General features: G+C 72.3%; 214 protein-coding genes, 2 tRNA genes, 7 pseudogenes and 1 riboswitch (1 of these 224 cut by a window edge). Of the genes and pseudogenes, 134 read left to right on the forward strand and 89 right to left on the reverse strand.

The genetic code is table 11. From position 1 onward, the window contains the following. Positions 1–4 precede the first annotated feature (4 nt). Positions 5–928, reverse strand: coding sequence for a hypothetical protein (locus tag AB0C22_RS02670; protein WP_357533090.1), 924 nt, complete (start codon positions 926–928; stop codon positions 5–7). 57 nt (positions 929–985) lie between these two features. Next, complete coding sequence (locus AB0C22_RS02675; protein WP_219465989.1) at positions 986–2,293, reverse strand: D-arabinono-1,4-lactone oxidase; 1,308 nt, start codon at positions 2,291–2,293, stop codon at positions 986–988. Between the two features lie 225 nt (positions 2,294–2,518). Between AB0C22_RS02675 and AB0C22_RS02680 the strand changes: the two genes are divergently transcribed. Then, on the forward strand, positions 2,519–3,094 hold the full coding sequence (locus tag AB0C22_RS02680; protein WP_208565565.1) for a TetR/AcrR family transcriptional regulator: 576 nt from the start codon (positions 2,519–2,521) through the stop codon (positions 3,092–3,094). 59 nt (positions 3,095–3,153) lie between these two features. On the opposite strand, the gene AB0C22_RS02685 is transcribed toward AB0C22_RS02680, so the two are convergent. Then, the gene (locus tag AB0C22_RS02685; protein WP_357533092.1) at positions 3,154–4,362 is read right to left on the reverse strand and encodes an amino acid deaminase/aldolase; all 1,209 of its coding nucleotides are present in this window, start codon (positions 4,360–4,362) and stop codon (positions 3,154–3,156) included. Positions 4,363–4,651: 289 nt separating this feature from the next. On the opposite strand from AB0C22_RS02685, the gene tmk reads away from it, so the two are divergent. From tmk to ricT, 6 genes are all read left to right on the forward strand, one after another. Next, positions 4,652–6,754, forward strand: coding sequence for a dTMP kinase (tmk, locus tag AB0C22_RS02690; RefSeq protein ID WP_357533094.1), 2,103 nt, complete (start codon positions 4,652–4,654; stop codon positions 6,752–6,754). Continuing rightward, positions 6,754–8,037, forward strand: coding sequence for a DNA polymerase III subunit delta' (locus AB0C22_RS02695; protein WP_208565568.1), 1,284 nt, complete (start codon positions 6,754–6,756; stop codon positions 8,035–8,037). Before tmk ends, AB0C22_RS02695 begins: the two co-directional genes overlap by 1 nt. A 107-nt stretch (positions 8,038–8,144) precedes the next feature. After that, positions 8,145–8,474 carry a YbaB/EbfC family nucleoid-associated protein gene (locus AB0C22_RS02700; RefSeq protein WP_219465994.1) on the forward strand — a complete coding sequence of 110 codons (330 nt, stop codon included), beginning with the start codon at positions 8,145–8,147 and terminating at the stop codon, positions 8,472–8,474. A gap of 1 nt (position 8,475) precedes the next feature. Next, the gene (locus AB0C22_RS02705; RefSeq protein WP_219465995.1) at positions 8,476–8,781 is read left to right on the forward strand and encodes a hypothetical protein; all 306 of its coding nucleotides are present in this window, start codon (positions 8,476–8,478) and stop codon (positions 8,779–8,781) included. Then, complete coding sequence (locus AB0C22_RS02710) at positions 8,781–9,440, forward strand: hypothetical protein (RefSeq protein ID WP_357533097.1); 660 nt, start codon at positions 8,781–8,783, stop codon at positions 9,438–9,440. Before AB0C22_RS02705 ends, AB0C22_RS02710 begins: the two co-directional genes overlap by 1 nt. Before the next feature lie 81 nt (positions 9,441–9,521). Then, positions 9,522–10,382, forward strand: a complete 861-nt coding sequence (gene ricT / locus AB0C22_RS02715) for a regulatory iron-sulfur-containing complex subunit RicT (RefSeq protein WP_219465998.1) — start codon at positions 9,522–9,524, stop codon at positions 10,380–10,382. A 58-nt stretch (positions 10,383–10,440) separates the two neighbouring features. On the opposite strand, the gene AB0C22_RS02720 is transcribed toward ricT, so the two are convergent. Beyond that, positions 10,441–10,809 (reverse strand): VOC family protein, encoded by a 369-nt coding sequence (locus AB0C22_RS02720; RefSeq protein ID WP_219466000.1) that lies wholly within the window; start codon positions 10,807–10,809, stop codon positions 10,441–10,443. A 62-nt stretch (positions 10,810–10,871) separates the two neighbouring features. Between AB0C22_RS02720 and AB0C22_RS02725 the strand changes: the two genes are divergently transcribed. Beyond that, a complete protein-coding gene (locus tag AB0C22_RS02725) occupies positions 10,872–11,351 on the forward strand; it encodes a MarR family transcriptional regulator (RefSeq protein ID WP_219466002.1) in 480 nt (159 codons plus the stop codon). 115 nt (positions 11,352–11,466) lie between these two features. Here the strand turns inward: AB0C22_RS02725 and AB0C22_RS02730 are convergent, their stop codons facing one another. Next, positions 11,467–13,326 carry a metallophosphoesterase gene (locus tag AB0C22_RS02730; protein ID WP_308290985.1) on the reverse strand — a complete coding sequence of 620 codons (1,860 nt, stop codon included), beginning with the start codon at positions 13,324–13,326 and terminating at the stop codon, positions 11,467–11,469. A 112-nt stretch (positions 13,327–13,438) separates the two neighbouring features. Between AB0C22_RS02730 and AB0C22_RS02735 the strand changes: the two genes are divergently transcribed. From AB0C22_RS02735 to AB0C22_RS02760, 6 genes are all read left to right on the forward strand, one after another. Continuing rightward, positions 13,439–13,512 (forward strand) — tRNA-Thr (locus AB0C22_RS02735). Between the two features lie 895 nt (positions 13,513–14,407). Continuing rightward, positions 14,408–15,955, forward strand: coding sequence for a hypothetical protein (locus AB0C22_RS02740; protein ID WP_357533101.1), 1,548 nt, complete (start codon positions 14,408–14,410; stop codon positions 15,953–15,955). Positions 15,956–16,052: 97 nt separating this feature from the next. Then, on the forward strand, positions 16,053–16,427 hold the full coding sequence (locus AB0C22_RS02745; RefSeq protein WP_357533103.1) for a hypothetical protein: 375 nt from the start codon (positions 16,053–16,055) through the stop codon (positions 16,425–16,427). Positions 16,428–16,842: 415 nt separating this feature from the next. Next, positions 16,843–17,562, forward strand: coding sequence for a hypothetical protein (locus AB0C22_RS02750; protein WP_357533105.1), 720 nt, complete (start codon positions 16,843–16,845; stop codon positions 17,560–17,562). Between the two features lie 120 nt (positions 17,563–17,682). Further along, entirely contained in the window at positions 17,683–18,201 is a 519-nt protein-coding gene (locus AB0C22_RS02755; protein ID WP_219466008.1) for a SigE family RNA polymerase sigma factor, read from the forward strand. Then, positions 18,201–18,695 (forward strand): hypothetical protein, encoded by a 495-nt coding sequence (locus AB0C22_RS02760; RefSeq protein ID WP_219466010.1) that lies wholly within the window; start codon positions 18,201–18,203, stop codon positions 18,693–18,695. The genes AB0C22_RS02755 and AB0C22_RS02760 overlap by 1 nt, the downstream gene beginning before the upstream one ends. A gap of 55 nt (positions 18,696–18,750) precedes the next feature. Here the strand turns inward: AB0C22_RS02760 and AB0C22_RS02765 are convergent, their stop codons facing one another. Next, positions 18,751–19,113 carry a hypothetical protein gene (locus AB0C22_RS02765; protein WP_208565579.1) on the reverse strand — a complete coding sequence of 121 codons (363 nt, stop codon included), beginning with the start codon at positions 19,111–19,113 and terminating at the stop codon, positions 18,751–18,753. A 56-nt stretch (positions 19,114–19,169) separates the two neighbouring features. Beyond that, a complete protein-coding gene (locus AB0C22_RS02770) occupies positions 19,170–19,718 on the reverse strand; it encodes an SRPBCC family protein (protein ID WP_357533107.1) in 549 nt (182 codons plus the stop codon). 143 nt (positions 19,719–19,861) lie between these two features. On the opposite strand from AB0C22_RS02770, the gene AB0C22_RS02775 reads away from it, so the two are divergent. From AB0C22_RS02775 to AB0C22_RS02785, 3 genes are all read left to right on the forward strand, one after another. After that, positions 19,862–20,494 carry a TetR/AcrR family transcriptional regulator gene (locus AB0C22_RS02775; protein WP_219466018.1) on the forward strand — a complete coding sequence of 211 codons (633 nt, stop codon included), beginning with the start codon at positions 19,862–19,864 and terminating at the stop codon, positions 20,492–20,494. Positions 20,495–20,782: 288 nt separating this feature from the next. After that, the gene (locus AB0C22_RS02780; RefSeq protein WP_208565582.1) at positions 20,783–20,935 is read left to right on the forward strand and encodes a hypothetical protein; all 153 of its coding nucleotides are present in this window, start codon (positions 20,783–20,785) and stop codon (positions 20,933–20,935) included. A gap of 127 nt (positions 20,936–21,062) precedes the next feature. Beyond that, on the forward strand, positions 21,063–21,650 hold the full coding sequence (locus AB0C22_RS02785; protein ID WP_307798981.1) for an HAD family phosphatase: 588 nt from the start codon (positions 21,063–21,065) through the stop codon (positions 21,648–21,650). A gap of 49 nt (positions 21,651–21,699) precedes the next feature. On the opposite strand, the gene AB0C22_RS02790 is transcribed toward AB0C22_RS02785, so the two are convergent. Further along, complete coding sequence (locus tag AB0C22_RS02790) at positions 21,700–22,320, reverse strand: pyridoxamine 5'-phosphate oxidase family protein (RefSeq protein WP_219466020.1); 621 nt, start codon at positions 22,318–22,320, stop codon at positions 21,700–21,702. A 137-nt stretch (positions 22,321–22,457) separates the two neighbouring features. Here AB0C22_RS02790 and AB0C22_RS02795 point away from each other — a divergent pair, with 137 nt between their 5' ends. From AB0C22_RS02795 to AB0C22_RS02805, 3 genes are read left to right on the forward strand one after another with little or no spacing between them, the layout of a single operon-like run. Then, positions 22,458–22,964, forward strand: coding sequence for a DUF2231 domain-containing protein (locus tag AB0C22_RS02795; protein ID WP_219466022.1), 507 nt, complete (start codon positions 22,458–22,460; stop codon positions 22,962–22,964). Further along, positions 22,961–23,530 (forward strand): Hsp20/alpha crystallin family protein, encoded by a 570-nt coding sequence (locus AB0C22_RS02800; protein WP_357533110.1) that lies wholly within the window; start codon positions 22,961–22,963, stop codon positions 23,528–23,530. Before AB0C22_RS02795 ends, AB0C22_RS02800 begins: the two co-directional genes overlap by 4 nt. Before the next feature lie 8 nt (positions 23,531–23,538). Continuing rightward, complete coding sequence (locus AB0C22_RS02805; protein WP_357533112.1) at positions 23,539–24,669, forward strand: glycosyltransferase family 9 protein; 1,131 nt, start codon at positions 23,539–23,541, stop codon at positions 24,667–24,669. Between the two features lie 107 nt (positions 24,670–24,776). On the opposite strand, the gene AB0C22_RS02810 is transcribed toward AB0C22_RS02805, so the two are convergent. Further along, positions 24,777–25,688 (reverse strand): glycosyltransferase family A protein, encoded by a 912-nt coding sequence (locus AB0C22_RS02810; RefSeq protein ID WP_219466028.1) that lies wholly within the window; start codon positions 25,686–25,688, stop codon positions 24,777–24,779. Continuing rightward, on the reverse strand, positions 25,685–27,655 hold the full coding sequence (gene rfaE2 / locus AB0C22_RS02815; RefSeq protein WP_357533115.1) for a D-glycero-beta-D-manno-heptose 1-phosphate adenylyltransferase: 1,971 nt from the start codon (positions 27,653–27,655) through the stop codon (positions 25,685–25,687). Before rfaE2 ends, AB0C22_RS02810 begins: the two co-directional genes overlap by 4 nt. 122 nt (positions 27,656–27,777) lie before the next feature. Between rfaE2 and AB0C22_RS02820 the strand changes: the two genes are divergently transcribed. Then, on the forward strand, positions 27,778–28,320 hold the full coding sequence (locus AB0C22_RS02820; protein ID WP_208565588.1) for a type 1 glutamine amidotransferase domain-containing protein: 543 nt from the start codon (positions 27,778–27,780) through the stop codon (positions 28,318–28,320). Positions 28,321–28,495: 175 nt separating this feature from the next. Then, positions 28,496–30,172, forward strand: coding sequence for an MDR family MFS transporter (locus tag AB0C22_RS02825; RefSeq protein WP_357533117.1), 1,677 nt, complete (start codon positions 28,496–28,498; stop codon positions 30,170–30,172). A 243-nt stretch (positions 30,173–30,415) separates the two neighbouring features. Here the strand turns inward: AB0C22_RS02825 and AB0C22_RS02830 are convergent, their stop codons facing one another. After that, positions 30,416–30,907 (reverse strand): NUDIX domain-containing protein, encoded by a 492-nt coding sequence (locus AB0C22_RS02830; RefSeq protein WP_208565590.1) that lies wholly within the window; start codon positions 30,905–30,907, stop codon positions 30,416–30,418. A gap of 84 nt (positions 30,908–30,991) precedes the next feature. On the opposite strand from AB0C22_RS02830, the gene AB0C22_RS02835 reads away from it, so the two are divergent. Continuing rightward, a complete protein-coding gene (locus tag AB0C22_RS02835; RefSeq protein WP_255597840.1) occupies positions 30,992–32,641 on the forward strand; it encodes a fatty acid--CoA ligase in 1,650 nt (549 codons plus the stop codon). A 178-nt stretch (positions 32,642–32,819) separates the two neighbouring features. Here the strand turns inward: AB0C22_RS02835 and AB0C22_RS02840 are convergent, their stop codons facing one another. The 5 genes from AB0C22_RS02840 to AB0C22_RS02860 form a co-directional block, all read right to left on the reverse strand. Then, positions 32,820–33,833 carry an NADPH:quinone reductase gene (locus AB0C22_RS02840; protein ID WP_357533119.1) on the reverse strand — a complete coding sequence of 338 codons (1,014 nt, stop codon included), beginning with the start codon at positions 33,831–33,833 and terminating at the stop codon, positions 32,820–32,822. 10 nt (positions 33,834–33,843) lie between these two features. Next, on the reverse strand, positions 33,844–34,980 hold the full coding sequence (locus AB0C22_RS02845) for a glutathione-independent formaldehyde dehydrogenase (RefSeq protein WP_357533121.1): 1,137 nt from the start codon (positions 34,978–34,980) through the stop codon (positions 33,844–33,846). A 41-nt stretch (positions 34,981–35,021) separates the two neighbouring features. Beyond that, positions 35,022–35,678 carry an HAD family phosphatase gene (locus tag AB0C22_RS02850; protein ID WP_219466057.1) on the reverse strand — a complete coding sequence of 219 codons (657 nt, stop codon included), beginning with the start codon at positions 35,676–35,678 and terminating at the stop codon, positions 35,022–35,024. Between the two features lie 82 nt (positions 35,679–35,760). Beyond that, positions 35,761–35,979: a hypothetical protein gene (locus AB0C22_RS02855; protein WP_357533124.1), complete on the reverse strand. Its 219-nt coding sequence runs from the start codon at positions 35,977–35,979 to the stop codon at positions 35,761–35,763. A 25-nt stretch (positions 35,980–36,004) separates the two neighbouring features. Continuing rightward, positions 36,005–36,196, reverse strand: coding sequence for a hypothetical protein (locus tag AB0C22_RS02860; protein WP_091244640.1), 192 nt, complete (start codon positions 36,194–36,196; stop codon positions 36,005–36,007). Between the two features lie 539 nt (positions 36,197–36,735). Here AB0C22_RS02860 and AB0C22_RS02865 point away from each other — a divergent pair. After that, a complete protein-coding gene (locus tag AB0C22_RS02865; protein WP_357533126.1) occupies positions 36,736–37,008 on the forward strand; it encodes a hypothetical protein in 273 nt (90 codons plus the stop codon). A 2-nt stretch (positions 37,009–37,010) separates the two neighbouring features. Here AB0C22_RS02865 and AB0C22_RS02870 read toward each other — a convergent pair whose 3' ends face one another. From AB0C22_RS02870 to AB0C22_RS02900, 7 genes are all read right to left on the reverse strand, one after another. Next, positions 37,011–38,798, reverse strand: a complete 1,788-nt coding sequence (locus tag AB0C22_RS02870; protein ID WP_357533128.1) for an ABC transporter ATP-binding protein — start codon at positions 38,796–38,798, stop codon at positions 37,011–37,013. 4 nt (positions 38,799–38,802) lie between these two features. Then, complete coding sequence (locus AB0C22_RS02875) at positions 38,803–40,692, reverse strand: ABC transporter ATP-binding protein (RefSeq protein WP_219466069.1); 1,890 nt, start codon at positions 40,690–40,692, stop codon at positions 38,803–38,805. A gap of 4 nt (positions 40,693–40,696) precedes the next feature. Then, a complete protein-coding gene (locus tag AB0C22_RS02880) occupies positions 40,697–41,671 on the reverse strand; it encodes a hypothetical protein (protein WP_219466072.1) in 975 nt (324 codons plus the stop codon). A gap of 29 nt (positions 41,672–41,700) precedes the next feature. Next, entirely contained in the window at positions 41,701–45,150 is a 3,450-nt protein-coding gene (locus AB0C22_RS02885) for an AMP-binding protein (RefSeq protein ID WP_357533131.1), read from the reverse strand. Continuing rightward, positions 45,147–46,934: a hypothetical protein gene (locus tag AB0C22_RS02890; RefSeq protein ID WP_357533133.1), complete on the reverse strand. Its 1,788-nt coding sequence runs from the start codon at positions 46,932–46,934 to the stop codon at positions 45,147–45,149. Before AB0C22_RS02890 ends, AB0C22_RS02885 begins: the two co-directional genes overlap by 4 nt. 325 nt (positions 46,935–47,259) lie before the next feature. Then, positions 47,260–48,084: a hypothetical protein gene (locus tag AB0C22_RS02895; RefSeq protein WP_357533350.1), complete on the reverse strand. Its 825-nt coding sequence runs from the start codon at positions 48,082–48,084 to the stop codon at positions 47,260–47,262. 141 nt (positions 48,085–48,225) lie between these two features. After that, complete coding sequence (locus AB0C22_RS02900; RefSeq protein WP_208565600.1) at positions 48,226–48,873, reverse strand: FKBP-type peptidyl-prolyl cis-trans isomerase; 648 nt, start codon at positions 48,871–48,873, stop codon at positions 48,226–48,228. Between the two features lie 189 nt (positions 48,874–49,062). On the opposite strand from AB0C22_RS02900, the gene AB0C22_RS02905 reads away from it, so the two are divergent. After that, complete coding sequence (locus AB0C22_RS02905) at positions 49,063–49,455, forward strand: PPOX class F420-dependent oxidoreductase (RefSeq protein WP_208565601.1); 393 nt, start codon at positions 49,063–49,065, stop codon at positions 49,453–49,455. An 85-nt stretch (positions 49,456–49,540) separates the two neighbouring features. Here AB0C22_RS02905 and AB0C22_RS02910 read toward each other — a convergent pair whose 3' ends face one another. Then, the gene (locus AB0C22_RS02910) at positions 49,541–50,629 is read right to left on the reverse strand and encodes a Ku protein (RefSeq protein WP_219466082.1); all 1,089 of its coding nucleotides are present in this window, start codon (positions 50,627–50,629) and stop codon (positions 49,541–49,543) included. A gap of 85 nt (positions 50,630–50,714) precedes the next feature. On the opposite strand from AB0C22_RS02910, the gene ligD (AB0C22_RS02915) reads away from it, so the two are divergent. Together ligD (AB0C22_RS02915) and ligD (AB0C22_RS02920) are read left to right on the forward strand one after the other, a co-directional pair. Further along, positions 50,715–51,653 (forward strand): non-homologous end-joining DNA ligase, encoded by a 939-nt coding sequence (gene ligD, locus AB0C22_RS02915; protein WP_219466085.1) that lies wholly within the window; start codon positions 50,715–50,717, stop codon positions 51,651–51,653. Continuing rightward, positions 51,646–52,557, forward strand: a complete 912-nt coding sequence (ligD, locus tag AB0C22_RS02920; protein ID WP_357533135.1) for a non-homologous end-joining DNA ligase — start codon at positions 51,646–51,648, stop codon at positions 52,555–52,557. The genes ligD (AB0C22_RS02915) and ligD (AB0C22_RS02920) overlap by 8 nt, the downstream gene beginning before the upstream one ends. 40 nt (positions 52,558–52,597) lie before the next feature. Here ligD (AB0C22_RS02920) and AB0C22_RS02925 read toward each other — a convergent pair whose 3' ends face one another. Beyond that, the gene (locus AB0C22_RS02925) at positions 52,598–52,879 is read right to left on the reverse strand and encodes a hypothetical protein (protein ID WP_357533137.1); all 282 of its coding nucleotides are present in this window, start codon (positions 52,877–52,879) and stop codon (positions 52,598–52,600) included. 156 nt (positions 52,880–53,035) lie between these two features. Here AB0C22_RS02925 and AB0C22_RS02930 point away from each other — a divergent pair, with 156 nt between their 5' ends. The 3 genes from AB0C22_RS02930 to AB0C22_RS02940 all read left to right on the forward strand — a co-directional run bounded on the left by AB0C22_RS02930 (position 53,036) and on the right by AB0C22_RS02940 (position 56,471). After that, positions 53,036–53,791 carry a TIGR03089 family protein gene (locus AB0C22_RS02930; RefSeq protein ID WP_219466093.1) on the forward strand — a complete coding sequence of 252 codons (756 nt, stop codon included), beginning with the start codon at positions 53,036–53,038 and terminating at the stop codon, positions 53,789–53,791. Positions 53,792–54,046: 255 nt separating this feature from the next. Beyond that, on the forward strand, positions 54,047–55,789 hold the full coding sequence (locus AB0C22_RS02935; RefSeq protein WP_357533140.1) for an Eco57I restriction-modification methylase domain-containing protein: 1,743 nt from the start codon (positions 54,047–54,049) through the stop codon (positions 55,787–55,789). After that, entirely contained in the window at positions 55,755–56,471 is a 717-nt protein-coding gene (locus tag AB0C22_RS02940) for a PaeR7I family type II restriction endonuclease (RefSeq protein WP_357533142.1), read from the forward strand. The genes AB0C22_RS02935 and AB0C22_RS02940 overlap by 35 nt, the downstream gene beginning before the upstream one ends. Positions 56,472–56,589: 118 nt before the next feature. Here AB0C22_RS02940 and AB0C22_RS02945 read toward each other — a convergent pair whose 3' ends face one another. Next, complete coding sequence (locus AB0C22_RS02945) at positions 56,590–56,886, reverse strand: hypothetical protein (protein WP_219466098.1); 297 nt, start codon at positions 56,884–56,886, stop codon at positions 56,590–56,592. A 306-nt stretch (positions 56,887–57,192) separates the two neighbouring features. After that, positions 57,193–58,872 (reverse strand): DNA repair helicase XPB, encoded by a 1,680-nt coding sequence (locus AB0C22_RS02950; RefSeq protein ID WP_357533144.1) that lies wholly within the window; start codon positions 58,870–58,872, stop codon positions 57,193–57,195. A gap of 172 nt (positions 58,873–59,044) precedes the next feature. Here AB0C22_RS02950 and AB0C22_RS02955 point away from each other — a divergent pair, with 172 nt between their 5' ends. Together AB0C22_RS02955 and AB0C22_RS02960 are read left to right on the forward strand one after the other, a co-directional pair. Next, a complete protein-coding gene (locus tag AB0C22_RS02955) occupies positions 59,045–59,932 on the forward strand; it encodes a L,D-transpeptidase family protein (RefSeq protein ID WP_357533146.1) in 888 nt (295 codons plus the stop codon). Positions 59,933–60,122: 190 nt separating this feature from the next. Continuing rightward, entirely contained in the window at positions 60,123–60,374 is a 252-nt protein-coding gene (locus AB0C22_RS02960; RefSeq protein ID WP_208565612.1) for a hypothetical protein, read from the forward strand. Positions 60,375–60,436: 62 nt separating this feature from the next. On the opposite strand, the gene AB0C22_RS02965 is transcribed toward AB0C22_RS02960, so the two are convergent. Further along, on the reverse strand, positions 60,437–62,899 hold the full coding sequence (locus AB0C22_RS02965; protein ID WP_357533148.1) for a helicase-associated domain-containing protein: 2,463 nt from the start codon (positions 62,897–62,899) through the stop codon (positions 60,437–60,439). An 84-nt stretch (positions 62,900–62,983) separates the two neighbouring features. Between AB0C22_RS02965 and AB0C22_RS02970 the strand changes: the two genes are divergently transcribed. Next, positions 62,984–63,607, forward strand: a complete 624-nt coding sequence (locus AB0C22_RS02970; RefSeq protein WP_219466109.1) for an HAD hydrolase-like protein — start codon at positions 62,984–62,986, stop codon at positions 63,605–63,607. 29 nt (positions 63,608–63,636) lie between these two features. Next, entirely contained in the window at positions 63,637–64,023 is a 387-nt protein-coding gene (locus tag AB0C22_RS02975) for a cold shock domain-containing protein (protein WP_204925856.1), read from the forward strand. On the opposite strand, the gene AB0C22_RS02980 is transcribed toward AB0C22_RS02975, so the two are convergent. After that, complete coding sequence (locus AB0C22_RS02980) at positions 63,984–64,961, reverse strand: 1,4-dihydroxy-6-naphthoate synthase (protein WP_357533151.1); 978 nt, start codon at positions 64,959–64,961, stop codon at positions 63,984–63,986. The two genes, AB0C22_RS02975 and AB0C22_RS02980, sit on opposite strands and share 40 nt — an antisense overlap. A gap of 318 nt (positions 64,962–65,279) precedes the next feature. Then, positions 65,280–65,486 carry a hypothetical protein gene (locus AB0C22_RS02985; protein WP_357533153.1) on the reverse strand — a complete coding sequence of 69 codons (207 nt, stop codon included), beginning with the start codon at positions 65,484–65,486 and terminating at the stop codon, positions 65,280–65,282. A gap of 367 nt (positions 65,487–65,853) precedes the next feature. Between AB0C22_RS02985 and AB0C22_RS02990 the strand changes: the two genes are divergently transcribed. Continuing rightward, positions 65,854–66,846, forward strand: coding sequence for a GNAT family N-acetyltransferase (locus AB0C22_RS02990; protein ID WP_357533155.1), 993 nt, complete (start codon positions 65,854–65,856; stop codon positions 66,844–66,846). Between the two features lie 16 nt (positions 66,847–66,862). On the opposite strand, the gene AB0C22_RS02995 is transcribed toward AB0C22_RS02990, so the two are convergent. Beyond that, positions 66,863–67,513: a futalosine hydrolase gene (locus AB0C22_RS02995; RefSeq protein ID WP_357533157.1), complete on the reverse strand. Its 651-nt coding sequence runs from the start codon at positions 67,511–67,513 to the stop codon at positions 66,863–66,865. 341 nt (positions 67,514–67,854) lie between these two features. Next, positions 67,855–69,252, reverse strand: a pseudogene (locus tag AB0C22_RS03000) (MFS transporter); the annotation flags it as partial. Between the two features lie 86 nt (positions 69,253–69,338). On the opposite strand from AB0C22_RS03000, the gene AB0C22_RS03005 reads away from it, so the two are divergent. Continuing rightward, positions 69,339–70,160 (forward strand): DUF3027 domain-containing protein, encoded by an 822-nt coding sequence (locus AB0C22_RS03005; protein ID WP_208565619.1) that lies wholly within the window; start codon positions 69,339–69,341, stop codon positions 70,158–70,160. Between the two features lie 91 nt (positions 70,161–70,251). Here AB0C22_RS03005 and AB0C22_RS03010 read toward each other — a convergent pair whose 3' ends face one another. Continuing rightward, complete coding sequence (locus AB0C22_RS03010) at positions 70,252–70,509, reverse strand: DUF2530 domain-containing protein (protein WP_208565620.1); 258 nt, start codon at positions 70,507–70,509, stop codon at positions 70,252–70,254. Positions 70,510–70,598: 89 nt separating this feature from the next. On the opposite strand from AB0C22_RS03010, the gene AB0C22_RS03015 reads away from it, so the two are divergent. The 5 genes from AB0C22_RS03015 (at position 70,599) to thpR (ending at position 75,202) form a co-directional block, all read left to right on the forward strand. After that, positions 70,599–72,077, forward strand: a complete 1,479-nt coding sequence (locus tag AB0C22_RS03015) for an NCS2 family permease (protein WP_219466122.1) — start codon at positions 70,599–70,601, stop codon at positions 72,075–72,077. A gap of 125 nt (positions 72,078–72,202) precedes the next feature. Beyond that, the gene (locus AB0C22_RS03020) at positions 72,203–72,652 is read left to right on the forward strand and encodes a MarR family transcriptional regulator (protein WP_208565622.1); all 450 of its coding nucleotides are present in this window, start codon (positions 72,203–72,205) and stop codon (positions 72,650–72,652) included. Between the two features lie 66 nt (positions 72,653–72,718). Then, positions 72,719–74,023, forward strand: a complete 1,305-nt coding sequence (locus AB0C22_RS03025) for an MFS transporter (RefSeq protein WP_219466125.1) — start codon at positions 72,719–72,721, stop codon at positions 74,021–74,023. 79 nt (positions 74,024–74,102) lie between these two features. Next, positions 74,103–74,618, forward strand: coding sequence for a hypothetical protein (locus tag AB0C22_RS03030; protein WP_219466130.1), 516 nt, complete (start codon positions 74,103–74,105; stop codon positions 74,616–74,618). Continuing rightward, entirely contained in the window at positions 74,615–75,202 is a 588-nt protein-coding gene (thpR, locus tag AB0C22_RS03035; RefSeq protein WP_357533160.1) for an RNA 2',3'-cyclic phosphodiesterase, read from the forward strand. Before AB0C22_RS03030 ends, thpR begins: the two co-directional genes overlap by 4 nt. A gap of 120 nt (positions 75,203–75,322) precedes the next feature. Here the strand turns inward: thpR and AB0C22_RS03040 are convergent, their stop codons facing one another. The 4 genes from AB0C22_RS03040 to AB0C22_RS03055 form a co-directional block, all read right to left on the reverse strand. Beyond that, positions 75,323–76,309 (reverse strand): aldo/keto reductase, encoded by a 987-nt coding sequence (locus AB0C22_RS03040; protein ID WP_208565626.1) that lies wholly within the window; start codon positions 76,307–76,309, stop codon positions 75,323–75,325. Positions 76,310–76,370: 61 nt separating this feature from the next. Further along, positions 76,371–77,456 carry a septation protein SepH gene (sepH, locus tag AB0C22_RS03045; RefSeq protein WP_208565627.1) on the reverse strand — a complete coding sequence of 362 codons (1,086 nt, stop codon included), beginning with the start codon at positions 77,454–77,456 and terminating at the stop codon, positions 76,371–76,373. Between the two features lie 189 nt (positions 77,457–77,645). Beyond that, positions 77,646–78,773, reverse strand: a complete 1,128-nt coding sequence (gene serC / locus AB0C22_RS03050) for a phosphoserine transaminase (protein ID WP_208565628.1) — start codon at positions 78,771–78,773, stop codon at positions 77,646–77,648. A gap of 373 nt (positions 78,774–79,146) precedes the next feature. Then, positions 79,147–80,253 carry a citrate synthase 2 gene (locus tag AB0C22_RS03055; RefSeq protein ID WP_088643529.1) on the reverse strand — a complete coding sequence of 369 codons (1,107 nt, stop codon included), beginning with the start codon at positions 80,251–80,253 and terminating at the stop codon, positions 79,147–79,149. Between the two features lie 217 nt (positions 80,254–80,470). Here AB0C22_RS03055 and pdxH point away from each other — a divergent pair, with 217 nt between their 5' ends. From pdxH to AB0C22_RS03090, 7 genes are all read left to right on the forward strand, one after another. Further along, complete coding sequence (gene pdxH / locus AB0C22_RS03060; protein WP_357533352.1) at positions 80,471–81,154, forward strand: pyridoxamine 5'-phosphate oxidase; 684 nt, start codon at positions 80,471–80,473, stop codon at positions 81,152–81,154. Continuing rightward, positions 81,151–82,443: an MFS transporter gene (locus AB0C22_RS03065; protein ID WP_357533163.1), complete on the forward strand. Its 1,293-nt coding sequence runs from the start codon at positions 81,151–81,153 to the stop codon at positions 82,441–82,443. The genes pdxH and AB0C22_RS03065 overlap by 4 nt, the downstream gene beginning before the upstream one ends. A 68-nt stretch (positions 82,444–82,511) precedes the next feature. Then, a complete protein-coding gene (locus AB0C22_RS03070) occupies positions 82,512–83,441 on the forward strand; it encodes an aldose 1-epimerase family protein (protein ID WP_357533165.1) in 930 nt (309 codons plus the stop codon). Position 83,442: 1 nt separating this feature from the next. Continuing rightward, positions 83,443–84,045, forward strand: a complete 603-nt coding sequence (locus AB0C22_RS03075) for a nitroreductase family protein (RefSeq protein WP_219466141.1) — start codon at positions 83,443–83,445, stop codon at positions 84,043–84,045. Positions 84,046–84,224: 179 nt separating this feature from the next. Further along, positions 84,225–84,530 carry a type II toxin-antitoxin system VapB family antitoxin gene (locus AB0C22_RS03080; protein WP_208565632.1) on the forward strand — a complete coding sequence of 102 codons (306 nt, stop codon included), beginning with the start codon at positions 84,225–84,227 and terminating at the stop codon, positions 84,528–84,530. 32 nt (positions 84,531–84,562) lie between these two features. Beyond that, the gene (locus AB0C22_RS03085; protein ID WP_357533168.1) at positions 84,563–85,726 is read left to right on the forward strand and encodes an acyl-CoA dehydrogenase family protein; all 1,164 of its coding nucleotides are present in this window, start codon (positions 84,563–84,565) and stop codon (positions 85,724–85,726) included. A gap of 101 nt (positions 85,727–85,827) precedes the next feature. Next, complete coding sequence (locus AB0C22_RS03090; protein WP_357533170.1) at positions 85,828–86,595, forward strand: DUF4230 domain-containing protein; 768 nt, start codon at positions 85,828–85,830, stop codon at positions 86,593–86,595. Between the two features lie 440 nt (positions 86,596–87,035). On the opposite strand, the gene AB0C22_RS03095 is transcribed toward AB0C22_RS03090, so the two are convergent. After that, positions 87,036–87,242 carry a PspC domain-containing protein gene (locus AB0C22_RS03095; protein WP_208565635.1) on the reverse strand — a complete coding sequence of 69 codons (207 nt, stop codon included), beginning with the start codon at positions 87,240–87,242 and terminating at the stop codon, positions 87,036–87,038. A gap of 580 nt (positions 87,243–87,822) precedes the next feature. Here AB0C22_RS03095 and AB0C22_RS03100 point away from each other — a divergent pair. The 9 genes from AB0C22_RS03100 to AB0C22_RS03140 all read left to right on the forward strand — a co-directional run bounded on the left by AB0C22_RS03100 (position 87,823) and on the right by AB0C22_RS03140 (position 100,412). Continuing rightward, the gene (locus AB0C22_RS03100) at positions 87,823–89,193 is read left to right on the forward strand and encodes an L-serine ammonia-lyase (protein WP_357533171.1); all 1,371 of its coding nucleotides are present in this window, start codon (positions 87,823–87,825) and stop codon (positions 89,191–89,193) included. Between the two features lie 60 nt (positions 89,194–89,253). Next, positions 89,254–90,081, forward strand: a complete 828-nt coding sequence (locus AB0C22_RS03105) for an ABC transporter permease (protein ID WP_208565637.1) — start codon at positions 89,254–89,256, stop codon at positions 90,079–90,081. After that, positions 90,082–90,825 (forward strand): ABC transporter ATP-binding protein, encoded by a 744-nt coding sequence (locus AB0C22_RS03110; protein WP_219466164.1) that lies wholly within the window; start codon positions 90,082–90,084, stop codon positions 90,823–90,825. Between the two features lie 11 nt (positions 90,826–90,836). Further along, a complete protein-coding gene (locus AB0C22_RS03115) occupies positions 90,837–92,894 on the forward strand; it encodes a DUF5941 domain-containing protein (protein ID WP_308291125.1) in 2,058 nt (685 codons plus the stop codon). Between the two features lie 17 nt (positions 92,895–92,911). After that, the gene (locus tag AB0C22_RS03120; protein ID WP_357533174.1) at positions 92,912–95,086 is read left to right on the forward strand and encodes a bifunctional glycosyltransferase family 2 protein/CDP-glycerol:glycerophosphate glycerophosphotransferase; all 2,175 of its coding nucleotides are present in this window, start codon (positions 92,912–92,914) and stop codon (positions 95,084–95,086) included. Positions 95,087–95,217: 131 nt separating this feature from the next. Further along, positions 95,218–96,522 (forward strand): ABC transporter ATP-binding protein, encoded by a 1,305-nt coding sequence (locus AB0C22_RS03125; RefSeq protein WP_357533176.1) that lies wholly within the window; start codon positions 95,218–95,220, stop codon positions 96,520–96,522. A 254-nt stretch (positions 96,523–96,776) separates the two neighbouring features. Continuing rightward, positions 96,777–97,244 carry a DUF4442 domain-containing protein gene (locus AB0C22_RS03130; RefSeq protein ID WP_357533178.1) on the forward strand — a complete coding sequence of 156 codons (468 nt, stop codon included), beginning with the start codon at positions 96,777–96,779 and terminating at the stop codon, positions 97,242–97,244. 49 nt (positions 97,245–97,293) lie between these two features. After that, the gene (locus tag AB0C22_RS03135; RefSeq protein ID WP_219466175.1) at positions 97,294–98,043 is read left to right on the forward strand and encodes a beta-phosphoglucomutase family hydrolase; all 750 of its coding nucleotides are present in this window, start codon (positions 97,294–97,296) and stop codon (positions 98,041–98,043) included. Then, on the forward strand, positions 98,040–100,412 hold the full coding sequence (locus AB0C22_RS03140; protein ID WP_219466178.1) for a glycoside hydrolase family 65 protein: 2,373 nt from the start codon (positions 98,040–98,042) through the stop codon (positions 100,410–100,412). Before AB0C22_RS03135 ends, AB0C22_RS03140 begins: the two co-directional genes overlap by 4 nt. A gap of 159 nt (positions 100,413–100,571) precedes the next feature. Here AB0C22_RS03140 and AB0C22_RS03145 read toward each other — a convergent pair whose 3' ends face one another. The 3 genes from AB0C22_RS03145 to AB0C22_RS03155 form a co-directional block, all read right to left on the reverse strand. Beyond that, complete coding sequence (locus tag AB0C22_RS03145) at positions 100,572–100,751, reverse strand: hypothetical protein (RefSeq protein ID WP_208565644.1); 180 nt, start codon at positions 100,749–100,751, stop codon at positions 100,572–100,574. A gap of 231 nt (positions 100,752–100,982) precedes the next feature. Further along, positions 100,983–101,330 (reverse strand): thioredoxin domain-containing protein, encoded by a 348-nt coding sequence (locus AB0C22_RS03150; protein WP_279632642.1) that lies wholly within the window; start codon positions 101,328–101,330, stop codon positions 100,983–100,985. Beyond that, entirely contained in the window at positions 101,300–101,692 is a 393-nt protein-coding gene (locus AB0C22_RS03155) for a MerR family transcriptional regulator (RefSeq protein ID WP_219466188.1), read from the reverse strand. Before AB0C22_RS03155 ends, AB0C22_RS03150 begins: the two co-directional genes overlap by 31 nt. A 153-nt stretch (positions 101,693–101,845) precedes the next feature. Between AB0C22_RS03155 and AB0C22_RS03160 the strand changes: the two genes are divergently transcribed. After that, the gene (locus tag AB0C22_RS03160) at positions 101,846–102,502 is read left to right on the forward strand and encodes a dienelactone hydrolase family protein (RefSeq protein ID WP_219466191.1); all 657 of its coding nucleotides are present in this window, start codon (positions 101,846–101,848) and stop codon (positions 102,500–102,502) included. Between the two features lie 147 nt (positions 102,503–102,649). Here AB0C22_RS03160 and AB0C22_RS03165 read toward each other — a convergent pair whose 3' ends face one another. Then, a complete protein-coding gene (locus tag AB0C22_RS03165) occupies positions 102,650–103,819 on the reverse strand; it encodes an AI-2E family transporter (RefSeq protein ID WP_357533181.1) in 1,170 nt (389 codons plus the stop codon). A 323-nt stretch (positions 103,820–104,142) separates the two neighbouring features. On the opposite strand from AB0C22_RS03165, the gene AB0C22_RS03170 reads away from it, so the two are divergent. From AB0C22_RS03170 to AB0C22_RS03180, 3 genes are all read left to right on the forward strand, one after another. After that, positions 104,143–104,325: an antitoxin gene (locus AB0C22_RS03170; protein ID WP_219466194.1), complete on the forward strand. Its 183-nt coding sequence runs from the start codon at positions 104,143–104,145 to the stop codon at positions 104,323–104,325. A gap of 184 nt (positions 104,326–104,509) precedes the next feature. Next, positions 104,510–105,718, forward strand: a complete 1,209-nt coding sequence (locus AB0C22_RS03175) for a cytochrome P450 (RefSeq protein ID WP_219466206.1) — start codon at positions 104,510–104,512, stop codon at positions 105,716–105,718. Between the two features lie 18 nt (positions 105,719–105,736). Continuing rightward, positions 105,737–105,967, forward strand: a complete 231-nt coding sequence (locus AB0C22_RS03180) for a ferredoxin (protein ID WP_208565648.1) — start codon at positions 105,737–105,739, stop codon at positions 105,965–105,967. A gap of 52 nt (positions 105,968–106,019) precedes the next feature. Here the strand turns inward: AB0C22_RS03180 and AB0C22_RS03185 are convergent, their stop codons facing one another. From AB0C22_RS03185 to AB0C22_RS03205, 5 genes are all read right to left on the reverse strand, one after another. After that, positions 106,020–106,622, reverse strand: a complete 603-nt coding sequence (locus tag AB0C22_RS03185; RefSeq protein WP_208565649.1) for a hemerythrin domain-containing protein — start codon at positions 106,620–106,622, stop codon at positions 106,020–106,022. Positions 106,623–106,840: 218 nt separating this feature from the next. Next, on the reverse strand, positions 106,841–107,266 hold the full coding sequence (locus AB0C22_RS03190) for a TIGR03618 family F420-dependent PPOX class oxidoreductase (protein ID WP_219466212.1): 426 nt from the start codon (positions 107,264–107,266) through the stop codon (positions 106,841–106,843). Positions 107,267–107,312: 46 nt separating this feature from the next. Then, positions 107,313–107,675: a YkvA family protein gene (locus tag AB0C22_RS03195; protein WP_357025532.1), complete on the reverse strand. Its 363-nt coding sequence runs from the start codon at positions 107,673–107,675 to the stop codon at positions 107,313–107,315. 78 nt (positions 107,676–107,753) lie between these two features. Then, complete coding sequence (locus tag AB0C22_RS03200) at positions 107,754–108,551, reverse strand: hypothetical protein (RefSeq protein WP_357533185.1); 798 nt, start codon at positions 108,549–108,551, stop codon at positions 107,754–107,756. A 152-nt stretch (positions 108,552–108,703) separates the two neighbouring features. Next, entirely contained in the window at positions 108,704–109,078 is a 375-nt protein-coding gene (locus AB0C22_RS03205; RefSeq protein WP_357533187.1) for a hypothetical protein, read from the reverse strand. 240 nt (positions 109,079–109,318) lie between these two features. Between AB0C22_RS03205 and AB0C22_RS03210 the strand changes: the two genes are divergently transcribed. Beyond that, positions 109,319–109,921, forward strand: a complete 603-nt coding sequence (locus AB0C22_RS03210) for a lipocalin family protein (protein ID WP_219466223.1) — start codon at positions 109,319–109,321, stop codon at positions 109,919–109,921. Positions 109,922–110,168: 247 nt separating this feature from the next. On the opposite strand, the gene AB0C22_RS03215 is transcribed toward AB0C22_RS03210, so the two are convergent. Further along, on the reverse strand, positions 110,169–110,519 hold the full coding sequence (locus AB0C22_RS03215) for a helix-turn-helix domain-containing protein (RefSeq protein WP_219466227.1): 351 nt from the start codon (positions 110,517–110,519) through the stop codon (positions 110,169–110,171). 211 nt (positions 110,520–110,730) lie between these two features. Here AB0C22_RS03215 and AB0C22_RS03220 point away from each other — a divergent pair, with 211 nt between their 5' ends. Then, positions 110,731–111,465: a carbonic anhydrase gene (locus AB0C22_RS03220; RefSeq protein WP_208565656.1), complete on the forward strand. Its 735-nt coding sequence runs from the start codon at positions 110,731–110,733 to the stop codon at positions 111,463–111,465. Positions 111,466–111,530: 65 nt separating this feature from the next. Here the strand turns inward: AB0C22_RS03220 and AB0C22_RS03225 are convergent, their stop codons facing one another. Further along, positions 111,531–112,556: a hypothetical protein gene (locus AB0C22_RS03225; protein WP_219466230.1), complete on the reverse strand. Its 1,026-nt coding sequence runs from the start codon at positions 112,554–112,556 to the stop codon at positions 111,531–111,533. A 3-nt stretch (positions 112,557–112,559) separates the two neighbouring features. Beyond that, positions 112,560–112,691: riboswitch (cyclic di-AMP (ydaO/yuaA leader) on the reverse strand. A 166-nt stretch (positions 112,692–112,857) separates the two neighbouring features. After that, positions 112,858–114,201, reverse strand: coding sequence for a YibE/F family protein (locus AB0C22_RS03230; RefSeq protein WP_219466232.1), 1,344 nt, complete (start codon positions 114,199–114,201; stop codon positions 112,858–112,860). A 219-nt stretch (positions 114,202–114,420) separates the two neighbouring features. Here AB0C22_RS03230 and AB0C22_RS03235 point away from each other — a divergent pair, with 219 nt between their 5' ends. Both AB0C22_RS03235 and AB0C22_RS03240 read left to right on the forward strand, forming a co-directional pair. Then, positions 114,421–114,969: a hypothetical protein gene (locus AB0C22_RS03235; protein ID WP_255597844.1), complete on the forward strand. Its 549-nt coding sequence runs from the start codon at positions 114,421–114,423 to the stop codon at positions 114,967–114,969. A 62-nt stretch (positions 114,970–115,031) separates the two neighbouring features. Next, the gene (locus tag AB0C22_RS03240; RefSeq protein ID WP_308290989.1) at positions 115,032–115,661 is read left to right on the forward strand and encodes a DUF305 domain-containing protein; all 630 of its coding nucleotides are present in this window, start codon (positions 115,032–115,034) and stop codon (positions 115,659–115,661) included. A gap of 108 nt (positions 115,662–115,769) precedes the next feature. Here the strand turns inward: AB0C22_RS03240 and AB0C22_RS03245 are convergent, their stop codons facing one another. After that, positions 115,770–116,069 carry a metal-sensitive transcriptional regulator gene (locus tag AB0C22_RS03245; protein ID WP_091244878.1) on the reverse strand — a complete coding sequence of 100 codons (300 nt, stop codon included), beginning with the start codon at positions 116,067–116,069 and terminating at the stop codon, positions 115,770–115,772. A gap of 94 nt (positions 116,070–116,163) precedes the next feature. Between AB0C22_RS03245 and AB0C22_RS03250 the strand changes: the two genes are divergently transcribed. The 5 genes from AB0C22_RS03250 to AB0C22_RS03270 all read left to right on the forward strand — a co-directional run bounded on the left by AB0C22_RS03250 (position 116,164) and on the right by AB0C22_RS03270 (position 119,897). After that, entirely contained in the window at positions 116,164–116,370 is a 207-nt protein-coding gene (locus AB0C22_RS03250; RefSeq protein WP_219466249.1) for a copper ion binding protein, read from the forward strand. 16 nt (positions 116,371–116,386) lie between these two features. Next, a complete protein-coding gene (locus AB0C22_RS03255) occupies positions 116,387–116,620 on the forward strand; it encodes a hypothetical protein (protein ID WP_219470895.1) in 234 nt (77 codons plus the stop codon). A 14-nt stretch (positions 116,621–116,634) separates the two neighbouring features. After that, on the forward strand, positions 116,635–118,911 hold the full coding sequence (locus AB0C22_RS03260) for a heavy metal translocating P-type ATPase (RefSeq protein ID WP_357533192.1): 2,277 nt from the start codon (positions 116,635–116,637) through the stop codon (positions 118,909–118,911). 144 nt (positions 118,912–119,055) lie between these two features. Then, positions 119,056–119,229 (forward strand): CsbD family protein, encoded by a 174-nt coding sequence (locus AB0C22_RS03265; protein WP_219466254.1) that lies wholly within the window; start codon positions 119,056–119,058, stop codon positions 119,227–119,229. Between the two features lie 149 nt (positions 119,230–119,378). After that, positions 119,379–119,897, forward strand: coding sequence for a hypothetical protein (locus AB0C22_RS03270; protein ID WP_219466256.1), 519 nt, complete (start codon positions 119,379–119,381; stop codon positions 119,895–119,897). A 162-nt stretch (positions 119,898–120,059) separates the two neighbouring features. On the opposite strand, the gene AB0C22_RS03275 is transcribed toward AB0C22_RS03270, so the two are convergent. Further along, the gene (locus AB0C22_RS03275) at positions 120,060–121,316 is read right to left on the reverse strand and encodes a DUF2786 domain-containing protein (RefSeq protein ID WP_357533194.1); all 1,257 of its coding nucleotides are present in this window, start codon (positions 121,314–121,316) and stop codon (positions 120,060–120,062) included. A gap of 167 nt (positions 121,317–121,483) precedes the next feature. On the opposite strand from AB0C22_RS03275, the gene AB0C22_RS03280 reads away from it, so the two are divergent. Then, entirely contained in the window at positions 121,484–122,362 is an 879-nt protein-coding gene (locus tag AB0C22_RS03280; RefSeq protein ID WP_308290990.1) for a DUF3152 domain-containing protein, read from the forward strand. Positions 122,363–122,518: 156 nt separating this feature from the next. Here the strand turns inward: AB0C22_RS03280 and AB0C22_RS03285 are convergent, their stop codons facing one another. Then, positions 122,519–122,947: an ATP-binding protein gene (locus AB0C22_RS03285; protein WP_219466258.1), complete on the reverse strand. Its 429-nt coding sequence runs from the start codon at positions 122,945–122,947 to the stop codon at positions 122,519–122,521. Between the two features lie 450 nt (positions 122,948–123,397). On the opposite strand from AB0C22_RS03285, the gene AB0C22_RS03290 reads away from it, so the two are divergent. The 7 genes from AB0C22_RS03290 (at position 123,398) to AB0C22_RS03320 (ending at position 133,417) form a co-directional block, all read left to right on the forward strand. Further along, positions 123,398–124,933 carry a glycosyltransferase family A protein gene (locus AB0C22_RS03290; RefSeq protein WP_219466259.1) on the forward strand — a complete coding sequence of 512 codons (1,536 nt, stop codon included), beginning with the start codon at positions 123,398–123,400 and terminating at the stop codon, positions 124,931–124,933. 312 nt (positions 124,934–125,245) lie between these two features. Then, positions 125,246–125,335, forward strand: coding sequence for a K(+)-transporting ATPase subunit F (kdpF, locus tag AB0C22_RS03295; RefSeq protein WP_067312053.1), 90 nt, complete (start codon positions 125,246–125,248; stop codon positions 125,333–125,335). Continuing rightward, a complete protein-coding gene (kdpA, locus tag AB0C22_RS03300; RefSeq protein WP_219466267.1) occupies positions 125,335–126,990 on the forward strand; it encodes a potassium-transporting ATPase subunit KdpA in 1,656 nt (551 codons plus the stop codon). Before kdpF ends, kdpA begins: the two co-directional genes overlap by 1 nt. Before the next feature lie 20 nt (positions 126,991–127,010). Beyond that, positions 127,011–129,233, forward strand: a complete 2,223-nt coding sequence (gene kdpB / locus AB0C22_RS03305) for a potassium-transporting ATPase subunit KdpB (RefSeq protein ID WP_357533198.1) — start codon at positions 127,011–127,013, stop codon at positions 129,231–129,233. Beyond that, positions 129,233–130,114: a potassium-transporting ATPase subunit C gene (locus AB0C22_RS03310; RefSeq protein ID WP_219466276.1), complete on the forward strand. Its 882-nt coding sequence runs from the start codon at positions 129,233–129,235 to the stop codon at positions 130,112–130,114. The genes kdpB and AB0C22_RS03310 overlap by 1 nt, the downstream gene beginning before the upstream one ends. 82 nt (positions 130,115–130,196) lie before the next feature. Beyond that, on the forward strand, positions 130,197–132,737 hold the full coding sequence (locus AB0C22_RS03315) for a DUF4118 domain-containing protein (RefSeq protein ID WP_357533200.1): 2,541 nt from the start codon (positions 130,197–130,199) through the stop codon (positions 132,735–132,737). Continuing rightward, a complete protein-coding gene (locus tag AB0C22_RS03320; protein ID WP_219466278.1) occupies positions 132,734–133,417 on the forward strand; it encodes a response regulator in 684 nt (227 codons plus the stop codon). Before AB0C22_RS03315 ends, AB0C22_RS03320 begins: the two co-directional genes overlap by 4 nt. Positions 133,418–133,509: 92 nt before the next feature. Here the strand turns inward: AB0C22_RS03320 and AB0C22_RS03325 are convergent, their stop codons facing one another. Continuing rightward, a complete protein-coding gene (locus tag AB0C22_RS03325) occupies positions 133,510–133,899 on the reverse strand; it encodes a DUF1304 domain-containing protein (protein ID WP_219466280.1) in 390 nt (129 codons plus the stop codon). 139 nt (positions 133,900–134,038) lie between these two features. Between AB0C22_RS03325 and AB0C22_RS03330 the strand changes: the two genes are divergently transcribed. Beyond that, the gene (locus tag AB0C22_RS03330; protein ID WP_255597845.1) at positions 134,039–135,253 is read left to right on the forward strand and encodes a PP2C family protein-serine/threonine phosphatase; all 1,215 of its coding nucleotides are present in this window, start codon (positions 134,039–134,041) and stop codon (positions 135,251–135,253) included. 66 nt (positions 135,254–135,319) lie between these two features. Here AB0C22_RS03330 and AB0C22_RS03335 read toward each other — a convergent pair whose 3' ends face one another. Then, positions 135,320–136,552 carry a hypothetical protein gene (locus AB0C22_RS03335; RefSeq protein ID WP_357533203.1) on the reverse strand — a complete coding sequence of 411 codons (1,233 nt, stop codon included), beginning with the start codon at positions 136,550–136,552 and terminating at the stop codon, positions 135,320–135,322. A 137-nt stretch (positions 136,553–136,689) separates the two neighbouring features. After that, positions 136,690–139,692 (reverse strand): family 16 glycoside hydrolase, encoded by a 3,003-nt coding sequence (locus tag AB0C22_RS03340; RefSeq protein WP_357533205.1) that lies wholly within the window; start codon positions 139,690–139,692, stop codon positions 136,690–136,692. Between the two features lie 263 nt (positions 139,693–139,955). Between AB0C22_RS03340 and AB0C22_RS03345 the strand changes: the two genes are divergently transcribed. Continuing rightward, a complete protein-coding gene (locus AB0C22_RS03345) occupies positions 139,956–140,627 on the forward strand; it encodes a DUF305 domain-containing protein (RefSeq protein ID WP_357533207.1) in 672 nt (223 codons plus the stop codon). A gap of 212 nt (positions 140,628–140,839) precedes the next feature. Here the strand turns inward: AB0C22_RS03345 and AB0C22_RS03350 are convergent, their stop codons facing one another. Beyond that, entirely contained in the window at positions 140,840–143,389 is a 2,550-nt protein-coding gene (locus AB0C22_RS03350) for a hypothetical protein (protein ID WP_255597847.1), read from the reverse strand. Positions 143,390–143,725: 336 nt separating this feature from the next. On the opposite strand from AB0C22_RS03350, the gene AB0C22_RS03355 reads away from it, so the two are divergent. Next, a complete protein-coding gene (locus AB0C22_RS03355; RefSeq protein WP_357533209.1) occupies positions 143,726–144,073 on the forward strand; it encodes an STAS domain-containing protein in 348 nt (115 codons plus the stop codon). Between the two features lie 5 nt (positions 144,074–144,078). Here AB0C22_RS03355 and AB0C22_RS03360 read toward each other — a convergent pair whose 3' ends face one another. Further along, positions 144,079–145,326: a PP2C family protein-serine/threonine phosphatase gene (locus AB0C22_RS03360; protein ID WP_357533211.1), complete on the reverse strand. Its 1,248-nt coding sequence runs from the start codon at positions 145,324–145,326 to the stop codon at positions 144,079–144,081. An 89-nt stretch (positions 145,327–145,415) separates the two neighbouring features. After that, entirely contained in the window at positions 145,416–146,066 is a 651-nt protein-coding gene (locus tag AB0C22_RS03365; protein WP_308290993.1) for a TetR/AcrR family transcriptional regulator, read from the reverse strand. 55 nt (positions 146,067–146,121) lie between these two features. Between AB0C22_RS03365 and AB0C22_RS03370 the strand changes: the two genes are divergently transcribed. The 4 genes and pseudogenes from AB0C22_RS03370 (at position 146,122) to AB0C22_RS03385 (ending at position 147,704) form a co-directional block, all read left to right on the forward strand. Then, positions 146,122–146,415 (forward strand): hypothetical protein, encoded by a 294-nt coding sequence (locus tag AB0C22_RS03370; protein WP_141723074.1) that lies wholly within the window; start codon positions 146,122–146,124, stop codon positions 146,413–146,415. A gap of 119 nt (positions 146,416–146,534) precedes the next feature. Next, positions 146,535–146,690 (forward strand): annotated as a pseudogene (locus AB0C22_RS03375) (methyltransferase domain-containing protein); the annotation flags it as partial. A 109-nt stretch (positions 146,691–146,799) separates the two neighbouring features. Next, on the forward strand, positions 146,800–147,342 hold the full coding sequence (locus tag AB0C22_RS03380) for a hypothetical protein (protein WP_357533360.1): 543 nt from the start codon (positions 146,800–146,802) through the stop codon (positions 147,340–147,342). Then, entirely contained in the window at positions 147,339–147,704 is a 366-nt protein-coding gene (locus AB0C22_RS03385) for a hypothetical protein (protein WP_219466303.1), read from the forward strand. The genes AB0C22_RS03380 and AB0C22_RS03385 overlap by 4 nt, the downstream gene beginning before the upstream one ends. A gap of 56 nt (positions 147,705–147,760) precedes the next feature. Here the strand turns inward: AB0C22_RS03385 and AB0C22_RS03390 are convergent, their stop codons facing one another. The 3 genes from AB0C22_RS03390 to AB0C22_RS03400 form a co-directional block, all read right to left on the reverse strand. Beyond that, positions 147,761–148,312: a hypothetical protein gene (locus AB0C22_RS03390; RefSeq protein WP_357533214.1), complete on the reverse strand. Its 552-nt coding sequence runs from the start codon at positions 148,310–148,312 to the stop codon at positions 147,761–147,763. Positions 148,313–148,344: 32 nt separating this feature from the next. Then, on the reverse strand, positions 148,345–149,145 hold the full coding sequence (locus AB0C22_RS03395; protein ID WP_219466310.1) for a SigB/SigF/SigG family RNA polymerase sigma factor: 801 nt from the start codon (positions 149,143–149,145) through the stop codon (positions 148,345–148,347). Between the two features lie 198 nt (positions 149,146–149,343). Then, positions 149,344–149,928, reverse strand: a complete 585-nt coding sequence (locus AB0C22_RS03400; protein ID WP_357533217.1) for a hypothetical protein — start codon at positions 149,926–149,928, stop codon at positions 149,344–149,346. 89 nt (positions 149,929–150,017) lie between these two features. Between AB0C22_RS03400 and AB0C22_RS03405 the strand changes: the two genes are divergently transcribed. From AB0C22_RS03405 to AB0C22_RS03415, 3 genes are read left to right on the forward strand one after another with little or no spacing between them, the layout of a single operon-like run. Beyond that, positions 150,018–151,433, forward strand: coding sequence for a peptidoglycan-binding protein (locus tag AB0C22_RS03405; RefSeq protein ID WP_357533219.1), 1,416 nt, complete (start codon positions 150,018–150,020; stop codon positions 151,431–151,433). A gap of 26 nt (positions 151,434–151,459) precedes the next feature. Beyond that, positions 151,460–152,116 carry an ABC transporter ATP-binding protein gene (locus AB0C22_RS03410; protein ID WP_208565854.1) on the forward strand — a complete coding sequence of 219 codons (657 nt, stop codon included), beginning with the start codon at positions 151,460–151,462 and terminating at the stop codon, positions 152,114–152,116. Beyond that, the gene (locus tag AB0C22_RS03415) at positions 152,113–153,360 is read left to right on the forward strand and encodes an ABC transporter permease (protein ID WP_208565681.1); all 1,248 of its coding nucleotides are present in this window, start codon (positions 152,113–152,115) and stop codon (positions 153,358–153,360) included. The genes AB0C22_RS03410 and AB0C22_RS03415 overlap by 4 nt, the downstream gene beginning before the upstream one ends. 197 nt (positions 153,361–153,557) lie before the next feature. Here the strand turns inward: AB0C22_RS03415 and AB0C22_RS03420 are convergent, their stop codons facing one another. Then, positions 153,558–153,842: a hypothetical protein gene (locus AB0C22_RS03420; protein WP_357533221.1), complete on the reverse strand. Its 285-nt coding sequence runs from the start codon at positions 153,840–153,842 to the stop codon at positions 153,558–153,560. A 175-nt stretch (positions 153,843–154,017) separates the two neighbouring features. Between AB0C22_RS03420 and AB0C22_RS03425 the strand changes: the two genes are divergently transcribed. Both AB0C22_RS03425 and AB0C22_RS03430 read left to right on the forward strand, forming a co-directional pair. Next, a complete protein-coding gene (locus AB0C22_RS03425) occupies positions 154,018–154,323 on the forward strand; it encodes a MerR family transcriptional regulator (protein WP_219466319.1) in 306 nt (101 codons plus the stop codon). Between the two features lie 876 nt (positions 154,324–155,199). Beyond that, positions 155,200–156,537, forward strand: a complete 1,338-nt coding sequence (locus AB0C22_RS03430; RefSeq protein WP_357533223.1) for a cellulose binding domain-containing protein — start codon at positions 155,200–155,202, stop codon at positions 156,535–156,537. A gap of 105 nt (positions 156,538–156,642) precedes the next feature. Here the strand turns inward: AB0C22_RS03430 and AB0C22_RS03435 are convergent, their stop codons facing one another. Continuing rightward, positions 156,643–158,928: a xyloglucanase gene (locus AB0C22_RS03435; RefSeq protein WP_357533225.1), complete on the reverse strand. Its 2,286-nt coding sequence runs from the start codon at positions 158,926–158,928 to the stop codon at positions 156,643–156,645. A gap of 544 nt (positions 158,929–159,472) precedes the next feature. Here AB0C22_RS03435 and AB0C22_RS03440 point away from each other — a divergent pair. The 5 genes from AB0C22_RS03440 to AB0C22_RS03460 are packed head-to-tail and all read left to right on the forward strand — an operon-like array spanning position 159,473 to position 164,819. After that, positions 159,473–161,068: an ABC transporter substrate-binding protein gene (locus AB0C22_RS03440; protein WP_219466328.1), complete on the forward strand. Its 1,596-nt coding sequence runs from the start codon at positions 159,473–159,475 to the stop codon at positions 161,066–161,068. Beyond that, complete coding sequence (locus tag AB0C22_RS03445; RefSeq protein WP_308290994.1) at positions 161,065–162,090, forward strand: ABC transporter permease; 1,026 nt, start codon at positions 161,065–161,067, stop codon at positions 162,088–162,090. Before AB0C22_RS03440 ends, AB0C22_RS03445 begins: the two co-directional genes overlap by 4 nt. Continuing rightward, positions 162,083–163,051 (forward strand): ABC transporter permease, encoded by a 969-nt coding sequence (locus AB0C22_RS03450; protein ID WP_255597849.1) that lies wholly within the window; start codon positions 162,083–162,085, stop codon positions 163,049–163,051. Before AB0C22_RS03445 ends, AB0C22_RS03450 begins: the two co-directional genes overlap by 8 nt. Then, positions 163,048–164,043 carry an ABC transporter ATP-binding protein gene (locus AB0C22_RS03455; protein ID WP_219466330.1) on the forward strand — a complete coding sequence of 332 codons (996 nt, stop codon included), beginning with the start codon at positions 163,048–163,050 and terminating at the stop codon, positions 164,041–164,043. The genes AB0C22_RS03450 and AB0C22_RS03455 overlap by 4 nt, the downstream gene beginning before the upstream one ends. Further along, positions 164,040–164,819, forward strand: coding sequence for a dipeptide/oligopeptide/nickel ABC transporter ATP-binding protein (locus AB0C22_RS03460; protein ID WP_219466333.1), 780 nt, complete (start codon positions 164,040–164,042; stop codon positions 164,817–164,819). The genes AB0C22_RS03455 and AB0C22_RS03460 overlap by 4 nt, the downstream gene beginning before the upstream one ends. On the opposite strand, the gene AB0C22_RS03465 is transcribed toward AB0C22_RS03460, so the two are convergent. Beyond that, a complete protein-coding gene (locus tag AB0C22_RS03465) occupies positions 164,788–165,453 on the reverse strand; it encodes a response regulator transcription factor (protein WP_219466336.1) in 666 nt (221 codons plus the stop codon). The genes AB0C22_RS03460 and AB0C22_RS03465 overlap by 32 nt on opposite strands. Further along, a complete protein-coding gene (locus tag AB0C22_RS03470; RefSeq protein ID WP_219466339.1) occupies positions 165,441–166,730 on the reverse strand; it encodes a sensor histidine kinase in 1,290 nt (429 codons plus the stop codon). The genes AB0C22_RS03465 and AB0C22_RS03470 overlap by 13 nt, the downstream gene beginning before the upstream one ends. A 210-nt stretch (positions 166,731–166,940) precedes the next feature. Here AB0C22_RS03470 and AB0C22_RS03475 point away from each other — a divergent pair, with 210 nt between their 5' ends. The 6 genes from AB0C22_RS03475 (at position 166,941) to AB0C22_RS03500 (ending at position 172,100) form a co-directional block, all read left to right on the forward strand. Next, on the forward strand, positions 166,941–167,474 hold the full coding sequence (locus tag AB0C22_RS03475; protein WP_208565688.1) for a SigE family RNA polymerase sigma factor: 534 nt from the start codon (positions 166,941–166,943) through the stop codon (positions 167,472–167,474). Beyond that, complete coding sequence (locus AB0C22_RS03480; protein ID WP_219466347.1) at positions 167,461–168,702, forward strand: hypothetical protein; 1,242 nt, start codon at positions 167,461–167,463, stop codon at positions 168,700–168,702. Before AB0C22_RS03475 ends, AB0C22_RS03480 begins: the two co-directional genes overlap by 14 nt. 240 nt (positions 168,703–168,942) lie before the next feature. After that, positions 168,943–169,575, forward strand: a complete 633-nt coding sequence (locus tag AB0C22_RS03485) for a TetR/AcrR family transcriptional regulator (RefSeq protein WP_308290995.1) — start codon at positions 168,943–168,945, stop codon at positions 169,573–169,575. Positions 169,576–169,586: 11 nt separating this feature from the next. Further along, positions 169,587–169,979, forward strand: coding sequence for a PPOX class F420-dependent oxidoreductase (locus AB0C22_RS03490; protein ID WP_219466354.1), 393 nt, complete (start codon positions 169,587–169,589; stop codon positions 169,977–169,979). A gap of 200 nt (positions 169,980–170,179) precedes the next feature. Next, a complete protein-coding gene (locus AB0C22_RS03495) occupies positions 170,180–171,574 on the forward strand; it encodes a glycoside hydrolase family 6 protein (protein WP_308290996.1) in 1,395 nt (464 codons plus the stop codon). 103 nt (positions 171,575–171,677) lie between these two features. Beyond that, the gene (locus AB0C22_RS03500) at positions 171,678–172,100 is read left to right on the forward strand and encodes a nuclear transport factor 2 family protein (RefSeq protein ID WP_219466358.1); all 423 of its coding nucleotides are present in this window, start codon (positions 171,678–171,680) and stop codon (positions 172,098–172,100) included. 25 nt (positions 172,101–172,125) lie between these two features. Here the strand turns inward: AB0C22_RS03500 and AB0C22_RS03505 are convergent, their stop codons facing one another. The 3 genes from AB0C22_RS03505 to AB0C22_RS03515 form a co-directional block, all read right to left on the reverse strand. Next, the gene (locus AB0C22_RS03505; RefSeq protein WP_357533354.1) at positions 172,126–173,280 is read right to left on the reverse strand and encodes an MFS transporter; all 1,155 of its coding nucleotides are present in this window, start codon (positions 173,278–173,280) and stop codon (positions 172,126–172,128) included. 506 nt (positions 173,281–173,786) lie between these two features. Further along, positions 173,787–174,350, reverse strand: coding sequence for an NAD(P)H-dependent oxidoreductase (locus AB0C22_RS03510; RefSeq protein ID WP_219466361.1), 564 nt, complete (start codon positions 174,348–174,350; stop codon positions 173,787–173,789). Positions 174,351–174,393: 43 nt separating this feature from the next. Further along, positions 174,394–175,848, reverse strand: coding sequence for a DHA2 family efflux MFS transporter permease subunit (locus AB0C22_RS03515; protein WP_357533231.1), 1,455 nt, complete (start codon positions 175,846–175,848; stop codon positions 174,394–174,396). Positions 175,849–175,929: 81 nt separating this feature from the next. Here AB0C22_RS03515 and AB0C22_RS03520 point away from each other — a divergent pair, with 81 nt between their 5' ends. The 3 genes from AB0C22_RS03520 to AB0C22_RS03530 all read left to right on the forward strand — a co-directional run bounded on the left by AB0C22_RS03520 (position 175,930) and on the right by AB0C22_RS03530 (position 177,916). Beyond that, complete coding sequence (locus AB0C22_RS03520; RefSeq protein WP_219466365.1) at positions 175,930–176,391, forward strand: MarR family winged helix-turn-helix transcriptional regulator; 462 nt, start codon at positions 175,930–175,932, stop codon at positions 176,389–176,391. 109 nt (positions 176,392–176,500) lie between these two features. Continuing rightward, positions 176,501–177,676 carry a metallophosphoesterase gene (locus tag AB0C22_RS03525; RefSeq protein ID WP_357533233.1) on the forward strand — a complete coding sequence of 392 codons (1,176 nt, stop codon included), beginning with the start codon at positions 176,501–176,503 and terminating at the stop codon, positions 177,674–177,676. 42 nt (positions 177,677–177,718) lie between these two features. Next, positions 177,719–177,916, forward strand: coding sequence for a hypothetical protein (locus AB0C22_RS03530; RefSeq protein ID WP_219466371.1), 198 nt, complete (start codon positions 177,719–177,721; stop codon positions 177,914–177,916). Between the two features lie 35 nt (positions 177,917–177,951). Here AB0C22_RS03530 and AB0C22_RS03535 read toward each other — a convergent pair whose 3' ends face one another. From AB0C22_RS03535 to AB0C22_RS03565, 7 genes are all read right to left on the reverse strand, one after another. Further along, positions 177,952–178,914, reverse strand: coding sequence for an ABC transporter permease subunit (locus tag AB0C22_RS03535; RefSeq protein ID WP_219466374.1), 963 nt, complete (start codon positions 178,912–178,914; stop codon positions 177,952–177,954). Then, positions 178,911–179,801: an ABC transporter ATP-binding protein gene (locus AB0C22_RS03540; RefSeq protein ID WP_357533236.1), complete on the reverse strand. Its 891-nt coding sequence runs from the start codon at positions 179,799–179,801 to the stop codon at positions 178,911–178,913. The genes AB0C22_RS03535 and AB0C22_RS03540 overlap by 4 nt, the downstream gene beginning before the upstream one ends. Then, a complete protein-coding gene (locus AB0C22_RS03545) occupies positions 179,798–180,196 on the reverse strand; it encodes a GntR family transcriptional regulator (protein WP_219466379.1) in 399 nt (132 codons plus the stop codon). The genes AB0C22_RS03540 and AB0C22_RS03545 overlap by 4 nt, the downstream gene beginning before the upstream one ends. Positions 180,197–180,477: 281 nt before the next feature. Further along, complete coding sequence (locus AB0C22_RS03550; RefSeq protein ID WP_357533238.1) at positions 180,478–180,906, reverse strand: hypothetical protein; 429 nt, start codon at positions 180,904–180,906, stop codon at positions 180,478–180,480. 96 nt (positions 180,907–181,002) lie between these two features. Further along, positions 181,003–181,173, reverse strand: coding sequence for a hypothetical protein (locus AB0C22_RS03555; RefSeq protein WP_219466386.1), 171 nt, complete (start codon positions 181,171–181,173; stop codon positions 181,003–181,005). Between the two features lie 477 nt (positions 181,174–181,650). Further along, positions 181,651–182,913 carry an ATP-binding protein gene (locus tag AB0C22_RS03560; protein WP_357533240.1) on the reverse strand — a complete coding sequence of 421 codons (1,263 nt, stop codon included), beginning with the start codon at positions 182,911–182,913 and terminating at the stop codon, positions 181,651–181,653. Between the two features lie 468 nt (positions 182,914–183,381). Next, positions 183,382–183,522 carry a hypothetical protein gene (locus AB0C22_RS03565; RefSeq protein WP_357533242.1) on the reverse strand — a complete coding sequence of 47 codons (141 nt, stop codon included), beginning with the start codon at positions 183,520–183,522 and terminating at the stop codon, positions 183,382–183,384. 61 nt (positions 183,523–183,583) lie between these two features. Between AB0C22_RS03565 and AB0C22_RS03570 the strand changes: the two genes are divergently transcribed. From AB0C22_RS03570 to AB0C22_RS03590, 5 genes are all read left to right on the forward strand, one after another. Further along, entirely contained in the window at positions 183,584–183,895 is a 312-nt protein-coding gene (locus tag AB0C22_RS03570; protein WP_357533244.1) for a hypothetical protein, read from the forward strand. Positions 183,896–183,901: 6 nt separating this feature from the next. Next, positions 183,902–184,063, forward strand: coding sequence for a hypothetical protein (locus AB0C22_RS03575; RefSeq protein WP_357533246.1), 162 nt, complete (start codon positions 183,902–183,904; stop codon positions 184,061–184,063). Further along, entirely contained in the window at positions 184,030–184,536 is a 507-nt protein-coding gene (locus AB0C22_RS03580; protein WP_357533248.1) for a hypothetical protein, read from the forward strand. Before AB0C22_RS03575 ends, AB0C22_RS03580 begins: the two co-directional genes overlap by 34 nt. A 129-nt stretch (positions 184,537–184,665) precedes the next feature. After that, positions 184,666–185,247, forward strand: a complete 582-nt coding sequence (locus AB0C22_RS03585) for a sigma-70 family RNA polymerase sigma factor (protein WP_357533250.1) — start codon at positions 184,666–184,668, stop codon at positions 185,245–185,247. Next, entirely contained in the window at positions 185,244–186,089 is an 846-nt protein-coding gene (locus AB0C22_RS03590; protein ID WP_357533252.1) for a hypothetical protein, read from the forward strand. Before AB0C22_RS03585 ends, AB0C22_RS03590 begins: the two co-directional genes overlap by 4 nt. A gap of 376 nt (positions 186,090–186,465) precedes the next feature. Here the strand turns inward: AB0C22_RS03590 and AB0C22_RS03595 are convergent. Next, positions 186,466–187,249: pseudogene (locus AB0C22_RS03595) on the reverse strand (IS256 family transposase); the annotation flags it as partial. Between the two features lie 1,093 nt (positions 187,250–188,342). On the opposite strand from AB0C22_RS03595, the gene AB0C22_RS03600 reads away from it, so the two are divergent. The 3 genes and pseudogenes from AB0C22_RS03600 to AB0C22_RS03610 form a co-directional block, all read left to right on the forward strand. Beyond that, positions 188,343–191,393 (forward strand): ice-binding family protein, encoded by a 3,051-nt coding sequence (locus AB0C22_RS03600; protein ID WP_357533254.1) that lies wholly within the window; start codon positions 188,343–188,345, stop codon positions 191,391–191,393. Between the two features lie 542 nt (positions 191,394–191,935). Continuing rightward, positions 191,936–192,164, forward strand: a pseudogene (locus AB0C22_RS03605) (DNA-binding response regulator); the annotation flags it as partial. A 59-nt stretch (positions 192,165–192,223) separates the two neighbouring features. After that, positions 192,224–192,361 (forward strand): annotated as a pseudogene (locus tag AB0C22_RS03610) (universal stress protein); the annotation flags it as partial. 128 nt (positions 192,362–192,489) lie between these two features. Here the strand turns inward: AB0C22_RS03610 and AB0C22_RS03615 are convergent. Continuing rightward, positions 192,490–192,864: pseudogene (locus tag AB0C22_RS03615) on the reverse strand (DUF5994 family protein); the annotation flags it as partial. Positions 192,865–192,867: 3 nt separating this feature from the next. Further along, complete coding sequence (locus AB0C22_RS03620) at positions 192,868–193,170, reverse strand: LapA family protein (RefSeq protein ID WP_357533256.1); 303 nt, start codon at positions 193,168–193,170, stop codon at positions 192,868–192,870. A gap of 612 nt (positions 193,171–193,782) precedes the next feature. On the opposite strand from AB0C22_RS03620, the gene AB0C22_RS03625 reads away from it, so the two are divergent. The 11 genes and pseudogenes from AB0C22_RS03625 (at position 193,783) to AB0C22_RS03675 (ending at position 203,226) form a co-directional block, all read left to right on the forward strand. After that, the gene (locus tag AB0C22_RS03625; RefSeq protein ID WP_357533356.1) at positions 193,783–194,487 is read left to right on the forward strand and encodes a GAF and ANTAR domain-containing protein; all 705 of its coding nucleotides are present in this window, start codon (positions 193,783–193,785) and stop codon (positions 194,485–194,487) included. Between the two features lie 120 nt (positions 194,488–194,607). Next, a pseudogene (locus tag AB0C22_RS03630) lies at positions 194,608–194,931 on the forward strand (GAF domain-containing protein); the annotation flags it as partial. 103 nt (positions 194,932–195,034) lie between these two features. Beyond that, positions 195,035–195,304, forward strand: coding sequence for an ANTAR domain-containing protein (locus AB0C22_RS03635; RefSeq protein ID WP_357533258.1), 270 nt, complete (start codon positions 195,035–195,037; stop codon positions 195,302–195,304). Between the two features lie 95 nt (positions 195,305–195,399). Beyond that, entirely contained in the window at positions 195,400–196,248 is an 849-nt protein-coding gene (locus tag AB0C22_RS03640) for a SigB/SigF/SigG family RNA polymerase sigma factor (RefSeq protein ID WP_357533260.1), read from the forward strand. A gap of 423 nt (positions 196,249–196,671) precedes the next feature. Then, entirely contained in the window at positions 196,672–196,845 is a 174-nt protein-coding gene (locus tag AB0C22_RS03645) for a hypothetical protein (RefSeq protein WP_357533262.1), read from the forward strand. Further along, positions 196,842–197,843 (forward strand): glycosyltransferase family 4 protein, encoded by a 1,002-nt coding sequence (locus AB0C22_RS03650; protein ID WP_357533264.1) that lies wholly within the window; start codon positions 196,842–196,844, stop codon positions 197,841–197,843. Before AB0C22_RS03645 ends, AB0C22_RS03650 begins: the two co-directional genes overlap by 4 nt. 132 nt (positions 197,844–197,975) lie before the next feature. Then, a complete protein-coding gene (locus AB0C22_RS03655) occupies positions 197,976–199,112 on the forward strand; it encodes a glycosyltransferase (RefSeq protein WP_357533266.1) in 1,137 nt (378 codons plus the stop codon). 14 nt (positions 199,113–199,126) lie between these two features. After that, on the forward strand, positions 199,127–200,161 hold the full coding sequence (locus AB0C22_RS03660; protein WP_357533358.1) for a glycosyltransferase: 1,035 nt from the start codon (positions 199,127–199,129) through the stop codon (positions 200,159–200,161). Continuing rightward, positions 200,152–201,654 carry a glycoside hydrolase family 130 protein gene (locus AB0C22_RS03665; RefSeq protein WP_357533268.1) on the forward strand — a complete coding sequence of 501 codons (1,503 nt, stop codon included), beginning with the start codon at positions 200,152–200,154 and terminating at the stop codon, positions 201,652–201,654. The genes AB0C22_RS03660 and AB0C22_RS03665 overlap by 10 nt, the downstream gene beginning before the upstream one ends. A 59-nt stretch (positions 201,655–201,713) precedes the next feature. Beyond that, positions 201,714–202,079: a hypothetical protein gene (locus AB0C22_RS03670; protein ID WP_357533270.1), complete on the forward strand. Its 366-nt coding sequence runs from the start codon at positions 201,714–201,716 to the stop codon at positions 202,077–202,079. A 193-nt stretch (positions 202,080–202,272) separates the two neighbouring features. Then, the gene (locus AB0C22_RS03675) at positions 202,273–203,226 is read left to right on the forward strand and encodes an acyl-CoA desaturase (protein ID WP_357533272.1); all 954 of its coding nucleotides are present in this window, start codon (positions 202,273–202,275) and stop codon (positions 203,224–203,226) included. A 214-nt stretch (positions 203,227–203,440) separates the two neighbouring features. On the opposite strand, the gene AB0C22_RS03680 is transcribed toward AB0C22_RS03675, so the two are convergent. Both AB0C22_RS03680 and AB0C22_RS03685 read right to left on the reverse strand, forming a co-directional pair. Then, the gene (locus tag AB0C22_RS03680; RefSeq protein ID WP_357533274.1) at positions 203,441–204,208 is read right to left on the reverse strand and encodes a GAF and ANTAR domain-containing protein; all 768 of its coding nucleotides are present in this window, start codon (positions 204,206–204,208) and stop codon (positions 203,441–203,443) included. Between the two features lie 15 nt (positions 204,209–204,223). Next, complete coding sequence (locus tag AB0C22_RS03685; RefSeq protein ID WP_357533276.1) at positions 204,224–204,949, reverse strand: GAF and ANTAR domain-containing protein; 726 nt, start codon at positions 204,947–204,949, stop codon at positions 204,224–204,226. Positions 204,950–205,261: 312 nt separating this feature from the next. Between AB0C22_RS03685 and AB0C22_RS03690 the strand changes: the two genes are divergently transcribed. Next, complete coding sequence (locus AB0C22_RS03690; RefSeq protein WP_357533278.1) at positions 205,262–205,672, forward strand: STAS domain-containing protein; 411 nt, start codon at positions 205,262–205,264, stop codon at positions 205,670–205,672. A gap of 759 nt (positions 205,673–206,431) precedes the next feature. Then, a tRNA-Arg gene (locus tag AB0C22_RS03695) sits at positions 206,432–206,507 on the forward strand. 204 nt (positions 206,508–206,711) lie between these two features. Here the strand turns inward: AB0C22_RS03695 and AB0C22_RS03700 are convergent. The 4 genes from AB0C22_RS03700 to amrS are packed head-to-tail and all read right to left on the reverse strand — an operon-like array spanning position 206,712 to position 211,686. After that, positions 206,712–207,350, reverse strand: a complete 639-nt coding sequence (locus AB0C22_RS03700; RefSeq protein ID WP_219466668.1) for a LysE family transporter — start codon at positions 207,348–207,350, stop codon at positions 206,712–206,714. Between the two features lie 58 nt (positions 207,351–207,408). Beyond that, positions 207,409–208,713: a coproporphyrinogen-III oxidase family protein gene (locus AB0C22_RS03705; RefSeq protein ID WP_208565735.1), complete on the reverse strand. Its 1,305-nt coding sequence runs from the start codon at positions 208,711–208,713 to the stop codon at positions 207,409–207,411. A gap of 20 nt (positions 208,714–208,733) precedes the next feature. Further along, entirely contained in the window at positions 208,734–210,239 is a 1,506-nt protein-coding gene (locus tag AB0C22_RS03710; RefSeq protein WP_219466675.1) for a radical SAM protein, read from the reverse strand. Further along, positions 210,232–211,686 (reverse strand): AmmeMemoRadiSam system radical SAM enzyme, encoded by a 1,455-nt coding sequence (gene amrS, locus AB0C22_RS03715; RefSeq protein WP_219466679.1) that lies wholly within the window; start codon positions 211,684–211,686, stop codon positions 210,232–210,234. The genes AB0C22_RS03710 and amrS overlap by 8 nt, the downstream gene beginning before the upstream one ends. 567 nt (positions 211,687–212,253) lie before the next feature. On the opposite strand from amrS, the gene AB0C22_RS03720 reads away from it, so the two are divergent. Then, complete coding sequence (locus tag AB0C22_RS03720) at positions 212,254–213,501, forward strand: hypothetical protein (protein WP_208565738.1); 1,248 nt, start codon at positions 212,254–212,256, stop codon at positions 213,499–213,501. A gap of 112 nt (positions 213,502–213,613) precedes the next feature. Continuing rightward, entirely contained in the window at positions 213,614–215,305 is a 1,692-nt protein-coding gene (locus tag AB0C22_RS03725; protein ID WP_357533281.1) for a choice-of-anchor D domain-containing protein, read from the forward strand. Positions 215,306–215,414: 109 nt separating this feature from the next. Here AB0C22_RS03725 and AB0C22_RS03730 read toward each other — a convergent pair whose 3' ends face one another. The 4 genes from AB0C22_RS03730 to AB0C22_RS03745 form a co-directional block, all read right to left on the reverse strand. Then, the gene (locus tag AB0C22_RS03730) at positions 215,415–215,807 is read right to left on the reverse strand and encodes a PAAR domain-containing protein (protein ID WP_208565740.1); all 393 of its coding nucleotides are present in this window, start codon (positions 215,805–215,807) and stop codon (positions 215,415–215,417) included. A 31-nt stretch (positions 215,808–215,838) separates the two neighbouring features. Beyond that, positions 215,839–216,573, reverse strand: coding sequence for a response regulator transcription factor (locus tag AB0C22_RS03735; protein ID WP_219466684.1), 735 nt, complete (start codon positions 216,571–216,573; stop codon positions 215,839–215,841). Then, complete coding sequence (locus AB0C22_RS03740) at positions 216,570–217,922, reverse strand: hypothetical protein (RefSeq protein ID WP_219466686.1); 1,353 nt, start codon at positions 217,920–217,922, stop codon at positions 216,570–216,572. The genes AB0C22_RS03735 and AB0C22_RS03740 overlap by 4 nt, the downstream gene beginning before the upstream one ends. Positions 217,923–218,108: 186 nt before the next feature. After that, positions 218,109–218,726 carry a Pvc16 family protein gene (locus AB0C22_RS03745; protein ID WP_357533284.1) on the reverse strand — a complete coding sequence of 206 codons (618 nt, stop codon included), beginning with the start codon at positions 218,724–218,726 and terminating at the stop codon, positions 218,109–218,111. A gap of 179 nt (positions 218,727–218,905) precedes the next feature. Between AB0C22_RS03745 and AB0C22_RS03750 the strand changes: the two genes are divergently transcribed. The 7 genes from AB0C22_RS03750 to AB0C22_RS03780 form a co-directional block, all read left to right on the forward strand. After that, positions 218,906–220,471 carry a phage tail sheath subtilisin-like domain-containing protein gene (locus AB0C22_RS03750; RefSeq protein WP_357533286.1) on the forward strand — a complete coding sequence of 522 codons (1,566 nt, stop codon included), beginning with the start codon at positions 218,906–218,908 and terminating at the stop codon, positions 220,469–220,471. Positions 220,472–220,525: 54 nt separating this feature from the next. Beyond that, a complete protein-coding gene (locus AB0C22_RS03755; RefSeq protein ID WP_088643766.1) occupies positions 220,526–221,008 on the forward strand; it encodes a phage tail protein in 483 nt (160 codons plus the stop codon). Beyond that, positions 220,995–221,411 carry a hypothetical protein gene (locus AB0C22_RS03760; protein WP_357533288.1) on the forward strand — a complete coding sequence of 139 codons (417 nt, stop codon included), beginning with the start codon at positions 220,995–220,997 and terminating at the stop codon, positions 221,409–221,411. The genes AB0C22_RS03755 and AB0C22_RS03760 overlap by 14 nt, the downstream gene beginning before the upstream one ends. 789 nt (positions 221,412–222,200) lie before the next feature. Next, positions 222,201–224,633, forward strand: coding sequence for a DUF4157 domain-containing protein (locus tag AB0C22_RS03765; protein ID WP_357533290.1), 2,433 nt, complete (start codon positions 222,201–222,203; stop codon positions 224,631–224,633). A gap of 121 nt (positions 224,634–224,754) precedes the next feature. Further along, entirely contained in the window at positions 224,755–225,240 is a 486-nt protein-coding gene (locus AB0C22_RS03770; protein WP_088643770.1) for a phage tail protein, read from the forward strand. Next, positions 225,240–226,370: a phage tail protein gene (locus AB0C22_RS03775; RefSeq protein WP_219466705.1), complete on the forward strand. Its 1,131-nt coding sequence runs from the start codon at positions 225,240–225,242 to the stop codon at positions 226,368–226,370. The genes AB0C22_RS03770 and AB0C22_RS03775 overlap by 1 nt, the downstream gene beginning before the upstream one ends. A 13-nt stretch (positions 226,371–226,383) precedes the next feature. Next, positions 226,384–226,519 carry the beginning of a phage baseplate assembly protein V gene (locus AB0C22_RS03780; protein WP_357533292.1) on the forward strand. Its footprint extends 1,793 nt past the window's final position, so the window shows 136 of its 1,929 coding nt (coding positions 1–136); it begins with the start codon at positions 226,384–226,386; its stop codon lies off the right edge, out of view.

The raw sequence follows: 226,519 nt of genomic DNA on the forward strand, positions 1-226,519 counted from the left end.
GGTGTCAGCGGCGGGGAAGGTCGGCGGCCACCAGTGCCGCCACCAGGTCCGCCCGACGGTCCTCGGCACGGCGTACCGCCCAGGTGATCTCCAGATGGACGAAGACCGCGCCCTGCTTGCGGGCCGCCTCGGCCTGGGTGTTGGTGGTGCCCTCCAACTCACCGCACCTGCTGGTCCAGGCCCGGCAGGCGACGAAGCCGGCGGTGTCCAGCGCGTCGGCCGTGCGGCGCAGGGCGGGGGTGGAGCGCTTCTGCCCGTTGGAGACCACCATCTCCTCGCCGGGGAGGCTCTGCTCGGCGAAGCCGTGCAGTTGGATCTGGTTGATCCGGTTGCGGGCGAACCGCTCGCTGGCCAGTTGGAACAGGCCCTGGGAGTTGTGCGCCGCGTCCGCCCGCCCGTCGCCGGCCCGGCGGTGTGCGCCGGCGACCAGCATGATGCTGCCCGGCGTCGCCCGGAACAGCCGCAGTCCGATGTCCTCCGTGTGCAGGTCCGAGTTGGGGTGGGGCACCTCGACGGCGAGCCGTACCGGCTGGGACAGGTCCACCATGATCAGGCCCCAGGGCCGCTCCGCGCCGGCCCCGGTGACGAACAGCGCGTAGTCGCGCCCGGTCTGCGGATCGCGGCCCCTGCTGGCGGTGAAGCCCAGCTTGGCCAGCAGCCCGCTCGCCTCCGGCAGCCCCGACTGGTCCCCGGTCACCAACAGTGTCACCGCCCGACGGGCCGTCTGCCGTTCCGTCGGGTCCGGGTCGCGGTAGGGATCGGTCGGCTTGAGCCGGCTGACGAAGTCGGTCACCACCGTGTCCGGGGCTGCCGGGGCGGGCGGGGCGGCGGTGGGCTCGTCGGGTGGCTCGCCACACGCGACGAGCCACAGCGACAGGGCCGCGCAGCACGCCAGGAGACCGTTACGGCGGGTGGAGATTCGGGGCATCGCAGGCAGGCTACCGTGCCGTTCCCGCCGTCGTCGTCACCCCTGGCGGCGGGTGGGTCACTCGCCGAGGATGTGGTCGAGGTGGGGGTTGGTGAGGACCCGGCCGGGGTCGAGTCGGGCGCGGAGGTCCTGGAAGTCGGCGAATCTCGGGTACGCGGTCGCCAGGGACGCCGCGTCCCGGTAGTGCAGCTTGCCCCAGTGGGGTCGGCCGCCCAGCCCGGCAGCGACCTCCTCGAAGGCCCGGAAGTACGGCTCGTACGGCATGCCGACGTACTGGTGGACGGCGAGGTAGGCCGAGTCACGCCCGTAGCCGTGGGACAGCCAGATGTCGTCGGCGGCGGTGAACCGCACCTCGACCGGGAAGAGCACCTTGAACGGCAGCCGGTCGACGATGCGGCGCAGCTCCGCCAGCGCCTGCGGCAGGGCGGCGCGCGGGATGCCGTACTCCATCTCGACGAAGCGGACCCGGCGCGGGGTGCAGAAGACGGTGTCGGAGCGGCCGGTGTAGGTGCGCTCGGTCAGTGCCCGCGCGGACACCGCGCTGATGGTGGGGACCAGCGGCGGCACGGCGCGGCCCAGCCGGCAGGCCCCGGCGAAGACCGTGTTGGCGAGGAGTTCGTCGTCCAGCCAGCCCCGCCAGCGCGGCAGCGGCCGGTCGTCGGCCGGCACCCGGTCGTTGGTCTTGAGCTGCACCCGGTCGGTGTACGGGAACCAGTAGAACTCGACGTGGTCGTGCCGGCCGATGAGACCGGACAGGTCGCCCAGCACCTCGTCGAGCGGGGCGGGGCGTTCGTGTGCGCGCAGGGTGAACGCGTCGACGCAGCGCAGGGTGACCTCGGCGAGCACGCCGAGCGCTCCCAGGCCGACCCGGGCGGCGGCGAAGATCTCCGGGTGTTCCTCGGCCGAGCAGCGCAGCACCTCGCCGGTGCCGGTGACCAGGGTGAGCGCCTCGACGAAGGTGGACAGGCAGCCGTACGCGGCACCGGTGCCGTGGGTGCCGGTGGAGATCGCCCCGGCGATGGTCTGCGCGTCGATGTCGCCCAGGTTGGGCATGGCCAGGCCGTGCCCGGCGAGCAGCGCGTTGAGCGCCCGCAGGGTGGTCCCGGCGGGGACGGTGACCAGTCGGGCCGCCCGGTCGACCCGGACTTCGGTCCGCAGGGCGGACAGCTCCATCCGCCGCCCGTCGGACACGGCGATGGGGGTGAACGAGTGGCCGCTGCCGACCACTCTGATCCGCTCACCTGCGCCCGCCACGTCCAGGACCGCCTCGGCTATGTCCTCGACGGTGGTAGGGCGCAGGATGGCGGTGGCGACGCTGTGTTGGTTGCCCGCCCAGTTGGACCAGGCGGTGGCGGTACCGGCCATCGGCGCTCCTCGACATGAATGTGAACTGCCTTCATATCAGGAACGTTGTGCCTGGTAAATACCGCAATCGAGGTCCGCTCGTTGTACCGGTAGTCACGGTCTCGTGACATGTGGATATGTTCTTCCGTCGAAGGGGGGTGGCGTCGAGTGTCCACACCAGCCGCCACGACCGGGCCGCTGCGCCGCGTTCCGGTGCAGGGTCGAAGTGTCGCGCGCGTCCAACGGATGTTGGACGCCTGTGCCGAACTCGTCGACGAGGTGGGGTACGAGGGGTTGACCACCACGTTGCTCGCCGAGCGGGCCGAGGTGGCGATCGGGTCGGTCTACCAGTTCTTCCCGGACAAGCGGGCGATCGTGCAGGCGTTGACCCTGCGCACCATGGAGTCCTACCTCCAGCGCCTCGACGAGCGGTTCGCCTCCGACGACCTGACCCACTGGTGGGACGGCGTCGACGCGGGCATCGACGAGTACATCTCGATGCACCGCACCGTCCCGGGGTTCCGCACCCTGCACTTCGGCGACGTCGTCGACCTGCACCTGCTCGACGAGCAGCGGGACAACAACGGCGTGATCGCCGACCAGTTGGCCCGGGTGCTCACCGAACGGTTCGGCATGGTCGACGAGCCGCGCCTGCGGTTCTGCCTGGAGATCGCCGTCGAGGCCGCGGACGCCCTGATCAAGCTGGCGTTCCGCCGCAAGCAGGAGGGCGACGAGCGGGTCCTGGCCGAGGCCAAGGCGCTCATCCGCGAATACCTGCACCGGCACGTCGAGGCCCCCACCCCGCCCGTCGCCCAGCCCTGACCGCCCCGCCCGCCGCGGACCGGGGAACGGCCCGGCGTCGGGCGAGGGGCGCGCGACGGTCAGAGGAAGGCGTGGCCCTCCCCCCGGTAGGTGGGCACCGTGGCGACGACCGTGTCGCCGTCGACCAGGTGCAGCTCGTTGACCCGCTCGCAGAGTTCACCCGCCTTGGCGTGCCGGAACCACACCCGGTCGCCGATCCGCAGCCCGGCTGCGGCGGCACCGGTCAGCGGGGTCTGTACCTCGCCCGCGCCCTCGCTGCCGACCAGCGCCAGCCCGGCCGGCAGCCACGGCCGGGGCAGCCGGCTCGTGGCGGCGGGTCCGGAGGCGATCCAGCCCCCGCCCAGCACGGTGGCGATCTCCGGCGTCGGCCGGCGGACCACCGTGCAGGCGAAGAACGCCGCCGGGGTCGGCCGCCAGGCCCGGTAGGCGTCGAACAGCGTCGGCCCGTACAGCCCCGATCCGGCGGTGACCTCGGTGACCGCGGGGTCGGCGCTGGTGGCGGCCACGCTGCCGGTGCCGCCGCCGTTGACGAACTCCAGGTCGGCGTGTTCCCGGACGGCGGCGACCGCCGCACCCCGGCGGGCCAGCAGCTCCCGGTACGACCCGCGCTGGGCGATCCGGATCGCGGCGCTGAGCGCGGCCTGTCCGGGCGGGGCGTCCCCGAGGCCGGCGATCTGTGCCTCGTACGACATCAGGCCGACCAGCCGGAAGCCGGGTCGGCGGGCGACGGCGGCGGCCAGCGCGCCGGCCGCCCGGGCGCTGTGCACCGGCGAGCGGCGTACTCCGACGTGCACCCGCCCGCGCAGCGGTCGCCAGGAGGCGTCCAGGTCGAGGCAGACCCGCAGCTCGGGGCGGCTGCCCGGTGGGCACACGACGTCGATCAGGTCCAGTTGCTCGGTGCTGTCGATCATGAGGGTGACCGCCGCGACGAGCTGCGGGTCGGCGGCCAGCTCGGCGAGCGCCCCCCGGTCGGCGCTCGGGTACGCCACCAGCGCGTCGTCGGTGACACCGGAGCGGACCAGCCAGTTCGCCTCGGGAACGGTGAACGCCATCACACCGGACCAGCCGGGTTGCCGCAGCGCCCGGGTGAGCAGGTCGCGGGCCCGGATCGACTTGCTGGCGGCGCGGACCGGTTTGCCCGCGCTGCGGGCGGCCAGCGCGGCGGCGTTGGCGTCGTAGGCGGTGAGGTCCACCACGGCGTAGGGCGGGTCGAGGTGGGCGGTCGCCTTGTCGAGGCGTTCGCGCAGGGTGTCGCTGTCGATGGCCACGAATGCACGCTAACTGTCCGGACGGCAATGCGAAATACCCTCACGTCCTACCGGGCTGCGGTCGGTGGCGTTCGCGGCCTAGGCTCGGCGAGCAGGAGAATGTCGCCGGTGGGGAGGCCCCCACCGGGTCTAGAGTGTTCCACCGGGACTGCCCAGCGTTGGGCCGGCACGTGGAGGTACGGCCATCGAAAGCCAGCAGCACGGCGAGTCGTCCGGCGCGTCGTCATCCGGCCCACCGCCCGGCGGCACCGCCCCGACCGACCGGTCCGGTGCGGCGGCGATCCGTTCCGTGCTGCGCATCAGGCCGTTCCGGCGGCTCTGGATCGTCCTCGGCGCGGCCTCCTTCGGCGACTGGCTCGGCCTGCTCGCCACCTCGGTCTTCGCCGCCGCGCAGGTGTCCGGCAGCACCGCCCAGGGCGCCGTGTTCGGTGGCGTGATCGCGATCCGGCTGCTCCCGGCGCTGGTGCTCGGGCCGGTGGCCGGCGTGCTCGCCGACCGGTTCGACAGGCGCTGGACGATGGTCATCTGCGACCTGCTGCGGTTCGTGCTCTTCGCCTCGATCCCGCTGGTCGCGCTGCTCGGCGTCCGGGGCGGCGTGGTCGTCACCTGGGCGGCGATCGCCACCTTCCTCATCGAGTCGATCACCCTGCTCTGGATTCCGGCCAAGGAGGCCGCGGTCCCCAACCTCATCCCGCGCGCCCGGCTGGAGACGGCCAACCAGCTCACCCTGATCACCACGTACGGCCTGACCCCGGTCGCCGCCGCGATCGGACTGGCGGTGCTGGACCGCAGCGTGCGGGGGATCACCGGCGGGGAGATGCCCGGCTGGGCCGAGCCGGCCCAGCTCGCCCTCTGGTTCAACGCCTTCTCCCGGCTGGCCACCGCGCTGGTGGTGGCCTTCGGCATCAAGGAGATCAGCCAGGCCCAGGCCCGGGAGCGGGGTGAGCGCGCCGAGCAGGGCATGTTCAGCCAGTTCACCGAGGGCTGGAAGTTCATCGGCCAGACCCCGCTGGTCCGGGGCCTGGTGCTGGGGATCTTCGGCGCGTTCGCCGGCGGCGGCATCGTGATCGGCACCGCCAAGTTCTTCGCCGCCTCGCTGGGCGCCGGCGACGCCGCCTTCTACATGCTGTTCGGCGCGATCTTCATCGGGCTGGCGGTCGGCATCGGGCTCGGCCCGATGATCGTGCGGGACATGTCCCGCCGCCGCTGGTTCGGCATGAGCATCGTGCTGGCCAGCGCGTCCGTGCTGGTGCTGGCCTTCGCCATCCACCTGTCGATGGCCATCCTCGGCGCGATCATGGTCGGCGCGGGCGCCGGCATGGCCTTCCTCGCCGGCACCACGCTGCTCGGCGGCGAGGTCGCCGACGAGGTACGCGGCCGGGTCTTCGCCGTGGTGCAGATCGGCACCCGGCTGGTGCTGATCCTGGCCATCGCGCTGAGCAGCCTGCTGGTCGGGGTCGGCGGCTCACGCCAGCTGACCATCGCCGACCTCGGCATCTCGGTCTCGTCCACCCGACTGCTGCTGCTCGCCGCCGGCCTGGCCGGCATCTTCGCCGGGATCAGCGCGTTCGGCCAGATGGACGACAAGAAGGGCGTGCCGGTCCTGGCCGACCTGTGGGGTTCGATGCGCGGCCGGCCACTGATGCCGGCCGAGCCGTTCGTCTCCAACGGGCTCTTCGTGGTCTTCGAGGGCGGCGAGGGGGCCGGTAAGTCCACCCAGCTGGAAACGCTCGCCACCCGCCTGCGTGAGCAGGGCCGCGACGTGGTGGTGACCCGCGAGCCGGGTGCCACGGCCGTGGGTGAGCGGATCCGGGCCCTGGTGCTGGAGGACTCCGGCGCGGACGCGCCGTCCCCGCGCGCCGAGGCGCTGCTGTACGCCGCCGACCGGGCCCACCACGTCGCCACCGTGGTCCGGCCCGCCCTGATCCGGGGTGCGGTGGTGATCAGCGACCGGTACGTCGACTCGTCCCTGGCCTACCAGGGCGCCGGTCGTACGCTGCCGGTCGACGAGGTCTCCTGGCTCTCCTCGTGGGCCACCGGCGGGCTCAAGCCCGACCTGGTGGTGCTGCTCGACGTCGACCCGCGCACCGGCCTGTCCCGGGCGGCGGCCCGCAACCGGGGGACCGACCGGCTGGAGGCGGAGTCGGTCGCCTTCCACGAGCGGGTCCGGTACGCCTTCCTCGACCTCGCGGCCAACGACCCGAAGCGTTACCTGGTGCTCGACGCGGCCCGCCCGGTCGACGAGATCGCCCGCCTGGTCGCCCGCCGGGTGCAGGAGCTGCTGGTGGACCCGGCCGGCATCGTGCACCCCCGCCCGGCGCACGGGCCGGACACCTCGGTGCAGCCCGAGTTATCCGACTCTGAGCTGGTGGGGATGGAGCACCGCACCTGATGTCGGACGTCTTCGCCGACCTGGTCGGTCAGGCCGACGCGGTCGACACCCTGCGCCGGGCCGCCGCGTCGGCCGCCGCCGTGCTGCGCACCGCCCACCTGCCCACCCCCACCGGTGACCCGGACGACGACCTGGCCGCCCTGGCCGAGGCCGACGAGGGGGCCACCGCCGGGGGGACCCCCCCGCCCGTCGATCCGGCGGCCGGGATGACCCACGCCTGGATCTTCACCGGCCCGCCCGGCTCGGGTCGCTCGGTGGCCGCCCGCGCCTTCGCCGCCGCCCTCCAGTGCGTGCACGGCACCGGCTGCGGCAGCTGCCCCGGCTGCCACACCACGCTCACCGGCACCCACGCCGACGTCCGGCTGGTGGCCCCCGAAGGGCTCTCCATCGGCGTCGGCGAGATGCGCGCCCTGGTGCTGCGGGCGGCGAGCACCCCGTCCGGCGGACGCTGGCAGGTGGTGATCATCGAGGACGCCGACCGGCTCACCGAGGCGGCCGGCAACGCGTTGCTCAAGGCGGTCGAGGAGCCACCGCCCCGCACGGTCTTCCTGCTCTGCGCCCCGTCCACCCACCCGGAGGACGTCTCGGTGACGATCCGGTCGCGCTGTCGGGTCGTACCGCTGCGGCAGCCCTCGGCGGCGGCGGTCGCCGAGGTGCTGGTCCGGCGGGACGGCGTCACGCCCGACGTGGCGCAGTGGGCCGCCGCCGCCGCGCAGGGGCACGTGGGGCGGGCCCGACGGTTGGCCCGCGATCCCGAGGCACGCCAGCGCCGGGACGCGGTGCTGGCGGTGCCGCGCCGGCTGACCGGGGTGGGCACCGCGCTCGACGCGGCGTCGGCGCTGATCGAGGCGGCCGAGGCGGAGGCGGCGGCTTCGGTGGCGGAATCCGATGCGGCCGAGCGGGCCGCGTTGCAGACCGCGCTGGGCGCGGGCGGCACCGGCCGGGGCGCGGCGGGCGCGACCCGTGGCTCCGCCGGCCAGCTCAAGGACCTGGAGAAGCGGCAGAAGTCCCGGGCCACCCGGGCCCAGCGGGACGCCCTGGACCGGGCCCTGGTGGACCTGGCCGGTTTCTACCGGGACGCGCTCACCTCGGCGTTGCGCGCGCCGGTCGCCCCGGTGCACACCGACACCGCGACGTTGGCCGAGGCGGGTGGGCAGAAATGGGCCCCCGAGGGCTCGCTGCGCCGGTTGGAGGCGGTGCTGGAGTGCCGGGCGGCGATCGAGGCGAACGTGAAACCCCGCATCGCCGTGGAGGCGATGATGCTCTCCCTCTGGCGCGGCTGACCCCCGTTTCCGCCCATCGACACGTGTTGACGGGGTGCGGTACGGTCCCGGTGGGCCGCAGTGATCGTGGTGGCACGCAGGGTGAGGTCTACCTGGGGGGAGATCGGATGCCGCGCGGCGAGATCGACGAGGCGTGGATCGAGGAGGCGGTGCGGCGGTACCGCCGGATCGAGTCCCTCCAGGCCGAGTTCGACCGGGCGGTCGACACCGTCGAGGTGACCGTCCGCTCGCCCGACGGGCTGGTCGAGGTGGTGGTGACCGCCGGGGGCCGGATCACCGACGTGCGTTTCCTCGGGCCGCTGCACAACCGCCACCCCCGGGACGTGGCCGGTTCGGTGCAGGCCGTCGTCACGGCCGCCGCCGACGCCGCCCAGTGGGCCCGGGAGAAGCTGCACAACGAGACCTTCACCGCCTACCGCCCGCTCGCGGGGGCCTGAGGTGGACGCCCTGCGCGCCCTCGCTGCCCGCCTCGACGAGGCCAGCGCCACCCTCGCCGCGCTCTCCCGCACGGTCACGGTGAGTGACCCGCCGCATCCGGCGTTCGGTGCGCACGCCGCCGGTCGTCCCGGTGAGGTCGGACGGGCCCTGCACCGGCAGTGGACCGCCGCCACCGACTGCCGGGCCCGCGAGGCGGGTGCCGCCGCCGCCCGGTTGGCCGCCGCCGCGTCGGCCGTCCGCAGCGCCGCCGACCGCTACGCCACCGCCGACGACGCCGCCCGCCGCCGGCTGGGCGGGGAGGCGTGATGGACCCGCTGGACCGCCTCGCCGAGCCGGGTCTCGACCTGCTCGCCCGGGTCGACACGCTGCTCGCCGCCGGGGCCCCCGAGGGGCACCCCGTCTGGCCGTTGCTGCGCCGGATGCAGCTGCTGCCGGGGGAGGCCCTGCGCGCCTTCCTCGACCTGCACCCCGCGCCACTGGCGACCGCCGGCCACGCCGTGCGCCGGCTCATCCGGGGGTACGACGACGCGTGCGCCGCCCTCACCGACCCGGGGATCTGGTCCGGCCCGGCCGGGTCGTCCTACGACGAGGCCCGTACCGCCCTGCTGCGCCATCTGGACGAGGGGCCGGAGAGCCTGGTGGGCCGCTTGGAGTCCACCGCCGGTTACGCCGACGCGTTGGCCGACTGGGTGGAGGGCAGCCGGTTGGCGGTGGCCCGGGTGCTGGCCGAGGTGCTCGGCTCCACCGAGGCGGTCCGGGTCCGGGCGGCGACCGCCTCCGGTGCCGGGCCCGCCGTCGGGTCCGGGGCGGCGGCCGAGATCGCCACCCGGGTGCTCGCGGTGCTCGGGGTGGCCTACGACGGGGCGGAGACGCTACTGCGCCAGTGGTCACCCAGCCTGGCCGAGTCGACCTGGCGGTCGGCCGGCGGTCCGTCGTACCACGGCGGCCCGCTGCGGATCGGCTGACCGTGACCGGGTCGACTCCCCGGCGGGATGCCCGCCCGCCGCACCCGACCGGGTCCCGCCGATCCGTCGTAGGCTGATGTCATGGGCATGCTCTGCGCGGTCAGCTTCAACCGGTACGGGCGGCTCTACTACCTCGACCCGGGGGAGTTCCGTCCGCAGGTCGGTGACCGGGTGCTCGTCCCCACCGACGACGGCCCCGAGGTGGCGGAGTGCGTCTGGGCGGCGCAGTGGGTCACCGAGGAGACCGACGGTTTCCCGAAGCTGGTCGGGCTGGCCGGCGACGACGACCTGCGCCGCGACGAGTTGCTGCGGCGGCGTAAGGCGGAGGCGAAGGTGGCGGCGAAGCGGCTGATCCGGGAGCACGGCCTGCCGATGAAGGTGGTCGCGGTGGACCACGTCCTCGCCGCCACCGAGGGCACCGGGGACCGGACGACGGTCTACTTCACCGCCCCGCACCGGGTGGACTTCCGCTCCCTGGTCCGGGACCTGGGTGCGACCCTGCACTGCCGGGTGGAGCTGCGGCAGCTCTCCGCCCGTGACTCCGCCCGGGTGCAGGGTGGCATCGGCTCCTGCGGCCGGGACCTGTGCTGCGCCACCTTCCTCAACGACTTCGAGCCGGTGACCATCCGGATGGCCAAGGACCAGGACCTCCCGTTGAACCCGCTGCGGATCTCCGGGGCCTGTGGCCGGCTGATGTGCTGCCTCAAGTACGAGCACCCGCTCTATGCCAGGTTCACCGAGTCCGCCCCGGCGGTCGGCAGCCGGGTCACCACACCCGAGGGGGAGGGCCGGGTGGTCGGCCACAGCGTCCCCCGGGACGCGGTGACCGTCCGGTTGGACGCCGACGGCTCGCGCTCCATGTGTTCCCGTGCCGACGTCTGCGGGTCCCGCAGCGCCTACGAGAGCCGTGACCTGTCCGGCCCGGAGGCGGCGACGCGCTGATCGACGTGCCCCGCGCCCCGTGCGTGTGCCCGGGCCGCTTACCGCCAGGGCCGGCACCTCAGGCGCGGTCGTGCAGGGTGACCTGGTAGCCGTCGGGGTCGGCGAAGGTGAACGTCCGGCCGAAGGGGCCGTCGACAGGTGCGGAGACGATGGTGTGCCCGTCGGTGACGAGCGCGTCGTGGATGGCCTGCACGTCCGTGGCGTGTAGCCAGATCGCGGCACCGATGCCGGGCTGGGCGACGGAGTCGAGATCGGTGCCGGTGACGACGTCGCGCAGGGCGAACGCGATCGGCTTGGTCGCGAAGACGACGGCGTGCGGGGGCCCGGCCGGCGAGCGGATGAGGCCGAGATAGTGCTCGTAGAACGCCTGTGAGGCGGCGAGGTCGCGTGCCTGGAGCGAGATGAAGTCGGGGCCGGTGACGGGCATGGTGGTACTCCTTCTTTCATGTCAGGTTCCTGACACGGCTCAACCTATGTCAGAATCCTGACATGAGTCAAGGTGATGCCGGCATCGACCTGAACACGTCCCTGGGCTACCTGCTGAAAGAGGCGTCGAGCGCCCTGCGGGCGGCGATGGAGGAGGTGCTCCGCCCGCTCGGGATGGGTGTGACGCACTACGCCTGCCTCGAACTGCTGGCGCAGCGACCGGGCCTGTCGAACTCCGAGCTCGCGCGGGGGGCGTTCGTGACCCGGCAGACGATGAACGTCCTGCTCCAGAACCTGGAACGGGAGGGCTACGTGACCAGGCCCGCCGAGGCTCCCGTGGGCAAGGCGCTGCCCGCGCGGCTCACGCCGAGCGGTCGACGCAGCCTGGACCAGGCGACCGCCGCCGTCCGCTCGGTCGAGGTCAGAATGCTCTCCGGCATGACCGGGGCCGAACGCTCAACCGCCTTCCACGCCCTCAAATCCATGATCCACTCCCTGACCTCCCCGCCCGCTCCGCCTCCACCCCCCTCTGATCGGGGTTGATCAAGAGGTTTACGTCAGTTTGATCGCGCCTGGTGACGCAAACCTCTTGATCAACATCGGCGGGCGGGCGGGGGGAGGGCGGCGGGCCGGCGGGTGGCGCGTGGTGGGTGGGGAGTCAGGTGAGGGTGATCGGGGGTTCGGCCAGGTGGGGGGTCAGCGGAGTGCGGGGGGTCAGCCAGGAGGCGGTGGGGGACTGGTCGGGGTTGAGCTGCCAGTCGTGGCAGACCCGGTCGACGGCGATCGGATAGACGGTCAGCGTGCCGTCCGGGTCGATGCGCATCCGCAGGAACGACTTCGAGTCCTCGATGCCCTGCCCGGCGAAGAGTTCGTTGACGTTGACCCCGAAGGTGCCCGCCACCAGCAGGTATGCGGCCACCACCTGGGTGGCGACCAGCCCGATCACCGGGCCGTAGACCACGGCGGCGGCGACTGCCGGCAGCGGCCACGGCCAGTGGTAGAACGGCAGGTGCAGCCAGACCCAGGTGCCGGCGACCGCGAGCGCCACGTGCGCCAGCCCGTGACCGATGCCGAGCAGCCAGTGCCGGACGTGCCGTTTCCCGCTGGCGCTGGGCGGCTGGGCGAAGAACGCCGCGCTGAGCAGCGTCACCGCCAACATGATCACCAGCGGGACGCTGAGCAGCCGCTGCTCGGTGCCGGTCCGGTTGGCCGCGACCCCGGCCATGGCGAGCATCAGCAGCGTGTGCAGGGTGCCGAGCAGGGTCCCGAAACCCGGGTTGCGCCGGGGCAGCCGGTGGAAGATCCCCCAGCCGTAGCGGCGGGAGCGGGCCGCGTCGGGGAACCGGGCCACCAGGTCGTACGCCCGGGTGCGGCTGGCCCGGCGGGACAGGGTGTCCTTCGGGGGCACCTCGATCCGCTCGGGCAGGGTGTGCGTCGGGTACAGGTACGCGCCGCCCCCGCCGCAGGTGATCAACTGTCGTTCCGGGCCGGCGTACCGGGCGTAGTGGTGCAGGTCGCCGGAGACCAGCAGCCGCACGTGCGCGCCGGTGGGCGCGATGATCGTCCGGACGAAGTAGTCGATCGAGTCGTACGCGGTGGGATGGTCGACGGACTTCACCCAGGTCGGTGCCGGCACCGCCAGGATCACCCGGGAGTCGGGGCCGAGCCGGCGGGCCACCTCGTCGAAGTACGACAGCTGCGGGTCGTCCAGGTAGGACCCCGACTGGTCGTCGAGGCCGAGCAGCCACCACCCGGCCGGCAGTTCCACCGCGAAGTACGACCGGGACTGGCCGGTGCCCCAGCCGCCGAAGTTGCGGTCCCGGGAGCGGACGAACAGCCGCAGGAACGCGGTCAGCCCGTCGTACCAGTCATGATTGCCGGGCACGGCGAACAGCGTCGGCCGCTGCGGCGGGGCCACCGGCAGCGCCGCCTGGTACGGCCCCTTGCACCGGTCCTCGTACGCCTCGTAGGCCGCCGACGGGTAGACCTGGTCGCCCCCCATCACCAGGGTCTGCGCCCGGGGCAGCCGGTGCCCGTCGACCGTCAGCTCCGGCTGGGCCAGCAGGTACGCCACCGAGTAGGTGGCGTCGAAGCCGTCGCCCAGGTCGGCCACGTAGTCCAGCCACAGCCCACCGTCCGGGCCGACCTGCGCGCCGATCCGCGCGTCGAGCGCGTTCTGCAACTCCCGTTTGTCGAGGTACGCCCCGAAGAGCATCGCCAGCAGGGTACGGATGCCGGTGCTGATCAACAGGAACGGCGCGAGCCAGGGGACCGGCTTACGGGGAGTGAAACCCAGCTCCACCGGATCGGTGCCCCGTGGCCTGCGGACGGCCCGCTCACCGGGAGCGTGCTCGGCGTCCGGATCGACGGTCGGGTGCGGTGCGGCGCGGTCCGCCGGGGCGTCGACGGGGGCGGGACCGGCCGAAGCACGGTCGTCGACGCTCTGTCCACCGCCGTCGGGGGTGGTGGGGCCGTCGGGAGTGGCGTGGCCGTCGGGGGTGACGTGGTCGTCGCTCACCGGAGCAGCCTAGTCGTCCCGCACGACACCGATGTCCCATGATGTCCGGGTCACCCGACGCCGGAACCCTCTCGGTTCCGTCGGGGACCGTACCGTATACTCGATGATCGTTGCCGCCTTAGCTCAGTCGGCTAGAGCGACGCACTCGTAATGCGTAGGTCGACGGTTCGATTCCGTCAGGCGGCTCAGAGAGCGGCCCTGATCGGCGAGTTCGCTGGTCAGGGCCGCATTATCATCGATGTAGTGTCGAACCGCCCCCGAAACCCCGCCGGCGAGGCGGCTGGATGCCGGTGCGGGCTCGTGCCGGAGCACCAGGTCGAGAAGGTCTTCTTCCCCACCGGGCAACCCGCAGACTGCAGTGGCCCCGGTCGGTATCAGCGCTGGCCAGGGCCGCATCTTCGTCGATACGGTTGTGAATCGCCCCTGAATCCCCCGCAAACGCCTACCGGTGATCGTCAGATCCCTGTATCTTCCGGTCCGTTTCGCCTCCCCCGGAAACCAGCCACCCATCGATTCGCTGCTGCGGCTTCACGCCGGTCCCCCCCCGCAGCCCGGGGCGCATGGTCGCCGGTCTCTGCCTGTTCTCGAAGCCATTCCCGGTGAAGGTGTGGGGCCGCTCCGGGTCGCGGTCCAGCCGGCCGGTGCCCCGGCACTGTAGTCAGCGCCTCGCGGGCAGCCGCATCTCGGGCTGCTGATTGCGCCGGACGAGGGAGCGAGCCGTCGACCAGGTGCTGCTCGCCGCGTTGGCCATCACCGTTCGCTGCGCCGAGCGCCAACAGCACCGCCAGCAGCGCCGTGACCACGGTCGCGAGCTGACGCCTGTCTATGCGCCTCATCCCCCCGCCTGGCAGCCGGAACTGTGCCTGCTGCTATGGCCGACGATATGGTGAAAACCGAGGGCATCGCTTCCGGTCGACATTCGGTCGAACGGTAACCGTCAGTCGAACTCGCCGCGCTCCTGGGCGCTGCGGATCCGCCGACGACACGTGCGGCAAAGCCGGTGCCCCTTTTCAATTCGTTTGGTCCTTGATTGACTTCTCCACCAGTCAGCATCCTCCCTCGGAAAGCAGCAGCCGCAGCGATGGCCGAAATTGTTTCGTATTCTGATCCGTTGCCGCAGCTCGCTACCCCTGGCGAACGCCTGGGATGGATCTTCAACGATCGGAACCTCTACCTGCGCCGCTATCCCGAACCGCCGCCACCACCCCGTCGGGTACCGGCTCACCTGTACGAGCGACTGATGCGGGCCGAACGGTGGGCCACGAAGGGGATCCTGATCTCGATCTGCGTGGGCTTCGGCCTGGCCGGCCTGCTGGTGTGCTGCGGCGGTGTCGTGTCCATGGGCAGCGCCGGCAGCGACGACGACGGCGGCGGTTGGGTGTACAGCTTCCTGGCCACCCTCGTGAGCATCGGCGGCATCGGCGGGGCGGTGATCGCCGGAATGGCGCCCTTGATCGCGCGCAGTTCGATCGAGACCGCCCGGCAGCAGGCCCAGCACGAGTACCACCAGGCGTACGCCGCGTGGGACGGGCGACGCCGGAGGCACGACATGCAGCAACGGCGGAAGGTCGACGCCATGTGCGAGTGGTCGGCCGTCACTCCGGCAGCGAGTACCCGACGGGTCGACATCATCGGGGGCACGATGTATGGCTGGGAAGCGGTGTTGACCGTGTTCGGTGGATCGTTGCTCGCCACCCGTGGCGGCATGACCCTGGTCGACTTCACCGGTGAGGCGCTCTGCGGCGAACTCATGCAGCTCGGCGTCACGACCGACCGCACCGTGCAGGAGTACCGGCTGCCGTCCCAGCTCGCCCAACTCGATCTGGTCGGTGGGCTGAAACCGGACGAGCTGGTCGATTGCCTGGTAGAGGCGATGTACGGCGATGCGCAGGGGCCCAGCCGGGCCGACCGGTCGCAGGACTCGATGCTGCTGCGCGAGCTGTGCGGTGTGCTGGCACCGAATCTCGGCATGGCTCGGCTGCTGGCCGCGCTGCGGGTGCTTACCGATCGGCCGGTGCAGGACGCGCTCACTCCGCAGGAGACCGCCCGACTGCTCGACCTCCGGTCGGGCGGCAGCCGTCGGCAGATGTACCAGCAGCTGCGCCGCATCGAGGCATTGCTGCATCCGTTGGAGGTGATGGGTGCCGAGCCGGGCGACGCCGGGAACGCCGATCTGACCTGTCTGATCGCCGACAGCGGCGGTCGTAACGCCCAGAACGAGTTGCTCAAGGACCTGCTGGTGCAGTGGTTGGCACGACGGGTGCTGCGCGAGTCCGCTCCGACGGGTTCCTTGGTGATCATCGGTGCGGACGAGGTGCATCACCGTTCGATCGAGATGCTCAGCACTCTCTGTGAGCGCCGGGGCATCCGGCTCGTGCTGTTCTTCGGCCATCTGCGGGAGGAGTCGCTGCGCACCATCGGCGGCGGCGAGGTCGCGCTGATGCGGCTCGACAATCACCAGGAGGCGACCCAGGCCGCGGACTTCATTGGCAAGGGACACCGGTTCGTGCTCAGCCAGCTCACTCGTACTCTGGGCGGCAACGACACACACGCTCGCCGATACGTACTCCGAGTCGGAGACCGAGGGCGGCTCCTCCGCCACCAGCCGCAGCGCACTGACGTTCAGTAGTCAGCGCGGTGCCAACTGGAGCAAGACCCGGAATTGGAGCCAGACCGAATCACTCGCAAAGGGCACCAATTGGAGCGACGCCCGATCGGTTCAGCGGGTGTATGAGTACACCGTTGAGCCGCAGGTGCTCCAGGACCTGCCCGAATACGCGATGATCCTGGTCAAGGCCGAGGGCCGGTGCTCGGTCGTGCAGGCGGTCGAGGTCGATCCGGCGATCATCACGCTTCCCCGGGTGTCGATGACACCGGTCGAACTGGAACCCTTGCCCGATGCCGTCGAGGCGGTCATCCCGGCCAGTCGGCAGCCCAGCCAGGTGACCGTGTCGTGGCCACAGCCGCTGGCGGCCCGGAGGACCAGCCCGCACCAGATCGCCGGGCAGGTCCTACCGGGCTGGGGAGCGGCACCCGCCAACCAGCCCCAGCAGGTGTACGGGCCGCAGCTGCGCCGGGGACCGTGGGGTGAGCCACGGTGACCGGCGTCGTCGGCCTACCACGCCGGCACGCCGCTGCTGCTCGGCTGGCACCGGGCAGCCGCCGCCCGGCCGGTCGAGGTGCTCGCGGCCGGCGGGCTCAGCGGTGAGCCGGACTCGCGCGGGTGGACCCCGCTGTCTTTGCCTCCGGGCGCGCTCGGGCCCCCGTACGCCGGCCCGGATCTGCTCGGGAAGCTGCGCTCGCTGCGGTTCTGGGCCCGGATGGCCGGGCTGGGCGACGGGCTCCTGGTTGACGATCGGACGCTGCGCGAGCGGGGGTAGGCCACGGTTCCGGCCCGGGGCGTACGGGTCGCCGGGAAAATTCTGAGAAAGAGTTCTGGGGGCGGCAACCTGCGGGCGGTGGATCGCATGTACCCGGATGTAAGCAACGATCGCCACGATCCATAGGGGTCCGAATATGTCCGCACGTCGTCTTCTGCTGCCCGCCGTCACCGTTCTGTTCGCCCTGACCGCCTGCGGCGCCACCGAGGAATCCGGTCCCGGTTCGACGGCGTCCGCTCCGGCGAGCGGCACCCCGAGCCCGACGTCCACGGTGAACATCACGACGGCCGGGGATGTCAAGAGTGCCGACTGTCCCTCCGCGAGCACCTTGCAGAAGTTGGTCGAGCTGCCGGCGGGGATGACCTTCGGCAAGGTCGAGTGTGTGAAGGACTGGGCGGGGGCCGCGCCGCAGGGTCCGAAGGCCGGTGACGGCGTCTACCTGTTCCACTACACCGCTGGTACGGGCTGGAAGTACTACGGCGAGGGCAGCGGTTACGACTGCAAGGACCTGGGTCTGACCGTGCCGGCCCCGTTCTGCATCTCGGATTCGGCGCCCGCGACGAAGAAGCCGACCACGAAGCCGGCAACGACGAAGCCGGCGACCACGAGTCCCTCGTGTCCTTCGGTGAATATGCTGGAATCCCTGGTCGAGCTGCCGAAGGGGATGACCTTCGGCAAGGTCGAGTGTGTGAAGGACTGGGCGGGGGCCGCGCCGCAGGGTCCGAAGGCCGGTGACGGCGTCTACCTGTTCCACCACACGGCTGGTACGGGCTGGAAGTACTACGGCGAGGGCAGCGGTTACGACTGCAAGGACCTGGGTCTGACCGTGCCGGCCCCGTTCTGCATCTCCGACTGACCAGAGTGGTCGCGGTTGCGCGCTGTGGCGCACACTGGCTACGGTGTGCGCCACAGTCAGCCGGCAGCACCACCGCCGCGCCCTGACAACCTGTGCGGCACCAGGGGGCACGAGCGGGGCATGGCGGAGTCGATCGACGACCAGTTCCGGGAGTTCGTGCAGACCCGCTCGCCGGCGTTGCTCCGGACGGCGTTCCTGCTGACCGGTGACCGTCACCTCGCCGAGGATCTGGTGCAGGACGCCCTGGCCCGTACGCATCGGGGCCGGCGGCGGCTGGGCGATCCGGGGCACTTCGAGGCGTACACCCGCACTGCGATGTACCACCAGCAGGTGAGCTGGTGGCGGCGACGCAGGGTGGCCGAGTCCCTGCCCGGGGAACTGGCCGACGTGGCGCAGCCCGGCAGCGACCACACCCACCGGACCGATCTCAAGCTGGCCCTGCACCAGGCTCTCGCCCAGCTCACCCAGCGGCAGCGCGCGGTGCTGGTGATCCGGTTCTTCGAGGACCGCAGCGAGGCCGAGGCCGCGCATCTGTTGCAGTGCTCGGTCGGCACGATCAAGAGTCAGACCAGTAAGGCACTGGCCCGGATGCGGCAGATCGCGCCCGAACTGCTCTCGGCCGTGTTGGAGGAGGCCTGATGACCGACAACCTCGGGCCGCTGCGTCAGGCCATGTCTGATCTGAGCGAGCACGGCGGCAGCGCCGACCTGTACGAGCGGACCCTGCGCCGGTCGCGGCAGACGCAGCGGCGGGCGACCATCGCCACCGGCGTCGCCGCCGCAACGGTGGTGTTCGCCATCGGCGGTACGGTCGCCTTCGTCGCCGGTCACCGGCCCGACGCGTCGACACCCGCAGCCGCCCCCAGTGGTGCCGGACCCGGTCAACCCGACTGTCCGTCGGTCGAAACCCTCGGCAGCCTGGTCGAACTGCCACCGGACTGGTCCTTCGCGTCCCCGCAGGTGCAGTGCGTGCAGACCTGGGCGACGGCCGACGTGAAGCGCCCGTCCGGCGGCGACATCCGCTACCTGTTCCACTACACGGCCGAGGTGGGCTGGCGGTACCAGGACCAGGGTGCCGGGTGGGACTGCAAGAAACTCGGCCTCACCCAGCCGGCGCCGTTCTGCACCTCCTGACCGCAGGCCCCCGGGGAACGCCCGGCCGGACCAGCGCGGGCGAACGGCTGCCCGGTCAGCGGGCACCGTGGCGTCTGCGCAGGGCGTGGTAGGCGACCGCGAGGGCGGTGCCGAGGACGACGATGACGACCTCGTGCCCGGGGTGGAGGTTCTTCGACAGGCTGGGGGCGCGGTCCGGGCCGATCGCCCAGAGCGCCAGACCCGCGCCGTAGGCCGCGCCGAGTGCGACGGCCCACCACCGTAGCGGGCGGAGGGCGTCGCGGCGCAGCACGGTGACCAGCGCGATCGCCACTGGGACGACGGCCACCATGGCGAACTGGACGGCGACGAGGACGGCGACCGCCCAGGCGCTGATGACGAGGGGTCGTGAGCGGGGCAGGGCACCCGGGTTCGCGAGCGCAGGCGGGGCATGGGACATGGTGGTTCCTTCCGGTGCGAGGGGTCGGGTGACGGGACGGCGTCCGGTGGGCGGGCTCAGGGGCGGGTCCGCCCGGCTTCCGCCTTCTCGGCGGCGGTCCTGAGGTCGGCCAGCCACGCCTGCAGCCCGTACCCGAGGTAGGTGGTGGAGGTTGCCACGTCGGCCTCGACCTGGGCGCCGGTCCAGGTCTCCTCGGTGCGGACCAGTACGCCGCCGGGGACCTCGGTGAAGGTCCAGACGTGGACGCCGTTGTCGATGTGGAGTCCGTCGCCGGTCCCCGGGCCGGCCCAGCGAATGCACCGGTAGGGCGTCAGCTGCGTGACGGTCGAGGTGATGGTCAGCGTCGTCGCCGGGGTCATCGGGGTTTCCGGGACCGGCGTGGTCCAGCGGAACGCCGACCCCGCGCGCAGGTCGCCGTCGTCGAGGCGGGCGACGGTGGTGACCGGGGCCTGCCAGGAGGGCCAGTTCTCGACGTCGGTCTGGAGGTGCCAGACGGTGTGCAGCGACGCGTCGATCAGCATCTCGGCGCGGTACCGGATGCGGGCCGTCGGGTCGACGCCCTGCCCGTCGCAGGCGATCACCGGCTGGTTCGTGGTCGATGCCATCTGACCCCACCTCTCTCACTTTGCGACGCCATGTCGCTTGAGTTAGACCGTATAACTTCAGGGAACTTCGGTCAATAGCGGAAGTGATAGCCTGTAACTGTCGTGATGGTAGGTGTGCGAACGGGGGGTCCATGGGTGCCGACGTGACCGGTCCGCGCGAGCGGTACCGCGCCCAGGTGCGGGCGGAGATCAAACAACGGGCCTGGGAGCAGCTCGCCACGACCGGGGTGTCGGCGCTGTCCCTCAAGGCGATCGCCGAGCAACTGGGGATGAGTGGCCCGGCCCTCTACCGGTACTTCGCCAGTCGGGACGAGCTGATCACCGCCCTGATCCGCGACGCGTACCGCAGCCTCGCCGACGCGCTCCGGACCGCCGCCGACGCCGGTGCCGACGTCGCCGGACTGGCGAACACCGTGCGGGCCTGGGCCCTGGACGATCCGCAGCGCTACCTGCTGATCTGGGGTACGCCCGTGCCCGGCTACCACGCCCCCGACGACACCACCGCCATCTCGGCCGAGATCATGGCGACGGTCGTCGACGCCTACCGCAGACGCGACGTCCAGCCCTCCGGGCGGCGGATCGAGGCCCATCTCGACGACCATCGCGGCTGGGCCGGGGACCCGACCGTGCCGGCTGCCGCGTTGCGGCAGGCGCTGGCCTTCTGGACCCGGGTGCACGGCGTCCTGTCCCTCGAACTCGCCGGCCACTTCGCCGACATGGGATTCGACCCCGCGCTGCTGTTCGACGACGAGATCGACGACCTCCTCGGCCGCTGACCGCCGCCTCGACCGCCGACGCCGCCCGCCTGCCCGACCGCTGAGCCGGCCGCCTGCCCCGACCGCCGACGCCGACCGCCCCTGCCGGCAGCCGACGCCCGCCGGCTGACCGTCCGCACCCGCCGCCGACCGCCCCTGCCGGCCGCCGACGCGGACGCCCACGGGGGCGTCCGCGTCGGTGCAGGGCTGCGCTCCGGCCACCCGCGTCGGCACGGGTCGGTGCCCATGGCCCGGCACGACTAATGTGAGCAGTCGGCCACCGTACGCTTGCGAGGATGGGACCCCTCGATGAGATGTGCCTTCTGTGGCCGGTGGTGGCCGCTGCCCTGGGCGTGCGGCCGGTGCCGGCGTGACCGTCGCCGGATGCGCCGCGACTACCTGCGCCGCGCCGCCCCGCAGGACGCGCTGCGCGACCTGACCCGCACCGACCCGGACCACTGACCGGACCGCAGCCCGACCCACCACGCAGCCCGGTCGTCGCGTGTCGGCGGGAGACGGCCGGTGGGAGAGGGTCGGGGGAGACGGCCGGTGGGAGAGGGGCAGGTCCCGGCGTGGCTATCCTGGGCCCGTGCTGCCCCTGCCGCCCGGCGACTTCCGGGCCTACCTGTTCGACTGCGACGGCACCATCGTCGACTCCATGCCGGTGCACCACCTGGCCTGGCGGGCCGCGCTCGACGAGTGGGGCTGCGACCTGCCCGAGGACCTCTTCTACGCCTGGGGCGGCCGGCCGGTGGCCGACATCGTCGTCGACCTCAACGCGCGGCACGGGCTGGCCATGCCGGTCGACGTGGTGGCGCGTCGCCGGGAGGACGCCTATCAGACCTTCCTGCCGCAGCTCACCGCCGTGCCCGGGGTGCTGGCGCACATCGAGCGGGCACACCGGCGGGTGCCGTTCGCGGTGGTCTCCGGCAGCACCCGGGAATCGGTGACCGCCTCGCTGTCCGCGCTCGACCTGCTCGACCGGTTCGACGTGCTGGTCTGCGCGGAGGACTACGCGCGGGCCAAGCCGGACCCGGAGTGCTATCTGCTGGCGGCCCGGCTGCTCGACGTACCGCCGGAGCAGTGTCTGGTGTTCGAGGACACCGACCTGGGGGTCGCGGCGGCGACGGCGGCGGGCATGGCCTCGGTCCGCGTCCCGCCGCCCTGGCAACGCTGAACCCGGTCGGGCCGCCGGCCCCGACCACCGCCGGCCCGGGACCCGCCGGTCAACCCCGGTAGAGCTTCTCCGCGTACGCCGGGCCGTAGTAGCGCTCCAGGTCGGCCAGGCTCTCGGCCGGCGTCTCGACCTCCTTGACCAGCCGGGCGCGGGACGGCAGCGTGTCCGGCTGCCAGGTCTCCGGCTGCCACAGCTCGGAGCGGAGGAACGCCTTCGCGCAGTGGTAGAAGATCTGCTCGACGGCCACTTCGACGGCGAGCACCGGCCGGTGCCCCTGGACCAGCATGTCGTCGAAGTAGGGCGCGTCGCGCACCAGCTTCGCCCGGCCGTTGATCCGCAGGGTGTCCGTCCGGCCCGGGATCAGGAAGATCAGCCCGACGTGCGGGTTGTCGAGGATGTTGCGGTAGCCGTCGGCCCGCCGGTTGCCCGGCCGCTCCGGGACGGCGATCGTCCGGTCGTCGAGCACCAGCGCGAAGCCGGGCGGGTCGCCCTTGGGGGAGACGTCGCAGCTGCCGTCCGCGCCGGCCGTGGCGACCAGGCAGAACGGCGAGGCGGCCAACCACTGCCGGTCCCGTTCGTGCAGCACGGTGCGTTCCTTGGCCGCCGCCCGGGGCATCGGTGCCCCCAGTAGCGCGCGTAGCTCCTCGTGTGAGGTGATCTCCACCGTCACGTCCGCCTCCCCCGTCCGTTGATCTCGGTGGCGGGCGGTGGCACACCGGCCGCCGTACGCAGCCTATGCGGGCATGGCGAGCCGGTTTGTCCCCGACCGGCCACCCTGCCCCCGGACGAAGCAGTGGAGGGCCCGCGATGGAGAGCCGACTGAAGGTGCTCGGGCACCCGGTGCATCCGATGCTGGTGATGTTCCCGGTCGCGTTGCTGGTCACCGGCACCCTCTTCGACGTCGTGGACACGGTCGGCGGCCCCGACTTCCTCGCCGAGGTGGCGTACTGGAACATCACCGTCGGCCTGGTCGGTGGTCTGCTGGCCGCGGTGGCCGGCGCGTTCGACCTGCTGGCCATCCCGGCCGGCACCCGGGCGAAGCGGGTGGCGCTCACCCACGCGGCGGCGAACGTCGCGGTGATCCTGCTCTTCGCCGCCGTCTGGGCGGTCCGGTTGAACGCCGGCTCCCGGGCGGCCGGTGGCGCGTTGATCGCCATCGAGGTGGTCGGCCTGGCCATCCTCGGCGTCAGCGCCTGGCTCGGCGGGGAACTGGTCGACCGGTTGGGGGTGGGCGTCGACTCCGACGCCGGCCTGGACGCCCCCAGCTCGCTGCGGCCCGTCCCGGCCAGCCGACCGGTGGGAGAGGTGCGATGACGGAGCAGCCGGGCCGGGGCAGCCGCCAGCAGGGCGGGGAGCAGCCGGGCCGGGGCAGCCGCCAGCAGGGCGGGGACCTGACGGGCGAACTCCAGGCGTTGCGCGCCGAGCTGAGCCGGCTGGCCGGCGGCCGGGGTGTGTCGCCCGACGTCGAGCTGACCGAGGTCGCCGACGGCTGGCAGGTGACCGTGCGGCTGCCCGGGGTGGCCCCGGAGGAGGTCGCCGTCGAGCTGGACGACCGGGAACTCTGCGTCCGGGCCCGGTCGGAGGCCGAGGTCAACGCCGACCAGGGCATCCCCGGTGGGGTCGAGACCCGCAGCTTCGAACACCGGGTGGACCTGCCGTCGCGGGTCGACCCCGACGCCATCGACGCGGTGATGGACCACGGCCTGCTCCGGGTCCACCTGCCCCGGGCGGCGCGGCCCACGCCGCGCACCATCACCGTCGGCCGCGCCGGCTACCCGCCCGGCCCCACCCGCACCGGTACGCCCACCGGCGTGGACCCGGCGGCGGACCGGGAACTGCACCACCCGGACACCGCCGTCGACCCGCCCGACCGGCCGTAGGGGCCCCGGTGGACAGCCCGGCACTGGGTGGCCCGTTGGGCGAGCGGGTGCCCGACGTGGCCCGGATCGCCGTGCTGCGCGCCAACGCGCTCGGCGACCTCATCTTCCTGCTGCCCGCCCTGGAGTCGCTGCGGGCGGCGTACCCGACGGCGGAGATCGTGCTGTTCGGTGCGCCGTGGCACGCGACGCTGTGGCGCGACCGGCCCGGCCCGGTCGACCGGGTGCTGGTCGTCCCACCGGCTCCCGGCATCCGCGAGCCCGGCCCCGACGAGCCGCCCGGGTCGCTCGACGACTTCCTGGCCGACGCGGCCCGGGAGGGCTACGACCTGGCGTTGCAGGTGCACGGTGGCGGAGCCAACTCGAATCCGATCATGAGCCGGTTGGGGGCCCGGGTCACCGCCGGGTTGCGCGCCGAGGACGCCCCACCGCTGGACCGCTGGCTGCGCTACGTCTACTACCAGCCCGAGGTGACCCGCTACCTGGAGGTGGTGGCCCTGGTCGGGGCGGGTGCGGTCACCGTCGTACCGACGCTTTCGGTGACCGACGCGGACCGGGCGCAGGCGCGGGCGGTGCTTGGCGAGCCGGACCGGCCCCGGGTGGCGCTGCACCCCGGGGCGAGCGACACCCGGCGGCGCTGGCCCGCGCGGCGGTTCGCCGAGGTGGCCCGGACCCTGCACGACGACGGGTACGAGGTGCTGGTCACCGGCACCCCCGCCGAGCGGGCGGTGGTGGACGAGGTGGTCGCGGCGGCCGGGGTGCCGGTCCGTCCCCAGGTCGGCACGCTCAGCCTCGGCGGGCTGGCCGCCGCTTACGCGGGCTGCGCGTTGGTGGTCTCCAACGACACCGGCCCGCTGCACCTGGCCGGCGCGGTGGGCACCCCGACGGTGGGTGTCTACTGGGTCGGCAACATGATCAACGGGGCGACCCCGCTGCGCGGCCGGCACCGCCCGATCGCCGCCTGGACGACGCGCTGCCCGGTCTGCGGGGTCGACTGCACCCCGGGCATCTATCCGCACCGGCCCGGCGACGGCAACTGCCCGCACCGGGACTCGTTCGTCGCCGACGTGCCGGTGGTCGAGGTGCTCGAAGCCGCCGCCGACCTGCTCCACCCCGAACCGGGCGCGGTGACCGCCCCCTGACCGCCACGCCCCTGACCGCCCACGCCCCAGACCGCCCTCACCGCGACCGGCGACCGGGGTCGAGTTGGCCGGTGCGACCCGGGCTGGTTGTGCGGTGTGGGGCCGGATCAGGCCGGTTGGGTGGTGTCGGCGCGGGCCGGACGCGTGGTGGTCTGCCGTGTGGTGTCGGCGGCGACCACCTCCCACGCCTCGACGGCACGTTCGGTGACCGTGGTCGGTGACTCCAGGTGGTAGGCGCCGCTGGGCAGCACACCCGCGCCGCCGTACCGGGCCAGCACCGCGAGCTGGGCGGCGACGTCCTCGCCCTGGTGGTTCGCCGGAACCCGCCGCCAGAACTCGAAGCCGCCCGAGTCGACAAGCGCCGCCCGGTCGTAGAGCACGCAACCGCCGATCCAGGAGATCTTGTACGCCCGCCACGCCCCCGGCGGCAGGCCCACCTTCTGCTGGACGTGCAGCAGGTTCGCGGCCGGGTGGATGGCGGCCCGCTGCCACTGCGGGGTGTCGGGGCGGACCAGTTCCGGCACCACCGGCCCGTCCCACTCCTCGTAGTGCCCGTGCGTCTCGGGGCGGACGTCGTCGGCGTACGACAGGCCGTGCACCGCGTTGCCGACGAACCCGCAGCCCAGTTTCCCGATCGCGGTGACCAGCCGGCCGAGGGTGCCCGGTTCGAGCCAGACGTCGTCGTCGAGGCAGAGCACGTACCGGGCCACCGACCGGTCCAGCAGGTACGCCCGGTGTTCGGCCAGCCCGCGCCGGGGCAGTCGGCGGGTCAGCAGCACCGGGTGCCCCCGGTGGCGCAACGCCCGGACCATGGTGGCCGCCGCCGGGTGCGCGTACGCCGGGTCGTCGTCGGACTGGTCGCTGACCACCACCCCGAAGTCGGGGATCTCGACCTGGGCGGCCAGCCCGGCCAGGGTGACCGCCAGTTCGGCCGGGCGGTTGCGGGTGGGGATCAGCACGTCGAGCCGACGGGGTCGGCGGAACTCCCCGGGCGTGCCGAGGTCGAGCGGTCGGTTCACGGGGTCCTGCCCAGGCTCTGCGCGGTCGGGGTCGGGGTCGGGTGGGTCGTCGTCGGCTCCGGGCCGGGTGCCGCCGACGGGTCGACGGCGGGTCGTACCGCCCCGGCACGACCGTCGGCGGCGGCCCGGCCGGCGGTGTGGGCGGCCCGGCCGGCGGTGGTCCGGGTGGCCTGGCCGGCGGTGGTCCGGGTGGCCTGGTCGGCGGCGCCCTCGGCGGCCTGGGCGCGGATCCGGTCGATGATCGCCGAGGTGGACCGGTCCGGCACGTAGCCGAGGGTGCGTACCTGACCGCCGAGCCGGCGGACCAGCGACGCCTCCGGGACCATCTCCGGCGGGTAGTCGCCGCCCTTGACGTACACGTCGGGGCGGACCGCCTCGATCAGGCCGACCGGCGAGTCCTCCTCGAAGACCACCACGTGGTCCACGCAGGACAACGCGGCGAGCAGGGTGATCCGGTCCTCGACCGGGTTGACCGGCCGGTCGGCACCCTTGAGCCGGCGGACGCTGGAGTCGGAGTTGACCGCGACCACCAGCAGATCCCCCAGGGCCCGCGCCTGCTCCAGGTAACGCACGTGACCGGGGTGCAGCACGTCGAAGCAGCCGTTGGTGAAGACCACCGACCGGCCGGCCCGCCGGTGGTCGGCGACGATCGCGTCCAGCTCGCCCGTGCCGACCAGCGTCGGGTGGGCGGTGCCGTCGGGTGCGCCACCGAGCGCGTCGAGCAGGTCCTCCCACCGGCACACACAGGTGCCGGTGTCGGAGACGGTGATGGTGGCGGCGAGCTGGGCCAACTGGGCGGCGGTCGGCAGCGACGCCTCGGCGGCCAGCGCGAGGGTCATCGCCGCCAGGTAGGCGTCCCCCGCGCCGACGGCGTGACTGGCCGGGACGGGCGTGCTGTGGCTGCGCCGGTGTGCGCCGTCCGCGCCGCCGACGATGGCGCCCTCGGTGTCCAGGGTCACCGCGACGACGTCCGCGCCGGTGTGCGCGCGCAGCTCGGCCAGCCGCGCCTGCGCCAGTTCGGCCCGGTCGACGCCCTCCCCGACGGTGGCGTTGACGGTCACCCCGGCCCCGGTCACGCTCAACCCGTCGCCGGTCATCGCGACCCGCCCCTCACCGGGGGTCGGTTCGCCGGTCGGGCCGGCGGGTGCCCGGCCGACCCCACCCGGGGCGGTGCCCACGACCAGCTCCGACGGCCCGTCCGTCGGATCGCTCGGCGGGTGGTCCAGGTGCAGGCCGGTGCCGCCGGTACGGGTCGGGGTGGGCGGTGCGCCGAAGCCGGCGGCGGCGCGGGCCAGCAGCCGGGTCGCCTCGGCGAAGCTGGGGGTGACCACCGTCGGGTTCAGCCCCCGCCAGTCGGCCAGGTCGTGGGCGTCCAGGGCGACGGTGGCGTACCGGTGCCGGTGGGCGAACAGCCAGGCGCGCACCGGGGCGGGCAGCGCGCCGAGACCGTAGTCGCAGACCACCAGGGTGGGCGCGGCCCCGCCGGCCACCGCCCGCAGCTCCTCGGTGGCGCAGCTCAGGGCGGTGAGCAGCCGGGCGACACCGTCGTCGTCGAGCGGTTCGTCGGGCTCGCCGGAGTCCTCCCGGAGCAGGATCTGGTTGCCGGCCAGCATCCGGCGTTTCACCGGCGTCGGCCGGTGCGGTTCGCCGACCGTACGGTCCCAGACGCCGGCCCGGTCCAGGCAATCGTGCAGTTCGTCGCCGGCCACGTCCGCCCCGACCGGGGCGACCAGCAGCGCCCTTCCGCCGAGGGTGGCGACGTTGACTGCGGTGTTCGCGGCCCCACCTGCGGCGGTGATCCGTCGACGCAGGGTGAGGATCGGCGCGGGCGCCTCCCGGCACAGCCGCTCCGACTCGGCGAAGCGCCACTCGTCGAGCATGGCGTCGCCGACGACGAGGACGGCCCGGTCCCGCCAGCTCTCCACCACGGTGGCGAGCCGGCGCTGTTCCGCTGCTGCTCCTGCCATGCCCACCGGGGTCCCCCGCGCCGACCAGGCCAAACCCTCCGCCATGCCCGGCGACCAGGGTCACGTTTCGGGCCCTACACCCCGGGAACCGACCAGAGGTATCCGGAGAGGGGAAAACCGACATGGCAGCCACGACATTGCAGGGCAAGCGGATCGCGTTCCTCGCCACCGACGGCGTGGAGGAGGTCGAGTACGTCCAGCCGCGTGAGGCGGTCGAGAAGGCGGGCGCGACCGCCGAGCTGGTATCGCTCAAGCCCGGCACCATCCAGGCCTTCAACCATCTGGACCAGGGCAAGACGTACGACGTGGCGGTGACGGCGGCCGACGCGGACGCCGACGGCTACGACGCGCTGGTGCTGCCCGGCGGGGTGGCCAACCCGGACTTCCTGCGTACGGACCCGGACGCGGTCCGGTTCGTGCAGGCGTTCTTCGCGGCCGGCAAGCCGGTCGGGGTGATCTGCCACGGCCCGTGGACCCTGGTCGAGGCGGGCGTGGTGGCCGGTCGCCGGATCACCAGCTGGCCGAGCCTGCGTACCGACCTGACCAACGCCGGTGCGACCTGGGTGGACGAGCAGGTGGTGACCGACGGCAACCTGGTCAGCAGCCGCAATCCCGACGACCTCCCGGCGTTCTGCGCCGCGCTCGTCGACCGGTTCGCCGCCTGAGGCGTACCCCCGAGGGGCAGGTGGGTCCCCGGTGGCCCGCGTGCCCGCCTGAGGCGTACCCCCGACGGGCAGGCGGGTCCCCGGTGGCCCGCGTGCCCGTCGGTGCCGGGCGGGTCCGCGGGCAGGTTTCCTGCGGTGGTAGGCATGTTCGCGGGGGAGCGGGAAAGAAGGCGGGATGACCGCCCAGACCCACGGCAGCCCGGTGCTCCAGGCCCGCCAGCTGCGCATGTTGATGTTCGGCCTGATGACCGGCATGTTGTTGGCCGCGCTGGACCAGACCATCGTCGGTACGGCGTTGCCCACCATCGTCGGCGAGCTGGGCGGGATCGACCACTACTCGTGGGTGGTCACCGCCTACCTGCTCGCCTCGACCGCCTCCACCCCGCTCTACGGCAAGATGGCCGACCTGTACGGCCGCCGACCCGTCTTCCTGTTCTCGATCGGCACGTTCCTGCTCGGCTCGCTGCTGGCCGGCCTGTCGCAGGACATGACCCAGCTGATCGTCACCCGGGGCGTGCAGGGCATCGGCGCGGGTGGCCTGATGACGTTGGCGTTCACCATCATCTCGGACGTGGTGTCGCCCCGGGAACGTGGCCGCTACCAGGGGTTGTTCGGCGCGGTCTTCGGCGTCTCCTCGGTGGCCGGGCCGCTGGTCGGCGGCTACTTCGCGGATACCAACTGGCGGTGGATCTTCTATCTGAACGTGCCGTTGGCGCTGTTGGCGATCGTGGTCTGCTACCACGTGCTGCGGTTGATCCCGTTCGAGCGGCGGGAGCACACCGTCGACTGGTTGGGCGCGGCGCTGCTGGTCGCCGGGGTGAGCGCGTTGCTGCTGGCGCTGAGCTGGGGCGGCAACTCGTACGCCTGGGGCTCGCCGACGATCATCGGGCTGTTCGTGGCGGGTGCGGTGCTCGGGGTGGCGTTCGTGCTCCAGGAGGCCCGGGTCACCGAACCGATCCTGCCGCTGGGGCTGTTCCGCTCCGCGACGTTCGCGCTGGCCAACTCGGCGGGCTTCGTGCTCGGTCTGGTGATGTTCGGGTCGATCATCTTCATCCCGCTCTACCTGCAGATCGTCAAGGGCGCCTCGCCCACCCGCAGCGGCCTGCTGATGCTGCCGATGATGGCCGGCATCATCGTCACCTCGATCGTCACCGGCCGGGCGATGAGCCGGATCGGCCGGTACAAGTGGTTCCCGGTGGCCGGTTCGGTGGTGCTGGTCGTCGGGATGCTGCTGTTCACCCGGCTCCAGGTGGACAGCTCGCTCTGGGCGGCGTTCGGCTACATGGTGGTGATCGGCGTCGGGCTGGGCCTGTGCATGCAGTCGCTGATCCTCGGCGTACAAAACGCCGTGGACGTGCGGAACCTCGGCGCGGCGACCTCCTCGGCGACGTTCTTCCGGTCGCTGGGCGGTTCGTTCGGGGTGGCCATCCTGGGCGCGGTGCTCTCCACCCGGCTCGCCAGCGGGCTCGCCGACCGGCTGCCCGGCGCGATCGCCCAGCTCCCGGCCGACCAGCAGGCGGCGGTGGCGGCCAGCGGCGGCACCAGCATCTCGATCAACGACCCGGCGACCATCCTGGCCCTGCCCGGCCCGGTCCGGGCGGCCATCCAGGCGTCCTTCGTCGAGTCGCTGCACCTGGTGTTCCTGACCACCGGCCTGATCGCCCTGGTGGCCGTGCTGGTCACCCTGGCCCTGCCCAACGACCAGCTCCGGGGTGCCGGCCCGCAGGGCGCGACCGGCGGAGTCGACCCCCTCGGCGGCAAGGCCCCCGCCCCCGGCGGCAAACCCCTGACCAAGGAGTCCAAGGCGGAAGCCGCCGCCGACCTCAACGCCAAATCCCAAACCATGCTCTAACCCACCCCACCCCACCCCACCCCCCACCCCCGGCCCCACCCCGCCCACCCCCGCCCCGGTGATCAAGAAGTTTGCGTCAGAAATCGCGCGGAGGTTGACGTAAACCTCTTGATCACCGGGGAGGGAATGGGGGTGAAGTGGGCTAAGCGGGCGCAGGTGGAGAGGCTGCTCTCGGCGGGGGCGGGGGCGGGGGCGGGGGCGACGGGGCGACGGGGCGGGGGCGGGGAGGGTGAGGGCGGGGGGTTACTTGAGGATGAGGCGGTTGGTTTGGTCGAAGACGGTGAGGTCGGCGAGGGTTTCCGGGACCGAGAGGGAGAGCGGGGCGGGGAACTCGTGCGGGTGCAGGAAGGCGGCGTCGGTGGTCTCGTCGGTGACGCGGGTGAGTTCGCCGTCCCAGTCGTCGACCCGGAACGCGGTGGTGAAGATCTGGTAGGTGTGGCCGTACATGTTGGTGTGGGTGCGGTCGGGGCCGGTGTAGAGGGCGAAGGCGCTGACCCGCAGGGCGCGCAGGCCGGTCTCCTCGCGGACTTCGCGGACCGCGCAGTCGGCGATCGACTCGCCGAGTTCCATCGCGCCCGCCGGCAGCGCCCACTGGCCGTTGTCCGAGCGGCGGATCAGCAGCACCCGGCCGGCGTTGTCGCGTACCACGGCCCGCGCGCCGACGAACATCAGCGTCCGATCGCCGGCCAGGGCGCGTAGCTGTCCCACGTACGAGTCGGCCCAGGAGATACTCACCCGGACAATCTACGCACCATCCGGGGAGGGGTTCGGCGTTCCGGGGGTTCCCAAGGTGTGACCGGCGACACTAGCTTGTCACCCATGCGTAGCACGATGATGGACGCCCCGCTCCAGGTCGCCCGGATCCTCGAACACGGTGCGACGGTGCACGGCACGGCCGAGGTGGTCACCTGGACGGGTGCCGAGCCGCGCCGGATGTCGTACGCCGAGGTGGGTCGCGCGGCGGCCCGGCTGGCCCACGCGCTGCGCGACGAGTGCGGGGTGACCGGCGACGAACGGGTCGCCACCTTCATGTGGAACAACAACGAGCACCTGGTGGCGTACTTCGCGGTGCCGAGCATGGGTGCGGTGCTGCACACGCTCAACCTGCGGCTCTTTCCCGACCAGGTCGCCTACATCGCCAACCACGCGCAGGACCGGGTGGTGCTCGTCGACTCGACGCTGATCCCGCTGCTGGCCCGGGTGCTCGGCGAGTTGACCACGGTGCGGCACGTGGTGGTGGTCGGCGGGGGCGATCCCGGGCCGTTGCGGGCGGTCGCCGGGGACCAGGTCACCTTCCACCGGTGGGACGACCTGCTGGCCGGCCGGCCCGAGCACTTCGACTGGCCGGAGGTGGACGAGCGGGACGCCGCCGCGCTCTGTTACACCTCCGGCACCACCGGCAATCCCAAGGGGGTCGCCTACTCGCACCGGTCGATCTATCTGCACTCGTTGCAGGTGTGCCTGCCGGAGGGGTTCGGGCTGGGTCCGGGGGACCGGGAGCTGGCCATCGTGCCGATGTTCCACGCGATGTCGTGGGGGTTGCCGTACGCGGCGTTCCTCTCCGGCGCGTCACTGATCATGCCGGACCGGTTCCTCCAGGCCGCGCCGATCGCCGAGATGATCGCCGCCGAGCGGCCCACCCTGGCCGGCGCGGTGCCGACCATCTGGAACGACCTGCTGGCGCACCTGGACGCCCACGACGTGGACACCTCGTCGCTCAAGGAGGTGATCGTCGGCGGTTCGGCCTGCCCGCCGGCGTTGATGCATGCGTTCGCCGAGCGGCACGGCATCGACGTGATCCACGCCTGGGGGATGACCGAGATGTCCCCGCTGGGGTCGGTGTCCCGGGCGCCGGCCGGGGCGACCGGGGACGACGCCTGGCGGTACCGCTACACGCAGGGTCGGGTGCCGGCGGGGGTGGCGGCCCGGATCGTCGACCCGCTGGGTGAGCCGTTGCCCGCCGACGGGACGTCCGTGGGGGAGTTGGAGGTGCGCGGGCCGTGGGTGACCGCGCGGTACGTCGGCGAGGACGCCCCCGACCCGGAGAAGTTCCACGACGGCTGGCTGCGTACGGGGGATGTCGGGATGCTCTCGCCGGACGGGTTCCTCACCCTCACCGACCGGGCCAAGGACGTGATCAAGTCGGGTGGGGAGTGGATCTCCTCGGTGGAGTTGGAGAATGCCCTGATGGCCCACCCGGACGTGCAGGAGGCCTGTGTGGTCGGGGTGCCGGACCAGCGGTGGGGTGAGCGTCCACTGGCCACGGTGGTGGTGCGTGCGGGCGCGTCGACCGGTGTGGAGCAGCTCCGTGCGTTCCTCGCCGGCTCGGTGGCACACTGGCAGGTGCCGGAACGCTGGGCGGTCATCGACGCGGTGCCCAAGACCAGTGTCGGCAAGTTCGACAAGAAGGTGGTGCGTGCGCGGTACGCCGACGGCGACCTGGAGGTACGGGAGCTGGCGGGGCCGTAACACTTTTCGGCGACTCGTCGCCGATGGGGTAGGGACGTCACTCCTGAAACATCCCTCCCCAGGGGCGGCCCCGGCGTTCGCACCGCGCCGGGGCCGCCCTTCCTCGCGGGCGACCCGCTATGTCATTGTTGCGAAACTTCCTCGCGTCTGTCCGGGTTATTGCGAACTGTCCTCGGAACTACTGCCCGGCGGTGTCGATCAGCACCTTCCCCACCACCGCGTCCTCCACCGCCTGGTGCGCGTCGGCGGCCTGCACCAACGGAAAACGGTGCAGCGGCAGGCCGGCCGCCTCACCCACCCGCACGGCCCCCTGGGCGACGGCCGCCGCCACGTCGGTGACCGCGTGCGCCTTGGCCGCCTTCGGGGCCGTGTAGACCAGCACGAACTGCCAGCGGGCGTTGGGCGCCATCAGCGGCCGGATCGGCAGGGTCAGCTCACCCCCACCGTCGTCGGCGTAGACGCAGACCACCCCGCCGGTACGCAGCAGCTGCACGTCGACGGCGGCGTTGCGGGCGGCCGAGACCTCGACGATCGTGTGCACCCCGTCGGGGGCGATCTTGCGGACCTCCTCGACCACGTCCTGCTCCCGGTAGTTGACCACGAAGGAGGCTCCGGCCGCCGCCGCCAACTGCGCCTTCTCCGGGCTGCTCACCGTCGCGACGACGCAGGCGTCGGCCCAGCGGGCCAACTGGATCGCCGCGTTGCCGACCGCACCCGCCCCACCCTGCACCAGCACCACGTGGTCGCTGAGCGCCCCGGCGTGCAGGGTGTCCGGCACGTACTCCCCGACGGTCAGGCAGCGGTGCGCGGTGAGGAACGGGATGCCCAGGCAGGCACCCAGGTCGAACGAGGCGTCCCCGAGCGGCACCACCTGCCGGACCGGCACCACCGTGTATTCGGCGGCGGTGCCCCAGGGCCGCTGCCAGGCGGCTTCCCAGAGCCACACCCGTTCACCGGTGAGGGCCCGGTCGACCCCCGCGCCGACCGCCTCCACCACCCCCGCGCCGTCCTGCCCCGGGGTCTGCCAGCCGACCGGCAACGGCTGCTGCCGCCGGCTCTTCCAGTCGGTCGGGTTCACCCCGGCCACCGCCACCCGGACCAGCACCTCTCCCGGGCCCGGTTCGGGCACCGGCCGGTCGACCAACCGGAGCACCGACGGGTCGCCGGTGCGCTCGTACACGATCGTCTGCATCGCCGTCTCCTCAGGCCGCCGGTTTGAGCACCACCTTCGAGTAGCCCTCCTCGCGACGGTCGAAACGTTGGTACGCGTCCGGTGCCGCGTCCAGCGGCAACTCCTTGCTCACCACGAAGCTCGGTGTGGCCCGCCCCGCCATGATCAGGTTCCGCAGGTACTCGTTGTAGGTCTTGACGTTGGCCTGCCCGGTCCCCATCCGCAGGCCCTTCTCGAAGAGCTTGCCCATCTTGAACAGCAGCTCACCCTTGCCGGAGTGCTCGTCCGGCGCACCCGGGTCGTTGGCCAGATAGAGGCCGACCACGCCGATCGCGCCGGTCGCCCGGACCACCTCGACCAGGCTGTTCAGCACCGACGCCGGCTGCTCCGCACCACCCGCCCCGGTGGCCTGGTAGCCGACCGCGTCCACCCCGTGGTCGGTGCCCACCCCGTCGGTCCGGTCGAGGATCTGCGCCACCGGGTCCCCGGCCGAGAAGTCGATCGGGGTCGCGCCGATCGACTCGGCCAGCCGCAGCCGGTCCGGCACCCGGTCCACCAGGAACACCTCGGCGGCACCCATCAGGACCGCCGAGTACGCGGCCATCAACCCGACCGGCCCGCCACCCATCACGGTGATCCGCTCGCCGGGCCGCAGCCCGGTCATCGCCACCCCGTGGTAACCGGTGGGGAAGATGTCGGCGAGCATCGCGTAGTCGTTCTCGTGCTCGGTGCCGGGCGGCAGCTTCAGGCAGTTGAAGTCGGCGAACGGCACCCGCAGGTACTCCGCCTGACCACCCCGGTACGGCCCCATCGCCACATAGCCGTACGCGCCACCGGCGAAGCCGGGGTTGACGGTGAGGCAGAAGCCGGTCTTCTGTTCCCGGCAGTTGCGGCAGAACCCGCACCCCACGTTGAACGGCATCGACACCCGGTCGCCGACCTTGATCCCGCGTACCCCGGTGCCGGCCTCGACCACCGTGCCCATGTTCTCGTGGCCGAAGACGATGCCCGGTTCGGCGAGCGTGCGCCCCTCGTACATGTGCAGGTCCGAACCGCAGATCGCGGTCGTGGTGATCTGCACGACCACGTCGTCGGGGTGCTCGATGCGCGGGTCCTCGACCTCGTTGACGGCCACCTCGTGCGGCCCCTGGTAAACCACAGCTCTCATGGTTCCGACGCTAAGCGGACCGGCCGGGTCGCGGGGGCGGTTCAGCCGAGCTGGTCAACCACCTCGGGGGTGAGATCATGCACCGAGGTGAGCACCACGGCGGCCAGCTCCGCCGCGTCCGGGTCCAGCGGGTACGACCCGTGCGGCACCGCGATCACCCGCATCCCGGCGGCGGCGGCCGAGCGGACCCCGTTGGAGGAGTCCTCCACGGCGGCGCACCGGGCCGGGTCGACCCCGAGCCGTTCGGCGACGGCGAGATAGACGTCGGGTGCGGGCTTGCCCCGGGCGGTCCGCTCGGTCGACAGGGTCACCCGGAACTCGGCGGTGAGGTCTGCGGCGGTCAGCGCCGCGACGATCAGCCGGGTCGGCGAGGAACTGGCCAACCCCAGCGGCCACCGCGCGGCCAGCCGGCGTACCACCAGGTCGGCGTCGTCGATCAGCGGTACGCGCACCGCGTACCGCCGGGCCATCTCCTCGACCACCTCGGCGGCGACCTGCTCGGCGCTGCGGTCGACGCCCAGCTCACCGCTGAGGTACTCGGCCCACTCGCCGGTGCTCATCCCCATCAGCCGCCGCTGGGTGTCGGGCTGCCAGGTGCCGCCCCGCGCCGCCACGTACGCCCGGCGCACCTCCTCCCAGACCGGCTCCGAGTCCACGATCACGCCGTCCAGGTCGAACACCACCGCATCCACCGTCACCCCCACATCCTCCCCGACCCCGCCGGACCCCGGTCGCCCGGTGCCGGCAGCGCCCGCCGGCCTCGTGGTGGTCCCGATGGAGTCAGCCCTGCTCGTCCTCGTCCGCTGGCGGCTTGGGGCGGCGGTGTTCCCTGATCCATTCCTCGACATCCTCGGTCAGCCACACCTTCATGCCGCGCAGCTCCCGGTAGGGCCTCGGGAAGGTGGGCCGGTTCGCGATCTGCTGGAACCGCGACCGGGAGACGCCCAGGCGTTGGGCGATCTCGTAGGGCCCCATCAGGTCGCCCGGCCCTCGGTCCATGTCCCGAACGGATGCCCCGATGGGGTCAGTCCTCGTCGGCGGGGCTGGGGCGGTTCGTGGCGATCCAGGCCCGGACGGCCTTGCCATCCCAGACGCGGCCCATCTTCAGGGTGACAAAGGGGTCGGGGAATCCCTTGCGGCCCACGATGATCGTGGCGCGCTGCTTGCTGATCCCGCCGAGCAGGTCGCGGATCTCATCCAGCCCGAGCAACTCCACAGCCTGACGCTATGGTCTGGCAGCCTTGCACCAGTGGGTAGCGGGAAAGGCAACGTCTTTGGGGGTTGTCTTCGTACAACAGCTGTGATGTGGTGGGTCGATGACGAGCCACGGACCTGTTCTGCCTTTCTGGACATGTGCCGGGTGTGAATCGCCCTGGCCATGTCCTACCCGCCGCCGGGAGTTGATCGCGGAGTACGACCGCGCTCCGGTGTTCCTCGCCGTCTACATGAGCGCGCATCTGGTGTCAGCCATGCAGGACATGGGCTGGGCTCCGGCCGGCGCTCTTCACCGCAGATTCCTCGGGTGGCTGCCCAGGCCCAACCGGTCGGCCGGCCGACTCGTGATCAACCAGAGGCCCTGGCCGGGCGGTGGGTCGTGACCGAGCCCGAGGTACCGTTCTTGATCCAAGCGGCCTGGATCGTTCTTGACGACCACGCTGTCCAGCGTTGCCGTCACTGCCGCCCGGACGGCTGGTGCCCACGTGTGGCGATCTCGCGTGCTCGGGTTCTCGCCTGGCGGCAGGTAAGGGACCTGCGATGACCACGCTCCGAGCGGGAGACCTGATCGAGGTGACCCGCGCGGCCAGCGTGCAGTTCGTCAAGCCCATCCGGTGCCGGGTGATCCGGGTGCTGGACTGGATCACCTACGACGGCTGGTGCTGGCTCGACGTCTACCAACTAAACGACAAGGGCGACGCGGTGGCCCGACGGTCGATCTTCGTGCAGCCGGCGGGGCTGGTCGTCCACCGCCGGACCGCCCCCGTGCCGGTCGGGCAACAGCGGCGGCCCAGCTCGAACGTGCGGCCATGAAATCAGCGGTAGGCGGTGGCCTGGGTGGCGTAGAGGGCGGCGTAGATCCCGTCGAGGCGGATCAGCTCGTCGTGGGTGCCCATCTCGCGTACCCCGCCGTCGCCGATCACGATGATCAGGTCGGCGCTGCGGACGGTGGAGAGCCGGTGCGACACGAACACCGTCACCCCGCCGCTGTCGGCGGCGACCCGGGCCGCGCCGTCGGTGAACCGCGCGAACAGCCGGTGCTCGGCCTCGGCGTCCAGCGCCGACGCCGGCTCGTCCAGCACCATCAGCAGCGGGGCGTCGCGCATCATCGCCCGGCCCAGTGCGAGCTGCTGCCACTGCCCGCCGGAGGCGTCCACCCCGCCGTCGGCGTGACTACGACCCAGGCGGGTGTCCAACCCGTAGGGCAGCCGGTCGACGACGCCGCTGTGCGCGCGGGCCAGGCCGGTGCGTACCGCGTCGTCGTCGGTGGCCCGGGGCAGGTCGCCGATGCCCACGGCCAGCCGGGCGGTCAGCTCCGGGCGGGCGTAGTCCTGGAACGCGGCCGTGGTCCGCTCCCGCCAGGCGGCGAGGTCGATGTGGCGCAGGTCGACGCCGTCGATCAGGATCGCGCCCCGGTCGGGCTCGTAGAACCGGTTGAGCAGCTTGACCAGCGTGGTCTTGCCCGCGCCGTTCTCGCCGACGATCGCCACCGTGCTGCCGGCGGGCAGCAGCAGGTCCACGTCGCGTAGCACCGGCCCGTCCGCGCCGGGATAGCCGAAGGTGACCCCGCGCAGGCGGATGCCCTCCAGCAGTCGCTCGGGCGGGCGCAGCGGGGTGACCGGCGCACCGGGCGGCGGGACCGGCTGCGGCACCAGCTCCCGCACCTCGTCGAGCCGGCGCAGCGACCGGCCGCTGCGCACCAGCTGCTGCGTGATCGTCACCGCACCGGCCACCTGCTGGTTGAGCTGCGAGGCGAGCAGGATGGCCAGCACCACGTCGCCGACGTCCGCGTGGCCCCGGATCGCGTCGCCGACGACCAGGACCAGCGCGGCGACGTAGCCGAGGCCGAACACGGCCTGCCCGGCCGCACGCCACCACCCGGCGGTCAGCTCGCCCCGCCAGATCCGGGCGGTGGCCCGCTGCCAGTGCTCGGCGTAACGCTGTTGCAGGTGCTCGACCAGGCCCAACAGCCGCAGCTCCTTGGCCGAGGCCGCGTCGGTGGTCAGCTCGAACAGGTGCCGGGCCTGCCGGGTGTCGACGATGCTCTCCTCGCGGGCCCGGTCGGCGGCGGCCTGGGCCCACCGGCCCGCCAGCACCGGCAGGGCGGCCAGCAGCGGCAACGCCACCAGCGCCGGGTGGACCAGGGTGAGCAGCACGGTGGTCAGCAACAGGCTGACCGCCAGCGAACCGCCGGTCAGCAGCGCCTGCAACCCCTCGCCGATGCGCTGCAACTCGTCCTGGGCCAGGGCCATCCGGTCGGCGCTGTCGGGCCGCTCGTGGTGGTCGAGGTACGGCGTGCCGTTGCTGATCTCGACGAGCTGCTCGTCGGTGCTGAGCACGTTGAGTTCGGACACCTCGAAGTACGCGATGTGCGCGAAGTGGGCGCAGGTCAGCGCCGCGATCGCGGCCACCGCGACGGCCAGGCCCGACCAGGCGGCCGTCCCGGCGTGACCCGCCGCCGCCGCGTTGGTGAGGTGTTTCAGCGCCACCGCCGCCGCCGGAACCGCGACCGCGTTGCCCGCCATCAGCGCCAACGCCACGGTCATCTTGCGGCGGTCCTGCCGCCACGACAACCGCATCAACCCGCTGATCGACCTCATCATCGGCTCACCTCACCACCTCGGTCTGCGGGCCGCTGCCGGCGTCGTCGTCGGCGAAACGTTCCGCCTGGAGGGTGAACATGGCGGCGTACCGGCCACCCGCCGCCATCAGCTCGTCGTGGCTGCCCTGCTCGACGACCTTCCCCTGGTCGAGCAGGACGATCCGGTCGGCCAACCGGACGCTGGACAGCCGGTGCGAGATGAGGATCGTCGTCCGGCCCCGGGTCAGCTCGGCGAACCGGGCGAAGAACTCGGCTTCGGCGCGGACGTCCAACGCCGCCGTGGGCTCGTCGAGCACGAGCACGGTGCTGCCGTGGTAGAGCGCGAACAGGGCACGTGCGATGGCGATCCGCTGCCACTGCCCACCGGACAGGTCCAGACCACCCTCGTAGGCCCGGGACAACACCGTGTCCAGGCCGTTCGGCAACGCGTCGAGGGTGTCGAGCAGCCCTGCCGCCTGTGCCGCGCGGCGTACCCCGGCCCGGTCGTCGAGGTGCTCGACGGCACCGAAGCCGATGTTGGCGGCGGCGGAGAGCTCGTAGCGCACGAAGTCCTGGAACACCACGGCGATCCGGCGTTGCCAGTCCCGCGCCGGCAGGTCGGCGATGTCGGCGCCGTCGGCGCGTACCGTGCCGGCGTCGGGCGAGTACAGCCGGGCCAGGAGCTTCACCAGGGTGGTCTTGCCCGCCCCGTTCGCCCCCACCAGGGCGGTGCACTGCCCGGCGGGGATGTGCAGGTCCAGGTCGTCGAGCACCGGCCGGGCCGCACCGGGGTAGCCGAAACGTACCCCGGTGAAGTCGATCGCCGGGGCGGTGGTGGCGGGCGGCCCGGCCCGGCCGGTGTCGGGTGGCTCGGCATAGCGGGCCATGGCCCGCTCGAACGCCGTGACGGCGGTCTCGGCGTTCATGCCGTACTGGGTCTGGGTGTCGGAGTCGGGATAGAACTCCCCCAGCCGGATCAGCGCCATCACCGCCTGCAACACCAGCGCCAACCCGGCCAGGTCGACCGCCCCGTCGGCGGCGCGTACCCCGGCCAGCGCCAGCACGGCGGCCACGCCGACCAACCCGACGGCCGTGTAGAGCAGGTAGGGCCGCAGGTAGATGCGCCGCCGCTCGGCCCACACCGGGGCCAGGACCCGACGGTAGACCTGCCGGTAGCGCTCCGTCAGCCAGCCGGTCAGGCCGAAGACACGCAGCTCCTTCGCGGCGGCCGGACCCATCGCCAGCCCGCGCAGGTAACGGCTCTCCCGGCGCAGCGCCGCCACGTCGCGGATGACCCGGGCGTAGCGGCGCAACCCACCCCGCTGGCCGTGCCGGAACAACAGCACCACCACCAGCATCGCCAGCGCCGCCCACGGGCCCAGCACCACCGCGACCACCACCGTGAACCCGACGACCTGGGTGTACGGCCCGATCAGCGCGATCAGCCCGGCGTACGCCGCGCCGGGGGTGCGGAACGCGAACCGCAGCTCGTGCCCGGCCTCACCCAACTCGTCCAGGACCGCCGGGTCCTCCAGCGGGGTGATCTCCCGGGTCGACAGCGACGCGGCGATGAGCCGCCGGTACATGTGCCCGTCGACCCGTCGACCGAGCTGCTCGGCGACGGCCTTCTGCGCCGCCTCGGCCAGTTGCAGCGCGATCAACGCCGCCCCGGCCGCGGCCAGCGGCCACCACACCTCGGCCTGCGCGGTGGTGCCGGCCAGCACCGGGCCGATCCGCCCCACGGTGACGCTGACGGCGATCGCGAACACGACCGGCAGCACCCCCCGGGACACGCTGAGCGCGAGCGCGACGGCACTCCAGCCGGGCCCGGCGGCGGGGAACTGCCGGGCGATGCGCAGCCGGGCGGCGGCGGCCTCGCGCCACTGCTGACCGGTGCCGGTGGTGGAGGTGGTCATCGGGTCAGCCGAAGACCTTGTCCCGCAGCACCACGGGCAGCTCCAGCTCCTGGGCGCAGCCACGCACCGAGAGCTGGTAGGAGTCGACCACCTCGGGGCTGTCCGCCACGGCCAGCTCCGCCTCGGTGAGGGCCGTGACCTGACGCTCCCGGAAGCGGTACTCGTCGGCGTTGCCGTGCAGGCCGGGCACGACGTACGGCTCCGGCTCGACCGGATTGTGGATCTTGGACTGGTCGGAGTTGAGGTCACCGGCGGCACCCCAACCGGTGAGCATCTCCGGCCGGTACAGGTGACCGATGTCGAGGCGGGTGAACAACCGCGACACCGTCTCCTGCGGGAACCGGCTGCACTCGTACGGGAAGTGCGTCACCGCCAGCCCCTCCGCCGCCGCGTACCGGCGCATCCGCGCGTAGTTGAGGGTGCTGAGCACGAAGTTCTGCACCACCCGCTCCCGGCCGATCTTGCCGGCCCACTTGGCCATCCACGAGTCGAGCGACGCCCGGGGCTGACGGTCCAGCACCAGCAGGCGCAGCCGGTCGACCGGCCACCCCGCCTCGATCAGGCAACGCGCCGGGTTGAACAACGCCTCGAACGGCACGTACGGCCCGGCCATCTCCTTGGCGAACAGCACCGGCTCACCGTCGGGCAGCTTCCACGGCGAACCCTCACCACCGGTGAGCGCGAACCGGCCGATGGTCTTGACCGGCTGGTAGTAGGCCGCCGCCTGGGCCATGCCGAACAGGTTCGTCACCGCCGTCGAACCCACCCGGCAGCGCCCCCAGCCGAGCACCAGCAGCGGGAAGTCGGCCGGGCTGCGGCCGGCGAACCCGTGCGTGAGGGTACGCACGATCTGGGCGGTTACCTCGTCGATGGTGGTGGTGACGACCTGGTAGCGACCGTCGGGCGGCAGCGGGGTGCCGGTGAGCGCGTCGTCGTCGGCGGCGGCCAACCGGTGCAGCAGCGGGTACGGGTCGGTCATCGAGGCTCCTTGCGGTGGGGTGGGGCGGTTCAACCGAGGTCCAGCAGCGCGGCGACGTCCCGGACCGGCACCGGTCGCAGCACCGCCTCGCACAGCAACGTCTCGATGCCCCGCAGCGCCCGCAGGCAGGTGGCTGCGGGCACGCGCCGGGTGTCGGCGAGCAGGTGCAGCGCGCAGCCCCCGGCGAGGTGGGGCATGGCGAGGAAGAAGGTCATGTCGTGCCGGGCGACGGCGGTGAGCTGCCGCACCGTGGTGTGCGCGGCCAGTTCCTCAAGCGTCGCACGGTCGGGCGTACCCGTCGGCGGGTCGAATTCCCGGCCCATCCGGGAGTCGTTGAAGTACACCGACAGGTCGGCCTGGGCGCCCTCGGCCGCGATCAGGTCGTCCAACGCCTCCGGCGGGTAGGTGGCGTGGAAGTAGGACTCGGTCGAGTCGCGGTAGCAGCGCCGTACCGCGTCCTCGACGTCGCCGTCGCCGACGTCGAAGACCAGCAACGCGTTCTGGGCGATGCCGGTGGCGAGTTGCCGCTGACGGGGGGTGTTCCGGTTGCCCGCGATGAGCTTCACCACGGCCCGGTCCCGGCCGGTCAGCGCCGCCTGGACCAGCAGCGCGGCGGTCAGCACCACCGTGGACGACGACGCGCCGGTCCGCTCGGCCAGGGTGGCGGCGGCAGCGGCCACGGCGGTCGACTCCATCCGCCAGGTGACGACCGGCAGCGCACCCCCGTCGTGTTCCGGCCCGTCGAAGATCCGGTGCGGCACCGCAGGCAACCGGGCCCGCCAGTACGCCAGTGACTGGCGGGCCCGGCGCTGCCCGGCGGGCGAAGCCTCGTAGCCGGCCTGGTCCAACGGCTGCCAGCCCGGTGCGGGCAGGGCGCGTTCCCCGTCGACCAGGGTGCGCAGCTCGGCCAGCAGCAACTCCAGCGACCAGGCGTCCAGCGACACGTGCGACGCGGCCACGGCGACGGCCTCGACCAGCCCGTCGACCCGCAGCAGCGCCCACCGCACCGGCCATTCCCGGTCCAGTTGGAACGCGGTGCCGGCCAGCTCGGCGGCGGCGTCGTCGGCGGCCTGCGGCAGCGCGTCGGCGGTGGTGTCCCGCACCAGCGGCGGGTACGTCCCGTCGGCACGCAGGTGCTGGCGGGGGCCGTCGCCGTCGTCGGTCATCAGGGTCCGCAGCACCTGGTGCCGCAGCACCAGCTCCGACCAGGCCGCAGTCACCCGCTCGGCCGGGGCCGGGGCGGTCAACCGCAGCACCCGCCTGATGTTGAAGTCCTTGCTGGCCTCCCCGAACCACTGCATGGGCCGGTACATCGCCACCTGACCCCAGGTCAGCGGTGCGGAGGCGGTGGGCGCTCCGGCGAACCGCGCCTGGATCGCCGTGTCCGGGGCGACCGGCTGCCCGACCCCGGTCGGCGTCGACCGGTCCGCCGGCTCCACGGCCACGACCGTCGGGGTCCCGACCGTCGGGGTGCCGGGGCCGTCCAACGCGGCGGCCAGGGCGCGCACCGTACGGCGGTCGAACAGGTCGGCGATACCCACCGGCAGGCCCAGCTCCTCGTCGAGCCGGGTGACCACCTCGACGACCTGCATGGAGTCGCCGCCCAACTCGAAGAAGTCGTCGTCGACCCCCAGCCGGTCCACCCGCAGCACCCCGGCGATCACCGCCGCCACCGCCGTCTGCAACTCCCCGGACGGCGCGACGTACGTGGTGCTCAGTGCGGGTCGTACCGTCGCGGTGGTGGGCAGCAGACGGGTGTCGACCTTGCCGTTCGGGGTGAGCGGGTACTGCGTGACGTAGCGGAACCGGCTCGGGACGGACGCCTCCGGCAGCAACCCGGCGGCGTGGGCGCGCAACTGCGCCTCGGTGGGTCGCGGCTCCGCCTCGGACCGCAGGTAGGCGACCAGGTGCAGGTCGTGGCCGTCGGGTTCGGCGATCACCACCGCCTCGGCGACACCGGGGCACCGGCGCAGCGCGTCCTCGACCGCCGGCGGCTCGACCCGCTGGCCACGGATCTTCACCTGCCGGTCGGCGCGGCCGAGCACGTCCAACACCCCGTCGGGACCCAACCGGCCGAGGTCACCGGTGCGCAGCAGCCGGGCACCGCCGCCCGCCGGATGGGGGATCCACCGTTGGGCGGTCAGCACCGGCTGACCGTGGTAGCCACGGCCGATGACGGCCCCGCCGAGGCAGATCTCGCCGGTCCCACCCGGTGGCACGGGCCGACCCTGCTCGTCGAGGATGTGCACCTCGGCATTGGGGATGGGCGCACCGACCGGCAGCCGTCGGCCGACCGTACGGTCCGTGCCGATCCAGTACCAGGTGGCGCCGACGGTCTCGCTCATGCCGTAGTGGTTGCCGAAGCCCGACTTCGGGCTGTTGCTGATCCACCTGTCGAACTCGGGGGTCAGGTACAGCGGCTCACTACCGATCATGACCTGACGGGCGACGTCGTCCACGCCACCGAGGGCGGTCATCGCCCGTACGTGCGACGGGGTGAGTTTCAGGAACCCGCACGGTGCGACGCCGGTCAACGCGATCAGGTCGTCGAAGGCGACCGGCTCCGGGGCGACCTCCAGCTCCCAGCCCGCGACGAGGGCGGTGAACAGGGTCATCACCGACCCGACGAAGTACAGCGGGGCGTGCAGCACCGCCCGCTCCTGCGGCTGGAACGCGAACTCCTCGGCGCACCAGCGCACATAGTTGACCAGCTGGCGGTGGGTGCCGAGGACACCCTTGGGTGCGCCGCTGGTGCCTGAGGTGTACATGATGAACGCCAGGTTCTCCACCCGGCAGCCACCGTCACCGTCGTCGCCGCCGGGCGCGTCGGGCAACGCCGACACGTCGAGCACGGCCGCCGGGTAGCCGGCGGGCACCAGGCCCCGGTGCCCCGGCCCGGTCAGCAGCACCGGGTCACCCGCGTCCGCCAGGATCCGGGTCCGCCGGTCCGCCGGGTCGTGGACGGACAGCGGCAGGTACGCCGACCCGGCGGCCAGCACCCCGAGGATCGCCACCACCGCGTCCACCGAGCGGGGCAGCAGCACCGCGACCGGCGTCTCCGGACCCGCACCGTGGGCCCGCAGCACCCGGGCGGTGTGCCGGACCCGGGCCAGTAGGTCACCCGCGGTGACCTCGACACCTGCGAAGCGCACCGCGATCCGCCCCGGGTCGGCCGCGAGCGCCTCGTCGACGAGCACGTGCAACGGGACCTGGTCGATCGGACGGCGCGGCCCGGTGGCGACCGACCGCGCGGTGTCCACCGTGGCCGGACCCCGCCGCCCGTCGGGGGAGGAGAACCCGTCGGCGGTACGCAGCGACGCGGGCCGCAGGTCGGTCCAGTGCTCGGCGACGTACGCCAGGCACGCCTCGGTCGACGCGGTGAAGACCGTCGTCCAACCGTCGGGCACGGGCCGGTCCGTCGGCCACAGGGAATGCTGGTCCTCGTCGTTGACGACGACGTGGTGCGGGTGGACGCTCACGCGCGCCCGCCGACCGTCTGGGTGCTCGCGACCAGCCGCTCCACCGGCTCGTGCCAGGTGTGCTTCGCGTACCAGTCGGCGTCGAACGAGGCGATCGTCGGGGTCCAACCGTCGTGGGCCTCGGCGTAGCCGGCGATCTCCCGCCAGAACACGTCGACCAGGGCGGAGTACCGGGAGGCGATCCGCAGGTCGTCCAGGGTGAACGGTGGCCCGTCCATGCGTACCAGCCGGATGTCGAACGCGCCCCGGTACTGTCGACCGGCGACGGTGAGCGGCTGCTTCCACATCGCCGCGCCGGGGGCGCGCAGGGTGTAGCGGACGCGGGCGGTGCTGTGACCACCGTGGCGCAGGTCGCCCCACTCGCCGATGTCGGGCACCAGCGGCGGGAAGAAGTAGTGCCGTTGCCGGGGCACCTCGACCCGGTCGAAGTTGCCGGGCACGAAGTGCCAACGGTTGTACATCATCCGCTGGGCGACCTGCCACAGGATGTCGGTGACGGCGTCGCCGGGCAGGTCGGCGGCCATCTGCGGGCTGGGCAGCACGCAGCAGAAGAAGTCCGGCTTCTTCAGGCCCGCCACCTCCTCGCCGTACTGCCCGGCCGGCCCGCTCAGCCGGGACAGGTCCCGGATGCCGCTGGACATGCCGTAGTCGGCGTGGGCGTCGACGACCGCGCCCAGCACGATGCCCTCCAGGATCCGGGTCAGCTCGTGCCGGTCACCACCGCGGTGGGCGGTACGCAGCGCGGCGGCGGTGGCGTCCCGTACCCAGGTGGGGGCGTCCCCGTCGTCGACCTGCTCGGTCAGGAGGCCGCTGAGGGTACGAAGCGTCTGGGGCAGCTCGTCCTGATGGCGCTGGTCCTGCGCCCATGGCAGCAGGTACTCGTCCTTGGCGTAGGTCAGCCCGTTGACCCGCCGGTAGCGCATGTGGTCGCCGCCGTCGACGAGTTCCACCAGGTCACCGGCGAGGACGGCCAGCTCGGTCAGGGTCGCCGTGCTCACCTGCCCGGCGACCGGCTCGCCGAGCGCCCGCAGGTACGTCGCACAGCGGGTGGTGAGCACCCGCCGCAGGCTGACCGCGCTGAGCTGGCGGCCGTTGAACTCCTCGAACCGCACCGCCCGGCCGGTGCGGAACAGCAACTGGATCGCCGACACGAACAGCCGCTCCTCCGGGCTCCAGCCGGTCGGGGCGCGGTCCCGCAGCGCGGGCAGCACGCCGTCGCGGATCAGGGTGCTGGAACCGGAGTCGGAGCGGGAGAACACCCGACGCTGCACGTAGATCAGCACCGTCTCGACGCGTTCGACCCAGTCGATGACCTCCTCGAGCCGTTGCGGCAGGCTGCCGTCGGCGTGCCAGGCGTGCAGCAGCTGGTCCAGCTCGTGGCGCTGGTGCTCCTCCTCGGCCTCGGCCGCCAGGCACTCCTCGTCGAGCATCTCGGTCATCCAGTCGGGCAGCGCGATCTCGGCCACGACCTCCTCGGTCGGCAGGTCACCCCGGGCCGGTTCGTGCACGGTCAGCTTGCCGAGCGTCGAGTGGGACAGCACGAACCGGGCGGGCGACACGTCGTCGCCGGGCGGGGTCAGGCGCAGCTGCTGCCGGCCGAGCAGGTGCCGGACGAATGCCTGCTCACGCAGGGTCAGCCCGTCGAAGGCGGACCGGAAGGGAACCTTGCCCGCCATGGTGAGCAGGCGGAGAACCGCCGTCTGGGCGCTTCCACCGAACAGTTCGGCGGGGTCTCGCACGTCGCGCAGTTCCTGGGTCCACTGGTCGGTCTTCGTACGTCGCACGTTCCTACCTTTCGCGACCGGGCAGGCTGCGGCGCACAGGGGCCGGCCCGCACGACGGTCGTCGTTGCGGTGGTCGATGGGGCTGGCGGCGACCGGCAGCCGACCTGGAGAGTGGGGGCCCGTGGCGGTGCCACGGGGACTAGGGGACGGCTCTCCACCTCGACGTGGGAGCGCTCCCGACGTCGCGGTCATCCTGAGGTTAATAGGTGTGTCAATATCGCGCCGGGCGGAGCGGGAGGGGTCGCGACCAGCCCGGACCGGCGTGGTCGACCGCGACCGCCCCGGCAGCCGGGCCGGCGCGGTCAGGGGTGCAGAGCGGGGGCGGTCAGGGGTGCAGAGCGGGCAGCCCGATGGGGCTGTCCGTAGGGATGACCGTGTGACAGGCGCGGGCGACGGGGACGAGCAACTCCCGCAGCCGCCCGGTGCCGTCCGGCCCGAGGACCCGCCAGGGCCGGCCGGCGGCGACGTCCGTGGCGTCCTCCACGGCCTGGAAGCCGGCCCGCCCCTCCTCGGTGGTCTCGCCGTCGCCGGTCAGCCAACCCCGGTCGACCAGCCGGCCCCGGGCCTGCACCCACTGCTCCGGCGTCCAACCCCGGCCGAGCAGGTGCTCCGCCGGCATGCCCCCGGCCACCCGGAAGGCCAACGTCTCGACCGGGTCGAGACCGGCGGCGACCAGGGCGGCCACGTGCCCGTCGCCCCGGTGCTCCCGCAGCGTGGTGGCGGCCTGCCAGAGCCGGGCCAGCGGATAGTCGCCCCGGGGCAGGGCGGCGTTGGCCGCACCGAGCACCCGGCCGGCGGTGTCCGCCCCGACAGCCGCCGCCTCCAGCAGCTCCGCCGCCTCGGCCAGGTGCGCCTCGGGCAGCTCGTAGGTGAGTTCGGCCAGCGCCTGCACGGCACCGGTGAGTCGGGCGCGCAACGCCTCCTCGGGGGAGGCCAGCTGCCACACCGCCGGCAGCGCACGGCTCACCATGGGCGGGGCGAAGGTGAAGAAAGCGGCGATCACCGGGGCGGCGTCGACCGGGCCCAGCGGGGCGGCCCGGCCGGCGAAGTAGCCCCGCCAGTAGCCGCGCAGCCCGATCGCCTCGTGGGCGGCGCGGGCCCGGGGATGGAAGTAGGTGATCGCGTGCAGGGGTTCGACGTGCGTCCACATCACCCGGGCGGTCCGCCCGGGAACGTCAAGCGCCGGCACGCGCACCTCCGGGTCGGTGGGGGTCACCGTGGCACGGGCCGGCCGCCCACGGTGACCCCGAACCTACTGCCGGTAGGTGTCGGACCGGAAGACCCCTGTGGTCTACTGCACCGCCAGCACGTCGACGATGAACCGCAGCGGGCCGGAGGGCGCACCCGGACGCTGCGGCTTGTCGCCGTACGCCAGGTCGGCGGGAATGTCGAGCTGCACCCGGCTGCCCACGGTCTGGCCCTGCATGCCCTGGTCCCAGCCCGGGATGACGTTGCCCTGGCCGAGGCCGAAGGTGAACGGCTCGGACCGCTTCCAGGAGGCGTCGAACTCCTCACCGGTCTTGTACGACACACCCACGTAGTTCACGGTGATCTGCTGGCCGGCCTGCGCGGCCGGGCCGGTGCCCCGGATCAACGGGGTCGCCTTCAGCCCGGTCAGCTCACCCTCGCCCTTGGTGGCCTGCGGCTTCGTGCAGAGCGCCTGGTCGGCACCCTCGGGCAGCTTGGGGAAGTCACCCGCGCAGCCGACGGGAGCGGCAGCCGGCTTCGGGTCCTCCTTCTCGCCGTTGCGCACCACCACGAACACCCCGACGATCACCGCGATGACGGCGACGCCGGCCACGGCACCCAACCACGCCTGCCGGCGCTTGCGCGCCTCGGCGGCCTTCTGCGCCGCCAACTGGGCGGCGAGCCGCCGCTGTGCCTTCGTCTCCGAGCCCTGGCCCTGGCCCGCCGAACGGTTCTCCGTACGCTCGCTCACGTCCTCGACTCCCTGCTGATGTGGGTGGCCGGCCCGGCGACCCGGTGCCGTGGCCAGCGCACACGGTACCCGGGTCGATGCCGTGGGTGGGCCGTCGCCTGCCCGCCGTGTCCCCGAACGGGCCGGGGCCTCCGGTTTCCTCCCTCTCTTGGCGGGTGCCGGACGCCGGGCGGCGGTAGGTTCTCGACCATGGCGATCCTCACCGACGACGACCGGGCTCTGCTCTCCGAGCCGCAACTCGCCCACGTGGCGACCATCGAGGCGGACGGCACGCCGCACGTCACCCCGGTCTGGGTGGACGTCGATGGCGAGCACATCCTGTTCAACACCGCCCTGGGGCGGCAGAAATACCACAACATCGCCCGGAACCCCGTGGTCGCGATCTCGGTGGTCGACCGGGCCGACGACTTCCGCACCCTCTGGGTGAGGGGCACCGCCGAGTTCGTCACCGAGGGCGCCGACGCGCACATCGACCGGCTGGCCAAGAAGTACCTCGGGCAGGACACCTACCCGTTCCGGCGGCCGGGCGAGGAGCGGGTGATCGTCCGGATCACCCCCACCCAGAAGCTCGGCATGGGCTGACCGCCGGGGGTGGGCCCCGGCGGACGGTCCGCCGTCGCGCCGGGGCAACGCCGGACCTGCCCCGACGGCGTCGGAACCCGCCCGGTCAGGCGCTCCTGCGCGGGGCGGTCTTCTTCTCGGCGGCCTGCTTCGCGGGGGCCCTGGTGGCCTTCTTCTCGGCGGTCTTCTTCGCGGGGGCCTTGGCGGTCTTCTTCTCGGCGGTTCTCTTCGCCGGTTCCGCTTTCTGCGCCGGGGCCTTCCGGGCCGGGGTCTTCTTCGCCGGTTCCGCCTTCGCCGCCTGGGCCTTCGCCGCCTTCGCCGTCGGGGTCTTCGCCGGCTGGGCCTTCGACGCCCGCTTGGCCGACCGGGCCGACGAGATCGGCGTCGGCTCGCCCGCCCCGCCGGACGGCGTCTCGCCCCGGGCCACCCGGGCCCGCTCGACGGACGCCTTCAACGCCGCCATCAGGTCCACCGCGGCGGCCGGCGCGGCCTCCTCCTCCGCCGGCTGGACCACCTCACGGCCCTCCACCTTGGCGTCGATGACCTCCTGCAACGCCGCCCGGTAGTCGTCGGTGAAGGCGTCCGGCTGGAACTCCCCGGCCATCGAGTCGATCAGCGAGGCGGCCATCGCCAGCTCCGGCGGGCGGACCTTCAGGTCCTCGTCGAGGAAACCGAAGTCGGGGGTACGCACCTCGTCGGGCCAGAGCATCGTGTTGAGCAGCAGCACCCCGTCGCGGACCCGCAGGGTGGCCAACTGTTCCCGCTGGCGCAGCGCCACCTTGACGATCGCCACCCGCTCCGAGTCGGCCAGCGCGTCCCGCAACAGCACGTACGGCTTGGTGGCGGTCCCCTCGGGCTCCAGGAAGTACGCCTTGTTGTAGAGGATCGGGTCGACCTGCTCGGCGGGGACGAACTCCAGCACGTCGATCGCCCGGGAACTGGTCAACGGCAGGTCGGCGAAGTCGGCGTCGGTCAGGATCACCAGCTCGCCGCCGCCCAGGTCGTACCCCTTGGCGATGTCGTCGTAGCTGACCTCCTCGCCGCAGACCGAGCAGGTGCGCTTGTAGCGGATCCGGCCGCCGTCGTCGCGGTGCACCTGGTGGAACCGGATGTCCTTCTCCTCGGTGGCCGAGTAGAGCTTCACCCCGATCGAGACCAGCCCGAACGACACCGCTCCTTTCCAGATCGCCCGCATCCCCTGCTCCTCTCCCCGATCTGACCAGGATCGCAAACGATCGAAGCCGCCGCACGCGCTTCCGTGCGCAACTACAGTCGGACAGGTGCCCGGCCCGCCGTTGAAGCCGATGCTCGCGACGACCGGGCCGCTCCCGGTGGGTGCCGGCTGGGCGTACGAGTTCAAGTGGGACGGGGTACGCGCGCTCGCCGACCTGGTCGGTGGCCACCCGCACCTGTACGCCCGCTCCGGTGTGGAGATCACCGCCGCGTACCCGGAGCTGGTGACCCTGGCCGAGCAGGTCGACGACGCGCTGCTCGACGGTGAGGTGGTCCTCTTCGACCCGGCCGGGCAGCCCTCGTTCACCGCCCTCGCCGAGCGGATGCACGTGCGGGACCGGGCGAAGGCGGCCCGGCTGGCGGCCACCATCCCGGTCACCTACATGATCTTCGACGTGTTGCGGTTGCGGGGCGAGGACCTCACCGGGTGGCCGTACCACGAACGGCGGGCGGCGCTCGACGGCCTGGGGCTGGGGGCGGCCCGGTGGGCGGTGCCACCCTGCTTCACCGACGGTGCCGCCACCTACCAGGCGGCCGGGGAACACGGCCTGGAGGGGGTGCTGGCCAAGCGGGCCGACTCGGTCTACCGGCCCGGGGTGCGCTCGCCGGACTGGGTGAAGGTCAAACTGGAGGTGACCGGCGACTTCGTGGTCGGCGGCTGGCGGCCCGGCGCGCGGAAGATCGGCGGGCTGCTGGTCGGGGTGCCCGGCCCGGACGGGCGGCTCACCTACCGGGGGCGGGTCGGCGGTGGGATCGGCGCGGCCCTGGAACGGGAGTTGCTACGCGAACTCGAACCGCTGCGCACCGACGGGTCGCCGTTCGGCGGGGACGTGCCGCGCGAGGATGCCCGGGGGGCGATCTGGGTAACCCCCCTCATCGTGGTGGAGGTCAAGTACGGCCAGCGCACCCCGGACGGGCGGCTGCGGTTCCCCCGGGTGCTGCGGCTGCGCCCCGACAAGCCGCCCGGGGAGGTGGAGGATGCCTGAGCGGGTGAAGGTCGAGGTCGACGGCCGGGCGTTGGACCTGTCCAACCTGGACAAGGTGCTCTTTCCGCAGGTCGGCTTCACCAAGGGCGAGGTGATCGACTACTACACCCGGATCGCCCCGGTGCTGCTGCCGCACCTGGCCGACCGGGCGTTGACCCGGATCAGGTTTCCCAACGGCGTCACCGGTGGCTCGTTCTTCGAGAAGAACGCCCCCGCCGCCACCCCCACCTGGGTACGCACCGAGACGCTGCCCGTGCCCGGATCGAGCAAGGGTCGGGAGACCATCGACTACGTGGTCGCCGACGACCTGCCCACCCTGGTCTGGCTGGCCAATCTCGCCGCCCTCGAACTGCACACCCCGCAGTGGCGGATCGGCACCCACCCGGACCTGATGGTGGTCGACCTCGACCCCGGCCCGCCGGCCACCCTGCGGCAGTGCTGCCGGGTGGCCGTCCTGCTGCGCGACCGGCTCACCCTCGACGGGGTGACGGCCTACCCGAAGACCTCCGGCAAGAAGGGCATGCAGCTCTGCTGCCCGATCAGCGCCACCCAGGACGCCGAGGTCGTCTCCGACTACGCGAAACGGATCGCCCAGGAGTTGGAGCAGGCACACCCGAAACTGGTCGTGTCGCGGATGGCGAAGAACCTGCGGCCCGGGAAGGTCTTCATCGACTGGAGCCAGAACAACGCGGCGAAGACGACAGTCGCGCCGTACTCGCTGCGGGCGCAGTCGATGCCGGCGGTGTCCACGCCGCTGACCTGGGACGAGGTCGAGGCGGGGGCGGCCGGGAAACGGCCCTCGGCGAAGCCGTACACCGCAGGGGAGGTGCTGCGGCGGGTGGAGAAGTCCGGCGACCTGCTCGCCGCGCTGCTCGACGGCGGCCCCGAACTGCCGGTGGCATGAGCCGCGTCGTGCCACGCGCCACCATGCCCGGTCGAACCGGTCACCGCTCGATGACGGTGCCGTTCGCGTCGATGCCGTGGTCCCGCCAGTAGACGTCCCACTCGTCGTCGACATGCTGCGGGACCTTGCCCTGCGGGTAACGCACGTACGGTGCGGTCGGCTCCTGACCGTCGGGGAAGCAGGCGCTGCCGCCCTGCCCACCCACCGCGATCGCCGGGTACTCGCCACCGCTGCAGATGCTCTCCCGGTAGCCGCAGCCGCTGGTCAACATCAGCCCGCTCAGGCCGACCCCGGCAAGGGCGACCATGATCCTCGTTCGCATGGGTCGAGTCTTGTCGCGGCGGGTGCCGATGTCATGCGCACGCGTACTCAACTCTCCCCGTTGCGGTGCGGTGCGGTGGGTGGGTGGTGGCTGGACCGGCGCTCGGTGGCTCGTGGGCTCGGTAGGGTGGGGCGTTCCGTCCGGACAGGAGGCCCGATGGTTGCCCACCTCGCCGTCACCACGTCGACCGATGTGCCCGAACAGGTCGATCTGCCGCTGCTGACCTACTGCGACGACGCGACCGGGGAGCGGACGGAGTTGACCGCGAACCAGCTCGGTGACTGGGCGGCGCGCACCGCCGGACTGCTGCGCGACGGGTGCGGGCTGGGGCCGGGCAGTCGGGTCGCGGTGCTGCTGCCGCCGCACTGGCGTACCGCTGCGGTGTTGCTCGGGGCCTGGTCGGTGGGGATGGCGGTGTCGTTCCGGCCGCGCGCCACCGCCGGGTTGCCGGTCCTCGAACCGGGCGGCGACCGACCGTACGACGCGGTGTTCGTCACCCCGGAACGCCTCGACGACTGGCTGGAGGACGTGCCCGACGGGGTGCACCGCTACCTCGTCGGCACCGGCCCCGGATTGTTGGCCGACGTGCCGGTGGGCTGGCTCGACTGGTCCGCCGAGGTGCTCCGGCACCCCGCCGCCCCACCCGACTACGCCGCCGTCCACCCGGCTGCCCCGGCCACCCCCGACGGCACGAGCTACGCCGTCTGGGGACGCCTGGCGAAGGAGGTCGCCGCCCAACTCGACCTGCGCCCCGGCGACCGCCTGCTGGTCGACGCCGCCGAGCACGAACAACCGGTGAAATGGCTGCTCGCCCCGCTGGCCGCCGGCGCCTCCGTGGTCATCTGCGCCAACCCCGACCCCACCAGGTCGGCTGCCCGAATCTCCACCGAACACATCACCCGCACCCTCTAGTAACCCCCGCACGCCCCCGCCCCGCGCTGCGCCTCCGCGCGCCCCTGCTGCCCCGTCGCCCGGCCGCCCCCGTTCGCCCCGGTGATCAAGAGGTTTGCGTCAACTTTGATCTTCAGATTGACGCAAACCTCTTGATCACCGGGGCTGGGTCGGCCGCGGTCGATGGGTGCAGGAGTCCACCCGGCGGTGACCGGTCGCCGCGTGGTCGGTGTGCTGGTCTGATCTGTGGCGGGCCTGCTGCCCTATGCTCGTCGGGTGAAGGCGGTGGCAGGGGAGACGCGGCAGCTCATGCTCGGCGAGATGCTGTCGTCGCTGACCGCCATCCCGGCGGAGTCGGTCGAGCACGGCGAGGTCTTCACCCGCCGTTGGGTGGTCGACCTGATCCTCGACCTGGCTGGCTACACCCCTGACCGCGACCTCGCGCCGCTGACGGCGGTCGAGCCGGCCTGCGGCGGTGGGGCATTCCTGGCCGCGATGGCCGCCCGGGTCAGCGACTCGTGCCGGAAGCACGACCGGCCGCTGCTCGACGCCAGGCGGGCGGTTCACGCTTTCGACCTGTTGACCTCGAACGTGACGGCCAGCAGAAGACTGGTGCGGGAGGTTCTGGTCAACGAGGGTTGGTCGCTTCCCGAGGCGCGCGAGGTGGCGACGGCGTGGGTTCGGCAGGGGGACTACCTGCTCGACCCGGACGTTCCGGACGGCGTGGACTTCGTCGTGGGCAATCCCCCGTACGTCCGACTGGAGGACGTGCCGGCGGACCGCATGCTCGCCTACCGTGCCGCCTGCCCGACCATGACCGGCCGCTCCGATCTCTACGTCGGCTTCTTCGAGCAGGGGTTACGTTCCCTGGCGTCGGGTGGGGTCCTCGCGTTCATCTGTGCCGACCGGTGGATGCGCAACCAGTACGGCCGGCAGCTACGGGAGCTGATCGCCGCCGGTTACAGCGTCGACATCACCGTGAACATGCACGATGTCGACGCGTTCGAGAGGCAGGTGTCGGCCTATCCGGCCGTCACGGTCATCCGCCGGGCCGGCCAGGGTGAGGCTGTGGTGGTGGAGACCCGGCGGGGGTTCGGGGCGCAGGACGCCCCCGGGTTGGCGGAGGCGATGTCTGCCCCGGGGTTACGGCCGGTGCCGGCGGCCGGGGTGAGCACCAGGTACGAGGTTGCCCGGCTGCCGCACTGGTTCACCGGGGGCGAGTCCTGGCCAGCGGGTTCACCGTCCCGGCTGGCGCTGATCGAAGAGCTGAATGATCGTTTTCCGCCATTGGAGGACGCTCACACGGGGACCAGGGTCGGTATCGGCGTGGCCACCGGTGCCGACAGCGTCTTCATCACGACGGACGCCGATGTCGAGCCGCGGCGGTTGCTGCCGTTGTCGATGGTCAGGGACACGACGTCGGGATGTCACTCCTGGTCGGGCCACTATCTGGTCAACCCCTGGGACGCGGATGGTCAGCTCGTGGACCTGGCGGCGCTGCCTCGACTGCGGGCCTACTACCAGCGACACTCGGCGGCCCTCAGGCGTCGGCATGTGGCCGGTCGGCGTCCCGCGCAGTGGTACCGGACCATCGACAAGGTCGACCATTCTCTGGTCGAGCGCCCCAAGTTGCTCTTTCCGGACATGAAGACCACGATTCACCCCGTCCTGGACAAGGGTGGCTTCTATCCGCACCACAATCTTTATTACATCGTCTCCGATTCCTGGGACCTCCGAGTCCTCGGTGGACTTCTGCTCTCGGGTGTCGCGCAGGCCTTTGTGGAGGCCTATGCCGTTAGGATGCGGGGCGGCACCCTTCGTTTCCAGGCCCAGTATCTGCGTCGGATCCGTGTCCCGCGGCCTGAGCTGATCTCGACCGCCGACCGGGCTGCTCTCACCAGCGCCTTCGACCGGCGGGACACTCGTGCGGCGACAAGGGTGGCGCTACGCGTGTACGGGATCGAAGAGTTCGGAGAGATGATCGATGGATCAGCACTCGCTCGAGGAGGCGGTGCGTAGCTCCTGGCTGGTGCGAGAATCGCAGGCCGCCAGGAAGGTGCTGTCGGGTCGGGCCGACACCGGGTTGCGAGGAGCGGTCACCGGCGGCGGTCATCTCGACGCCATCACGGAACTCCTCGCAGATGTCTTCCGTGATGCCGGGTTTCCTCCCGATGCGGTCCGCTGCAAATCCGGTGTGACACTTCCCGGTTACTTCCGGGCCGCCAAGCAGTGGGATCTCGTGGTGATCCACGAGGGTGCGCTCGTCGCCGCGATCGAATTCAAGTCGCACTTCGGCCCCTCGTTCGGCAACAACTCCAACAACCGCAGTGAAGAAGCGATCGGCAGCGCGGTCGACCTGCGGCAGGCGTACGACCATGGCCTGCTCGGGGCGGTGCGACCGTGGCTCGGCTACCTGCTGCTGGTGGAGGAGGAGCCCCGTTCCCTGCGGAGGAGTGTGCCGCGTAGCGGCACGTTCCCCGTCGACCCGGCCTTCGGCGAGACGTCGTACCTCGACCGGTACGTGATCCTCTGCAAGCGCCTCCGGAACGCGGGTCTCTATGACGCGACCTGTCTGCTGGCCTCCTCGCGGGAAGGCGATGCGTTTGTTCGGCAGCCGGATCCGGAAGTGGGATTCGCTGCCTTCGGCGCGGCCATCCTGGCCCGGATCGAGGAGATCGGCATCCCGCCCCGGCGGAACTGAGCCTTCCGGGCACGCCGTGATGAACTCAAGGGAGCCGATGTAGCGCTGCCGAGCAATCCCGGCGATGCTACATCGGCTCCCCTTAGTGGATCATGGTGGCGTATACCGGCGGGTGGGGTCAGCAGGTGGTGTTGCCGGCCGGGACCCAGCCGTCCAGGGACGGGTCCTCGGCGCCGTGGCCGTAGATCCAGGTGTCGTTGTCCTCGGAGGAGCCCTGGCCGTGCCAGCGGAACCCACGTCCGGCGGTCAGGGTGCGCAGCACCTGGCCGTGCGGTGCCGTGCGCAGCCAGGTGTTCTGGGTGAGGTTGCAGACGTAGCCGGGCGCGTCGCTGGCCGAGGCCGGCGCGGCGGCCACCGCGGTGCCCGGGACGGCGACGACCGCGATCGTCAGGACGTGCAGAATTCGGCGCTTCACTCGGATCCCCTTCGACGTGCCGGTGTCCACAGTCGACTGTGGACACCGTACCCGCCGGGGGAGACGACCGCCTGTCGGGCGGGACGACCCCGGCTGAGCGAGTCGAGGAAATGCCGGCTGAATCGCTGACGTCATCAGCTCCAAAGGACGCACGAGGGACAACCCACCCCCGCCGCACGCAGGGCGAGAGGACCGACGCAACGGGGCCCGGGCGCGCGAGGGACCAGCGCACCCCGACCCGGCCGCAGCCGCCCTGCGCGTGGGGCATGCCTGCCGCGACCGGCTGCCGGCACCCCACCGCGCAGGTCAGTCGACCGTGGGCAGGGGCGGGCCGAGGACGTCGTCGGCGTCGACGATGGTGTACGCGTACCCCTGCTCGGCGAGGAAGCGCTGGCGGTGGGCGGCGTACTCGGTGTCGATGGTGTCCCGGGAGACCACCGTGTAGAAGTGCGCCTGCCGGCCGTCGGCCTTCGGCCGGAGCACCCGACCCAACCGCTGGGCCTCCTCCTGCCGGGAGCCGAACGTGCCGGACACCTGGATCGCCACCGCCGCCTCCGGCAGGTCGATGGAGAAGTTGCCCACCTTCGAGATGACCAGGGTCCGCAGCTCGCCGGAGCGGAACGCGTCGAACAGCCGCTCGCGCTCCTTGTTGGTGGTGGAACCCTGGATGATCGGCGCGTCCAGGTACTCCCCGAGCTGGTGCAACTGGTCGATGTAGGCCCCGATCACCAGCACCTGGTCGTCGGGGTGCCGCTGCACGAGGGCGCGGACCACCGGCAGCTTCGTGCGGGCGGTCGCCGCCATCCGGTAACGCTCCTCCGCCTCCGCCGTCGCGTACGACATCCGCTCCGCGTCGGTCAGGGTGACCCGGACCTCGGTGCACTCGGCCGGGGCGATCCAGCCCTGCGACTCGATGTCCTTCCACGGCGCGTCGTACCGCTTGGGGCCGATCAGGCTGAACACGTCACCCTCCCGGCCGTCCTCGCGGACCAGGGTGGCCGTCAGGCCCAGCCGGCGGCGGGCCTGGAGGTCCGCGGTGAACCGGAAGATCGGCGCGGGCAGCAGGTGCACCTCGTCATAGACGACCAGACCCCAGTCGCGGGCCCCGAACAGGTCCAGGTGGGTGAACGCGCCGCCGCGCCGCGAGGTGAGCACCTGGTACGTGGCGATGGTGACCGGCCGGATCTCCTTGCGCTCGCCGGAGTACTCCCCGATCTCCTCCTCGGTGAGCGAGGTGCGGGCGATCAGCTCCCGCTTCCACTGCCGGCCCGCGACCGTGTTGGTGACCAGGATCAGCGTGGTCGCCTTCGCCTCGGCCATCGCCGCCGCGCCGACCATGGTCTTGCCCGCGCCGCAGGGCAGCACCACCACCCCGGAACCACCGGCCCAGAACGCCTCCACCGCCTCCCGCTGGTACGACCGCAGCGTCCACGGCTTGCCGCCGTCCTTGCCGGCCTCGGCCAGCTCGATCTGGTGCGCCTCACCGTCGACGTACCCGGCCAGGTCCTCCGCCGGCCAGCCCAGCTTGAGCAGCGCCTGCTTGAGTCGACCCCGCTCGGACGGGTGCACCCGGATCGTGTCGTCGTCGATCTTGTCACCGAGCATCCCGGCGAGCTTCTTGCTCTTGGCGACCTCGATCAGCACCATCCGGTCCAACCCGCGCAGCACCAGGCCGTACGCCGGGTCGTTGGCGAGCTGGAGCCGGCCGTACCGGTCCATCGTGTCGGCCACGTCCACCAGCAGGGCGTGCGGCACCGGATAGCGGGAGTATTTCAGCAGCGCGTCGACCACCGCCTCGGCGTCGTGGCCGGCGGCGCGGGCGTTCCACAGGCCCAGCGGGGTGAGCCGGTAGGTGTGCACGTGCTCCGGGGAACGCTCCAGCTCGGCGAAGGGCGCGATCGCCATCCGGCAGGCCTGCGCGTCCGGGTGGTCGATCTCCAGCAGCAGGGTCTTGTCCGACTGCACGATCAGTGGTCCACCGCTCACGCCAGGTCCCTCTCCTCGGCCGGATTCCCCGATCTGCGGCGGATCCCGCCGCAGGTCGACCATCCAGTGTTGCACGGGGGTGGGAGACTGCCAGAAAATCTTCGCAATGGGTGCAACGTTTCCCGGGGGACACACGTCTACCAGTGGGACGACCGATCCGGGGAGGCACACGATGCAGGTCCGCCACAGAGCCCGGGTCGTCGCCCTGGCCATGGTCATGCTGGTCGGCGCGGGTGGGTGTGCGTCCGTGCCGCAGGCCGACCCGGGTGGCACTGGAGGAGGGCTCGCCCCGGTCGGCAGTGCGGAACAGGTAACGGGGGCGGGCGCTGGCTCCCTGCCCGACCAGCTGACCGGGTCCGACACGAAGCCCCGGCACCGGGAGAAGCCGCAGCAGAAGGTCCGCGCCACCAAGACCCCGAAGGCGTCGACCGGGCGTCGCCCGCGTGTCCCGCAGAAGTCCAACCAGACCCGCTGCCAGCTGGGCGAGCACCAGCGTGAGGTGGAGACGTACCTGGCCCGGCTGGGCGGGTTCGGCACGGTCACCGTGGACGGTCGGCAGACCGACGCCGACTGCGCCGCGATCAAGAAGTTCCAGCAGCGGTACGACATCCGCCCCGCCGAGGGTCGTGCCGGCCCGTTGACGCTCGACGTGGCGAAGCGACTCGCCACCACCGACGTCAAGCGCTGCTCCGCCGGCTCCGGCACCACCTTCTGCGTGGACCTCACCCGGCAGACCACCTGGGTGATGCGCGACGGCAAGGTGGTCGCCAAGCCCACCGTCACCCGCACCGGAATGGCCGGGTACGCCACCCCCGCCGGCACCTACAAGGTGAACCTGCGCAACCTCAAGGAGTGGTCCAACCCGTACGAGGTGTGGCTGCCCTACTGGCAGCGCTTCAACGGCGGGATCGGCTTCCACGAGACCACCACCTACCTGCACAACGCGGGCATCGGTTCGCACGGCTGCGTCAACCTGCTGCACACCGACGCGGTGCGCTGGTGGGAGCTGGGCAAGGTGGGCTCCCGGGTGGTCCTGGTCGGCCGCCGCCCCGGCACCTGACCCGCACCTCCTGCGCCCCTGCCCGGCAACACCGCCGCGCCGGCCCTGACCCGTCTCGCCGCAGCCCGTCTCGCCTCCGGCACCTCGGTAGTTGTCCATAGGGGCCGGATCGGGGGTATTTCCCCCTGTCCGTCCTGGCAACCGGGTGCCACCCTGGAAGTCAGGGGCCGGACGGGGTGGGAGGGCTGGGATGACCGTCGATCACGAGATGATCGCCGAGGACGCGTCGAACGGCGACCGGGTGACACCGACCGACGAGGTCTCCACGGCCACCATGGTCGGGTACGCCGTCGCCGGGATCGCCGTCGTCGGCTGGTTCCTCTTCGGCTGGTTGGTGCAACGGCAGGGCTTCATCGACTCGGTCGGTGAGGCCGCCGGCACCGGCTTCGCCCTGCTGCTCATCGTCTCCGTCGTCGGCACCGTACGCCGCAGCCGCCGCTGAGCGTCGGCAGTGACCGTCGCGCCGCACGTCGGCCACGGGTGACGGGGGTGCCGGGGTGCCGGTCAGTCCTCCCGCACCGCCGCGGTGATCCGGTGCAGGGCGAAGGTGTGCAGCATCTCGGTCCGCTCGTCCTCGGCACGCAGGTAACCCGCGCCGATCGACACCGGCCGCAGCAGCCGGGACAGCGTCGCCCCGTGCGCGTCGACGTAACCGACCCAGACCAGCGCCTTGTCCCGGACCGCCTGCTGGAGCACCGCCAGGGCCTCGGCGTGACCGTGCGCGGGTAGCGGACCGGCCGCAGCCCGGGCCGCGCCGCCGCGGACCACCGCCGGGGCCCGCCGGGCCGCCCGCGCCGCCGCCTCACCCCGCCGGATCTGCTCCACCACACCGAGCAGCCGGGGCAGCGCCAACCGGGGCGTGGCCAGCGGGTCCACCGCCCGGCCGGTCGGCACCCGGGCCGGGGCCCGCCGGACCCGGGGACGGGCCAGCACCATCGTGCCGCTGGCGTCCTCCGGCACCGGGGCGTACCCGGCGTCACGCAGTGCGGTCAGCATCCGCCCCACCTGGTAGGACGTGCACAGCACCGTCGGGGCCAGCCGGCGGAACGCCAACGGCGTCAACCGCCGGTCGGCCAGCACCTCCGCCAGCAGCGCCTCGTCGTCACTGCGCACGTACCCACCGGCGGAGCCGACCCGCAACCCGCCGTGCTGCCGGGCCACGTCGTCCACCAGGTAGGTCAACCCCTGCGGGATCGGGGTACGCGACCGGCGGCGGAACAGTTCGTGCAGGTCGTCGGCGGTGTAACCGGCGTCAAGGGCCCGCCGGACACTGGCCGTGGTGACCCGGTGCACGCTGGCCCCACCCGCCGACTCCGGCTCGGTCACCGCCTCCAGCTCACCGGCCAACGTCGGGTCCGGTGGGCCGGGCACCACCACGCTCAGGTCGGCCTGCACCAGGAAATGGTCGACCGGGGCGGGGAGCAGGGCGTCCAACGCCCGCACCGTGCCCGAGGGGTCACCGCTCTCGGTGTCGGTGCGCAACCCCAGCGGGTCGTCCCCGCCCCGCTCGTCGGGCTCCGTGACGCTCGCGAGCAGCAGCCGCCCGTACGAGGTGAGCGCACCGAGGCCGGTCACCCCGAGCCGGGCCGCCTCGGTCAGCACCTCCCGGTGTGCGGCCTCCCGCCCCCTGCTGCGCCGGGGTGCCCGCCAGTCGAGCAGCGCCAGCACCTCATCGACGGTGGGGGCGGTACCCGGTTCCAGGTCGGCCAGCACCCCGAGCACCGCCCGGCGGGCGGCCGGCGCACCGGCCCGTTCCGCCTCGGCGGAGAGCACACTGATCGGCCGGTCCCGGTCGTCGCGCTGCCCCACCAGGCCGGCCTGCCGGCTCATCGTCAACCAACCCCGGGCCAACTGCTCCCAGCGGTGGGCCAGCGACATCGCCCGCCACACCTCGTACGCCCCGGTGGGCAGCACCTGCTGCTCTCCGCCGTAGCGGCTGGCGGCGGCGGGCAGGTCCAGCTCACCGAGGAGACCGGCCGCGTACGCAACCTCGACCAGGAGCGCGGTCGTCGACTCGTCCAGGGCCACCGCACGGGCCAGCCGGCGCAGGTCGCGGACCCCGACCCCGCCGGAGCGCAGCACCGGGGCCGGCTCGCCGGTCAGCTCCTCCAGCAGCGCCTCGGTGTGCCGTACCACCTCCATGGTCTGCCCGACCCCGGCGGAGTCGGCGGCCTTCGGTTCGCGGGGTGGTGCGTCGACCGGGGGTGGGCTGGTCCGCAGCGGCCCGAGCGGGCCGGTGTCGCGGCGCAGCAGCAACCCCACCTCGCGGGGCAGCTCGACCGTCCCGGCGGAGACCGCCACCAGCAGCCGCGCCTCGACCAGCCAACGCACCGGCGACCCGGTCGGGGCACCGCCGTTGGTGGGGTCGGGCGGCAGGTCGGCCTCCGCGCCGAGCGCCGGGGCCTGGAGTGAGCCCGGCGGCACGCTGCCGACGGGCGGGCCGGCGGCGAGCCGGTCCAGGATCGCCCGCGCCGACGGGGGCGCGGCGAGCAGCGTCCGGCGCAGCTTCGCGGCGTCCGCACACAGCGCCGCCGCCCGCGGGTCCAGCTCGTCGGCCGGTCGCCCCAGCCCCGCCGGGTACGGGGCGAGCTCGTCCACGCTGCCGGCGACCCGCAGCGCCTGCTCCGGGCCGTACAGCAGGAACCGGGCGCGGAGCCGGTCGAGCGCACTGCGGACGGTGGTCGGGGCGGGTGGGTGCGGCCCGGCGGTGGCCATGGCGAGCACCGCCTCGGTGGAGCTGGTGCCGTCCGAGGGGTGCCGGGTGAGCCGGGCGGCGTCGAGGATCTGGAGGGTGAACTGGTCCAGCCCGTCGAGCGCGCGGGCGACCGACACCCGCGACTCGGCCCGCAGGGCGAGCGCGGAGACGTCGGCCGGCACCGGTACGACGAGGTCGGGGCGCAGCTGGAGCAGCGCGGCGAGCGCCTCGTCGGGCAGCGCGCGCAACTGGTCGGCGAGTGAGGTGGTCATCGTCGTTCCACGCTAGCCCGCAGGCGGGCGATTGCGCCCCCCGGACGTCCGGCTCGGACTGACCTGTCCGGGTACCTTCGCAGAATGTCCGCGCTGATGGTCGGTTTCGACCTCGACATGACCCTGATCGACTCCCGCCCCGGCATCGCCGCCGCCTACCGGGCGCTCACCGCCCGCACCGGTGTGCCGGTCGACGCCGAACTGGCGGTCTCCCGGCTCGGTCCGCCGCTGCGCACCGAACTCGCCCACTGGTTCCCGACCGAGCGGATCGAGGAGGCGGTGGTCCTCTACCGGGAGCTGTACCCGGCGTACGCGATCGCCCCGTCGGTGCCGATGCCCGGCGCCCGGGAGGCGGTCGACGCGGTGCACGCACACGGCGGCCGGGTGATGGTCGTCACCTCCAAGATCGGCCGGTTGGCCCGGCTGCACCTGGACCACCTCGGGCTGGCGGTCGACGAGTTGGCCGGGGACCTGTTCGCCGAGCAGAAGGCGACGTCGTTGCGGGAGCACGGTGCCGCGCTCTACGTCGGTGACCACGTGGCGGACATGGTGGCGGCCGGGGCGGCCGGTATCCCGGGGGTGGCGGTGGCGACCGGCCCGTGCCCGGCGGACGACCTGCGGGCCGCCGGAGCGCAGCTGGTCCTCGACGACCTCACCGGATTCCCGGCGGCGCTCGACCGGATCATCGGGCTAGCCTTGGAGCAGTAGTCGTATCGAGTGAAGCAGGGGTTTCCAAGGTGCCGACGGGTCGAGTGAAGTGGTATGACGCGGCCAAGGGATACGGGTTCGTCACCAGCGACGAGGGTGGCGACGTGTTCCTGCCGAAGGGCGCGCTGCCGGCGGGTGTCACCGACCTCAAGGGCGGTCAACGGGTCGACTTCAGCGTGGTGGACAGCCGGCGTGGCGCCCAGGCGATGGGGGTCAAGCTGCTGGACGCCCCGCCGTCCATGGCGGAGCTGCGCCGCCGGCCGGCCGAGGAGTTGCACGGTCTGGTCGAGGACATGATCAAGGTGCTGGAGGCGAAGGTGCAGCCGGACCTGCGCCGGGGCCGCTTCCCCGACCGCAAGACCGCGCAGAAGATCGCTCAGCTGGTCCACGCGGTGGCCAGCGAGTTGGAGGTCTGAGGCACCAGCCCAGCGTCGGCAGCCCGGCCCAGCAGCGCCTCCACGGCGGCGAACCCCGCGTCCCCCAGGTCGGCGGTGAACTCGTTGACGTAGAGGCCGATGTGCCGGTCCACCACGTCGGGCTCCATCTCCTGCGCGTGCGCGAGCACGTACCCCCGGCTGGCCGACGGGTCGGCCCACGCCTGGCGTACCGACTCCCGGATCCAGCCGGCGGCGGCCACCGGATCGACCGTGCCCTTGCGGGCCAGGATCGCCCCGAGCGGGATGGGTAGGCCGGTGTCGGCCTCCCACCACTCACCCAGGTCCACCAGCGCGGTCAACCCGTGCCGGTGGTAGGTGAACCGGGCCTCGTGGATCACCAGGCCGGCGTCGTAGCGGCCGGCCGCCACGCCCGGCATGATCTCGTGGAACGGCACGATCTCGATCCGGGCCGGTGGCTGTCCCGCCGACCAGAGCCGGAACAGCAGGTACGCGGTGGTCCGGTCACCCGGCACCGCCACCGTGGCCCCGCTCAGGTCGACCCGGTCCGCCCGCCCCGCCCCGCCGGCTGCGCTGGCCGGCCGGGTGGCCGTGCTGGCGGGCCCGGTTGCCGTGCTGGCATCGGTGGTGGCCCCGCCTGCGGTGGTGGTGCCGTCGGTGGTGGTGCCGTCGGTGGTGGCGTCCTGAGCTTCGGTGCCACGGGTGAGTACGAGGGGGCCGCAGCCCCGGCCGAGCGCACCGCCGCAGGGCAGCAGGTGGTAGTCGTCGAGCAGCCAGGGCAGCGCCGCGTAGCTGACCTTCACCAGGTCGAAGGCCCCCCGTTCGGCGGCGGTGTTGGTGACGTCGACGTCGGCGAAGGTCACCTCGACCGGCGGCGCACCCGGCACCCGGCCGTGCACCAGCGCGTCGAAGACGAAGGTGTCGTTGGGGCAGGGGGAGATCGCCAGGGAGAGCGCCACGCCCCCACGGTAGCGCCGCTGCGGCATCCGCCCCGCCATCCCCCGATGTGACGCCCACCCCGCCCACCCCCGGCGGCCGTTCTGGCCGGTGGGCCCGTTCTGGCCGTGCGCGGGCCCGTTCTGGCCGGCGGGCCGTTCTGGCCGTGCGGTGGGCCCGTTCTGGCCGGTGGGCTGTTCTGGCCGGGTCGTTCTGGCCCGGTGGGTCTCACCCGCTCGGGAGGACCTGCGTCCGGCTCGTGATCCCACCAGGCCCGGGCGGGGCGGGGCGGGGCGACGAGTACTACGTGTGCGCCCTTTCGAGCTGATGACGCCATCGAGTCAGCGCGGGCCGAGCGGCAGCGGGGTCAGCCTGGGGTCGAGCGGCAGCGGGGTCAGCGTGGGGCGGGGCGGTGGCGGGGTCAGCGTGGGGTAGGGCGGTGGCGGGGTCAGCGTGGGGTAGGGCGGTGGCGGGGTGAGGGTGTGGCGGAGTGGTGGCGGGGTCAGCGTGGGGCGGAGCGCCGGGCGCGGAGGTGACGCGTACCCCACCCTGGCCGAGGCGTGGTGGTTTGACCTTTTCTCGGTATGCCCGGGGCCGCGCTACCCGGCCGGACACCGGTGTCGAGACCATGGCGGGCTGACGACCCGGGGCATGAGCCGGAAGCGGCCCGGGACTCCCTCACCGGTCTCAAGACCCATCCGTCTTTCAAGACTTATCTATCTTTCAAGACCTATCCGTCACCGACGTCTTTGGTCGGTATGCCTGGATAGACCAATCCGTGAATCGCTGACGTCATCAGCTCTAAAGGACGCGAGCTTGCTACCTTGTCCCCAGCTCCACCGGTTTTCCACAGGGTTGTCCACAGTCGGAGATGAGGTTGTTGAAGCCGAGGCGTAGCACCGGGAGCATGGTGGTGTGACGACGGAGGAGGCCCTGCCGGCCGATCTGGGCCGGACGGTGCGGGCGCTGCGCCGGGAGGCCGACCTGAGCCAGCGGGAGCTGGCCCGGCGTTCGGGGGTGCCCCAGGCGACCATCGCCCGGATCGAGTCCGGCAGTGCGGCCGATCCACGGTTCCACACGGTCGAGCGACTGGTGCGGGCCGTCGGTGGCACCCTGACGATCTCACTGCCCACCACCTCACTGCCCACCACCTCACCTCCCGCGCCGACCGACGCCCCGCCCCCGACGGACGCCCCGCCCCCGACCGACGGCCCGCCCCCGCCCGCAGCCCTGCCCCCGATCACCGCCACGTCGACCGTCCAGGCGCCGACCGCCGGGGTGACCTGTTCGCTGCCGCCGGTGCCGCACGACGACCTACGGGACACCGCCGGTCGGCGCTATCCGGCCCACCTCGACGTCTGGCCGGTGCGGGAGCCGAAGGACTGGCCGGGTGCCTGGTGGGCGGACTGGTACAACCTGCCGCCCCCGCTGTGGCCGCTGCGGTTGCCGCCGGCGGCGTATGAACGGAACCGGGGTTACCGGGACCGGAGGCGGGCGGCGGAGCGGGTCCGTCGGGACGCAACGGTCCGCTGGGTGATCGGCGACGGCCGGCCCTCGACGGCCTGGCGGTTTGTGGCCGAACTGCCCGACGGCACCCTGCTGGGGGAGTTGCGTGCCCACGAGCGTGATCCGCAGCTGATCTACGGCGACGACCTGGACTGGCCGCGCGAGCTGGTGCTCGACGGGGTGTTGGTCGCGGCCGGGCACCGTCGGATCGGCATCGGTGGCCGGCTGGTGGCGGCCATGGCGCAGCGGATGGAGGACATGGGCATCGGCCTGGTCCACACGGTGGTCGAGGACCAGTTCAGCAGCTCTTTCCTGGCATCCTGCGGTTTCCGGGTGGCCGCCGGTCGCCCGCTCGCCATGTCCCTGCGACGCCCGGTCGGCCCGGCACCCCGACCGCCGTAGCACCCGTCCGCATCTGTCAGGACAGCGCGCGGGCAGCCTGGCTCAGGGCGGTGAACGCCTCGCGCATCCGCCAGCCGTCGCGGTCCCGGGGACCGATCGGATTGGAGACGGTACGCAGCTCGACGAAGGGGAGGCCGGCCTGCGCGGCGGCGACCGCCACCGCGTACCCCTCCATGGCCTCGGCCACCGCGTCGGGGTGCCGGTCGGCCAGGGCGGTGGTGCTCGCGGCGGTGCCGGTGACCGTGCTGACCGTGAGCACCGCCCCGACGACGGCCGTCGGGAGGGCGGCGCGTAGCGCGCCCAGCAGCGCCGGGTCGGTGTCGATGGTGGGGCCGCCACCGAGCAGTTCCGGGGGCATCCCCAGCTCGTCGACGGGGATGAAGCCGGTCGGGGACTCGGCCCCGAGGTCCGCGGCGACGCTGCGGGAGGCGAGCACCGTTGCGCCGACCGGGGCCCGGCCGGCGAAGCCCCCGGCGATCCCCGCGCTGACCACCGCCCGGTACGGACGACCGGCAGCCTCGGCCAGAGCCAGCAGGCGGGCCGTGGCGGCGCCGGCCACGGCCGGTCCCACGCCGATCGTCCGGACCGTCACCGTCGGGTCGGCCAGCCCGGCCCGGACGGCCTCCGCCTCGGCCGGTACGGCGGTCAACACCAGCAGACCCGTCACGACACCGACCCCGGCGACTGCCGTGGCTGGTCGTCGACACCGCTGCCCGGGACCGCCGAGGACGGCCGGTAGATGTGGTAGCCCGGCGGGGCCAACCCGTCGTCGTGCCGTCCGGCCGCCCCGCTCGGGGCCGGTGAGGTCGGTGCGGCCCGGGCCGCCGCCTCGGTCGCCTCGTCGTCGGCGCTGTCGGCCGGACGATCGCCGGCCATATCGACCCGCGTGCCGGCGGAACGACCGGCAGCGGCGTCGGTGGAGCCGGCGGCAGGACCGGGCGGGTCGGTCACCCCGGAAGCCGGGTCGGTCGTCCGCGCGGCAGTGGTGTCGGCCCGGTCCTGGGCGGCCAACTCCTCGTCGGTCAACGGTCGGCCCAGCAGCCGCTCGGCGCGCAGCCGGCCCGCGACGACGATTCCCCGCGCAGCGGCGAGGACGCCCACCCCGGCGGCGACCGCGATGCCGATGCGGCCCTCGAACGGGACGAGGCCGAGCCCACCACCGGCGACGAAGGCGAGCATCAGGGCGGTCTCGGAGTGGGCGAAGGAGCTGGCCCGCAACCGTTCGGGAATGCGTTCCTGGATCGAGGCGTCGACGGCGAGCTTGGCGATGCCGCTGGACAGGGCTGCGACCAGGCAGAACAGCGCCACCATCGGCAGGGAGAACTTCAGCACGGTCAGGATGCCCACCCCGGCCACGATGATCATCGTGCTGGACTGGATCGCCGCCGGTCGGTGGATCCGCAGCCGGGTGCCGACCGCGGTGGCCAGGAAGCCGCCGATCGCCAGCGCCCCGCCGATGATGCCCAGCGCCGCCTGGTCGCTGAGCCGGCGGCCGAAGAGGTCGTTGGTCAGGTCCCCCTTCTTGAGCGCGAACGCCAGGAAGAGCAGCAGGAAACCGTAGAGCGCGCGGACCCCCGCCGCGCCGATCAGGGTGGCGATCACCAGTCGACCCGCCGGCCGCCCCCGGCCCAACGGGCGGTCCCCCTTGCGGCGCAGCGCCCGCAGTGGTCGGGGCACCCGCTCCGGTGGCTCGGAGTCCGCCCGGGGCGGCAACCGCAACGCGATCACCATGCCGACCAGGAAGATCACCGAGGCGACCCGGAGTGGCCACTGCGGCCCGAACCAGAACGCCGCCAACCCCAGCGGGGCCACCAACGCCCCGGCCACCGTGCCGTAGACACTGGCCCGCGCCCCCACCTGGGACAGTCCGAGCCCCTCCGGCAGCAGTCGGGGCACGGCGGCGGACCGGGCCACCCCGTACGCCCGGGACAGCGCCAGCACCCCGAACGCGGCGGGATAGAGCCCGAGGCTGCCGATGTAGTCCGAGATCAGCCAGGCCAGGAAGGCCCGGCCGAGCATGGTGGTGGCCAGCGCGTACCGCCGGCCGTGCCGGAAGTGGTCGAGCAGGGGGCCGACCACGGGTGCCAGCATCGCGAACGGCACCATCGTGACCAGCAGGTAGAGCGCCACCTTGCTGCGTGCCTCACCGAGCGGGACGTCGAAGAAGATGGTCCCGGCCAGGCCGATGGCGATCAACGTGTCCCCGGCACAGGAGACGGCGTGCAGGTCGAAGAGGCGGACCATGCCGGTCTCTCCGCCGGCACCCTTCGCGCGGGCCGAACCGGCCCGTCGGGTCATCCAGCGTCCGCCGTTGACCGAGCCGCGCAGCAGCAGGCGGGTGGCGCGGATGCCGGTGCCGACGGTCCGTCCCAGTACGGACCGCCCGGAGCGGGAGAACAGCGGCATGTGCACCATCCTCGCCCATCTGATCCAGGTGTGCCGCACCACGGGGGAAGACTCACTCGGGGAGTGCCTGTCGGTGCGTGCCGCGCATGGGGAACAATGGTCGGGTGACCAGGCCCGCTCCCGCTCGTGCCGCCCGCCTCGACCAGGTCTGCGCCGCCGCCGTCGAGGTGGCCCGCGACGCGATCACCGAGGTGGAGCCCGCCGACATCGGCGACCACCTGCGGGCTGTCGCCGAAGGTGACCGGGTGGTCACCCATTATTTCGAATGCCTGCTCGGTGGTTACCGGGGTTGGCGCTGGGCGGTGACCGTCACCCGGGTCCCCCGCAGCCGGCAGGTCACTGTCTGTGAGACGGTGCTGCTGCCCGGCTCGGACGCGTTGCTCGCGCCCGGTTGGCTGCCGTGGCAGGAACGCCTCCAGCCGGGTGACCTCGGCCCGGGTGACCTGCTCCTCACTCCGTCGGACGACGACCGGCTCGCCCCCGGCTACCTGCTCTCCGACGACCCGGCGGTCGAGGAGACCTCCTGGGAGTTGGGTCTCGGCCGGCCCCGGGTGCTGTCCCGCGAGGGCCGGGCCGAGGCGGCCCAGCGCTGGTACGACGGCGACCACGGCCCGTCCGCCCCGATCTCCACCGCTGCCCCCGCCTCGGCCCGCTGCGGCACCTGTGGCTTCTATCTGCCGCTGGCCGGTGCGCTGCGGCAGGCGTTCGGGGCCTGCGGCAACTTCTACGCCCCCGACGACGGTCGGGTGGTCAGCGCCGAGCACGGTTGCGGCGCGCACTCGGAGACCCTGGTGGAGACCGCCGAGCCGGCGGTCGACGAGCTTCCGACGGTGTACGACGACAGCGCGGTCGAGTCGATGACGGTGGACGGGGCATCCGACCCGGCGGAGGAGTCCGAGCCGGTGTAGCCGTCCGGCCGGTCCTGGCTGCGGGGCCGGTCCGCCGGCAGGCGGGCTCGGCGTGGGCGTGACGCCCCGGACGCCCGGTGTGCGGGGCGGGTCAGTCCTGCCGGGCGGATGCCCGACGGCGACGACGGTGGGCGTCGTGCCGCATCATCGTGGCCAGACCGGGAAAGCCCCACAGGAACCCGGCCAGGCAGGTCCAGAGCCAGTCCTGGTGGCCGTGTTCGGTGAGCCAGCCACGGAAGAAGACCAGCATCAGCAGGCCCACCACCGCCCAGGCGATCAACCCGGCCACCGCGAACGGGACCATCGGCGGGTCGAGTGGCTCGGGTCGTGGTGGTTGCTCCTGCGGCACGGGCAGAAGCGTACCGCGAAGCATCTTCCCGGCCCGCCGCTGATCTGGGACGATGCGCGCGACAACGGTAGATCACCTGCGAGGACCTGATGGCCATAGCGCCGCCGGACAACGGCATTCCTTCTGATCCCGCCCACCCCCGGAACGGTTTCGACCGTTTCTTCGAGATCTCCGCCCGTGGCTCGACGATGAGCCGCGAGGTACGGGGTGGTCTGGCGACCTTCTTCACGATGGCGTACATCGTGGTGCTGAACCCGCTGATCCTGGGCGGAGCCGCCGACGGTGACGGCAAGAAGCTGTCGATTCCCGCCCTGGCCGCGGCGACCGCGCTGGTGGCCGGCCTGATGACGATCCTGATGGGGGTCGTCGGGCGGTTCCCGATGGCGCTGGCCGCCGGTCTGGGGGTGAACGCGCTCGTCGCGTTCGAGATCGCCCCGCAGATGACCTGGGCGGACGCGATGGGGCTGGTGGTGATCGAGGGTGTGCTCATCGCGATCCTCGTGCTCACCGGCCTGCGTACGGCGGTGTTCCGCTCGGTCCCAACGCAGCTCAAGACCGCGATCGGGGTGGGCATCGGGCTGTTCCTGACCATCATCGGGCTGGTCGACGCCGGTTTCGTCAGGCGGGTGCCGGACGCGGCGAACACCACCGTGCCGGTGGGGCTCGGCATCAACGGCAAGATCGTCAGCTGGCCGATGCTGGTCTTCGTGGTCGGCCTGCTGGTGACGCTGGTGCTGGTGGTGCGGCGGGTGCGCGGCGCGATCCTGATCGGCATCCTGGCCTCGACCGCGCTGGCGATCATCGTGGAGGCGGTCGCCAAGGTGGGGCCGTCCTTCGTCGACGGCAAGCCCAACCCGCACGGCTGGTCGTTGAACGTGCCGAAGCTGCCCGAGCGGATCGTGGACATCCCCGACCTGTCGCTGCTGGGCAACTTCAACGTGCTGGGCTCGTGGAGCCGGGCCGGCTGGTTGATCCCGCTGATGTTCGTCTTCACCCTGTTGATCACGGACTTCTTCGACACGATGGGCACGATGGTCGCGATCGGCCAGGAGGGGGACATGCTCGACGAGCAGGGCACCCCGCCCCGGGCGAAGGAGATCCTGCTGGTCGACTCGATCGCCGCGGCGGCGGGTGGCGCGGCGAGCGTCTCCAGCAACACGTCGTACATCGAGAGTGCCTCGGGGGTCGCGGAGGGTGCCCGGACCGGGGTGGCCAACCTGGTCGCCGGTGGGCTGTTCCTGCTGGCGATGTTCCTGTCGCCGCTGTCCACGGTGATCCCGTTCGAGGCGGCCTCGACGGCGCTGGTGGTGGTCGGCTTCCTGATGATGACCGCGGTGCGGACCATCGACTGGACCGACTACGAGATCGCCATCCCGGCGTTCCTCACCATCACCCTGATGCCCTTCACCTATTCGATCTCCAACGGCATCGGGGCGGGCATCATCAGCTACGTGCTGCTCAAGCTGGCGAAGGGCAGGGCGCGGGAGATCCATCCGCTGCTCTACGCGGTGGCGGTGCTGTTCGTGCTGTACTTCCTGCGCGGGCCGATCGAGTCCGCGCTGGCGTAGCGCCACCCGTCGGTCTCCGGGCCGGGCGACCCGTCAGGTTGCCCGGCCCGCAGCGGCGGTATTCCCCTCGTGAGCATGGTCATATCGGATGTCGTTAGCCAGGCTCATTAGTTAGGCTAACGACTGTGACGGAGCGGACGGTGACGGCAAACCGCGTGCCACCGGCGCAGCTGGCACCCCAGTTGCGTGATGCGATCACCCGACTCAACCGGCGGGTCCGGCAGGCCCGCCCGGTCGGCGACCTGACGGTCACCCAGCTCTCCGCGCTCACCAGCCTCCGGCTGGCGGGCGCGCTGACGCCCCGGGAGCTGGCCGACGTCGAACGGGTCCAGCCACCGACGATGAGCAAGATCGTCGCGAAGCTGGAGGAGCGCGGCCTGGTGCAGCGCACCCCCCACCCGACCGACGGCCGGCAGGTCATCCTGGCGGCCACCGAGTCAGGCCGGGCCGTGCTCGACCAGTTCGAGCGGGCCCGCGACGAGTGGCTTGCCAGCCGGCTGGCCGCGCTCGCGGAGGACGAACGCGACACGCTACGGCGGGCCGCCGAGATCCTCCAGCAGCTCGCCCGCGCCTGACGCCCCACCGGGTCCGCGCCGTCCGCCGTCGATGACGCGTACGCGACCCGAGGAGGCGCACCAAGAGTGCAGGCGAAGCTGAGCACGATGTTCCAGTCCCTACGAGTCCGCAACTACCGACTCTTCGCCACCGGACAGCTGGTCAAACTGATCGGCGTCTGGATGATGTTCATCGCCCAGGACTGGCTCGTCCTTGAGCTTTCGGACAACTCCGCCACCGCGCTCGGCGTGGTGACCGCCCTGCAGTTCACCCCGGTGCTGCTGCTCACCCTGCTCTCCGGCCGGCTCGCCGACCGCTACGACAAGCGGATGCTGCTCTTCGTCGCCAACGCCTTCTGGACGGTGCTGGCGCTGGGGATGAGCCTGCTGGTGCTCACCGGCCTGGTCGAGCTGTGGCACGTCTTCGCGTTCGCCGCCCTGCTCGGCACCGCCAACGCGGTGGAGACCCCGGTCCGGCAGGCGTTCGTCAGCGAACTCGTCGGCACCACCCTGCTGCCCAACGCGCTCTCCCTCAACGCGGCGGTGTTCAACTCGGCCCGGATCATCGGCCCCGCCGTCGCCGGCCTGGCCATCGCCGCGTTCGACGTCGGCCCGGTCTTCCTGTTCACCGCCGTCAGCTCCGTCGCGCCGTTGGCCAACGTGGTCCGGATGCGCCCGGCCGAGCTGTACCGCAAGGACCTGCTCCCGATCGGCGAACGGGACTCGGCAAAGATCATCGACGGGTTGCGCTACGTCCGGCAACGCCCCGACCTGCTGCTGCCCATGGTGGTCATGTCGGTGATCGGGATGTCGCTGTTCAACTTCCAGCTCACCCTCGCCGCACTGGCCAAGACGGTCTTCCACACCGGGGCCGCCTCGTTCGGCCTGTTCAGCACCGCGCTGGCGGTCGGCGCGCTGGTCGGGGCGCTCGCCGGCACCGGACGGCGCAGCCGCCCGTCGGTATGGCTGGTGCTCGGTGCGGCCGTCGGCTGCGCGGTCTTCGGCACCCTGGTCGGCCTCGCCCCGGCGTACTGGCTGGTGGTGACCCTGCTCATGCCGACCGGCTTCTTCATGGTCTTCTTCGCCCAGGCGGCCAACCAGCGGGTGCAGCTCGGCACCGACGCGGCCTTCCGGGGCCGGGTGATGGCGCTGTGGGTGCTGGTGTTCCTCGGCACCAACCCGGTCGGCGCACCGATCATCGGCTGGGTCGCCGAGACCTTCGGCGCCGGCGCGAGCATCTGGATGGGTGGACTCATCTCGCTGGCCACCGCCCTGCTCGCGCTCACCTGGCAACTGCGGCGCTCCGGGGCCCGACTGCGCTTCCGGGTGCTGCCGATGCCCCGCTTCTACGTGGTGTCCCGCCCCCGCCTGCTCACCCCCAGCGGGCGGTGAGCGGTGGGGCGGACACGCAGAGCGTGCAGATAGCAACAAAGCGGTGGCGCGCGGCCCCGCCGGGCCCTAGCGTCGAGGTGTGGCAGGCGGGAGCGCGCTGACGCTGATACTGGCTATCCTCGCCGTGGCCTGCCTGCCGGTGGCCTTCGCCCTGCTCTTCTGCCTCGACGAGATCGCCGACCGGGTGGCCTGCGGCTGGGCCGAGTGGCGGGAACGCCGCCGGGAACGCCGCACCATCGCCCGCCTCGACCGGGCCCTCGCCGCCGACCCGGCCACCCGCGACATCGACCTGACCGAGCTGGACCGGGCCGACCGCCGCCCCCTCGAACTCCTCGCCGCCGACCTGCGCCGCCTGGGCCAGCACCGGCTCGCCGCCGGCGGTCGCTCGGTGGTCTGGCACAGCTCGGTCATCGAGGCGTACGACGACCGGCTCCGCGCCGCCTGCCGGGCACTGGAGATCCCCGAGCACCTGGCCGAGCTGACCGGGGTCGACCGGGAGATCGAACGGGTCCGGGTCGAGGGCGTGCTGGCCGCGGCGGGGCTCACGCTGCCGACCACACCCGCCGACCGCCGCCCCCGTGACCGGCGGGCGTGAGACTCTTCGTCGCGGTCCACCCGCCACCGTCCGCCGTCGCCGACCTCACCGCCCGGGTGTCCCGGCTGCGGGTCGGCACAGCCGGTGCCGCCGGCCTCGACGTACGCCTGGCGCAGCCGGCACACCTGCACGTCACGCTGGCCTTCCTCGGTGAGGTCGAGCCCGGCCGGCTGCCCGAGGTGGCAGGTGCCCTCGGCGCGGCCGCCGAAGCCGCCCGCGCCGGCTGGACGCACCCACCCCTGTTACGGCTGGGCGGCGGGGGCCTGTTCGGGCAGGGCCGGTCCACCGTGCTGTGGGTGGACGTGCGGGGTGAGGTGACCGCGCTGCGGACGCTGGCCGGGCTGATCCGGGCCGAGCTGGACCGGGCCGGCCTGCCGTACGACGGGAAGCCGTTCCGTCCACACCTGACGGTGGCGCGGCCCGGTGACCGGCTCGACCCGTCCGAGGTGGACGCCGACCGGCTCGCCCTCGACGCCCACCTCGGTCTGCGGTGGCCGGCCGATGAGCTGGTGCTGGTGCACAGCCGCCCCGGCCCCCACCACACCCCCCTCGCCACCTGGCCGCTCCGCCCCGCACCCTGCTGATCATGACGATCGGGACCGGGCCCGGCGGGCGACGGTTCCGTGACGGCGACGCGAAGGGGGGTGCAGTGGCGGTGTCCGAGGCGCTCGGATGCCGCTGTTTGGTCCCCGTCGGGGGACCGGTCACCAGGCCCAGGCCTCCGGGCCGGGACCACCGTTGCCGACCGGCGGGAACAACTCGTCGAGCCGCTGCTCCGTCGCCTCGTCGATCTCCACGGTCAGCGCGCCCAGGGTGTTGTCGAGCTGGGCGACGGTGCGCGGGCCGATGATCGGGGCGGTCACCCCGGGCCGGGAAAGCAACCAGGCCAACGCCACGTCGGCCGGGTCGTCACCCCGTTCGGCGCAGAACTTCTCGTACGCCTCGATGGCCGGCCGGTGCGCGGCGAGCCCGTCGGCGGCCCGGCCGGCGGTGCCCCGCGCGGCCCCGCCCTCGGCCATCTTGCGCAGCACCCCGGAGAGCAGCCCCCCGTGCAGCGGCGACCACGGGATGACCCCCAGCCCGTAGTGCTGCGCGGCCGGGATCACCTCCAGCTCGACGTGCCGGGTGAGCAGGTTGTAGATGGACTGCTCGGCGACCAGGCCGAGGAAGTTGCGCTTCCCGGCGGCGGCCTGCGCCTGGGCGATGTGCCAACCGGCGAAGTTGGACGACCCGACGTAGATCACCTTGCCCTGGGCGACCAGGGTCTCCATCGCCTGCCAGATCTCCTCCCACGGGGTGCTGCGGGAGACGTGGTGCATCTGGTAGAGGTCGATCACGTCGGTCTGGAGCCGGCGCAGCGAGTCCTCACAGGCCCGGACGATGTGCCGGGCGCTCAGGCCTTGGTCGTTGGGCCACTCGCCCATTTTGCCGAAGACCTTGGTGGCCAGGACGACCTTGTCCCGCCGGCCCCCGCCCTGGGCGAACCAACGACCGATGATCTGCTCGGTGATCCCCTCACCGGTCTGCCAGCCGTAGACGTTGGCGGTGTCGAAGAAGTTGATGCCGTGTTCGAGCGCCCGGTCCATGATGGCGAAGCTGTCCGGCTCGGAGGTCTGCGGCCCGAAGTTCATCGTGCCGAGGCAGAGCCGGCTCACCGACAGACCGGTACGTCCCAGATTCGTGTACTCCATGGGACCACCCTGACACGCGCGGACCTCGAGTGCCTCACGATGCCAGAGTGGCCCACTGCGATCAGGAGGACTCGCGGGCCGCCGGGCCGGTGCCGAACAGGACGTCGTCCCAGCTGGGCAGGCGCTTACGCGGCTTGCCCGAGGCGTCCGTCGACTCGCCGCCCGCAGCGGCCGCCGCGGCCGTGCCCGTGCGGCGCGGCCGGAGCACGGCAAGCGACGGCACGGCCGGGACCTCCTTGGGCGCGTCCGAGTCGTCGTCGAAGGCGGAACCCTGCCCACCGCCGAGCAGTGCGGCGGCACCACCGCCGACGGCCCGCTGACGGGGCGCGTCGGAACCGGCCAGCGCGGCCGGGGAACGCGGGTCGAGACCCCGCCCCGAGGTGCCGCCGAGCGGACGGTCCAGCGACGCGAGCAGGGCGTCCCGCCCGGCCCGGATCGGGTCCCGGCCCGGACGGGCCTGCTCGCTGGCGGCCGGCAGGCCGTGTCCGCCCCGACTCGGCTCGCCCCGCGACGGGCCGGGCAGCGCGTGGCCGCCCCGTTCCGGTGCCGGCTCCTGGCCGAGGATCGGCGTGGGACGCTCGGCGCACAGGTACTGCGCCATGTCGTCGTGCGGGGTGACGTTCTGCCGGAGCTTGTCGAGATCCCAGACGGCCTGCGCGGTGGCCTTGCCGGACGGCCAGGTGGCGATGATCCGCCAGGTGCCGTCGTCCCGCCGGAACGCGTCCCAGGAGATCTTCTCGGTGTCGATGCCGTGCTGGGCCAGCCGACCGTTGACCACCTCGGCCAGCGGGGTGGCCTTCTCGGCACCCTTGAGCCGGGTGCGCCGGGCGTGCTGGGCGAGCATGGCCCGCTCCTGGAGCACCGGGCCGGCGTAGCGCAGCACCCGGTCGACGGGCACACCGGCGATCCGGGCGACGTCCTCGGCGGACTCGCCCGAACGGATGCGGGCCTGGATGTCCCGAGGGGACAGTGACGGGGTCGGATCGACCCCGGTGGGGACCACGGTGAGCGGCGGCGCACCGGGCTCGGCGTGCAGCACGGTCGCGATGCGTTCGTCGATGGGGAGGGCGAGCAGACGCCCGACCTCGTCGGCGAGCACCAGCGCCTGGCCGTCCTCGGAGAGGGCGACGAAGCGTACTGGGCGCATGGCGTAGCCTCCGTCCCGCTTCGCTGGCCGTCACGCCACGAGCCGGCCACCCGGGCGTCCTCGCACCACCGTACGCTCATCTGCCCACAGGTGGGGGATGCGACTTGCGCATGTCGCGACTGAGCTGCGGCAATGATCACCGTGGGTGGCCGCAGCGACCGCTGCGACCACCCACCGTGACGGGTGTGACTAGAGCCGCTCGACCACGTAGTCGATGGCGGCGGTGAGCGCCTCCACGTCGGCCGGCTCCACCGCCGGGAACAGCGCGACCCGCAGCTGGTTGCGACCGAGCTTGCGGTAGGGCTCGGTGTCGACGATCCCGTTGGCCCGCAGCACCTTCGCGATCGCGGCGGCGTCCACCCCGTCGGCGAAGTCGATGGTGGCGACCACGTTGGAACGCAGCGCCGGGTCGGTGACGAACGGGGTGGCGAACGCGGCCCGCTCGGCCCAGCCGTAGACGATCCCGGCGCTCTCGGCGGTGCGCTTGGCCGCCCAGCTCAGGCCGCCCTGCGAGTTCATCCAGTCGGTCTGCTCGGCGGCCAGGAAGACGGTCGCCAACGCCGGGGTGTTGTAGGTCTGCTCCAGCCGCGAGTTGTCGATCGCGGTGACCAGGTCGAGGAAGGCCGGGATGTAACGGCCGGAGCCCTTGATCTCGGTGGCCCGCTCCAACGCGGCCGGCGACATCAGGGCCAGCCAGAGGCCGCCGTCGGAGCCGAAGCACTTCTGCGGGGCGAAGTAGTAGACGTCGGTCTCGCCGACGTTGACGTCCAGGCCGCCCGCGCCGGAGGTGGCGTCGACCAGCAGCAGCGAGCCCGGGTCGGCGTCGGCGACCCGGTTGATCGGCACCGCGACCCCGGTGGAGGTCTCGTTGTGCGGGGTGGCGTAGACGTCCACCCCGGCCTCGGCCAGCAGGCCCGGGGCGCTGCCCGGCTCGGCCTTGCGGACCGTCGGCTCACCGAGGAACGGCGCGTCCTTGACCGACTTGGCGAACTTCGCGCCGAACTCGCCGAAGCTGGCGAACTGGGCCCGGTCGCGGACCAGACCGAAGGTGGCGACCTCCCAGAAGGCGGTGGCGCCACCGTTGCCGATGATCACCTCGTAGCCCTCGGGCAGGGAGAAGAACTCGGCGATGCCCTTGCGCAGCCGGGCGACCTCGGCGCGGACGGTCTGCTGCCGGTGCGAGGTGCCCAGGTAGCTGGTCGCCACGTCGGCGAGTGCGGACACCGCCTCCGGACGGACCTTGGACGGCCCGCAGCCGAACCGCCCGTCGGCGGGCTTGATGTCGTCGGGAATCCGGATGGTCGGTGCGTCAGCCACGGTTTTCTCGATCCTTCCGCATGGGGCTAGGGCGGGCCCTTCACCAGGCGCGGGACTGCCGGCGGACGGGTGCGCGGGGCGCACCACGTGGCCGGGTCCGTGCCCGGTCCGGCGACACTGCCGGCCTTCATCCTCGCACCCGCGGTGGCCCGGATGCCGGCTGGTCCCAGGCCCGGACCTGAGGCGTCGGCCACACCGCTGCGTGATCAACGGCCGGTCGCCGGCCGGGCCGCTCCTGATCGTCCACCCGTCGCCGGCCGGTGGTCGCGGTCGGCCGGGTCGCGCGTCGCCGGGTCGTCCGTCCGGCCGGACCCGGGTGACACGCGCGGGGGGCGTCGACCGGTCGGTCGACGCCCCCCGGTGCGGAACGGGATCAGACGCCGTGCGGGATGGCGTCCCAGCCCTCGACCTGCTGCGGCTTGCGGGTGCCCGGGCCGACGTACCGGGCCGACGGGCGGACCAGCCGCTGGAGCTTCTTCTGCTCCAGGATGTGCGCCGACCAGCCGCCCATCCGGGCGCAGGTGAACATCGAGGTGAACATGTGCGCCGGCACCTCGGCGAAGTCGAGCACCACGGCCGACCAGAACTCGACGTTGGTGGCGAGGACGCGGTCCGGGCGGCGGGCCTGGAGCTCGGCCAGGGCGGCCTTCTCCAGCGCCTCGGCCACCTCGAAACGCGGTGCGCCCAGCTCCCGGGCGGTGCGCCGGAGCACCCGGGCGCGCGGGTCCTCCGCCCGGTAGACGCGGTGGCCGAAGCCCATCAGCCGCTCACCCCGGTCGAGGACGCCCTTGACGTACCCCTCGGCGTCACCGCTGCGCTCGACGGCCTCCAGCATGGTGAGCACCCGCGACGGGGCACCACCGTGCAGCGGGCCGGAGAGCGCGCCGATGCCCGACGAGATGCAGGCCGCCGCGTCGGCCCCGGTGGAGGCGACGATCCGGGCGGTGAAGGTCGAGGCGTTCAGGCCGTGCTCGGCGGCCGAGATGAAGTACGCGTCGACGGCCTTGACGTGCCGGGGATCCGGCTCGCCCCGCCAGCGCTTCATGAACCGCTCGACGATCGTCTCCGCCTTGTCGATCTCCTTCTGCGGCACCGCCGGCAGGCCCAGGCCACGCGCGGACTGGGCGACGAAGGAGAGTGCGGTGACCGAGACCCGGGCCAGGTCGGCGCGGGCCTGGGAGTCGGAGATGTCCAGCAGCTGACTGAGCCCCCAGTACGGGGCGAGCATCGCGACCGCGGACTGCACGTCGACGCGGATGTCGCCGGAGTGCACCGGCACCGGGAACGGCTCGGCGGGCGGCAGGCCGGGGCCGAAGCGCCCGTCGACCAGCAGCGCCCAGACGTTGCCGAAGGAGACCTGACCGATCAGATCCTCGATGTCCACGCCCCGGTAGCGCAGCGCGCCACCCTCGCGGTCCGGCTCGGCGATCTCTGTCTCGAAGGCCACGACGCCTTCGAGGCCCGGTTTGAAGTCGGCCATGTCGTCTCCTGGCTTCTGGCTCGGTGCGCCCGCCACGGGCTCGGTCCGGCCCGGTACCTTAGGCGACCCTCAGGGATGTGTTCTCGCCATCTTGCCTGGTGAGTAACCAAGCGCGCGACCCACCGCGACTGTGCTGCACGCGACATCCCCGCCGCTGGACGCCGGGGCGCTCTCCGTGAGACTGATCAGTGGGCTGGCCAGCGTCTCCAGACGCCGGATGCCCGGCGAGAGGGAGAACGACGTGACGGGCGACACACCCGCCCTTGCGGCGATGCGCAACGAGTACGCCGCCGACCGGGGCCTTTCCGAGCCGGACCTGGCCGCCGACTGGCCCACCCAGTTCGGCCGCTGGCTCGCCGACGCGGTCGCGGCCGGGCTGCCCGAGCCCAACGCGATGGTCCTCGGCACCGCCGACGCCACCGGCCGGCCCAGCGGCCGGACCGTGCTGCTCAAGGAGTACGACCCGCAGGGGTTCGTCTTCTTCACCAACCACTCCTCGCGTAAGGGCGTCGAGCTGGCCGCCAACCCGTGGGCCAGTCTGGTCTTCCCCTGGTTCGCGATGCAGCGGCAGGTGGTGGTGACCGGTCGGGTGGAGCACGTCGACCGGGCCGGGACCGAGGCGTACTTCGCCAGCCGGCCGCGCGGCTCCCAGCTCGGCGCCTGGGCCAGCACCCAGTCCGAGGTGGTGCCGGACCGGGCCGCGCTGGAGGAGGCGTACCGGGCGGCGGAGCAGCGTTTCCCGGCCGGCACGCCGGTCCCGGCGCCCCCGCACTGGGGTGGGTTCCGGGTCCGGCCGCAGACGGTGGAGTTCTGGCAGGGCCGGGCCGGTCGGCTGCACGACCGGCTGCGGTTCCGTGGGGTCGAGGGGGGCGGCTGGGCCGTCGAGCGGCTGGCCCCGTGACCGCCGTCAAACCGGCCCGTACGGGTCGGGCCCGGCGGCTGGCCATCGACCTGCGGCCGCTGCGGGTCCCCGCGTACCGCCGGATGTGGCTCGGCAACACGGTGGCGATGTTCGGGTTTCAATTCACCGCGGTCGCCGTGCCGGTGGAGATGTACGCCCTGACCCGGGATTCGTTCTGGGTCGGGCTGCTCGGGGTGGCCGGGTTCCTGCCGCTGCTGGTCTTCGGCCTCTGGGGCGGGGCGGTGGCCGACGCCCGGGACCGGCGGCGGGTGCTGCTGGTCGGCTCGGCGCTGCTCTGGGTGTCGATGCTCGGCCTGCTCGGGCACGCGCTGTCCGGCCTCGGCAGCCCGGTGCTGCTGCTGGCGTTGGTGACCGTGCACTCGGTCGCGTTCGCGATCAGCTCGCCGGCCCGTTCGGCGATCCTGCCCCGGCTGCTCCCGCCCGAGCTGGTCCCGGCGGGCACCACCCTGAACTACACCACCTTCACCGCCGCGTCGGTGGCCGGCCCGCTCGCCGCCGGCCTGGTCTTCGCCACCTTCGGCACCGGCACCGGGCTGCCCGTCGCCTACGCGGCCGACGCGCTGCTGTTCACCGCGCTGGTGGTGGCGACGGTCCGGCTGCCCGCGATGCCCCCGGCCCCACCGGCCGAGGGGGAGGCGCGTCGGGGTGGCCTGGCCGGCATCCTCGACGGGTTCCGCTACCTGGCGACCACACCGGTGCTGCTCTCCTCGTTCGCCATCGACCTGATCGCGATGATCCTGGCCATGCCCCGGGCGCTCTTCCCCGAGGTGGCGCAGGAACGGTTCGGCGGCGGGGCGGCGGTGGGGTGGCTCTACAGCGCCATCGCGATCGGCGCGATGCTCGGCGGGTTGACCTCCGGTTGGATCGGCCGGCTGCGGCGGCAGGGGCTCGCCCTGGTGGTGGCGGTGGTCGGCTGGGGGCTGGCCATCGCGGCGGCCGGGCTGGCCCGCCAGCTCTGGCTGGTGGTGCTGCTGCTCGCGGTGGCCGGGGCGGCGGACCTGGTCAGCGCGGTGCTGCGGCAGTCGATGCTGCTGGTCTACGCGCCGGACCGGATGCGGGGCCGGCTCCAGGGGGTCAACACGGTGGTGGTGGCCGGCGGGCCACGGCTGGGCGACCTGCGGGCCGGGGCGATGGCCGCCGGGTTCGGTGGTGGCGTCGCCTGGGTGGCCGGCGGGCTGTTCTCGGCCGGGCTGGCGGTGCTGCTGGTGGCGTGCTTCCCGGCCCTGCTGCGCTACCGGGCCGGCTCGGTGACCGAGGACCGCCGCTGACCGCACGCCAGGTGGGACGGGCCAGCCGGGTCCGGCGGGCGGGCCAGGGCACCGACTAGGGTCACGACATGGACAACGCCATGCACCGGCCGCCCTCGGGGACACAGTGGACCATCGCCGCCGACGGCCACGAGGCCGTCATCGTCGAGGTCGGCGGTGGGGTTCGGACGTACCGGCGCGACGGGGTGGACTACCTCGACGGGTACGCCGAGGACGAGATCAGCCCCGGCAGCGCCGGACACGTGCTGGCCCCCTGGCCGAACCGGATCAGGGACGGGAAGTACACCTTCGGGGACCGGTCGTTGCAGCTCGACCTGACCGAGCCGACCCGGGGGGTCGCCCTGCACGGCCTGGTCAACTGGGTGCGCTGGCAGCTGGTCGAGGAGTCCGCCGACACGGTCACCCTCGGTTACGACCTGCCGCCGACCCCGGGTTACCCGTGGTCGTTGCGGCTGCGTACCCGGTGGAGCGTCGGGGCGGACGGGTTGCGCGGCGAGCACGAGGTGACCAACACCGGGGGCGAGGCCGCGCCGTTCGGGTTCTCCGTGCACCCCTACCTGCGGCTGGCCGGGGTCGCGGTGGACGACCTCACGATGCGGTTGCCGGCCCGCAGCCGGTTGCAGGTCGACGCCCGGCTGCTGCCGATCGGGGCGACCCCGGTGGCCGGCACCGAGTACGACTGGACCAGCCCCCGCCCGATCGGTGCCGCGCAGCTCGACCTCTGTTTCGGTGACGTGATCCGGGACTCCGACGGCGGCTCGTCGGTGACCCTGACCGCCCCCGACGACGCGGACGGGGTGCACCTCTGGGCGGACCGCGAGTTCGGCTGGTGGCAGGTCTTCACCGGTGACGCGCTCACCGGTGAGCGGCACCGCCGGTCGGTGGCGGTGGAGCCGATGACCTGCCCGCCCGACGCGTTCCGGTCCGGCCGGGACGTGATCGCGCTGGCCCCGGGGGAGACCTGGCGGGGCAACTGGGGCATCCGGCCCGGGGTCTGAGATGGAGTTCGGCGAGGTGGTCCGGCGTCGCCGGATGGTCCGCAACTACGACCCGGACCGGCCGGTCCCGCCGGAGGTGGTGGACCGGCTGCTCGACCACGCGGTCCGGGCGCCGTCGGCGGGCTTCGCCCAGGGCTGGGGTTTCCTGGTGCTGGAGGAGCCGGCGGACCGGGAGCGGTTCTGGGCGGCGGCCACCCCCTCGGGCGGTGGCCGCGACCGGTGGCTGGCGGGGATGCGCCGCGCCCCGCTGATCGTGGTGCCGCACGCCAACCGGTCGGTCTACCTGGAGCGGTACGCGGAGCCGGACAAAGGGTGGGCGGACCGTTCGGAGGACCGCTGGCCGGTGCCCTACTGGTACGTCGACACCGGCTTCGCCGCGCTGCTGATGCTGCTCACCGCCGTGGACGAGGGGTTGGGGGCGTGTTTCTTCGGCATTCCGCCCGACCGGTTGGCGGCGTACCGGGAGGCGTTCGGGGTGCCGCCGGATTACCATCCGATCGGCGCGGTCACGGTGGGTTACCGCTCGGCTGACCATCGGTCACCGTCGCTGCGGCGGGGGCGTCGGCCGGTGGACGAGGTGGTCCGGCGCGGTCGGTGGAGTTGATGCCGGTTCGTACCCTGCGCAGTGGGTGACGGAGCGAGAGAAACCGACAACGGGGAGCAAAACGCGGTGTGGCAGGGGCGGATAGGCTGGCACCGTCATCGGTGCCGCACGGCGCGGCACCTCGGCGTGACCCGGCACCACGCCGAGGGTCGGCCTGACCACGGGGAGGGGAGCGTGCCGTGATTTTCCGAGCGGTCCGGGACGGGCGTCCCTACCCGGAACACAACCTGACTCTCAAACAGTGGGCGGAGATCCCACCGCGCCCGCTGCGGCTCGACCAGCTCATCACCACCAAGCGTGAGCTGGCACTCGACAAGCTCCTCGCCGAGGACTCCACCTTCTATGGCGACCTGTTCCCGCACGTGGTCGAGTGGGGCGGCGGCCTCTACCTGGAAGACGGCCTGCACCGGGCGCTGCGGGCGGCGTTGCAGCAACGCAACCAGATCCACGCCCGGGTGCTGGTCTACACCGGCCAGCCCGAGTGACGCCCGCCTGAGCACTCGTTAAGGTGGCGGCCATGGGCACCGTACTGGACCTGCTGGACGTCGACGCCTCGCTGAGCGAGGAGGAACGGCAGATCCAGGCCGTCGTCCGCCGGCTCGTCGACGACCGGGTCCGCCCGCACGTCGCCGGCTGGTACGAGGACGGCCACGTCCCGGCGCGCGAGCTGGCCCGGGAATTCGGCCGGCTCGGCCTGCTCGGCATGCACCTGACCGGGTACGGCTGCGCCGGCGCCCCGGCCGTCGCGTACGGGCTGGCCTGCCTGGAGCTGGAGGCCGGCGACTCCGGCGTCCGCTCCCTGGTGTCGGTGCAGGGTTCGCTGGCCATGTACGCCATCTGGCGCTTCGGCAGCGAGGACCACAAGCAACGCTGGCTGCCCGCGATGGCCGCCGGCGAGGCGATCGGCTGCTTCGGCCTGACCGAGCCCGACCACGGCTCCGACCCGGCCTCGATGACCACCCGGGCCCGCCGCGACGGCGACGACTGGATCCTCGACGGCGCGAAAATGTGGATCACCAATGCGCCGATCGCCGACGTCGGGGTGATCTGGGCCCGCACCGACGAGGGGGTGCGGGGTTTCCTCGTACCGATGGACAGCCCCGGGGTGACGGCGCGGGAGATCCGCCGCAAGATGTCGCTGCGCGCCTCGGTGACCGGCGAGATCACCCTCGACGGGGTCCGGCTGCCGGCGGACGCCCTGCTGCCGGCGGCGGTCGGGCTGCGGGCACCGCTGAGCTGCCTGACGGAGGCCCGGCAGGGCATCGTCTGGGGGGCGCTCGGCGCCGCCCGCGACTGCCTGGAGACCACCCTGGCGTACGCCGCCACCCGCACCCAGTTCGGCCGGCCGCTCGCCGGGTTCCAACTCACCCAGGCCAAACTCGCCGACATGGCCGTGGAGTGGAACAAGGGACTGCTGCTCGCCCTGCACCTGGGCCGGCTGGCCGACGCGGGAACACTGCGACCCGACCAGGTCAGCGTGGGCAAGCTGAACAACGTGCGGGAGGCGCTGGCGATCGCCCGCCAGTGCCGGACGATCCTCGGCGCGAACGGGGTGTCCGGCGAGTACCCGGTGATGCGGCACGCCAACAACCTGGAGAGCGTGCTCACCTACGAGGGCACCTCCGAGATCCACCAGCTGGTCATCGGGCAGCGGCTCACCGGGCTGTCCGCCTTCGGCTGACGACCGCCCGTCACCCGTTCGGGGCGCTCGCCGCGCGCGCGTCGCACGGTGGCCGTACCGTCATCGACAGAGGCACGTGTCTGACGAGGACGGTGAGGGCGATGGCCCGCGACGGTGAGACCCCCCAGAGTGAGTTCCCCGGCTACCCGACCGCCGACACACTGCGTACCCGGTCGGGCGACCCGGTCGACCCCGACACCCCACCGGCCGACCCGCCCCGCACCGGTGGCGGCCCGGCCCGGGGGCTGCTCTGGGTGCTCGGCGCGGCGGCGCTGGTCGTGGTGGTGCTGCTCGGTACGCAGGTGACCGGGCTCTTCCCGGACTTCCGCAACCCGTTCGCCAAGGAACAGACCGACCGCAGCCAGCCGCCGCTGCTCAAGTCGATCCAGGACCTCAGCCGCTACGTCGCGGCCGAGGGCAACTTCCAGGTCGTGGTCGACCTCCAGAACGACCGTAAGAACGTGCCGGAGTTCCTGCTCAACCAGCGGACCCTCTTCGTCGGGGCGGGCAGCGTCGAGGCGTACGTGGACTTCGGCAAGATCGGCGAGGGGGCGGTGGTGCCGTCCGCCGACGGTAAGTCCGTCGAGATCAAGCTGCCCGCGCCGCAGCTCGGCCAGACCAACCTCGACATGGACAAGAGCTACGTCTTCGCCGAGGAGCGCGGCCTGTTCAACCGGATCGGTGAGCTGGTCCAGGGCGACCCCAACCGGCAGCAGCAGGTCTACCGGATGGCCGAGGAGCGGATCACCACGGCGGCCCGGGACAGCGGGCTGGCCAAGCGCGCCGAGGAGAACACCCGCAAGATGCTGGAGGGCCTGCTCCGCTCGCTCGGCTACGAAAAGATCACCATCACCTACACGGCCCCCTGACCCGCAGCGCCCCCACCGTCCGCGCCCCGGCCAACCCGCAGCCCCTCACCGCAAGCGCACAGCACCACGCCCAACGGCGACCCGGGTGCCCCCGGTGCCCCCCGGTGCCCCCGGGTGCCCCGGCTGATCCCGGTGATCAAGAGGTTTACGTCATTCTTGATCTTCAAGTTGACGTAAACCTCTTGATCACCGCGTGTAACCCCATCTGCACGCTGTCGACGGGTGATTGATCGGGTGGGGGCTTGTGGATGTCGATGGGGTTGGTGTCAGGGAGTGGGAACGCCAGGATGCCGCCTCCCTGGGACGGGAGGCGGCATCCACGGTGACCGGGCGACGCCCGGCGCGGCGGCAGCGATGCGATCTTCGTCGGGCGGCGCGGCGGCAGCGATGCGCCTCGTCGGGCGGCGGCGTTACGGTCTTCGTCGGGTGGCCCGGCGCGGTCAGTAGGTGGTGGTGGCGTAGCGGTCCTCGTTGGGCATCAGGATCCACAGCACCAGGTAGACGATCACCTGCGTGCCGGGCAGCAGCAGGGAGAGCAGGAACAGCAGCCGGACCAGGGTGGCCGAGGTGTTGAACCGGCGGGCCAGGCCGGCACAGACACCGGCGAGCATGCGCCCCTCGCGGGGTCGGACCAGTTTGCGACTCATCGTCTAACTCCACTCTGCGGCGATCCGCCGCGCTGCATTCCACGGTAGGAAGGGGTGGCCACCTTGCCCTCCGTCCCGAGAGTGATCCGGTGACCCCGTACCCGTAGGTGGTTACCCGAGTCGGCCCCGGCTGATGCCCCGGGCGCTGCCCGCGCTGCCTGGCCGTTGCCCGCGCTGCCTGCGTTGCCCGCCGTTGCCCGCGCTGTCTGGCCTGCCCGCCACAGCCCGCGCCGCCTACCCCGGCCGTTCGGGCACCAAGATCACGCTCGATCCTGGTTGTAGTGGCCTCGCCCAAGGCGCAGGGATGCCACTACAACCAGGATCGAGCACGATCTTGGTGCGGGGTGCGGGGTGCGGGGTGCGGGGTGCGGGGTGCGGGGTGCGGGGTGCGGGGTGCGGGGTGCGGGGTGCGGGGTGCGGGGTGCGGGACGGGAAGGGGCTGGGGTGGGGTGGGCGGGTAGGCTCGCCGGTCGACACCGCCCCCACCCCGGGCGGGATCAGCAGGTCACCGGCGGACCCCGGGCGGCCACGGACCCGGCCCGGACCCGGCACCACCGGGCGACGGCGAGGAAGCGCAGCGATGATCAGTGTCTTCGACCTTTTCAGTGTCGGTATCGGGCCGTCCAGTTCCCACACGGTGGGCCCGATGCGGGCCGCGCGTACCTTCGTCGCCGGGCTGAAGGCCGACGGGTTGCTGCACACCGTCACCCGGGTCCGGGCGGAGCTGTTCGGTTCGCTGGGTGCGACCGGTCACGGTCACGGCAGCGACCGGGCGGTGCTGCTCGGGCTGGCCGGTGAGAGCCCGGAGACGGTGGACACCGACAGTGTCGGCCCCCGGGTCGCCGAGGTCCGCACCCGGCGTCGGCTCGCCCTGCCCGGTGGCCAGGAGATCGACTTCGAGCCGGACCGGGACCTGGTGCTGCACCGCCGCCGGTCGCTGCCGTACCACCCGAACGGGATGACCTTCGTGGCCTGGGACGCGGCCGGGGTCGAGGTGCGGACCCGGACGTACTACTCGGTCGGTGGCGGGTTCGTGGTGGACGAGGCGGCGGCCGGGGCGGACCGGATCACGTCGGACACCACGGCCGTACGGCACCCGTTCTCGACCGGCGCCGAGCTGCTGGACGTCACCGCCGGCACCGGCCTGTCGATCAGTGCGGTGATGCTCGCCAACGAGTTGTCCTGGCGCAGCGAGGCGGATGTCCGGGCCGGGTTGCTGGGCATCTGGCGGGTGATGCGGGAGTGCGTGGCCCGGGGTGGCGAGCGGGACGGGGTGCTGCCGGGTGGGTTGCGGGTCCGTCGTCGGGCCGCTGAGCTGCGCCGCAGCCTGGAGGCCGACGCCGGCTCGACGGACCCGCTGCGCGCGATGGACTGGGTGACCCTGTTCGCGCTCGCGGTCAACGAGGAGAACGCCGCCGGTGGCCGGGTGGTGACCGCTCCGACGAACGGTGCGGCCGGGATCATCCCGGCGGTGTTGCACTACTACACCCGGTTCGTGCCGGGGGCCTCCGACGAGGGGGTGGTGCGGTTCCTGCTGGCCGCCGGGGCGATCGGGGTGCTGTTCAAGGAGAACGCCTCGATCTCCGGGGCGGAGGTGGGCTGTCAGGGTGAGGTCGGGTCGGCGTGTTCGATGGCCGCCGCCGGGCTGGCCGAGGCGCTCGGCGGCACCCCCGAGCAGGTGGAGAACGCCGCCGAGATCGGCATGGAGCACAACCTCGGGCTGACCTGCGACCCGGTCGGGGGGCTGGTGCAGATCCCCTGCATCGAGCGCAACGCGGTGGCTAGCATCAAGGCGATCACGGCGGCCCGGTTGGCGTTGCGCGGCGACGGGGTGCACCACGTCTCGCTCGACAAGGTCATCAAGACCATGCGCGAGACCGGGGCGGACATGAAGGTCAAATACAAGGAGACGGCACGCGGCGGCCTGGCCGTCAACGTGATCGAGTGCTGAGGGGGCGTTCGTTCACCGACTGCTAACCTGTCGTCCGTTGTTGTCAGGCGGGAGGCGACGGTGACCGCAGGCGTCACGGCGTTGTGGTCGCACCGCAACTCGCTGCGCATCCTGGTCAGACGCGATCTCGCGGTGAAATACCAGCAGTCCGTGCTCGGTTACTTCTGGTCGCTGATCGAGCCGCTGGGGATGGGCGCGATCTACTTCTTCGTCTTCGGGGTGCTCTACTCCGGGCCGACCAACCGGCACCTCGGCGAGGCCGCCGGGTCGTACCCGCTGTTCCTGATCACCGGCATCTTCGCCTGGATGTGGACCAGTTCGGCGTTGAGCGAGGCGACCAATGCGCTGACCGGGCAGTCCCGCCTGATCACCACGATGAACCTACCCCGGCAGGTCTTCCCGATCGGCCGGGTCACCGGCCGGTTCGCCGAGTACGTCGCGGGCCTGCCGATCCTGCTGGCCGTCGCCGCCGTCTACGCCGTACACGGCCGGATCGAGCTGGGCTGGTCGCTGCTGAGCCTGCCGCTGGCCGTCGCCGTGCAGGGCACCCTGCTGGTCGGGCTGGCCCTGCTGCTGTCGGCGGTCAACGTGTTGATGCGCGACGTGGAACGGTTCATGCGGCTGGTCATCCGGGTGCTGTTCTACGCCACCCCGATCATCTATCCGTTGAGCCTGGTCCGGGAGTCCGGCATGCCGGCCTGGGTGAAGGTGGCGTACGAGCTGAACCCGCTGGTCGGCATCTTCCAGCTCCAGCACGCCATCTGGTACCCGGACGAGTTCCCGGACGCCCGGCTGCTGACCACCACGATCGCCGGCAGCCTGCTGGTGCTGGTGGCCGGCTGGTGGGCGTTCCGCAAGCTCGAACCGGCCGTGCTGAAGGAACTCTAGGTGCCGCCGATCATCGAGGCGCAGGGTCTCGGCATCCGTTTCGTCCGCAACCGGCGTCGGCAGTTGCGGCTGCGGGAGTTGTTCATCCACCGGGGCGGCCGGGCCACCACCGCCGGTCAGTTCTGGCCGCTGCGGGACGTCTCGTTCACCGTCGCGCCGGGCGACACGCTCGGTGTGATCGGGCGTAACGGCACCGGCAAGAGCACCCTGCTGCGGCTGATCGCGGGGGTGCTGATCCCCGACGAGGGGCGGATCACCGTCCGGGGTGACGTCGCGCCGCTGCTGGAACTCTCCGCCGGGTTCTCCAACGACCTGACCGGTCGGGAGAACCTCTATCTGGTCGGCGGGCTGCACGGACTGTCCCCGGGCTACCTGCGGCGACACTTCGACGACATCGTGTCGTTCGCCGGTGAGCAGGTGGAACGGGCCATCGACACGTCGGTGCGGCACTACTCGTCGGGGATGAAGGTCCGGCTCGGGTTCGCGATCATCTCGCACCTGCCGCACCCGATCCTGCTGATGGACGAGGTGACCGCGGTGGGCGACGCGGAGTTCCGCCGGAAGTGTTATTCGACGATCGACCGACTGCTCGCGGAGGGGCGCACCTTGGTGCTGGTGTCACACAACGAGAAGGATCTGACCCGGTTCTGCCGTCGGGGGCTCTACCTCGACGGCGGGCGGTTGACCGTGGACGGGACGGTCGCGGAGGCGCTCGACGCGTACCACGCCGCGGTGCCGAGGTGACCCTGGCGATCGTGCTCGCCGCCGGTGCGCCGGCCGCGGGCCCCCCCACCGGCGCGGGCGTACCCCTGGCCGACCGGCTCGCCGACCAGTTGCGCCGGGCCGGGGCGGACCGGGTGCACACCGTCGCCGGTCTCGCCGAGCTGGCCGCCCTGGTCGACACCGTCACCGGTCCGGTGCTGGTCACCGGGGGCGACCTGGTCGCGCACACGGCCGTACTGCGGCATCTGGTGACCAGCCCGGTCGGCCCGACGGTGGCCCTGGTGCTCACCGACGCGCCGGCCGCCGGTCAGACGGTGGTCCGCGAGGAACGCGGCCAGGTGGTCGACGCGGGCCCGGAGCTGGCCGACGCCACCGGCGTCTTCGGCGGCGCGGTGCGGGTCGGGGCGGACGACCTGCCGACCCTGGCCGCCGCGGCCCGCGCCGCCGCCGGCCCGGCGTCGCCGCAGGCCGTCCACGGCCCGCAGGCCGCCGATGGCCGGGTGGCGGGGCAGGCCGCCCACGGCCAGGTAGTGGTGCAGGCCGCCCACGGCCCGGTAGCGGGGGGCGTGGCCGGTGCCGCCGTGGACCGGCTGTTCGCGGCGCTCACCGACCTCGGCACCCTGACCTTCGCCCACCGGGTACGCCTGCTCGTGGCGCACCGGGTCACCGACCCGGCCGGCCTGGCCGCCGCCGAGGCGGCCCTGGCCGGGGTGGACGAGGACCGGGCGGAGCTGCGGCTGTCGGTGAAGGAACGCGACGACTTCTTCACCACCTACTTCGTCAGCACCTGGTCGCCGTACGTGACGAAGGCGTGTGCCCGGCTGGGTCTGACGCCGACCGGGGTCACCATGATCTCGGTGTTGTTCGCGGTGGTCGCGGCGGTGCTCTTCGGCGCGGGTGGCCGGGTCGCCCTGGTGGCCGGCGCGGTGCTGCTCTACCTGGGTTTCGTGCTCGACTGCGTGGACGGGCAGTTGGCCCGGTACACCAGGCACTTCAGCGCCTGGGGCGGCTGGCTGGACACGATGGCCGACCGGGCGAAGGAGTACCTGGTCTACGCCGGGCTGGGCTACGGCGCGACGCACGCCGGGTTCCGTTACGGCTGGGCGTTGGCGATCGCCGCGATGACGTTGCAGACCGTCCGGCACATGACCGACGCCTGGTACGGGGTGCTGCACGACGAGGCGGCCCGGCGTCCCCGCCCGGTCACCCCGGCCGCCGGGGGGATCGGCGGGAAGCTGAACGCCGCGTCGACCCGGGTGCAGGCGGACACCGGCTCGGTGTCGTACTGGTTGAAGCGGACGGTGGTCTTCCCGATCGGTGAGCGGTGGGCGTTGATCGCGGTCACCGCCGCGCTGTTCGGGCCGCTGGTCAGCCTGGTCTCGGTGCTGGTGTGGGGGGTGCTGGCGTTCGGTTACACGGGCGCGTTGCGGACTTTGCGGGCGCGCTGGATGTGGGTGCCGGTGCTGGACACGGTCGATGCGACGTTGCACCGTGACGACGGGCCGGTGGCGGCCCGGTTGCCGGTGGTCCGCCCGATGGGCCCGTTGACCCTGGCGGTGCTCGGGGTGCTCGGGCCGGCGGTGCTGCTGGTGGTGGGGTTGTTCCGGGCGGCCGGCGACGGTGATCCGGGCGGTCTGCGCTGGTGGCTGCCGGTGGCGCTGCTGGTGCTGCTGGTGGCCGGGTTGGGTGCGGGTGCGGCGCACAACGGGCCGCTGGACTGGCTGGTGCCGGCGGCGTTGCGGGCCGGCGAGTACCTGTTCGCCGCCGTGGTCGGGGTGGTCGGCGGGGTGCCGGCGTGGCTGCTCTTCGGGTACGTCTTCGTGCTGACCGTGCACCACTACGACCTGACCGCCCGGTTGGAGAAGCGGCAGGTGGCCCCGCCCCTGCACCGGTGGACGCTGGGCTGGGAGGGGCGTTCGGTGCTGTTGGCGGTGGCGGCGATCGCCGGATTTGCCAGCCCTGTAATGGCTACACTCGGTGCGTACCTTCTGCTGGTGTTCGTGGCAAGTGTCGTGCTGGCCTGGGTCGTCCTGCCGGCCCGCGCGAGCCGGGCGGCGGCCGTACCCGTGCGGGGTGGTTCGCCGGGCTGACGACAGGGGCGGGGCGGATGACGCTGATCAGCTTCGTCGTACCGGCCTTCCGGGTGCAGGGTTACCTGCGCGAATGCCTGGACTCGCTGCTCGGCCAGCCGGTGCGGGACATCGAGGTGATCGGGGTCGACGACGGCTCCCCGGACACCTGCGGCGACATCCTCGACGAGTACACCGCCCGTGACCCCCGGGTCCGGGCGCTCCGCCTGCCACGCAACGTGGGGCTCGGTCCGGCCCGCAACGCCGGGCTGGACCGGGCCACCGGCGAGTACGTCTGGTTCCTCGACGGCGACGACTGGCTCGCCCCCGACTGCCTGCCCGAGGTCGCCGACCGGCTCACCGCCACCCGTCCGGACGTGCTGCTGGTCGACCACGTCCGGGTGCACTGGGACGAGCGGGCCACCCGCAGCGCCCTGTCGGAGGTGTTTCCCGAACCGCCAGGCGCGGCGACGTTCCGCCTGGCGGAGCGGCCGGAGGCGCTGCGCCTGCTGCACACCGCCTGGAACCGGCTGGTCCGCCGGGAGTTCCTCACCGGCCTCGGGCTGCGTTTCGCCCCCGGCTGGTACGAGGACGTCGCGTTCAGCTACCCGGTGCTGCTGGCCGCCGGGCGGATCGGGGTGCTCGACCGGGTCTGCGTCAACTACCGGCAGCGCCGGGCCGGTGCGATCACCCGGACCCTCGACGACCGGCACTTCGAGGTCTTCGACCAGTGGCACCGGGTGTTCGGGTTCCTCGACGAGCGGCCCGACCTGGCTGAGCTGCGACCGGTGGTCTTCGAACGGATGATCTGGCACTACCTGACCGTGCTCGGCAACGGCGACCGGATCGCCCCGCAGCTGCGGCCGGCGTTCTTCCAGCGGATCACCGCCGACCACCGGCGGTTCCGACCCACCGGAGGCTATCCGGTGCCGGACGGGTGGGACGGGCTCAAGCACCGGCTGGTCGCCGCCGGCAGGTGGCGGACGTTCAGCGCGCTGCGTACCGCCAACCAGGCCCGGGAGGTCGCCCGCAGCGCCGGTCGGCGGGCCCGGCCGGTGGCCCGGCGCACCGCCCGGCTGGCCCGGGACGCGCTGCTGCACGAGTGCTACCGGGCCGAGATGCGCCGGCCGATCGACCCGACGCTGGCCGTCTACGCCGCCTACTGGTACCGGGGTTACGCCTGCAACCCGGCGGCGGTGCACGCCGCCGCCCGCCGGCTCGCCCCGCAGGTACGCGGGGTGTGGATCGTCCGCCGGGACCGGATCGACACCCTCCCGCCCGGCACCGAGTACGTCGTGGCCGGCACCCTCGACTGTCAGCGGGTGCTGGCGCGGGCCCGTTGGCTGGTCAACAACGTCAACTTCCCGGACTTCGTGCGTAAGCGCCCCGGTCAGGTGCACGTGCAGACCCACCACGGCACCCCGGTCAAGGTGATGGGGCTGGACCAGCAGCGGTACCCGCTCGGTGCGGTCGGGATGGACTTCGCGGGGCTGCTGCGCCGGGTGGAGCGGTGGGACTACAGCGTCAGCTCCAACGCGTTCTCCACCCAGATGTGGGACCGCGCCTATCCGGCGGACTACGTCCGGCTGGAGGTGGGCTACCCGCGCAACGACCGGCTGGTCACCGCCACCACCGAGGAGGTGGCTGCGGTGCGGGCCCGGCTCGGCGTCACCCCGGACGAGCGGGTGGTGCTCTACGCGCCGACCCACCGGGAGCACCTGCCCGGTTACCGGCCGCCGTTCGACCCGTACCGGCTGCTGGAGGTGCTCGGGCCGGCCGGGCGGTTGCTGGTGCGCAGCCACTACTTCCACGACCGGCAGGGCCGGGCACGGCGGCGGGCCGGGGGTCGGGTGGTCGACGTCAGTGACGTCGCCAGCGTGGAGGACCTCTATCTGGCGGCCGACGTGCTGGTCACCGACTACTCGTCGGCGATGTTCGACTACGCGGTGCTGGACCGGCCGATCGTCATCTACGCCCCGGACCACGACGCCTACCGGCTGGCCCGGGGGGTCTACTTCGACGTCACCGCCGAACCGCCGGGGGAGGTCGCGCTGACCTTCGACGAGCTGTGTGCGGTCTTCCGTTGCGGCGCGGTGACCGGGGAACCGGCCGAGCGGGCGCGGCAGGCGTTCCGGGAGCGGTTCTGCGGTTGGGACGACGGGCACGCGGCGGAGCGGGTGGTCCGCCGGGTCTTCCTGGGGGAACCTGGGTGATCCGGGCGGATCGCCGTACTGGCCCGTAATAGGGCTGTCATCAGTCGAACATGGCACGTTTACCCGATGTGCTAACCCGATGATGCTCGTCACAGTCAACCCGGGGTTCGGCCAAGCTGGGGGAGGAGACGGTGACCACCGTCGCGTTGAAGGACGTCACAAAGGTATTCCCGGATGGGACAGTTGCCGTCGACAACGTCAGTCTCGACGTCGTCGACGGTGAGTTCATGGTGTTGCTCGGCCCGTCCGGTTGCGGAAAGTCGACCGTGCTGCGGATGATCGCGGGACTGGCGGAGCCGACCACCGGCGCGGTGATGCTCGACGGTGAGGTCGCCAACGACCTGCCGCCGCGCGACCGGAAGATCGCCATGGTCTTCCAGGATTTCGCGCTCTACCCGCACATGACCGTCGGTGACAACATCGGCTTCCCGCTCAAGCTGTCCGGGGTGGAGCCGGTGCCCCGGGGCGAGCGGGTACAGGACGTGGCCAGCGCGCTCGGCATCGGCGACGTGCTCGGCCGCAAACCGAGCCAGCTCTCCGGCGGCCAACGGCAGCGGGTCGCGATGGGTCGGGCGATCGTCCGCCGGCCGGGGCTGTTCCTGATGGACGAGCCGCTGTCGAACCTCGACAGCGGGCTGCGGGCGGAGCTGCGTGCCGAGATCTCCGCGCTGACCCGCGAGCTGGGCGTCACCACCATCTACGTCACCCACGACCAGGCCGAGGCGCTGACCATGGCCGACCGGGTGGCCATCATGCGCAAGGGCGTGCTCCAGGACGTCGGCACCCCCACCCAGGTGTACGGCCGGCCGGCGACCCTCTACGTCGCCGCGTTCCTCGGCAGCCCCCGGATGAACCTGCTGGAGGCGTCGGTCTACGTCCACCTCGACCGGTACGTCACGCTCACCCTCGGTGACCAGGCGCTCTACCTGCCGTGGGACGACATCCGCAGTCGGGCCGTGGCGCACTACCACGGCGAGCGGATCGTGGTCGGGATGCGGGCCGAGGCGCTCACCCCGGTCGCCCCGGACACCCCCGGTGACGTGCTCCAGGGCCGGGTCCGTTACCTGGAGCACCACGGGCACGAGTCGCTGGCCTTCCTCGACATCGGCGCCACCGCCATCATGGTCGACGAGATGAGCGCCCCCGCTGAGGACGCCGCCTCGGGCCAGCGGGGACTGCGCCGGTTCGGCCAGGTCATGTCCCGGCTCACCGGGCGGGCCGGCGAGCCGGAGGAGGTCGAACGGACGGCCGGCGACAACCGCACCAGCGTGCTGAACGACCCCGGCCGCCACCACCGCCGCCCGGCCGAGCTGGCGGTCCGGCTGGCCCCGTACCCGGCGATCTCGGCGGGGCACCCGATGGCGGTGGCGGTCCGGATGGACGCCCTGCACTTCTTCGACGAACGCGGCGACCGCATCGACGTCGGCTGGCGCTGACCCCACCCTGCCTTCTCCCAACCCACCCTGCCCTGCCCCCGGCGCTGCTCTGCCCCTGGCGCTGCGCGCAACTTCGTGGATGTAGTGGTCTCCGCCCGCCTGGATGCCGCTATCTCCAGGGAACTGTGTGGATCATGAGGTCGTGGCAGTCGACCGGGGCGGGGGTGCGCGTGGGTCGACCGGTTCTGGCGGGGTGGTGGTCGGGGGTCGGCAGGTGCTGGTGGGGGTTTTTACCGGCGGGTAACCTCGGGGTCATGACCATCGACTCCCGCGAGGTGGCGGCCGGGGTGCTCCGGGCCGTCCCGTTCGCCCGCACGCTCGGCTTCGAGATCGTCGAGGTCGCGCCCGAGGCCGGGGGTGGGGTCCGGGCGGTCGTCCGGCTGCCCGACTCGCCGGCCACCCACAACCACGTCGGCGGCCCGCACGCCGGGGCCATGTTCACCCTCGGCGAGACCGCCTCCGGCGCGGTGGTGATGGCCGCGTTCGGGCAGGTGCTCGACCGGGCCGTGCCGCTGGCCGTGCGGGCTGACATCGCGTACCGGCGGGTGGCGATGGGGGAGGTGCGGGCCACCGCGCGGCTCGGTCGCACCCCGGCCGAGGTGCTCGCCGAACTGGACGCCGGGCAACGCCCCGAGTTCCCGGTCGCGGTGGAGATCGGCACCCCCGACGGCACCGTCACCGCCACCATGACCGTCCTGTGGACCCTGCGCCCGCACCGCTGACCCGCGTGGCGGGGGTTTGCCCGGTGGGGGCGGTGGATAGATTCGTAGCGTGCTGGGCCTACCTGCTCATGTGACCGCCTGCCTCTTCGACCTCGACGGCGTGCTGACCCAGACCGCCAAGGTGCACAACGCCGCCTGGAAACAGACCTTCGACGACCTGCTGCGCCGGCACGCCGAGGCCGGCGGCGAACCGTTCCGGCCGTTCGATCCCGGCCCGGACTACAACCGCTACGTCGACGGGAAACCGCGCGCCGACGGGGTGCGCTCGTTCCTCGCCTCCCGGGGCATCACCCTGCCCGAGGGGAGCCCTGACGACCCGCCCGACGCGGACACCGTCAACGGCGTCGGCAACCGCAAGAACGTCGTCCTGCTGGACCGGATCCACCACGACGGCGTCGAGGCGTACCCGGGCTCGGTGGCCTACCTGAAGGCGGCCGAGCAGGCCGGGTTGCGCCGCGCGGTGGTCTCGGCCAGCGCCAACTGCCGCGACGTGGTCGCCGCCGCCGGCCTGGAACCCCTGCTGGAGGTACGCGTCGACGGGCTGGTCGCCCGCGCCGAGGGGTTGCGCGGCAAACCGCACCCGGACACCTTCCTCGCCGCCGCCGAGCTGCTCGGGGTGGCCCCCGCCGACGCGGCCGTGTTCGAGGACGCGCTGGCCGGGGTGGCCGCCGGGCGGGCCGGTGGCTTCGGGCACGTGATCGGGGTGGACCGGGCCGGCCAGGCCGACGAGCTGCGCGCCCACGGCGCCGACGTGGTCGTCACCGACCTCGCCGACCTGCTGACCGGGCCGGCCGCATGATCCGGGAACGCGCCTATCCGGTCGAGCCGTGGCACATCCGGGAGACCCGCCTCGACATGGACGTGCTGGCCCAGTCCGAGTCGGTGTTCGCGCTCTCCAACGGTCACATCGGGCTGCGGGGCAACCTCGACGAGGGTGAGCCGCACGGCCTGCCCGGCACCTACCTCAACTCGTTCTACGAGCTGCGTCCGCTGCCGTACGCGGAGGCCGGGTTCGGGTTCCCCGAGTCGGGGCAGACCATCGTCAACGTCACCAACGGCAAGCTGATCCGGCTGCTCGTCGACGACGAACCCCTCGACCTGCGCTACGGCGAGCTGCTCAGCCATGAACGGGTCCTCGACCTGCGGGCCGGCACCCTGCACCGGGAGATGCACTGGCGCTCGCCCGCCGGCCGGGAGGTGAAGGTCCGCAGCACCCGGCTGGTCTCCTTCACCCAACGGTCGGTCGCCGCGATCCACTACGAGGTGGAGGCGGTCAGCGGCCCGCTGCGGCTCATCCTCCAGTCCGAGCTGGTCGCCAACGAGAACCTGCCGGCGCAGAGCCGCGACCCCCGGGTCGCCGCCGTGCTGGAGTCGCCGTTGCAGGCCGAGGAGGAGCTGACCACCGACGACGGCGGGCTGCTCATCCACCGCACCAAGGTCAGCGGGCTTCGGGTGGCCGCCGGGATGGGCCACGACGTGGACGCCCCGGGCAAGACCACCATCGAGTCCGAGGGGTACGAGGACTGGGTCCGGACCACCATCGGCTGCGTGCTCCAACCCGGCGAGACGATGCGGGTGGTCAAGTTCTTCGCGTACGGCTGGTCCAGCCGACGCTCGCTGCCCGCCCTGCGCGACCAGGTCGGCGCGGCGTTGGCCGCCGCCCGGCTGACCGGCTGGGACGGGCTGCACCGGGAACAGCGCGAATATCTCGACGGGTTCTGGGACGCCGCCGACGTCCGGGTCGAGGGGGACCCGGAGGTGCAGCAGGCGGTCCGGTTCGGACTGTTCCACGTGCTCCAGGCCGGTGCGCGGGCCGAACGCCGGCCGATCTCCGCCAAGGGGCTCACCGGCCCGGGCTACGACGGGCACGCGTTCTGGGACACCGAGATGTTCGTCCTGCCGGTGTTGACGTACACCCAGCCGGGCGCGGTCCGCGACGCCCTGTACTGGCGGCACGCCACGCTGGAGCAGGCCCGGGAGCGGGCCCGCACGTTGAACCTGGCCGGGGCGGCGTTCCCGTGGCGCACCATCGAGGGCCCGGAGTCCTCGGCGTACTGGCCGGCCGGCACCGCCGCCTTCCACATCGCCGCCGACATCGCCGACGCGTTGCGCCGCTACGTCCTGGTCACCGGTGACGATCAGCTGGAACGTGACATAGGTCTGGAACTGCTGGTGGAGACCGCCCGGCTGTGGCGCTCGCTGGGCCACCACGACCGCAACGGCCGGTTCCACCTCGACGGGGTGACCGGCCCCGACGAGTACACCGCCGTCAAGAACGACAACATCTACACCAACCTGATGGCGCAGCGGAACCTCCTCACCGCCGCCGACTGCGCGATGCGCCTGCGCGACGAGGCGCTCGACCTGGGGGTGACCGAGGAGGAGGCGGCCGAGTGGCGGGACGCCGCCCAGGCCATGCACGTCCCGTACGACGAGGACCTCGACGTGCACGAGCAGGTGGAGGGCTTCACCCGGCTCCAGGAGTGGGACTTCGCGCACACCCCGACCGAGAAGTACCCGCTGCTGCTGCACTACCCGTACTTCGACCTGTACCGCAAGCAGGTGGTCAAGCAGGCCGACCTGGTGCTGGCGATGCACTGGCGGGGGGACGCCTTCACCGACGCGCAGAAGCTGCGCAACTTCCTCTACTACGAGCGGCGTACCGTGCGCGACTCGTCCCTGTCGGCCTGCACCCAGGCGGTGCTCGCCGCCGAGGTTGGGCACCCCGAGCTGGCGCACAGCTACCTGAGGGAAGCCGCGCTGATGGACCTGCACGACCTCAACGAGAACACCCGCGACGGCGTACACATGGCGTCGTTGGCGGGGGCCTGGATCGCGTTGGTGGCCGGGTTCGGTGGGCTGCGCGACCACGACGGCGAGCTGTCGTTCGCCCCCCGGCTGTCCAGCGGGTTGAGCCGGTTGGAGTTCTCGTTGCAGTGGCGGTCGATGCGGCTGCGGGTGGACGTCCGGCCCCACCAGACGACCTACTCGCTGCGTAACGGTGGCCCCGACACGGCCCTGGAGCTGCGACACCACGGGGAGACCGTCCGGGTCACCTCCGCCGCGCCGGTCACCGTACCCGTGCCGCAGACCCACGAACGGACCCCCGCGCCGGAACAACCACCCGGCCGGGCCCCGCTGCTGCGCCTTCCGGAGTCCCGCGCCTGATCCCGTCCGGCCCGGCCCGGCCGGGTCGTGCCCGTCGACCGGTCGTGTCCGGTCGTGCCGGACCGGTTCGATCGTGGAGAGTTCTTGTCGCGGGAGCGACAAGAACTCTCCACGATCACGTGCCTGGTGCCCTCCCTCGACCCCGAAGGCCCCCGGGGCTCAGAACTGGGGGCCGTCGGAGGGGCGGCCACCGGCATCGCGCGGTGCGACCGCCCGTGGGTCGTCCGGGGTACGCGCCTGAGCCGCCTCGTCCGCCCAGTCGAGGTTGCGCTCGGCGTCCTGTTCGGGGCGTTCCTGCTCGATGGTCCGGGTCTGCTGACGTGTCTTCCGCTTGGCCATGGCGAACCTCGTGATCCGTGCGGGGCGCTGCTGCGCCGGTGCCGACGTCACGCGCGTCTTCCCGCCCGCCGCCCCCGCAAACGCCGTCCCCGCTCGCCACCGCCACCCTGCTACCGCCCGCCGACGTCGCCGGCCACCGCCATCGCCATCGCCCGCCGACGTCGCTGTGCCCCTACCACCGCCGCGCGCCGACGTCGCCGGACAGCGCCGTGGACGCCGCCGGTCCGGTGTTCAGGCGTCGAGGTGGCGGGTGAAGGCGAGCCGCAGGTGGTTCTTCGGACGGGCGCCGACGATCGAGCCGACCACCTCACCGCCGACGAACACCAGCATGGTGGGCAGCGACATCACCCCGTAAGCCCGGGCGGTGGCGGGGTTGGCGTCGGTGTCCACGGTGACCACCCGCAGCCGGTCGCCGAACTCGTCGGCCAGCTCGGCCAGGTGTCGTGAGGTCCCCACGCAGGGCGGGCACCAGTCCGCCCAGAAGTCGACCACCACCGGCCGGTCGGCGGCGAGCACCGTGTCGGCGAAGGTCGCGTCGGTGACGGCGGTCAACTGTCCCGCTGCCGTGTCCTGAGGCATGTTTCCTCCCGTTGGATGATCGCCTGGGTGAGTTGGTCGTGCAGCTGCCGCCGTACCGTGCCCAGCTGGTCGAGGTAGGCGTCCACCTCGGCCAGCTTGCGACGCAGCACGGCGACCGAGTCCGGGCAGACGTCCCCGGAGGCGTGGCCGGCCCGCAGGCAGGCCACGAACGGCCGGATGTCGTCGAGGTCGAAGCCGACCGCCAGCAGCGCCCGGATCTCGTGCACCACCCGCAGCTCCGCCTCGTCGTACACCCGGTAGCCGTTGGCCGAGCGGCGTGGCCGGACCAGCCCGCGCGTCTCGTAGTACCGCAGCGTGCGGGTGCTCGTTCCGGCCCGTTCCGCCAGCTCACCGATCAGCATCCGACCTCCTCGGCGGAGTTCCTGGCGTCACGCTAGACCTTGTCGCCGGTGTCAAGGCAACGGGCGGACGCGGCGCGGGTGGGGGCGGCGTGGGTGAGAGCGGTCGCCGGGCGGGTAACCGCCACCGACCGCACGGCGGAAAGGAGCAACACCATGGGGGTACGCGCCGAGGCGACGGTGCCGCTGCGGGACGCCCGGTTGCCGGCCGACGTCGACGGGCCGGACGACGCGGTGGGAGTGGTGCTCTTCGCCCACGGCAGCGGCAGCTCCCGGCACAGCCCACGTAACGTGGCGGTGGCCCGTGTGCTGCAACGCCGGAGGCTGGTGACGGTGCTGGTGGACCTGCTCACCGCCGAGGAGGATGCGGTCGACGCCCGTACCGCCGAGCTGCGCTTCGACATCGAACTGCTGGCCGGTCGGCTCGCCGGGATCGTCGACTGGCTCGCTGCCGAACCGGCGCTGGGCCGGCTGCCGGTCGGCCTGTTCGGGGCGAGCACCGGTGCGGCCGCCGCCCTGGTGGCCGCCGCCGCACGTCCGCAGCGGGTCGCCGCAGTGGTGTCTCGGGGTGGTCGACCCGACCTGGCCGGGCCGGCCCTGGCCGGGGTCCGTGCGCCGACGTTGCTGCTGGTGGGCGGCCTCGACGAGCAGGTGATCACGCTGAACGAACAGGCCGCCGGGCTGCTGACCGGCCCGCACGAGTTCCGGGTGGTGCCCGGTGCCACCCACCTGTTCGAGGAACCGGGCACCCTGGACGAGGTCGCCGACGCCGCAGCCGACTGGTTCAGCCGCCACCTCCCCGTCCCGGCCTGACCGCTCCCACCGTGACGATCCTGGGTGGCTGTACCGCTGACGATCGTGCTCGATCCATGGTGCGGCGGGCTCGGATCAGGCGGAAGCCGCTACGACACGGATCGAGCACGATCGTGGCCCGACGGTGTGGGGTGCCGGATCGGTGGGTCAGGCGGGGGTGGCGGGTGACTCGTCGTCGTGGCGGTGGTGCGGGCGGTCTTCCGGCAGGGCCGACGCGACCTGCTCCCGGTGCCGTTGGACGGTGTCGACCACCCGGTAGGCGACCGCCGCGATCGGCACCGAGACGAACGCCCCCGCGATGCCGGCGATCAGGGTGCCCGCCGTGACCACCACCAGGATCACCGCCGGGTGCAGCTGCACCTGCCGCTTCATGACCAACGGCTCCAGCAGGTTGCCCTCGATCTGCTGGACGGCGATCACCGCAGCCAGCACCAGCAGCGCCGTGGTCGGACCGTTGGCGGCCAGCGCCACCAGCACGGCGACCGCGCCGGCGACCGTCGCCCCGATGATCGGTACGAAGCCGCCGAGGAACGTGATCAGCGCCAGCGGCAGCGCCAACGGCACCCCGAGCAGCACCAGCGCCAGCCCGATGCCGAGCGCGTCGATGGCCGCGATGAGCATCGTGCCCCGGCTGTACGCGCCGAGGGTGCGCCAACCGGCCCGACCGGCCTCGGCGGTCACCGCCCGGTTCGGGCCGGTCATCCGACGCAGCACCCAGTGCCACATCGACCGGCCGTCCTTCAACAGGAAGAACAGCAGTACCAGGGCGAGTAGGGCGGAGCCGACCGCCTCGGTCGCCGTACGGGCCCCGCCGACCGGGTCCGGGGCGCTGCCACCCAGGCCGTCGCGGATCTGCTGGACCAGCTTGTCGAGTTGGGCGTCACTGACCGGCAGGGTCCCGGTGACGAAGTCGCGGGAGCGTTGCAGACCCTCGTCGAGCTGCTGGCTCAGCTCCCCGAACTGGGCGGCGGTCAGATTCCACACCAGCACCCCCACCCCGACCAGCACCCCGAGCAGCAGCAGGACGCTCAGCAGCGCGGCGAGCGCGGCCGGTACCCGCAGCCGGCGCAGGGCCAACAGCACCGGGTCGAGCAGCGCGGTGAGGAAGAAGGTGACCGCCACCGCGATCGCCAGCGGCGCGAGCAGCACCGCCACCTTCCCCAGCAGGTAGCACCCGAACACCACGACCACCAGGCAGGCGCTCCAGACCACCGCCGTGCGGACCAGCCAGGGCAGCGCCGCCCAGGCCTGCCGTGGGGTGGGGCGGGCACCCGCAGCCGTCACTTCGGGCGTACGCCCGGTACCGTCCTCGACCACGTCGGATCCTCCTCGGTCTCGGCGGGGTCGATACCCGACCCGGTCGGCCGCGACACCCGGTGGCTCAACGTCGTGCCGACCGGTCGGTTCCGCTCAGGACGGTCGCACCCGGACGGCCACGCCCAGCAAGGGTGACGCCGGCACGCTGTCGCCGCACGGTGCCGTCCGGACTGTCCTGTCGCGCCGCTCAGCGGGGGTGTCGTGCCGGTCCCTGGTGGTGCGGTCGACCCGCCGGGCGCTGTGGTCCGCCCGCTGCCGCCGCGCTGCGGTGTTTGTGCCCGGGCGGACGGGGAACGCAACAGGCCGACGACGAGGAGGACACCATGAGCGACTTCATGAACAAGGTCAAGGATTTCGCCGACAAGCACGACAAGCAGGTCGACCAGGGCCTGGACAAGGCCGGCGACTTCGCCGACGAGCGGACCGGCGGCAAGCACGACGAGCAGATCGACAAGGGTGTCGACGCGATCCAGGCGCGCACGGGTGAGGGCGACCAGGGTCGCTGAGCCGTTCCCAATGCCGGGTCACCCGTTCGGGTGGTCCGGCATTGTCGTGTCAATAGCTGCTCACCTCTGGTAACCATCGACGAGGCTCGCTACTATCCGCAGTCGGGGCATGACTCACCGTTGAGTCGTGTGGAGTGGACCGGCACGCGGCACTGCGGGCCGTCGACGAGAGGGAGCATCCCCGGTGACCGACACAACGCACGCCACGATCGCCCGGCCCTACCCGTTCAGCGATCCGCACCGGCTCGACGTCGACCCCCGTTACGCCGGGCTGCGCCGCGACGAACCGCTGATCCGGGTCCAACTCCCGTTCGGTGAGCCGGCCTGGCTGGCCACCCGGCACGCGGACGTACGAGCCGTGCTGGGTGACCTCCGGTTCAGCCGGGCCGCCGCCGTCGGGCGGGACGAGCCGCGCAGCAGCCCCTACCAGCGGGAGGCCGGCATCCTTGGGATGGACCCGCCCGAGCACAGCCGGCTGCGCCGGTTGGCGGCGAAGGCGTTCACCGCCCGACGGGTCGAGGAACTCCGCCCGCGGACCCGGGAACTGGCCGAGGACCTGGTGGCCGGGATGATCGCCGCAGGGTCGCCGGCCGATCTGGTCAGCCATGTCGCGACCCCGCTGCCGATCCGGGTCATCTGCGATCTGCTGGGCGTGCCGGTCAGTGACCAGGACCGTTTCCACACCTGGTCGGAGGCGATCGTGTCGACCACGTCCCTGCGACCGGAGGTGGCGCAGAGCTACATCGACAACCTGCTGTCGTACATGGCGGGGCTGATCGCCCAGCGGCGGGTGACCCCCACCGACGACCTGATCGGGGCGATGGTCCGGGCCCGCGACGACAACGCCGACCGACTCACCGAGGACGAGATGGTACGCCTGGCGGCGGGCCTGCTGGCCGCCGGCCACGAGACCACCGTGACCCAGATCCCCAACCTGGTCTACGTCCTGCTCACCGAGCCGGACGTCTGGCAGCGGCTGTGCGCCGAACCGGCCCTGGTGCCGTCCGCCGTGGAGGAACTGCTGCGCTTCATCCCACTCGGTGCCACCGCCGCGTTCGCCCGGTACGCCCTGGAGGACGTCGAACTCGGTGGGGTGCTGGTCCGGGCCGGTGAACCGGTGCTGGTCTCCATCCCCTCGGCCAACCGGGACGAGAGCGTCTTCCCCGACGCCGACCGGCTGGACCTCGACCGAAAGGTGAACCCGCACCTCGCCTTCGGGCACGGCCCGCACCACTGCATCGGGGCCCAACTGGCCCGGATGGAACTCCAGGTGGTCCTGGAGACCCTGCTGGCCCGTACCCCGGGCCTGCGGTTGGCGGTGCCCGAGTCGGCACTGACCTGGAAGAGCGGCCTGCTGGTCCGGGGCCTGACGGCGTTGCCCGTCACCTGGTGACGGAAGGACGGAGGACAGATGGGGGAGCACGGCTGGCGGGTGCACGTGGACCCGACCCGGTGCATCGGGGCAGGAATCTGCGCGGGCTACGCCCCGGCCCACTTCGTGCTGGTCGACGGATTGTCCCGGCCGCTGGCCGAACGGATCGATCCGGCGGACGCGGTGCTGGATGCCGCCGAGTCCTGCCCGATGGAGGCGATCGTGGTGTCCGACGCGGCCGACGACAGCCGGATCGCCCCGGGCGCCTGAGCGGGTGGTGGCCGGCCCCGGCGGGGTACCCGGAGACGGCCACCACCCCCGCTCAACCCTGCTGGTCGTGCAGCTCCGCCCTGGTGGTGGGCCGCCCGCTCAGCGCGTCCCTGATCCGGTCGACCAGGCCGGCACCGGGATTGAGCAGCCGGTTCGCCGGTGGATGGTCCGGGGCACCGGGGTGCGGGCGGGTCGGCAGGTGTCCCTTCGCCGCCTGAACCCGGTCGGCCAGTTCGACCAGCTCCTCGTGGGCGACGGCGGCCCGCAGCCGGGGAAAGAGCTCAGCCTCCTCCTCTTTCACGTGGTGCCGGATGCTCTTCGTCAGGTGGCTGATCAGCGGCTCGAAGCGGGCGTCGGACGGGTCCAGCGGCTCCAGCTCCTTCAGCGTCCGTTCGGCCACGGCGTGCTCGGCGATCTCGTGTTCGGCGAGCTGGTCGCCGTCGGGCAACGCCCGGCGGGCGGTCGGGTAGACGTACATCTCCTCGGCGACCGCGTGCCGGACCAACTCGGCGATCATCACGTCGGCCAGCCGGCGACGGTGCTCGGCGCTGCCCTGTCGGCTCTCCAGCTCCACGAAGATCGTCTCGATCTCGTGGTGGTCGGCGGTCAGGACGTCCACGACATCCTGACCCGTGGTGGCCTGTGCGTTGCTCATCTCGGTGCCCCTTACCGGTTGCGGGCGGATCGGCTCCTGGCGGGGCCTGTACCCACCACCGGGCACCCGAACCATCACCGTCGATGAGCTGCCGGTTCCGACTTCCCGGGCCGACCCGCCGGGGACGCACCCCGGGGCCGACCTCAGGCCGGGCGACGGACGCCCGCTGCCGGTGTTGCCGCGCGGGGCCGTCCCGGCGCACGGTCGGTGGATCGGTCCTAGTCGGACGGGAGGGGCGGGAGGGAACCCAGCAGCCGGGTCACGGTGATCTCGATGACGACCCGCTCCGGGTTCGGGCGCGGCTGGCGGTAGCGCTCCGCGTACCGGCGCTCCGCCTCGGCCACCGCGTCGGGGTCCGTGCGCAGCACCGCCCGACCCTCGACGGTCAGCCACCAACGGCCGTCGAGGTGGCAGGCCGCCACCGGGACGCCGGCCGATCCGGCGGCGGCGACGTACCGGGCCTTGGCCGAACCACCGGAGGTGATCACCCGGGCCAGCCCGGCCGTCGCGTCGTAGGTCAACCCGACCGGTACGACGTGCGGCGTGCCGTCGGGACGTGGGGTGGTCAGCGTGGCCAGGTGCCGCTCCCGGCAGAAGGTGAGGACCCGCTCGTCGTGCGGGTCCAACTGGTGTCTGCCGGCCATGTCCGTTTCCCGTCCCGTGCGGGGCGTCGCCCCGGTTCAGCCCCGATCATGACATCATCCGCCCGGTCCGACCCTGGCCGGGCGGGGAGGATGAGGCGTCGGACAGGGCACCAGGTCGGCCGGGCAGCGGCGGCCCGGCGGCCCGACGGCGTTGGGCCAGGCGACCCAGGTAGATCAGCGCACCGGCCAGCACACCCATGTCGTCCAGGTAGATCGGGTCGGGCAACACGTCGACCGGCAGGATCGTGTAGATGAGCGCGCCGTAGAAGGCCACCTTGCCGCCCACGCCCAGCGTGCCGAGCAGCCGTCGGGTGCGGATGACCCGTACCGCCAGCAGGACCGCGCCGACCAGCGTCGCCAGCGCCAGGATGCCGCCGACGACCACGAGCGCCCACATCTCCCGGGACATGCCCGCAACGCTAGCCCAGCCCGGCCCGTCGCGCCGGATTCCGTCGCCGACCCGACGGGCCGACCGGTCGCGGTCGGGTCAGTAGGCGGCGACAGCGGCCCGGCCGCGTGCCACGGTGGGGTTCTCCCGGGTGGTTTCGGCCGACGGGCGCGGGCTGTCCGCCATCGGCAGCACCGACTCGGCCCGCTCCGGCCGGCGCTCCCGCGCGGCGAACGCCTCGTCCCGCAGGCTGCGCGCCGCCGCCCCGGCCAGGTCGGCAGCCCGCCACGCCGCCTGTTCCCGGGCGACCGCCGCCCGGTGCCGGGCGGCCAGGTGGTCCCGGGTGGCGCGGCGCAGCACCAGTTCCTGCTCCACGGGGTGCCGGCGCGGGTCCCAGCCGGCTCGGTGGGCGAGGGCGTCGTCGAGTTGCGCGTCCGACAGCTCGCCCCGGCGGTGTGCCTCCTCGGCGGCCCGGTGCAGCCAGCGCTCCCGGTCGGCGTACTCGGCCGGGGTCTGCCCGGTGTGCGGCAGCGGCATGGCCGCGGCGGCGGCGAGCCGACGCAGGTGCGCCTCGGCCGACTCCAGGGCCGTCCAGGCCGACTCGACCTCGTCCTGGGTGGCCAGCCACTCGGCCCGCAGCCGGCTCGCGGTGGTGCCCGCCCGGTCGGCCGCCACGGCGACCTCCTCGGCGTACCGGGTGTGCTCCCGGTCCTGTTCGGTGCGCTCCCGATCGTCGGGCAGGGCGGCGTCGCGGAACCGGCGGGCCACCGCCAGCCGGAACCGGTCGGGACGGACGACCAGGGCCGCGACGGCGACGGCCGCGACGGCGAGCAGGATCAGCCAGATTCCGGCGGCGGCGGGGACGTCGGGCAGGACGGCGGAGAAGACGGTCTGCATCACCAGCACCTCACGGTGGAACAACGATGTGGACGGACGGGGGCCCGGTCGGGGCGGGAGCTACGGGCGGCGTGTCCTCAACGGACCGGATCCGGCCGGCCCACCTCGGACCGGGGCGCGGTCGGGGACGGGGACCAGGAGGGCCGCGCCGCTCAGTGCCGGGGCGGGCCGCGCCGGCCGGTGGCGTCCCGGGCCGGGTCCGGCGTCGCCACGTCCAACCGGGCGGCTGGCCGGACCGTGGGCTCGTCGGCGGATCCGGCCGGCAGCGGCCGGCTGGGCCCGTGGGCGGGTCGCCCGGCACCGGGACGGGTCTCGGTGGACGCGTCGTCACCGGCGCAGGTGTCGGCGGGTAGCTCGGCCACCCGCGAGGTCACCACGAGCGGCTGGGCGGCAGCGGCGGCCGGGCCGCCGGTGGCGGCGAACAGCCCGCCGAGGCCGACGGTGAGCACCAGGGCGGTGACCGCCAACCGGGTCAGGTCGCGCAGCCTCGACACCCAGACGGGCCGGGTGGAAGCTGGGCGGATCACCCGTCCAACCTATCCCCACCCGGCCGTGCGCGCAGCGTCGGCGACCCGATCGGGCCAGTGACCCGGGCCACGGTGTGCCCTGTGGACGGACCGTTCCCAGCAGGGATACGCGCGCTGACCTGCTCCCGGATGCATCGACGGCGATGAGAATGCCGACAGTTTCCGTCCGGTCGGTCCGGGCAATTGGCCGGCGGCGCGACATCCTGCCGCGCCGGGACCGAACAGACCGGAGGAGACACCATGGGAGTACGTCGTCAGGTCGCCGCGGCCGTCGCCGTCGCCACCGCGACGGTGCTGGCCACCGCCGTACCCGCGCAGGCCGCGCCGACCGCCGTCGACACCGGGCCACTCACCCCGGTCGCCGACGTCGACGTCGAGCGGTACGCGGGCGACTGGTACCAGGTCGCGGCCATCCCGGCGATCTTCGAGATCCAGTGCTTCAAGAACGTCAAGGCCCGGTACGACGTCCAGCCCGACGGCACCGTCGGGGTCCGCAACACCTGCCAGACCATCGTCGGCACCACCAGTGCGGTCACCGGTCGGGCCCGCAGCGAGAACCCGCCGGCCGACTCGGCGTTGACCGTGTCGTTCCTCAAGCTCGGCAGCCGGTGGCTCTACCTGGGTGGGCCGAACTACGTGGTGATCGGGCTCGACCCCGACTACCGCTGGGCGGTCGTCGGTGACCCGGACCGCAGCACCGGCTTCGTCCTGTCCCGGGAGCCGGCGCTGACCGGGGCGCAGACGACGGCGGCGAAGGCGGCGCTCACCGCCAACGGCTACGACCTCTGCGACCTCCGTACCACCCGGCAGGACGGCGGCGCGCGGGCCGGCAGCTTCTGCTGAGCCGTCCCCGGGCCGGTTCTGTCGAGCCGTCCCCGGGCCGGTTCTGCTGAGCCGTCCCGGCCTGGGGGCGCGGTCTGGGTGCCGCCACCGCGCCGTGGCCCGGATGAAGCACCGGACGCCCGACGGCCCGCCCACGCACGCACCGGGGGTGGGCCGTCGACTCGGCACCGGTCACCTGGGCTGCCGCCTGGGGCGTGGTCGCCCGGGCTGTCGCCGCCGGGTTCGGTCGGGCAGGTGGGCTGATGCCTCAGGCGTCGGTCGGGTGGGCCGTGGGCCCCGACGCCTGAGTCGGCGTGGTGGGGGTGAAGAGGGCGAGCAGGGCACCGACCTGGCGGTCGGCCTCGGCGGGGTGCCGGAAGTGACCGCTCGGGTCGATCGTGTACTCGTTGCGTCGGCCGACCCGGGTACGCCGCAGGTAGCCACCGGTCTCCAGGTCCGCCACGATGGCCTGGGCGGCCCGCTCGGTCACCCCGACCTCCTCGGCGACGTCCCGCAGCCGGGCGGTGGGGTTGCGGGCGATGGCGAGCAGCACGTGACCGTGGTTGGTGAGGAACGTCCAGTTCCGGGTGCTCCCGGTGCCGCCCGTCGTCGTCGCCATGACGTCATCGTATGGCCCGTACCTGGGAGGCCCGCCGTCGGCCGCCGGGTCGACCGTGGGCCTCGACCCCTGGTCGACATCGTGGCGACCAAAGCCTGAAACGTGGATCACGAAATCTTGACGTACCTTTCGCTGCGTGTGACCGTGGGAACACGGCCGTCGTCGCCGCCGGCCGGCGTGACCAGGTGCGATTCCGGACCGAGGTGAGGCAATGGCCCCGATCACTCCGACCCAGGCGCTGGCCGAACTACAGGCGGGCAACCGGCGTTTCGTCGCCGGGGAGCCCCACCACCCCAACCAGGGTGCCAGCCACCGGGCCGCCGTCGCCGACGGCCAGCATCCCTTCGCCGTCATCGTCGGCTGCTCCGACTCCCGGCTGGCCGCCGAGATCATCTTTGACCGGGGTCTGGGTGACCTCTTCGTGGTCCGGACCGCCGGGCACACCGCCGGGCCGGAGGTGCTCGGCAGCGTCGAGTACGCGGTGACGATCCTCGGCACCCCGCTGGTGGTGGTCCTCGGGCACGACTCCTGCGGGGCGGTGCAGGCGGCCCGGGAGGCGGCCCGTACCGGCACCCAGCCCCCGGGGCACCTCTACTCGGTGGTCGCCGCCGTCGGGCCGAGCCTGCGTCGCGCCGACCAGCAGGGAGTGCACGACATCGACGGGATCGTCGACATCCACATCGCGCAGACCGTCGAGGTGCTGCTCGGCAACTCCCCGGTGATCGCCGCCGAGGTGGCCGCCGGGCGGTGCGCGGTGGTCGGCATGTCCTACCGCCTCGCCGCCGGTGAGGTCCGCCAGGTCGCGCCGGCCCACGAGGCCGCCGCTCCCGCCACCCGGGCGGCTGCGCCCACCACCGCGGCGGCCGCTGCCGTCGTACCCGGGCCGGCCGTGCCGACGGGTGTCGACGCCGTGCCGACCGGCGAGCCCGCGGCCGTCCCCGGCTGAGGCGTACCACGCACGACGAAGGCCGCCCGGCTCAGCCGGGCGGCCTTCGTGCTGGTGAGGGCCGGCTACAGCAATGACACGTGGACGTGGTCGGTGTGGTTGGAGGGCCCGGAGTACGAACTCCAGCCGTTGGCCGGGAACCAGATCTGCCGGTTCCAGATCACGTAGTAGATGCCCAACCGGTCCGAGTTGCGGATCAGGAACGCGGCGAGGTTGTTGCCGTACATCCGGGTGTCGTTGTTGTGCCACGGGCTGAAGCCGCTCTTCTGCAACGACCAGTCGCACGCCTTGCCCTTGGGGTGCTCCCACGGCCCGCCGGGGCGGTAGCAGCCGACGAACCGGTTGAAGCCGGCCCGCTTGACCTCCTTGTACATGTGCAGCGTGCGCGGGGTGATGCAGCCGGACGTGGTGGGGTCGTTCTCGCTGCACGACTCGCCGCGCCAGTCGCCGTCGGCCGTCTGGCCCGGGGCGATCCGGGCGACCGGCGAGGTGGCGTCGACCAGGCCACCGGTGAAGCCCCGACCGCCGACCAGGGCGAGCGCCTTGTCGGCCTCGGTCTTCTTCTTGGCCATCAGGTTGGTCTGCTTCTGCTGCTCACGGACCTCGGTGTCGACGGCGAGCTTGGCCTGCTCGGCACGCTTCTTGACCTTGTTGACCTCGGCCAGCTTGCCGGCGTTGACCATGTTCAGCTCGTCCAGGGCGGCGGCCCGCCGGACGAAGGTGTCCGGGGCGTTGCTCTCCAGCAGCGCCGCGACCGCGCCGACCCGACCCGTCCGGTACGACTGGGCGGCGATCTCGTTGACCTGCGGAGCCAACGCCGCCAGCTCCTGCTCCGCCTTCTCCACCTCGATGGCGTACTCGAGTTGGCGCTTCTTGGACTTCTCCAGCCGGTTCTTCGCCGCCGAATACTCCCGGTTCGTCGCCTCGATGACGTCGGTGAGCAGCTTCGGCTCCTCGTCCTCCTCGTGCCCCGAGGGGGTGGGCGCGTTGGGTGCTGCCGCCGCGGGGGAGGCGGCGGGCCCGGCGACCAGCGCCAGGGCGGCGAGCACGGCCACCACCGGAGTCCACCAGTGGCGTAGGGGTGCCGTCACAGTTGTCCCTTCCGTCGACCGCCGACCGGGTTAGCTGACGGGTTCGGGACGGAAGTGGCCCCTACCGCTGGCGCGGATTCACCCCAGGTGCTCGGTTCCCCGGCTCGCCGTACGGCGATTGGGCGGTGGCACCGCTGGCTCCGGTGGGCGCCTTCGGCGGTGACCGGCAGCGAGGTTACCCGAGAGTCGTACCGGGGATCTACGGTCACAACCCGGCAAAATGCGTATTTTCCCGATAGCGAGGGGTAATCAGTGACGCGACCGACAGCCGCGACCTCACCTCCGGTCACACAGCGCAGTGTCACCATGCGGTGTCCGTGCTCCTTTCCGGGTCTGGCCACCGTGCGGGGGCCGGGGTGGACGGTTCGCCGTGCCGGGGGCCGCTCAGCGCCGCCAGCGCCTCGGCACGGTCGGGGGCGGGGCGTGGGGTGGGCGTCGGTCCGGTCGCGTCGGCGTCGGCGGGACCGCGCCCGGCGGTGACGACGAGCGCGGCCAATCCGGTGGTCAGCGGCACCGCCGCCACCAGCCCCAGGGTCGCCACCGCGCTGCGGACGATCTCCTGGGCCAGGAACTCGCTGGTCAGGATCTGGCTCACCGGCCGGCTGTCGGCGGTGAGCAGGAGCAGCAACGGCAACGAGGCCCCCGCGTACGCCAGCACGATCGTGTTGACCGTGGACGCGATGTGCGCCCGCCCGACCCGGGTCGCCGCCCGGTAGAGCTGCAACCGGGACAGCCCCGGATTGGCGTGCGCCAGCTCGGTGACGGTGGCCGACTGGGTGACCGTGACATCGTCCAGGACCCCCAGCGAACCGATGATGATCCCGGCCAGCAGCAGTCCGTGCAGGTCCACGTCGCGCTGGTACATCGACAGCGTGGTGGCCTCCTCGCTGCCGTACCCGGTCAGGTGGGTGGCGGCGGTGGCCAGCGTGCCCAGGACGCCGGTCAGCACCAGGCTGCCCAGCGTGCCGAGCACCGCCACCGAGGTCTGCGCGGTGACCCCGTGGGTCAGGTACAGCACCACGAACATGATCAGCGCGGCGCCGGTGACCGCGATCGGCAGCGGTGCGCCCCCGGCGGAGATGCCCGGCACCACGAAGGTCAACAGGATGGCGAAGCTCGCCCCGAGGCCGGCCAGGGCGGCCAGCCCGCGCAGCCGGCCGAACGCGACGATCGCCGCCGCGAACAGGGCGACCAGCCAGAGCAGCGGCATGCCCCGCTGGTGCTCGGCGATGTGGTAGCTGCTCACCGACGGGTCGGTGGGGTCGGCCAACGCGACCAGCACCACCTCGTCGCCGACCGCCACCGTCGGTGCCCCCGGCCCCGACGGGACCGGCGTCTCGACCTGCTCACCACTGTCCGGGCCCTGCCCGACGGTGACCGTCACCGTCCCGCACGGCCCGTCGGCCGCCCCCGACGGGCCGTCGGGGGTCTGCGGGGCGGGCGGGCACGGCTCGGTCACCACCCGGGTCACCGTGCCGTGGTAGCGGGGCACCTGCTCGCCCTGGTCGATCTTCGGGGTCTCCCCCGGCCAGAGCAGCAGCGTGGCGATCACCGTGACGACGATGAGCGGCACCACCGTCATGACGAGGATCCGCCGCACCCGGGGTGGGGTGGACGGAGCGGGACGGGTGTGGTCGGCGCCCATGTGCGAGTACTCCCAACGATCCGGGACGGGATACGTGTCAGCCGGCCAGCCGGTTCATCCACGGGCGGCGGGTCGTCGGACGATGGTAGCCAGCACCAGGTCGGGCCGCGCGGTTCACGTGCTGGTGGCAGGCCCCGCCACCGCTGCGGCGGGTACGCCCGTGTCGGGTGGCCGACCCGTCCGGGCCCGCCGGTCGTCCGGGACGGCTAGCGTGGAACCGTGCGGCGGGCGGGAACGACGACGGCCGGGCGGTGGCTGCGGCTGCTGCTGCTCGTCGGCACCCTGCTGGGGCTGTCCGCGATGCACACCCTCGGCCACGACGCGCACCCGGCCGCCGGTCATCCCGCCGACGGTCGGCCGGTCGGCCACTCCACGGTCGGCCACTCCACCTCGGCGGACCGGGCCTCCGTCGGGCACGACACCCCGGTCGAGCGCCCCCACCGGACGTCCGTCGTGTCGCCGGTCATGGACCGGGGGGACCTGACCGGTCCGGTACGGCTCGCGATGGTGACGGCCCGTCCCCTCGGGTGCGGGGCCGGATGTGTGGTGGTGCTGCCCTACGAGCCGACCGGCTCACCGGCCACCGGGTGGAGCGTCTGCCTGGCGGTGCTCGGGGCGCTCACCGTGACGCTGCTGGTGCTGCTCTGCGCGGTGCGTACCAGGCCGGCCGGGGTGGCCCGTCCGCCGTCGCGGCCCCGGGAGCCGCGCGCCCCGCCACCGCGCCCGCTCGGGCTCCGGCTCGCCACGGTGTCGGTACTGCGCAGATAGGACACCCGGGCGCGGCTCCGCCGTGTCCGCCGTCCGTCTCCGTCGTACCGAAAGGTCTGCCCGTGTCCACTCGTACCCTTGCCCGTCGCGCCGCCCTGGCCGGCGTCGCTCTCACCACCGCGTCCGCCCTGACCGCCTGCGGTGGGGGCCATTCCTCCGACGGCGGCCACGGCCGTCCGGCCGCGGGCACCGCCCCGGCCGCCTCCGTGTCCGCCGGGGTCGCCCCGGCGGACGTGATGTTCGCCCAGATGATGATTCCGCACCACCAGCAGGCGGTACGCATGTCGGAGCTGGCCGGGAGCCGGGCCGCCGATCCGGAGGTCACCCGGCTGGCCGAACGGATCCGCGCCGCCCAGGCCCCGGAGATCGCCACCATGACCGGGTGGCTGACCGCCTGGGGCCGGCCCGTCCCGTCCGGCGGCCCGGCCGACGGTCACCTGCCGGGGATGGACCACGGCATGCCGGGGATGATGTCCGACGCCGACCTGGCCCGGTTGGAGGGGGCGACCGGTCGGGACTTCGACCGCCGGTTCCTCACCCTGATGATCGCCCACCACGAGGGTGCGATCACCATGGCCCGGCAGGAGTTGGCGGACGGCCGGCACGCCGGGGCCAGGGCCATGGCGCAGCAGATCGTCACCACCCAGCAGGGCGAGATCGACACCATGCGCAAGATCCTCGCCCGGCGCTGACCGCCACCCGTGAGGCGTCGCGGGGCCGGATCCCACCGGCCCCGCGACGCCGGGCAGTCCGCCCGTCCGATGCCCCGCCGACCGCAGGTCGCCGGACGGGCGGGCCGGTCAGCCGCGTTTCATCAGGCGGCCGACGGCGGCCATCATCTCGGCGGCCATCTCGTCGGCGCGGCCCTCGGCGGCCCCCTCGTGCATGCAGTGCCGGGCGTGGCCGTCGAGCAGCCCGAGGGCGACCTTGTCCAGGGCGGCCTGCACGGCGGAGATCTGGGTGAGCACGTCGATGCAGTACCGGTCGTCGTCGACCATCTTCTCGATGCCCCGGACCTGCCCCTCCACGCGGCGCAGCCGCGCGAGCAGTTGGTCCTTGCTGGCGGTGTAGCCCCGGACCGGGGTGCTCGGTGTGGTCATGGCGACCAGGATAGCGTACCCCCGGGGGGTATGCTACGGTCGCAGGGTGACGTACCCCTGGGGGGTATGTTGGACGAGTGGAGGGAAGAGCCGCATGATCACGAACTACCAGGTGAAGGGCATGACCTGCGGGCACTGCGTCAGCGCGGTCAGCGCCGAGGTGGGTGCCCTCGACGGTGTCACCGACGTCCAGGTCGACCTGGCCTCCGGCCGGGTCGCCGTCACCAGCGACCGCCCGCTGGACACCGCGTCCGTGCGGGCCGCCGTCGACGAGGCCGGCTACGACCTCGTCGAGGCGTGACGGTCCGGGGGGACCGGTGAACACACCGACCAGGCTGGGCGGATTCGCCCTCGCCCTCGCGGTGGTGTTCGGCGCGGCGTACGGGGTCGGCCAGCTGACCGGCCCCGTCACCCCGCCCGCCGAGACCCGCCACGACCCCACGAACACCCCGCGACCCGTCCCCAGCCCCGTTGGCCCGGAGCCCACCACCGACCCGACGCCGAGCGTGCCCGTCACCGGCACCGGCGGGGCCGGTCACACCCACGGTTGACCGGAGGTGCCGCGATGACCCCGAACACGTCGAACCTGCCCACCGCACCCCACCTGATCGAACTGGCCATCGGCGGAATGACCTGCGCGTCCTGCGCCGCCCGGATCGAGAAGAAGCTCAACCGGCTCGACGGCGTCGAGGCGAGCGTCAACTACGCCACCGAGAAGGCCACCGTCCGGTACGCCGACGGGGTCACCCCCGACGACCTGATCACCACCGTCGAGAAGACCGGCTACACCGCCGTCGTCCCCCCGCCGCCCACCCCCGCCGGCACGGAACCGGCCGCAGGGCCGGTCGACGAGCTGGGCGCCCTGCGGACCCGGCTGCGGGTGTCGACCGTGCTCACCGTGCCGGTGATCGTGCTGGCGATGGTGCCGGCCTGGCAGTTCACCTACTGGCAGTGGCTGTCACTGACCCTGGCCGCCCCGGTGGTCGCGTACGGCGGGCTGCCGTTCCACCGGGCCGCCTGGACCAACCTGCGACACGGCGCGGCGACCATGGACACCCTCGTGTCGCTCGGCACCCTGGCCGCGTTCGGCTGGTCGCTCTGGGCGCTCTTCCTCGGCGACGCCGGGATGCCCGGGATGACCCACCCGTTCCGGCTGGACATCGTCCGCACCGACGGGGCCGGCAACATCTATCTGGAGGCCGCCGCCGGGGTGACCGTGTTCCTGCTGGCCGGCCGCTACTTCGAGGCCCGCTCCAAGCGGACCGCCGGGGCGGCCCTGCGGGCCCTGCTCGAACTCGGCGCGCGGGACGTCGCCGTGCTGCGCGGCGGCACGGAGACCCGCGTTCCGGTCGACCAGCTCGTGGTGGGCGACCGGTTCGTGGTCCGGCCCGGCGAGAAGATCGCCACCGACGGGCGGGTCGACGAGGGCACCTCGGCGGTCGACGCCAGCATGCTCACCGGCGAGTCGGTGCCGGTCGAGGTGGGGCCGGGCGACACGGTGGCCGGTGCCACCGTCAACGCGGGCGGCCGGCTGGTCGTCACCGCCACCCGGGTCGGCGCGGACACCCAGCTCGCCCAGATGGCCCGGCTGGTGGAGGCGGCACAGACCGGCAAGGCCGCCGTGCAGCGGCTCGCCGACCGGATCTCCGGGGTCTTCGTGCCGATCGTCATCGTGCTCGCCGTCGGCACGCTGGGCTGGTGGCTGGGCAGCGGGGCCGGCCCCACCGCCGCCTTCACCGCCGCGGTGGCCGTGCTGATCATCGCCTGCCCGTGCGCGCTCGGCCTGGCCACCCCGACCGCGCTGCTGGTCGGCACCGGGCGGGGTGCCCAGCTCGGCATCCTGATCAAGGGACCGGAGGTGCTGGAATCCACCCGGCAGGTCGACACGGTGGTGCTGGACAAGACCGGCACCGTCACCACCGGCCGGATGACCCTGGTCGACGTCCGTCCCGCCGAGGGGCAGGACCGGGCCGAACTGCTCCGGCTCGCCGGGGCGCTGGAGGCCGGCTCCGAGCACCCGATCGCCCGCGCCGTGGCGGCCGGCGCCGCCGAGGCCGGGGAACTGCCCCCGGTCACCGGGTTCGCCGCCGCCGAGGGGCTCGGCGTCACCGGCACCGTCGACGGCCACGACCTGGTCGTCGGGCGGCCGAGGCTGCTCCGCGAGCGGGGTCTGGACGTACCGGAGGAGGTGGTCCGGGCGGTGGCCGAGGCGGAGGCCGCCGGTCGTACGGCGGTGGTGGCGGGCTGGTCCGGGCGGGCCCGTGGGGTCCTCGCGGTCGCCGACGTGGTCCGGCCCACCAGCCGGGAGGCGGTCGCCGGGCTGCGTGCCCTGGGCCTGACCCCGGTGCTGCTCACCGGGGACAACGCGACCGTCGCCAAGGCGGTGGCCGCCGAGGTGGGCATCGACCAGGTGACCGCCGAGGTGCTGCCGGCCGACAAGGTCGACGTGATCCGCCGGCTCCAGGCGCAGGGTCGTACGGTCGCCATGGTCGGTGACGGGATCAACGACGCGCCGGCCCTGGCCCAGGCCGACCTGGGGCTGGCCATGGGCACCGGCACCGACGTGGCGATCGAGGCGTCCGACCTGACCCTGGTCCGGGGCGACCTGACCGCCGCGGTGGACGCGATCCGGCTCTCCCGGCGCACCCTCGCCGTGATCAAGGGCAACCTGTTCTGGGCGTTCGCCTACAACGTGGCCGCCCTCCCGCTGGCCGCCGCCGGCCTGCTGAACCCGATGATCGCGGGCGCTGCGATGGCCTTCTCGTCGGTCTTCGTGGTGGCCAACAGCCTCCGCCTCCGCCGCTTCTCCACCACCACCCTCCACCCCGGACGACCGCGTTGATCAAGAGGTTTGCGTCACCAGTCGGCTTGCTGGTGACGCAAACCTCTTGGTCAACGGGCCGGAGCGGGTGGTGGGGGTGTTTTGGGGATGGGGGGTGGGGGTAGTTGAGGGGCGTTGGAAAAAGTGCTTATTCGGGAGGCTCTCATGGGGTTCGACGACAAGATCGAAAACACGACCGAGAACGCCGCCGGCAAGGTCAAGGAAGGCGTGGGTCGGGCGACCGACAACGAGCGTCTGGAGGCCGAGGGTCGCAGCGACCAGGCCAAGTCCAGCCTCAAGCAGGCCGCCGAGAAGGTCAAGGACGCTTTCAAGAGCTGAACCGCGCCACCCGTCACGCCGGACCGACCTCGTCGGTCCGGCGTGAGGCGCGTCGGGGGGTGCGGCGCGTCGGGGGTGAGACGTCGGCCGAGCGGGCCGTGCGGCATCGTGTCCGTGGTACCGCCCGACACATCGAAACGGGGAAGTCGATGCACCGCAGCTCCGCCACCGCGCTCACGTTCGCCGTCCTCGCCGTCCTCGCCAGCGGCTGCTCGGACAGCGGGGACGACACCGACGCCGCACCCGCAACGCCGACCAGTGCCGCCGATGCCCCCACCGGGCAGGCCACGCCCGACACGGTGACGACCACCACCCCGACGGCCGGCACCCCGACCGCCGGCACCGCCGCGAACACCGCGCAGGTCTGTCGCGCCGTCGACCAGCTGATCATCGACGGCAGCCGGCAGATCACCGCCGACTCGGCCGCCGCCACCCGGGAGGAACTCACCCCGGAGCAGCTCAACGGCAAGCTCAAGGGGCGACTGAGCGGGCTCGCCGACGACCTCCGTGCGCAGGCCCGCAAGGCCCGGGACGCCCGGATCAAGAAGTTGGTCGACGAGACCGCCACGAAGATCGAGGGCGGCGCGGCGGCCAAGAGCCCGGCAAGCTGGATGGGCACCGACTTCGTCGAGATCCCGGCCCGGCTCACCCGCGACTGCCACGTCTGACCCGGACCCCACGCGGTCCTGCCCGGCGGACCCAGCGGTCCTGCCCGGCCTGGAGTCCTGCCCGGCCCGGGAGACTTACCTGGGCCGAGGGTCTGCCCGGGCCGGGGATGCCCGGTCGGGCGCGGGCACAGGGACGTAGTGGGCGGATCCCGGGCCGTCGGGTCAGCGTCGACCGGGCAGCGGCCGGCCCGGCGGGGCGGTACCGGCCAGCGAGGCACGGTCGGCGGCCGAGGTGCCGGACTGCCAGCCCTCGGCGTCCCGCACGGTCAGCCGGGCCCGGGTGACACCGGGGAAGAGGGTGTCCATCCGCTCCCGTACCGCACCGGAGCGGGCGGCGAGCACCGGCAGCAGCCGGTCCGCCCCGGCGTCCTGCGCCGCCTGCCGGTTCGCCTCGTCGGTCGCGGCCCGCAGCCGCTCGCCGATACGCCGGGCGAAGGCGTGCAGGAAAGCCTCGTCGTACGCCTTGGTGCGTCGACCGCCGCCCTGACGTTCCCGGCGTCCGCGCAGCATCGCGGCGGTGGCCTGCACCAACAGTGAGGTGTGCAGCAGTTCGACGGCCTCCAGGTCGGCGGAGAAGCCGAGCACGGTGGCGAAACCGAGATCGTCGGACCAGACCGACTCGCACCGGTTCGCCGCCGCCACCTCCTGCACCAGCAGCGCTTTCGCACCCGCGTACGGGGCGTCGGTGCTGATCCGGACCCCACCGGGCCGGTCCGGGTGGGCGGTGTCCGCCTCGACCAGCGCCCGTTCCAGGCTGTGCCGGGCGATCAGCTCCTGCGCCTTGCCGGTGAACGCCTCAGCCTCGGCCGGGAACGTGGTGGACTCCGCCTTGGCGAGCAACGCCCGTACCCGGTCGAGCACCCGGGATCCGCTCGGACCGCTCGACGCGGTCGTGGCCGGTCCGCCGACGCCGCCGGGCGGGGGGCGCAGCACCGCGACCGGCGGCAGGCCGGTCAGCAGGGCCAGCACCTCGATGGCGTCGCGCAGGGCGGTGATCCGGTCCGTACCCTCCCGGGTGGTCCAACCGGTCAGCCATCCGGCGTCGTCGTCCCCGTGGACCCGGGCGTCCAGGCCGGCCAACTGGTCGTCCCACCACTGCGGCACCGGGCCGGGCTGGGCCGCCCGGTCGGCGGCGAGGGCCTCGGTGACCAGCCGGCCGGGGCGCGCGCCCAGCCGTCGGGTCACGATCCGGGCCACGTCGGCCGGCTGCCAGCCCCGTGGCCAGAGCCGACCCAGGGAGGCCACCAACCGGCCGAGCAGGGCGGCGTCCACCGCCGCCGGGCCTTCGGGTCCGCCGGGCGTCGGCCGGCCACCGTCACCGCCGACCACGAGCTGGTCCAGCTTCCGCTCCGCATTGCGTACGTCGGTGCCGCGCACCGCCGCGACTGCGGCGGCGATGAGGGCGTCGGCGTCCGGCACGGGTGGTCCTTCCTCGGCGTGACGGCCGGGTGGTGTCCGGATCGTCGGGAGTGTCTGCCCGGCAACGGTACCCGGGTCCGGATTGCTCCTCCCGGGCACTCATCCGTTCGGGCCTCGCGCCCGTACTCCTGCCCGGAGTGGACCACAGGTGGACGGGGAGGACGACGGTGAGCACCCTGACGGTGAGCGAGGCCGCTGACCGGGGCCGGCACCGGGGGCGACGCCGGGGCGTGACCCCGGCCGGTGTCCTGTCGGTGGTGCTGGTGGTGGCCGGGCTGGCTGCCGGCGGTGCGGTGGTGGCCCAGCGGCAGGGCGTCGACCTGGGCGCGCTCATCGGCGACGTCCGCCGGGAGCCGGTCCGGCCGCCCGCCGCCGCGGTACCACCCGTGCCGACCCGGGCGGAGGCACCCGTCCCGCTCGGATCCGCCGCCGCGCCCGCCCCGGCGGCGCTGCGCTACCCGCAACGGGGGACCGGCACCTGGCGGACGGCGACCGCTGAGGGTGCGGTCGCCGGGCGGGACGGCCAGCTGCTGCGCTACCGGGTGGCGGTGGAGGGTGGCATCGACGCCGTCGACCCGGAGCGGTTCGGCCGGGAGGTGGCGGTGGTGCTTGCCGACCGCCGGGGCTGGACCGCCGACGGCCGGTGGCGGCTGCAACGGGTCGGTGCCGACGGCCCGGCGGACTTCACCGTGCTGCTGACCACCCCGGTCACCCGGGGCGAGCTGTGCGGGGACACCTCGGACCGCTACACCTCCTGCCGCAACGGTGACCGGGTGGTGATCAACGTGGCGCGGTGGGCACGGGGCGTACCGGACTTCAGGGGTGATCTCGCTACTTACCGGTCGTACGTGCTCAATCACGAGGTGGGGCACCGGCTGGGCCGGGGTCACGAGCGGTGCCCGGCGGCAGGCGGGCCGGCACCGGTGATGCAGCAGCAGACGCTCGGCCTGCACGGCTGCCGGCCGAACGCCTGGCCGATGGCGGGCGGCACCCTGTTCACCGGTCCCGCCGGTGAGTACGACGACCCGATCCCGGCCGGCGACTGACCCCTTCCGCCGGGCCGGCCAACTCGGCTGCGGCCGTGCGGCGGGCCTTCTCGGCTGCGGCCGTTTCGGCTGCGACCGGCCGTCGGGCTTCTCGGCTGTGACCATGTGACGGGCCAACTCGGCTGTGGCCATGTGGCGGGGCCTTGCCCGGTCGGGTCAGCGGCGGGGGAAGGACGCCCAGATGTTCTTGGTGCGGTCGGTGGCGTACCAGCCGACCTCCAGGGAGACCGCCATGGCGATCTGGAGTCCCCGGCCGCCGGCCCCCATCGGCCGGGTGTCGGACAGCTCGGGGATGGTGCTGAGGTCGTGGTCGGCGACGTCGAGGATGAGCGACTCGTCGATGGTGAGTAGTCGGACAATTGTCGGCGGAATGCCGTGTTTGAGGGCATTAGTGGCCAACTCGGTGGCGACCAGGACGATCAGCTCGGGGACCTCGTCCAGGTTCTGACCGTCGAGCAGGCGCTCACCGGTGAGCGCCTCGTGCAGCGAGGCGCGCAGGGCACGCAGGCCGGCGGGATCGGCCAGTTCCCACCGGCGCAACTCGGTGGCCTGAGGCGGGGGCGGCGAGGTGCGAAGCGGTGCCATGATCTCGGTTTACCCTGCGTAGCGGTTTCCCATGCTTGGGTCCGCTGTCGAGGATTCGTCCTTCCGGCACCCGGATCACCGCCCCGCCGGCCGAGCTCCGAGCCGCCCGGCCAGCCCAGTTCGGAGCCGGCCGACCAGCCCAGTTCGGAGCCGGCCGGCCAGCTCACGTCGGGGCCGGCCGTGCGGTGATCCGGGGTTCGGTGGGTGCCCGGTGGAGTGTGGTCCCGGCCACTGTCGAGGGTGGCGTTCCAGGCGGGAACGGGTCGTCCTGCACCGCCGGGCCGAGGATCGAGAAATCATCCGATTCGGGGCCTGCGTCAGCCCCTGCGGTCGCGTAAAGTCCGCAAACTGAACGGGCCATGTCGGCGACGGAACGCCCCCCAAACGGGTGCCCGTCCGCACGGTTGGGCGCATCCCCGCGCCGGCTCACGGACCGCCTCAGGAAGAGCCATGACCGCCAGTACGAATGACCCCAAGGTGACCGTCGTGGTCCCGGCGTACAACTCCGGACCGCACATCGAGAAGCTCGTCACCTCGTTGTTGAGCCAGTCGCTGCCGGCCGGCGAGTTCGAGGTCATGTTCGTCGACGACGGCTCGACCGACTCGACCGGCGCCCGGCTCGACGAACTGGCTGCCGCCCACCCGCACATCCGGGTGCTGCACATCGACAACTCCGGCTGGCCGTCGCGGCCCCGTAACCTCGGCGTCCAACACGCCCGGGGCGAGTACGTCTTCTTCGCCGACGACGACGACTGGTTCGGCGAGGAGGCGCTGGAACGGCTGTACGCCTGCGCCCGCGAGCACGACGCGGACCTGGTGGTCGGCAAGATGGCCGGGCACCGCCGTTCGGTGCCGCGCGAACTGTTCCGGCGCAACCGGTTCGACGCCACCCTGGCGAACGCGCCCCTGATCGACAGCCTCACCGCGCACAAGCTGTTCCGGCGTTCCTTCCTCATCGAGCACGACCTGCGTTTCCCGGAGGGCAAGCGCCGGCTGGAGGACCACGTCTTCGTCACCCGGGCGTACTTCCTGTCCCGCCGCACCTGCGTGCTGGCCGACTACGTCTGCTACCACCACCAGCGGCGGGTCGACGCCGGCAACGTCACCGCCACCGCGCTGGAGCCGGCCGGCTACTTCGTCAACCTGCGTGAGGCGCTCGACATCGTCGACGCGCACACCGAGCCCGGGGCGCTGCGGGACCGGCTGCACCGGCGGTGGCTGCGCAACGAGATGGTCTCCCGACTTCGCGGCCGGCGGTTGCTCGACGCGCCCGCCGACTGGGTGGACCAGTTGGTCGGCGAGGCACAACGCACGATCCGGGACCGGTTCGCCCCGGGCGTCGCCGCCGGTCTGCCGCCACTGCAACGGATCATCACCCGGCTCATCGAGCAGGGCCGCACCGCCGACCTGCGCCGGTTGGCCCAGTGGGAGGCGGCCGTCCGGGCCCAGCCCACCGTGCAGCGGGTCGAGCAGGACGGCGGCGTCCTGACCGTCACCCTCACCGGCGAGTTGTTCTTCGGCGACCAGCCGCTCACCCTCACCGCCGACGGGGAGCAGCGGCTGCTGGTGGTGCCGGTGGACGACGTACCGGCCGACCTGCGGGACGCGACCCCCGGGATCAAGCAGTCCAAGCTCGACGTCATCGCCCGGCGGCGGGACACCCGGGAGGAGTTCTTCGTGCCGGTCACCGGCGCCGTCGAGCTGGTCCCGGTGGGCGACGGCACGCTGCGGCTGGTCCGGCGCGGCACCGCCCGACTCGACGTCGGCGCGCTCAACGGTGGCCGCAGCAGCGGCACCTGGGACCTGAAGGCCCGGGTCACCTGCTGTGGCTGGACCGAGGACGCCACGCTGCCGGTGGCGTTCCGCTGTGCGGCCGACGGTGCCCGCCCGGTCACCGTGGCGCACCTGGACAGCCTGCGTTTCCGGCTGCGGCGGGCGGTGGCCCGGCGGGTGCCCGAGTCGATCCGGCGGGCCATCCGCCGCTGACCATGCCGGTACGACCGCCCGGGCCGTCCCGCCCGTCCACGCACCGACCTCCCCTCCGCACCGTGACCGCCGTCACCGGCTGCGGTGGCCGGCGTGAAGAACACGTCAAGAAACCGCGGCTGCCCGTCTAGGTCGCGTTATGGACCCTGCCCGATCGGATCAGAGCGCGTTGTGATTGCCCGGCGTGGCCGGAAGGCGGTCACGGCGTTCGGGTCCGGTTGAGGGAGTCCGCGTGTCTGACGTGGTGTTCGTACTGGTGACGGTGGTGCTGTTCGCGGCGCTCGCCCTCGTGGTGAGGGGCGTGGAGAAGCGGTGAACGCCGTCAACGCCGTCGGCCTGGTGCTGGCGATCGGCCTGGGTGTGTTCATGGTCGTCGCGCTGCTGTTCCCGGAGCGCTTCTGATGACCACGACCACAGCGGGCGTCATCTTCATCCTGTCCCTGGTGGTGGCGCTGGTCGTCGCGTACCGCCCGGTCGGCGACCACCTGTACCGGGTGGTCGCCGGCACCCGACAGTCCCGGGTGGAGCGCGGGGTGTTCCGGCTGGTCGGAGTGAACCCGGCCGCCGAGCAGTCGTGGGGCGTCTACGCCCGCAGCGTGCTGGCCTTCTCCGCCGTCTCGGTGCTGTTCCTCTACGCCTTCCAGCGGTGGCAGGACCACCTGTGGCTGTCGCTGGGCTTCGACCCGGTCGTCCCGCACGGTGCCTGGAACACCGCCGTGTCGTTCGTGACCAACACGAACTGGCAGTGGTACGCGGGTGAGTCGACCATGGGTCACCTGGTGCAGATGGCCGGGCTGGCGGTGCAGAACTTCCTGTCCGCCGCGGTGGGCATCGCGGTGGCGGTGGCCCTGGTCCGGGGGTTCGCCCGCAGCCGTACCGGCGAGCTGGGCAACTTCTGGGTGGACCTGGTCCGGATCACGCTGCGGGTGCTGCTGCCGGTGGCGGTGCTCGGCGCGGTCGTGCTGATGCTCGGCGGGGTGGTGCAGAACCTCTCCGCCGGCACCGACGTGACCACCCTGACCGGCGGCGGGCAGAGCATCCCCGGTGGTCCGGTGGCCGGCCAGGAGGTGATCAAGGAGTTGGGCACCAACGGCGGTGGCTTCTACAACGCCAACAGCGCCCACCCGTTCGAGAACCCGACGGCCTGGACGAACTGGGTCGAGCTGTTCCTGATCCTGCTGATCCCGTTCAGCCTGCCCCGGGTCTTCGGCCGGATGGTCGGCCAGCACCGGCAGGGCTACGCGATCGTCGCGGTGATGGCCGTCCTGGCGCTCGGCAGCGTCACCCTCACCAACGTGTTCGAGTTGGCCGGGCACGGCACCGTGCCGCAGGCGGTCGGTGCGGCGCTGGAGGGCAAGGAGGTCCGTTTCGACGTGTCGAACTCGGCGACCTTCGGCGCGGTCACCACACTGACCTCGACCGGCGCGGTGAACTCCGCCCACGACTCGTACACCGCGCTGGGCGGGATGATGACGCTGGGCAACATGATGCTGGGCGAGGTCGCCCCCGGCGGCGTCGGCGCGGGCCTGTACGGGCTGCTGGTCCTCGCGGTGATCACGGTGTTCGTCGCCGGTCTGATGGTCGGCCGGACCCCGGAGTACCTGGGTAAGAAGATCGGTTCCCGCGAGATCACCTTCGCCTCGCTGTACTTCCTGGTCACCCCGGCCCTGGTGCTGATCGGCACGGCTGCCGCCTTCGCCACCGGCAACGCCTCGACCGCGTTGAACGTCGGCCCGCACGGACTGTCCGAGGTGCTCTACGCGTTCACCTCGGCGAGCAACAACAACGGTTCGGCGTTCGCCGGGATCACCGTGAACACCCCGTGGTGGAACACCGCCCTCGGGTTGTGCATGCTGCTCGGCCGGTTCCTGCCGATCATCCTGGTGCTCGCGCTGGCCGGCTCGCTCGCCCGCCAGGCACCCACCCCCGCCTCCGAGGGCACCCTGCCGACCCACCGCCCGCTCTTCGTGGGGATGGTCGTCGGCGTCACGGTGATCCTGGTGGCGTTGACCTTCCTGCCCGCGCTCGCCCTCGGCCCGCTGGCCGAAGGGCGGTGACCACCATGGGGAGGAACGACATGACCGTCCCGTCCGTGGCATCCGGTGGCGAGCAGCCGCCGACCGCCGGCCCAGCCGAGGCCCGGGTGGCGGTGGGCCCACCCGACGGCCGGGCACCGGGTGGTGGCCGGGCCGGTGGCGGCCTGCTGGACCCCCGGCAGCTGCTCCGCTCCCTGCCCGACGCGCTGCGCAAGCTCGACCCGCGCACCCTGTGGCGCAACCCGGTGCTGCTGATCGTGGAGATCGGCGCGGCCTTCACCACCGTCCTGGCGGTGACCGACCCGTCGGTGTTCGGTTGGGCGATCACCGGCTGGCTCTGGCTCACCGTGCTCTTCGCCAACCTCGCCGAGGCGGTCGCCGAGGGCCGGGGCAAGGCGCAGGCCGCCTCGCTGCGGCAGGCCAAGCGGGACACCATCGCCACCCGCCTGGTCGGCTGGTCGCCGGGTGCCCGCGCCGACACCTACACCGACGAGGCGGTGCCCGCGCCGCAGCTGCGGCAGGGCGACGTCGTCCTGGTCAGCGCCGGTGGGACCATCCCCGGCGACGGTGACGTCGTCGAGGGCATCGCCAGCGTCGACGAGTCCGCGATCACCGGTGAGTCCGCGCCGGTGATCCGGGAGTCCGGCGGTGACCGCAGCGCCGTGACCGGCGGCACCCGGGTGCTCTCGGACCGGATCGTCGTGCGGATCACCCAGCGGCCCGGGGAGAGCTTCATCGACCGGATGATCGCCCTGGTCGAGGGGGCCGACCGGCAGAAGACCCCGAACGAGATCGCGCTGAACGTCCTGCTCGCCGCGCTCACCCTGATCTTCCTGCTGGCCGTGGTCACCCTCCAGCCGTTGGCGATCTTCGCCAAGGGTTGGCAGGCCGCCGCGCCCGACACCGGGGCGGTCACCGACGACGGGGTGACCGGGGTGGTGCTGGTGTCCCTGCTGGTCTGCCTGATCCCGACCACCATCGGGGCGCTGCTGTCGGCGATCGGCATCGCCGGCATGGACCGGCTCGTGCAGCGCAACGTGCTGGCCATGAGCGGCCGGGCGGTGGAGGCGGCGGGGGACGTCGACACCCTGCTGTTGGACAAGACCGGCACGATCACCCTGGGCAACCGGCAGGCCGTCGCGTTCCTGCCGGCCGACGGGGTCACCACCGCCGACCTGGCCGCCGCCGCGCAGCTGGCCAGCCTCGCCGACGAGACCCCGGAGGGCCGGTCGGTGGTTGCGCTGGCGACGCAGGAGTTCGGCCTGCGCGCGGAGGAACCGGGGCTGCTGCCGTACGCCGACTTCGTGCCGTTCACCGCGCAGACCCGGATGAGCGGCGTCGACCTGACGCCGGAGGACGCGCCGGCCCGCCGGGTCCGTAAGGGGGCGGCGACGGCGGTGCTGACCTGGGTACGGGAGCACGGCGGTCACCCCGGCGAACAGGTCGGTCAGCTGGTCGACGAGATCAGCGGGCTCGGCGGCACCCCGTTGGTGGTGGCCGAACACGTCGCCGGGGAGCCGGCCCGCGCGCTCGGCGTCATCCACCTCAAGGACGTGGTGAAGACCGGGATGCGGGAGCGGTTCGCCGAGCTGCGCCGGATGGGCATCCGGACCGTGATGGTCACCGGAGACAACCCGCGTACCGCGCAGGCGATCGCCGACGAGGCCGGGGTGGACGACGTCCTCGCCGAGGCCACCCCGGAGGACAAGCTCGCCCTGATCCGCCGGGAACAGGAGGGCGGCCGGCTGGTCGCGATGACCGGGGACGGCACCAACGACGCCCCGGCGCTGGCCCAGGCCGACGTCGGGGTCGCGATGAACACCGGCACGTCGGCGGCGAAGGAGGCCGGCAACATGGTCGACCTGGACTCCGACCCGACCAAGCTGATCGAGATCGTGGAGATCGGCAAGCAGTTGCTGATCACCCGGGGCGCGTTGACCACCTTCAGCATCGCCAACGACGTGGCGAAGTACTTCGCGATCATCCCGGCCATGTTCGCCGGCATCTACCCGGGCCTGGACCGGCTCAACGTGATGCGGCTGGGCAGCCCCGAGTCGGCGATCCTCGCGGCGGTGATCTTCAACGCCCTGGTGATCATCGCGCTCGTACCGTTGGCGCTGCGCGGGGTGCGTTACCGGCCGGCCGCCGCGTCCCGGCTGCTCGGCCGCAACCTGCTGGTCTACGGCCTCGGCGGCATCGTCGCGCCGTTCGTCGGCATCAAAATCATCGACCTGCTCATCCAGTTCGTTCCGGGAGTCTCGTGATGCGCCCACCCGCCTGGCTCGCCGCCCACCTCGCCGCGTTGCGCGCCCTGCTCGTGTTCACCGTGCTGCTCGGGGTGGCCTACCCGCTGACCCTGGTCGCCGTCGGCCGGCTCCCCGGCCTCGACGCGAAGACCGACGGTTCGCTGCTGACCGTGGACGGCCGGACCGTCGGCAGCACCCTGATCGGGCAGTCCTTCACCGACGCCGACGGCGACCCCGTCCCGCGCTACTTCCAGTCCCGCCCGTCGGGGGCCGGCGACGGCTACGACCCGACCGCCTCCGGCGCCTCGAACCTCGGCCCGGAGAGCGTGCTGGACGCCCTCGCCGTCGACCCGCAGGACTCGACCCGGAGCCTGCTAAGCCAGGTCTGCGCCCGCAGCCGGGCGGTCGGCCTGCTCGACGGCGTCGACGGGCGGCGGCCGTACTGCACGCCCGACGGGGTGGGGGCGGTGCTGGCGGTGTTCCGCGCCGACGGGCTGACCGGCCGGATCATCCGGGTGGTCAGCGTCAACCAGACCGCCCCGGCCACCCCGTTCGTCACCTCCTGGCAGGGGGTGCCGGTGGAGCTGGCGCAACCCGGGGAGGACTACCGGGCCGCCGGTGGGCTGATCACCCCGGTCCGGGGGGACGCGCCGGCACACCCCGCCGTCCCCGCCGACGCGGTCACCGCCGGCGGCAGCGGCCTCGACCCACACATCAGCCCCGCGTACGCCGGGATCCAGGTGGCCCGGGTGGCGCGGGAGCGCGGCGCGGACCCGGCGGTGGTCCGGCGGCTGGTCGCCGAGCACACCACCGGCCGGACGCTCGGCTTCATGGGTGCCCCCGCGGTGAACGTGCTGGCCCTCAACCTGGCCCTCGACCGGAGCCTGCCCGCCCGCTGAGCCCCGACGCCGGCACCCCTGCCCGGGGTGCCGGCCCGGCGGTCGCGCCCCGGGGCGGTACGCACAGCGAGAGGATGGTCCTGTGCCACGAGGTGAACTGCGCATCTACCTGGGTGCCGCCCCCGGCGTCGGCAAGACGTACGCCATGTTGGAGGAGGCCCGGCGGCGGGCCGAGCGGGGCGCCGACGTGCTGGTCGGCCTGGTGGAGACGCACGGCCGGCCGCACACCGCCGCGATGATCGGCGACCTGGCGGTGCTGCCCCGGCGCACGCTGCGCTACCGGGACGCCGAGTTCACCGAGCTGGACCTCGACGCCGTGCTGGCCCGCCGCCCGGAGCTGGTCGTGGTCGACGAGTTGGCGCACACCAACGTGCCCGGCTCCCGGCACGGCAAGCGCTGGCAGGACGTCCAGGAACTGCTCGACGCGGGCATCTCGGTGCTGTCGACGGTCAACGTCCAGCACCTGGAGTCACTCAACGACGTGGTCGCCCGGATCACCGGCACCACCCAGCGGGAGACCGTCCCGGACGCCGTGGTCCGCGCCGCCGAACAGGTCGAACTGGTCGACATGACCCCGGAGGCGCTGCGCCGGCGGATGGCGCACGGCAACATCTACCGGCCCGACCGGATCGACGCGGCGCTGGGCAACTACTTCCGGGTCGGCAACCTCACCGCGCTGCGTGAGCTGGCCCTGCTCTGGCTGGCCGACAAGGTCGACGACCAGCTCGACCGGTACCGGGCCCAGGAGGGCATCTCCGCCACCTGGGAGGCCCGGGAACGGGTCGTCGTCGCCCTCACCGGCGGCCCGGAGGGGGACACCCTGATCCGCCGGGCGGCCCGGATCGCCGCCCGCAGCAAGGGGGCCGACCTGCTCGCCGTGCACGTGGCCCGCGACGACGGGCTGGCCGGGGCGGACCCGGCCCAGCTCGCCCGGCAGCGGGTCCTGGTGGAGAGCCTCGGCGGCAGCTACCACCAGGTGCTCGGCGGGGACGTCCCGGCCGCCCTGCTCGACTTCGCCCGGGGGGTCAACGCCACCCAACTGGTGCTCGGCGCGAGCCGGCGCGGCCGGTTCGCCCAGCTGATCGCCCGGGGCGTCGGCGTCACCACCACGGCCCGCTCCGGGGCGATCGACGTGCACCTGGTCACCCACCCGCAGGCCGGGCGGGGCCGGCGCGGGGCCGGGATGCCGGCCGCGCTGTCCCGACGGCGTCGGCTGCTCGGGTTCGCCCTCGCCGGGCTGGGCCTGCCGCTGCTCACCCTGCTGCTGTCGGTGTTGCCGGACCTCACCCTGACCAACGACATCCTGATCTTCCTGGCCGGGGTGGTCGGAGTGGCGCTGGTCGGTGGCCTCTGGCCGGCACTGGTCGCCGCGCTCGGCGGATCGCTGCTGCTGAACTGGTTCTTCACCCCGCCGTACCGCACGCTGACCATCGCCGAGGCGGACAATCTCCTCGCGCTGGGCGTCTTCGTCGGGGTGGCGGTCGCGGTGAGCTGGGTGGTGGACGTGGCGGCCCGGCGTACCCGGGAAGCGGCCCGGGCCGCCGCCGACGCGCAGACCCTGGCCACCGTCGCCGGTGGCGTGCTGAGCGGTGAACGGCCGCTGCCGGCGCTGCTCGACCGGCTGCGGGAGACCTTCGGGCTGCGCGCGGTCAGCGTCCTGGAACTCGTCCCCGACGCGCGGGGGCGGCCCGGCCGGGCCCACGAGGAGGGGGCCTGGCGTCGGGTCGCCAGCGTCGGGGTGGACCCGGCGGGCAGCCCTGGCGCGGGGGAGACCACGGTGCCGGTCGACGACCGGCTGACCGTGGTGCTCAGCGGCCGTCGGCTGGAGGCCGCCGACCGGCGCATCGTCGAGGCGTTCGCCGCGCAGGCCGCCGTCGCGCTGCGCCAGGAACGACTCGCCGAGGAAGCCGCCACCGCCCGGCCGCTCGCCGAGGCCGACCGGTTACGCACCGCGCTGCTCGCCGCCGTCAGCCACGACCTGCGTACCCCGTTGGCGTCGGCGAAGGCCGCGGTGAGCAGCCTGCGCAGCCCCGACGTCGACTTCGACCCCGAGGACCGGGCCGAACTGCTCGCCACCGCCGACGAGTCCCTGGACCGGCTCGGCCGGCTGGTGGCGAACCTGCTCGACATGAGCCGGTTGCAGGCCGGCGCGCTGGGTGTCACCCGCACCGCGATCGGGCTGGAGGACGCCGTACCGCTGGCCCTGGACGAGCTGGGGCCGGCCGCCGCCGACGTACGGACCGACATTCCCGCCGACCTGCCGGCGGTCGACGCCGACCCGGGCCTGCTGGAACGGGTGCTGGTCAACATCGTCGCGAACGCCCTGCGGCACAGCCCGGCCGGGCAGCCGCCCACGCTCACCGCCAGCAGCCACGCCGGGCAGGTGGAGCTGCGGGTCATCGACACTGGCCCCGGCATCCCCGAGGACCGTTGGGAGCACGTCTTCCTGCCGTTCCAGCGGCTCGGCGACCGGGACAACCAGACCGGGGTGGGGTTGGGGCTGGCCCTGTCGCGGGGGCTGGCCGAGGCGATGGGTGGCAGCATCACCCCGGAGACCACCCCCGGTGGGGGGCTGACCATGGTGTTGCGGCTGCCCGCCGCCGACGAGAGGCCGGACCGGTGACCCGCATCCTGGTCGTCGACGACGAACCGCAGATCCTCCGCGCGCTGCGGATCAACCTGCGCGCCCGGGGGTACGACGTCGAGGTCGCCGGGACCGGCACGGCCGCGCTGAAGGCCGCCGCCGCCCACCCGCCGGACCTGGTGGTGCTCGACCTGGGCCTGCCCGACCTCGACGGCGTGGAGGTCATCCGGGGCCTGCGCGGCTGGACCACCATCCCGATCATCGTGCTGTCCGGGCGGGCCGGCAGCGCGGACAAGGTAGCCGCCCTCGACGCCGGTGCCGACGACTACGTCACCAAGCCGTTCGGGGTCGACGAACTCCTCGCCCGGATCCGCGCCGTCACCCGTCGGCTCGCCACCTCACCTGTCGACGCGACGGCCACCGCCCAGGTGGGTCGGCACACCGTCGATCTCGCCACCCGCACCGTCACCCGCGACGACGGCACCGAGGTCCGGCTCACCCCCACCCAGTGGGCGGTGCTGGAACGGCTGCTGCGTCACCCCGGCAAGCTGATCAGCCAACGTCAGCTCCTGCACGAGGTGTGGGGGCCGGAGTACCAGCAGGAGACCAACTACCTGCGGCAGTACCTGGCGCAGCTGCGACGCAAGCTGGAGGACGACCCGGCCCGGCCCCGGCACCTGATCACCGAGCCGGGCATGGGCTACCGCTACCGCCCCTGACCGCCTCAGGCCGTGCCCCGACGGTCACCGGGCTGGCGGTTCTCGTCGGTTCACGGCCGCCTCCGTCACCGGGCGTCGCTGTCCCGCCTCCGCTACCCGAGGCTGAGCCCGATCGCCAGGGCGGCGACGGCGAGGAGCGGGGGGACGAGCTGCTTGAGCGCGGCACTGGCCTTGTCGGGTGCCGAGATCAGCAGCACCAGCCCGGCGGCGACCATCGACCCGGCGCCGACGAAGACCAGGGTCGCGCCGACGGTGTGCGCGCCGACGGCGTAGGCGACGATGCCGACGACGATCGCGACGGCCAGGAAGAGGTTGTAGAAACCCTGGTTGAAGGCGAGCTGCCGGGTGGCCTCCGCCTCCTCGCGGCTGGTGCCGAAGACCGCGCGGGCGCGGGCGGTGGTCCAGACGACCGACTCCAGGTAGAAGATGTAGACATGGATGAGGCCGGCGATGCCGGCCAGGACGAGTCCCGCGACGACCACGACCCTGCCTCCTTCGTTGGCGCGGACCCGAGATGTCCGCCACGGTCATTCTCCCTGCCCGCCGTGCTGCCCGAATCAGGTGTTGGCGGTTTGCCGTGTGCCTCCTACGGTGTGGAGGACAAGATGGGGGAGGTTCAGGTTGGCCGACGCGGGTGACGCGGTGCGGTGGCTCCAGCTCGCCGCACCCCGCGGCGGGCCGGACGATCTGCCCCTGCTGGTGAACCGGGCCGCGCCGGCCATGGACGCCACCGAGATCGTGATCTACCTGGCGGACTACCAGCAGGCCAGCCTCGTACCGTTGCTCGGTGCCGGTCTCGACCGGGGTGAGCTGGCGATCGAGACGACCCTCGCCGGTCGGGCGTTCACCGGCCTCGACGTGCAGCACGCGGCCGACAGTGCGGACCGGATCTGGGTGCCGCTGCTCGTCGGGTGCGAACGGATGGGCGTGCTGGAGATCGTCTCGCCGGCCGCCGGGGACCCGGCGATGAACGAGCCGGCCTGGGAGTTGGCGACCTGCGTCGCGCAACTCGTGGTGAACCGCCGACCGTACGGCGACGTGGTGGAGCGGCTGCGGCGTCGGCTGCCGATGCAGGTCGCCGCCGAGATCGTCTGGGGCCTGCTGCCCCCGCTGACCTTCGCCACCGACGACATGCTGCTCACCACCATCCTCGAACCGTGCTACGACGTCGGCGGGGACATCTTCGACTACGCGCTCAACGGTGACGTGCTCAGCGTCGGGCTGTTCGACACCTGCGGACACGGCATCAAGGCGAGCACCCTGGCCTCCCTGGTGGTCAGCGCCTACCGCAACGCGCGCCGCTGTGGCCTAGACCTGGTCGACACGGCGACCAGCATCGACAGGTGGGTGCGCTCCGAGCACCCGCACATGTTCGCCACGGCGCTCCTGGTCGAGTTGGAGCGGAGCACCGGCCGGCTCCGGGTGATCAACGCCGGCCACCCGGGCGCGCTGCTGCTGCGCGACGGCAAGGCGATCCGTGAGTTGCCGGGCCCGACCGCGCTCCCGCTCGGCCTGGGCCACCTGGCGACCCAGCGCCCCGAGGTGTACGAGGAGGAGCTGCACCCCGGGGACCGCATCCTCGCCTACACCGACGGCATCACCGACGCGCGGGGCGTCGACGGGGAACGGTTCGGGTTGACGCGTCTCGTCGACTTCGTCAACCGGGCCCTCAACGACAAGTTGGCTACCCCGGAGACGATGCGCCGGCTGGTGCGCGCGGTGGTCGCCTACCAGGAGGGGCAGCTCGACGACGACGCGACGGCGCTGCTGCTGGAGTGGCGTCCACCGCACGCACCGCTGTCCCACCTGCGCGAGCGCACGACCAGCGGACCGTGAGGGCGACGACCCCAGGGTGAGCGTCGCCAGGTGCCCGGCAGCCCTGGTCACGAGGATGCGCACCGCTCAGCCGGCGAGACCACGTTCCGTCGCCCAGTGGTGGGGGCGGGGCACGGGGACGGGGTCGGTCTGCTGCCGCTGGTCGGGCTCGGCAAGCCGGAGCAGGCGGTACATGGTGCGCCGCAGCAGCACGCCGGCATTGCCCGGGCGGGCGGTCAACGCAGCCATCACCGTCTCGGGGTCGACCTCGCCGGTCAGGGCGAGTTGGGAGATCAGCGGCTGTCGGGGGTCCAGGCGGGGTGCGTGGGTGGCGAGCAGGTGCTGGGCCGTACCGGTGGCCGGTACCGGTCCCTGGGCGGGGAGCAGCAGGGTCCGGCGTCCGATGGCGGCGGCGTAGGCCGTGACGGAGCCGTGGTCGCCGACGACGTGGTCGGCGGCAACCACCGGGCCACGCCAGTCCTCGGTCGGATCGGGCAGCAGCAACCCGGCGTCGAGGCAGCCCCGGAGCCAGGCGCGGATCTGGCGGTGCCCGTGTCCGTCCCAGATCGCGGGGTGCAGCAGCGCGGCCACCCGGTACCGGTCCGCCGGGAGCTGTTTCATCAACTGTGGAAGCAGGTCCGGCCAGCGGCCGAAGGCACCGTCCCTGCCCCAGGTGGAGGAGACCACGACGAGTTGCTGATGCTCGCCCAACCCCATGGCCCGCCGGTAGTCCGGGCGGCGGGGAAGGCTGGCGACGAGCCGGTCGACGCAGGGGTCGCCGACGACCACAGCCGCCTCGACCGCCTCCGGGCACTGCCGACGCAGCACCTCCAACTCACGGTCGTGGGAGAGGGCGAGGGCTGTCGGGAGCACGCGCCCGTCATGGGTCAGCCGTTGGGCGTCGAGACCGTACACCGGTGGGTCTGCGAGCACCGGCGCGTCGGACGAACCGGGTCGCACCCGCTTGCTCCGTCCGGCCCCGTGGGCCAGCAGCAGGAGCGGCGCGTGCAGTTGGTGCAGCCCGCCGTGGGCGGCGGCGATGCCGAGGTCGAAGTGCTCCCGGACGGCCTGGTACCAGGGCAGGACGAGCGCGCCGAGCCGGTCGAGGAACCGTGCCACCTGATGGTTGAAGACGTCCGGCGCCACGGTGAAGACCACCTGCACGCGGGGGTCGCCCTCGACGTACCCGATGACGTCCAGCAAGCGTTGGCAGCTCGCGATGGTGTGGGCCACGACGAGCGTCGGCCGGCAACCCGACCGGCTCACCCAGCGGCTGGCGTCGATGCCGACGGGGGCGGGTGACCACTCCAGCGACGTCATTGACGTAACTCTATCCAGGCTCGCGCGGAGTTCGGTGCCGGGGCGGATCCGCGCCTGAAGGAGGTGCCGATCAGGCCAGCCCGCGACGCGGCGCGGCCGGGGCCGTCGAAACGGTCCCGGCCACGTCTCCTACCGGGTCACCCGTCGAGCGGCTTGATCCAGATCTTGCGGTACTGGACCGGGTTGCCGTGGTCCTGGAGCCGGATCGCACCGGCCGCCGGGCCCTCCGGCCGGCTGCCGCCGGTCGGGCCGAGGATCTCCACGTCGTCGTGCACGGTGACGCCGTTCCACACCACGGTCACCCGGGGGTTCGCCACCTTGTTCCCGGCCGCGTCGTAGCGGGCCTGCCGGTACTCGATGTCGTACGTCTGCCAGGTCTGGGGCGGTCGGGCCGCGTTCACGTCGGGCGCCTTCTGGGTGTAGATGGCGGCGGAGTCGTTGTTCTGCGGCGGGTCGACGCCGAACGAGTCGAGCACCTGGATCTCGTAGCGGTCCTGGAGGTAGACCCCGCTGTTGGCGCGCTGCTGCCCGGTCACCTCCGGCGGATAGAGCGGCAGGTTGAACTCCACGTGCAGCCGGAAGTCGCCGAACGCCTGCACGGTGCGCAGGTCACCGCCGCGTACGGTCATGGTGTTGCCGGCGAGCGTCCACTCCGGCTCGCGCCCGTCGGTGTGCTGCCACTCGGTGAGGTCGCCGCCGTCGAACAGGGTGATCCGTTCGCCGCGTGGCCGGACGGCGAGCACGTCGAGGTTGACGTGCCCGGAGTCGGCGCTCTCCTTGCGGTACTCGACGATGTTGCGACCCCGCCGCAGGTGTGCCCTGCTGGTGACGGTGCCCCACTCCTCCCAGGTGACGGTGGACGGGAAGACCGTCTGTTCGATCCGCTTGCCGTTGACGTACAGGCTGAGCTGTTTCGGGCCGGAGAACGGGTTGGGGCCGTTGCTGTAGCGCATCGCCAGGTCGTGGTTGCCGGCCTCGGGGACGTCGACGGAGATCCGGGTCGACGCGCCGTCGTCGGCGAACCCGGCGGCGAAGCCGGCACCGGAGTAGGCGGCGTGGTCGGTGGCCAGGCCGACGCCGACGGTGCGACCCTCCTCGGCCTCGAAGAAGGTCTGCGGCTGGGACACCCGGCCGGGGATCTCGTTGAGCGTGTACCAGGCCTCGGTGTTCCACAACTGCTCGCCGTCGGCGGCGGAGAACGGGCGCGGGGAGCGGACGTGCACCACCCGGTTCTCCTTGAGGCCGGGGATGCGCAGCCGGACGGTGCGCCCGTTGGCCGCCAGCACCGCCCGGGTCACGGTGAGTGTCTCCAGGTCGAGCTTGGGCCCGCCGTACTGGCTGGTCGCCCCGTAGCGCCACTGCGTCACCTGGTACGCCCCGGCGAGCCGCGCGGCGGTCTCGGCCGAGATCGGCTCGGTGTATTCCAGGTCGAACCCGTTGGCGGTGGCCCGCATCTGCTTGACCTCGAAGGCCGAGGTGCCGTTGGGGGTGAGCTTCTGCAGGCCGTAGGTGAGTTTGCCCTCCTGGCCCCAGTTGCCGCCGGCCCCCACGCCGCCCACGTAGACCGCGCCGTCGGGGCCGAGGGTGACCTCGTTGACGCCGGCCTCCAGGCCCTGCGTGTGCCGGAACACCGCCCCCTGGTACTGCCCCTCGACCTCGTCGAGGTAGACCCGTTGCAGGCCGCCGTAGGTGACGTCGCCGACGACGAGCTGCCCGGCGTACGGCCCCTGCGCGAGCAGCACGGGGCTGGACGGGGAGTTGCCGATCTCGTTCTGCGGGAGCCAGACGATCGGTCGGGTCACCGGCTTGTCGTCGTACGGCCCGTCGGGGCTGGTGTAGTGGTTGAAGAACGCCCCCTGCTGGATCTGGACCAGCTTGGACGCGGGCAGCCAGCCACCCTGGTTGTCGGTGACGAGGACCTCGCCGCGCGGCCCCCAGCCAATCCCGTTCGGGGTGCGCAGCCCACCGGCCACATAGGTGATCTTGCCGGTCCGGGCGTTGACCTTGATCGAGGTGCCCCGGTTCGCGGCGGGCTGCGGCACTGTGGTGGCGCCGCCCTGGTTGATCGCGACCGACAGGTTGAGGTGGAAGAACCCGTCCCGGTAGAGCAGGCCGAAGGCGAACTCGTGGAAGTTGCCGCCCCACGGCCAGGTGGCGACCGTACGGCGGTCGTCGGCGTCGCCGTCGCCGTCGGTGTCGCGCAGCGCGGTCAGCTCGTGCTTCTGGCTGACGTAGACGGTGCCGTCGACCACGGCGACGCCCTGCGGCTCGCGCAGCCCGTCGGCGAACCGGTGGTAGGTCACCTGGTCGGGGCCGGTCGCGCCGGTAGCGCCCTCGGCCACCCAGATCTCGCCGGTGGCGTTGTCGGTGCCGCCCCAGGTGCTCAGGACCAGCGCGCCGTCGGGGCGGAACGCCATCCCGGTGACCTGCGGCCGGAACCCGTCGGGGCGCAGGTCGGTGAGGGTGTAGCCGGGGTGCACCCGGTCGAGCGGCAGACCGTCGCCGGCCGAGTCGGTGGCCCCCTCGCAGTACTTCCAGCCCGGCGCGGTCACCCGGACCACCCCGGCCTCGGTGCTCAGGGCGGAGTTCGGGACGAGGGTGAAGTCGGCGTTGCCCGGTGGACGCCACTCCAGCCGCAGCACCTGGCCGCCGCCGTCGTCGAAGTGCTCGATGCGCAGCGGGTGCCGGCCGGCGATGAGGGTGACCGTGCCGTCCTTGGCGGTCTCGCCGTGCAGCCCGTCGTGGTCGACGACGACCGCGTCGCCGATGGTCAGCCGGGAGCCGTCGTCACTGGTGAGGCGGAAGGCGTAGGTGCCGTCCACGGGCGCGGCGAGGTTGGCGGTGACGTGGCTGATGAACCGGTCGGCGAGCCCGAAGTCATCCGTGCTGGTCCAGTTGACCTGCGGCATCAGCTTGTCGACGTTGGGCGTCTGCGCGGGCTTGAGGGTGCACAGCGCGGACAGCGGGGTGCCCATGTCGTACGAGCGCAGGGTGACGCCGGGTTCCTGGGGCGGGAGGTCGGCGGTGGGTGCGGCGGTGGCCGGGGTGACGGAGGCGGTGGCGAGCACGGTGGCCAGGGCGGTGCCGGCGGCCACGAGCACGGGTCTGCGACGCCAGCGACGCCGGTGCGGGGCGGTCATGGTTCCTCCAGTGGTGGTGGGCCCGGCCGGGGAGGGACCGCGCCACTTTCTCCCGATGGCGGGTCGGTATGGAACGCGTCACACCAAAGATTGATCGCAGACACTAGCACTTTGGATCGATTCGGGGAAACTTTTCGATGAGTGAGCGAAAGTGGCTACGGATGGGCCCGATTCCACCGACTCGTGGGCTGGTGGGGGTGCCGGGATTGAGGCACTATTCCCAGGGACTCTGCGCAGCTCAAGCCCAGACTGGTAGGTGAATCGTGCCGCTGCCCCGTCGCGTGGTCGTTTCCGGTGTGGTCGCCACGGTCGTCCTCGGCGCGGTGGTGGGAGTGGCCCTCTGGGTGGGCCGGGACGACCCGGCCTACCAGCCGCCGACATCACGCGTGGTGCAGCCGGGCGCACCCGGCCAGCCGGGTCGGCAACTGTCCGGCACCGACCTGGCGCAGGTCTCGCCGCCCGGGTTCACCGCAGCCGACAGCCGGTTCGTCCAGGGCATGATCCCGCACCACACGCAGGCGCTGGCGATGACCGCGCTGCTGGCCGGACGGACCACCAGCCCGGACGTGACGCTGCTGGCCAAGCGGATCGAGGTGTCGCAGGGCGACGAGATCGCCCGGATGCGCACCTGGCTGGCCGAGCGCAACGTGCCGGCCGCCGGCCCGCACGACGGGGCGGCGCACGACGCGCTCATGCCGGGAATGCTGACCGCCGCCCAGTTCGACCAGCTCAAGCAGGCTAGTGGTACGGAGTTCGACCGGCTCTTCCTCACCGCGATGATCCGCCACCACCAGGGCGCGTTGACCATGGTGGAGCAGCTGTACGCGGGCGGCGGCGGGCTGGAGCCGGCGAGCGACCAGTTCGCCCGCGAGGTCAACGCCGACCAGGGCATCGAGATCCAACGGATGCAGCAGATGCTGGCCAGACTCGGCTGAGCTGCCGTCGGGCGGCACCGGTTCGGGTGCTGGCCAAACTCGGCTGAGCTGCCGTCGGGCGGCACCGGTTCGGGTGCTGGCCAAACTCGGCTGAGCCGCCGTCGGGCGGCACCGGACCGGGCCGCAGGAGTCGGGGAACGGCCGGGGCCCGCCCAGCGACGCTGGGCAGGCCCCGGTTCGTGCGATCCGTCGGTCCGGCCGGACCGGGCGGGTTACCTGTCGAGCTGGTCGATCAGCGCCTGGGCGTCGCGGACCAGCAGGTTGCGCGCGCCGACGGCGTTGAGCGCGCGGGCCTGGTCGACGAAGGTGGTCAGGTGGGTGACCGCCTCCGCCGGCTGCCCGCCGCTGGCCGCCGCGGCGGCCTTGCCGAGGCTGGTGGTCAGCTTGTCGGCGTTGCCCGCGCTGACGGTGCCGGCGGACCGGTAACCGTCCACGAGGGACCGCAGGTCGGCGAAGGACGTCGTCGTGGTGAACGTGACGGACCGGTTGGTGGTGTTGCCGGCCTTGTCCTTCGCGGTCACCGTCAGGGTATGGCTGCCCAGCGGGAGGCTGGACAGGGCGACCGTCGTCCCCCGGGCGACCCGCTTGCCGTCCAGCAGCGCGCTGTCCGGGTTGATGCCGGGCCCGGAACCGGTGTCGGTGACCGACCAGTCCACCGTCACCGCACCGGAGTCACCGTACGAGGTGCCGTCGGTGAGCCCGGAAACCTGCACGGCGGGTGCCGTCCGGTCGATCTTGAGCCACTGGCTGCCCTGCCGGGAGGTGTTGCCGGCCCCGTCGACGGCCCGATAGCGCACCGGACCCTTGACGTCGGCGCTGATCGTCGCGACACCGCTGGCCGGGACGTCCACCCAGGTCACGCCGTCGTCGATCGAGTACTGACCGGTCCAGAGACCGGCGATCAGGCCGGTGAGGGTGAGCGTGACGTCACCGGTGTACCAGCCGTTGCTGCCGGTCGGCTCGGCCGGGCCCACCGTGGCGGCGACCCTCGGGTTGAAGGTGTCCGCCAGGTCCACCACGGACTGCCGGAGCGTGCGGTGCGCTGCGGTGTCGAGCTTGTCGGCCAGGGCACGCAGTTGCTCCTCGGCGGCGAACCGCCTGCCCTCGGCGGCGAATCCGCTGGCCCGGGAGAGGACCGCGTCGACCTCCGTGCTCAGCGCCGGGTCGATCGCGCCGGCCCGTACCACCTGGTCGTGGTAGGCGCGGACGAGCGCGAAGCTCGGCGTCCAGCTGATCTTCGGCTGGCCCTGGGCGTTGAACCCGGCCAGCTTCACCTGGCCGGCGGCCTCGATCTCGGCGGCCGACAGGTGCGCGCTGGGGGTCAGCTTGAACACGTCGAAACCGCGGGCGATCTCGTTGCCGTAGAGGTTGCCGTTGTACCAGTACGCCGACCAGAAGCCACCGAGCACGAGTGAGGTAGGGCTGACCGGCCCCCGGTCGAAGTACGCGATCTCCCGTGGGTGCGCCGAGTCGGTGAAGTCGAACACCGAGATGCCGCCCTGGTACCAGGCCTGCATCATGATGTCGCGGCCCGGCACCGGAATCAGCGAGCCGTTGTGCGCGACGCAGTTCTCCTGCAGCGACTGGGGCACCGGCAGCTTGTAGTAGCTGGCGAAGGTCATCTTCCGGTCGACGATGTCGAAGATGGCGTTGGCGCCCCACTGCGGCTGGTCGGTGTCGCGGCAGCGTGCGCCGCTGCCCCCGCCCCACTCGTCAGTGAAGATCACCTTGGTGCCGTCGTTGTTGAACGTCGCCGAGTGCCAGTACGCGAAGTTCGGGTCGGCCACCTCGTCGATCCGCTTCGGGTTGGCCGGGTCCGAGATGTCGATCAGGATGCCGTTGCCCTGACACGCGCCGGCCGCCAGGCCGATCGCCGGGTAGGCGGTGATGTCGTGGCAGGCGTTGGTGTTCGGCGTGGGCGACCAGGTCGACCCGGACGGGTGCCGGGGCGTCACCGGGCCGTTCTGGAGGCCGTCGACCCGACCCGTGGCCGGGTCCTGGAACAGTCGCGGTTGGTTGACCACGGCGGCGTTCTGGGGTGCGGCCACCGGCACCTTGATCACGTCGATCCGCCACCGCGACGGGTTCTCCCCGTCGGCGGCGTTGTTGTTGCACCCCTCCATCGTGGTCGCCGGGCGCACGGATGCCGTACCGGAGACGTAGATGTAGATGTTGTCGGCGTCGCGGGGGTCGGTCACCACCGTGTGGGTGTGCGAGCCACGGCAGAGCTGAACCCCCGCGACCTGCACCGGGTTGCGGACGTCGCTGATGTCGAAGATCCGCACGCCCTGGAACCGGGTGCCGACGTTGGGGTTCGTGCCGCAGTCGACCCGTCCCCGGGTCTCCTCGACCGACATGAAGAGCAGGTTGCCCTGGACGGAGAGGTCACCCTGCCCACCGGGGCACACCACGCTGGTGACCAGGGTCGGCTCGGCCGGGTTGGCCACGTCGGTGATCGTGAAGCCGTTGTAGTTGCCCTGGAAGGCGTACCGGCCGCCGAAGGCGAGGTCCGAGTTGTAGTACCCGCCGTTGCCAGGGTTGGTCGGGTCGACGAATCCGGCCGGCTTGTCGCGGTGCGCCACCTGTTCGAGGTTGCTGATCGCGGACTGTGCGTCGAGCCAGCCCGCGCCGAGGCCGACGCGTGGGTCGGGCTCGGCCGCCGACGCCGTACCGGGGATCGCGCCGGCCAGGAGCAGCCCGGCGGCCATCAGGCCGAGTGCCCGTCGGCCCCGGCGTGCCCTGGGGGTTGAGGGAGTGGTCATGTATCGCCTTCCGATCGAAGGACCAGCCGCGACGTCCACATAGGGAGAAACGCGCCGCGTGAGTAAGGACCGTACCGACGATCAGTCGCTGGTCAAGATACTCATGTGAGTTATGTACGCGTTTGCGCGGCAAGCCGTGCGCAATTGCCTCCGGACGACCGCGCAGGTCACGACAGGCGTAGGAAGCGCCGGCCCGGTCCGTGCGCCAGTCGTCGAGTCGCCACCGACCCGCCCACCCGGCGGGCGTCGCCGAGCGCTCATGGGTGGTTTCTGGCACCGTGTGAACGACGTACTGCGTCATCGGATGTCCGGTACGTCGCAACGAAGGGGGTTCACGTGGAATTCACGCTGTCGACCCGCCAGGAGGGTGCCGGCACAGTGGTGGAGATCGCCGGTGACCTGGACATGAGCACCACCCCGCAGTTGCGGGAACGGTTACGCGAAGTGGTCGAGGGCGGCGCCCGGGTCGTGGTGGTCGACCTGACCGGTGTCGGGTTCATGGACTCCAGCGGCCTCGGCGCGCTCGTGGTCGCCTATCGGGAGCTGCGGGAACGCAACGGCTGGCTCGGGCTGGCCGGGGTCCGCCGGCCGGTCCGCACGGTGTTGTCGATCACGTCGGTCGACCAGGTCATCGGCATCTTCGACACGGTGCCCGACGCCGAGGCGGCGGCCCGGGTGTCGTGATCCCCTCAGTGGGGCCGGACGCTGGCCCGGGTGGTGTCCGCGCCGGCGGTGCTACGGCGCGGCCCGTGGTCGCCGTACCAGTCGATGATCAGCAGGGTCGCGTCGTCGGCCAGGGCCGGACCGGCGATGGACAGCACCGCGTCCGACAGCGCCCGGACCGCCTCCCGGGGGTGCAACGGCGCGATGTCGAGCAGGGCGGCCGGTAGGTCGAGATCGGCGGCGTTGCGTTCGCGCATCCCGTCGGTGACCACGACCAGCCGGTCACCGGGGCGCAGGGCGACCTCCCCGCTGCGGAAGCCCGCCTCGGGGAACATGCCCAGCGGGAAGTTGCCGGGCAGTTCCAGGGCCGTGGTCCGGCCGTCGCGGACCAGCATCGGCGGGACGTGCCCGGCGTTGAGCAACTCGCAGCGCCCGGTGGGCAGGTCGATGCGGCCCAGCACCGCCGTCACGTACGCGCCACGGACGTTGGCGTGCTGGGCGATGGCGCTGTTGGCCTCGTCGGCCTGCGCGGTCAGGCTCAGGCCACGGCGGCGGGTGTTGCGCAGACTGCCCACCCCGAGAGTGGCGGTCAGCGCGCTGGCGACCCCGTGGCCCATCGCATCGGTGACGCTCAGGTGCAGCACGTCGCGGGCCACGCTGTAGTCGAAGGTGTCGCCGCCGACGCTCGCGGCCGGCTCCAGCCAGCCGGAGAGGGTGAACGCGCCGCCCTCGCAGGTGAACGAGGCGGGTAGCAGCCGGCGTTGGATCTCGGCGGAGAGGGTGAACGGGGTGCTGCGCTGCCCCCACTCGAACAGGTCGGTGTGCCGCCGGTTGGCGATTATCACGAACGCCAACGCGTGCGCGGTCCGGGCGACCCGGGCGATCACCTCGTCGTCCGGCTCGTCGGGCAGGTCGATCTCCAGCAGGCCGATGACCTCGCCGCGCTCGGTGACGGGTGCGAGCAGCCGCCACCGGCCGTTGCCGGGCAGCACCTGGGGGAGCTGGAGGCGCACCGCCTGCTCGTAGGGCCCGCCGTCGAACGGGAGCACCTCGGCGGCCTCCTCGTCCTGGAGGCGGCCCGGCCCGTCGGCGCCCGGCTGGTGGGTCAGCCGGACCAGGGCCCGACCGCTGAGATCGGCGATCAGCAGCGAGACGCCGAGCGCGTCCAGCGCCGAGGCGATGGCTCCGGTGACCGCCTCGACGGCCTCGACCGGGGCGGCGTCCTCGGCCGACTGCAGCATCTCGGCCAGCACGATCTGGTCGCTGTCCTCCACCCGTCGAGCATAGGCACTCCGGGTGCCGCCCGCCTCACGAGCCGACCGTGGGTCGGCGGGGACCCCGCCGGGACCGGTCACGCTGTCGGTCACCCCGGCGGGGGGCCGGCGAGGACGGCCCCACCGACCGTGTCCACGTACCACCGCTGGTACTGCTCCGGTGGCCAGCCCCGTTGCCGGACGAGCCAGTCGAAGTTGCGGACGTCCTGCGCCAGCCAGAGGATGTCCGCGACCTGGTCGACGTCCAGGTCGGGGCGGAGGGCCCCGGTGCCGACGAGTTCCGCGGCGAACATGGCCATGCCCCGGCGGCGCTCGTCGACGTTCTTGCGCCAGATCTCGGCGGCGTCCTGATCGGCGGTGGCGGCCCCGGCCAGCGCGAGCATCACCTGGGCCTGCCGGGCGTTCACCTCGACCAGGTGGCGGGCGTAGCGGATGAGCTTGGCGCGGGGGTCGGCGAGTGCCCGGATCTCGGCGACGAAGGGCCGGTCCGGCAGGGCCACCGGTTCGTCGTCGCCGGCCAGGGTGACGTCGACCAGGTCGGAGAGCAGTTGGCGCTTGCTGCCGAACAGCGCGTACACCGTCTGGACCGCGACGCCTGCCGTTGCGGCGACGGCGGTCAGCGGGGTGGCCGCGTAACCGGGGTCGACGAACAGTCGACCGGCCGCTTCGAGAATCGCCCCTCGGGTCTGTCGGGATTGTTCCTTCCGCCGGGAGGAGTCATAGCGCCTCTTGACAACCACGCCACGAGTGTAGTGCTCTATTCGATAGATGATAACTCTATCGAAAGTGGTGGCCATGCCGTTCGGTGTGTTGCAGGAGATGCCCGGCGTCAGCGAGGCGGAGTACCGCCAGGTCGAACGGCACCTCGGACCGGACCGGCCGCCGGGGCTCGTCGCCCACGTCGCCGGCCCGGTCGAGGACGGCTGGCGCATCATCAACATCTGGCAGGACGAGGCCGCGTTCCGCCGGTTCCAGTCCGAACGGCTGGTCCGGGCGGCGGGCCTGGCAGCGCAGGAGGACGGCTTCGACCCGACGAAGGCGGCCGGCTTCCGCGCGGTGAGCGTCGACGGCACCGAGATGCCGTTCTGATGGCCGACGCCGCCGCCCTGCGGTCCCGAGGTGCCACCTTCTGGGCAGGGGCGGCGGCCGGCTGGATCCGGCACGCCGACTGGCAGGACGGGATCGGGCGACCGTTGGGCGCGGCGGCCATGGATCGCCTGGCCGTACGGCCCGCCGAACGAGTGCTCGACGTGGGCTGCGGTTGCGGCGGCACCACGGCCGAACTCGCCTCGGCCGTGGGCGCGGCCGGCACGGCGGTCGGCGTCGACATCGCCGAGGCGATGGTGGCCGCCGCCCGGCGACGGTTCCCCCCCGGACCGGTACCCCGGAATCCGGTTCCACGCGGCGGACATCGACACCCTCGATGCCGTACCGGGAGCGCCGTTCGACGCCGCGTACTCGCGGATGGCCCTGATGCTGCTGGCGGACCCGGTCGCCGGCTGCACCGCGATCCGGCGGTCGATGCGCCCGGCAGGCCGACTGGCCGCGACCGTGTTCCGCGACGGCACCGTCAACCAGTGGCTGTTCGCCGCGATGCTCGGCGCGGCACCGCACCTCGGAGCGCTGCCACCGCTACCGGTGGGAGCCGAACCCGGTCCGTTCGCCTTCGCCGACCCGGCGCGGCTCATCCGGATCCTCACCGCTGCGGGCTGGACCACTGTCACGACCACGCCGTGTGACGTGGTCATGCAGGCACCCGACGACGCCGAGGCGGTGGCCGAGTGGCTCGTCGAGATCGGCCCGGCCGGTGCCGCGTACCGGGCGGCCCCGCCCGCCGGGCAGGCAGCGGCGCGCGCGGGAGCGGCCCGGTTGCTCGACCGGTTCCGGGAACCCGACGTCGGCTACCGGCTGCCCGCCGGCCTCTGGCTCGTCACCGCGACCGCCGGGGCGGCCGACGAGCCGTCCGCTGCGGACGACCCGTCCTACCCACCCCCTGAAGGGACGAAGAACCGATGAAAACCGTGCGTACGCTCGTGTCGACCCTCTGTCTCGTGCTCACCCTGTCCGCGTGCGACACCGCCGCCGCGCCACCCGACGCCGCGTCCAGCGCGGCCGGGTCCGCTGCGGCCGGCGACTCGACGCCGGTGTCGGCGAAGGAGGTGTGCGCCTACCTGGAGGGGCGGCTGCCGACACTGCGGGGTATCGGGTCCGAGACCGGCGCGATGGCCAACCTCACCGTGAACCTCTATTCCTGGTACGAGAAGCAGGGCGCGGTGCCGAGTGGCCGCCAGATCGACGACCAGACCGGGCAGGAGTGCCCGACTGTCCGGACCGAGTTGCTAGACCTTGCCGGCATGGAGAGCTTCGACCGGCTGTAGGTCGTCCGATGCCGGCTCACCGCGTATCTCGTGCCGCCGCGATGTCCCGCTCGGGGTCAGCGACGGTCGAGGGCCGACTCCAGCCGACGGATCAGCGTCTTGCGGCCCTTGCCCCGGCGCTCGGCACGCAGGGCCGCTCTGAGCTGCGTGGTGTCAAGATCGCGGACGTGCCGGGTCGCCTCGGCGACGGTCAGCTCGGTGAGGGACCCGGCCGACGTGACGCTCCGGCGGGCCCGCCGGGCCGGCCCGGTGTTGGCGACGTACTGCCGGCCGGCCGTCGACGACTTGCGCTTGCGGGCGTCGGTGGCGCGTTGCTGCTGCGGGGAGAGCTGCTTCCAGGCCCGGTCGGGCAGATAGCGGTCGGTCTCGCCGTCGTGCCGGGCCCGGGTGGTGCCCTGCCGGGTCCGCCACTTCTGGTCACCCCAGCGCCGCAGGGACTGCTGCCGCTCGTCGCGCGGGCCCTGGTAGCCACCGCCGCGCTTCTGGTATTCCCGGGTCAGCAACTGCGACTTGCGCGCCGACCACTGTCCCGGCCGACCACCCCGGTCACCGGCCCTGATCTCGTCCTTGAGCCGCTCCCGCAGCTCGGGTTCCGTGTACCGCGCCATGGGGGCGGAGTACCCGTGGTCGCCCGCCGTACTCACCCCCGGTCGTCGGTGAGCCGGCCGCGCAGGACGGCCAGCGCCCGGGTGATGAGCCGGGAGACGTGCATCTGGGAGATGCCGACCCGGTCGGCGATCTCCGCCTGGGTCAGGTTGCCGTAGAAGCGCAGGGCCAGGATCCGGCGTTCGCGGTCCGGCAGGGTGGCGAGGGCGGGGCCGAGGGCGACGTGGATCTCGACCAGTTCGAGTTCGTGGTCCTCGACGCCGAGGGTGTCGGCGAGTTCCATGCCGCCGTCGGTGCCGATGGGGGTGGACAGCGAGGTGGCCTGGTAGGCGCGGGCCCCCTCCAACCCTTCCAGGACGGCCTCCTCGGACACGTCGAGGTAGCTGGCGATGTCGGCGACGGTCGGCGAACGGCCCAGGGTGTGGGTGAGCGTGCTGTTCGCCTCGCTGATCGCCAGGCGCAGCTCCTGGAGCCGGCGGGGGACCCGCACCGACCAGGTGCGGTCCCGGAAGTACCGCTTGATCTCGCCGACGACGGTGGGGATGGCGTACCCGGTGAAGGCGACACCCCGCTCCGGGTCGAAGTGGTCGACCGCCTTGATCAGCCCGAGCGCGGCGGTCTGGGCCAGGTCGTCGTCCTGGACTCCGCGCCCCGAGTAGCGGCGGGCCAGGTGCCGGGCGAGCGGCAACCACGCCTCGATGGCGCGGGCCCGCAGCACCGGGCGGCGCGGGTCGTCGGCGGCCAGCGCCGCCATCGCGGCCACGAGCTCGTCGGCGCTGGCGGCGCGGTGCTGGTCGGTGGGGGTGCCGGCGGTCGGTTCGGACGTGGTGAGCATGCTGGGCCTTCCGCACGTGCCCGCTGATCGGAGCGACCGGAGGAACCTCCGCATCGGCTGACGCCGGAGCACGCGGACGGGCTGCGCGCTGTCACAGGGTCACGATCACGGGACTGGCCACCGCGTCATGTCGTCCATCTGGTGGAGCGAACGCTACCCGAAAGACGGAAGGATGGCTACCCGAAAGGATGATGCCGGTCATCGGCTGAACGCCTCCCGCCGGCACGCCGTCATCCGGGGCGACTGGAAGTCACCGTTCGGGCCGACCTCGGTGATGCCGAACTCGCCGTCCTCGTCCGGCTCGGTGAGCCGGTAACCGGCCTTCTTGGCGCACTGGTACCACTGCCGTTGGTTGTCCCGGAACGCGGCGTTGTCCGTGCGCTTCTGCCGTTCATCGAAGAACTCCGGCTCCTTCGACCGGCACGCCGCCCGCACCTCCTTCGCCCTCGGGTCCTTCTGGCTCTCCTTCCAGATGACGCTCCGACCGTCCTCGTACCCGGGGCCGCCCTCCTTCGCCACGCACTCACCCCAGACCGCCCGCAGGGCCTCGATCTCGTCGTTGGTCGCGTCCAGGGGGATCAGGGGACGCTGGTCCTCGACGGAGCCGGCCGGGCTGCTCGACGCCGGGTCCGGGCTCTGCAACGAGGCGACCCGGGAACTGTCGGCCCGTGGGCCGTCGGCCCGGTCGTCGGTGCGGGCGGTGGAACAACCACTGAGCAGGCAACCGACCACCAGCACCGGTACGGCGAAGCGACGGGCCTGCACGGAGAGCATCTTCGGCATGGTGCCCACGGTCGTCGCCTGATGTCAGAAACCCGTGAGGCGGGGCGATCCTGACAGGTTTCTGAAGAACCGTCGCCATGCTCGGCGGTGTGCCAACAGAACAGTCACCAGCGCAGAGCCCACCGCGCCGCACCGGTCGACGCCTCGTCGTCCCGGCGATACTGATCCTGGCGGTGGCGGTCGTCGGCGGCGGCGTCGCCTGGTCCGTCCACCGTGGTCCGGGTACGCCCTCCGGGGACCCGCTGGTCCCGGTGCAGACCACCACCGTCGTCCGGACCGACCTCGCCACCACCGTGTCGCTGACCGGCACCCTCGGGTACGGGCGGGCGGAACCGGTGAAGGGCGGTCGGAGCGGGACGGTCACCTGGCTGCCGGCGGCCGGTGCGACGGTCACCCGGGGCAAACAGCTCTACCGGATCGACGACCAGCCGGTGCCGTTGTTCTACGGTGGCCTGCCGCTCTACCGCGATCTCGCCGAACCCGGCACGGTGGGCCGTGACGTGCGGATCATCGCCACCAACCTCAAGGCGCTGGGTTACGAGATCGGCTACCAGCCCGTACCGGGGGAGAAGGTCGTCCGGCCGGCGAAGGCGGGCCCCGCCACACCGGCGTCCGGCCAGAAGTCGACGTCAGGCCAGCAGAAGTCGACGTCCGGCCAGAAGTCGGCGTCCGGGCCCGGGGAGACCGCCACGGGGCAGCAGCGCGCGGGGTCGGAGCCGGGGCAGCCGGCGTCGGCGCAGGCGGCCTCTGGTCAGCCCGCGTCCGGGCAGGCGGCTGCTGGTCAGGGTGCGTCCGGGCAGGAGGCTGCTGGGCAGGGCGCGGCGGCACCCACACCGGCGGCGGGCGGCACCGCCGCCACCCCCGCCCGGGTCGTCGTCCGCAAGGGTGAAGGGGTGCTGACCGGCTCGCTGATGCGGGCGATCAAGCGCTGGCAGCAGGACGTCGAACTGCCGGTGACCGGCCGGATCGCCGTCGGCGACGTCGTCGTGCTGCCCGGCGCGGTCCGGGTCGACGCCGTCACCGCCCTACGCGGGGACGACGCCGAGACCCCGCTGTTGACCGTCACGCCCACCGCGAAGGTGATCACCGTCCAGGCCACGGTGACCGAGGCCGGGACGGTCCACCGGGGCGACCGGGTGACGGTCACCCTGCCGGGCGACAAGACGGTCGACGGCACGGTGTCGGCGGTCGGCACCACCGTCGCGCAGGACGACGCCGCGGGCCCGACCAGTGAGCCCAAGCGGGCCGTCACGGTGACCGTCGACGAGGACCTGACCGGGACCGACGCCGCCGACGTGCGGGTCGACCTGGCCGGCGAGACCCGACCGGACGTGCTCGCCGTGCCGGTCGGCGCGCTGGTGGCGCTCAGCGAGGGCGGCTACGCGCTGCAACGGGCCGACGACGACCGGTTCGTGGCCGTCGCCACCGGCATGTTCGCCAAGGGGATGGTCGAGGTCTCCGGCGACGGGATCACCGAGGACCTCAAGGTGGTGACGACCTCGTGACCGTGCTGGCCGTACGCGATGCCGCCATGCGCTATCCCGGCGGGGTCACCGCCCTCGCCGGTGTCTCGCTCGACATCACCGGGGGCGAGATGCTGGCCATCGTCGGCCCGTCCGGCTCCGGCAAGTCGACCCTGCTGCACATCATGGGCACCCTGGACCGGCCGACGTCCGGCACGGTGCACCTGGGTGGGCTCGACGTCGGCGGGCTCTCCGACCGGCAACTGTCCGCGTTGCGGGGGCGCTGGCTGGGCTTCGTCTTCCAGCAGTTCCACCTCACCGCCGGGCTGAGCGCGGCCGAGAACGTCGCCACCGGGCTGCTCTACGCCGGGGTGCCGCGCCGGCACCGCCGGTCGTTGGCCCTCGCGGCGCTCGACCGGGTCGGCCTGGCGCACCGCGTCACGCACCTGCCGCACCAGCTCTCCGGTGGTGAGCGGCAGCGGGTGGCGATCGCCCGGGCGCTGGTCCACCAGCCCGCTCTGCTGCTCGCCGACGAACCCACCGGCGCGCTGGACACCCGCACCGGCCAGGCCGTCCTGGAGCTGCTGTACCGGCTGCACGCCGAGGGCACCACCATCGCCGTGATCACCCACGACCGGGACATCGCCGCCCGACTGCCCCGTCGGGTGGAGCTGCGCGACGGTCACCTGGTCGCCGACTCCGGCCGGGTGGTGACGCCCCGATGAGCACGGACACCCCGCAGGCGTCGCATCCGGGTACCGCACGTGACGCCGCCCGGCCGGTCCGACTGGCCCTGACCGACCTGCTCGGACTGGGTCTGCTCGGCATCCGTACCCGGCGAACCCGGGCCGCGCTGTCCGCGCTCGGCATCGCCATCGGGATCGCCACGATGATCGTGGTCACCGGCATCCCCGCCTCCAGCCAGGCCCAGCTCATGCGGGAACTGGCCGCGCTCGGCACCAACATGCTGGAGGTACGGGCCCTGCCCGACCAGGACCCACCGGCGCTGCTGCCGCAGGAATCGACCGGCATGGTACGTCGGGTCGGCCCGGTGACCAGCGTCAGCGCGGTGGCCAACACCCACACCCTGGTACGCCGGTCCGACCGCGCCGACCCCGATGACGGCTCCGGCCTGACGGTGCTGGCCAGTCAGCTCGACCTGCTCCCGATCATCAACGCCCGCGTCCAGCACGGCAGTTGGCTCACCCCGGCGACCGCACGGTTTCCCACCGTGGTGCTCGGGTCGGTCGCGGCGGCCCGGCTGGGGGTGGTCGACGTGGGCACCGGGGGTGGCCCCGGTCAGCAGGTGATGATCGGCGACCGGTGGTTCACCGTCGTCGGCATCCTGGCCGCCGTCCCGCTGCTGCCGGAGATCGACCGGTCCGTGCTGGTCGGCTGGCCGGCCGCGCAGTCCGAACTCGGCTTCGACGGGCACCCCACCGTGCTCTACGTCCGGTCGCTGGAGCCGGCGGTGGAGCAGGTCCGGGCGGTGCTGCCCGAGACGGTCAGCCCGCAGAGCCCGGCCGACGTGCTGGTCAGCCGACCGTCGGACGCCCTGGCCGCGAAGCGCGCCACGGAGAGCGCCTTCTCGTCGCTGTTTCTCGCCCTCGCTGCGGTGGCGTTGCTGGTCGGTGGGATCGGGGTGGCCAACACCATGGTCATCTCGGTGCTGGAACGGCGGGCCGAGATCGGCCTGCGGCGGGCGCTGGGGGCCAACCGGGGCCAGATCCGGGGCCAGTTCCTCACCGAGTCGGTGGCCCTGGCGGCGTTGGGCGGGGTGGCCGGGACGGTGCTCGGCGTGGCCGTCACCGTCGGTTACGCCACGTACCACCACTGGCCGGTGGTGATCCCGCTGTCGTCGACGCTGGCCGGGCTGGGGGGTGCGGTGGTGGTGGGCGTGGTGGCCGGCGTCTACCCGTCGATGCGCGCCGCCGCCCTGTCGCCGACCGAGGCGCTGGCCAGCGTCTGACCACGGCGGCCCGTTGCGTTACGTCAGGTGTCCACGCGCTCACGGAGAAAAACTATGTGCGAAACGCTAGATATTCTTGCCGGCAGTGGTTAGTGTTCCTGTCGTTGACAGCAGAGATCGTCGAAAACGCCGACGAAGTGACCGAGCGGGGCCCCGGACATGTCTCGTGGCCCGGCCGGCACGGCGGTGAGTTCTGATCACCGCAGCAAGCAGAGCAAGAGCGTGATGGTGAACGACAAGACCCTGATGTAATTCCAGGTCAGGGCAGACAGGTGGGCCAGTGCTGGTTCGGGGCTCGCCTGGTGGGACAGTCCGTTGCACGTGGACGGGGCCATGAAGTCGCGTGGGGCTCCGACACCGATGGACAGCACGACGAACGTCAGGAAGTGAAAGCAGAGGAAAGGGAGGGCCCCGAACACCGTTGGATCGCCCGCCTCCAGGACGCACGTGTCGATTCTGGAGCCGGACACCGCAGTTTCCATCGAACGAAAGGTGGTCTCCGGTCACGCTTATGCGATCCTCGCGCCCTGGTCCGCCGATGGCGGCGGGTGCGGATACGACAAACCGACGAACCTGTCGGTAGATGGTGTTTCAGACCCGTAAACCCCGGGCCCCGGCGCGAAAGCGCCGGGGCCCTCGTCACGGAGAGGTGTGTGTATGGCCCAACCCGACGACATGTTCGATGACGAGGACTTTCCCGCCTACACGATGGGCCGCGCCGCCGAGATGACCGGTGCTACCCAGGACTTTTTGCGTCGCCTCGACGAGGCGAAGCTGATCACCCCGGTCCGGTCGGCCGGCGGTCACCGCCGCTACTCCCGTTACCAGCTGCGCCTTGCCGCGCGGGCGCGGGAGATGGTCGACCAGGGCACAGCCCTGGAAGCCGCCTGTCGGATCATCATTCTCGAAGACCAACTCGAAGAAGCCCTCCGGCGCAACCAGCAGGACCAGCGGCCGAGTTGACCGACGACCCGCTGCCCCGGGTGGGCGCGGCGGGCCCGGCCGGTGTCGGGCCCGCCACGGATCGTTCGCCCGATCCTGACCGTGGGCCGCGACACCGGCCACCGCGGGCGACGCCCGGTGTCGCCCATGACGATTCAGCAGCCCTCGGGTGGGGGTGAGATCGGAGCATGGTGGTGGCCATCGACGGTGTCCCCCGGTCGACCGCCCTGAGCGCCTCCGGTGTTAGCGGTCACAGTCGTCGACGGGTCCAGATTCCGGAAAGTTACGAATTTCGCCACCGATAGTTTCGAGGAGAGCTGTCGGTTCCCGGTGCCGTCGGGCTCGGTGAACCCCGTGCGGGGCTACAGCGGTCGACGCCGCGCGCGTCGTCCCCGACCCGTTCCGGAGCGTCGCCCCGACCTGCGGAAGGGGTTCCTGGCCAGGGAAAACGGCGCGGTCGTGCGGGCCGGGTCCGACCTGCCGCCGCGCGCCGGACCCCGGCTGCGGCGGGTCGGGCGTCCGCCGGCGGTGGGCCCGGTCGTGGTGTGTCGGCGGATCCGCGCCGACCGCCCCGGGACGTGACCGGTTGAGCATGTTATCGATAACCTGCTATCTTTCGGCCGGGAGCGAAGGGCACGTTCCCAGTCATCCCCGTCACTCGGCGGCGGTGCGCGAGGGCACCCCTCCCGCGCCCCCTGCCGGTCGGTGAACAGTCCGGGCCGCCCCACCGAGCCGTCGTGCCGCCCGCGCCGAACGGGCGCGTCCGCCCACCCGAGTCGACTCGCCGACGGCGAACCGACGGGTCCGAGTCGTCCTCCGTGCGCATCGTGCTGTCCCCGTCGGGCCGGCCGACGCCCGCCCGTTCGACGTCGCGTACCACCACCGGGACAAAGACCCATGGCAAGGAGCCAAGCAATGGTGAGACACAGACATCTACTTCCGACCATCGCCGCCGTGGCCGTTCTCCTCGCGGCGACCGTCGGCGGCGCGCTCAACGGCGGGCTGCCCGCCACGGCGGAGGCCGCGACGAACGGCACCCTCGCGGCGACCGCGGGCTGCGGCAAGGCGCCCACGCTGAGCAACGGCACGCGCACCATCACCAGCAGTGGCCAGAACCGCAGCTACATCCTGCGGATCCCGGACGGGTACGACCGCAACCGCCAGTACCGGCTGGTCGTCGGCTTCCACTGGTTGAACGGTTCGGCGCAGAACGTGTCCTCCGCCGGCTACTACGGCCTGCTGCCGCTGTCGAACAACAGCACCATCTTCGTCGCCCCGCAGGGCATCGACGCAGGGTGGGCCAACACCAACGGTCGGGACCTGACCCTCTTCGACGACATCACCCGGCAGGTCGAGAACGACCTGTGCGTCGACACCACCCAGCGGTTCGTGCTGGGCTGGAGCTACGGCGGGGCGATGAGCTACGCGGTGGCCTGCGCCCGGCCCACCGTCGTCCGCGCGGTCGCCGTGCTCTCCGGCGCCCAGCTGAGCGGCTGCAACGGTGGCACCCAGCCGGTGCCGTACTTCGGCATCCACGGCACCCACGACAGCGTGCTGAACATCTCGATGGGCCGGTCGCTGCGGGACACGTTCGTCCGGAACAACGGCTGCACCGCGCAGAGCCCCCGCGAGCCGGGCCTCAACACCTTCACCCACATCACCACCGTCTACTCGGGCTGCCGCTCCGGCTTCCCGGTGCAGTGGGCCGCGTTCGACGGGGACCACACCCCCAGCCCGGTCGACGGCTCGGGCAGCCCCAACGACTCGCGGACCTGGACCTCGGGCGAGATCTGGCGCTTCTTCAGCCAGTTCCAGTCCACCACGCCGCCGACCACGCCCCCGCCGACCACCGCTCCGCCGACGACCCCGCCGCCCACCACCGCCCCGCCGACCACGCCTCCGCCCACCACCCCGCCGCCCACCAGCGGGCCCGGCGGCTGCACCGCCACCTACAAGGCGATCAACAACTGGCCCGGCGGTTTCCAGGGTGAGGTCACCGTGGCCAACACCAGCTCCGGCGCGATCACCGGCTGGGCCGTGGGCCTGAGCCTGGGCAGTGGCCAGGCGATCAGCAGCGTCTGGAACGGCGTCAACACCGGCACCACCGGCAACGTCACCGTCCGCAACGCCGCCTACAACGGTGCGCTCGCGCCCAACGGCTCGACCACCTTCGGCTTCACCGCCACCGGCAACGGCACCCCGCCGCCCGGCAACATCACCTGCGCCATCTCCTGACCGCAGGCAGCACCGAGGGCCCGGAGCCGACCGGCTCCGGGCCCTCGTGCCGTCAAACCCACCGGAACCTGCCGGGCCCCGGAACATGCCGGGCCCCGGCAGGTCTCACCGACGTGCCGGGTCGCCGTAGACGATGCCCCGCCCGTAGCCGCTCAGGTAGACCCGACCGTAGACGTCAGGATCGCCGGTGAGTGACTCGGGGAGACCGCCGTACTGGTGCCGGTCGTCATTGATCCGCACCCAGCTGCGGCCGGCGTCGTCGGAGCGGAAGACGCCCTGCTGGCCGCGTACCTTGGCGGCGACGTAGAGCGCCGGGTAGGACCGCCCCGGTGCCGCCTTGCCGAAGCCCACGTTGTCGGCGGTGTCCACTGTCGACACCCGCTGGAACGAGGCACCGGAGTCGGTCGACCGCCACAGCCCGTACGAGGTCCAGGACGCGCCACCGGCGACCCAGATCTCACCCTCGTGTCCGGGTACCGCCTTGAGGCGTACCCCCCAGTTGGTCGTGGGGAGGCCGGTGGCCGCCGAGGCGGTGAAGCTGGCCCCGCCGTCGGTGCTGACGTGCACCGTGCCGTTGGAGTAGGCGTAGAACTTCAGCGGGTTCACCCGGTCGGCGATGACCATGGCGTTGGCCGGAACTCCCACGGACGGTGTCCACGAGGTGCCGAACCCGACCGAGTGGACGACCGGTTGGCCCGAGTCGCCCGGGGCCCAGACGAACCGGCTGCCGTCGGCCGAGGCGGCGATGCTGCCGCCGGAGTTGACGCCGTTCGGCTCGGTGCCCTGGAACCAGGTCGCACCGCCGTCGGTGGAGAACGCCGCGTGACTGTCGCCGGGGCGGTCGGCGTCGTTGAAGTCACCGGCCCGCACGATCACCCGGGGGTTGCGCTCGGCGAAGTCGACGCTGCGGGTGGTGGAGAAGATCGGGTTGGTGAAGATCGTCTTTGGGGCGGCGTCGAGGTCGTCGTGGCGGAAGCCACCCACGTCGCCCATCGCGCTGACCAGCGGGCCACCGGGCGGCTTGACCAGGCCCTGCACCGCCCCCTCCTCCAGGCCGTCCACCATCGGGGTGATGGTGAAGGTGTCACCGGAGTCCCAGGCGGTCAGGTCCGTGGTGCCGGCGATGCCGGGGCCGCCGTTGAACAGCAGGCGGTCGGAGTCGAACGGGTCGATCTCCAGCGCGGAGATCACCTGGCCGATGTTGGGGGCGTAGAGCGGTGGGTCGTCCTGCCTGCCCATCGTCATCCACGGGTTCGGGCTGCTGTCGATGGTGTAACGCAGCTTGCGGTTCGGCCAGGCGTCCCAGTCCCAGATCCGCGACCAGGTGCCGCCGCCGTCGGTGCTGCGCCAGATGATGCCGTCCGGCCACCAGGAGACCTGGGAACCGACCATGATCGTGTCCGGGTCGCTGCGGTCGACGGTCAGGCCGGAGTAGCCGAAGTAGTTGTCGCCGCTGCTCGACGGGACCGGACTGATCTGCGTCCAGGTGCCCGGGGTGGCCGCGTACCTCCACACGTCGCCCTTGCCGCCGCCGAACGGGCCGATGTTGTCGGCGGTGGTGACGTAGAGCAGGTGGTTGACCGGGTCGACCACGCCCCGGTGCGGGAAGTAGCCGGTCGGTGCCCCGGCCAGCGGGCTCCAGGTCGCACCGCCGTCGGTGCTGCGGTAGACCGGGTCGTCCGGGTCGGCGACCCCGACGTAGATGGTCTTCGTCGTGGTTCCGTGCCGTTCGGTGTTCCGGTCGAACGCCACCCAGACCAGCCCGGGGTCCTCGGCGGTGCCGGTCGTCTGCGGGTTGTCCCCGGTGTGGGGGAAGCTGGTCACCCGCGACCAGCGGGCACCGCCGTCGGTGCTGCGCCAGAGGCCGTTGCCGCTCGGCGCACCCAGGTAGAGCACCCTGTCGTTGGCCGGGTCCACGGCCAACCGCTCGCCCATGCCGCGACCGCTCATGTTGCCACCCAGGGTGAACGGCAGCTCGGTGGCCTGCCACGAGTCACCCCGGTCCCGGGAGCGCAGGATCGCGCCGTGGTGCGGGTCCACGCCGTTGGTGTACATCCCGACCGCCGCCCAGACCCGGTCGGCGTCGGACGGGCTGGCGGCGACACTCGCCACCCCCATGTAACCCCAGTGGTCCCAGTCCACCCAGTCCAGCAGCGGCTTCCACGTGCCGGTCGCCCCGTTCCACCGGTACATGCCGCCCACGTCGGTACGCGCGTAGGCCAGGTTCTTCCGGGCCTGGCTGAACACGATCCCACTGACGAAACCCGTACCGCCGATCTTCACGTTCTCGAAGGAGTAGCGCGTCGAGGCCGGCGGGTGTGCTCCCGCAGCCGTCGGGGCCACCCCCGGCGCAACGGCGCCGAGCGCCGCCGCCAGCAGGATGCTGGTCATCCTGCCGATCCCGCGTCGCCAATGTGTGCTTATTCCTGACATGTGCCGCTTCTCCGTTCATCTTGTCGTCGTTGGTGGTCCTCCCCTCGATCGCCGTCGACGGCTCGCCATGCCCTCGAATTCGGCCGAGCTGTGTCCCGGCCAGTGCGGCTCGCCCGGTGAGCCCTGGCCGTGGACACCTATTCCATCGACTCTGGGCGATCAGATGAGCCTCGTCAAGACTGTGTCGTCCGGGCCCGGGCCCAGGCCCCGATCCGGATCGGGGCGAGCGGGGCGTCGACCAGGCGGGCCTGGCCGGTGCCGCTCTTATTGCCAATACAGTGCAACTGCGGAATAGTGGCAACAGTGGTGGGCAACCCCGGCGCGATGATCCGCACCTCGTCGGGGTGCCCGCCCGCCAGCGACCGCCGCATCCGGGGAGCTGTCGCTGGGCCCCGCCTCGCTGTCCGCCCCGCTGATCCGCCGACCGGCCCGCAGCCGACAGGCGCTCCCACGGCACCGCCCGAGCCGCCGGCCCCGCACCGGACAATCCCAGGAGTACGTCATGGTCAAGCCCCGGTCCGTACGCGTGTCGGCGGTGGTCGGCGTCGCGCTGCTCGCCGCCGTCGGCTGTTCGTCCCCGGTCCCGTCGGCCGGCGGGACGAGCGGTGGCGGCACCGTGGTGGTGGCCACCGCGGGCGAGCCGGACACCCTCAACCCGGTGCTCAACTACGGCCCCGACGGCGCGTCGCTGATCTTCGACGGACTGGTCGCCCGGGACGCCCGCAACCAGCTCGTGCCGGCCCTGGCGCGGGAGTTGCCGCAGGTGTCGGCGGACGGCCGGACCGTCACGGCGACCCTGCGCGAGGGGGTGCTCTTCCACGACGGCAGCCCGCTCACCGCCCAGGACGTGGTCTTCACCTACCAGGCGGTGCTGGACCCCAAGGTCGACTCGACGCTGCGTTCGGACCTGGACATGCTCGCCTCCGTCGCCGCTCCCGACCCGTCCACCGTGGTCTTCACCCTGAAACACGCGTACGCGCCGTTCCTGCAACGGTTGGCGCTGGGTGTCGTCCCGGCGAAGGCGTTCGCGGGGCAGGACGTCAACAAGGCGGAGTTCAACCGCAGGCCGATCGGCACCGGCCCGTACCGGATGACGTCGTGGACGCCGGGGGACCGGCTGGTGCTGGCGGCCAACGACCGGTACTGGGGCGGCAAGCCGGCGAACCCGGGCGTGGTGGTGGCGTTCGTCGCCGACGACAACGTGCGCGCGCAACGGATGCGGGCCGGGGAGTTCGACGCGGCCGAGCTGCCGCCGAAGCTCGCGGTCGGGTTCGACGGGCTGGGCGGCCACCGGGTGCATCGGGTCCCCACCGCCGACTACCGGGGGGTGATGCTTCCGACGGGCAACCCGGTCCTGGGCGACCTGGCGGTCCGTCGGGCGCTGAACGCGGCGGTCGACCGGCAGGCCATGGTGACCGGGGTGCTCGGCGGGGCGGGGGAACCGGCGTTCGGGCCGGTGCCGCCCTCGTCGGAGTTCGTCGAGGCGTCGGTCGCCGGCCGGCCCGCCGCCGACCCGGCCGCCGCCACCGCGATCCTGGACGCCGCCGGCTGGACGCCCGGCGCGGACGGCATCCGGGCCAGGGCCGGCCGGAAGGCCGCGTTCACCCTGATGTACCCGGCCACCGACAGCCTGCGCAAGGAACTCGCCCTCGCGGTCACCGCCGACGCCAGGAAGATCGGCATCGCCGTCAGCCCGCAGGGCCTCACCTGGGACGCGATCACCCCCCGGATGAAGACCGACGCGCTGATCATGGGGTACGGCACGCCGTACGACCCGGATTTCGTCTCGTTCAAGCTGTTCGGGTCGGCCTTCGCCGGGCAGGGTTTCTTCAACCCCGGCTCCTACCGGTCCGCCACCGTCGACGCCGCGTTGCAGGCCGGCCGGGACAGCGCCGACCCGGCCGCCCGTCGGGCCGCGTACGCCACCTTCCAGCGGCAGCTCGCCGCCGACGTGCCGTGGGTGTTCCTCACCTACCTGCAACACACCTACGTGGTGCGGGACACCGTGACCGGGGTGACGCCCCGGGTCGAGCCGCACGAGCACGACGTCGCCAACAGCATCTGGTGGAACGTGCACACCTGGACGAAGACACCGTGACGACGAAGGCCCCACCCACCGGCCCGCCACGGGTGCGACGTCGGCGGCTGGCCGGGGCCGGGGTGGTGATCCGCCGCCGGCTGCTGGTGGCCGTACCGGTGCTCGCCGCGACCAGCATGGGCATGTTCGCCCTCGGCGCGGCCTCCCCGATCGACCCCGCCCAGCAGTACGCGGGCGCGGCGGCCTTCACCACCACCGAGGAGAACCTCGCGCAGTTGCGCGCCAACTGGGGTGTCGACGATCCGCTGCCGGTGCAGTACGCCCGCTGGGTGGGCAACCTGCTACGCGGTGACCTCGGCTGGTCCACCAGCCGGCACGAACCCGTCACCTCCGTGCTGGCCGCCCGCGCCGGCTGGACCCTGCTGCTCGTCGGTGTCGCCCTCGCCCTCGTCCTGGTGGCCAGCGTGCTGCTCGGCACCCTCGCCGCGTACCGGCGCGGTGGCTGGTTCGACCGGGCCCTGCGGTCCGTCGCGTACGCCGTGCAGTCGATGCCGGTGTTCTGGATCGGGTTGGCCGCGATCGCCCTGTTCGCCCTCACCCTCGGCTGGCTGCCCGCCGGTGGGCTCACCGACCTCACCGCCACCGGCACCGACCCGGCCGACGTGGCCCGGCACCTGGTGCTGCCGGTGACGGTGCTGGCGATCTCCCAGGCCCCGTGGTTCGTGCTGTTCGTCCGGGACGCCGTCGCCGAGAGCCTGCGCGACGACCACGTGCTGGCCGCCCGCGCTCGGGGGCTGCCCGGGCGTACCGTCCTGTTCGGCCACGCGCTGCGGACCGCGCTGCTGCCCTTCCTCACCCTGGTCGGCACCCACCTGCCCGAACTCGTCGGCGGCGCGGTGCTGGTGGAGACCGTGTTCTCGCTGCCCGGCCTCGGCGCGGTCACCGTGCAGGCCGCGCTGGGCGCGGACTTCCCGCTGCTGGCCGCCACCACCCTGGCCACCACCGTCGTGGTGCTGACCGCGAACCTGGCCACCGACCTCGGCTACGCCGCCGCCGACCCCCGGGTACGCCTCGATGACTGACCCCGCCCCCGCCCCGGCACCGGCCACCACGCCCGCCCCGCCCTCGGCCGCCCCGCCCTCGGCCACCACGCCCGCCCCGGCACCGGCCACCAGGCCCGCCCGGCGACGGCCGTCGCGTCGGCTGTCGACCCTGCTGCGGGGCGGTCGTCCCGGCGTGGTGCTGGCCGCCGGTGTGCTCACCGCCGCGGTCGTCGCCTGCCTGCTCGCGCCTCTGCTCTGGCCGCTCGACCAGAGCGCGGTCGACCTCGCCCGGACCCGGCTCGCACCCTCGCCCGACCACCTGGCCGGCACCGACGACCTCGGCCGTGACGTGGCGTTGCGCAGCCTCTACGGGCTACGCGTCTCGCTGCTCGTCGGCGCGGTCGCCGCCCTGGTCGCCACCGTCATCGGCGGCCTCGTCGGCGCGGTCGCCGGCACCGTCGGCGGGCGGGTCGACCGGGCCCTGATGCGCGTCGTGGACACCATCGCCGCGCTGCCGCACCTGCTGCTGGGCATCTTCATCGTGGCGATGCTGCGCCCCAGCCTCGGCGCGGTCGTCGCCTCCATCGCGTTGACGCACTGGCTGTCCACCGCCCGCATCGTCCGCTCCGAACTGCTCAGCCTGCGCAGCCGCCCGTTCATCGACGCGGCGGTCTCCGGCGGGGCGGGCCGGGCCCGGGTGCTCACCCGGCACCTGCTGCCGCACGTGCTCCCGCGCCTCGCGTTGGCCACCACGCTGATGGTCCCGCATGCCGTCTGGCACGAGACAGCACTGTCCTTCCTCGGCCTGGGCCTGCCCCCGCACCTCGCCTCCATCGGCAACATGATCAACGACGGTCAGCGGTCCCTGCTCACCGGTGCCTGGTGGGCCAGCATCGTCCCCGGTCTCGCCCTGGTCACCGTCACCCTCGCCCTCGCCGCGCTCACCGGCCGCTGGCGGGACCGCCTCGACCCCCGGGTACGAGCGGAGTTGCAGCTGTGACCACGACCGCCCCCGCCGGCACCGGCCGCCGACGCGCCCTGCTGGCGGTCGACGGGCTCACCGTCCGCTTCCGGCTCCGCGACACCGTCGTGCACGCCGTCAGCGACCTGAGTCTCGACCTGCACCCCGGCGAGCTGCTGGCCGTGGTCGGCGAGTCGGGCTGCGGCAAGTCCGTCCTCGCGCACGCCCTGCTCGGCCTGCTGCCCCGCAACGCCACCGTCACCGGGCGGGCCCGCCTGCACCCGACGGCGGGTGACCCGGTCGACCTGATCGCGGTGGGGGAGCGCCACCTCGCCCGGCAGGTCCGGGGTCGGGCCGTCGGTCTCGTCCCGCAGAGCCCGGCCACCGCCCTCACCCCCGTGCGCACCGGCCGGCGGCTGCTGGCGGAGACCCTGCGCGCCCACGGCCACCCCCGCCGGGCTGCCGCCGACGCCGCCGAACGGGTCGCCGCCGACGTCGGCCTGCACCCGACCGACCTCGACCGCTTTCCCCACGAACTGTCCGGCGGGATGGCCCAGCGGCTGGCCACCGCCCTGGCGCTGGCCCCCGACCCGCCGCTGCTGCTCGCCGACGAACCCACCACCGGCCTCGACCGCCCGCTGGTCGACCACACCCTGGACCTGCTGCGCCGCCGCTGCGACACCGGGGCCGCCGTGCTGCTGATCACCCACGACCTCGCCGCCGCCCGCCGCGTCGCCGACACCGTCGCCGTGATGTACGCCAGCCGCATCGTCGAACACCGCCCCACCCCGGACCTGTTCGACCGGCCCGCCCACCCCTACACTGCCGGACTGCTCGACGCCCTGCCCGACCGGGCGTTCACCCCGGTGCCCGGCCATCCGCCGATGCTCACCGACCTGCCCGCCGGATGCGCCTTCGCCCCGCGCTGCCCCCGGGCCACGGACGCCTGCCACACCCCACCCCGCCTCGCCGCCGACGGCGGGGGGCGGCTCGCCTGCCACCACCCGCTCACCTCGAAGGCACCGGCATGACGACCACCGTCGACGACCCGACGGGCCCACCCGACACCACGGCCGTGGCCCCCACCGGACTCGCCGCGCACCAGATCACCGTCCACTTCGGTCGGCAGCGCGTCCTCGACCGCGTCGATCTGCACATCGCCCCCGGCGAGACGGTCGGGTTGCGCGGGCCCTCCGGCAGCGGCAAGTCCACCCTGGCCCGCGTGCTGGCCCTCCTGCACGCCCCGGACAGCGGTCGGGTGACCCTGGACGGGCGGCCCGTCGGGGGCGTCCGTCACCGGGTGCCGGCCGCCGTGCGGACCCGCGTGGCGATCCTGTTCCAGAGCCCCCGCGCCGCCAGCGACCCCCGGCTGAGCCTGGCCGACCTGATCGCCGAACCGCTGCGGGCGACCGGCACCCCGACCGCGGCGACGACCGCCCGTACCGCCGAACTGGCCGACCTGGTCGGGCTCACCCCCGACCTGCTCACCCGGCGTCCGCACGCGGTCAGCGACGGGCAGCTGCAACGCGCCTGCCTGGCCCGTGCCCTCGCGCACCGGCCCGACCACCTGCTCTGCGACGAGGCGACCGCGATGCTCGACGCCTCCACCCAGGCCCACGTCGCCGCCGTCGTCACCGACTACCAGCGCCGGCACTCCGCCGGCGTGCTGCTGATCACCCACGACCCGGCCCTGCTGGCCCGCTGGGCGACCCGGGTGGTGGACCTGCCCGGGGCCGTCGGTGACCCGCTGGCGGCGACGCCCGACCCCGCAGTGGTCACCGGGCCGGGCCGGTACGCAGGTAGGTGAGGACGGCGAGTACCCGACGGTTGGTGTCGTCACTGGGCGGCAGGTCCAGCTTGGCCAGGATGTTGCCGACGTGCTTGCCGATCGCGGCCTCGGTGACGTGCAGCCGGGCCGCGATCGCAGTGTTGGAGTGCCCCTCGGCCAGCAGCACCAGCACCTCCCGCTCCCGGGCCGACAGGGCGGCGAGCGGGTCGCGGGGGCGGTGCAGCAGGTGCCGTACCACGTCGGGGTCGATGGCCGTGCCGCCGTCGGTGACCCGACGCAGGGTCGCGGCGAACTCGGCGACGTCGGCGACCCGGTCCTTGAGCAGGTAGCCGACCCGGCGGCGGTCACCGCTGTCGAGCAGCGCCGAGGCGTACTCGGCCTGCACGTGCTGGCTGAGCACCACCACCGCGAGGTGCGGGTGCCGGGTGCGGGCGGTGACGGCGGCCCGTAGCCCGTCGTCGCGGTGCTGCGGCGGCATCCGGATGTCGGTCACCACCAGATCCGGCTCGTGCGCGTCCACCGCGTCCAGCAGCTCCGGGGCGGAGCCGACGGCGGCGACCACCGTGAAGTCGAACCGGCTCAGCAGGCCGACCAGACCCTCCCGCAGGAGCACCCCGTCCTCGGCGAGCACGACCCGGGTCACCGGGGGCACGGCAGCTCCACCCGCACCAGGGTAGGACCACCGGGCGGGCTGGACAGCAGCAGCCGGCCGTCGACGGCGGCGACCCGGTCGGCGAGCCCGGTCAGTCCGCTGCCCCGGGCCGGGTCGGCGTCGCCGCACCCGTCGTCCCCGATCTCCACCACGAGACTGCCGGCGGACCGGGTCAGCCGCACCTCGGCCCGGCTGGCCCGGGCGTGCCGGGCGACGTTGCCCAGGGACTCGGACACCACGAAGTAGGCGGTGGTCTCGACCACCTCCGGCAGCGGCTGCCCGAGGTCGGCGTGGACGTCGACCGGGATGGTGGCCGCCCCGGCCAGTTCCCGGACTGCGCCGGCCAGGCCGAGTTCGGTGAGGTGCTGCGGGCGGATGCCCTGCACGATCTGCCGGAGGGTGACCATCAGCCCCTTGGCCTGCTCGTGCGCGACGGCCAACGGCCGGGCCGCGGGGGAGTCGTCGGGCACGTCCAGCCGGGCCAGGCCGAGCTGGAGGGTGAGGCTGGTCAGGCGGGGCTGCGCGCCGTCGTGCACGTCCCGTTCGATGCGGCGACGTTCGGCCTCGTACGCGTCGACCAGGCGGGCCCGGGACCGGGTGACCTCCCGCAGCGCCGTGGTCTCGGCGGACCCGTCGAGCAGCCGTCGGGCCACCGTCGCCTGGCCGGCGGCGAGCAGGCCGGCCAGGTACACCAGCGCCGGGACGCACACGACGCCCACGGCCGCGTACGGGATCGCCTGGTGGGCGGTGTCGATCGTGGTCCAGACCACGGTGACCGAGTCGGCGTCGCCGACCAGCCAAGGGCTGGCGACCAGCGTCCCGTCGAGCAGCACGACCAGGAACAGCAGCCAGTACGCCAGCGGCACCAGGCCGCCGAGCAGGAAGGTGTAGCCGACCTCCCGCCAGGCGCCGGCGCTGGTGTAGCGCGCGACCAGATCGGTGAAGCGGGGCCGGTGCAGCGGGCGCGGGTCGACCAGACGCAGCCGCCACCGCTCGACCGGGGCCACCGCGACGCTGACGATCGGGGCCAACGCCAGCACCGTCAGGGCGACGACGGTGAGGAACACGATGATGGGCAGCTCCACCGTCCGGTCCTGGCGTGCCGCGTTGAGCACCGCCAGCAGGGGTGCCCCGACGACGAGCAGGCCGATCGACAGGGGTCCGGCGACCGGCAGGGTGGTGGCGAGGTACGCCAGCGCGCGCCACGGCCACGGGGAGACCAGGTAGTCGCGTCGGCGCAGCGCCGTCGCCAGGTGCAGAGGTACGGGCGAGGTCATGCTCGAACCCTGTCAGGGCGACACCGGCCGACCCAGCCCACTGGCCGTAGCGTTTCCGGTATGCCTGGCCCTACCCCGCCGGGATCCGCCCTGCGGGGTAGCGGGCGGCCGCCTTCGCTACGCGTAGTGGTTCGGCAACTACTTTCGCCGGACGTGCAACTCCCCGGCCCGGTGGCTCCGTTCTACCTCCGTCACGAGGAGGCAGTCGACTTGAAAGCCGAAGACGAACAAGCGTTCCGCGAGTTCGTGACGTCGCAGATGGCGTCGCTGCGCAAGCTGGCGTACATGACCTGCGGCGACTGGCACGCGGCCGAGGATGCCGTGGCCAACGCCCTGGTCAAGCTCTACCCCCGGTGGCGGAAGCTGGACCGACCGGACCTGTACGTCAAGACGATGGTCTACCGCGCCGCGATCGACGAGACCCGGCGGCCCTGGCGGCGGGAGCGGTCGGCCGGCGACGCCATGCCGGACCTCGCGCTGCGGGACCCGGCCGACGCGACCGACGAGCGGATGCGCCTGCGGGCGGCGCTCGACGCGGTGCCGGCCCGGCAGCGGGCCGCCGTGGTGCTGCGGCACTACCTGGGTCTGAGCCTGGAGGACACGGCGGGCGTCCTCGACTGCACGGTGGGGACGGCCAAGAGTCAGGTCTCCCGTGGTCTGGCGAAGCTGCGCGAGTCACTCGCCGCCGAACGCATCAATCTCACCGGGAAGCCGACAGAGGAGTGGACCAATGCAGTTGCATGAGCTGGTGGACGCCGTGACGGGGGAGGAGCCGCCGATGACGCGTACCGCCGACGACATCGTCGCGGCCGGGCGGCGGGCGCAGCGGCGTCGCCGGGCCGGGTTCGCGTCGGCCGGGGTGGCCGGTCTCGTCGTGGTCGCGGTCGCCGGTGCGTTCACCCTGCCGACCCTGGGCGCCGGGCAGCGCACCACTGCCGCACCGCCCCCGGTGGGTGTGGCGGCCGCCGGCCCGGCCGAGGCCCGCTGGGCCGACGCCCCGCCGTTCACCTTCACCTTCAAGGGGTACGACGCGGGCCCGCTGCACGTGCAGGACCCGATCGTCGCGTCGGTCGGTTACCAGATCGCCTCGGTCTACTCCGACGGCCACATCTCGAACGACAAGCCGGTCACGGCCGACGAGATCGAGGCGCGCGGCGATGAGATCGAGCAGAAGAAGCGGGCCACCGGGGGCAAGCCCAGCCTGTGGGCGTACCTGACCGTCTACCGGCCGGGCGTCTTCGACCCGGCCGGGATCAAGAACGGCCGGAAGGTCACCGTGGCCGGGCACAAGGCCGTGCAGGCGACCCTGCCGGTCGGCCTCGACCCGAGCAAGCCGGTCGACGAGGGCAACAAGTTGCTCGCCTGGGAGTACGCGCCCGACGCCTGGGCGGCGGTGACGTCGATCTCCGGTTCCGTCGCCTCGCCCAGCTTCCAGGACCTCGGCGGCCTGGTCGGCGGTCTGAAGCCCAGCCGGCCGAAGCCGGCCACGGTGCCGTTCACCGTCGGCTACGTGCCGGCCGGCTACCGCCCGTTGCAGTCCGGCACGCACGCCATGCCCGGCCTCAGCGGCATCGCCGCGGCCCGCGCCGGTGACTTCGGTGGCGCGACGTACACCCGGCCGGCCGCGCCCACCTCGGGCCTGAGCGCGCCGTACGACGCGACCGAGAACGGCATCAAGGACGGCTTCCACATCTTCGTCACGCCGGGCAGCAGCTCGAACCAGTCCCCGGAGCCGGGCGTGACGAAGTGCTACCCCGGCTCGGACCGGCCGGTCCCGGGCGGCGACGCCGCAGGCGGCGGCTTCTGCAACATCTGGAACGCCAACGGCTCGGTCGTGCTCCAGGTCAGCGGGATGGGGCTGGGCAACAAGCTGCCGGTGGCCGAGCTGAAGAAGATCGCCCAGGGGATCAGGGTCGCCGACGTCAGCAACGAGTCGACCTGGACCCCGGCCGCGCAGGCTCTGCGGCCGTAACGGAACCCCTCCGACGAGGGCGGGTCGGCACGCGGCAGGGGTCGGGGCCGCCTGCCCCCCGGCGACAGCGGTACCGCGCACGACGGCGGTGCCGCTGTCGCCGTGTGTGGGCGCTGTCGCCGTGTGTGGGCGATGTCGCCCCGATCCGGCGCCGGGAGGTGGGGCGGGCCTCGGCGCAACCATGATGTGGAATGCTTCTTCCACTTGGAATTTTTATTCCATTTGGCTAGGCTCCGGCAGGTGAGCGATCCGCCCCCCACCCTGCGCCGCGACGCCGAGCGCAACCGTCAACTGCTGCTGCGCACCGCGTACGCGCTGATGGCCACCAACGGCCTGGAGGTGTCGTACGAGGACATCGCCCGGGCGGCCGGCACCGGGATGGGCACCGTCTACCGCCGTTTCCCGCAGCGGCAGGACCTGCTGGACGCCCTGTTCAGCGAGCACATCGACCGGGTCGTCAGCTTCGCCGAGGAGGCCGCGCGCCACGACGACGCCCTCACCGGGCTCACCTGGTTCCTCGAACGGCAACTGGAGATCGAGGCGCAGAGCCGGGGGCTGGGGGAGCTGCTCCGGGGGCGCGACCAGGCCACCGCCCAGGTGCAGCGGGCGCACGAGCGGATGACCCCGTTGGTGGCGGGCCTCGTCGACCGGGCCGTACGGGCCGGGCAGTTGCCGGCCGGCGCGACCCCGGCCGACTTCGCCGCCGTACACCTGATGGTGGGCAGCGTCATGGACGCCTCCCGCGCCTTCGCCCCGCAGTTGTGGCGGCGCGCGCTGCGGATCGCCCTGGCGGGCCTGCGCGGCGCCGACCTGTCCGACGACCCGCCGCAGGAGTCGGTCATCGCCCGGCTCTACCACCACACCCCGAGATGAAGGCGCAGCCCATGACGGCTCTCCCCGACGACCTGACCGCGGTCCTCCGCGGCACGGCGATCTGTTTCGTGACCACGCTCATGCCGGACGGGTCACCGCAGATTTCCCAGACCTGGGTCGGCACCGACGGCGAACACGTCCTCGTCAACACCGTGGACACCCACCAGAAGACCCGCAACGTCCGGCGCGACCCGCGCGTCGCCCTCGGCGTCGCCGACCCCGCCGCCCCGGCCCGGTACTGGGCGCTGCGCGGCAGCGTGGTGGACATCGCCACCGCCGGTGCCCGCGAGCACATCGACGAGTTGTCCCGGAGATACCTCGGCCGTCCCTATCCCGGTTTCGGCGGTGGCGGGCAGCAGCGCGTCGTGCTCACCGTCAAGGTCGACCGGGTGCACACGCCGTGACCCGGTGAGCGGGGCCGCCTTCCGTTCCCGTCGCCGGGCCTCCACACCGGCGGTACGCTGCCGCCCGGCCCGTCCGGACCGTGAAGTTGGTCGATGCCCCAATGAGCGGGCCGTACGTCTTGGCAGCGGCGCGTGCCTCGGCTACCGTCGTGGGAACGCTCCCATGTAGAAACATCTATGTGACCAGGAGGCAATACGTCGTGGCTACCCTCTCCTCGCTCCGCCGCAGATCGGTGGCGGCCTTCAGTGTGGCGGCCGTCGCGGGCGTCACCGCCGCCGGCGTCTGCCTCGCCGGCGGCACCGCCTCCGCCGGGACGATATCCGGACCGCTCTACCGTGACCCGACCACGGCCGTCGTCCGCTGGGTCTCCGCCAACCCCGGCGACTCGCGGGTCGGCGTCATCCGGGACAAGATCGCCAGCCAGCCGCAGGCCCGGTGGTTCGCCAACTTCAACCCGTCGACCGCGCAGTCCGAGGCCGCGTCGTTCGTCGGCGCCGCCAACTCCGCGCGGCAGATCCCGGTGCTCTCCATCTACGAGATCACCAACCGGGACTGCGGTGGGGCCAGCGCCGGTGGGGCACCCGACCTCAACCAGTACCAGACCTGGGTGTCGAACTTCGCCCGGGGGCTGGGCAACCAGACGGTCATCATCATCCTGGAGACCGACTCGCTCGCCCTGCTGACCTGCCTGAACAGCAACGAGATCAACGCCCGTAACCAGGCGATCTCGACGGCCACCCGGACCCTCAAGGCGGCCAACCCCAACGCCAAGGTCTACCTCGACGGCGGCCACTCCACCTGGAACAGCCCCAGCGAGACGGCCAACCGTCTGCGCGCGGCCGGCGTCCAGTACGCCGACGGCTTCTTCACCAACGTGTCGAACTACAACCCCACCTCCAGCGAGGCGAACTTCGGCCGGAACGTCATCAACGCCCTCAACGGCATGGGCCTGTCGGGCAAGCGTCAGGTCATCGACACCAGCCGCAACGGCGGTGCCAGCGGTGACTGGTGCGGCGACGACAACACCGACCGCCGCATCGGGCAGTACCCGACGACCAACACCGGCGACAACAACATCGACGCGTACCTGTGGGTGAAGCCGCCGGGCGAGGCCGACGGTTGCCGCTACACCGCCGGCTCGTTCCAGCCCGACCTGGCCTTCAGCCTGGCCAACGGCGCACCCAACCCGCCCGTGACGACCCCGCCGACCACCCCGCCGCCCACCACGGCCCCGCCGACGACCCCGCCGCCCACCACGGCCCCGCCCACCACGCCGCCGCCCACCACCCCGCCGCCTGCGGGCAACGGCTGCACCGCGTCGGTGGTGGTCAACCAGTGGAACGGCGGCTTCACGGCGAGCGTGACGGTCACCGCCGGCGCCACCGCCCTCAACGGCTGGAACGTCAGCATCAACCTGCCCGGTGGTGCCAGCGTCACCAGCACCTGGAGCGCACAGTCCAGCGGCACCAGCGGGACCGTCCGGTTCACCAACGTGAGCTACAACGGGCAGGTCGGTGCCGGGCAGTCGACCAACTTCGGCTTCCAGGGCAACGGCACCGGCCCCGGTGCGACCGCCACCTGCGCGGCCAGCTGACCCCACCCGAACGACGACGGCCCGACGCGGAAGGGTTCTCCGCGTCGGGCCGTCGTCGTTCGGCGTCCCCCCGCTCCGGCTCGTCCGCAGGCTAAACTGGAGGGTGGACCTCACACACCAGGAAATCTTCCAACGGTACGTCTACGCCGGTGCGGTCACCCGGGACCCGGATGCGATCGCCGCGTTGTTCACCGAGGACGGCGTCTACGAAGCACCGCTGGTTCCCGCCGGCCATCCGCTGCACGGCCGACTGGTCGGTCGGGCGGCGATCCGGGCCGGGACCAACGCCTACCACCAGCTTCCGACCCCCGAGGGCACGGTGAACCTGACGCGCTCCGCCCACCTCCTGCACGACACTCCGGACCCCGACGTGTTCATCGCCGAGATCGACGTCGCCTTCGACGGGACGGACGGGCAGCAGACGACGATGTCGCTCGTGCAGATATTCCGACTCCGCGCCGGGCAGATCGCCGTGCTCCGCGACTACTTCACCGAGCCGCCATCCGACGCCCCCGCCGGTCGGTAGCCCAGTCGGGCACCCCGGGCCACTGCTACAGGGCGGCGCGGCGTAGCGCGGCGCGGGACAGGAACACGGTGACGGCACCCACCGCGATCACCGCGTGCACGAGCAGGGCCGTGGCCATGCCGAAGCGCGCCGCCAGGACGCCGATCAGCAGGTTGCCGAGGGGGATCGAGGCGAACGCCACCAGCGCCAGCACCGCCAGCACCCGGCCCCGGTACTGCGGATCGCACCACGACTGCAACAGGGACGTGCCCAGGCTGGCGGTCACCCCGAGTAGCGCGCCGAGCGCCATGAAGATCGCCACCGCGAGGGCGGTGGAGTCCGCTGCGGACAGTGCGACGAGCAGCGCGGCCTGCACGAGCAGCGCCACGCCGAACACCGGCCCGGCCGCCCGCCGGGCCGGCACCACGATCAGGGCGAGAGCACCGATCGCCGAGCCGACAGCGAAGCCGGTGAGCAGCAGCCCCGCACCGCCCTCGTCGAGCCCGCGGTCGCGGGCGAACAACGCCAGCCCGACGTTGAGCACCCCCGCGCAGCTCAGCTCGTTGAGGAACAGCACGAACATCAGGCTCCGCAGCCGGGTGTGCCGCCAGGCGTAGGCCAGACCGGCGCGGACACCGGAAGCCCCGGCGCGGGAGGGTTGCTCAGGCACCGACTTCAGCGGGGGCGTGGGAAGAGGGCGGGTGGCAGCGACGGCAGCCATCGAAAACAGGTACGAGACGGCGTTGACCAGCGCGACCAGCAGGCCCCCGCCCAGGGCGAGCGCATAGGCGCCGACCGGTCCACCCGCCGCCTGCCCGCCGCGTAACGCCAGGGAGTAGAGGGCGTTGCCCCGGATGAGATCGTCCCTGGCCAGGAGTTGGGGTCGCAGCGCGGCCGAGGCGGGGACGAAGAACGCTCCGGTCACCGATAGCGCCCCCGCAGCCAGTAACAGCACCCACCACGGGCCACCGCCCAGCAGCGCGACGGCCGCGCCGACCATGACGACGGCGGAGACACCGTCGCTGACGATGATCACCTTCCGGCGGCTGTGCCGGTCGGCGACAGCCCCTCCGTACAGCAGCACCGCCAGGCGGGGCAGCGTGGCCAGCGCCAGCAGCAGTCCTGCCACGTCCGGGCTGACGGTGCTGGCCAGGGTCCAGGACAGGGCGATGTACCAGGCGGCGTTACCTACGGAGGACAGCCCGGTCCCGGTGACGAAGGCGAGCTAGTTGGCACCGAAGATGCGGCCCGAAGGCGGCGACGCCGGCACCCCGGTCCGAGCGGCGGGCCCAATGGCCGATCCCATCGCCTCTCCTCCCTCCGGGACTGGGCTCCGTCTCATTCCCCGCCGGAGAACGCCCCAACCCTCGCGTGGGCGGTCAGCGCATCCCTTGTGGACCGGACGGGGAGGGCGGCGGGAGCAGGTCAGGCCGCAGGGGCGAGGACGACGGTCTTGCCGGACAACTCACCCGCGCCGGCCTGGGCGTGCAGCGCGGGCAGGTCGGCCAGCGCCACCCGTTGGTTGACCTCGACCCGCAACTCACCGGTGCCGACGGACGGAAAGCGGATCTACGGCAGACCGACCAGCGGCGCCGGGCCGCCGAGAAGTGGCGACGGTAGCTCCCGCCGGACGCCCCGTGGACGTCCCGGAGCGTCACCGGCAGCGCAACGGTGGGGTGCCGTCGTCGACGGCACCCCACCGGCCGGTCACTTCTGGCGCAGCGTGGCCAGGGCGCCGCCCCAGGCCACCACCTGGTCCAGCATCCGGTGCAGGATGGGCTCCTGGTGCTCGGCCGGCAGCACCTCGCCGTTCGGGCCGAACTCGGTGAAGTAGTTCAGGGTGACCTGGTCACGGACACCGGCGACGTGCAGCTCCGCCAGCACCAGCCGCAGGTGCTCGACGGCCCGGATCCCGCCGTGGAGGCCGTACCCGACGAAACCGGCCGACTTGTCGCGCCACTCCGAGTAGAGGTAGTCGATGGCGTTCTTCAGTACGCCCGGGTAGGAGTGGTTGTACTCCGGGGTGACGAAGACGTACCCGTCGTAGCGCGAGATGGTCTCCGCCCAGCGCCTGGTGTGGTCGCCCACGTAGTTCTCCGGTCCCATCGCCGCCGGCACCGCCTCGTCGAGGTGCGGCAGGTCGTGGTCGGCCAGGTCGACGATCTCGTAGCTGGCGTCTCCGCGCTGCGTGGCCAGCTTGTGGACCCACTGCGCCACCGCCTCGCCCCGCCGTCCCGGGCGGGTGCTGCCGATGATGATGCCGATACGCATTGGTTGACCTCCTGATTGTTGGACGTGCTCAGCGGTGCCCGGGTCACTTCGGCCCCGTCCGGCGGGCGCCTCGTTGCGCCCGGGTGAGCCAGGTGGCGAGGACGAGGGCGACGGCGGCCATCCCGGTCAGCCACCAGAAGGTGCCCTGGAACGCCGCGGCGACCTCGACCTCGGATCGGGCGTCGGCCAGCGCGTCGGCGAGTACCACGACGCAGAGCGCGCTGCCGACGGCGCCGCCGACCCGGGACAGGATGTTCACCTGCGCACTGGCGTCCGGCATCTGGTGGGACCGGACCCGGGCCAGCGCGGCGGAGACCACCGGGGATCCGGCGAGGGCCAGGCCGACACCCCGGACCACCTGGAGGGCCTCGACGAGGACGACGTTCGGATCGGACGGCAGGACCGCCATCGGGACGGTGCCGGCGACGGTGACCACGAGCCCGACCACGGTGACGATGCCGCCGCCGTGTCTGTCGGTCAGCCGTCCGGCGACCGGGAAGGTGACCGTGGCGCCGAGGCTGAACGCCATCAGCAGCAGACCGGTGTCGATGATGCCCCTGGCCATTGCGAGTTGGAAGTACAGCGGCATCACGATCAGCCCTCCGAAGAGTGCCGCGCTGGAGAAGAAGATGGTGCTGGCGGCGGCGGCGTAGACCGGATCCCTGGTCAGTCGCAGGTCCATCAGCGGCTCGGCGGCGCGCAGCGACCGGTGGACGAAGAGCACGAGCGCGACCAGCGCGACCGCCAGTGGGGCCAGCACGGCCGCCGCGAACAGCCCGCGCCGGTCCATCGCTGCGGTGACGGCGTAGGTGAGCAGCGGCAGCCCCAGGGCGACCAGGAACAGGGCCGGCACGTCCGGCCGGGCGGCCCGACCGGCCGCACCACGCGGAACGACCCGCAGGGCCACCAGCAGCCCGACGATCCCGATCGGCACGTTGACCAGGAACATCCAGCGCCAGGAGAAGTTGTCGATGAGTAGGGCGCCGATGATCGGGCCGAAGGCCGGGGCCAGGATGGCCGGCACGCTGGACACGGCGATCACCCGACCCATCCGTCCGCTCCCCGCGACCTGACCGAGGATGGCCATTCCGGTGGGGATGAGCAGTCCGCCGGTCAGCCCCTGGAGCACCCGGGCGGCGATGAGCGTGTCGGCGCTGCGGGCGAGCGCGCAGAGCGCGGAGGTGAGGGTGAATCCGGCCAGCGCCCAGAGCCAGAGCCGACCGGTGCCGATCCGCCGGCTGACCCAGCCGCAGGTGGGCAGGGCCGCGGCGAGGGCGAGCAGGTAGCCGCTGTTGATCCACTGCATCTCGGTCAGTGAGGCGTCCAGTTCCCGACCGATGATCTCGATGCCCACGTTGACGAGCGAGGTGTCCAGGCCGGTCATCACCGAACCGGACGCCAGGACGACCGCGACCCGCCACACCGGGGCGGGAACCGCCGTGGTGGGGGTCCGTCCCGCGCTGGTGTCCGTGCCGGCGCTCGCGCTGCCCACTGTCATCGCCGCCCCATCACAGATCGTTGGACAACCAACGATAATCGCCAGGTCGTTGGAAGTCCAACGTTTAGCTACACTGGTCGGGTGAGTGAGCACGAACCCGCTCAGCAGCCGGGGGCCCCGCCGGCTCGGCTCCGGCGGCTGACCTCCTGGCTGCTCCACCACGGGGCGGCCCGCGCGAACCGGGTCGTCGGGACGCACCTGGACCGCCCCGGCGACCGGATGCGGTACGGCATCCTTGCCGCGCTCGACGAGTTCGGCGGGATCAGCCAGGCAGAGCTGTGTCGCCGGCTGGGCATCGACCGGGGCGACGCGGTCACCACGCTGAGCGGGATGGAGACCGACGGCCTGCTCCGCCGGGAACCCGACCCGGTGGACCGGCGCCGCAACGTCGTTCACATCACCGACGCCGGAACCGCCCGGATGCGGGAGATGGACACACTGGTCGACGCCGCCCAGAACGACCTGCTCGACCGGTTCACAGTGGCCGAACGCGCCCAGTTCAGCGCCCTGCTGCGCCGCCTGGTCGACATCCCGCCACCCTGAGCTGCCAGGTCGCCGGCACACCGGTCACGCCACCGGTGGGCAGGTTGCCGGCATGGTCGATCCAGCCCGGGGCGTGTCATGCTGCACGGACCCCGACGGGAGGATGACGATGGCTTCTGGCGATGCCGTACAGGTGCGGCCGGCGCGAGGGCTGCTGCGACCTCTGCTGTCCGGGGCGACGCTGATCGCGGTCCTGGCGTTGCTGTTCGGGCTGCCGTGGTGGACGTTGACGGTGGCGGCGCGCTGGCCGGCGGCGGTGATGGGCGCCGGCACGGCCGTGTTCGTGGTCGCGGTGGTCGCATTCCCCGTTCTGATGTATCTCGGGCACGGCCGCCGGCGGCTGGATTCGGCGGCGCGCATCGCGGACTCACTGCTTGGCCTGGTCTGGATCCTGTTCGTCTGGACGCTGATCGCGAACGTGCTCCGGCTCCCGCTCGCCGTGGCGGGAGTCGCCGATCCGGTCCGGTCCCGGGCCGTGGCGGTCGGTGCGGCGTTCGTCTCGGTCGTCCTGGCCATCTGGGGGTACGCCGAGGCGATGCGGGTGCCCCGGGTCCGGCGGGTGGACATCACCATCGACCGGCTGGGTGCCGGTCTCGACGGGGTCCGGGTCGTGCTACTGACCGACACCCACTATGGCCCGATCGACCGGGCCCGCTGGTCCGCCCGCACGATCGAGGTGGTCAACGACCTGGCCCCCGACATCGTCTGCCACACCGGCGACATCGCCGACGGCACGGTCGACCAGCGCCGGGCGCAGGCAGCGCCGCTGGGCACCGTGCAGGCCCGGCTGGCCCGGGTGTACGTGACGGGCAACCACGAGTACTACGGCCAGGCGCAGGGCTGGGTCGACCACATGCGGACCCTCGGCTGGGAGCCTCTGCACAACAGGCACCTCGTGGTGGAGCGGGGCGGCGCACGGCTCGTCGTGGCCGGGGTCGACGACGTGACCGCCGCCGCGTCGGGCGTGGCCGGTCACCGCGCCGACCACGCGGCGGCGCTGGCCGGCGCCGACCCGCAGCTGCCTGTGCTGCTGCTGGCGCACCAGCCGAAGCAGATCGACGACGCGGTCGCGGCCGGTGTGGATCTGCAGCTGTCCGGGCACACCCACGGCGGCCAGATGTGGCCGTTCCACTACATGGTCCGGCTCGACCAGCCGGTCGTGCAGGGCCTCAGCCGGCACGGTCGGACCCAGCTCTACACGAGCCGGGGGACCGGTTTCTGGGGCCCACCATTCCGGATCTTCGCGCCGAGCGAGATCACCCTGCTCACCCTCAGGGCTGGTTAGGCGACTGCCGGCGCCCACGAATCCCTTCGAATAGTCGCCGACGTGACCGGCGAACACCACGCCCGCCGGTACGCCGCACTGCTCCTCGCCAGCGCCGACGGCATCGCCGGCATGGAACTCACCGGTCAGCTCGAAGGCGACAAATGGCGTACCACCGCCGAAGAGTTGATCGACACCCTCGTCACCATGGTCGCCGCTCAAACCCACGGAAGCGCCGTGGAAGCGACTGGCAGTTCCTGACCCGTTCCCTCTGGGATCCCGGTGGGACCATCTGGTCAGAACGTGGGGCGGCGGATCCGCCAGAAGACCAGCGCCAGCAACAGCAGGGCCAGCGCGACGAACGTGGCGGTCTCGATGGCCTGGAAGGTCCAGTAGCGTTCGACGGGTTGGTAGACAGCCCACCGTTGGATGCCGTGGTCGTGGAGGTAGACGGTGGGGTCGCCGCCCCCCTCCCGGGCCCTTCCCTCCATGATCACGGCGTCGAGGCCGGTGATGTGGCGGCCGTTGGCGTCGACGAACCCCTGGTCGAGGACCATGTCCCGGGCACTGGTCGTACCGTCGGTGATGTCGCCCGCTCCCGGCACGAAGGCCTGGACGTGGGTGACCGGCGTGCGGAAGTGCGGGCGGATCCAGCCGGCGACGGTGAAGCGTACGGCCAGGAATGCCACGAACGCCACGGCGGCGGCCGGCAGGCTGCGGCGCAGCACCGGCCCGGCTGCGACGCCCAGCGCGAACGCGAACAGGGCGTACGCCATGGGCACGACTCCGGTCAGGTCGAAGCCGGTGATGTCGAACCCGCCCAGCAGGTCGAGTGGCTGCCGGTACCAGGCGACCACCGTGGACAGTCCCGCCGCGAGAAGGACGCTGACGGTGCCGAGTACCAGGATCTTGACGGTCAGCCAGCGCCGGCGCGGCACCGCCTGGGTCCAGGCCAGCTGCCAGGTGCCCGCCTCCAGCTCCCGGGCGAGCAGCGGCGCACCGAGGAAACCGCCGATCGCGTACGGGACGAAGTTGAGCAGGATCAGCACGGTGGTGCTGTAGCCGTGGTCCTGCTGTAGCCGGGCCAGCGCGGATCGGCAGCCCTGGTCCAGCGGTGGCACCAGGCAGTGTGTCGGACCCATCGGGAACAGGGCGTGCATCGGCCGGCCGAGGACGAACAGCGCCACCGCGACGACGCCGACGAAGACCGTCAGTGCCAGGACCTCGGTACGGTGCTGACGCCACATCATCCACGTCATGCGGTCTGCTCCCGGTGTTCGGCGTCGAGGCCGGCGGGCCGGCGCAGATAGGCCAGCACGAGCTCTTCCAGCCCGACGGGGTTCGCCTGCCAGCCGGGTATGACCGGCGTTGCCGCCTGGCGTACCAGCATGGTGGTGTGCCTGTCGCTGTGGCTGACCTCGACCACGGACGGGCCGTGAGGGTCCGCCCCGACCCGTGGACCCAGGAGCAGCCGGTGTTCGGCCAGCAGCGAGTCGATGTCGCCGTCGAGTACGACCCGGCCGTGGTTGATCACCACGAGGTGGTCGCAGACCCGTTCCAGTTCGTGGATGGCGTGGGAGGAGAACAACACGGTCAGCTGGCTGTCGGCGACCGCGCCCATCAGGGTCCGCTGGAACTCCTGCCGGGCCAGCGGATCCAGGCTGGACAGTGGCTCGTCCAGGACCAGCAGGTCGGGTCGCTTGGCCAGCGCCAGCGTGAGCGCCACCTGGGACTGCTGCCCGCCGGAGAGCGCGCCGGCGCGGGCGTGCAACGGGATGCCCAGTTGGGTCAGGCGTCGCGCGGCCAGCCCGTGGTCGAAGCGTACGTTGCAGGAGCGGCCGAAGCGCAGCAGGTCCGCCACGGTGAACTGGCGGTAGAGCGGGTGGTCCTGCGCGAGGAAACCGATGCGGGTCAGGGCCCGCACACTGTTGGTGGCGGGCGATTCGCCGAACACCTCGACCGATCCCGTCGTCGGCGTGAGCAGCCCGACCGCCAGGCGCAGCAAGGTGGTCTTGCCGGCGCCGTTCGGGCCGACCAGGGCGCTGACGCGGCCGGGGGGCAGCTCCAGGGTGCAGTCGCGCAGGGCCCAGGCTTTGCGGTACCGCTTGCCGAGGTTCCTGGTACGCAGCGCGGGGTGGGCCGTCATGCTGACTCCGCAGTCGTCTTGGTCTGGTGGTGGACGCTGGCGAACAGCGCGGCGATCGCCTGATCGTCCAGCCCTGCGGCGTACGCCCTCCGCAGCCAGGTCTGCAGGCCGCTCCGCAAGGAGGTGTAGGTGGCCGGGGGCACCGCAGCCGGCAGCGCGTCGTTGACGAACGTGCCGTGGCCTGGCCGGCCGGTGACGAGGTTCTCCTGCTCCAGCTGGCGGTATGCCTTCGCCACCGTGTTCGGATTGATGGCCAGCGACTCGACGACCTCCCGGATCAGGGGCAGGCGGTCACCGGGTCGCAGGAAACCCAGCAGGACAGCCTGCTGGACCTGGTGGACCAGCTGCAGATACGGCGGTACGCCGGAGCCGGTGTCGAGCCGGAAGTGGAACATCGAGCCTCCCTGCTTTACTAGGGTAGTAGTAAAGCGGTAGGGCTCGCCCGCCGTCAAACCGCGTCACCGCGTACTCGCCGAGACGCAGCTCGACCCGCCGGAACCGGCGCGGGCCGAGGGCGTCCGCGCGGTCGCGGCGGCGGCACGCCGGGAGCTCGGGCTCGACGGCGGCCGGTGTCGCACCCGGTACGGCTGCTGGAGGCGCACGGGGTGATCGTGTTGTCCCTGCCGGACACCGTCGAACGGGTCGACGCGTTCTCACCCTGGCTCGGGTGCGTCGCCTACTCAGGCGGTGTGGCGGTGGGTGCTGTCGGTTCGACGTGGCGGCTGTCCCACACCCACTGGTCGTCGTCGTGGTCGGTCAGGGTGCTGCATCGGTAACGCAGGAGGCCCACGTCCGTGCTCGGATCTTGGCCGCCGGGATGGGGAGGTGTCGGGTCCAGCGCCACGTCCGTGTTGTAGACGAGCCGGTCGGCCAGTCGGTGGTCACGACGGAATCCGGTGCGCCACTGTGAGTCGCCGCCCCAGCCGTGCGACAGGTCGGCCGCCTGCCGGTACCGCCGCCGCCACGCCCAGTACAACGTCGAGTTAGCGGCGAGTACGGGATCCAGGTGGCGGGCACCGGCGCGGACGCTCACGCCGCCCCGCATGAGCAGCAGCGACCCGAGCAGGCACCCCGGCCACCACTGCCCGGCCAGCACCGGCGGCAACTGCGGATCGTCCGCCGGCTCGACCTCGACGATCTCGTGCAGGAACGGATGGAACCCTTCCCCCGCTGGGAACGTGCCGCCGATCGCCGCGACGAACTATTGGTACGCCGAGGACGGGAGCCAGTCCGTGGGATCGTCGGGATCGGTGGCGTGGGGCTGGCTGGGCAGGATCAGTAATTCCATCACCCTGCTCACCGCGTACAACGTCCACAGGTCCTCGTGCGCCAGCGCGACGGCGGCCATCTGCGGCTCGCCGACCTGCCGCAATGCCGTCAGGATCGACGGGTGGGTAGCAACCCGCGGGTCGAGGACGTCCCGATCCCATGCGCTGCCGCTGTAGTCGAGGGTCGGCGCGAACAGGCCGAAGCTGACCCCCTGCCACGCTGTGGGGAGTGCCTGCGCATCGATCGATGGCGTTTGAGTGCGCTCCTGGGCTGGGACAACGGCGATCCGAGGAACGTGGGTTACTCTCTGACATCCCAGGTGAACCTGCGGGGTCGCTAGACTCGGCGCTCACGCCCTCGTAACTCAGGGGGATGGAGCATCGGTTTCCTAAGAATGGCCTCCGCCGGTGTTCGCAGGCCGATGACCTGCGGCTTCTTACTTCTTGGCCTCGTGTGCCGGTCGCTGCGGGGCGCTGCTGGGATCGCTTACTGAAGATCAGCAGGGCCGCGCCCTTTCGGTCCTCGAAACCCTTCAGTCCTCGATGGCCCTGACCGGTTGAGGAGTGACCTGCGGGCGAGGTCAGTCTGCTGCCGGGGCGGGAACCTGCCACAGGGTACTGACCGGCATGGCGCGGAGTTTGTCGCCGAACGGCAGTGTGGCGGTTCCGGTGTGAAGGACGATGCCGGCGATGAAGTCATTGCCGAGGCGGTCGGCGAGTCGGCGTAGCCCGCGGAAGTCGTCGGGTCCGACGGTGGTGGCTGCTTTGACCTCGATCCCGACCACCTGCCCAGCTCGGTTCTCGAGCACCGCGTCGACTTCGTACCTGCTCTGGTCGCGGTAGTGGGACAGATCGACGGGCTGCTCGGACCAGGTGAGCTGCCGGGACAGCTCGGACAGGACGAATGACTCGAGTAACGGGCCGAACGGTGCGCCCGGCCGGAGCAGTGCCCGGGCGTCGGTCGCGATCTCGTTGGCGGCGATGCCCGAGTCGACGAAGATCAGTTTGGGCGCGGCGGTGGCGCGGGTGCCCAGGTTGCGGGACCAGCCCGGGATCCGTTTGATCAGGAAGATCTCTTCCAGGGCCTGGAGGTAGCGGGCGATCGTCGGCCGGCTGAGTGAGAGGGCGGACTCGAGGGAGTTCGCGGCGATGATTGACGCGGATCTGGCCGCGAGGAGGCGTACCAGCTTGCGTAGCTCGCCCTTGTGCTGGATGTCGGACAGCTGGCGGACGTCGCGGTCGATGAGCGCCTGGACGTAGGCGTCGAGGAACCGTTGGCGGCGGCGCGGGTCGGTACGGGTGGTGGCCTCGGGTAGGCCGCCGCGCACTATCCTGGCCGCGTAGTCGGCACGGGTGACGTCCGACTCGTGTCGCAGGTCCGGACCGAGCGTGAAGACGGCGTCGATGAATCCGTCCGGCGCTGCGTCGAGTTCGCCTTGGGAAAACGGCCAGAGTTCGACGGTCTCCATCCGGCCGGGTAATGCGTCCGGGGCGGCAACCATGCCGAACAACCGTGACGAGCCGGTGAGCAGATACCGGCCCGGACGGGGGTCCTCGTCGACTGCTGCCTTGATGGCCAACAGGAGTTCCGGAGCGCGCTGGATCTCGTCGATGACCAGGAGTTCGGCGGAGTCCACGAAGCCGACCGGGTCGGCTATCGCTGCCGCCCTGTCCTGGGCCCGATCAAGATCGCGGCGTTCGGCCAGGCGATCGCCGGCAACGAGGCGGACCAGGGTGCTCTTGCCTGCTTGTCGTGCTCCGTTGATCAAGACGACGCGGGTGTCCGCCAGGGCAGCATCGACCTGCGCGGCGGCGCGGCGGGGGATCAGATGTGGTGCGGACACGGCGTCATCATAACGGCCGCGTTTTCGATCTGCGAGGGCTATGGCTTTCGATCTGCGGCAGAAGGTGCGTTCGGTACGCGGTTATTTGATGTTCGATCTGCGGGCCACGCGGGCGAGCCGGTTCGTGGAAGGAGCCCAGGGCTACGTCGCGTTGTCGTGGGTCGCGGCGAGTTCGGGAAAGGCTTCCTCCCAAGGCTGGCGGAGTTGGGGTGGCAGCCAGAGGGTGGGCCAGAGTTGCCGGAGGGGGTCTCATGTTCTGGTGAAGCCGAGGGCCCGGTATCCGGGCATGCGGCGTGGGAGTGAGGCGGCGAGGATGGGTGAGGCTGGGTCGTGGTAGTCGTGGGCCTCGGCGAGGTCCTTGCCGGGCGCGGCGCGGATGACGCGGCCGGCGCATTGGACGAGTAGGCCGTCGTAGGAGATCGGGCCAGCGAGGAAGAGGGTGTCGAGGGCGTGACCAGCCCCGGAGGCTCAACCGGAGCGGACAACTGCTCCGGTGCCGCAAGTCGTGTCCTGGCCGCGCAGCTCCAGCAGACGTACCAGCCGGGCGTTCTCCGCCCGTAACCGCTCCACCTCCCGGCGAAGATCGACGAATTCGGCCACCGAACCCATGCCGACCATCCTCGCGTAGCGGGCTCCGAACACCCTGACGCCGGTCCGATATCCTCCGCCGATGGCATCGAAGGGCAACGCCGCGCTAGAGGCGATGATCGAGGAAGCCACGGTCGACGCGTACGGCGACGACGAGCAGCTCACCGGCCTGTTCACCATGATCGAGGAGCATCTTTCGGTCCCGTTCACCACTACCGTTCTCGGCGTCGAGGTCACCGTGCGGAAGATCAACCTGACTGCGGACACCATCGTCGCGGTCTGCGCCCGAGGCCAGCACCGGCAGCGGATCGACCTGCTCGACCTGCCGCTGCCCACCCCTACGCCGGACGGCGCCGCGTGGATCGACGCTTACCGGCACTGGGCCGGGAGGTAGGCCGCGATGAGCGAGTACCAGTACTACGAGTTCACCGCCGTCGACCGGCCCCTCACTGGGCGGGAGCGGGCCGAGTTGCGGTCGCTGTCGACACGCGCCGACATCACTGCCACCAGCTTCGCCAACACCTACGAGTGGGCAACTTCAAGGGCGACCCGCGCACGCTGATGGAGCGGTATTTTGACGCGCACCTGCACCTGGCGAACTGGGGAACCCGCCAGCTCATGCTGCGACTACCGAAACACGTACTCGACCCCGCCACCGTGGCCCAGTACTGCCAGGGTGACAGCGCGTCCGCTTGGACTGCCGGCAAGCACGTCATCATCGACCTTCACGACGAGGACGAGGACGGCACCGACGAGTGGGATCTGGACGGCCACGGTCCGCTCGCCTCGATCATCCCGGTCCGGGCCGGCCTCGCAGCCGGCGACCCCCGCCGCCTGGCACCGGGTCGACGAACTCATCGCCACGAAGAGAGCCCGCGAGTACGACACCGCCGTGCAACTCCTCATCGACCTGCGCGATCTCGCCGAAGGCGACGGAGACAGCGGGTTGTTCCAACAACGACTGGCCGAGCTACGGTCGGTGCACGCAAGCCCGGCCTGCTCGAACGCCTCAACCTCGCAGCCCTCGACACCTGACGCTTGGTTCGCCGCCCGGTGAGCTGGCCACCATCGCCTACACGCGCTGCGGCTCTCGCGCCGGCGCCACGGCCTCAGGCCTCGACCGTCGGCCTGCAACAGGGTCGGCGTGGGCGGCCATAGTGTGGTGTGAGGCATCAAGTATGGCCGTCGGACGAGGACCTGTGGTCCTCGATCGCCGCCGGTGACGAGGCGGCGTTCGGTCGGCTCTTTGACCGATACTCCCGCCCGGTCTACAACCACGCGTTCCGGCTGACCGGGTCGTGGTCGACGGCTGAGGACGTCACCCAGGCGACGTTCCTCGTCGCGTGGCGCCGCTGGCACAACGTCCGCCTGGTGGACGGATCGGCGCTGCCGTGGTTGCTGGTCGTCGCCACGAACGCGGTCCGCACCGAGCGGCGGTCGGCGCGCCGGTGGTTGGCGCTGATACGGCGGCTGCCGGTGGAGCGGTACGCCGATGGTGACCTTGCCGATGAGGTTTCCGCGCGGCTCGACGATGAGCGGCGGATGACCGAGGTCCTCTCGGTGGTCCGCAGGTTGCCGCCGGCCGAGCGGGAGGCGGTGGCGTTGTGCCTGTGGTCCGGCGTGTCGTACCCGGACGCGGCGGCCGTGTTGGGCATCAGCGAGGTGGCGGTGCGGTCGAGGGTGAGCCGCGCGCGCAGCCGCCTGGCCCGTCTGATGCCGGAGAAGATCCAGGAGGGGAAGCGGTGAACGACATTCTCGACCTGCCCGCGGAGCGGGACCTGCCGCCGGAGGCCGCGCTTGCGATACGGGCCCGGATTCTCGGCTTCGTGAGCCCGCCTCCGCCGCGTATTCCACGACTGCGGATCGCCATTGCTGCGGCGGTGCTGCTGGCCGTGGCGTCCGGTGCTGCGGCGGTGGTGCGGGACCGGCCGGAGCGCTCGACCATGCAGGTGCTGGCCATGGGACCCGGGGAGCTGTCGCCGACGCTGCGGGAAGCGGCCGAGCGGTGCCTGCAGTGGAACTCCCCGCAACGACAGACCCGGCAGAATCCGGGTGAGCGACCCGTCCCGGTGTCCCTGGCCGACCTCGCGGTGGCCACCGAGCGAGGTGACCGCACACTGGTGTTGTTCATGAACGACGTCGGCTACGCCACCTGCGACGTGGAAGGGACGGGAACAGCCCGGGAGTCCGGCGGGGGCGCCACCGAGCCGTGGCCGCACGGCGCCTGGCTGCCCGGGCCGGTGCAGCGGCTGCTGCTGGCCTCCACCGAGTCCGACGGCGGGGACGTCAGCATCAGCGGCCGGGCCAGCAGCCGCGTCCACCGCCTCGTCCTCGACCACGGCGACGGCCACACCACCACAGCACGACTTTCGCGAGGCGCGTTCGGCCTCATGACCAGTGACGCAAGACTCAAAGCGAGCAACGACCCTCAACTGGTCAGCTACGACTCCGGAGGGACCGAGATCGACAGGCGCCCGCTGTTCCAGGCCGAGGACCAACTCGAGCACTGCTACACGGGCCCCGACGGGAAGCGGATCTACGGCAAACCGACCAGCGACTGCCGTCCTGCCGAGAAGTGGGGGCGATAGCCACGATCGGAGGCTGACCGCTGACCGGGGACGTGGGTCGTCACTCGCGGACCAGCCCCGGCGGCAGCGCGTCCTCGTCGAGTCGGACATGGCGGGCATTGGCCACGGGGTCGCGTTCGAGGGTGTGGATAAGTGGCGCCGGGCCGCCGACGCAGGTCCAGGTGTCGTCCCAGAGCGCGGAGACCAGCTGTGGCGTTTTCGGCTCTGTCTCACTACGCAGTCCCCTGACTTTTAGGTAGCTCGCTGACGCCAAGATTCGGGCGATGTCTACTAGTTTGTCGGCGAGCACATCGATGATCCGAGGTCGAGTTGTGTCAACGCGGTCACGTCCGCGCTGGTGGTGTGAGAGACGGCCATCGCGTGATCCGGTCTGATGTTATGCGGCGATCGATGTCGCGTCGGTCTGGTCGGTGTCGTGTTGGCTGCTGTCGACGGTGATCAGGCGGGCTTTGGTGAGGAGTTCCAGGTCCATGTAGCGGCGGCCTTCGGTCCATTCGTCGGTCTGCTCGGCCAGGACGGCGCCGACGAGGCGGATGATCGCCGCCCGGTTGGGGGAAGATCCCGACGACGTCGGTGCGGCGGCGGATCTCCTTGCTCAGGCGTTCCTGTGGGTTGTTCGACCAGATTTGGCGTCAGATCTCGCGCGGGAAGCCGGTGAAGGCGAGTAGGTCGTCGCGGGCGGCGTCGAGGTGCTCAGCGGCGGCCGGGAACTTCGCCTCGATCGTGGCGACGACCCGCCCGTACTGGGCTGCGACGGCTTCGGCATCGGGCTGGTCGAAGATCGTGCGGATCAGGGTGGCGACCCAGGGTTGCGCCGACTTGGGCACTTTCGTGAGTAGGTTGCGCAGGTAGTGGGTGCGGCACCGTTGCCAGGTCGCGTCGGGCAGGGCAGCGCCGATCGCGGCGACGAGGCCGCAGTGGGCGTCGGAGATGACGAGCTGGACCCCGGACAGTCCGCGGGCGGTCAGTGATCGCAGGAACGCCAGCCATCCCGCGCCGTCCTCGTCGGAGGCGACGTCGATGCCGAGGACTTCACGCTGGCCGTCGGCGTTGACCCCGACCGCGATCAGGGCGTGGACGTTGACCGTGCGTCCGTGTTCGCGGACCTTCATGGTCAGGGCGTCCATCCACACGAAGGTGTAGTGGGCGGCGTCCAGGGGAGGTCGGCGTAGTCACTGCCCCGCCGACGGTCAACGTCAGGGCTAATGTCACTCATCGATGGCTCCCGCTGGTCGTCGTCCGCTGGCTGGGTCAGCGCCGTCGGCCAGATCAACCGATCAGGTGGGCCGTGATCCGCTCAGGTCGCGCTGCGGGCCAGGTGGCCGCCTGCGGTGCCGGGCCGAATTCAGTCACGGCCTCGTGGCCTGTTGAGTTACGCCTGATCCTTCATTCGCCGAACCCGGCGTCACGGAGCGCTCCTTTCCGGCCTGCTCACATGCCTCTTGCCCTAGTCTGGGCCGACCGGGGGGCCGGCCAGGGCCGATCGCGGGGATTGCGAGCCAGCGCAGCAGAGGCCGGTTCGACCGGGGCATGGCGGCGCGCAGAAGTGGCGGGTGGACCCGTGTGCCGCTCGCCCGCATACGGGGTTCCCCCGGCCCGACGGCAGTCGACCCGCACCCGGCCCGACGGGGTCCTCGCGGGCAAGGTGTACAGCGCCCCCGCCAACCGTGCGCCGGGCGGCAGCCCGGCCACGATCTCGATCAGGGTTGGTCAGGCGCAAGCGGGCACAAAGAGGGTCCAAGGGTGGCCGACCGCCGACTTCGACCCCACCGCCTGCCGCCAGCGTCACCCTGTCGAGTGCGGCTTCAACCAGCTCGAACACCGCCGGGCGATGGCCGCCACGTTCGATCATCTCGCTGTGAGCGACCAGGCCACGCTTCGCGTCGCCGCGATCAACTCATTGCTCCGACCCGAGCTTTGAGACGCGGCCAGCAGGACTGGCCGAGCGATATGAAGACCTATCTGGTTACTGCCGTTTTAGCGCATTTGGTCGTTTTTAAACACCTTTGCACCGATACACTCCGGCCCGAGGCTTTTGGGATGCTCATCGCGAGCGTCGGTACAGCTTTCGCGTTCTGAATCTCTGCCCGCTGGCGGGCTCTATTGGTGGGGGAATCCGTGTCGAGATCCGTTTCGCTCGCGTATCGCGTGCGTCGTCGGTCCACTGCGACGTTGATGGCGGGGGCCGTCGTCGCTACGACGATCCTTGTCGGCGTCTCGGGGGCGCCGGCCTGGGCTCAGTCTCCGGTGCCGTTGGGGACTGCCGAGACCTATGGGGTGTTGGCCGGTCAGGCGGTCACCGACGTTCCGCCCCCCGTCGGTCCTTCGGTCATCAACGGGGACCTGGGTGTCTGGCCGGGCACGTCAGTCACCGGGGCTCCCGTGGTGAACGGCGCCACGCACGTCGGTGACGCAGCGGCGATGCAGGCCCAGTCCGATCTGACCACGGCGTACAACTTCGCCGCGGCCGAGCCCACGACCAGCACGGTAGGCGAACTCGGCGGGCAAACCCTGGTCGCCGGGGTGTACACGTCACCCGCCACCATGTCTCTGACCGGCACCGTCACGTTGGACGGGCAGAACGATCCCAACTCGGTGTTCATCTTCCAGGCGGGGTCCGATCTGATCACCGCGGTTGACAGCCGGGTCAGCCTGGTCAACGGCGCCCAGGCGTGCAACGTGTTCTGGCAGGTCAGCAGCTCGGCGACCCTGAACACCCGGACCGTCTTCGTCGGAAGCATCCTGGCGTTGCAGTCGGCGACTCTGGGCGAGGGAGCCACCGTCGCCGGACGGGTGCTGGCCCGCAACGGTGCCGTCACGCTGATCCACAACACGATCACGCGACCGTTCTGTGCCGCATCCATCGCGCCCCCGACCATCTCGAAGGCCTTCGAAGATGCGACGATCCCGGTTGGCGGGACGACGTCGTTGAGTTTCACTCTCACCAACCCCAACGCGGGTACCTCGTTGACCGGGGTCACTTTCACCGATGCGCTACCCGCCGGGCTGGTGGTGGCCACTCCGAATGGTCTGACTGGTTCGTGTGGTGGTGGCACGATCGCCGCGACGGCCGGTGGTGGCAGCATCAGTTTGGCTGGTGCGACGTTGCCGGCTGGTGGGAGTTGCACGTTCTCGGTGAACGTCACCGCTACGACCAGCGGTACGAAGGTCAACACGACAAGTCCGGTGGACTCGAACGAGAGTGGTCCGGGCGCCGTCGCGTCGGCGACCGTCACGGTCGGCGCGGCGGTCGTCGCGCCACCGACGATCGCCAAGGCTTTCGATGACGCGACCATTCCGGTTGGCGGGACGACCGCGCTGGGTTTCACCCTCACCAACCCGAACGCGGATACGCCGCTGACCGGGGTCGGTTTCACTGACGCGTTGCCTGCGGGGTTGGTGGTGGCCACTCCGAATGGTCTGACTGGTTCGTGTGGTGGTGGCACGATCGCGGCGACGGCTGGTGGTGGCAGCATCAGTTTGGCTGGTGCGACGTTGCCGGCTGGTGGGAGTTGCACGTTCTCGGTGAACGTCACCGCTACGACCAGCGGTACGAAGGTCAACACGAGCGGCCCGGTGGACTCGAACGAGAGCGGCCCCGGTGCCGTCGCTTCGGCAAGCGTCACGGTTGCCGTCGCCACACCACCGACGATCTCCAAAGCCTTCGGGGTCACGACCATCGCCGCAGACGGGACGACATCGCTGAGCTTCACCCTCAGCAACCCCAACGCGAGCACGCCGTTGACCGGAGTCAATTTCACCGATGCGCTGCCTGCGGGGTTGGTGGTGGCCACTCCGAATGGTCTGACTGGTTCGTGTGGTGGTGGCACGATCGCCGCGACGGCTGGTGGTGGCAGCATCAGTTTGGCTGGTGCGACGTTGCCGGCTGGTGGGAGTTGCACGTTCTCGGTGAACGTCACCGGCACGACCAGCGGTACGAAGGTCAACACGACAAGTCCGGTGGACTCGAACGAGAGCGGCCCGGGCACCCCCGCCGCGGCGAGCATCACCGTCAGGGTTGCGGGAGCACCGACGATCGCCAAGGCATTCCAGGACCCCACCATCCCGCTCAACGGAACGACGGCGCTGGAGTTCACCCTTACCAACCCCAACGCGAACACGACGCTGACCGGTGTCAGCTTCGTCGACAACCTTCCTGCGGGGCTGGTGGTCGCCACTCCCAATGGCGCGGAGACCGACTGCGCCTCCGGCACGATCACTGCGACTGCCGGGAGCAGCACCATCAGCCTGTTCGGCGCCACCCTGCCGGCCAACGCAAGCTGCACCGTGTCAGTCAACGTCACCGGCACAACCACCGGAACGAAGGTCAATACCACCACTGCCGTCACCTCGGTTCAGAGTGGTCCGGGCGCCCCTGCCTCGGCAACCGTCACCGTCGGCGCGGCGGTCGTCGCGCCACCGACGATCGCCAAGGCTTTCGATGACGCGACCATTCCGGTTGGCGGGACGACCGCGCTGGGTTTCACCCTCACCAACCCGAACGCGGATACGCCGCTGACCGGGGTCGGTTTCACTGACGCGTTGCCTGCGGGGTTGGTGGTGGCCACTCCGAATGGTCTGACTGGTTCGTGTGGTGGTGGCACGATCGCGGCGACGGCTGGTGGTGGCAGCATCAGTTTGGCTGGTGCGACGTTGCCGGCTGGTGGGAGTTGCACGTTCTCGGTGAACGTCACCGCTACGACCAGCGGTACGAAGGTCAACACGAGCGGCCCGGTGGACTCGAACGAGAGCGGCCCCGGTGCTCCTGCCTCGGCAAGCATCACAGTCGGCGCTGTCGCAGCACCGACGCTCGCCAAGGCATTCCGGGACGACACCATCCCCCTGAACGGGACGACGTCCCTGCGCTTCACCCTCCGCAACCCCAACCCGGCGACGTCGCTGACCGGAGTCGGTTTCGTCGACAACCTGCCTTCGGGTCTGGTGGTCGCCAATCCCAACGCCGCGCAGACCAACTGCGCCTCCGGCACGGTCACCGCGACTTCCGGCGGCAGCAGCATCAGCCTGGCCGGAGCGACCCTGCCTGCCAACGAGAGTTGCACGGTGTCGGTGAACGTCACCGGCAAGACCGCGGGGAAGAAGGTCAACACGACGGCCGCTACCTCGATCGAAAGCGGTCCAGGCTCTCCTGCCTCGGCAAGCATCACGGTCCGTAAGGGCATGCTGCCCGTCACCGGCAGCCGGATCTCGACCTACGCCACGGTCGCACTGACCATGCTCGGCCTCGGTGGAATGCTCATCGTGATGAGCCACCGGCTGGTCCGGCGTAGGCGCCAAATCGCCTAGTGCCTCGTCCTGAGCGTTGATCGTGTAATCGGTCGGGGTTCTCAGGACCTGTCGGGGTATCGATGGCCGATGCGGCGCAGGGCGATCGTCGGCGATGTCCGCCCAGGGGCAACCGGCGCCGGACATGCCCCCTGTTGAGGTGACCAAAATGGAGTGGGGGCCGCACCGAGACGAATCGATGAGCAGACCCGCGATTGGGTCTGCGTCATTCACCCGGTGCGGCCTCCGTTCCCTCGGCCAGCCGTTCTCCTGCTGGTTACTGGCCAAGCTGCGTGACTACCTGATCGAGTCGGGCTCAGTCACGGCGATCAGAGTCGAAACGATCCGGCGGATCCTGCGCGAGCGAGGGGTGTCCTGGCAGGCCACGAAGATGTGGAAGACCAGCAACGGCCCCCCTGGCCACGCCTTGGCGGCCCGCAACCCGTCCGACTACGGCCACCCTGATCAACCTCGGCATGCTCCTGTTCATGGACGAGGAGGCAGGCGCGGTCGTGCCGATGCTGATGCTCGGAGCGTCGGGCTGGCGGCGGCGCTGCTGTGGGTTGCCGCCCACCTACACCGACGAGGGCCTGCAGGCCCGCCGCCAGCGAACCGGCCTCCCGTCCTCGTGCTGTCCCAGTACGTCGAGCAGCTCTACGCCCGCGAGTTGCTCGCCGGCGGGCAAGGCGCCATCGGCAACTGCTCTAGGACCGGGTCACCAACACCGAGCAGTTCATCGACACCGTGCGCCGGGTCGCCGCCGGCGGCACGGTCATGGACCCGCACGTCATCGTGACGTGGCCAGAGGAGGTGCGCCCGTCCAGTTCACCACCCACGTGGTACGAGGGCCTCCGGCTCAGGCGCTGCTGGACGCCGCGGACCGTGCGCAGTTGCTGGTGGTGGGCAGCCGGGGACACGGCGCCTTCGCCGGGATGCTGCTCGGCTCGGTCAGCCAGCACTGCGTACAGCACGCGTCGTGCCCGGTGCTGCCACCCTCGTTGTCCCACACTCCGTACGCGTCGGAGCCGGTCGTCGCCGCGGCCTGGGGCCCGACCGGTGCGCTGGCCAGGATGTCGGGCGCGCGCCTGAGGTTGGTCGGGTCGGCGGCGGCCGCCATCGCCCACTCGGCTGCCGCGCGTGGCATGCCGGGCGGCGCCACCAGCAAGTCGACCTGGACGTCGCGGCCAGTGGTGGCGACCAACAGGGCGGGGTCGAGGGTGTCGAACCAGCCGATCCGGACCACGTCCGGTCCGATGGTCAACCGGCGGATACGGCTTTCCCAGGTGCGGAGGTTGAGCATGAGATGCCGGATCCGACCATGGCGTTCGGACAGGGCGAGGACGAGACCGGGGAGTTCGGCGGCCGGGTCCCGGGACTGCGGCCACCACCCGCCGTCCAGGATCGCCCGATCCCGGACAGGGGCGAGGACGAGCCGGGGCGCGGACGGCGCCGACTCGGGGGGCGTGGGGGCTGGTCGCGTGGTGACGGACATGGCTCATCCGTCCTCCCGGGTCGGGCGGGGCGGCAGCGGGACGCGAGCGATGCCGGTCGTCGACGGAGGAGTCGGACCGGACCCGGCCGGGCCGTCGGGCCGCGTGCCGGCACGGCCGAGCATCCTCAACTGCACGATCCGGGCGGTGCCGGGCAGGGCGACGAGCAGGACCCCGAAGACCGCGGCCAGCAGCAGCGCCACCCCTATCGGCAAGGTGCCGTGAGCGCCGAGGAACGACACCTCGGCACGTTGCCCGTTCTGCAGTACGAAGACCAGGAGCAGCAGGAGCACGAACGCGAACACCACGGCAGCGACCCACAGGCCCCCGATCCGTGAGCGCTTCACCGACGGTCGCGGGGGTACCGCGCGGGAAGCATCGGTGCCGCCACGGGCGCCCGGCGAGAAGGATTGAACATGACTGTTCCGAGGTGCGGTCATCACGAACCGCCGCCTTCCGATGAAGATCTGGCGCGCCTGGACGCCGTGGTGCGCTGGCGCGTCTGGATGATGGCGGGCCTGCGACGGACTGTCGCGGTCCGACGTGCCGGTGCGAGGGGGGTGCCTGGCCAGGAATGCGACGGAGATCCGGCGACCTGACCGGTGCATGGGGTGCGGCGGGTGGCCGACACGGTGACCTCGATCGGTGGGGGTGCGTCCGCCAGCGGCGGACTGTCAGCCACCGGGGTCCCGAGCGACACCGTAAGCGTACGCTTCCGCGACCGGCTCGTCTGCCGCCGGAGCCGTCCGCAGGTCCGGTGGGTCGCCGGTCGCGCCGTGGCGTCATGCGGGAGTACGGTGTGACCGTCGCCCGGCACCGCGGCGCGGTATGGCAGCGCGTCCGTTCGACTGATCCGGGTCGGAGTCGGCAGTGGGCAAGGGCAATCCGGGGCGCGGCGATCCGCCGACCGTCGGCTGCGGCTGTGGGCTGTTCTCGTCGATGCCGCCCGGGGTGGCGCTGTCGCGGTCGATCATGTCTGCGCGGCGGCGGGCTCGGTCGCGGGCGTCGACTCCGCCGCCGTCGCGGTGATCCTCGATGCCACGCCGCGCAAGCTGGTGTACGCCACGGACCGGACCGCGTCGGAGCTGGAAGACCTGACCCTGACCCTCGGGGAGGGGCCATGCGTGGACGCGACCACCGGCGGACCTGTCCTGGTCACCGATCTGACCGTGCCGGAGTGCCGGAACCGGTGGCCGGTGTTCGCGCCCGCTGCGGTGCTCGCCGGGGCCGGCGCGGTTTTCGCGTTGCCACTACGGGTGGGCGGGATCCGCCTCGGTGTCCTGGACCTCTACCGGGCCCGCGCCGGTGACCTCGGGGCGGAGCAACTGGCCGACGCGCTGGTCCTGGCGGACACGGCATGCGCGGTGCTGCTGGACGACGCGACGCGTCACGGGGTGGACCGGGACGATCAGTGGCCCGAGGGGGCCGGCCTGCACCACCCCGAGGTGCACCAGGCGACGGGCATGATCACGGTTCAGCTGGGGCTGACCGCGGCGGTGGCGCTCATCTGGTTGCGCGCCTACGCGTACTCCCAGGACCGGTGCCTGCGGGACGTGGCAGCTGATGTCGTCGCCCGGCGCCTGCATCTCGGACCGGCCGGGACACCTGGTGACCGAGATGAGTGAACAAGGGAATCGGCGCCAGGACGGCGTCGCACGGACCATCCCGTCGGGTGACCGGTGGAACCATTGATTGACGAGGTGACTGACATGGCCGAGACCCCGCTGGCCGACGTTTTCGTGGAGATGGCCGACACTCTCGTCGACGACTTCGACGTGATCGAGTTCCTGCACGTGCTGACCGAGAGGTGTGTCGAGCTGCTGGGTGTGTCGGCGGCCGGGCTGCTCCTGACCGACCAACGGGACACGCTGCAGGTGGTCGCCGCCTCCTCCGAACGCACCCGACTGCTGGAGCTGTTCCAGCTCCAGACCGACCAGGGGCCCTGCCTCGACTCCTTCCGTTCCGGGCAACCGGTGTCGGTCGCCGACCTGACCCTGAAAACGGCCCGATGGCCGAGGTTCACCGCCGCCGCGGCCGAGATCGGCTTCGCCGCGGTGCACGCCCTGCCGATGCGCCTGCGCTCCGAGGTCATCGGCGCGCTGAACCTCTTCGACGTCCGGCCGCGGGGCCCTCGACGAGGACAAGCTCCGCATCGGTCAGGCGCTCGCCGACGTGGCCACCATCGGACTGCTGCAGCACCGCGCCATCCACCGGCGGGACATCCTCACCGAACAGCTGCAGACCGCCCTGAACAGCCGCGTCCTGATCGAACAGGCCAAGGGGGTTCTCGCCGAACGCCTACAGGTGGACGTGGGCCAAGCCTTCGCGATCCTGCGCGACGGTGCCCGCAGCCGCAACCGTCGACTGTCTGAACTGTCCCAGGCGATCGTCGACGGTTCCGAGCAGCTCGTGCCGGGGCCAGTCACCCACCGGTCCGGCTGACGACCGGGTTCGACACCCGAGTGCGCTTCCCAGAGCCTTCCGAGTGTCGGTCGGGGAGATGAAGGCGTACGGTTACGGTGTCGCCCGGGTCCCCGGTGGCCGCCAGTCTCGCCGCCACCAGCCCGTTAGGGGCGTTGGAACAAATGGTCACCTCCGCCGTGACACCCACAGCCGTTTCCTCCCCTCCGACGCTGAGCCCGGCTATCGGGGACAGCGAACAACTGTTGCGTCGACGCGCAGCCCTGAACGCCGACGATCCCGACCGTGCGCGACTGCGGAACCGGATCATCGAGGCGAACCTGCCGATGGCGGGTCGACTCGCCCGCCGGTACACCGGTCGCGGGGAGTCCTACGAGGACCTGGCTCAGGTCTGCGCGGTCGGCCTGATCAGAGCCGTCGACGGATACGACACCAACCGGGGCGTGCCGTTCGCCAGCTACGCCATTCCGACCATCCTCGGCAGCATCCGGCGCCACTTCCGCGACACGGCCTGGGCGATCCGGGTGCCGCGAGCAGCGCAGGAACTGAGCGCCCGGGTGCCCGAAGCCCGGGGCGAGCTCGGGCAGCAGCACGGTCGCGAACCGACTGACGGCGAGCTCGCCCACCATCTGGAGGTGACCGTCGCCCAACTCGCGGCCGCCGTCGCCACCTTCGACGTCTATCGCCTGCCGTCGCTGAACGAGCCACGACCCGGGGCCGACGGCATCGAGCGTCTCGCGCTCATCGGCGCCGCCGACCCGGCATACGCAGCCGTGGACGACCACCTCACCCTCCGACTGCTCCTCGCGGCGATTCCCGCCCGTGAACGTCGGATCCTGACCATGCGGTTCTACGGCGACCTGACCCAGGCGCAGATCGCCACCCGGGTCGGGCTGTCCCAGATGCACGTCTCCCGGCTGCTGAAGCGCTCGCTGGCCCAGCTGAGAGCCGGGACGCTCCGCTGACCGGTCGTCGGCCGGGACCGCTCAGGCGCCCGGGGCCGAGTTGTCGAGATCACCAGGAGAGACTGTCATGGCCGTTCGTCCGATCGCCGCTGGCGGGCCCTCGCCGCCAGCCAGCGAGAGATCCGGCCCCTCGACATTCGGGGTACGGGTACCGCGGGCCCTCGACGTCCGCGCGCTCCGCCTGCGGGTGTTCCTCCTGGTGACCGTCCTGCTTTTGCCGCTGGTGCTCATCACGACGTTTGCCGAAAGCTGACCGCTTCCCGGGGTCCTGGGGGATCGTGGTACTCCCGCACCATTCGCCGGTCACGACGACAGGTCGACCGCCCGCCGCGTCTCGGCACCCCGGTGACGGGATTCGACCAGGGCCTGCACACCACCACCCGTGACCATGACCGTCCGGAACGGCTTCTCGAGGGGCAGACGATGAAGATCGCCAGATACAGGATCGTTGCGGCGCTGCGCGAGCGCGGCCAGCAGACCAGGGCCGACTGGGTCGAGCGGGAACTACCGGAACGGGTGGACCCCGCCAAGCACGCGGGGCTGCTCGCCACCCTGCGCCTCGATCCGGCCGACCTCGCCGACGCGCCGTCCCCGTGAGGGTCGCCCTGCTCGGTCCGGTCGCCTGGCGGACTCCTCCCCACCACTACGGTCCCTGGGAACAGGTGACCGGACTGCTCGCCGAAGGACTTGTCACCCGTGGTGTGGACGTGACCCTCTTCGCGACGCTCGACTCGGTCACCTCCGCCGCACTCGACGGCGTCTGTCCCCGGGGATACGCCGACGATCCGGGCATGGACGGCCGGGTGTGGGAGGCGATGCACGTCTCCCACGCGATGTCCCGCTCCGGGCAGTTCGACCTGGTGCACAGCCACCTCGACTGGCTGCCGTTGGCCTTCGCCGAGCACTGCCGCGCTCCGCTGCTCACCACCGTGCACGGCTTCTCCGGCGCGGGCATCCTCCCCGCGTACGCCCGGGCCCGCTCGTCCTACGTGTCGATCTCCGACGCCGACCGGAGCCCGGACCTCGACTACGTCGCCACGGTGCACCACGGCGTCGACCTCACCGGGCTGCCGTTCACCCGCGACGCCGGCCCAGGACTGGCCGCCTTCGGCCGGATCCATCCCGACAAGGGCACCCACACCGCCATCGAGATCGCCCGTCGTGCCGGCCGGCCGCTGACCATCTGCGGCATCGTGCAGGACGAGCGGTACTTCGCCGAGCAGGTGGCCCCGCACATCGACGGCGACCAGGTCGTCTTCCTCGGCTCGGTCGGCCCTCGCCGCCGTGCCGAGGTGCTGGGCGAGAGCACCGCGCTGCTGCACCCGATCGCCTTCGACGAGCCGTTCGGGCTGTCAGTGGTGGAATCGATGGCCTGCGGCACGCCGGTCGTCGCCTGGTCGCGGGGGTCCATGCCGGAGGTCGTCGACGACGGGGTGACGGGGTTCCTCGTGCAGACCGTCGAGCAGGCCGTCGACGCCGTCACCCGGGCCGTCGGGCTGGACCGGGCCGCCTGCCGGTCCCGCGCCGGGCAGCGTTTCGGCGCGGACCGGATGGTCACCGACTACCTGGCGGTCTACGACCAGGTCATCCGCTGATCGCACCGCTGAATCCGACTCCCGCCCACGAACCCGTTCCGCCGGCCACACACGCTGGCCGGCGTGCGCCGACACCGCGTGAGGCCGTTCCCGCACTTTCGAGGCGGCCGACAACCGGAAGGCCCGACACCCATGCTCAGCTACGGATTCCTCAGCACCCACCCACCGACCCGGTGTGGACTGGCCACCTTCAACTCCGCCCTCGCCGCCCAATTGACCGCCGACGGTACGCGCGGCGGCATCGTCCGGGTCGCCGACCGCGGTGACGACCTGCGGGCCGGACCCGGGGTAGTGCACACCTGGTCGACCCGTACCCAGGCCGGCTGGCGGGACGCCGCGACGGCCCTGAACGCCTTCGACGTGGCCGTCGTCCAGCACGAGTACGGTATCTACCCCGGCGCCGACGGCGAGGACGTCCTGCCGCTGCTGCGCCGGCTCACCGTGCCGAGCATCGTCGTCCTGCACACCGTGCTCCGCCGGCCCTCGGCCCGGCAGAAGTCCCTGCTGGAGCAGATCGTCACCGCCGCCGGAGCGGTCGTCACGATGACCGACACGGCACGTGACCGGCTGCTCGTCGGCTACACCGTACGTCCGGGCAAGGTGACGGTCATCCCGCACGGCGCCGCTGAGCAGGTCGGCGTACCCGCCGACCGCCGTACCCGGCCCCACCTGCTGACCTGGGGACTTCTCGGTCCCGGCAAGGGCGTCGAGTGGTCCCTGCGGGCCCTCACGCGGTTGCAGGACCTCGACCCGACCCCCACCTACACCGTCGCCGGCCGGACCCACCCCAAGGTGGTCGAGCACCAGGGGGAGGCGTACCGGGCGGGGCTGCACCGGCTCGGCGCGCAGCTGGGCGTCGCGCACGCCGTGGACTACCAGAACGTCTACCACGACCAGGCCACCCTCGGCCGGCTGATCCGCTCCGCCGACGTGGTCGTCCTGCCCTACGACTCCCGCGAACAGGTCACCTCGGGGGTGCTCATCGAGGCGGTGGCCGCCGGGGTGCCCGTGGTGGCCACGGCCTTCCCGCACGCCGTCGAGCTGCTCACCGGTGGCCCCGGTCTGGTCGTACCCCATCAGGATCCGGCGGCGCTGGCCGACGCGATCCGGCGGATGCTGACCGAACCGGGCCTGGGCGCGCGGCTTGCCGGTCGCGTCCGGCCGCTGGCCGCGGACCTGCGCTGGCCCGCGGTGGCGGCCCGCTACGGCGCGCTCGCCGAGCGGCTCGTCGCCGCCCGCCGTCCCGCGGTCAGCGCGGCGTCGGCGTGACCGCGACCACCGGATTGTCCAGCACGCCGGGCAGCGACCGCCGACATCCGACGCCCCGGCCGAGCTTCGCGCACCTGAGCCGGTTGAGTGACGACACCGGCCTGTTCGAGCACGCCCGGCACGCGATCGTCCGCCGCGAGCACGGCTACTGCACCGACGACGTCGCCCGCGGCCTGGTCGTCACCAGCCGCGAGCCGGAGCCCACCGACGAGGTGCTCCGGCTCGCCGAGCGCTATCTCGCCTTCCTGACCCACGCCCAGGGCGTCGGCGGTGCCTTTCACAACCGGCTCGGCCACGACCGGCGCTGGGCCGACGAGCCCGGGCTCGGCGACTGGTGGGGTCGCGCGCTGTGGGGGCTCGGCACCGCCGCGGCCCGCAGTCCCGCGCCCTGGATCAGGGAGGAGGCGCTGGTCGCCTTCAGCCGGGGCGCCACCAGACGCGCCCCGACCCCGCACGCGATGGCCTTCGCCGGGCTCGGCGCGGCCGAGGTACTGCGCCGCCACCCGGGCCACGCCGATGCCGCCGCACTGCTGGGGGACGCGGCCAGCACGATCGGCGCCCCGGGATCCGATGCGCGCTGGCCCTGGCCACAGTCACGGCTGACCTATGCCAACGCGGCCCTCGCGGAGGTCGTCATCGCCGCCAGCCAGCTGCGCCACGACGGCCCACTCCTCGACGACGGCCTGCGGATGCTGACCTGGCTGCGCGACGTCCAACTCCGCGACGGGCACCTGTCGGTCGTACCCGACGGAGGTTGGGAACGCGGTGCGCCGCGGCCCCGCCACGACCAGCAGCCGATCGAGGTCGCCGCGTTCGCCGACGCCTGCGCCACCGCCGCCACGGTCACCGGCGACCCCGCCTGGGAGGCCGGGGTGCGGCAGGCTGTCGGATGGTTCCTCGGTGACAACGACGTCGGCACACGGATGTGGGACCCGGCGACCGGCGGCGGCTACGACGGGCTGACCACGCACGGACCCAACCTCAACCAGGGCGCCGAGTCGACCCTCGCGCTGATCTCCACCCTCCAGCACGCCCGGCGATGGTCGTGACCGGGACCCTCGCCGTCCGGCAGGACGTCGTCCTCACCCCGGATCCACGCCGGGTGATCATCAAGCTCTTCGTCCCGGGTGAGGACGCCGCCCTGGTACGCAGCCGCGCGGCGGCGCTCATCGCCCGCGTCGCGCACCTCGACGAGGAGGAGACCGGCCGGCTGCTGCGGGACACCTTCGACCGCTTCGGCGGTCGGCACCGCGACCTGGACGGCACGTTCCACCACCACTACGACCTCGTCCGGCACCGCGCCGCCCGGGCCTGGGACCTCTCGCCCGCCGTGCGTCTCCTGGTCGGCGCCTACTTCAGTCACGAGTACGCGGTCGAGGCCGCCGCGCTGTGCAACCCGTCGATGACGGTCCACCCCGACCAGAGCGGTCTGGACGCCGGGCAGCTGCGGGTCGCGATCAGCCTGCGCCAGATCGGCGAGGGCCACCGGTCGTCCATCGGGTTCGCCACCGCGGTCCTCGGCCCCGGGCGCCGGCTCGCCGTCGCCGACCGGTCCGGCCCACCGGTCGTCGGACAGCGGATGGCCGTACGACACCGCCGGGACCTTCTCGCCGCCGGCCTCACCGAGGAGGACTGCGACAACGAGGTCACCGCCACCGTGCTGGACGCCCTGCCCGATCGGTACGACGAGGCCACCTTCGAGCGGGTGCTCGGCGAGCTGCCACCCGATCTGCTCTCCCGCAGCACCGGACCGGACACCCTCGAACACGTACGCCGCACCAACGCCGCCAGTTACGCCACGACCTTCCCCGCCGACACCGCCCTGCACCAACGGGTGCTCTGGCCGGCCGTTCCGGCGGAGAGCAACGGCATGGAGGACGCCCGGTTCGTCAGGTTCACCGACGAGTCCGGACCCCTGTACCGGGCCACCTACACCGCCTACGACGGACGGCGCATCGCCACCCGCGCGCTGGCCAGCAGCGACCTGCGCCGCTTCGAGAGCACCCCGATGCGCGGGCCGGGTGTCCGCAACAAGGGCGTCGCGCTGTTCCCCCGTACCGTCGGCGGCCGGCACCTCGCCCTGTGCCGCGCCGACGGCGAGACCCTCGGCCTGACCTGCTTGGACGGTGAGAACCGGTGGCAGGAACCGGTGCCGCTGCACGCCCCGCGGGACGGCTGGGAACTGATCCAGGTCGGCAACTGCGGATCCCCCATCGAAACCGACGACGGCTGGCTGGTGCTCACCCACGGTGTCGGCCCGATGCGCCGGTACGCCATCGGCGCGCTCCTGCTGGACCTGCACCGACCGGAACGGGTCCTCGCACGGCTTCCCGGCGCGCTCCTGTCACCCGACGAGGCCGACCGGGACGGATACGTGCCCAACGTCGTCTACTCCTGCGGCGGGCTCGTCCACGCCGGCGATCTGTGGTTGCCGTACGGGGCCAGCGACGCCCGGATCGGTATCGCCACCGTGCCGGTGGCCGCGCTCATCGGGGCGATGGCACGATCGCCGCACCGCCCTGCCGCACCGGCGGCGGAGTAAGCTGGGGGCATTCGCCCCAGGCCCCGGCGACGTGCTGCGCGTCCATGCCGGGAGGATCCATGAGCATCATCGACCAGACCATCGGAGCGGCGCAGCCAGGGTCGCGGTGCCGTCGCGGCAGCGACTACGCCGAACTGTTGAGCCGGGTGCGGCAGGCGGGTCTGCTCGAGCGGTGCCCGACCTACTACCTGGTCATGAGTGCCGTCAACGCCGCACTGGTCACCGCGGCGAACGCAAGACCGACGCCGACGACAGCTACGTCTTCGCCCAGACCCTGCACATGCGCACCGATCTACCGACTCTCGCCGTGGCAGACGGAGGGCGCGCCTGTTCTGGCCGGGCCATTCGTGACCACCACGACCCCACCGCCACCTCGGAAGGATCACGGCCAAGTCGAGACGGGCGGTGTTTCGCCCGGTGGCTGAAGGGCATCTCTGTATCGGAGTCATCGACTCCAACATGCGCCGGCAACGCGGTGCCTTCTACCGCAACGCCAGCGGACGGCTGCCCAGACCTCGCGGCCTTCCCCTCGTCAGTCCTCCAGTTCGGGATCACACGCTGGAGCGCTCCGCAGCGGACGTACGTGATCACCGGACCGGTCTCGGAAGGTATGTGGTGATGAGCGTAGAACTGTCCACCGTCCGCGCGAGTGTGCCCCGTCCGGCGCCGAAGCCGCTGATCGAGGGCACCCAGTCGGCCGGCTCCCTCGTGATGTTGTGGGTGTTCCTGGTGCTGCCGGTCGCGGCGCTGATCGCGGCGGTGCCGCTGGCCTGGGGCCACGGTCTGTCCGGGCTGGACGCCTCGATGGCCGTCGCGGGCTACGTGATCGCGATGGCCGGCGCGACGGTCGGGTTCCACCGGCACCTGACCCACGGATCGTTCAAGGCCCGCCGGGGCCTGCGCATCGCGCTGGCGGTGGCCGGCAGTCTCGCCGTGCAGGGAAGCCCCACCAAGTGGGTGGCCGACCATCGCCGCCATCATGCGTTCACCGACCGGGAGGGCGATCCGCACTCGCCGTGGCGCTACGGCACCGGTGTCGCCGCGCTGGCCAAGGGGCTGCTCCACTCCCACCTGGGATGGTTGCTGAATCGGGAGATCACCAACAAGGCCCGCTTCGCCCCTGACCTGCTCGCCGACCGCGACATCCGGGTCGTGGACCGACTGTTCGGACCGATGGTGGCCGCGTCGCTGCTGCTCCCGGCGGTGATCGGCGGTCTCGTCAGTGGCTCGTGGGCCGGGGCGTTGACCGGGTTCTTCTGGGCCGGGCTGGTCCGCATGGCGGTGGTGCACCATGTCACCTGGTCGGTCAACTCGATCTGTCACGTCGTGGGTCAGCGGCCGTTCGCCAGCAAGGACAAGGCCACGAACTTCTGGCCGCTGGCGGTCCTGTCATTCGGGGAGAGCTGGCACAACTCCCACCACGCCGACCCCACCGGCGCCCGCCACGGTGTGCTGCGCGGGCAGATCGATCCCGCCGCCCGGCTGATCTGGCTCTTCGAGAAGCTCGGCTGGGCCCACGACGTCCGCTGGCCCGACGCGGCACGCCTCGCCGCCCGCCGCACCAACCCGTAACCGCCCGAGAGCGTCGCCAACCCGGCCCGAGAGACACCTCGTACCGAGATGCCGGCCGGCACCGATGGCAGCGGCGGTATCAGAGCCCGGCTGCCCCGCGTGAGCCACAGGTCGTACCGTTAGGTGCTGCGGCGCCTTGCACCGGATCGGCGCGCCTCTGCGCGAATGCCGTTGAGGCGGGACCGCGGATCGCCGCCGGCCGGACAGTCGTCCGCTACGCGTCGAGGATGTGGGCGAGCATCGCGGGATCGCTGAGGACGCCGTGGGCCACCTCGGTCAGTTTGCGGTGGTGACGCCGGGCGTAGCCGCGGATGGCGGCGAACGCCTCGTCGACATCAAGGCCGGTCGCCTGCGCGACCGCGCCCTTGGCCTGCTCGATGACGATGCGGCTGTTCAATGCGCCTTGCAGCTGTTCGGTCAGGAGTTCACCCCGTCGGATGGCGCGCTCCTGCAGCAGTCCGATCGCGGCGACGTCTGCCAGGGCCTGCATGACCGGCACATCGGTGCCCGCGAAGTCGCCGCCCTTGACGTCGCCGAAGACGTTCAAGGCCCCGATCACCTGCGTGCGCAGCCGCAAGGGGAACGCGTGCACCGACTGGAAACCCGCTGCGGTGGCCCGGGGCGCGAACCGGGGCCACCGGTCGCTCGCCTCGTCCAGATCGACGTTGATGACGGGCGCACCGGTCCGGAAGGCTTCCTGGCAGGGACCCTCGTGGGTCTGCAGCTGAAACAGTTCCACGAGTTTGACGTTCTCGTTCGAGCCGGCCATGAACTCGAGCCGGCCGTCCCGGCCGGCGAGGACGAGCCCCACCGCCGCCGCGCCGACCAGGCCGGCCGCCCGATCGGTGAGCATGTGCAGGAAGTCCATCAGGTCGAAATCGTCCACCAGGGTGTCAGCGACCTCGACGAAGATCGTCGCCATCCGTTCGGCTGAGACGATGGTCATGCGTGCCTCCCGGCGTGTCCAGCTGTGGGCGGTCATGGGGGATCCTCCGGGTTACGGCCCGTCGCGGTCGAGCCGCAGCCGGCGCGCGACGATGTCTCGGGCCACGTCGCTGAGGCGGCGGTTCTCCGCGTAGGCGTGGGCACGGATCCGCGCCATCGCCTGACCGAGGGGGATCTCGAGCTGCACCATGACCATGCCCTGAGCTTGGAACAACTCCGCACGGTACTCGGCCGCGTCGTCGTCCATGTCGGCGATGCCGCTGCTCTCCGCCTGTTCCTGCCGGTCGAGCAGGGCGGTCACCGTGAGGTCGGCGAAGGCGAGGGCGTCGGCGAACTCCGCAGCGGGCAACCGCCCCGCGCGGTCCCGGAACACATCCAGGACGCCGAGGCGGGTGGCGCCGATCTGTAGCGGGAACGCGAACACCGCGCGGAGACCGTCGGCGTGGGCGGCGGGAGCGTAGAACGGCCAGCGACCACCCTCCTTGACCATGAGGTCTCCGAGATCGGAGATCAGCACCGGACGGCGGCTGGTGTAGGCGTCCACGCAGGGCCCCTCACCGAACATGGACTGCAACTCCTCAAGGCGTTCGCTGGCCGGGTCGGACGCGGCGGTCACCGCCCGGATCCCGTCCTCCGTCATCACACTGATCCCGACCCCGGACGCCGACAGTTCCCGCGCGGCGACATCGCACACCCGCCGCAGCAGGTCGTCCCTGCCGTCGGGCCCGGGGGGCTGCCGCAGGATGAGGTTCCTGAGGTACGAGACGCGGTCATTCACGACTCGCACCGACGGCGCGGTTGGCCGGCCCGCCGAGGTTGGGCGGTGACAGTGGGCAGGAAGTCATGACATCTGGATCGAGCACAGCGGCACCTTCCCGGTGCGGTGCCGCCGGAGGACTGGGGCAGCAGAACGCGCGAAGTGTTTCGGCCAGCCTAGCCCCGAATCGACGCCAACGCATGGCGACCTTCGGACGCCCCGACCGTCCGAGCGTTCGCGCATCGGGTCATGCGGCGGTAGTGTCGAGCTGCGGCCCTTCGCGGTCGTTGCCCAAGCCCCCGGCATCAGGTGACTCATGCCGAGGTGAGGCTGATGGCTCAGGTGTCCGGTGACCATTTCGTCATCACCGTGCTGACCTCCCCGCGACCTCCTGCCGCCCTGGTGTGCTTGGCGGGTGAGATCGACATGGACGCCGACCCGGCATTGTCGGGCGTGGTCGACCGGCTCTCCGCCGTGGCCCCGTCCGAGGTCGTCGTGGATCTGGGCGACGTCACCTTCGCCTCTTCGACGCTGCTCAACTTCCTCGCCCGGGCGCACGTCGCCCTCACGGCCGACGCGGCCCTGGTCGTGTGCCGGCCCAGACGCCACACCCGGCGGCTGCTGGAGATGACGAACGTGGGGCAGCTGGTGAGGATGCGCGGCGACCTGCCGCCGTCCGGCTACTGGATGCCGCACGGCGCCGCACGACCGGAGGCACTGCCCGTCCTCGGCGGGGTCGACTGACCCCCTCTCCCGGCAATACCCGACACCGGCCGCGTTCCCTTCCCCGTCCCGCCGTGCAAGAGCAATGGGGCAACCCCGCAGTACATAGAGGATCTCGATGAAAGTGACACCTCCCCCCACCCCGGAATTCGGCACCACCTGGGTCGACACCGCGCGACGGCGGGCGCGAAGTCGTCTCGTCCCGGTGCGGCGGGGGTGGCAACCGCCGGCGTTCACCGGCGGCCCACCGATCGGCGGCACGACCGCGCCGGTCCCGGCCGAGGAGCGGACAGGCACCGTCGACGACGGGCTCCCCCGGGGGTACGCACGGCGGGCGCCTGGGCGTGGCGGATCATCTTGTTCGTCGCGGCGGCGTACCTGCTCGTGCGGGTCGTCGAGCTGCTGCGAGAGTGGTTTCTCGGCGGCGTCGGTCGTCGACTCACGCTTGGCGGTTCGGCGATGGCTGCAGACATAGGGCGACCCGAGCGACTCCGGGGATGAGCGCTCCGTGCTCCTATGACGGCGACGCCGAAGGTGGATAGCCTGAGGGATGTCGTTGATCTTCGATCATGTGCGCGACGTGTGCTCGCCAGCGGATGCCAACCCGGGTCATCCGGTGCCGACGCGGGTCACCGCAGCCGCTCGTGGTCGCAAACGGGGGTTCGTGTGCTCGAGCTGTGGTCCTGGGCTGGGCGAACGGCGGTCCGGGTGCTGCGGGCGAACGTGGGCCACTCCCTGCCACCCCAGGTGAACCCGCCGGTCGCTAGACTAGGCGCTCGCGCCCTCGTAGCTCAGGGGATAGAGCATCGGTTTCCTAAACCGTGTGTCGCAGGTTCGAATCCTGCCGGGGGCACCAGTTGAGGTCCAGCGGGCAAAGTGCCGATCGTCGATGAACTTCGACCGGCTGCGGGACCACCGCTGTCGGATCGCCGCCCACGGTGAACCTGCTGCCCGAACTCCGACGACGCCGTCAAAGCCGCGATGCGGGTCATGACGGCGTCGTCGACGGCGGTGGGGCGGTGTTGCAGGCCGTTGAGCGGTCCGTGTTGTCGCGGGCGGATCAGAGGTACGGGTCGCTCGCGGCGTAGATGCCCAGAACGATCATGAGGGTGCCGGACACTGCCGTGAGGACCTGCCCGGCCCTCGGCGTCATGAGCTTGCGGGAGACCGCCCCGACTCCCACCAGCAGCCCCTGCCAGCCCGCCGAGGCGGCGAAGATGCCGGCTACGAAGAGCACGCCGGCACCCCAGGACATCGTGCCACCGATGCCCACCGCCGCCGAGGCGAAGTAGCCGATGGTCAGTGGATTAGCGGCGGTGAGGCCCAGGAGGAGCAGGTAGGCGCGCAGCCCGGTGGTCGGCATGCCACGATCCGTCGGCCCACCAGGGGTCGTCGATCCTTTCATCCGACGCAGGGCGAGCAGTTCCCGCGCCCCCAGGAGCACCAGGACGGCACCGGCGATGATCCGCATCGGTGTCAGGAGCGACCCGACGGCGGCGGCGACGCCGCCGCCGACCGAGACCGCCAGTGCGGCGAAGACCAGGTCGGTCGTGGCGACGCCCAGCGCCGCCGCCAGGCCCACCCGTAGGCCCCGCGCCTGACCGGTGCGGATGACCAGCAGCCCGATGGCGCCCAGTGGCACCGCTACTGCCAGCCCGGCCAACAGCCCGGCCAGCAGGTATCCCATCATGACAGACATCGCAGCGTCCCCCGTCAGTGCGCGCGTTACGACACTGCGGGACACTACCAGGTATGGGCTATTCCATAAGCTCAGATATCCCGAATCTGACCTCGTCGCCGTCCGCCGGGCTCAGGTCCTCCCGGGTGTAGAACATCTCATAGACGTTGGTCGAATACAGTTGACCTGCCCTGGTCAGCTCGTATCGGTCGCCCTCCAGGCGTAGCCAGTCCTTGTCCACCAGTTCCTGGAGCTCGCTGCCGAAAACCGACTCCATCGGTACGCCGAAGCGCTGTAGGAACTCTGTCTGAGATACCTCACACATCTTCAGGCCACGGATCATGACCCGCCGCATCTCCTGCTCCTTGGTGAGCACCGTGGCGAAGTCAATGGGAATCCTGCCCTCGTCCACCATCTCGTAGTACCGCTTGAGGGGCTGGACGTTGACGTAGAGGCGGTCATGGATCACGCTCTTTGACGACACCCCGAAACCGATCATCGGCCAGGTGCGCCAGTAGTATTCCAGGAAGCGGGACAGATCGGGACACCGGTCCGGGTGGAAGTACCCGGTGGAGCTGCGCCGACGGAATCCGGCGGCCTCCAACGCGTCGATGGCGTACTCGTACATCATGGCTTCCTCGGCCGGCGACGGCAGCTGCATCTTGCCCGAGCCGATCAGGGTGTGGAAGGCCGTCTTGGGCCAGATCTCCAGGCCGTACGCCGTGATGCAGGCCGGTTCCAGCTCGATGGCCCGGTCCACGCTGCGCTTCCAGTCGTCGAGGGACTGGTCCGGCAACGGGAAGATCAGGTCGATGTTGGTGTGCCGGAACCCACCGTCGACCACCATGCGGTACGCGTTCTCGGCGGTCGCCACGTCGTGCGAGCGGTTGCAGATCTCCAGGAGCCGGTCGTCGAACGCCTGCACCCCCACGTTCACCCGGTTGAATCCGCCGGCCACCAGTGTCTCGACCTTGTGCGGGTCGACGGTCGACGGGTCGAATTCCAGGGCGATCTCACAGCCGTCGTTGAATTCGAACGTTTCCCGGCACGCGTCGAGCAGGCGGACCAGTTGCTCACCGGTCAGGATTCCGGGCGTCCCACCGCCGAAGTAAACGGCGTCGATCGAGAATCCGGGAAAGGTGCGGTTGGTGGCGAAGTTGCGGATTTCCTTCTCCAGCGCGTCGACATACCGCGCGAAGTGTGACTCGTTCTTGTTGACATAGACGGTGTAGTCGCAGAACCCGCACTTCTTGATGCAGAACGGCACGTGCAGATAGAGCACCGCGCTCTGCCGCCGGAAGTAGTCGTCGTAGTCCACGTAGCGGTACTTGAAGGGGTAGGTGTGGATGTTGCGGCGGATGATCTGGCCCTCGGGCTGATACATCTGCGATTCCTCCGCTTCGCTCAGTGAATCGGCGTGAACGGTTGCGTGGCTACGTCGGGCAGCGCATTGCTGACCCGACCGTTCGGGACCACCGGCCGGCCGCACGACACGAAAAGGTCGTCGAAGACCTCGCGCCGCCGGTCCCGGTAGTCCGAGCCGGACCGGCCCACCAGCCGGACCATCTCCTCGGCGAGCATCAGCTGGTACCGGCAGGACTCCTCGTTGAGCACGTTGAGGTCCCCGCTCGCGACGAAGTTCTCCTGGCGGCAGCCGCCACCACACAGGTAGCGCGCCCAGCACTGGCCGCAGACGGGGTGCTCGTCGACGGTGCGACGCCATTCCGGGTGCGGCACGGTGAGCCCGTCCTCGCCGGTCCCCACGTCGAACGCCTCGTCGCCGACGAGACGGTGGCAGGGACTGATGGTGCCGTCCGGCGAATGGGTGTAGTAGGTCCGCCCGCCGGAACAGAACGACAACGCGGTGAGACCCTCGATCATCATCTGGGCGGTGCGTTCGTACTCGAGCACCCCGGCGAAGCGGTTGTCGGGCGTGAAGAACGACGGGTAGGCGTGCAGGAAGTCGCGGAACTGCTCGATCATGCCGGGCCGCAGGAAGTGGTTGACGTAGGTGACCTGGCGTGGACTGCTGAGCACCTTGTCGCCCAGGGTCAGGGTGAGGGCGACGCTGCGCCCCTGCTGGTCGACCGGATAGACACCGGGGTAGATCTGGAAGAAGTCGAACAGGTTGAGTTCCCACAGCTCGCGCACGCTGTCGAGCAGGGTCGGCGTCTCCGTCGCGATGGTCATCCGGGCCACGAGGATGACGTTGTCGCCCGCTTCCCTGCGCAGCGTCCACAGATTGCGCATGATCCGGTCGTACGAGCCGCTGCCGTTCTTGGACGGACGGTTGCGGTCCTGCACCTCCCGGGGCCCGTCGAGGGAGACGGAGACGATGAACCGGTGCCGGCGGAACAGGTCGATGACGCCGGTGGGCATCAGCGTGAGGTTGGTGGAGATGCGGTGGACGAACGTCACCCCCCGTTCGTCGGCCACCCGCTCGGCCCGCTCGCAGATCTTGCTGATCAGGGCAAAGTTGGCCAGCGGCTCGCCGCCGAAGAACTCGAAGCGCACCCGCTGGCCGGGTGCCACGTTCTCGTCGATGAAGCGGAAGATCCACGCCACGGAGTGTTCGCCCATGGCTTCCTTCATCCGGCCGTAGTCGCCGCCCTCGGCGAAGCAGTACGTGCAGGCCAGGTTGCAGATGTTCGTCAGGTTCACGTTGACCGCGAAGTCCGCGCCGTCGGCCAGCGAGCTGGCGCGCAGCGTCTCGGCGTTGCTGTCGGCGTCCGGGGTCAGCGTGAAAGCCTCCCAGGCCGAGTGTTCCTCGGCACGCAGGTGCTCGATCCCCTGTTCCAGGCGCTCACCCACCTCCCGTGGCATTCGGGCGATGCGGTGGTTGCCGGTGACCAGCACCGCGGACTCCTGCTCGTCGAGGTGCACGACGAAGTAGTCGGTGCCGCTACGCACGGCGGGTCTCCTGGAGTCGGATCGCGGCCTCGGGGACGGCGTCGCTGGAGTGTTGGATCTCCAGGACCGTGCTGATGGGGAAGTGCGCCCGGTCGTACACCTCGTAGAGGTTGGCGTGGACGCCGGGGGGCAGCTGCACGCTGACGCCGCGGTCGTCCGAGGCGGACTTGCACGCGATGAAGCGGTACTGCGAACCGGGCAGGATGGGCACCCGCTTGACCTCGCGGCCGTGGGAGGCCCCGCCCAGCACGCGGACGGTCACCTCGTGCGCCGCGGACGCCTCACTGGACAACTCCACGTGTACGGCCTTGACGTCGCCGCGCCACTCGTGCTCGATGTGGTGCAGGTCGGCGGCGTCGACGTCGAGAATGTCGAGGGCGGTGTTGTCCGGTGCCGCCAGCAGCCGGAACGGCAGGGGGTTGGCGCACCCCTGGCAGTGGGCCTCCCCGGTGAGCCCGACGGGGGACGCGATCAGCCCGTACCGCTCGACCACCAGCAGACCGCAGTGCGGGCAGTAGGAGTTCGTCGCCTCGTTGTCGTAGACGTTGCCGAGGTAGCAGTAGCGGACCCCCTCCTCCAGCGCGATCTCCCGGGCCCGTTCCAGCCGCTCGACCGGGGTCCGGTCGACGTGGGTGTACTTGTAGTCGGGGTGGAAGCGGACGAAGTGCACGGGCACGTCGGGGCCGAGCCGGTCGAGCACCCAGCGGGACAGTTTCCGCGCGTCGCCCTCGGTGTCGTTGGCGTCGGTGACCAGCAGGCTGGAAACCTCGACGTGCTTGCCCCGGTCGAACACGTAGGCCGTGGCGTCCAGGACGGGCTGCAGCTGGCCCTTGGTCACCCGCTTGTAGAACGTGGGGTCCATCGACTTGAGCGAGATGCTGAAGATGTCGATGACCTCGCAGAGTTCCTTGGCCCCTTCGAGCGAGATGTAGAACGCCGACTTGAAAAGGTTGACCAGGCCGTGCTCGCGGGCGAGCCGGGCGGTGTCCAGGACGAATTCGTGCCAGACGACCGGGTCGTTGTAGGTCCAGGAGATGACCTGGATCCCTCTTTCGAGGGCGCTCTGCACGACCTGTTCCGGGGTGTAGTAATGCACCGACTGGTCCTCTACGAACCGCGCCTGCGAGGTCTGCCAGTTGTGGCAGTAGTCGCAGTTCATCATGCAGCCGATGTTTCCCATCGAAAGGATGCGGGCGCCGGGGGCGTAGTGGTAGACGGCCTCGGTTTCGATCGTCTCCTCGGTCATGGCGACCGACTTGCCGTAGTTGAGCGTCACCAGTTCACCGCCGCGGTTGGCGCGTACCCGGCAGAACCCGACCGCTCCTGGGCGGATGACGCAGTTTCGGGGGGAGAGGTGGCACTGGACCGTTCCGTCCGGGCGGGAACTGTAGAGAACGGCGGGATGGGTGTCCTGCTGCCAGCTCCATTGTTGCTGATCCTTTGGCACGGTGCGTCCTTCCGTGGCGGGATGGCGGGAATTCAGCGTGAACTGCGGTCAATGTGCGCAGGTGCCGAGGGCGCGGGCGGGGTGACCCGTGCCGGGAAGGTGTCAGGCTGTCGCGCGCCAAGATCTGTGATCATTGTATCGCTTACGGTGACGACCCCCGAACGAACGGTATGTCTTGACATGTGTTGGCGTCAATACTTTCGGCATAGGACGGTGACGTGAAGTGGTCTTGGCCGGAAGAGATGGGACGTGCCTGACGCGGAGCTGAAGATCAGTTATCCGTTGCGTCGGTGGAGTTGTTCTTGGGGCAACGGATAACTGATCTTCCGACTCTCGGCGTGGGACGGGTGACGACCGCCGCCGCCGTCGTCCACTTCGTGGCCGCGGTGCCGCGCGTCCGGGCGCCGCTGCCGCGTCCCGGCGGCGGCGTCGGGGTCATCCGTCGGCCCGCATGCCCGCAGGGGCAGGAGGAACTGCCCCTAAGGCGGCCGGCGGTCGCGTACCCCGCGGGCGGGTGCCCGGGGCAGGGTGGCCGGGTTGACTGTCGCCGACGTGAAAAGAGCGGTCATGACCTGGCGCGAGAACTACTGGGACGATGCCACGCAGAGCCCGGACTACTTCGAGTCCGTCGAGTTCGCCACCGTCCTCGACGGCGACTACGGCACCCGGATGTTCGGCCGGTGGATCGCGCAGATGCATCCGGACCGCCACGACCTGATCCGCAGCCTGGAGTACCTGCTGGTCACCTACCGGCACGGCGATGACGTGCAGGCGACGCTGGACACGTTCGAGCGCCAGCTACCCCGGCCGTGGGACGACTGGGCGATGACCACGGCACTGACGGAGACCGCCCGCCGCAACCCGGACGTGCCGGTCGAACTCCGCGACGACGACGACTTCGCCGCCCTGGCCGAGCAGTTGCGCGACGACGCTCAGCTCTTCGCGCTCTGGCGGGAGGAGGTGCAGCAGGCTGCCGTCATGGCGCTGTCCGTCCCGGAGGTGATGCCCGCCTTCGTCACCTCCTGCCAGACCCTCGCGGCGGAGGCACACGGCTATGGGGACAGGGGCAAGGAGGAGGAGAGCGAGCAGGAGAGCGAGGACGAGGAGGAGGCCAGCTACGACTACTCCGGGTACGACCGGGCGTTCGGGCACATCGCGTCCGACGACGACCTGGTGGTGGCCCCCGGCCCGGAGAAGTCGGTCCGGTTCGCGGAGCCGCTGGTGCAGGGGGAGGACGCGCCGCAGTGGCAGCACGGCGAGTTCAAGATCGGGGTGGCCTTCACCCTGAACCCGGAGGCCAACTCCAACCTGGCCGGCCTCTACTCCTGGGCGCAGACGCAGGCCCTCGTCGGCCTGTGGGGGGTGGACGTGGACGAACTCGCCACCATGATCGGCTCGGCGATGGAGCGGATGCCCCGGATGTACCGGGACGACCGGATGACCATCCACGTCTTCCCGCAGTACGTCTTCATCACGGTCACGATCGACTCGGCGCTGAACGCGCACAACACCGGGATCATCGCCACCCTCACCGACGAGGGGGCGTACGCGCACTACGTGCAGTTCAAGGACCTGGTGATGTTCTACACCGACGAGAGTGACATGGACACCCCGATCTACAACGTGCTCAAGACGTTCGGGGACCCGTGGGCCGGCGGCACGGCCGAGAGCTACGTGGTGCGCCACGGCCGGGGCCGCAAGGCGTACTTCACTGTCGACCCGGTGCGGACCAGCCACGAGCAGAGCGTGGCGGCGGTGGTCCGGCGCTGCTCCGGTGGGCTCGACGTCCGGGTGCTGTCGGCCCGGCCGCAGTAGGGTGACGACCGCCGGCGGTGGTGGGGTGGTGCCCGAAGGGGCAGGCGGGACTGCCCGGAGGGCTTCCCGTGGGGTTGCGGCCGACCCGGGCGGGCCGCGTTCACTGGCCCCCATGGCTGCATCAGCGTCCCGGTCCCTGCGCGCCACGTCGGCGCTCGCTGTGGTGGCACTCCTGGTGGCCGGGGCACCGCCGGCGGCGTACGCCGAGTTCTTCGCGGCACCGCGACCGGCCGGTGGCCCGGCGCTGCGGATCAGCGTGAGCGACGGCGCCGCCCCGCTGGTCGGCGAGCCGGCCGGGACGACCCTCGGGCTGACCCCCGGTGGCTCGGCGGTGGTCACCCGCACGGTGACCACCGCGACCATCCCGCCCCGCCCCGACGTGGTGCTGCTCGCCGACACGACCGGCAGCATGCAGGCGGCGCTGAACGACGTCCGGGTCAACGCGAAACGGATCATCGGCGACATCAGCGCCGTCCAACCCGACGCCCGCTTCGCGGTCGCCGAATTCCGGGACGAGGGCGACGAGTTCGTCTTCCGGCTCAACCGGGACCTGACCGCCGTGCCGTCCGAGGTGCAGGAGGCGGTGAACGTCTGGACCGCCGCCGGAGGCGGCGACGGCCCGGAGGCCGGCCTGAACGCCCTGTACGCCGTCGCCACCGGAGCGGTCGGCCTGCGGACCGAGAGCAGCCCGATCGTGGTGATCTTCGGGGACGCGCCGTCGCACGACCCGAGCGTCGGCCACGACCTCGCCGGGACGATCCAGGCGTTGACCACCCGGGGCGTGCGGGTGGTGGCCGTGGACGTCGGCAACCCGGGCAGCTACTCCCTCGACGAGTCCGGACAGTTCACCGAGATCACCCGGCAGACCGGGGGCGTGCTGCTCGACGCCGCCGGCCCGGCCGAGGTCTCCAACGCCATCCTGGCCGGCATCCGCGCCATCCAGGCCACCGTCAGCGCCCGGACCACCGACTGCGACCCGCAGCTCTCGGCCTCGGTCACCCCGGCCGAGCAGACCGTCGACAGTGGCGGCACCGTCGACCTCACCGTCTCCGTCGCGGTCGATGCCGCCGCCCGCAACGGGGAGTACGCCTGCCACCTGGAAGTCTCCGTGGACGGCATCGTGCAGGGCGAACCGGAACGCCTGGTGGTGAACGTCAGCGGGGCGGCACCGGACGTACCGGTGCTCCACTCCGACGCCACCGCGCTCGACCTCGGGGAGGCCCCCCTCGGCGTGCCCTCGGCGACCCGGACGGTGACCCTCACCAACACCGGCGACTACCCGCTGACCGTGGCCGCCGCCCTCGCCGAACAGCCGCTCCCGGCGGTGTTCGCGGTCACCGCCTCGACCTGCGGCGGAACCCTGGCCGTCGCCCGGTCCTGCACGGTGGCCCTCACCGCCACCCCCCGGGCGATCGGGGCCGCGACGTCGGTGCTCAGCCTCGCCAGCGCCACCGACACCGGCGGGGTCGCCGCCCAGTCGCTGGCGCTGAGCGTCTCGGGTCGCAGCCCGACGTTGCAGTTCAACCCCGGCGTCGGCCGCCCCGGCCAGGTGGTCACCGCACTCGGCCAGGGCTTTCCGGCGGGGGCCGAGGTGCTGGTCACCTGGGTCGACGGCACGGGCGCGGTGCCGGTGGTCGCCGACGCGTCCGGCCGGTTCGCGGTGCCGATGGTGGTCTTCGAGGAGGGGATCGCCGGTCCCCGGGCCGCGCTCGCCTCGGTGCCGGCGGTCGGCCAGGTGACCAGCGGTACCTTCCTGGTGCAGTCGGCGACCGCCCAGCCGGGACCCTTCACCCGCCGTCGCTGACCGGCCCACCCGTCGGGGCGCACCGGCCCCGGGCCACGGCCGGGGCGCCCCGGGACCCGGGCCACCGCCGAGCCACCCCCGGCGGGATCGCCCGGGGCCCGTACCCCGGTCAGCCGACCAGCACCTGACCGGTGGCGATGATGCTGCCGGCCGGCAGGGGAGCGGGGTCGTTGCAGGTGTTGACCTTGTCGCCGTGCCGGGCCGCCGGCTTACCGTTGATCAGCACCAGGGCGCTGCCGGCGATGATCGTGCCCTGGTTGTTCGGTGGCGTCTGGAACGGCCCCCCGGTCGGCAGGTGCGGCGGGGAGTTCACCGCGACGCTGCCGACCACGGCGGCCGGCTTGCCCTCGATCAGCACGTCGGTGCTGCACCCGTTGGCGATGGTCCCGGCGAAGGGCATCGGGGTGGGTGTCGGCACCGGACCGGTCGGCGAGGGCACCATGATGATGTGCGTGTCGGTGCCGACCACCTTGTCACCGAGCTTCGCGGCAGGTACGCCCACGATGGAACCCTCCCTTGGGCAGCGGAACCGGTCAGATCAGCCCCTCGCGGATGGCGTGCGCGACCGCCTGGGTGCGGTTGCGGACACCGAGCTGGGTGGTGATCTCGTGCACGATGTTCTTGATGCTGCGTTCCGAGTAGGACAGCTCCCGGGCGATCGTCGCGATGTCCGCCCCGGCGGCGATCATCCGGAGCACCGCGAGCTGGCGCGGTGACAGCGGCAGGATGGTCAGCCCCCGGGGGGCGAGCACCTGCCGCTGGGCCCGACCGACCCGGGTCAGCAGCGAGCTGAGCAGGTCGGTGGGGAGCCTCGCCTCGCCCCGGGCGGCAGCCCGGACCACCTCGCGCAGCAGGGCGGCGGTGCTCTCCGAACGGCGTACCAGACTGAGACCACCCGCCTCGATCGCCTGCAACCCGGCGGTGTCGTCGAGCTGCCCGACCACCAGCACCGGTCGGGGGGCCGGCCGGCCGGTCAACGCGTCGAGCTGGGCCAGCAGCCACCCGTCCACCGTGTCGGCGACGATCACCAGGATGTCCGGGGTGTCGTCGGGTTCGGCCAGCACCACCGGGCGCGCGCCGACCGGGTCGTCGGTCGCCGCAGTGCCGAGCTGGGCCATGACACCGGCCTGGGAGATCGGGTCGCGGGAACGGACCGCCGTACGGATCGGTGCCGGGCCCGGGGCGGTGCCCGCCCGGTGGGCGCTGGCGGCCGGATCGGTGGTGTCCGGACCGGGGACCTGCCCGACGGTGGGGTGCGGGTCGCTCATCGGCTGGGGGAGGGGCTCGGGGTGGGCGCGACCGGCACGAGCTGTCCGGCGAAGTACGCGGCCGGGGTGCACGCCGTGGTGCCCGGGTTCGCACACTTCACCGCGACGGTCACCGGTTGGCCGGCGGAGAACCGCAACGGCTGGACGAAGTGGTAGTCCAGGTCCCGGAAGTTGTTCAGGCCGGTCTCCAGCAGCACGGTGTCGCCCCGCCGCACCTGGAGCAGCCCGGCGTCGCCGTGCGGATTCTGCAGCACGATGTCGGTCACCCAGAGCACCTTCTTGTCGGCCGGCCGGTAGGTGGAGAGGGTGAACTCGTTGGCGGTGGTCGGTGAAGCGCTGGTCGCCACCCGGAAGTCGGCGGCGGTCTCCGGGTCGGCGTTGTCCAGCGTCCCGCCCTGGGCACCCGGCCCGTTGCCGTTGCCCTTTCCGGTTTCGGTCGTCGGGCTCGGGGCCGCGCTCGGTTTCGGGCTGGCGCCGGCCGCGACGATGGCCACCTTCTCGGCCTTCTCGGCGGTCTCCGCCGCCTCGCTGGCCTGGGTCTTCACCTCGGCCACCTCCTGGGACAACTCCTTGGTCTCCACCTTCGCAGCCTCCTTGGCGGTGGACTGCACGGTGGGTTTGAGCACCGCGAACCAGAGCCCGACCAGGGCGACCGCCACCGCGGCGGCCACCAGCACCACCCGGGGCGACCAGGCCGGCAGGACGGACCGCTGCACCAGCAGTCCGTCGCTGGTGATCGGCTCGGCGTCGGGACGGGTCACCGCCACCTGGAACGGCAGGTTGCGGTCCGGGCCCAGCAGGAACCGCTTCCGGGGGCGTACCCGCAGCTTCACGAACGTGGCCGTGCCCGGACGCAGCACCGGCGCGACCGGAAGCACCCGGAAGGTCAGCAGGCGGTCCGGATCGGCCGGCAGCACCTCGACCGTGGTCTCGACGTTGCCGGTGTTGTCGATCACCAGCTGGTGCCGGGCGGCGCGACGCGCCTGGGAGGTACGGGGCACCAGCTCCGTCGCCAGCTCCACGAAGGGCTGCACGGTGACGGTGCCCTCCTCGACCACCGAACCCTCGGGATTCTCCCGCCCCCGGACCCGTACCCCGAAGGCGACGCTGCCGGCCGGCACGGTCGCCGCACGCGGCGGCGTGAACGTCACCCGGGCCTCCTGCTCGGTGCCGGGCAGCAGGTTCATCGTCGCCGGCTCGACCTCGGCCCACGGTGCGGCGTCGCCGACCACGTCCAGGGTGAACCGGTCGACGACGGCGGCGGTGTTACGCACCCGGACGGTGCAGCCGACCGTGCCGCCCGCGGCGACGGTGAGGTCGGTCTCGACAAGTCCCACAGCGACACTCATGCGGGCAGTCTCGCCGTGCGGGTGGGCCGGCAGAACCACGAACGAGGAACACCAAGGGGCAGCCGTGGCTACCTGAACGGGCAACGGAAAGCCTGATCGGGCAACCGGCGACCCGACGGGCGGCCCTCGCCCGGGTGGCCGGGGACCGGCAGGGGCGGCCCGGGCGACCGAGAAGACGGCGGGGCGTCAGCGGGGCTCGCTGATCCCACCCCTGGGCCGGGGCCCCGGCGGGCCACCCGGACCGCCGGGGCGGCCACCGCCACTGTTGACGCTGACCTCACGCGGCGGCGGTGCCAGGTCGGTCTGCGGCTCGGGCACGAACGGCACGAGCAGTTGCAGGTGCAACCCGGTCCGGGCGGTCCCGCCGTGCGCCACCCAGGCGGAGCCGGTGTCCCCCTCGCGCCGGGGCGCGGAGCGCACCACCACCGGCTGGTTCGCCCGGGCCACCGCACCGGTCAGGAACCGGGCCGGCAGGGCGGTGCAGCTCGCACAGCCGACCAGCAGTTCACCCAGCAGCCGGTGCTCCCGCTCGGTGTCAGTGGCCCAGGCGGTCAACAGGTAGCTGAACCGGTACCGGCGGCCCGGCGGGCGACGCCCCACCAGCTGACCGGTGGCGTCGCGCAACTCGTCCCAGGTCGCCGAGACGCCCGCCGAGTCCTCCTCGACGTCCAGCAGGAAGGCCGCGACCAGGTCACCCTCGCCGCGCTGCGCACACCGGTCCGGCGGGTCGAAGACGACCGGCACGTCCGACGGCAGGTAGTGGCCCAGCCAGGCCCGGACCGACAGGTCGACATCCCAGATCATCCACCCACCCTGCCCGCTGCCCGGACGGCACCGCGCCCGGCGGCCGGGCAGGCCGTCGGGGCGGATCGGTTGCCCTTGGGGGCAGAACTGCCTACCCCGGCGGCGGTCCGGCGGGCAGCCCTCGCGGCCGGCCGGCGTTGGCAAGCTCGGCCCCATCACACCGTCGTACAGGAGGTTCGATGCCGACGTATCTGTCGCCGGGCGTCTACGTGGAGGAGGTTTCCTCCGGGTCGAGGCCGATCGAAGCGGTCGGGACGGCCGTCGCCGCGTTCGTCGGCTTCGCCGAGAAGGGGCCGGTCGACGAGCCCACACTGATCACGAACTGGACGCAGTACACCCGCACCTTCGGGGGCTTCGTGGCGGGCAGCTTCCTGCCACTGTCGGTCTACGGCTACTTCCTCAACGGCGGCGGCTCCGCGTACGTGGTCCGGGTGGGTGGTGGTGCCGGTGCGGACTCCGCCGCCACCGAAGCCGCCGGTGAGTCGTACCCGGCTGCGGCCGTACCGGCGGCCGGCGACAACGGGCGGCTCTCCTTCACCGTGCGGGCCGCGCTGCCCGGCCCGGCCGGGCAGGACCTCTCGGTCGAGGTCGCCGACGCCTCCGAGGGCGGCGACGACGCGTTCAAGCTCGTCGTCAAACAGGCCGGCAAGCCGGTCGAGACGCTGGACAACCTGACCACCAAGCGCGGTGCGGGCAACGTGGTCACCGCCGTCCGTCAGCAGTCCAAGCTGATCCAGATCGAGGAGGCGAAGGGCGCGACGCTCGCCCCGCCCCGACGCGGCGCCGAGGTCACCCTCGCCGCGCCCGCGCTGCCGGCCACCACGACCGGCACCGGCGACCTGCGGGTACGCGCCGAGGACTACGTCGGTGACGTCAGCGACCGGACCGGCTTCGCCGGGCTGGAGGCGATCGAGGACATCACCATGCTCTGCGTGCCCGACCTGGCCGCCGCCCACCAGCAGGGCGCCATCGACGACGAGGCGTTCAAGGCCGTCCAGTTGGCGATGATCGCGCACTGCGAGCTGATGGGTGACCGGGTGGCCATCCTCGACCCGCCGCCCGGCCTGCACCCGCAGCGCCTCAAGGAATGGCGGATGGACGTCGCCGGCTACGACTCCAAGTACGCGACCCTCTACTGGCCCTGGGTCAAGGTGATGGACCCGGCGCAGGGCCGGGCGGTCTTCATGCCACCGAGCGGGCACGTCGCCGGGGTGTGGGCCCGCAACGACGACACCCGGGGTGTCCACAAGGCACCCGCCAACGAGATCATCCGGGGCGCGCTCGCCCTGGAGAGCGGGCTGACCAAGGGCGAACACGACCAGCTCAACCCGATCGGGGTCAACTGCATCCGGGCCTTCCCCGGGCAGGGCATCCGGATCTGGGGCGCACGGACCCTGTCCAGCGACGCCGAGTGGCGTTACCTCAACGTCCGGCGGCTGTTCAACTGGATCGAGAAGTCGATCCTGCTCGGCACCAACTGGGTGGTCTTCGAACCCAACGACCCCCGCCTCTGGGACGCGGTACGCCGGGTCATCACGATGTTCCTGCGCCGGGTCTGGCGCAGTGGGGCGCTGATGGGCGACACCTGGTCCGAGGCGTTCTTCGTCAAGTGCGACGCCGAGAACAACCCGCCGGAGAACCTCGACGCCGGCATCCTCACCGTCGACATCGGCATCGCCCCGGTCAAGCCGGCCGAGTTCGTGGTGTTCCGCCTCTCCCAGCTCTCCCAGGGCTCCGGCGACTGACCGGCCCGCGGCGAGCACCCGACCTGAGCGACGACGAGACCAGGAGAACCGAGCATGGCCGGTCAGGGCACCCAGGACCCGAAGCAGAACACCCAGATCATCAGTGCCGCCGTCTTCCGGCTGGAGGTGCCGGGCATGTCGGCGATCAACTTCGCCGAACTGGTCGGGATCAGCAGCGAGGTGGAGAACGCGGAGTACATGGCCGCCGGCACGACCGGGCCGATCTTCTCCCGGCACTTCGGTCGGACCAAGCCGCCGACGGTCACCCTCAAGCGGGGCCTCGACCTCAACGGCGACCTGTGGCTCTGGCACCAGAAGGTGCGCAACATGATGTACGACGCCTACCGGGACTGCGCGTTGAAGCTCTACGGCCCCGGTGACGACCTCAACGGCGACGCCCGGTTGACGTACATGATGACCAACGCCTGGCCGTCACGGGTGGAGGTCAGCGGAGTCAAGGCCGGAGCCACCGACATCGTCTACCAGACGGTCACGCTGATGTGCGACGACCTGTTCGACTTCAATGCGCGCATCTAGCCTCGCCGAGCCCGCCGCCGGACCGGCGGCGGGTCTGCGGACCGAGTACCCGTTCGTGCTGCCGCGCGGGCTGGTCGACGACCGGGGCGGGGTGCACCGCGAGGGCACCATGCGGCTGGCCACCGCCCGCGACGAGATCACCCCCCAGGGCGATCCCCGGGTACGCCACAATCCGGCGTTCCTCATCGTGCTGCTGCTCGCCCGGACGGTCACCCGCATCGGCGGGGTGCAGGCCGTCGACGTCGACGTGATCGAGCACCTCTTCGCCTCCGACCTGGCCTTCCTCCAGGACCTCTACCGGCGGGTCAACCAGCAGGGGCACACCGGGGCCGAGGTGGCCTGCCCCAGCTGCGGGGGGCGCTTCGCGGTGGACCTGGCCGGCGGCCGACCGGGCGACTCCTGACCCACCCGGCAGCCCGACGCCGCACACCCGTACCGGAATCTGAAGGAGGTGGGCATGGCCTGGTCGTTACGGCCCGGACAGCCGTTCTGGCCACGTCGCCGCCGGACGGTCGGGGCACCTGCTCCGGTCGCGCCGGTGCCGCTCGCGTCGTCGGTGCCCACCGACCGGTACCCGGTCCTGCCAAGCCTGCCTCTGCTGACCGTGGCACCCGCCGCGGCGATGGTGACCATCCCGCAACCGGGGACGGCCACGGACGACCCGTCGTGGCCCCCGACCTCCGCTCACCGCCCGTTCCCCGGCCCGGTCCCGGTGGTCTCCGCGCGGTCCGTCGGGCCGGCTGCGGTCACCGACCCGACCCCGATCCGGTACGACACCGGTGCGGCCCACCGCCCGCCGACCGCTCCGACCCGGTGGGGCAGCAACGGTCCGGCCTTCGACCGTGGCCTGGCTCCCGATCACGGTTCGGACCCCGGTCATGGTCTGGCTCCCGATCACGGTTCGGACCCCGGCCGTGGCGTGACTTCCGGCCACGGTTCGGCCCTCGACCGTGGGCCGGTGGTGGTGCCGGGGGCGATTGCGGGTCCGGCGGGAGACAGCTTTTCGTCGCCTGAGGTGGGGTGGAACGTGGCCGGTGGTCCGGCCGTAGACGAGGGTTCGACGGTGGGGCATGGCCCGAGCGGGGCGGCGGGCAGGCCCGGCGGAGAGGGTGCCTTCCCGGCACCGGGTCCGTCGGCTGGGCCGGAGAATCCGCAGGGACCAACGTCCGCCGGGCGATCCGACGGGGCCGACGTGGATGCCGCAGCCGCCCGGACGGCAGCGCAGTTCGCCGCCGCCGGTCTGCCCACCGCGCAGGTCTGGCCGCCACCGGGATTCGAGGTCGCCTACCTGGCGGCGGAGGCCACCCGGGCCGCCGAGGAGTCCCGGGCATCGGGCGGCAGCGGGCGTGCCCGGCCGGCGCAGCCGGACACCGGCCGGGGCGCGGACACCGCCGCCCCCGGTCACGACGGTCGGAGCGACCCGGAGGGGACCCCGCCGTCGGCCGGTGAGGTGCGCCCGGTCGAGGTGGCCTTCGCCGGACGCCGGGGTCGCGCCGCCCGACCGACGACCGCGCGACCGGGCCAGGAGCCGGCCTCCCCGGCGGAACAGGGACCAGCCGATTCGGGTGGCACTACCGACCCGCCCACCGCCGCCCCGGGGTGGCTCGCCGGGCCCGCGACCCAGGAAGCCGGGTCCGCCATCCGGGACCAGCCCGACCCGGGCGGCCGGGTCGGCCCGGACGACGCCACCGGCAGTGGCCGCGACGCCCCCGTCGACCGTCGGCGGGACGGCTCGCCGGACGTCGGGCAGGACCGGCCGGCGGGCGTCGGGCAGGACCGGCCGGCGGGCGTCGGGCAGGACCGGCCGGAGTATCCGGCGCAGGCTACCGGGCCGGCGGACCACCGGGGCGGGACCCTCGACGAGGCAGGTGCCGTGGTCGGATCGGAAGCCGCACCGTCGGCGCACCCGCCCGGAGGAACACCGGACGGCGTGACCTCGCCGGTCGCAGTTGCCACGGCACCGACCCGGGGCACGGACCCGGCCGGGCGACCGGGGTCCGAGAACCTGCCATTCGCGGACCCCGCCGAGCGGTCGGCGTCCGGGAACCGGCTACTCACGGACCCTGCCGAGCGGTCGGCGTCCGGGATCCGGACACTCGCGGACCTTGCGGAGCGGCCGGCATCGGAGGGACGGCCAGGACCGGCGGGGCCCGACATCGCGGACGACCGGCCGGGTCCGGCGGCAGCGCACGACACCGGGGACTATCGGCCCGCCCCACCGGTGGGGCGCGACACCCACCGCCCCGAGCCGGTGTCCCCGCCGTCGTCCTTCTTCCTCACCCGGCGTCCGGAGCAGCCCACGCCGGCCGGCCCTCCGTCGGGTGTGGACCGGGAGCACGGCGGGGCCGGGCAGGGACCGCCGGCCGGCCCGGAACAGGCGGAAACGGTGCCGTCGGTCGTCCCGCACCCACCCGTACCGTCGGCCGAGCGGGTCGACCGGCCGACGGTCGTACCAGCCATGGACGAGCAGGTCCCGGCGTACCCCATCGGGGTCTTCACGGCCGTGCCGACGGTGGCGGCCGACCGGCCGGGCCCGATACCGAGCACCGGGCAGGGGCCCGGGTCGCTGGCGCACCGCGCGGGTCCGCCGCCTACCGCGGTGGGCGACCCGGAGCTGCCGGAGCAGGTGCCGGCCGCCCTGGTGGACGGCTTCCGGCAGCGGTACGGCGTGGACGTCGCGGCGGTGCCGGTGTGGCGGGGCGCGGCGGCCACGGAGGTGGTGCAGCAGGCCGGGGCACGGGCCGCGACCCGGGGTGGTGAAGTCCTGTTGCCGGCCTCGGCCGGGCCGCTGGACGCGCCGCCCGCCCGCGCGCTGCTCGCCCACGAGCTGGCCCACGTGGTGCAGCAACGGGCGTTCGGGGCGACACCGCCGGCCGAGTCGACAGGCACCGGCCGGGACCTGGAGGCGCGTGCGCTCGCCGCCGAGCACGCCTTCGGCGACGGCGGCGGGCCGGGCGTCGGAGGTCCGCTGCCACCTGCCGCGCTGCTGACCGGCGCGGGTGCCGCGTCGACGCCTGCGGGTGCCGCGTCGACGCCTGCGGGTGCTGCCGGCACCTGGGGGATCACCCCCGGCGGTGGGCTGACCTGGCAGGCGAAGCCCGGTGCGGGAGGCGTGCCCCCGGCCGCACTGACCGGCCCGCCGGCCGCACCGACCGGCCCGCCGGCTGCGGCCCACCCGCTCCAGCGGGCGTCGATGGACACCTCGGCGGCCACCCTCGACGACCTGCGGGCGTTGGTGCGGGGCGAACTCGACCAGCAGCAGGACCAGGCCGCCGATCCGCCGGCCGGGCCGCCGTCGGACGCCCTGCGGGCCGAGGTGGCCGCAGCGCCCGCGACGCCCGCGATCGACCGCAGCGCGGGCCGGATCGCCGAGGTACGCGACGCGGTGGAGCGGCTCCGGGCCGAGCTGCGCACGGTGGCCGACCGGGGGCGGGCCACTGCCGCCCGGCTGGACCAGGAGGCCGACCGGGTGCCGGACCGGTCGCCGGGCCGGCCGGTCGACCTGGAGAACCCCGACGACCTGGAGGAACTGGCCGGCCGCCTGTACGGGCGGTTACGCGGGCGGCTCCGGCAGGAGCTGCTGGTCGACCGGGAGCGCAGCGGGCGGCTGACCCAGTTCCGCTGAGCACGCCAGGTGGCACGAGGCACGCCAGGTGGCACGAGGCACGGCAGGCGGCAGGACGCACGGCAGGTGGCACGACCGCACGGACGCGGGTCCAGGACGAGGCGACGAGGAGGGCGAAACGATGGCAGGCGGTCTTTCCACCGCGGCCCGCTTGATGGGCGGCTTCTTCGAGGTCACCGGCGTCAACCACAGGTACCTCGTGGTCATCGACGACGAGCGGTACAACCTCGGCTCCTGGTCCCGGGTCTCCGGGCTGGGGGTGACCTGGCAGGTCTGCGAGTACCGGGCCGGGGACAGCAACGACGTCTTCACGTACGTGGGTGAGCCGACCTACAGCCGGATCAGGCTCAGCCGGGCGGTGTGCTTCGACTCGCAGGTCGTCCAGGAGTGGCTCTGCCAGCAGGCCAACCGGTACCGCCCGCTCAGCGGCACGATCCAACTCGTCGACAGCGTCGGCCTGAAGATCGTCGGCTGGGACCTGAAGCACTTCTTCCCGGTCGGCTGGTCGGTGTCGGAACTCGACCCGAGCCACAGCGGGGTGGCGGTCGAGACGCTGGAGCTGGCGCACACCGGCTTCCTGCACGACGACGTGAAGTTCTCGCTCTGATGGCCGCCATCTCCGCAGGTCAGCTCGGCGGGATGCTGGGCGACCCGAGCCAGACCGCGCAGGGGCTCGCCTCCGGTGGCCTGCTGCAGATGTTCCGCGACGGGCCGGGGGTCAAGCGGACCCTCAAGCTCGGCCTGGCGATGCGTTTCCAGGTGACCATCGGGGACGTCCCGATCGGGCTGTGGCGGTCCTGCCGGGGGTTGCGGGCCGACTTCCGGCCCGAGGTGGTCCGGGTGACCGGGGACTACGTCGGCCAGTACCACCTGCCCGGTGAGGTCAGCTACGCCCCGGTCGTGCTGGAACGGGCGGTGCACCGGGAGAGTTCCGCGCAACTGCAACAGTGGCTGGTCGGGGTGCTGCGCTCATGGCAGGACGGCACCGGCGACGACACCCGGACCACCGCCCGGATCACCCTGCTCGACGCCGACGGCGAACCGGTCAACAGTTGGCTGCTCTACGGCGTACGGCCGTCGTCGTGGACCGGGCCGGACCTCTCCTCGGACAGCAACCAGGTCGCGGTGGAACGGCTGGAACTGGTGCACGAGGGGTTCTTCCCCGACCTGCAGGCCAAGGCGGAGACGGCCACCCTGTCGTCCCCGTCGCTGGGCCGGGTCACGTTCTCCTACAACCCGGCCAAGATGGGCATCACCCGCTCCTCCCGGGCCAGTCAGCTCGTCGGTCGGGGCCGGGGCGTGGAGCTGACCTCCGACACCGCATTGCGGGTGATGGCCGGCGAGGTGCTGCTGGTCGGTGCCGGGGTGGCCCAGGACGTGCAGAAGCTGATCGCCTTCTCCGGCCCACCGAGCGTCGACGAGCAGAGCCGCAGCGCGTCCAGCATCGAGCTGCCCCGGTTGACGTTCACCTGGGGAAAGCTGTCGATGGCCGTCAACCTGAGCACCCTCAACGTCAACCTGACCCGGTTCGACGGTGAGGGGCAGCCGGTGCGGGCGCAGGCCACCCTGGACCTGATCGTGATCGAAGGGGAGATCTTCCCCAAGCGGGGTGGCCCGGTGCCGACCCGGTCGGTGCGGACCGACCCGGCGCAGTGGCGGCAGCGGGCGCTGGCCAGCGGGCTCGACGACCCGATGCGGGCGCAGGCCAGGGGCGCGTCCGTCGGGGCGCGGCGGTAGTGGGGGCGAGACGATGACCGCGATCGACCGGCACGGTCTGCTCTGGGGTACGGCGACCCTGCGCCCCCGGGTCACCGTCGGCACCGCCGGCCGGGCGCTGCCGACGGCCGCCGCCGACCAGCTGGTACGGGTGGTGGTGGACACCCAGG

Origin of the sequence: Micromonospora sp. NPDC048894 (assembly GCF_040649765.1) — a bacterium.
In the GTDB taxonomy this organism is placed as follows: Bacteria; Actinomycetota; Actinomycetes; order Mycobacteriales; family Micromonosporaceae; genus Micromonospora; species Micromonospora antibiotica.

Excerpts from the sequence above, each read along its gene's own strand:
- AB0C22_RS02795 (WP_219466022.1), top strand. The coding sequence starts at position 22,458 with ATGGAGAGCCGACTGAAGGTGCTCGGGCACCCGGTGCATCCGATGCTG.
- AB0C22_RS03195 (WP_357025532.1), bottom strand. The coding sequence starts at position 107,675 with ATGTCCCGGGAGATGTGGGCGCTCGTGGTCGTCGGCGGCATCCTGGCG.
- AB0C22_RS02820 (WP_208565588.1), top strand. The coding sequence starts at position 27,778 with ATGGCAGCCACGACATTGCAGGGCAAGCGGATCGCGTTCCTCGCCACC.
- AB0C22_RS03450 (WP_255597849.1), top strand. The coding sequence starts at position 162,083 with ATGACTGACCCCGCCCCCGCCCCGGCACCGGCCACCACGCCCGCCCCG.
- AB0C22_RS03040 (WP_208565626.1), bottom strand. The coding sequence starts at position 76,309 with ATGGAGTACACGAATCTGGGACGTACCGGTCTGTCGGTGAGCCGGCTC.
- AB0C22_RS02905 (WP_208565601.1), top strand. The coding sequence starts at position 49,063 with ATGGCGATCCTCACCGACGACGACCGGGCTCTGCTCTCCGAGCCGCAA.
- AB0C22_RS03675 (WP_357533272.1), top strand. The coding sequence starts at position 202,273 with ATGAGCGTAGAACTGTCCACCGTCCGCGCGAGTGTGCCCCGTCCGGCG.
- AB0C22_RS02710 (WP_357533097.1), top strand. The coding sequence starts at position 8,781 with ATGGACCCGCTGGACCGCCTCGCCGAGCCGGGTCTCGACCTGCTCGCC.
- AB0C22_RS03775 (WP_219466705.1), top strand. The coding sequence starts at position 225,240 with ATGGCCGCCATCTCCGCAGGTCAGCTCGGCGGGATGCTGGGCGACCCG.
- AB0C22_RS02955 (WP_357533146.1), top strand. The coding sequence starts at position 59,045 with ATGCAGGTCCGCCACAGAGCCCGGGTCGTCGCCCTGGCCATGGTCATG.
- AB0C22_RS03270 (WP_219466256.1), top strand. The coding sequence starts at position 119,379 with ATGCACCGCAGCTCCGCCACCGCGCTCACGTTCGCCGTCCTCGCCGTC.
- AB0C22_RS03725 (WP_357533281.1), top strand. The coding sequence starts at position 213,614 with ATGGCTGCATCAGCGTCCCGGTCCCTGCGCGCCACGTCGGCGCTCGCT.
- AB0C22_RS03005 (WP_208565619.1), top strand. The coding sequence starts at position 69,339 with ATGGGGAACAATGGTCGGGTGACCAGGCCCGCTCCCGCTCGTGCCGCC.
- AB0C22_RS03230 (WP_219466232.1), bottom strand. The coding sequence starts at position 114,201 with ATGGGCGCCGACCACACCCGTCCCGCTCCGTCCACCCCACCCCGGGTG.
- AB0C22_RS03755 (WP_088643766.1), top strand. The coding sequence starts at position 220,526 with ATGGCCGGTCAGGGCACCCAGGACCCGAAGCAGAACACCCAGATCATC.
- AB0C22_RS03510 (WP_219466361.1), bottom strand. The coding sequence starts at position 174,350 with ATGCGTATCGGCATCATCATCGGCAGCACCCGCCCGGGACGGCGGGGC.
- ricT (WP_219465998.1), top strand. The coding sequence starts at position 9,522 with ATGGGCATGCTCTGCGCGGTCAGCTTCAACCGGTACGGGCGGCTCTAC.
- AB0C22_RS03680 (WP_357533274.1), bottom strand. The coding sequence starts at position 204,208 with ATGACCGCCCACAGCTGGACACGCCGGGAGGCACGCATGACCATCGTC.
- AB0C22_RS02870 (WP_357533128.1), bottom strand. The coding sequence starts at position 38,798 with ATGATGAGGTCGATCAGCGGGTTGATGCGGTTGTCGTGGCGGCAGGAC.
- AB0C22_RS03095 (WP_208565635.1), bottom strand. The coding sequence starts at position 87,242 with ATGAGTCGCAAACTGGTCCGACCCCGCGAGGGGCGCATGCTCGCCGGT.
- AB0C22_RS02940 (WP_357533142.1), top strand. The coding sequence starts at position 55,755 with ATGGATCAGCACTCGCTCGAGGAGGCGGTGCGTAGCTCCTGGCTGGTG.
- AB0C22_RS03335 (WP_357533203.1), bottom strand. The coding sequence starts at position 136,552 with ATGACGTCGCTGGAGTGGTCACCCGCCCCCGTCGGCATCGACGCCAGC.
- AB0C22_RS02760 (WP_219466010.1), top strand. The coding sequence starts at position 18,201 with ATGACCGACAACCTCGGGCCGCTGCGTCAGGCCATGTCTGATCTGAGC.
- AB0C22_RS02700 (WP_219465994.1), top strand. The coding sequence starts at position 8,145 with ATGCCGCGCGGCGAGATCGACGAGGCGTGGATCGAGGAGGCGGTGCGG.
- AB0C22_RS03700 (WP_219466668.1), bottom strand. The coding sequence starts at position 207,350 with ATGTCTGTCATGATGGGATACCTGCTGGCCGGGCTGTTGGCCGGGCTG.
- AB0C22_RS03200 (WP_357533185.1), bottom strand. The coding sequence starts at position 108,551 with ATGCAGACCGTCTTCTCCGCCGTCCTGCCCGACGTCCCCGCCGCCGCC.
- AB0C22_RS02835 (WP_255597840.1), top strand. The coding sequence starts at position 30,992 with ATGCGTAGCACGATGATGGACGCCCCGCTCCAGGTCGCCCGGATCCTC.
- AB0C22_RS02875 (WP_219466069.1), bottom strand. The coding sequence starts at position 40,692 with ATGACCACCTCCACCACCGGCACCGGTCAGCAGTGGCGCGAGGCCGCC.
- AB0C22_RS02720 (WP_219466000.1), bottom strand. The coding sequence starts at position 10,809 with ATGCCCGTCACCGGCCCCGACTTCATCTCGCTCCAGGCACGCGACCTC.
- AB0C22_RS02910 (WP_219466082.1), bottom strand. The coding sequence starts at position 50,629 with ATGCGGGCGATCTGGAAAGGAGCGGTGTCGTTCGGGCTGGTCTCGATC.
- AB0C22_RS03525 (WP_357533233.1), top strand. The coding sequence starts at position 176,501 with ATGGCTTCTGGCGATGCCGTACAGGTGCGGCCGGCGCGAGGGCTGCTG.
- AB0C22_RS02755 (WP_219466008.1), top strand. The coding sequence starts at position 17,683 with ATGGCGGAGTCGATCGACGACCAGTTCCGGGAGTTCGTGCAGACCCGC.
- AB0C22_RS03085 (WP_357533168.1), top strand. The coding sequence starts at position 84,563 with ATGGGCACCGTACTGGACCTGCTGGACGTCGACGCCTCGCTGAGCGAG.
- AB0C22_RS03540 (WP_357533236.1), bottom strand. The coding sequence starts at position 179,801 with ATGACGGCCCACCCCGCGCTGCGTACCAGGAACCTCGGCAAGCGGTAC.
- AB0C22_RS02675 (WP_219465989.1), bottom strand. The coding sequence starts at position 2,293 with ATGGCCGGTACCGCCACCGCCTGGTCCAACTGGGCGGGCAACCAACAC.
- AB0C22_RS03705 (WP_208565735.1), bottom strand. The coding sequence starts at position 208,713 with ATGTATCAGCCCGAGGGCCAGATCATCCGCCGCAACATCCACACCTAC.
- AB0C22_RS03285 (WP_219466258.1), bottom strand. The coding sequence starts at position 122,947 with ATGGCACCGCTTCGCACCTCGCCGCCCCCGCCTCAGGCCACCGAGTTG.
- ligD (WP_357533135.1), top strand. The coding sequence starts at position 51,646 with ATGCCTGAGCGGGTGAAGGTCGAGGTCGACGGCCGGGCGTTGGACCTG.
- AB0C22_RS02670 (WP_357533090.1), bottom strand. The coding sequence starts at position 928 with ATGCCCCGAATCTCCACCCGCCGTAACGGTCTCCTGGCGTGCTGCGCG.
- sepH (WP_208565627.1), bottom strand. The coding sequence starts at position 77,456 with ATGCGCCCAGTACGCTTCGTCGCCCTCTCCGAGGACGGCCAGGCGCTG.
- AB0C22_RS02725 (WP_219466002.1), top strand. The coding sequence starts at position 10,872 with ATGAGTCAAGGTGATGCCGGCATCGACCTGAACACGTCCCTGGGCTAC.
- AB0C22_RS03210 (WP_219466223.1), top strand. The coding sequence starts at position 109,319 with ATGGGAGTACGTCGTCAGGTCGCCGCGGCCGTCGCCGTCGCCACCGCG.
- AB0C22_RS03130 (WP_357533178.1), top strand. The coding sequence starts at position 96,777 with ATGACCATCGACTCCCGCGAGGTGGCGGCCGGGGTGCTCCGGGCCGTC.
- AB0C22_RS03290 (WP_219466259.1), top strand. The coding sequence starts at position 123,398 with ATGACCGCCAGTACGAATGACCCCAAGGTGACCGTCGTGGTCCCGGCG.
- AB0C22_RS02865 (WP_357533126.1), top strand. The coding sequence starts at position 36,736 with ATGACCACGCTCCGAGCGGGAGACCTGATCGAGGTGACCCGCGCGGCC.
- pdxH (WP_357533352.1), top strand. The coding sequence starts at position 80,471 with ATGCCCGGCGAGAGGGAGAACGACGTGACGGGCGACACACCCGCCCTT.
- AB0C22_RS03215 (WP_219466227.1), bottom strand. The coding sequence starts at position 110,519 with ATGGCGACGACGACGGGCGGCACCGGGAGCACCCGGAACTGGACGTTC.
- AB0C22_RS02680 (WP_208565565.1), top strand. The coding sequence starts at position 2,519 with ATGTTGGACGCCTGTGCCGAACTCGTCGACGAGGTGGGGTACGAGGGG.
- AB0C22_RS03055 (WP_088643529.1), bottom strand. The coding sequence starts at position 80,253 with ATGGCCGACTTCAAACCGGGCCTCGAAGGCGTCGTGGCCTTCGAGACA.
- AB0C22_RS03370 (WP_141723074.1), top strand. The coding sequence starts at position 146,122 with ATGCCGTTCGGTGTGTTGCAGGAGATGCCCGGCGTCAGCGAGGCGGAG.
- AB0C22_RS03440 (WP_219466328.1), top strand. The coding sequence starts at position 159,473 with ATGGTCAAGCCCCGGTCCGTACGCGTGTCGGCGGTGGTCGGCGTCGCG.
- rfaE2 (WP_357533115.1), bottom strand. The coding sequence starts at position 27,655 with ATGGCAGGAGCAGCAGCGGAACAGCGCCGGCTCGCCACCGTGGTGGAG.
- AB0C22_RS03190 (WP_219466212.1), bottom strand. The coding sequence starts at position 107,266 with ATGGCCGGCAGACACCAGTTGGACCCGCACGACGAGCGGGTCCTCACC.
- AB0C22_RS02750 (WP_357533105.1), top strand. The coding sequence starts at position 16,843 with ATGTCCGCACGTCGTCTTCTGCTGCCCGCCGTCACCGTTCTGTTCGCC.
- AB0C22_RS03570 (WP_357533244.1), top strand. The coding sequence starts at position 183,584 with ATGGCATCGAAGGGCAACGCCGCGCTAGAGGCGATGATCGAGGAAGCC.
- AB0C22_RS03400 (WP_357533217.1), bottom strand. The coding sequence starts at position 149,928 with ATGCCGAAGATGCTCTCCGTGCAGGCCCGTCGCTTCGCCGTACCGGTG.
- AB0C22_RS03150 (WP_279632642.1), bottom strand. The coding sequence starts at position 101,330 with ATGCCTCAGGACACGGCAGCGGGACAGTTGACCGCCGTCACCGACGCG.
- AB0C22_RS03490 (WP_219466354.1), top strand. The coding sequence starts at position 169,587 with ATGACGGCTCTCCCCGACGACCTGACCGCGGTCCTCCGCGGCACGGCG.
- AB0C22_RS03170 (WP_219466194.1), top strand. The coding sequence starts at position 104,143 with ATGAGCGACTTCATGAACAAGGTCAAGGATTTCGCCGACAAGCACGAC.
- AB0C22_RS03180 (WP_208565648.1), top strand. The coding sequence starts at position 105,737 with ATGGGGGAGCACGGCTGGCGGGTGCACGTGGACCCGACCCGGTGCATC.
- AB0C22_RS02925 (WP_357533137.1), bottom strand. The coding sequence starts at position 52,879 with ATGCGAACGAGGATCATGGTCGCCCTTGCCGGGGTCGGCCTGAGCGGG.
- AB0C22_RS03655 (WP_357533266.1), top strand. The coding sequence starts at position 197,976 with ATGCTCAGCTACGGATTCCTCAGCACCCACCCACCGACCCGGTGTGGA.
- AB0C22_RS03565 (WP_357533242.1), bottom strand. The coding sequence starts at position 183,522 with ATGGGTTCGGTGGCCGAATTCGTCGATCTTCGCCGGGAGGTGGAGCGG.
- AB0C22_RS03410 (WP_208565854.1), top strand. The coding sequence starts at position 151,460 with ATGCGCTATCCCGGCGGGGTCACCGCCCTCGCCGGTGTCTCGCTCGAC.
- AB0C22_RS03745 (WP_357533284.1), bottom strand. The coding sequence starts at position 218,726 with ATGATCTGGGATGTCGACCTGTCGGTCCGGGCCTGGCTGGGCCACTAC.
- AB0C22_RS03420 (WP_357533221.1), bottom strand. The coding sequence starts at position 153,842 with ATGGAAACTGCGGTGTCCGGCTCCAGAATCGACACGTGCGTCCTGGAG.
- AB0C22_RS02895 (WP_357533350.1), bottom strand. The coding sequence starts at position 48,084 with ATGTGGACGCACGTCGAACCCCTGCACGCGATCACCTACTTCCATCCC.
- AB0C22_RS02740 (WP_357533101.1), top strand. The coding sequence starts at position 14,408 with ATGGCCGAAATTGTTTCGTATTCTGATCCGTTGCCGCAGCTCGCTACC.
- AB0C22_RS03460 (WP_219466333.1), top strand. The coding sequence starts at position 164,040 with ATGACGACCACCGTCGACGACCCGACGGGCCCACCCGACACCACGGCC.
- AB0C22_RS02880 (WP_219466072.1), bottom strand. The coding sequence starts at position 41,671 with ATGACCGACCCGTACCCGCTGCTGCACCGGTTGGCCGCCGCCGACGAC.
- AB0C22_RS03120 (WP_357533174.1), top strand. The coding sequence starts at position 92,912 with ATGACGCTGATCAGCTTCGTCGTACCGGCCTTCCGGGTGCAGGGTTAC.
- AB0C22_RS03535 (WP_219466374.1), bottom strand. The coding sequence starts at position 178,914 with ATGACGTGGATGATGTGGCGTCAGCACCGTACCGAGGTCCTGGCACTG.
- AB0C22_RS03090 (WP_357533170.1), top strand. The coding sequence starts at position 85,828 with ATGGCCCGCGACGGTGAGACCCCCCAGAGTGAGTTCCCCGGCTACCCG.
- AB0C22_RS03395 (WP_219466310.1), bottom strand. The coding sequence starts at position 149,145 with ATGCTCACCACGTCCGAACCGACCGCCGGCACCCCCACCGACCAGCAC.
- AB0C22_RS03260 (WP_357533192.1), top strand. The coding sequence starts at position 116,635 with ATGACCCCGAACACGTCGAACCTGCCCACCGCACCCCACCTGATCGAA.
- AB0C22_RS03310 (WP_219466276.1), top strand. The coding sequence starts at position 129,233 with ATGCGCCCACCCGCCTGGCTCGCCGCCCACCTCGCCGCGTTGCGCGCC.
- AB0C22_RS02965 (WP_357533148.1), bottom strand. The coding sequence starts at position 62,899 with ATGACCACCTCACTCGCCGACCAGTTGCGCGCGCTGCCCGACGAGGCG.
- kdpA (WP_219466267.1), top strand. The coding sequence starts at position 125,335 with ATGACCACGACCACAGCGGGCGTCATCTTCATCCTGTCCCTGGTGGTG.
- AB0C22_RS03385 (WP_219466303.1), top strand. The coding sequence starts at position 147,339 with ATGAAAACCGTGCGTACGCTCGTGTCGACCCTCTGTCTCGTGCTCACC.
- AB0C22_RS03430 (WP_357533223.1), top strand. The coding sequence starts at position 155,200 with ATGGCAAGGAGCCAAGCAATGGTGAGACACAGACATCTACTTCCGACC.
- AB0C22_RS02780 (WP_208565582.1), top strand. The coding sequence starts at position 20,783 with ATGAGATGTGCCTTCTGTGGCCGGTGGTGGCCGCTGCCCTGGGCGTGC.
- AB0C22_RS03645 (WP_357533262.1), top strand. The coding sequence starts at position 196,672 with ATGAAGATCGCCAGATACAGGATCGTTGCGGCGCTGCGCGAGCGCGGC.
- AB0C22_RS03740 (WP_219466686.1), bottom strand. The coding sequence starts at position 217,922 with ATGAGTGTCGCTGTGGGACTTGTCGAGACCGACCTCACCGTCGCCGCG.
- AB0C22_RS03265 (WP_219466254.1), top strand. The coding sequence starts at position 119,056 with ATGGGGTTCGACGACAAGATCGAAAACACGACCGAGAACGCCGCCGGC.
- AB0C22_RS02930 (WP_219466093.1), top strand. The coding sequence starts at position 53,036 with ATGGTTGCCCACCTCGCCGTCACCACGTCGACCGATGTGCCCGAACAG.
- AB0C22_RS03750 (WP_357533286.1), top strand. The coding sequence starts at position 218,906 with ATGCCGACGTATCTGTCGCCGGGCGTCTACGTGGAGGAGGTTTCCTCC.
- AB0C22_RS03155 (WP_219466188.1), bottom strand. The coding sequence starts at position 101,692 with ATGCTGATCGGTGAGCTGGCGGAACGGGCCGGAACGAGCACCCGCACG.
- AB0C22_RS03720 (WP_208565738.1), top strand. The coding sequence starts at position 212,254 with ATGACCTGGCGCGAGAACTACTGGGACGATGCCACGCAGAGCCCGGAC.
- AB0C22_RS02695 (WP_208565568.1), top strand. The coding sequence starts at position 6,754 with ATGTCGGACGTCTTCGCCGACCTGGTCGGTCAGGCCGACGCGGTCGAC.
- AB0C22_RS02970 (WP_219466109.1), top strand. The coding sequence starts at position 62,984 with ATGTCCGCGCTGATGGTCGGTTTCGACCTCGACATGACCCTGATCGAC.
- AB0C22_RS03015 (WP_219466122.1), top strand. The coding sequence starts at position 70,599 with ATGGCCATAGCGCCGCCGGACAACGGCATTCCTTCTGATCCCGCCCAC.
- AB0C22_RS03670 (WP_357533270.1), top strand. The coding sequence starts at position 201,714 with ATGAGCATCATCGACCAGACCATCGGAGCGGCGCAGCCAGGGTCGCGG.
- AB0C22_RS03575 (WP_357533246.1), top strand. The coding sequence starts at position 183,902 with ATGAGCGAGTACCAGTACTACGAGTTCACCGCCGTCGACCGGCCCCTC.
- AB0C22_RS03070 (WP_357533165.1), top strand. The coding sequence starts at position 82,512 with ATGGACAACGCCATGCACCGGCCGCCCTCGGGGACACAGTGGACCATC.
- AB0C22_RS03515 (WP_357533231.1), bottom strand. The coding sequence starts at position 175,848 with ATGACAGTGGGCAGCGCGAGCGCCGGCACGGACACCAGCGCGGGACGG.
- AB0C22_RS03545 (WP_219466379.1), bottom strand. The coding sequence starts at position 180,196 with ATGTTCCACTTCCGGCTCGACACCGGCTCCGGCGTACCGCCGTATCTG.
- AB0C22_RS03100 (WP_357533171.1), top strand. The coding sequence starts at position 87,823 with ATGATCAGTGTCTTCGACCTTTTCAGTGTCGGTATCGGGCCGTCCAGT.
- AB0C22_RS03690 (WP_357533278.1), top strand. The coding sequence starts at position 205,262 with ATGGCTCAGGTGTCCGGTGACCATTTCGTCATCACCGTGCTGACCTCC.
- AB0C22_RS03760 (WP_357533288.1), top strand. The coding sequence starts at position 220,995 with ATGCGCGCATCTAGCCTCGCCGAGCCCGCCGCCGGACCGGCGGCGGGT.
- kdpB (WP_357533198.1), top strand. The coding sequence starts at position 127,011 with ATGACCGTCCCGTCCGTGGCATCCGGTGGCGAGCAGCCGCCGACCGCC.
- AB0C22_RS02840 (WP_357533119.1), bottom strand. The coding sequence starts at position 33,833 with ATGCAGACGATCGTGTACGAGCGCACCGGCGACCCGTCGGTGCTCCGG.
- AB0C22_RS03340 (WP_357533205.1), bottom strand. The coding sequence starts at position 139,692 with ATGACCGCCCCGCACCGGCGTCGCTGGCGTCGCAGACCCGTGCTCGTG.
- AB0C22_RS03380 (WP_357533360.1), top strand. The coding sequence starts at position 146,800 with ATGCTGCTGGCGGACCCGGTCGCCGGCTGCACCGCGATCCGGCGGTCG.
- AB0C22_RS02825 (WP_357533117.1), top strand. The coding sequence starts at position 28,496 with ATGACCGCCCAGACCCACGGCAGCCCGGTGCTCCAGGCCCGCCAGCTG.
- AB0C22_RS03735 (WP_219466684.1), bottom strand. The coding sequence starts at position 216,573 with ATGAGCGACCCGCACCCCACCGTCGGGCAGGTCCCCGGTCCGGACACC.
- AB0C22_RS03075 (WP_219466141.1), top strand. The coding sequence starts at position 83,443 with ATGGAGTTCGGCGAGGTGGTCCGGCGTCGCCGGATGGTCCGCAACTAC.
- AB0C22_RS02800 (WP_357533110.1), top strand. The coding sequence starts at position 22,961 with ATGACGGAGCAGCCGGGCCGGGGCAGCCGCCAGCAGGGCGGGGAGCAG.
- AB0C22_RS03390 (WP_357533214.1), bottom strand. The coding sequence starts at position 148,312 with ATGGCGCGGTACACGGAACCCGAGCTGCGGGAGCGGCTCAAGGACGAG.
- AB0C22_RS03480 (WP_219466347.1), top strand. The coding sequence starts at position 167,461 with ATGCAGTTGCATGAGCTGGTGGACGCCGTGACGGGGGAGGAGCCGCCG.
- AB0C22_RS03470 (WP_219466339.1), bottom strand. The coding sequence starts at position 166,730 with ATGACCTCGCCCGTACCTCTGCACCTGGCGACGGCGCTGCGCCGACGC.
- AB0C22_RS02960 (WP_208565612.1), top strand. The coding sequence starts at position 60,123 with ATGACCGTCGATCACGAGATGATCGCCGAGGACGCGTCGAACGGCGAC.
- AB0C22_RS02845 (WP_357533121.1), bottom strand. The coding sequence starts at position 34,980 with ATGAGAGCTGTGGTTTACCAGGGGCCGCACGAGGTGGCCGTCAACGAG.
- AB0C22_RS03185 (WP_208565649.1), bottom strand. The coding sequence starts at position 106,622 with ATGAGCAACGCACAGGCCACCACGGGTCAGGATGTCGTGGACGTCCTG.
- AB0C22_RS02770 (WP_357533107.1), bottom strand. The coding sequence starts at position 19,718 with ATGGCATCGACCACGAACCAGCCGGTGATCGCCTGCGACGGGCAGGGC.
- AB0C22_RS03770 (WP_088643770.1), top strand. The coding sequence starts at position 224,755 with ATGGCAGGCGGTCTTTCCACCGCGGCCCGCTTGATGGGCGGCTTCTTC.
- AB0C22_RS02855 (WP_357533124.1), bottom strand. The coding sequence starts at position 35,979 with ATGGACCGAGGGCCGGGCGACCTGATGGGGCCCTACGAGATCGCCCAA.
- AB0C22_RS03220 (WP_208565656.1), top strand. The coding sequence starts at position 110,731 with ATGGCCCCGATCACTCCGACCCAGGCGCTGGCCGAACTACAGGCGGGC.
- AB0C22_RS03350 (WP_255597847.1), bottom strand. The coding sequence starts at position 143,389 with ATGACCACTCCCTCAACCCCCAGGGCACGCCGGGGCCGACGGGCACTC.
- AB0C22_RS03140 (WP_219466178.1), top strand. The coding sequence starts at position 98,040 with ATGATCCGGGAACGCGCCTATCCGGTCGAGCCGTGGCACATCCGGGAG.
- AB0C22_RS03250 (WP_219466249.1), top strand. The coding sequence starts at position 116,164 with ATGATCACGAACTACCAGGTGAAGGGCATGACCTGCGGGCACTGCGTC.
- AB0C22_RS03245 (WP_091244878.1), bottom strand. The coding sequence starts at position 116,069 with ATGACCACACCGAGCACCCCGGTCCGGGGCTACACCGCCAGCAAGGAC.
- AB0C22_RS03415 (WP_208565681.1), top strand. The coding sequence starts at position 152,113 with ATGAGCACGGACACCCCGCAGGCGTCGCATCCGGGTACCGCACGTGAC.
- AB0C22_RS03665 (WP_357533268.1), top strand. The coding sequence starts at position 200,152 with ATGGTCGTGACCGGGACCCTCGCCGTCCGGCAGGACGTCGTCCTCACC.
- AB0C22_RS03160 (WP_219466191.1), top strand. The coding sequence starts at position 101,846 with ATGGGGGTACGCGCCGAGGCGACGGTGCCGCTGCGGGACGCCCGGTTG.
- AB0C22_RS02765 (WP_208565579.1), bottom strand. The coding sequence starts at position 19,113 with ATGTCCCATGCCCCGCCTGCGCTCGCGAACCCGGGTGCCCTGCCCCGC.
- AB0C22_RS03145 (WP_208565644.1), bottom strand. The coding sequence starts at position 100,751 with ATGGCCAAGCGGAAGACACGTCAGCAGACCCGGACCATCGAGCAGGAA.
- AB0C22_RS03435 (WP_357533225.1), bottom strand. The coding sequence starts at position 158,928 with ATGACCAGCATCCTGCTGGCGGCGGCGCTCGGCGCCGTTGCGCCGGGG.
- AB0C22_RS03425 (WP_219466319.1), top strand. The coding sequence starts at position 154,018 with ATGGCCCAACCCGACGACATGTTCGATGACGAGGACTTTCCCGCCTAC.